We start from the raw sequence: 225652 nt of genomic DNA on the forward strand, positions 1-225652 counted from the left end.
TTCACCTTCAGGGCAGGGCGATCGCGATCGCCATGGCCGGCATTCCCGTCGCCCTGTCTCTTGGTGTGCCCGCGGGCACCTTCCTCGGTCATGCGCTCGGCTGGCAGGTGGCCTTCCTGATCATGACCGTGCTGACCGTCGTCCTGCTCCTGTGGATCACCGCGGCGGTCCCCGACTACCCGGGGCAGCCGCGCGGCGGCCGTACCCCGATGCTGCGCACCCTGCGCGTCCCGGGTGTGGCGCCCGTCCTGTTCGTCACCCTGGTCTTCGTCCTGGCGCACACCATCCTCTACACCTACATCGCCACCTTCCTCGACCGGCTCGGCATGGGCGGCTCCACCGACCTCGTCCTGCTGGTCTTCGGCGCCGCCTCCCTGGTGAGCATCTGGATCGTGGCCGCGCACATCAACCGCAGGCTGCGCGCGCTCACCATCGCCAGCACCGTGCTGGTCGCCGCGGCGGCCGCCGTCCTGGCCGTCCTGGCAGGCAGTCCCGCGCTGGTCTACGTCGCGGTGACGCTGTGGGGGCTCGGGTGGGGAGGCGCGCCCACGCTCCTGCAGACCGCCGTGGGCGACGCGGGAGGCGAGGCCGCCGACGCCGCTCAGGCCATGCTCGTCACGCTGTGGAACGCGGCCATGGCGGGCGGCGGGGTCGTCGGCGGCGTCCTGTTGGGGCTGCTCGGCGCCACGTCCTTTCCTTGGAGCGTCCTCGCGCTCCTCGCTCCGGTGCTGGTCGTGGTGCTCGCCGCCCGCACCCACGGCTTCCCCGGCAGGAGGTCCTGACCCGAGGCCGGCGGCCACCGACGTTCCCCTCTGTCGAGGATCTACGCCGGTAGGAGAGGATGGCCGGATGGCTCACCTCGCGTTGTTCCATTCCGTGTACGGACTGCGCTCCGTCGAACGGGTCGCCGCAGACCGCTTCCGCGCCGCCGGGCACGAGGTGGTCACGCCCGACCTGTACGCGGGTGAGACCGCAACGACGATCGACCGCGGCTTCGTCCTGGTGGAGCGGATCGGGTGGGAGGTCATCGTGGAACGCGCGCGTGAGGCGGTCCGCACGATGCCCGCGGACACGGTTCTCGCCGGTGTCTCGATGGGCACGGGGGTTGTCGGGGACCTGCTGGCCGACCGGCCCGATACGGCTGGTGTCCTGCTCCTGCACGCGATCGCGGAGCTCCCCACGACGGCGCGGGCCGGTCTGCCCGTGCAGGTGCACGTCGCCGACCCTGACGTGTTCGCGCCTCCCGCCGCCGTCGCCGCGTTGGAGAAGGCCGCGACGGGCACGGGCGTCGATCTGCGGGTTTTCACCTATCCGGGTGTCGGGCACTTCTACACGGACGCGAGCCTCCCCGATCATGACCGGGCGGCGGCCGATCTCACCTGGCGGCGAAGCCTGGACTTCCTGCGCCATCTCTGAGTCCCCGCATGCGGCGAGCACCGAGGCGCGAGGCCGGATCCGGACGTGCCGTCGTTCCGTGCGGGCCGGACATCGCATCCCGTCGGAACGCATCCCTCCCCTGCAGGTCTTCCTACGCCGGAGCCCGTGGCGCGAGGGGCCGGAGCCCCTCGCGGGGGTGGGGGTCGTCTGCCCTGGAGGGGCCGGCCGGTCAGGGCCAGTCGATCGAGGGGCGGAGGGGGAAGTGGGCGGCGCCCTGGTCGTCCAGCTTCACGCCGAGCACCTGGTGCAGCTGCACCTTGTTCCGCTCGAAGCCCACGATGCAGCCGGCCATGTACAGCCGCCACACCCTGGCCGTCCCGTGGCCGACCTCCTGGAGGGCGTCCTCCCAGTTGTCGTCCAGGTTCTCGCACCAGAACTTCAGCGTGCGGGCGTAGTGCTCGCGCAGGTTCTCCTCGTGACGGACCTCGAAGCCGGAGTTCTCCATCTGCGTGGTGAGGTAGCCGACCGACTCGAGCTCACCGTCGGGGAAGACGTAGCGGTTGATGAAGCCGCCCTTGTTGATCGTCTTCTCGGTGCTCGTCGGACGGGTGATGCAGTGGTTGAGCAGCCGCCCGCCCGGCTTGAGCTTCCTGTAGAGGGAGGAGAAGTAGGCGGGCAGCTGGTCCTTGCCGATGTGCTCCGTGAGGCCGATGGAGCTGACCGCGTCGAAGCCGCCCTCGGGCACGTCGCGGTAGTCCATGAAGCGCACCTCGGCCAGGTCCTGCAGCCCGGCGTCGACAATGGCCTTCTGCGCCCACTCCGCCTGCTGCTTGGACAGGGTGACGCCCAGGGCCTTGACGCCGTACTCGCGCGCGGCGTGCATGACCATGCCGCCCCAGCCGCAGCCGACGTCGAGCAGGCGCATGCCAGGCTTGAGGTCGAGCTTGCGGGCCACCAGGTCGAACTTGGTGTACTGCGCCTCCTCGAGCGTCGCGTCCTCCCGCGGGAAGACGGCGCAGGTGTAGGCCATGGACGGGCCGAGCACCCACTCGTAGAAGCGGTTGGACACGTCGTAGTGGTGGTGGATCGCCTCCGCGTCACGCTGCTTGGCGTGACGCGAGCCGAGCCTGGCCAGGGTGCTCCTGCGCATCTCCTGGGGCGGCGGCGGCACGCGCATCAGCAGTGGCTTCGGGCCGAGCGCCCGTACGGCGTCCAGCTTCTCGGCCAGCGTCAGGTCGTTGGTGGTGATGTTCCACATGCGGTCGAGCAGGGTGTACATGTCGCCATGGACATCGATGTGCCCCGAGACGTACGCCCTTGCCAGGCCGAGCTCGCCGGGCGCCTGGGCCAGGTAGGCCACGGCGATCGGCGACTTCACCTCGATGGTCACGTCCGAGCCGTCAGGACCGGCCTTGCTGCCGTCGTAGGCCATGAACGCGATGTTGGAGTTCGGACCAACGATCTTCTCAAAGATGCTCGCGAGACCCATCTCTCACCTTCCCCGCACACACTTGTCATACAGGTCCAGCAGGCGACCGTTCGGGTCGTACGCCTGCTTGACCGGCCAGTAAGCATCGCCGTTGTACAGCTGCCAGAACTGCTCACGGGCGTAGAAAGAGGTCGAGTAGAGCGACTTGTGGCCGTCGAGAGCGTGCACCTCGTTCTCGATGAGCCTGTTGTAGTAGCCGTCGAACTGCCCGCGCGGCAACGGGACCAGGCCCCAGAAGCCGAAGTTGACGTAGAGCTTGCCCGTCTCCAACGGGTACAGCGGCCACTCACTCGACGATCGGAGGGGGCACATCCAGACCGGCGTCATGCCGACCTTGGAGTGGAAGAACTCGAGGAAGTCCGCGCCCCGCTCGACGGGGGTCTCCACGTCCTGGATGACCGACTCCTGGACAGGGGCGTCGCGCCACCTGTCGACCCTGGCCACGACCCCGTACCTGCGGTCCAGGGCCACCAGCTTGCGGTAGACGTCCGAGCGCATCCACTTGCGCGGCATCAGCGAGCGCACCAGCGGCTGCTGGACGCCGAAGGCGCGCGAGCACCAGAACCAGTCGGTGTCCCAGCGCCAGAGGTAGTCGCGCACGGTCAGCCAGTCGCGTCCCCGCTTCTGGATCGACTGGTAGTAGATGCGCATGCCGGTGTAGTCGGAGGTGTACGGCGCGCGCTCGGCGAAGCGGCCGAGCGTGATGTACATCTCCGAGGGGTCGAAGAAGACCCCGTCGACGAAGTCCACGGGCTCGCCGTCGTGCGTCATCGCCTCGCAGATCTCCTGCATGGCGAGCATGCACTTGGCCGCGTCGGTGAAGCGCAGATGGGTGAGCCTGACGTACGGCTGGACCGGCTTGAGCTTGATCCGGATCCTGAGCGCGTAGCCCAGGGTGCCGTAGGAGTTGGGGAACGCGCGGAACAGGCCGCGGTGCTCGTTGTCGTCGCGGGCCACCACGATGCGCCCGTCGCCGGTGAGGATCTCCAGTTCCTCCACCGACTCGTGCGGCAGCCCGTCCCTGAAACTGGTGGACTCGATGCCGAGCCCTGTCACCGCTCCCCCGAGGGTGATCGTCTTGAGTTGGGGCACGACGTACGGCATGAGCCCGTGCGGCAGTGTGGCGTCCACCAGATGCTCGTAGGTCGTCATGCCCTGGACCTCGGCGGTCATGGTGACCGGGTCCACGCTGATGACCTGGTCGAGGTCGCGGGCCGAAAGCTTGGCGGCCTTGCCGGAGTCGCGGAACCTGAACAGGTTCGAGGTCGCCTTGGCCAGCCGAGGCGCCGCGTCCGCGGGGATCTCGGCGTAGGACTGCCTGATCTGTTCGACGGCCCGCTGGTGTGCCGACATCGTTGTCACAGAAACACCCCCAGAAGCTGCGGTCGAGATCGTCCGTAAGACCGTATCTCCCCAAATCTCGACAGAACAGATCGGGGTGGTGAAACGTCCGAGATCTCCGTAACGGCGCAGGTCACGCCCCATGTACGGGCAGGGGAAACTCTACTTTCCCGATCCGTCCCTTCTCCGGATCCTGGCGGGCGCGTCGTTGACCACATTTTCGATCTTCTTTTCTTCCACGGCCGCGGTCAGGTTGCCGACCACCGAGGCGACCAGACGGCCCGTCGACTGGGGTGTGACGCCCGCCACGTGGGGTGACAGGAGTACGCTCGTGAGGTCGCGCAGCGGGTCGTCCGGGGGCAGCGGCTCGGTGTCGAAGACGTCGAGCGCCGCGCCGCCCAGGTGGCCCTCCCGCAGCGCGGCGGCCAGCGCCCGCTGGTCGACGACCCCTCCGCGGGCCGCGTTGACGAGCAGGGCGCCCTTCTTCATCCGGGCGGGGTCGACGAGGCCGCGCGTCTCGTCGGACAGCGCGATCACCACGACCAGCACGTCGGCGGTGGCGACGACCTCCTCGAGCGGCGCGTAGCCCTCGCCGCGCGGCGTGCGCGTCCAGTGGGAGACCCGGCAGCCGAGCGCGCCGAAGAGCCTGGCGCACTCCTGTCCGATCGGGCCGTAGCCGACGACGCCGACGTGGGAGCCCGACAGCTCGCGGGGGCCGAGGTCGAGCTGCGGCCAGCCACCCGCCCGCACGGCCGCGTCGGCGGCGACCAGGCGGCGGCTCAGCGTGAGGGCGGCGCCCAGGCACCACTCGGCCACCGCGACGGCGCTGACCCCCGCGGTGTTGGCCAGCGGCACGCCCGCCGCCGACAGGGCGGCCAGGTCGTGGCCGTCCACGCCGACGGACGGCTGCTGCACGAAGGCCAGGCGGGGCGCGGCGGCCACGGCGGCCGCGTCCATGGCCAGGCCGGCGCTCCAGTCGCCGAGCACGATCTCCGCCTGCGGCAGGGCCGCCTCCATGGCCGCCCTGTCGCGCGCGAAGGACAGCGTGACGCGGTCGCCGAGGGGGGCGAGCAGGCCGCGAAGGGCCTCGGGCGGCAGCGGGGTGAGAGCCAGCAGGTTCCAAGGGGTCATGCCTGGACCCTAGGACGCCGCCCCCGGCGGGGAGAAGCTCCCCAGGACCTGACGCATCAACCGGCCCTGCCTGCGCCACTGGTCCTCGGCGACCGTCCAGGAGAGCACGAAGGCCGTCGCGCCCGCCACCGTCGCCCGCCGTACCTCGCGGTACCGGAGCCCGGCGGTCGCCCACGGGTGGCCCGCGGCGGCGGTCCAGGTGAACTCCCACTCCGCCGTGCCCTGTGCGACGGAGCCGCGGCGCACGGTGCGCACGCCGGTCGCGGCCTGGATGCTCTCCTCCGCGTCGCGCAGGATCTGGTGCGGGTCGAGCGTGGCGTACTGCTGTTCGACGCCGAGGTGCGCGCCGCGGTCGGGACGCGTCCACTGGGTGTAGGCCTCGGCGCGCGCCCCCTTCCACCTGGTCGGCCGCTGGATGGACCAGCCGTCGGGGGAGGTCCACGGGCGGGTGAGTGCGACAGGGGTCCTGCTGGTCGTCGGGGTCGGCGTGGACGAGGCCGACGGCGCCGCGCTCGTGGCGGGCGCCGAGGCCGGCGTGCTGGCCCTGGCCTGCGGCACGCGCGCGCTGCCCTCCGCCTGACTGGGGGTGAACTTCAGGTAGGCGCCCGCTCCCACGGTCAGGACCAGCACCGCGGCCGCGGCCGCCATGAGGGTGGTACGGCTGCCGCGCCTGCTCGGCGGCTCCTCGTCGTCGTCCTCCCTGTGCCGCCTGGCCTCCTGCGGCGTGCCGAGTTCGGCGAACATCGCGTCGGCCTGCGCGACGGTCAGCCGCTCGTCAGGCTCCTTCTTCAGCAGCCCCTTCAGCACGGGGTGAAGCGCGGGCGGGATCCTGCGGTAGTCGGGCTCCTCGCGCATCAGCGCCGACAGCGTGGCCATGGGGTCGCCCCGCTCGAAGGGCGAGCGCCCGATCAGCGCGGCGTACAGGGTGGCGCCGAGCGACCAGAGGTCGGAGGGCGGGCCGAAGTCGAGGGCGCGGACCCGTTCGGGGGCGAGGAAGGCCGGCGAGCCCGTGACCATGCCGGTCCTGGTGAGGGAGGAGTCACCCTCGGCGGTGGCGATGCCGAAGTCGGTCAGGACCGCGCGGCCGTCGTCGCACAACAGGACGTTGCTCGGCTTGACGTCGCGGTGCAGGATCCCGACCTCGTGCGCGGCCTTCAGCGCCGACAGCACCTGGCGGCCGACGTCGGCGGCCTCCCGGACGGGGAGGGCGCCGTGGGTGGCCACGACCTCCTCGAGGGAGGGGGCCCTGACCAGCTCCATGATGATCCAGGGCCGGCCGTCCTCCTCCACCACGTCGTAGATCGCCACGACGCTGGGGTGGTTGAGCTGGGCGGCCGTGCGGGCCTCACGGGCGGTGCGCACCAGGTGACTCTCGCGGTCGAGAGCGGACAGCTCGGGAGGGAGTAAGACCTCCTTGACCGCTATCGGCCGGTTGAGCAGGGTGTCGTGGCCCTCCCAGACCACGCCCATGCCGCCCCTGCCCAGCTCTGTGGCGAGGCGGTAGCGGTGGGCGATCATCCGATCGGATTCCGAAGCCATAAGGCGCAAGTTTCCCATATCTGGCGGATCTCTCGTGGGGGTGTCGCGGCGACGCCGTACCGAATAAAGTTCTTGAACATGACGCAGGGACCGCTCGCCGGGGTGAAGGTGCTGGAGCTGGCCGGGCTCGCGCCCGGCCCTTTCGCCGGGATGATGCTGGCCGACCACGGTGCCGAGGTGCTGCGGGTCGACCGGGTCAAGGCCGTCTCCGACCGGCCGCGCAGGGACGTGATGGACAGGGGCAAGCGCACGATCGGCCTCGATCTGAAGTCGCCGGAGGGCGTGGCCGCCTTCAAGGAGCTCGCCGCGGGCGCCGACGTGGTGATCGAGGTGTTCAGGCCGGGCGTCGCCGAACGGCTCGGCATCGGACCCGACGACCTGCACGCGGTCAACGAGCGTCTGGTCTACGGCAGGATGACCGGCTGGGGCCAGGACGGGCCGCTCGCGCCCACCGCGGGCCACGACATCGACTACATCGCGATCTCGGGGGCGCTGTCCATGCTGGGGCGCGAGGGCGACAAGCCGACCCCGCCGATCAACATCCTGGGCGACTTCGCCGGCGGGGGCCTCATGCTGGCCTACGGCGTGCTGCTCGCCCTGTTCGAGCGTGAGAGGACCGGCAGGGGCCGGGTGATCGACGCGGCCATGGTGGACGGCGCGGCCGTGCTGTTCGCGATGTTCTACAACTCGGGATGGGGCGCGCGCGGCACGAACCTGCTCGACACCGGCGCCCCCGTCTACGACACCTACGAGACCGCCGACGGGCAGTTCATGGCGGTCGGCGCGCTCGAGCCGCAGTTCTGGGCGGCGCTCACCGAGAAGATGGGCCTGACCGACCTGCCCGACAGGAACGACCGCGCCCAGTGGCCCGCGCTGCGCCGACGACTGGAGGCTGCCTTCAAGGAGCGGACGCGGGCCGAGTGGGAGACCGTCTTCGAGGGCTCCGACGCGTGCGTCTCGCCCGTGCTGTCCCCGACCGAGGCCGCCGAGCATCCGCACAACGTCGCGCGCGGCACGTTCGTGAAGGTCGGCGACTCCACCCAGCCGAGGCCCGCGCCCCGGCTGCTCGGCGCGCCCGAGCCCGACCTGTCCCCCGCGACCAGGCTGCTCGACCTGTCGGAGTGGGGCCTCGACGAGGAGCGAGCGGCCAAACTCAGGCAGGCCGGCGTCCTGGCGTGAGCGCGCAGTAGCCGCCCGCCGGCCCGTGTCCACTGTCACCCCGTCGTAGAAGTTGTCACGAATGTAGTAGACGTACTACATTCGACCGCATGAGTACTGTGGTGAGTGTCCGCGGGCTGCGGATGTCGTACGGCAAGCGCGAGGTCCTGCGCGGCGTCGATCTCGAGGTACGGCGCGGCGAGACCGTCGCGCTCCTCGGCCCCAACGGCGCGGGCAAGACGACCACCGTCGAGATCCTCGAGGGCTTCAGGCACCGCGCGGGCGGTGAGGTGGAGGTGCTGGGCGAGGACCCCTCCCGAGGCGGCGAGGACTGGCGGGCCAGGGTCGGCGTGGTCCTGCAGGACTGGCGCGACCACCCCCGGTGGCGGGTCGCCACCCTGATCGACCACGTGGCGGCCCACTACCCCGACCCGTGGGACACCGGCGAGCTGCTCAGGGCGCTCGGCCTCGGCGGCCAGGCGGCCAGCAAGGTCGGCCAGCTGTCCGGCGGTCAGCGGCGCAGGCTCGACGTCGCGCTCGGCATCGTCGGCAGGCCCGAGCTGCTCTTCCTCGACGAGCCGACCACGGGCTTCGATCCCGAGGCTCGCAGGGAGTTCCACGAGCTGATCGCGAACCTCGACACCACGATCATGCTGACCACGCACGACCTGGCCGAGGCCGAGAAGCTGGCCGACCGCATCGCCGTCCTCCTCGAAGGGCGGATCGCGGTCTTCGGCACGCCCGACGAGCTGGCGCGGGCCGTACAGGCGCCCTCCCTGGTGCGCTGGAGGGACGGCTCCGAGCAGACGGCGCAGCCCTCGGAGCTGGCGTGGAAGCTGCACCAGAAGTACGGAGGGCCGGTCCCCGACCTGGAGATCAGGCGCCCCACCCTCGAAGAGAGCTACCTCAACCTGGTGGAAAGGAGCGCGGCATGAGCACGCTGGCACTCGGGGTCAGGCGCGGCCTGATCGAGCAGGCCTCGATCATGAGGGACGGCAGGGAGCTGAGCGGCCAGCTCGCGGGCCTGGTGATGTTCGTGCTGCTGATGCTGTGGATCGGCGACAACCCCGCGGGCGGCGGGGTCGGGATGAGCGCGTTCATGGCGGTCGGGTTCATGGCCTTCACCGTCTTCTCGGCGGGGACCATGTCGCTGCCGCTGCTGATCGCCACCGACAGGGAGGAGGGCGCCCTGCTGCGGCTGCGCGCCCTGCCCCGCGGCCTGCGCGTCTACGTCACCGGCAGGGCGGTCTCCCTGATGCTGCACATCGCGGGGCACTCGGCGATCATGCTGGCACTCGGGGCCGCCGTGGGCGGGCTGGGCGCGCCGGCGCACTGGCCGACCCTGCTGTGGTCGCTGGCGCTCGGCACGCTCGCGGTGGTCCCGCTCGGCACCGCGATCGGCGCGATGCTGCCGAGCGCGAAGACGGCCGCCGCGGTGATCGGCGTGCCCACGATGCTCCTGATGATCTGCTCGGGGGTGATGCTGCCCGTGCGGATGATGCCGGAGGCGGTCCAGTGGGTCGCGCAGGCCTTCCCGCTCTACTGGCAGGGCCACGCGCTGCGGGCGGCGTTCTTCGACTCCCCCGCGGGCGAGCTGCACGGCGTCTGGCAGCTGGGCACCGCGGCGATCGTGATGGGCGCGTGGGCGCTCGCCGGTATGGTGCTGGCACCGTGGTTGCTGCGCAGGGTCACTCGCAAGTGAGGATTCGCGGTGTCGAACGAGGTCGTCTACAACAGGATCCCGATGCTCAGGGCCGAACGCGGGATCTCCCGCAAGGACCTGGCCGCGGCGCTCGGGGTCCACTACCAGACCGTGGGCTATCTCGAGCGGGGCGAGTACAGCCCGTCCCTGTTCCTGGCCCTGAAGATCGCTGAGTATTTCGAGGTGCCGGTGGAGGTCGTCTTCTCCCTCCATCCGTTCGCCAGGTTGGGGTCGTGATGAACAGGTGGGAGAAACAGCGCGAGCGCCTGGAGAACATGCCGGCGCAGCGCCTCTGGGCCACCCGCCCTGCCCGCCGCCGTCTCGTGGCGGTCGGTGTGGCGGCGCTCTGCCTGCTCTGGGCCGGGCTCGTGGTGATCGTCCGGTACGCGCCGAGTGACCTGGCGCGCAACGTCTACCTGTCGATGTTCGCGGTCAGCCTGCTGGTCGGCTTCCCCGTGATGGGATGGCTGAACGCCGCGGCGCGAGGTGCCCTCTCGCTGCCCGAGCGCTTCCTCGACGAGCGGCAGCTGGCCGAGCGGCGCAGGGCCTACACCTCCGCGCACCGCGCCACCAGCGTCGTGCTCGGCGTGCTCTTCGTGCTGACGAACGTGGTGAGCCACGCCGACGGCCAGCTCACGCTGACCATCCCGATGGCCCTGGTGGCACCGCTCGCGCTGACGCTGTTCGCGACGCACTACACGATCCCCGTCCTCATCACCGGGTGGCGGCTCACCGACCCCCCGCCGGACGACGATGATCCCTCTGAGATCCAAGTGACCTCCAAGGACGCCTGAGAATCATGTGTTCCCTTCTCAGAACAGGAAGGGAACGATGTGAACAGGACAGCGTTGCTGCTGAGCGCGATGATGCTCGGCGGGCTGCTGGCCGCCCCTCCAGCGCTCGCGGCGCTCGCGGCCCCCACGGCCGCGGCCCCGGTCACCGTGTCGGTGGCCCAGGCCGAGGCGAGCCCCGCGCGGCAGTCGGGTGACTGCCCCACCACGGTCGGCTTCTCCGCCGTGGTCGCGGCCAAGGGCAAGGGCGTCGTGCGCTATCGCTGGGTGCGCGGCGACGGCAGCAAGGGCGCCGTGAAGAGCTTCCGCGTCGACGGCGCCCGCAGGGCGACCGTCAGGGACCGGCAGACGTTCGAGCGCTCGGTCACCGGCTGGCAGGCCGTCGAGGTGCTGGGCCGCAAGGGCCTGTCCCGCAAGGCGTACTTCAGCGTGACCTGCGCGGGCGGGGGCGAGCTCTACGACGTGGGCCACCCGCTGCCCGCGAGCCACGCGGGCCGTCCGGTGATCGCCGCCGCCGACGTGGACGTCACCCCGCCCGCCTACACGGGTCAGTGCCCCACGACCGTACGGTTCACCGCCACGCTCCAGGTCTCCCGCACCCCCGCCAGGGTCGGCTACCAGTGGATCGACGGAGCGGGGGGCGAGAGCCGTCCCGAGTACCTCGACTTCCCCGCCGGAGGGCCCAGGCTGCGCCAGGTGTCGCTGCCCGTGACGGTCAGCGCGAGCACGAGCGGCTGGAAGGCCGTCAGGATCCTGGATCGCGCGGGTCACGACTCGGGCAGGGCCCTCCACACGGTGACGTGCTCCAGCACGCCGCCGACGTCGCCGCCGCCCACCTCCCCGCCGCCGACGTCACCTCCGCCCACCTCGCCCCCGCCGTCGTCGCCCCCTCCGTCGTCGCCGCCGCCGTCCAGCCCGCCGCCGGTGGTCGCGGTGCCGTCGATCGTGGAGATCGACCCCGGTGACCACATCGGCTCGTGCGACACGCCGGTCGACTACCGCGCCACCGGCATCCTCGCGCTGCCCGCGGGCCCCGCGACCACGGTGAAGTACGCCTGGGGGCTCGACGGCCGCCAGGACGGTGTGGAGGAGGCGAGCTTCGTCGCCGACGACAAGCCGCGCACCGTCCGGGTCGTCAAGACCTGGCGGCTGACCAAGGCCGACGCGGGTGAGCACGTCGTGTCCCTCAGGGCGGCGGGCGGCTCACCCGCCACGAAGTCCTTCACCCTCACGTGCAAGGAGACGCCGAAGCCCGTCGTCACCATCGGCGAGATCACCGCGCCCGCCTACACCGGCGACTGCGCCAGGGTGCCCAACCACCGGGCCCGCGCCGTGCTCTCCCTCAGCCGGCCGGGCGAGATCGAGTACCGGTTCGTGATCGACAAGCTGGCCTTCCCCTACAGGAAGGTCTCGGTCACCGGCGGCTCCGGCGTCACCGTGGAGTCCGACGCGTGGGCCTCGGCCACCAGCGGCACCGTGCGGGTGGAGGTGAAGAACCACAACGCGCCGGCCAAGGAGGCGGCCTACACCGTCACCTGCGCGGCCGAGCCCAAGGTCACCGTGAACGCCGAGGTGGCGAAGGTCACCACGCACACCGACTGCGTGAGGCCGCACACCTTCAGGGGCACCGGCGCCGTCGGGCTGAACCGTGAGGGCACGATCTCCTACCGCTGGGTGGTCGACGGCAAGGCGACGGACTGGAGGACGGTGACGTTCGCTTCGGCGGGCGAGAAGGCGGTGAGCCCGCACGAGTGGCAGGCCGCCAAGACCGTCACCGGCACGGTCGCCCTGGAGACCAAGGAGCACAACCGCCCCGCGGCCCGCAAGGACTACACGCTGTCGTGCCCCTCGGCGTGGCTGACCGACGCCAAGGTCGACCCCGCCACCTGGAGCGGCGACTGCTCGGGCAAGCGGTTCGTCTTCACCGCGAAGCTCCACTCCACGAAGAACCAGAACGTGCGCGTCGAACTGGTCGAGGCGCACAGTGGCTCCCTGATCGACCACGCCGACCACAGGGTGCTGGCCCACCTGCCCGAGACCGTCACGATGAACCGCTTCTTCAACGTGACGCTCAAGGTGGACACACAGCTGCGGATCACCTCGCCCGCCGAGGGACACCGCAGCCAGATCATCCCCGTCGACGTCACCTGCCACAAGGTCACCTTCAGCGACGTGAAGGCCACCAAGGCGCCGAACACGTGCGGGAACTGGGCGCTGAGCGGCAAGATCACGCTCAGCTGGCCCGCCTCCCTCAGCTACCGGTGGGCGCGCAGGACGGCCTTCAGCACCTGGGAGGGCGACTGGGTCACGGTGAACGCGCCCGCGGGCGTCAAGGAGGTCTCCAAGACGTACACGGCGCGCTCGCGCGACAACGGGCAGTTCAGGCTCGAGGTCCGCACGCCGTACGAGACGGTCTCGTCTCCTGCCGGCTATCAGTCCAGCTGTTCCAGCTGAGCCTCACACGGCTACGTAGAGATCGGCGCCCGCCGGGTGGTGCACCTCGAGATCGGTGGTGAACGACCTGGCGGGCGTGCCGCCCGACTCGGTGTGCTTCCACACCCGCTGCCACGCGTCGATGATCGCCTGCGGCATCTGCCCCCTGGCCTCGACCTTCAGCGTCCGCCCCGCCGGCACGCGCACCGCCACCATGCCCTCGGGCAGCCTCGGCACCGTGCGCACCCCCACACCGACGATCTGCGTGTACGCCCCGTGGTGGTCGCTCTCGTAGTCGGTCAGGACCGCGTAGAGATTCTCGTCCAGCCGCCCCGGCACATGGGCGAACGCCCCAGGAGCCCCCGCCCGCTGCCAGAGGGTCGGCAGCCTCGCCCGCGACGGGTCCATCTCGTCGGCGTTGCTGGTGCGTACGGCCAGGCCGACCACCAGCACTTCGGACCGCTCCACGATGTCCACCGCGTCCTCCATCCCCCAGGTCTGTCCCGCAGATCATATGGCCACGGAAAGAGGGAATGACCCCTCCTGACCAGTCACCACATAAGATGGACGAACGTGAAGTTTCTCAACGGTCTCGAGCCGTCCCACGACCTGACCTACAGCGACGTGTTCATGGTTCCGTCGCGGTCCTCGATCGGTTCCCGGCTCGCGGTCGACCTGTCGACCAACGACGGCACGGGCACCACGCTGCCCATCGTGGTCGCGAACATGACGGCCGTCGCCGGCCGCCGCATGGCCGAGACCGTCGCCCGCAGGGGCGGCGTCACGGTCATCCCGCAGGACATCCCGATCGACGTGGTCGCCGACGTCGTCGACTGGGTCAAGAAGCGCGACCTGGTGCACGACACGCCGCTCACGCTCACCCCGCACGACACGGTCGGCGAGGCGCTGAACCTGCTGCCCAAGCGCGCCCACGGCGCGGTCATCGTCGTCGACTGGGAGAACCGCCCGATCGGCGTCGTCACCGAGGCCGACTGCCACGGCGTCGACATGTACACCCAGCTGTCGCAGGTGATGTCGGCCAACCTCCTCACGCTCCCCGCGGGCCCTCGACCCGCGCGAGGCCTTCGACATGCTGCACGAGGGACGCCACCGCCTGGCGCCCATCGTCGACGGCGAGGGCAGGCTGGTCGGCATCCTGACCCGTACCGGCGCCCTGCGCGCCACGCTCTACCAGCCCGCCCTCGACGCCCAGGGCAGGCTGAGGATCGCGGCAGCCGTCGGCGTCAACGGCGACGTGGTGGCCAAGGCGAAGGAGCTGCTCGACGCGGGCGTCGACTGCCTGGTCGTCGACACCGCGCACGGCCACCAGGACAAGATGATCACGGCGCTGCGTGCCGTACGGGCGCTCGGCCCCTCGGTGCCGGTCGCCGCGGGCAACGTCGTGACCGCGGAGGGCGTGCGCGACCTGGTGGAGGCCGGAGCCGACATCATCAAGGTGGGCGTCGGTCCCGGCGCCATGTGCACCACCAGGATGATGACCGGAGTCGGGCGTCCGCAGTTCTCCGCGGTGCTGGAGTGCTCGGCCGAGGCGCGCCGCCTGGGCAGGCACGTCTGGGCGGACGGCGGCGTGCGGCACCCGCGCGACGTGGCGCTGGCCCTGGCGGCGGGCGCGGCCAACGTGATGATCGGCTCCTGGTTCGCGGGCACCTACGAGTCGCCCGGCGACGCGCGCACCGACGCCGACGGGCGCAAGTACAAGGAGAACTTCGGCATGGCCTCCGCGCGGGCCGTCCGGCTGCGCACCGCCGAGGACACCCCGTTCGAGCGGGCCAGGAAGGCGCTGTTCGAGGAGGGCATCTCGACCTCCCGCATGTACCTCGACCCGCAGCGGCCCAGCGTCGAGGACCAGATCGACGCGATCGTGGCCGGTCTGCGTTCGTCGTGCACCTACGCGGGGGCCACGACGCTGGAGGAGTTCCACGAGCGGGCCGTGGTCGGCATCCAGAGCTCGTCCGGCTACACCGAGGGGATGCCGCTCCACCAGAGCTGGTAGGCCTGCTCCACCGTCACGGCCATGACGCTGATCCCGCGAGGGGCCAGTTCGACGGCCAGCGAGCCGCTGAGGCTCTCGACGGCGGCCTTCACGGCGGCGTCGAGAGCGTGACACGGCTCGTCCTGGACGAGGTTGACGATCGCCGAGCCGTCGCCCATCAGCGGCAGCATCCTCCTGATGAGGCCGGTGACCTGGAGGAAGTTGTCCTCGATGAGCGCGCGCTCGGCCCGCGCGCTCACGCTCTCGAAGGGGGCTGCGGTGGTGGCCGTCGCGCTGGTGACCAGGATGTCGACGCGGCCGTAGCGCTCCTCGACGGCGGTGGCGAAGACGTCCACGGCCATGGGGTCACGCAGGTCCAGCGTCATCACGAGATCGCCATGGGGCCTCTCGCGATCGCGTGCGTGAGGGGCCGCGTTCCCGCGGTCGCAGGTGGCGCAGACGGCGCCTTGGGCGCGCAACGTCTCGGCGACGCCCCTCGACCCGCCGGTGATCACAGCGACTCGTCCGGTCAACGGGGTGGCCATGCGATCAGTTCACCACGGAACAGCTCTGGCCACCACAGCATGGCCGTCACCCGTCACGAGCGCCGCGCCCCCTAGAGTCTTCTAGGTCAGAAGACATCCACCAAGGAGTACAACGTGGCACTCGAGAAGCCGGAGATCGACTTCCCGGAGGGCAACCCGCCCGCCGACCTGGAGATCGTCGACATCGTCGAGGGGGACGGCCCCGAGGCCAAGCCTGGACAGAGCGTCCAGGTGCACTACGTCGGTGTCGCTTTCTCCAGCGGCGAGGAGTTCGACGCGTCGTGGAACCGCGGCACGCCGTTCGAGTTCCCGCTGGGTGGCGGGCGCGTCATCGCCGGCTGGGACCGCGGCGTGGCGGGCATGAAGGTCGGCGGACGGCGCAAGCTCGTCATCCCGCCGCACCTGGGCTACGGCAACCAGGGCGCGGGCCGCGCCATCAAGCCGGGCGAGACGCTCATCTTCGTCGTCGACCTGCTCGGCGTTCGCTGACGCTCGCGTGGTGTCGGGTACGGCCCGCCGTGCCCGACACCACCCGCGCCCTCGGCGGCCCTCGCGTCCTTCGAGGAACCGCCATCACCGCCTCGCCGATCCCCGCACGACGCCTGACCCAAAGGCCCCAGACACTGGATCCAAAGGTCAAGCGGGACTTTTGTCGCTCCTGTAGGGCAACATAAGCGTTGTGCTACTGATCGACGTCGTTCGCGTTTCCGAGGCCGTGTCCAGGACCTCTGCCCGCCTGGGCAAGATCGGCCATCTGGCCGAGCTCCTGGGCCGGGTCGGCGCCGACGAGGCCGAGATCGCCATCGCCTACCTCTCGGGCGAGCTCCCCCAGCGCCAGATCGGCGTCGGCTGGCGCACCCTGCAGGACCCTCCGCCGCCCAAACTGGTCGCCACCGCCACCCTCACCGACGTCGACGCCCTCCTCACCCGCATCAAGGCCGTCTCGGGCCCCGGCTCCCAGGCCGCCCGCAAGGCGCTGGTCGAGGAGCTATTCACCGCCGTCACCAGCCAGGAGCAGTCTTTCCTGCTCCGCCTGCTCTCCGGCGAGCTGCGCCAGGGCGCGCTCGACGGGGTGATGATCGAGGCCGTCGCCAAGGCCTCCGGCGCCGCTTCGGCCGACGTCCGGCGGGCGCTCACGCTGCGCGGCTGGCTGCCCGCCGTCGGCGCGGCCGCCCTGTCGGGCGGCGTCGAGGCGTTGCGCGCCTTCAAGCTCGAGGTGGGCCGCCCTGTCGCCCCCATGCTCGCGGGCAGCGCCCCCAACGTCGCCGCCGCCCTGGACAAGATCGGCGGCGAGGCCGCGCTCGAGTGGAAGCTCGACGGCATCCGGGTGCAAGCGCACCGCTCGGGCGACACGGTGAGGATCTTCACCCGCACCCTCGACGACATCACGCCCCAGGTCCCCGAACTGGTCGAGGCGGTTCTCGCGCTGCCCTCCGACGACCTGGTGCTCGACGGCGAGGTCCTCGCGCTGCAGCAGGACGGCCGTCCCCATCCCTTCCAGGTGACCGCCAGCCGGGTCAGCAGCAAGACCGACGTCCCGAAGCTGCGCGAGGCCACGCCGCTGAGCGTCTTCTTCTTCGACGCCCTCAGGGTCGGCGGCACCGACCTGCTCGACCTGCCGTACGGCGAGCGGCAGGAGGTCCTCGCCGCCACCGTTCCCCCCGCTCTGCTCACCCCGCGCCTGGTCACCGCCGACCTGCCCGCCGCCGAGGCGTTCTTCGCCGAGGTCGTACGGCGGGGCCACGAGGGCCTGGTCGCCAAGTCCCTCACCTCGCCCTACGCGGCCGGCCGCAGGGGCGCGGGCTGGATCAAGGTGAAGCCGCGCCACACGCTCGACCTCGTCGTCCTGGCCGCGGAGTGGGGGCACGGGCGGCGCGAGGGCAAGCTGTCCAACCTTCACCTGGGAGCGCGCGACCCCGACAGCGGCTCGTTCGTGATGCTCGGCAAGACGTTCAAGGGGTTGACCGACGAGTTGCTCGCCTGGCAGACCCAGCGCTTCCTCGAGATCGCCGAAGGCCCCACCGACGAGTGGACCGTCACACTCAGGCCCGAGCTGGTGGTGGAGATCGCTTTCGACGGTGTGCAGCGCTCGCCGCGCTATCCGGGCGGCATGGCGCTCCGTTTCGCCCGCGTGCTGCGCTACCGGCCCGACAAGCGCGCCGACGAGGCCGACACCGTGGAGACGGTTCGCTCGCTCATGTTCTGATTTCGCACTTCGGCGAAAACCCAAAGATCCACTGCGTACGCTGGGTCTTCTCACCACGCCGTGACCTAAGTGAGATGTGTCACGGTATGTGGCATTAATTTGCCTTTACCGCTCCTTTGTCGCATATCTTCGAGCGCATTGCGGGGCCTCGATGCCCCGCCACGGGAATCGGCCGACGCGCGTTCCCCCTTCCCCTCCCCCGTCTGGCCCTTCCGTGTCCTGTCCTGTCCCCCGATCAAGGACTGTGTTTCTCTTGGGTCAGCATTCGAGCAAGCCGTCGCGCCGCAACCCGCTGAGCCGTCTGACGGCTCCGGGCAGACGCCGTTGGACCACCGTCGCCGCGGGCGCCGCCGTACTGGCCGCCTCGACCACCGCGTGGGCCGCCGTCGCGAACGACGACAGCCCCCGGACCACGGCGGGCGCGGGCCTCTTCGCCACCCTCTCCCCGTCCGCGAGCCCGGGCGCCTCGTCCGCCACCTCGTCCGGCACCTCGTCCGGCACCTCTTCCCGGACCACGGACGGCACCGCTCCAGCCACCATCGGCGGAACCGTCTCCCCCACCACCGGCGCGACCGTTCCCGGCGCCACCGGGACCGTGCCAGGCACCACCGGCGGGACTCCGAGGACGCCGGCCTCCCCCGGCACCTCGGCCACCTCGGCCACCTCGCCGGAATCGGCTTCGAAGGGCGTCTCAGGCTCGAAGGGCGCCACCGGTTCCAAGGACGTCACGGGCTCCAAGGGCTCCCGGGGTTCCGAGGGAGCCGACACCTCTCAGGACGGCGCTCAGGCCAAGGCCTCCCAGGCTCCCAAGGCCGTCGCCGCGCCCGCGAAGCGGAAGGCCCGCGTGCTCTCGTCGGGACGCTGTGGGGCCTCCTTCTACGACGAGCCCCAGATGACCGCCAGCGGCGAGCGATTCAACCCGTCAGCCCTGACGGCGGCGCACAAGTCCCTGCCGCTGGGCAGCAAGGTCCGCGTCATCAACCCGTCGAACGGCAAGGCGGTGGTCGTGCGCATCAACGACCGCGGCCCGTACACCGGCGGACGCTGCCTCGACCTGTCCGAGGCCGCGTTCTCCACGATCGGCGACACCAACGCGGGCGTCATGACCGTCAAATACCAGGTACTCGCCAGCTGACCGCACCGCCCCTCCTCCCCGTCCCGCACCGCCCCGTCCCGCCCCGCCCCGTCCCGCCCCGCCCCGTCCCGCCCACGACGATGCCCTCGTCGCAGCCATCCCAGACCGCCTTCGCGACCTCACCCCGGGCTCTCCCAGCCGAAGCCATCACGCTGGCCCTCCACCCCGGTCCAAGCCATCACGCGACCTCACCATCCGCGCCCCGCGAAACCGTCTGACGTCCCACGGGCCATCCCACGGCATCACCCCCAGGTTCCGCCGCCCCAGCCCAGCCGTCCCGCGGCGCCATCCCACGGCAGACCGCCAAGGTGACGCCTCTGGTCGCCGTGCTGCCGCGGCACGTGCCCGCCAGCGGAGTGCGCTCCATCACCGAAGGCGGCCGTCAGGCCCTCGGCCTCCGCATGGACGTCAATGACGGGCGCGTGGCCGTCTCCTTCGAATCAACCTGGCCAGAGGAGCGGTTCGGCGACGACCCGCACGCGCTCGATCACCTGATGGACGGACTGCGCTTCCAGATCAGCGATGACGACATCCTCGACAATCGCGTGGACCGTGCACGTTCCTAGCCGCCACTCACCGCTCCATTGCGTCCGATCACAGCGACCCGAGGTGATGCCCGCGGATCACGGCTCACTTACCCAGCCGGCCATCTGGTTGCTCAACACAACTATCTAGTTGTATGGTCGAACCATGGCGGGTGATCGCGAACTCCAGGAGGCCGTGGCGCGGTTCGTGCGGGCCTTCGGCCTTCACCAGCCGGACCAGACCCCTTGCGGGCAGCCCGTCCCGGTATCGGAGGCTCACGCGCTGGGCGAGCTGGCCAGGGACGGCGCGCTGCGGCAGAGTGAGCTGGCGCACCGGCTCCGGCTGGAGAAGAGCACCACCAGCCGGCTGGTCACGCAGCTCATCAACCGCGGCTGGGCCGACCGCACCCCGGCGCCCGACGACGGGCGCGGCGTGCTGGTCCAACTCACCCCGCACGGGGTGCAAGCCGCAGCCCGGCTGGCCGAGGCCAGAGCCGAGCGCTTCTCCGCCGTTCTGGACCGTGTCCCCGAGGGCGAACGCGCCGGCGTGCTGCGCGCCCTGACCATCCTCACGGAGGCCATAGATGAAACCTAAGGATCGACGCGCCCAGGGGCTCATCGCGGCGCTCGCGCTCATCGTCGTCGCCGCGACGGCGTACGTGCTCGTCAGCCGGGATGAGCAGCAGGCACTGGCCGTCCGGCAGGCCGAGATCGCGGCCAGGAGCCGGCAGGTGATGCCCTTCGACCTGGAGCGCACCACGCACCGCTTCGCCAAGTCCGCCACCGGCGGGATGCAGACGGTCACCTCCGACGACCCGGCCGACGCCGAGCAGGTCACCTTGATCCGCGAGCACCTGACCGAGGAGGCGGCGGGGTTCGGCAGCGGCGACTACGGCGACCCGGCCTCCATTCACGGCGGTGAGATGCCGGGCCTGCGCGACCTCGAACAAGGCCACAGCCGCATCGACATCCGCTACACCGACCTGCCCGCCGGCGCCCGCATCACCTACGCCACCACCGACGCGTCGCTGGTGGAGGCGCTGCACGCGTGGTTCGACGCCCAGGTCACCGACCACGGACAGCACGCCGAGCACGGCTGAGCCACCCCACGGACGCTCTCCTTCCGCCGGCCACGCCTGTCTCGTAGATACCTAACGGCGGTACGGTTTCCTGTGCCATCACACCTGGCTTGTGGGTCCTCCGGCCGCCGGGCCGCCACCCCACCAGCCGACCGTCGGACGCGGCGAGAGCCCCAGCCCGCCGCTGAAAGGACACCCCTTTCGTGCCGACCACGGAAATCGGCTCCGCCCAGCGCGGCGGTGCGGCGCTGCGGGCGCTGCGCCTGGCTGGGCCGCATCCCGCCCACCGGCAACGCCTCCGGCCGATGATCGCCGGGCGCATCCGGCTCGCCCCACCCGGCAGGCCGGCGGCAACCGGTCAGGAAGAGCACGCAGCCCCCACCCCATCCCTTGAACCCACCTGGAAGGACCACCGTGATAACGATCCGTCGCGCCACGCCCGATGACGCCTCCACCGTGTACGACCTCATCCGTGCGCTGGCCGAGCACCAGGACCAGGCCTCGGCCATCACGGTGAGCGCCGCCGACCTGAAGCGGATGCTCGCCCGCCCGGAGATCACCTACCTGATTGCCGAGCGGGACGGCCGGGCCATCGGCTACGTCTCCTGGCTGCAGCGAATCAGTTTCTGGTCCGGCGAGGACTACCTCGCGCTGGACGACCTGTACGTGACCGGAGCAGAACGCGGCGAAGGCGTGGGAGAGCAGCTGATGCAGGCCGTCGCCGAAGCCGCCGACGGCAAGGTGATCCGTTGGGAGGTGGCCGAGGCCAACGTGGCGGCTCAGCGGTTCTACTCGCGGATCGGCGCCACCCTCGTCTCCAAGAAGATCGGCCGCTGGCAGCGGAAGTAGCCCGCAGTCCGCCGCGCGCATCGGCGTCCGAACAGGGCCGGTGCTCGCATGCGGCGCGGCGGCGATGCGTCCACCCCCACGCGTGGGCGGGGGCAGCAGCCTGGATCGAAGAATCTGGACCAGGCAGCCACCGCTCCGTGATCTTCGCTACCGTAGATTTCCGCACTCAGCCTGCTCGAAGGCCACACGGTGCAGGACCGTCATTCTTCGGTGCGTGCCTGGCCTGCGAGGATTCGCCCTCTAGCTGGTCAGTACCGAGTGGATGGACTTCGCCACCACGTCTGCGGCGTCGTGCGGGGGCAGGCGTCCCGCGCGTACCTCGTTCGCTGCGCCGTGCAGGATGTAGTGGGTCATGCTGACCAGCCAGGTGGTGGGCAGGTCGGTGCGGAAGACGCCTTGCTCCTGCCCACGGCGGATCAGCTCGGCCATGCGCTCGGCGGGTTCGGCGTGCAGTTCTCGCACCCGTCCTGCGGGGAGGACCCCTTCGGCGGCGGTCAGCAGGGCCGCTGACTCGGCTACGAGTTCCCAGCTCGAGGCCAGCAGGCGGGTCATGGCATCGCGCGCGTCTCCGGCCAGGTCGAGGGACGACAAGGTCTCCTCGCCGGCTCGCAGCGCGTCCATGAGTGCGGCCTCGATGAGGTCGGCCCGGGTGCGGAAGTGCCCATACAGCGTCATCCGTCCGACGCCGGCGGCCTGCGCGATGTCGTCGGTGGTCGCGTTCGGGTTCGAGCTCATCAACTCGCGCGCCGCGGACACGATGCGGGCGATGTTGCGCTCAGCATCGGCGCGGCGTCTGGAGCCCCCAGGAGTGGCAGCCATGCCATCACCTTAAGCCGTATGAGCGTGTACGGCTTATAGTGAGAAGCGGAACTCGTATATCGACATACGAGTTATGGCCTGGAGGATTCGATGATCCAACCCACAGGGCAACAGACAGCGGCCCAGGAGCCGCATCCGGCGCGGTGGCGCATTCTCGGCTTTCTCGGCGTGGCGCAGCTCATGCTGATCCTCGATGTCACCGTCGTGGCCATCGCGCTGCCCCACATCGAGACAGACCTCGGCCTCAGCCGCGAGGCGCTGACCTGGACGGTCAGCGCCTACACGCTCACCTTCGGCGGACTGATGCTGCTCGGCGGGCGCATCACGGACTTACTGGGCGCCAAGCGGGTCGTGATCGCTGGGCTGCTGCTGTTCACCACGGCGTCCCTGATCGCGGGGCTGGCCGGATCCGCAGGCATGCTGGTGGGCGGTCGGGTGGCGCAGGGGGTCGGGGCCGCGCTGTTGTCTCCCGCGGCTCTGTCGCTGGTGGTGGCCATGTTCGACGGCGAGGAGCGGAACAGGGCCCTGGGCGTCTGGTCCGCGCTCGGCGGCGGGGGCGCCGCCCTCGGCGTTCTCCTCGGCGGCCTGCTCACCGCCGGCCCCGGGTGGCCATGGGTGTTCCATGTCAATGTGCCCATCGGGCTGGCGATCGCCGCGGTGCTCGCGGTTCTGCTCCCTGCCGGGCCTCTGGCGTCGGCCGACCGGCCCCGGCTCGACGTTCTCGGCGCGATCTTGGTGACGTCCGCCACCGCGTCGTTGATCTACGCACTCATCGCCGCCGGTGAGCAGGGGTGGCTGAGCGCGGTCATCGGATGGCTCGTGCTGGCGGCCGCCGTGGGCTACGTGCTGTTCGTGTTGTGGCAGAGGCGAGCGCGCTCGCCTCTGATGGACGTGCGGCTGCTGGCCCGCCGGCCTGTGGCGATCGGCGCCTTCCTCATCGTGATGGCGACCGCGCTGATGATCGCGGTGTTCTTCCTGGGAACCTTCTACTTCCAGCACGCTCTTGGATACGGCGCGTTGCAGGCAGGGCTGCTGTTCCTGCCGGTCGCACTGGCGACGATGCTCGGGGCCAACCTGACCGGACGCATGCTCGGCCGGTGGGGCGGGCGCGGGCTGTCTGTCACGGGTCTGGTCGTCGCGGCGATCGGCATGGCCGCGCCTGCCGTGTCGATGAATCCTGTCAGCGTCGTGGCCGGCGTGGCCGTCGCGGCGGCGGGTACGGGCGCCATGTTCGTCATCGCCTCGGCCACGGCACTCGGCCAGGTGGCGCCGCACGAGGCCGGGATCGCTTCGGGCATCGTGAGCACCTTCCACGAGTTCGGCGCCTCCATCGGAGCCGCCGTCGTTTCGAGCGTCGCAGCCGCGAGCCTGACGGGGACCACGTTGAGCGGTTTCACCAGTGGGTTCACCGTGGCCGCGGTCGCGGCAGCGGTCGGCGCTGTCGCCGCCGCGCTGGTGACGCCTGGCCGCCGCTCGACCTGACTCAGGAACGGTCGCGCTCACCCTGCTGACCGGGCCCGCCCAGTCCATCCCCGGACAGGTCGAGGAGCTCGCCGCCCGCCACATGGTCGCCTTCGCATCGCCCTCATCGCGGTGGGGAGCGGCTTCGTCGCCGGGGAGGAGCCAACCGCGCCTCCCCCCGCCGAGCCGTCTCCCCACGTTGGCGCCGCTCGACGGCTACCCCCGCATGCCCCGATGCCGACGCCTCCGATTTCCCTCAGACGGGACTACTTCACCAAGCGCAGGGTCAGCGGGTAGCGGAAGTCGTTCTCCGCCAGCGCGGAGACGCCGCCGACGATCGTCAGGACGAACGCGGCCACCCAGATCACCGGAATCAGCACCACGCCGATGATCGTGAAAGGCAGCAGGATCGTCGCCCCCACCACCGTGAGGTGGAAGTTCAGTGCCTCCATCGCGTGGCGACGGACGTAGGGCGAGGTCTTGCCACCGGTGAGCAGCATGATCAGCGGTCCGATGATGAGCAGACCTGGCAGGGCCAGCAGGTGCGCCGCCGCTCCACCCAGGCGCTCGCCGCTGTCGGCGGGGATCCCTCTGGCACTGGCGGGCGGGACGGACACCGGCCTGGGCACCGACTCCTGCCAGCGGCGCTGCGGACCGTACAGCTCGGTCATGATCGGCATGAGGTCGCCGTGCGTGCGTGCCGTCATGGCGCGCTCGAGGCGCTCGTCGAACTCGTACTTGTCGAAGCGGCCCTCGGCATAGGCGGCCTTGACGTGCTCGACCACATGCTCGCGGTCCTGGTTGGTGACCCGAAGCTCCATCGGCGGCACCGGGCCGTGCCCATAGGATGCCGGCGCTGGGGTGTGTGGCGCTGCCATGAATGCCATGCCTTTCCTCGTCGGGCGATCTGAACACATCCTCCTCCCTCACATAGGAGAAGGCATCGGGAGAAACCCCGATGTCACCCCGATAACAGCCCCGACGCGGGGGCGCGGCGAACGGTATAAAAAGGAGGCATGAGATGGCGAGACCGCTATGGATTGCGGCGCTGGCGCGGGAACAAGATTGCCAAGTTCGATCGTGAGGCCACCGATGCCGATATCGAGGCGCTCATCGCCTTCGCCAAGTCGAAGCGCGGCGTGGAGTTCTTCGTCGAACCGGAGACCTTCGCGACCGACACCACGGCGGTGGCCGTGGCGGACGACGGCGAGTGGACCCGGCGGCGCGTCGGCGCGCCCCAGGTGATCCGCAAGGTGGCCCGCGACCTCGCGCTTCCTGTGTACGACGTCCAGTTGACCGGCTATCCACCCCGCATGCGCGCTTATAACGAACGCCGCAAACGTGAGGAACAAGGCTAAACCCCACCTCCGTCCCCTACCCCAGGCAACGCCCCACCCCAGTCAACGCCCCGCCTTCGGCCTCCACTCAACGCCTCACCTTCGGCCCTACCCCAGTCAACGCCCCGCCTTCGACCCCCAGCCAACGCCTCACCTTCGGCCCCACCCCAGTCAACGCCCCACCTTCGACCCCCAGCCAACGCCTCACCTTCGGCCCCACCCCAGTCAACGCCCCGCCGTGCCCTACCCCCAGTCAACTCACCTTCGGCCCTATCTCCGCCCCGTCTTCGCCCTTCAGGCAACGCCCCACTTTCCCCGGCAATCCTCAGCTATCGGCATCACACCCTCGAACACCACGGCCAGTACGCGAGCCTCGCGCGCGCCGAACCAGTCCACCCGGGACATCACCTCTCTCGCGTCCTGGAACGGTTCTGCGCGACGCTCGACCAGCCCCCCCTGAGGCCATGGCTGCGGGCTACTTCGAGGTGTGCTCGACCGCCCCAGGGCCGTCCACACCGCGGCTACCTCGACGCCAAGGCGCCAGAGCTTTGGGCTCCACGGGATGTGAGCGCACCCTCAAGGACCAAGCTTCACCCGCCCACTGAGGGCGCTCGCCCCTCCTCGTGGGGCCCAGTTGTCCCTTCTAGGATCGGCCCCTCGCCAGGGTTGGGCTACACCCTCCATCTGCGGCGACCCTGCGAGAGGTAGAGCGGCAACGCAGGCGGAGGTCAGAGCAGCGACGCAAGCAAGAGCCGCAGCGGCAACACGGGCGAGAGCCAGAGCAGCGACCCAAGCAAGAGCCAGAGCAGCGACGCAGGCGAGAGCCAGGGCGGATACTTCCTCCTCGTCTGAAAAGTTGCACCCTCAGCCCGTCGCGGCGGCGATGCCGGCGCGTTCGAGGGGTTCATGGAGGGTGGTGTTCGGAGGGCAGCGCGCCATCTGGCCGGAGGGGATGGCCGGTCGGGACCAAGACCTCTGAGCCGACCTCATTCACGTGGCGGACCGGCTTCACCGCTCCGCCTGGCGCTCACACCTCTCCGGGTGACCGACCTCCAACCCGACCGCCGGGGGCGCACATCCAGCGGAGGCTCCCGGCCCTCGACGGGGGTGACGGGCTTCTCAGCCGGTCTGTGAGGGATGCGCGGCGCTAGGCGGCGGGTTCGTCCTTCTCGTCGAGGATGCCGATGAGAGGCAGGAGCCAACCCGCGTGAGGCGTGCCCATGGCGGAGTCGAGTTCGGCGGGGCTCGGCATGCGGTCGCGTAGCAGCTTCGGTGAGAGCAGGTGCTGGAGGGCGTGCATGAGCAGGTTCGCCATCGAGTAGTCGGGATTGACGGCAAGGGCTCGTTCCAGGGCGATGGTGGCCAGGACGCAGTCGCCGCCGCGCCAGGCGGACATGGCGAGCAGCGACGCGGCCGGGGGGACGAAACGCGGCTCCAGGCGTCGGGTGAGGTCCTTCCAGAGCGCCAGGTGAGCGGGCTGGCCTGCGTCGTCGAGAAGGGTCCACGCCTCGTCGCGGACGCGGATCACGGACAGGTCGAGGCCCAGCCGAGCGGCTTCCCTGTCGTCGACCCTGCCCCCTGACAGCGACGTGGCGATGGCCGTACGGACCCTGGCCAGGCCGTCGGCGACGAACCGCTGGGCGAAGTGGCCGGCGTCGGGGGCGGCGGCCAGCCCGGCCCGGAGGGCGGTGACGGCGTCGGCGGTGGCCCTGCGCATCGACAGGCGGACCGGACCCGGCAGCGGGGCGATGGTGGCCTCGAGGGTCGAGCGGTCGGGCAGCGCCACGAGGCCCTGGACGGTGGCCTCGGCCGCGATCTGGCTGACGGACGTGTCGTACGGCGTGCCGTCAGGGGGACAGCAGTCGGCCAGGTCGCAGACGTACGACCAGTAGCGGCCCTGATGGGCGCGCAGCACCTCGCAGAGGGTGACGCCGCACCAGCGGGCGACGCTCATGACCTCGTCGACGGCCGGGGTGACGGAGGCGCCAGGGCCGTAGCCGACGGCGACCAGATGGGTGATCGACTCTCTGGCGAACAGCGCGGCGAGGGGGCGCAGGGTGCCGGGTTGCAGGGGGAGGTTCCAGCGCGCGCAGACCCGCATCTCCCCCTGTCCGACCCGGCCCGCCAGCCCGATCACGACCAGGCTGTCGGTGGGGTGGAAGCCGACGATGTACGGCACCGCGGCCAGGATGTCGGCAGGGGTGGACAGGGTGAGGGCGGGTTCGGTGAGGTCGGTGCTCATGGGGCATGAGGGTGCCCGGCTGGGGGTGGGAATTTTTCGGGCGAGCGGCGTTCTGTGGACAAGGGTGCGGCGTGGGGCCGGCCTGTGGACGAGCGGCGCGCGCCGGCCCGGGAACCGCATCGCGGGCGAGCACTACGGGCTGGTCGAGATGGTGGCCGACATCGGCGACCGCTCCGACACCGGGACCCGGTTCGTCAGGGTGTCCGCCCCCAGGGCCGCGGCTCGGGCGCCGAGCTGGGCCACCGCACGTCCAGGAACGACATGCCGCTGATGCCGGCCCGCGAACAGGCGGCGTGAACCGGTCCGTGGGCCGGTTCGTGGGCCGGTCCGTGGGCCGGCGACCGTGCCGGGCTCAGGCCGGAGGGGAACCGTACGGCGAGCCCCCGGTGGGCGGCATGCCGCGGGGAGGCGAGTCAGTGCCGGGCAGCCCGGTGGGAGAAGACGGAGCACCGGGCAGACCGGTGCCCCGCGGACCATGGCCGGGCAGGCCGGTGCCAGGTGACCCGGTGCCCGGCAGGCCGGTGCCCCGCGGACCAGGGCCGGGCAGGCCGGTGCCACGCGGACCGGCGCCGGGCGAACCCGTGCCGGGCAGGCCGGTGGGCGGGGTAGGGATGAGGCGCGAACGGACCATGAGGGCGGCGCCCGCCACGGCCGCGGGCATCGCGATCACCGCCACCAGCGGCACCAGGAACAGCAGGAAGACCAGCACCCCGAACCCCAGCGCCGGCGCCTTGTTGCCGCGCAGGACGGCGAAGCGGTCGCGCCGCCGTATGCCGCGGCGCTCCATCGCGAGCGACGTCAGCTCAACTGTCAGGAAAAATCCGGACACGAGGGCGCCCAGCACCGGCACCACCGTCTGCCCGATCACCGGCACGAACCCCAGCAGGAACAGCGGGATGGTGAACATCAGCACGTAGAGCAGCGTCACCAGGCTGTCGCGCAGCGACCGGGGAAGCGACCGCCACCACGGCGTGTCATCGGGCCCGTCCAGCGGGTCGACCTTCTCCGACAGCTTCTCGTAGAAGGGCTCCCCGATCGTCAGCGTCAGCGCCGTGAACGTGACCACCGCCAGCGCCAGCCCGCCGATGAACAGCAGCACTCCCAGCGCGCCCCTGAAGAAGTCGCGCCAGCCCTCGGACCACCCGTCGGCGAAGGGCGTGAGGAAGTCGGCGATGTCGTTGGCGTTGTTGCCCAGATAGACCAGAGCCGCCACATAGACGGCGAAAGCGATCAGTGCCGGGATGAGGCCGAACGCCCACCAACGGCCGTTTCTCGCCACCCAGGCGAGACCCTGGAAGAAGAACCCGATGCCACCGGCGAACTCCCGCAATGAACGCATGGGGAGAAACTAGCGCCAGAAGTCCGTCACCGCGTAACCGAGTTCGTCGAACAGCGAGCGAACCAGCGGCAGCGAGATCCCGAGGACGTTTCCGTGGTCGCCCTCGATGCTCTCGACGAACCATCCGCCTTGGCCGTCGAGGGTGAAGGCGCCCGCCACCTTGAGCGGCTCGCCGGTGGCGACGTACGCCGCGATCTCCTGCTCGGACGGCGTGCCGAACCGCACCACCGTGGAGCCCACCTCGGCGGCCCGCCTGCCGGTGGCCGCGTCGATCACGCAGTGGCCGGTCAGCAGCCTGCCGGTCCTGCCGCGCATCATGCGCCAGCGAGCCAGCGCCTCCTCGCCGTCGGCGGGCTTGCCGTACGGCCTGCCGTCGAGTTCGAGAATCGAGTCGCACCCGATGACGAGCCCCTCGGTGAGGCCCTCGGCGACGGCGGTGGCCTTGGCGACGGCCAGCTTCAGGGCCAGATCGGACGGCAGGATCGCGGTGACGGCCTCTTCGTCCACCCCGCTGACGATCACCTTGGGATCGAGCCCGGCGCTGCGGAGGAGGGCGAGGCGGGCGGGCGAGGCTGAGGCGAGCACGATCACCCGCCCAGTTTATCGGGCGCGACCCGCGCGACGGCCCGCGATCGGGCGCACCCGCACGGGCTCGGCGGCCTCACCTCCTCGGACGGCGATGACTCCCGCCGGGGGAACCGGAGGAACCGGTCCGAAGGAGGCCGATGGAGCCGCACAGTCAGCGATCACCAGTCGGGGTTGGTGCCGCCCCTCGGGGTGTCCTCGCGTGCGGGCGGGGCCTCCTCCGGCCGAGGACGGCTCTCCCGGCCCCCAGCCTCGGGTCGCGGACGGGGTTCCTGGCCGCCGCCAGGCGCCTCCTGGCCTGGCCGGGGAGCCTGGCCGCCGCCTCCCAGCATCCCTCCGAGCACGTCACCAAGGCCGCCGCCACCAGCGCCATGACCGCCCAGGATGCTGCCCAGCAGCCCGCCCAGCACGTCCCCGAGGCCACCGCCGCGCGCCGACGACTGCTCCCTGTCGAGGTCGTCGGCCACCGCCCCCGCGTCCATCCCCTGCCTGTTCGCCCTGTTGGCCAGCAGCGACATCACGATCGGCGCCAGCGCGGCGAGCAGCTTCATCACCTGCTGCGAGTTCAGCCCCGCGAACTGCGAGATCCCCGCCGCCGCCTGCTCGGTACCCTGCTGCCCGAGCACGTGCCCGAGGATGCCGTGCCCCTCCCGCTCCAGCCCCTGGGGGTCGGCGGTGACGGCGGTGAGGGGGTCCTTGTCGACGTGCTGGTCCAGCGCCCTGCGCAGGGCCTGCGCTCCCTGCGCGTCACCCGTCCTGTGCGCCATGCCGCCGACGATGGTGCCCACCGCCGCCTCGACCGCGGTGCGGGCCTGCGCGGTGTCGGTGCCCAGCAGACCGGCGATCTGCTGGAGCCCCGAGTCGCCGAGGGCGGCGAAGAGTTCGTCGTTGAGAGTCACAGGCCGAAGCTGCCCCGGTCAGCACCCGGATAAGACCATGGAGAGGTCAGTGCGGCTTGGGCTCGACGGCGGGTCTGTTGGCGCGCGGGAGGCCCGCGGCCGCGTAGGCCTGCGCCTCGTCGAGCGTCTCCTGTTCCAGCAGCGCCAGGACGATCGCCTCGAGCCTGTCGCGGTTCTCGGTGAGGACCCTCGTGGCGACCTCGTAGCACTCGTCGACGATCCTGCGCACCTCCTCGTCCAGGGCGGCGAGGGTGTGCGGGGCGGCCTGCGGCTGGCCGTCGCTGGGCAGGATGCTGAGCGGGCCGATCTTCTCCGACATGCCCCACCTGCCGACCATGCCACGGGCGATCATCGTGACCTGCTCGAGGTCGTTCTCCGCGCCCGTGGTGATGACGCCGTAGATCACCTGCTCGGCAGCCATGCCGCCGAGCGCGCCGATGATGCGTCCGCGCAGGTACTTCTCGTCGTAGGCGTAGCGGTCGGTGTCGGGGGTGGACAGCGTGACGCCCAGCGCCCTGCCGCGCGGGATGATCGAGATCTTCCTGACCGGGTCGGCCCCCGGCTGCAGCATGCCGAGCAGCGCGTGGCCCGCCTCGTGGTAGGCGGTCCTGGTGCGCTCCTCCTCCGGCATGACGATCGAGCGGACCGCGCCGAGCTGCAGCTTCTCCAGCGCGTCGGCGAAGTCGGCGGCCGAGACCTTCTCCTTGCCGCGCTTGGCCGCCAGCAGGGCGGCCTCGTTGACCAGGTTGGCCAGGTCCGCGCCCGTCATGCCCGGCGAGGTCTTGGCCAGCTGCTCCAGGCTGACGTCTCCGTCCAACGGGACGCCTCTGGTGTGGACCCTGAGGATGGCGACGCGGCCCGCCGCGTCGGGCGGGGCGACCATGACCGTACGGTCGAACCGGCCCGGACGCAGCAGCGCGGGGTCGAGCACCTCGGGTCTGTTGGTGGCGCCGATGACGATGACGCCCTCGGCGCCGGAGAAGCCGTCCATCTCGGTGAGGATCTGGTTGAGCGTCTGCTCGCGCTCGTCGTGCCCGCCGAGACCGCTGGCGCCGCCTCGGGCGCGGCCGATGGCGTCGATCTCGTCGATGAAGATGATCGAGGGCGCGACCTTGCGGGCCTCCTCGAACAGCTCGCGCACGCGCGAGGCGCCGACGCCGACGATCATCTCGATGAACTCCGAGGCGCTGGCCGAGAAGAACGGCACGTCGGCCTCACCTGCGACCGCCCTGGCCAGCAGCGTCTTGCCGGTGCCAGGAGGGCCGGCGAGCAGGACGCCCTTGGGCAGCTTGGCGCCGAGCCTGCGGTACTTGGCCGGGTCCTTCAGGTAGTCGACGATCTCGACGAGCTCGTTCTCCACCTCGTCGATGCCCGCGACGTCCTCGAAGGTGACCCGGATCTTGTCGCTCTCGATCGGCTTGGCCGCCTTCGACTTGCCGAGGCCGCCGAGCCCCCCTCCGCCCATCATGCTCGCGCCGCGGCGCATGACCCAGATCCACAGTCCCGCGAGGACGGCGATCGGCAGCAGCGACAGCAGCAGGTTGAGCAGGAAACCGCGGCTGCCCGTGCTGATCGGCTCGGCCTTGATCTCCACACCCGCGGCGGTCAGCTGCTGGTAGAGCTGGTCGTCGTTGGCGAAGACCGGGATCTCGGTGACGAACTTGGTGTAGGTCTTGTTGGCGCTGTCGGGGTCGGTCGCCGCCTTCTTCAGGTCTCCCTGGACGGAGTAGCCCTGGGCGTAGACCTCCTTGACGTTGTTCGCCGTCACCTGCTTGGTGAACTGGCTGTAGGAGATCGTCTCGACCTGACCCTCGTCGAAGAAGCTGGAGATCAGGAAGAACCCCGCGTAGACCACGAGGAGCGTGATGACGAAGCGCCACCAGTTGATCTTGGGACGGCCGCCCGCTCCGCCCCCCGGCAGGCCTTCGGCGCGCCACGGCTTGGGACGGTCCTTGTCCGGCTCCTTCTTCGGCACGCTCGAACGCTCAGCCACGGCGTCACTCCCCCAAATCGCCGCATACATGATCGCTCTAGCCTAGAACACGCACCCCCGAGGTCACGCGGCGGATGTCCGCCCATCTCTTCTTGTGGGTGTCGGGGATGGTGACGAAGACCAGGGCGGGCTTGGCCCGTCCCGCGTCGAGCACGACGACGGCGGCCACGGAGGAGCGCTTGCCGTATCTCACCTGGTAGACCAGCGACCACCCCTTCTTGACCGGCTGGGCGCCGAGCCAGCGGATCACCGCGCCCTTGGGATGGTGGTTGAGGGTCCAGCGGGCGGCCAGCTGGGCGGTGTCGCGCAGCGACTTCTGCGCCTCGATCGGCACGGGGCAGCTGACCAGCATGCCTCTCGGGCTTCTGCCCGCCGGGGGCAGCACCTGCCTGGAGGTGAAGGGGGCCGCGCCGTACCTCTTCCACGGCCCGCGCAGGCGTGGCACGCTCACGCCGGTCTTGGCGTCCCTGATCACCCCGCGGGTCTTGATCGGCTTGCCCGGCAGCGCGCGCAGCTTGACGCGGCCCGGCAGCTTCGGCACGCGGCGGTCGGCGGCCAGCGCCTCCATGGCGGTGTAGCCCGGCGCGATGGAGGCGCCGGGGCTGGGGATCGCCGCGGGAGTCGGCGCGGGAGTCGCCGTGAGGGCGGAGCTAGGGGTGGGGCTCGGGGTGAGGGTCGGGCTGGGTGAAGGGGTGGACGAGGCCGGCACGGCCGGTGGCGCGGCGACCGGCCGGGCGGCGGCCTCGTCCGCCCTTCCCGACTGCGCGATGGCGAGCACGCCCGTGCCGGCGACGGCCAGCGCGGCGACGACCGCGAGCATCCGGTAGATGTCTCGCATGCGCAGGTCACCCAGGCGACTGCGCTTGAGCGGAGAGCCAGTGGGCCTCGCTTGGAACTTCACCTGAGGCCCCGCGGGCCCACTCTCCCCATCGAGCACGATCGGGAGCGTACGACATATCTCTGGATTGCGTGTAGAAAGCACGCATGGTGGAACTCCGATTTGACCAGGCGTCACGAGACGCGCAAACGCACACGAATCTGTCCGCGTTGCGCGCCGATGCCACCGGTCTGTGGATCGCGGGTGACGAAACCGCCACCATCGAGCGTCTGACCTGGACCGGAGAGCGCTACGACCACCAGCGCACCTTCCATCTCGCCGACCACGTGGACCTGCCCGCGGGCAGGGACGACGAGGCCGACATCGAGGGCCTCGCGCGGGCCGGAGGGTGGCTCTGGGCGGTGGGCTCGCACAGCCTCAAGCGCAGGCGCGCCAAGTCGCGGGAGAAGGCCGCCAAGCGGCTCAGCGCGATCATCCGCGAGCCCAACAGGTTCGTCCTCGTACGGCTCCCGCTGGAGGGCGACGGGCTCGGAAAGGGCGCCATCCTCACAGGACTGGCCGACGCGCTGGCCGACGACCCGCACCTCGGCCCCTTCACCGCCATTCCGGGCAAGGACAACGGGCTGGACATCGAGGGCCTCGCCGTGGTCGGCGACAGGGTCCTGCTCGGCCTGCGGGGCCCCGTGCTGCGCGGCTGGGCGGTCGTGCTGGAGCTCGACCTGCGCGAGGACGGCCCGCGCAGGCTCAAGCTCGGGGGCTACCACAAGCACTTCCTCGACCTGGGCGGCCTCGGGGTGCGCGACCTGTGCCCCTACGGCGGCGACCTGCTCCTGCTCACGGGGCCGACCATGAGCCTGGACGGTCCGGTCAGGATCATGCGGTGGGACGGGACGGGCGCGCCGGTGCCCGTCGCCGACCTGCCGTACGGCGTGGGCTGTGACCATCCCGAGGGACTGGCGGCGATGGGCGACGGCAGGCTCATGGTCGTCTACGACAGCCCGTCGCCCGCGAGGCTGACACCGGAGGGCGGCGTGCTGGCCGACCTCGTCACGATCTGACGCGCAGCCACGGCACGTCCGCGACGAACGTGCACGAGCCCGGCGCGATCTCGGTGAAGCCCGCGTCGCGCACGACGGGCAGCCCGCCGGCGGCCAGCTCGTCGAAGCCCTCCGCCCGCCGCACCGAGACCCTCAGCCCCATCGACCTCCAGAGCTCCCGCTCCTCCTGCGAGCTGGCCCACCAGGCCAGCTGGGCGGCGTGACCCGCCTGCGCCATCGCCTTGCCCGCCGACATCTCCAGCGCCGGGTTCTCCCACAGGATCGGCGGCCCGGCGGGGCCCGGCTCGGCGGAGTCGACCAGCTCCGTGCCGCCCACCTGCAGCCTGGCCAGCTCCTTCGGCCAGGCGTCCAGCGGGACGGGCGGGTGGACGCGCACCTCGGCGCTGCCGTGCTCCACCGTACGGCCCGGCAGCTCGATCGCCCTGCGCCATTCGGCGCCGCGCGCTCTGCGCACCACCTTGCGGATCCTGCCGGTGGACTGCCACGTCTCCAGCTCGGCCCGCCACTCGCCGGGATCGTCGAGCAGGCCGAGCACGGCCATGGCGGCCGCCTCCAGCGCGTCAGTGCGCTCGGGAGGCGTCGCGCGTTCGATCCTGACCACCAGCGGGAGCACCATCATGGCTTCCAGCATGCCGCACGGCCAGCGACATCACCGCCGCCAGGAGGCACAGCGCCCCCGCGGCGTACCAGGCGAGGTCGTAGGCGCCCAGGTGGTCGCGGGTGAGGCCGGCGCCGATCGCGGCGACCGCCGCGCCGACCTGGTGGGAGGCGAACACCCATCCGAAGACCACCGAGCCGTCGGCGCCGTAGATCTTCCTGCACAGCGCGACCGTGGGCGGCACGGTGGCCACCCAGTCCAGGCCGTAGAAGATGATGAACAGCAGCATGCTCGGCTCGGTGGTGGCGGCGAACAGCCCGGGAAGGACCATGAGCGAAAGGCCGCGCAGCACGTAGTAGACGCCGAGCAGCACCTTCGGGTCGACCTTGTCACTGAGCCAGCCCGAGGCGACGGTGCCGACGACGTCGAAGATACCGACAAGGGCCAGCAGGCCGGCCGCGGTGGCCTGGGGCATGCCGTGGTCGTGGGCGGCGGGGATGAAGTGCGTGCCGACCAGGCCGTTGGTGCTCGCTCCGCAGATGGCGAAGCCGCCGGCGAGGAACCAGAAGGCGCGGGTCCTCCCCGCGCTCCGCAGGACGGCCAGCGCCCTGACGGCGGCGTTGGCAGTCGGTCTGCGCACCACGACGGCGGGGCCGCCCAGCGGCGTGGTGCCCACGTCGGAGGGGTGGTCGCGCAGGAACACCCAGACCAGCGGCACGACGATCAGGGCGGCGGCCGTCACGGTGAGGGAGGCCACCCGCCAGCCTGGGCCCTCGGCCAGCCAGGCCAGCACGGGCAGGAAGACGAGCTGCCCCGTGGCCCCTGCCGCGGTGAGCACGCCGGTGACGATGCCCCTGTGCCTGACGAACCACCGGTCGGTGACGGTCGCCACGAACACCAGCGCCATCGAGCCGGTGCCCAGGCCGACGAGCACGCCCCAGCAGAGCACGAGCTGCCAGCTCGCTCCCATGAACACCGTCAGCCCGCTGCCGAGCGCGACGAGAGTGAGTGCGGCGGCCACGACCCTGCGCATGCCGAAGCGGTCCATGAGAGCGGCGGCGAAGGGGGCGGTCAGGCCGTACAGGACCAGGTTGATCGAGACGGCGAGGGAGATCTCCCCCGTGGACCAGTCGAACTCCTCGTGGAGCGGCGTGATCAGGACGCCGGGGGTGGCGCGGAATCCCGCCGCACCCAGAATCGCCACAAAGGCGACACCCGCCACCAGCCACGCACGATGCACTCTCATGCCGAAAATTCTCCCCACGCACGATATTTCGACGTAAGTGGCCGGAAAGCCAATATGTGAAAGAATCAGGCCATGACCCACCGGATCGCCGTGGTCGTCCTCGACGACTTCGCCCCGCTCGACCTGGGCATACCCGGCCAGCTGTTCTGGGCGGCGCGCGACGGCGACGGCAGTCATCTGTACGAGGTCGTGACCTGTTCGCTCGACAAGGCTCCGGTCAGGACGAGCGCCGGCTACAGCGTGCTGCCCGACCACGGGCTCGAGGTGCTCGACACCGCCGACACCGTGCTGGTGCCGGGCGTCCACGGCGGCCCCGCGATGACCTCGGGCACCATCCCCGGCAGGCTGCGCGACGCCCTTCGGGGGCGGCCGAGGGTGATGTCCATCTGCACGGGCGCCTTCGTGCTGGCCGCGGCGGGCCTGCTCGACGGCAGGCCCGCGACCACCCACTGGATGTACGCCGGCCGCCTTCGCAGGTTCTTCCCCGAGGTGCTCCTCGACCCGGACGTGCTGTTCGTCGACGACGGCGACGTGCTCACCTCCGCCGGCGTCGCCTCGGGGCTCGACCTGTGCCTGCACGTGATCCGCCGCGACCACGGCAGTGAGGTGGCCAACCGTACGGCCCGGCGCTGCGTCATGCCGCCGTGGCGCGAGGGCGGACAGGCGCAGTTCATCGACAGGCCGCTGCCCGAGCCCACCGGCACGGGAACCGCGGCGACCAGGCAGTGGATGCTGGAGCACCTCGACGACCCGCTCGACCTGGCCGCGCTGGCCGAGCACGCGCGGATGAGCGTGCGCACCTTCACCAGGCGCTTCAGGGAGGAGACCGGGCTCAGCCCGGCGCGCTGGCTGTCCCGCCAGCGGGTGGAGCACGCCAGGCACCTGCTGGAGACCACCGACCTGGCGGTGGCCCAGATCGCCAGGCGCTCGGGGTTCGGCACCGCCGTGTCGCTGCGCCAGCACCTGCACGCGGCGGTGGGCGTGCCGCCGCTGGCGTACCGGCAGACCTTCCGCGGGACCTAATTGCGAATAATATGCAACTACAAGTTAAAGTCAGCCACATGCTCTCGCGCCTGTGGCCGGCCGCGCTGGTCGCCGTTCTCGCTCTGACCGCCTGTTCCGCACCCTCCACCGCCCCGGCCGCTGACGACGCCTTCGTCATCGCGATCAGCTCGGAGTTCGAGACCCTGGACCCGGTCAAGGGCTACGCGCCCGACGGCGGGTCCATGATGTTCGACGGCCTCATGACCAGGAGCGCCGACCTCACGCTCAGGCCCGCGCTGGCGACCGCCCCTCCCGTCGTCTCGGCCGACGGCCTGAGCGCCGTCTTCACCCTGCGCCAGGGCGTGCGCTTCCATGACGGCAGGCCGCTGACGGCCAAGGACGTGGCCTACACCTACACCTCGGTCAAGGGCTCGCCGATCGGCGGCGACTACGAGGCCATCGACACGGTCACCGCCAAGGACGACCACACGGTGGAGTTCAGGCTGAAGCACGCCTACGCGCCGCTGACCCAGCGCACCACGCTCGGCATCGTCCCCGAGGGCGGCTTCCCCGCCGGCAAGCCGATCGGCACCGGGCCCTACACCTTCGTCTCGTGGACGCCCGGCGACAAGGTCGTCATGACGGCGAACAAGGACTACTGGGGCGGCGCCCCTGCGATCGGCAGGGTCGTGGTGGCCTTCGCCGCCGACGACAACGTCAGGGCCACCCGCCTGGCCGCCGGCGAGTTCGACGCGACGATCCTGCCGCCGAAGGCCGCGGCCAGGTTCGAGAACCAGCGGGGCCTCAAGGTCTACAAGGTCGACAGCGCCGACTACCGCGGCATCATGTGGCCCTTCAAGCAGAAGGTCACCGGCGACGTGGCGATCCGCAAGGCGATGAGCCTGGCCATCGACAGGCAGGCGATGGTCGACACGATCCTGGCGGGGGCGGGCAAGCCCGCCTACGGCCCGGTCTCCCCCGACACCGTCTGGCACAACCCCTCGGTCACCGGCAGGACCGACCCCGAGGCGGCCAGGAAGCTCCTCGACGAGGCTGGGCACAAGCCTGGCCCCGACGGCATCAGGGCGAGCTTCACGCTGATGTACCCGGCGGGCGACTCGCTGCGCAAGGAGCTGTCCCTGGCCGTCGCCTCCGACGCCAAGAAGATCGGCATCGACGTGAAGCTGGCCGGACTCGACTGGGACGCGATCGAGCCGCGCATGGCCAGGGACGCGCTGATGATGGGCTACGGCAGCCCGTACGACCCCGACTACGTCAACTTCGAGCTCTTCCACTCCAAGTTCGCGGGACAGGGCTTCTTCAACCCGGGCCACTACGACAACCCCAAGGTCGACGCGGCCCTGGAGAAGGGCAGGGCCAGCACCGACCAGGCCGTGCGCAGGCAGGCCTACCAGGACTTCCAGCAGCTCGTCCACGACGACGAGGCCTGGACCTACCTGGCCTTCCTCAAGCACGTCTACGTCATCCGCGGCGACTACCAGGGCGTCACCCCCTCGGTCGACGCCCACGAGCACGCCACCGGCGGGCTCTTCCGCGACCTGCACACCTGGAAGCCCGCCGCCTGATGCTGAGAATCGTGCTCTGGCGGCTGGCCTTCGCCGTGCCGCTGCTGCTGGCGGTCACCGCCGCGATGTTCGCGCTGGCCGCCAACTCCCCCTTCGACCCCGTCCGCCAGTACCTCGGCGACCGCGCGATGGTCACCTCGCCCGAGGTCGTCGCCAGGATCAGGGCCGAGTGGGGCCTCGACAGGCCGCTGCTCGAGCAGTACGCCACCTGGCTCGGCAACCTCTCCTCAGGACAGCTGGGCGAGTCCCACTCCTTCAACAGGCCGGTGCTCGACGTGATCCTCGAACGCCTGCCGTGGACGCTGCTCGCCACCGGCTGCGCGATCGTCCTCATGCTGGCCGGCAGCCTGGTCGTGGGCACGCTGGCCGCCTGGCGCAAGGGCTCGGCGCTCGACAGGATCATCACCGGTGGCGCGCTCGCCAACGAGTCGGCGCCGGTGTTCTGGCTGGCGCTCGCGGCGATCTACGTCTTCGCCGTGACGCTGCGCTGGCTGCCCGCGGGCGGGCTGACCGACGCGGGCTCCACGACGCTCGACCCGCTCGACGTCGCCGCCCACATGGTGCTGCCGGTGACGGTGCTGGCGATCTCGCAGTCGTCCTGGCTCGTCCTGTACGTCAGGGAGTCGGTCATCGCGACCCTGCGCGAGGACTTCGTGCTCGGCGCCAGATCGCGCGGACTGCGGGAGCGCACCGTGGTCGTCAGGCACGCGCTGAGGGCGGCGCTGCTGCCGTTCCTCACCCTGCTCGGGGCGCGCGTGCCCGAGCTGGTGACCGGCGCGATCCTGGTCGAGACCGTCTTCTCCTGGCCCGGCGTCGCCTCGGCCACCGTGCAGGCGGCGCTGTCCGTGGACTTCCCCCTGCTCGCCGTGCTCACCCTGCTCGGCACGCTCGCCGTCGTCGCGGGCAACCTCCTGGCCGACCTCGCCTACCGCATCGCCGACCCTCGGACCGCCTCATGAGAACCGCCGCCTTCGTCCTGGTCGCGCTCGGCCTGGCCGTCCTGCTGGTGCCGCCGATCTTCCAGCTCGACCAGCAGCTCGTGGACCTGCGCGCGGCGGGCCTGCCGCCCTCGCCCGCCCATCCTCTCGGCACCGACGAGGTGGGCCGCGACGTGCTGCTGCGCTGCGTGTACGGCCTGCGCGTCTCCTTCCTCGTCGGCCTGGTCGCCGCGCTGGTCAGCATGGTCATCGGCGGCACGCTCGGCCTGGCGGCCGGCAGCGCGGGCGGCCTGGTCGACAGGCTGCTGATGCGGGTGGTCGACGGCTTCTCCTCGCTGCCGCACCTGCTGCTCGGCATCTTCATCGTGGCGATGTTCGCGCCGAGCCCGGTGGCCGTGGTCGTCTCCGTGGGCATCACCCACTGGACCTCCGCCGCCCGCATCGTCCGCTCGGAGGTGCTGTCGCTGCGCGGGCGGCCCTTCGTGGAGGCGGCCATCTCGGGCGGCGCGAGCCGCTCCCGCGTGATCTACCGGCACCTGCTGCCCCACCTGGTGCCGCATCTGCTGCTGGCGATGGTGCTGATGGTGCCGCACGCCATCTGGCACGAGACGGCGCTGAGCTTCCTCGGCCTCGGGCTGCCGCCGCACCTGGCCTCGCTCGGCAACATGATCAACGACGGTCAGCGCTCGCTGCTGGCGGGCAACTGGTGGTCCAGCCTGGCGCCCGGCCTGTTCATCCTGGCTCCCACGCTGGCGGTGTCGGTGCTGTCGCAGCGCTGGCGCGACCGGCTCAACCCTCGGATGCGATCGGAGCTCGCGCTGTGAAACTCGAGGTCACGGGGCTCACGGTGAGCTTCTCCATCCCAGGGGCGACCGTCCGCGCGGTCACCGACGCCTCCTTCTCCGTACGGCGGGGCGAGTGCCTGGCGCTGGTCGGCGAGTCGGGCTGCGGCAAGTCGGTCCTGGCCCACGCGCTGCTCGGCCTGCTGCCCGGCAACGCGCGGGTGTCGGGGCAGGCGATGCTCTCCTCCGAGCTCGACCTGCTGTCGGCCTCGCCCGCCGTCCTCGCGGGCAGGGTGCGTGGCAGGCAGATCGGGCTGATCCCGCAGAGCCCCGCCACGCACCTCACCCCCGTCCGCACCGCGCGGGCGCAGCTGGAGGAGGCCCTCGAGGAGCTCGGCTCCACCAGGAGCGCGGCGGAGCTGGCGGAGCGCTTCGGGCTCGCCCCCCGCGACCTGGACCGCTACCCGCACGAGCTCTCGGGCGGGATGGCCCAGCGGGTGGCCAACGCGATCGCGCTGGCGGGCGACCCCGAGCTGCTGATCGCCGACGAGCCCACCAGCGGGCTCGACAGGCCGCTGGTGGAGCGGACCATGGCGGTGCTGCGCGAGCTGTGCGAGGAGGGCAGGGCGGTGCTGGTCATCACCCACGACCTGCGCGCCGCCGCGCAGGTCGCCGACCGGCTCGCGGTGATGTACGCCAGCCGGCTGGTCGAGGCCGGCCCCGCGGCCGAGCTCCTCGACCGGCCGCGCCATCCCTACACGGCCGGGCTCGTCGCCGCGCAGCCCGACAGGGAGTTCGTCGCCATCGCGGGGATGCCGCCCGAGCTGACCGCGCTGCCCGAGGGCTGCGCGTTCGCGCCGCGCTGCGCGCACGTCACGGGGGCGTGCGCGCGGCAGCCGGCGATGAGCTCGGGAGTGTCCTGCCACCATCCGCTCAGGGAGGCCGCCCATGCTCAGGGCGCATGACATCACCGCAGGGTACGGCAGGCGCCCCGTGCTGTCGGGCGTCTCGCTGGAGGTGCCGCCAGGACGGACCGTGGGGCTCGGCGGGCCCAGCGGCTGCGGCAAGTCGACGCTGGCCAGGGTGCTGTCGCTGATGATGCGGCCCACCTCGGGCGAGGTGTCGATCGACGGCGCCGTCGTGTCGCGGTGGCGCCAGCGCGCGCCCCGCTCGCTCAGGACCAGCGTGGCGCTGCTCTACCAGCAGCCCAGGACGGCCGTGGACCCGCGCATGACGCTGCGCGAGATCATCGCCGAACCGCCTGCGGCCGCGGGACGGCGCTCGCCGTCCCTGGTCGCCTCGCTGGCCGGCGAGGTGGGGCTGACCGGCGACCTGCTCACGCGGCGGCCCCACGAGGTGTCCGACGGACAGCTGCAGCGGGCCTGCCTGGCCAGGGCGCTGACGCTGGAGCCGCGCTACCTGATCTGCGACGAGATGACCACGATGCTGGACGCGTCCACGCAGGCGCACCTCGTGGCGGTGGTCCTGGCCTATCAGGCGCGGACGGGGGCGGGCGTCCTGGCGATCAGCCACGACCGGGTCCTGCTGGACCGCTGGGCCGACTCGACCATCGCCTGGACCGCCCAGCCCACCGTCTGACCGTCATTCGGGAAACGCGACGGGGAGGGCGCGAGGAAGACTCACTCGAACAGGTCGGGCTGCTCCCGGATGATCTGGTCGTGGAGCGGCTGGTAGTTGATCCACCCCACCAGGTCGTTGCCGATCTGCTGGTGGGTGAGCTCGGCGTTCTCGTGGGAGATCGGCACCACCTGCCCCGCCGCCTTGGCCACCAGCTGGACCTGCGCCGACCGCTCCATGGTGATGAACCACCACGCCGCCGCGTCCACCGTGGCCCCGACCGTCAGCAGGCCGTGGTTGCGCAGCACGACGGCCTTGTGGGAGCCGAGCGCCGCGGCGATCCTCTTGCCCTCCTCGAGGTCGGTCACCACGCCCGTGTAGTCGTCGAACAGCCCGTTGTCCTGGTAGAAGGCGCACGCGTCCTGGGTGATCGGCTCGATGGTCTGGCCGAGCGCCGACAGCGCCCTGCCGTACACCGAGTGGCTGTGGGCCGCGGCGACCACCTCGGGCCTGGCCTGGTGGACCTGGGAGTGGATCGCGAACGCGGCCTCGTTGACGTGGTAGCGGCCCTCGACCACCTTGCCCTCGTGGTTGACGAGGATGAGATCGCTGACCCTGACGTGCTTGAAGGACATGCCGAACGGGTTGACCCAGAAGTGGTCGCTCAGCTCGGGGTCGCGGGCGGTGATGTGTCCCGCCACCCCCTCCTCGAACCCGAACCTGCCGAAGATGCGAAGCGCCGCTGTGAGCCGTTCCTTGCGGTGGCGCCGCTCCTCCTCCACGGTCTCGAAGGTGGGAGGAAGACGAAAGATCAGATTCTCGGACATAACAATATTCTGTGAGGAGACCACCATCGGCCGCCAGACCGCGCCGGAATAGAAAAAGGCCGGTGAGAGTTTCACCGGCCATGTCAGTCGCGATGGAGCTGAGGAGACACGGGCTTTTGACCCGCTCCCTGCCATCGACGCTGCTGCTTTACCAAACGGTGGAGCTAAGGAGACTCGAACTCCTGACCCCCTCCATGCCATGGAGGTGCGCTACCAACTGCGCTATAGCCCCTTTGCGCTCTCGGCGCGGAGCCAGTCTATAGGACTTCAGCAGTACTCGGTGACGGGAATGAACGCCGCCCCACCATGGTTACAATGAAAACCGTTTTCAACCGCAAGGAGGCGTCAGATGGCCAGGAACGATCAGCGGCCGGTGATCAAGCTTCGATCCACTGCGGGAACGGGTTACACCTACGCGACCACCAAGAGCCGCAGGAACGACCCCGACCGGCTCGAAGTGCGCAAGTACGACCCCATCATCCGTCAGCACGTCACCTTCAGGGAGGAACGATGAAGAAGGGCATTCACCCCGAGTACCGTCCGGTGGTCTTCAGGGACGCGAGCGCCGACTACGCCTTCCTGACCAGGTCGACCGCCGTGAGCGCCAAGAGCGTCGAGTGGACCGACGGCAACACCTACCCCGTCGTCGACGTGGACGTCTCCTCGGCCAGCCACCCGTTCTACACCGGGCGCGGCCGCGTGATCGACACCGCGGGCCGGGTCGAGAAGTTCAAGCAGAGGTACGGCAAGAGCTGACCCTGGCGGCACACCGCGCGCACGCCGACGCCGGGCGGGAGCACTCCCGCCCGGCGTCGGCGCGTTGCAAGGCCCGAGCCGTCACCCGATGGAAGCCGCCTTGGTGATCAGCCTGGCCAGCTCGCTCACCGCGGCGTCCTCGGTGGCCGAGGCGAGCCTGGTGGCGTGCGCTCCCAGCTCTCGGAGGTCGAGCCCGAACGCCTCCCTGTCGCGCAGGTGGAGCGCGAAGGCGGCGGCCACGACGTCCACCTGGAGCCGCGAGGACGTGCCCTCCCACAGCGCGTCGCCGAGGTCGGCCGACTTCACCGACGCGCTCGCCTCCGCGGGCGTGCGCGTGTCGGGCTCCTGCCAGCGCACGGTGGCCGAGGCGAGCTGGCCCGACGCTCCCGGGCGCAGCTTCACCGCGTAGAGCGCGGTCACCGAGTGCCCAGGACCCACCTCTCCGCCGTCGCGCGCGTCGTCGCGGAAGTCCTCGGTGGCCATGGCGCGGTTCTCGTAGCCGACGAGGCGGTAGCTCTCCACCGCCGAGGGGTTGAAGACGACCTGCGCCTTGGCGTCACGGGCGCGCAGTTCGAGGGTGGCGGGCAGGCGCTCGACGAAGACCTGACGGGCCTGCTCGACCGTGCTGACGTAGACGGCCGCGCCGTCGCCGTTGTCGGCCAGCTGCTCCATGAGCTCGTCGCCGTAGTCCCTGCCGACGCCGACCGACAGGAGCGTGATCTGCCTGCCCGCGTGCTCCTTGACCCTGTCGAGGATGGCCTGCCACGCGGTGCTGCCCGTGTTGGCCAGGCCGTCCGACAGCAGGATGACGCGGTTGGTGGCTGCGGGACGGAAGGCGCGCGCCGCCTCCTCGTAGCCGGTGACGAGCCCGTCCTCCAGGTTGGTCGAGCCCTCGACGGCGAGCCTGTCGACGGCGGCGTGCAGGTCGGCGCGGGCGGTCAGCGGAGTCATGGAGGCCACCAGCCGCGCCGCGTCGCTGAAGGAGACGATCGAGACCTGGTCGCCGGGGGCGAGCTGGTCGACCAGCGTGTGCAGGGCCTGCTTGACCAGGTCGAGGCGGCCGGGCTCGGCCATGGAGCCCGACACGTCGACCACGAACGTCAGGTTCGCCGGACGCCTGGACGCGGCGTCGGCGGCTCTGGTCTGCAGACCGACCCTGAGGACGGCGGTGTTCCGCTCGGGCATGCGCGCGCCGTCGACCTGGACGGTGAACCCGTCGTCGCCGGGCTGGGCGTAGTCCTGGCGGAAGGAGTTGACGAACTCCTCAGGCCTGACCCGCGCGGGCTCCGGCCACCGTCCCTCCTCGAGGGTACGGCGGGCATAGCCGTAGGAGGCGGTGTCGACGTCGAGCGCGAACGTCGACACCTGCGCCGTCTCGGTGTCGTTCTCCCTGCCCTCCTCCGTGGCCACGGGCGGCGACGAGGCCGAGGGCTTGGACGCGGGAACGGGCGCCGCGCGGTCGTGAGCGTTCGGTCCCGAGCCTCCCGGCCCTCCGCACGCGGCGAGCACGACCAACAGCGCGACCACTACTAATGGGCGAAATTTCATGGCAACCACCTCCATCGGGTACGACGGGACCGTTGGAGGCAGTGGCCGGGCTCTTGACTCAAGCGAGTACAAACCGTGTTCGAGGCGTGATAGGCATGGGTGCCGTGCGTGTCTATCTGGGTCTGGCCGCCAAGGGCCGAGACATTCCCCCGCAGGCTCTGGCCACCGCCCGAGAGGCGATCGAGAGCGCCTTCCCCGTGCCCGCCGAGGTGATCAGGGCCGACGAGTGGCACGGTGGGGGCGTCTCGCTGTTCGGCTGGAGCAACGAGCCCGACGACTCCCGCCTGCCCAGGCTGCTGCACCCCGACGGCGGCAGGATCGTCGGGGTGAACGGCCACCTGGCCGACCCCGCCGACGTGAGCAGGCTGCCTGACGACTCGATCGGCGGCGCCTTCTCCGCGTGGATCGCCCGTGACGGCGAGCTGACCGCGAGCACCGCGATCAACAGGGTCTGCCCCGTCTTCTACGCCGAGACCGCCGACCTGCACATCGTCGGCAGCAGAGCGCTGCTGGTGCATCTGCTCGCCCAGCGCGCCGACAGGATCGACTTCGACGTGCTCGCCCTGCAGACGATGGTCCGTCAGGGCTTCTTCCTGTCCGACGAGACGCCCTACAAGGGGGTGTCGGCGCTGCGCCCCTCCACGACGATCGCGATCCGTGGCGGGAGCCGTACGATCAGCGAGACCCCGCTGCCGGTGGCGGGGCCCGCGCCCGACTCGCCGCGGTTGAAGAGGGCGGCGATCGGGGAGCTGGCCGAGGCGCTGCTGGCCACGGTCGAGCCGCTCAGGAGCGCGCCCGAGCCGGTCAACCTGGCGCTGACGGGCGGGCGGGACACCAGGATCCTGGCGGCGCTGCTGCACGCGGCGAAAGTGCCGTTCAGGGTGACCACCAACGGGCTCGACACCCACCCGGACGTGATCCTGGCCAGGCGGATCGCCGCGGCGCTGAAGGTCGAGCACACCGTGATCGCGCCGCCGCAGACCGCGGCCAAGGACGCGGTGCTGGTCGAGCACCCGCTGGAGCGGGCCTGGGAGACGCTGCGCACCTGCGAGGGCATGACGTCGGCCTACGAGTCGATCGTGGGCTACCTGCCGTACTCGGGCAAGCCCACCATGTCGGGGCAGAGCGGAGAGACGCTGCGCGCGGGCAGCCTCAACCTGCTTCAGACCGACCTCGGTGACAAGGCGCTGCTGCGCCGGATCAACAACACCTTCTACAAGGACGAGAAGCTGTTCACCGCCGAGGCCAACGAGCACGCGCGCGAGCTGGCCAAGCCGTGGCAGGCGCGCGAGAACCGGCTGGAGGCGCTCGACCACATCTACATCTGGTACAAGGTCGGCAGGTGGCAGGCCAGCGCGCGGGCGGGCGCGCTGCGCAGGGGCGACCCGGTCAGGCCGTTCCTCGACAACAGGGTGGCGAGGGCCGCGCTCTCCCTCGACCAGGGCTGGCGCCTGTCCGAAGAGGTGATCTACACCCTGATCCTGCGCTTCGCGCCGCAGCTCAGGGAGGTGCCGATCGAGGGCAAGCCGTGGCGGTTCACCGACGGGCTGAAGAAGAGGTGGCCGTGGTCGCACGTGCCGCCGCCGTCGATGCCGACCCAGAAGAGCGGCGGAGGCTGGAGCTGGCGGACCAGCCCGGGCCCCGACCTGACCGCGGTGCTGAGGGAGCAGGTGCTCGGCAGCCTCGACGCCCTCGCGCCGATCGTCAACCCCGACGAGGTGCGGGCGCTGTTCGCCGACCCCGTGGTGAAGAAGCCGGGCACGGCCTGGCACCTCTACACCGTCGCCGCCATGCTCACCGGCCTCTACCCAGGCAAGCGACCTGAGGGGCTGGAGCAGATCACGGTGTCCAGGCCCGATCCAGGCCGCTGACTGTCAGCACGCGGTCGGGCGCGCAGGCGTCCATGGCGCTCGGCGCGCCGGGTCCCGCACACGCGGCGGATACGATCCGGTTCATGCTGGTTCCGCCGCCCTCCCGTCTGCCCACGGTGGCCGCGCTCGCCTTCGACGGCATGTCGCCCTTCGAGCTCGGCTGCGTCGTGGAGATCTTCGGCCTGTCCAGGCCCGAGCTGCGGGTGCCGTGGTACGACCTGAAGGTCTGCGCGGAGGGCAACGAGCCGATGCGGGTCGTCGGAGGGTTCAGCATGCGGGCCGAGCACGGGCTCGACGTGCTCGCCTCGGCGGACACCGTGATCGTGCCGGGCGTGGCGGACGTGCGCGCCCCCGTCTCCCCCGCGCTCGTCGCGGCGCTCAGGCAGGCCTTCGAGAGGAAGGCCAGGATCGTGTCGATCTGCTCGGGGGCCTTCGCCCTCGCGGCGGCCGGCCTGCTCGACGGACGCGAGGCCACGACCCACTGGAAGTACGCCGACCTGCTCCAGCGGCGCTTCCCCGAGATCCGCGTCAACCCCGACGTGCTCTACGTGGACGGCGGGCAGATCCTCACGAGCGCGGGCAGCGCGGCGGGGCTCGACCTGCTGGTCCACCTCGTACGCACCGACCACGGGGCGACCGTCGCCAACGCCGTCGCCAGGCGGCTGGTCATCCCGCCGCATCGCGACGGCGGGCAGGCGCAGTTCATCCAGGCCGCGGTGACGCCGGTCGGCGAGGACGACGCGGTGGCCAGGGCGATGGAGTGGGCGCTGGCCCACCTGAGCGAGCCGATCAGCGTCGCCGATCTGGCGAGGATGGCCCACATGGCGGAGCGCACCTTCGTCAGGCGATTCAAGGCCCAGACCGGCACCTCTCCGCTGCGATGGGTGATCTCCCAACGGGTGGCCGCGAGCCTGCCGATGCTGGAGTCGACGGGGGCGCCGGTGGAGGAGATCGGGGCCGCGGTCGGCTTCGAGAGCCCTGTCACCTTCCGCCACCACTTCACCCGCGCGATGCGCACCTCTCCCTCGGCCTACCGGCGCGCCTTCAGCGCAGCCCGCTGAGCTCCCCGCCGCCGAGCCCTTCCACCGCCCTGAGCGCCTGGCGCGGGCCTTCGCGCCGGGTCGTCTCCTCCCGTGTTCCCGCACTGATGTACAGTCGATTTGAACACGTTCAAAAGGAGGCGACGTGACCCCCCTCATCGGCGCGATCGTCACGCTGGGCATGCTGGTCGTCATCCCCATGGGCCTGCGGCTGCTCGGCGTGCGCGCCTGGCCGTTCCTCGCGGGCGCGCTGCCGGGGGCCCTGTCGCTCTGGCTGCCGCGCGGGCCCTTGGCGGTGGCGCTGGCCGTCTGCTACGGCCTGGCCACCCTCTACCTCGCCTTCCACGCCCTTCCCCGGCTGCGCAGGCCCGACCCCGTGCAGCTGGCCGCGGCCACCGCTCTGGCGACCCCCTCGGTCGCCGCGCTCTCGCTGATCGCCGAGCGGGCCGGCTACCACCTGCTCGGCTACACGCCGCACATGCTGGCGCTCACCGTCGCGCACTTCCACTTCGCCGGCTTCGCCGCCGCGCTCGTGGCGGGGCTCGTCGGCAGGCAGGCACGCTCGGGCGCCGCCGCGCTGACCGTCCCGGCAGGGACACTGCTGGTGCTGGGCGGCTACTTCGTCGGCGACTGGGCCGAGCTGGCCGGTTCCGTGGTGCTGACGGCGGGCATGTGGTGGGTCGGCTGGCTGGCCTGGCGCAGCTTCCGCGGCGTGTTCCTGCTGACGGGCGCGGTGCTCGTGGCGTCCATGCTGCTGGCACTCTCCTGGGCGGTGGGGCAGGCCGCCGGCCTCCCGCACCCCTCGATGGAGCTGATGATCGCCACGCACGGCGTCGGCAACGCGTTCGGTTTCGCCCTCTGCGCCGTCGCCGCGTTGCGGCGGCTCGACCCTTTGTGAGGCGGTCATGGAGTTCACCTATCCCGACGTCGGCGCGACCCTGACGGGCGACCTGCCCGCCGGATACACCCACCTGCGCCACTCGCGCGTGCTGCGCGTCCCCTTCGAGGAGGCCGCCGAGGCGCTGATGACCTGGCAGGTACAGCATCGTCTCGGCATGCGCCCGCTGCCGTCCGCGCCGCGCGTCGCCCCCGGCGTGAAGGTGACCGTCCACCTGGCTGTTCTGAAGGCGCCCTGCGGGATCGTCTGGGTGATCGAGGAGCAGGACCGCGCCGGATGGGCGTACGGCACGCTGCCGGGCCACCCCGAGAGCGGGGAGGAGAGCTTCCTGCTCGAACGGCTTCCCGACGGCAGGGCCAAGGTGACCATCACCGTGTTCAGCCGTCCGGGGAGCCTGCTCACGCGTTTGGGCGGGCCGCTGGTCACGCTGACACAGCGCCTCTTCCTGCGGCTGTACGCCCGCGCGTTGGACCTTTACGCCAAGCCCGCGGACGACAAGGATCAGAAGATGTGACCTACCGCGCACTGGAGGAGACCAGGATCGATCCGGTCGTGCCCGCGCGCGCGGCCGTCCTCGGGGTCGCCGTGGCCCGGTTCGTCGGGCCGGCGTGATCAAGGCCGCGCTCTCCGTCCTGGCGGTGGCCGCCGTGCTGCTGGCGCTGATCTGGGTCTTCCAGCGCCGGCTGATCTACCTGCCCGACCCGACGCCGCCGCCTCCGGCCGGCGCGGTGCTGCCAGGCGCCCGCGATGTCGCCTTCACCACCTCCGACGGCCTGCGCCTGTCCGCCTGGCACCTCACGGGCGGCGGGCGCGGGGTGACCGTCCTGGTGGCGGGCGGCAACGCGGGCAACCGCCTCCACCGCGGACCGCTGGCCTCGGCCCTGCACCGTGAGGGCTTCGACGTGCTGCTCATGGACTACAGGGGCTACGGCGGCAACCCGGGCTCCCCTTCGGAGGAGGGCCTGCTGCGCGACGCCAGGGCGGCCCGCGCCCTGGTGAAGGGTCCCGTGATCTACTTCGGCGAGAGCCTGGGCGCGGCCGTGGTCACCGCGCTGGCCACCGAGGACCCGCCCGACGCCCTGGTGCTGCGCTCCCCCTTCACCGACCTCGCCGCGGCCGGCCGCCACACCTACCCGTTCCTGCCGGTGGGCCTGCTGCTGTGGGACCGCTTCCCCGTCGCGGCACCGCTGGCGTCCGTGCGGGTGCCGACCGCCGTCGTGTACGGCTCCCGCGACACGATCGTCCCGGCCGCGCTGAGCCGTACGGTGGCGGCCTCGGCGGCGGGACCCGTGACCGAGGTGGAGGTCGAGGGCGCGGGGCACAACGACAGGGCCCTTCTCGACGGGCCCGAGCTGATCGCCGCCGTGGTGTCCCTCGCCCCTCCTCAGAGCTCATAGTCGAGGATGTAGGAGTGTGAGCCGTCAGGGGCGACGAGGATCTGCATCCGGCCCCGCAGGCCCGTGAGCCCGCCGGTGCCCGACCCCGGCACGACCGCGCACACGAGGGAGTCCTCCCCCTGGTCGCTGACGGCGTTGTGCTGCAGGACGAACGTCCCCTCGCGGCCGCCCAGCGCGCACGAGACGCGCTCCATCGCCACGTACGAGCGGGAGTCCTCCCTTTCGGAGGACGAGACGATCATCGTGACCGAGCTCGACCCGGCCAGATCGCCCTCGAAGGTCTTGCTCAGCGTGACGAAGGCCAGCGCGGTGCCGTCGGCCACGTCGTAGGGCTCCTGGGGGGTCCAGCCGAAGGTGACGAAGGTTCCTTTTGCGTTCATGGCTCCATCCTCCGCCCCGTACCTGCCATCCTGTGTCAGGTACCGGTGAGCCGTTCCACGACCGGCGCGAACGCCTCCATGTAGTCGGCGTTGATCGAGACGTAGGAGACGCCGAGCCGGTCCCTGCGCTTGCGCAGCGTCTCGGCCATCTCCTCGACCGAACCGGTCAGGATGCCGGTGCCACGGGGCTCGCCGCCGATCTGCCGCAGCAGCCAGGGCGGCAGGTCCTCGCCGACGGCGGCCAGATTGGCGTTGATCTCCAGCTGGGGGAACCTGTCGGCGGCCAGCTCGTAGAGCTCGTCCAGCTTGGCGGCCAGCTGGTCCTCGCTCGCCTGGACGGGCATGGCGAGCGTGACGATGTCGGCCTTCCGCGCGGCCAGGCGGAGCGCCCGTGGCCCTGCGGCGGCGACGAGGATCGGCACCCCCTCCACGGCGTCGATGGTCTCGGCCAGACGGGAGACGCGTTCGGAGGGCGTGCCGTGCAGGAGCCCGAGCCTGGAGGTGTCGGCCTCCGCGCCGGGACGGCCTGCGCCGAGCCCCAGCTCGAACCGGCCGTCGGACAGCGTGCGCAGCGTGTTGGCCTCCCACGCCACCTGGCCAGGGGTGCGGTTGGGCGCGCTGAGCACGTACGTGCCGAGGCGCAGCGTCGTGGTGACGGCGGCGGCGGCTGCCAGCGAGGGGAACGGCGCGAACGTGCCGAGCGTGTCGGGAACCAGCAGCGTGGCGTAGCCGAGCCGCTCGGCGCGGCGCGCCAGGGCCGTCCAGCTCTCGCCGCCTGGCGCGTTCCCCGCGACGACGCCGAATCTGAAGGGGCGTGTGGTCATGCCTCCACGATCTACCGGCGGCCGCGGGCCTGGCGTCACCCTGGGGTTGCTGGTGCGGGTACTCCTGTGGGAGGAGCGGGGTGCCTCCACGATCGACGCTGCGGTATCCCGAAGGATCGGCATAATGACCGACCATGTATGACATCGCGGCCTTCGCGGCGTCGATCGCTCCGGTGATCGACGCCGTGCACATCGACGTCCACGCCGTCGGACGCCAGGCGGGGGTGGAGTACGTGCGGCGCTCGGGGCTGCGGCCCGGCTTCCTCATCGACCAGCGGTACGTCCTCCCGCTGCGCCCGCTGACCAGGGCGGGTCTCGCCGCCGTCTACAGGTACGGCACGGCCGCCGAACGCGACGCCGAGGTGGCCGACCACCTCTCGCAGGGAACGCTGCGCGAGGACGGGCACGGCGGGCTCCACGCGACGCCGGTCACGCTGGCCTTCGTCGAGGGGCTGTACACGCTGCACGAGCAGGCCACCGCGAAGCTGTGGAGCGGCCGTGAGGAGCTGGTCGGGGAGGTCGGCGAGCTGGTCGGGCGGCTGCTGGAGACGGCGGAGCGGGTGCGAGGCGGGGCGCTGGAGGCGATGGCGCCGCCGTACGAGCCTGAGGGGGTCTCGGCCGGGGTCGCGCTGTTCAACAGGCTCGCCGCCTTCCGCTATCACCGGGCCGACGCGCACGCGGCGGCCCTGGCAGGCGGAGGGGCTGTCCGCGCGGGAGATCTCCCTGCTGCGCGAGGGGCCGGTGTGGGAGAGGGTCGAGCGGGAGACCAACCGGCGGGCGGCCGGGCCGTACGCGCTGCTGGGTCAGGACGACAGGCGGCGGCTGATGGACGGACTTCTCACGCTGTCGAGGTCTTGAGCCGCCCATGAGCCGCGCCCCCTGGCCTGCGCCGCGCCGAGCCGTCAGGATGCTCCTGGACACGGACGAGGTTCCGTCGGGACAGTCGCACCAGGGAGAGCCATGGACGCCACCGAGATCCAGCGCGCGGTCGAGTTGGAGGACCGCCACTGGTGGTACCGGGAGCGGCGCGCCATCCTCGCCCGCGAGCTGCGCCGCATCGGCCGTCCCGGGCGCGCCCTCGACGTCGGCGCGGCGGGCGGCGGCAACACCAGGGTCTTCAGGCGCTACGGCTGGAGCGCCCTGGCCGCCGACTACTCCGACACCGCCGTCGCCTACGCCAGGCAGCGCGGGCTCGAGGCCATCAAGGCCGACCTGCGCTGCCTGCCCCTGGACGACGCGGAGTTCGACCTGGTCACCGCGCTCGACGTGCTCGAGCACATCGACGACGACAAGGCGGCGGCGGCCGAGATCGCCAGAGTGCTCAAGCCAGGCGGCACCGCCTTCGTCGCCGTGCCGTGCGACATGCGGCTGTGGTCGGCGCACGACGTGGCGCTCGGCCATCACCGCCGCTACACCCGCGAGGAGCTCCGGCTGCTGATCGAGGGCGCGGGGCTGGTGATCGAGCGGCTGTGGAGCTGGAACGTCCTGCTCAGGCCGGTGGCCGCGATCCGCAGGCGCAAGGCGACCGGCTGTGACCTGGAGGAGCTGCCAGGCCCTGTGAACCTGGCGCTGTCGGCCGTCGTGATGGCCGAGCGCTTCCTTCCCGTCTCGTCTCTGCCGGGCGTGTCGCTGATGGCGCGCGCCCGGCGCCGATGAGGCGGCCGTGACCGCCGCCGTCGAGGGGGTCCCCTTCGTCCCCGACAGCGCCACCAGGACCGTCACCGTCGACATCATCATCCCCGTGCTGAACGAGGAGCGCGCGCTGCCCCGGTGCGTGGAGACGGTGCACCGCTTCCTCAGGGAGTCCTTCCCGCTGCCGTGGCGGATCACCGTCGTCGACAACGGCAGCACGGACCGCACGTGGGAGCTGGCCACCGACCTCTCGCGCCGCCTGGACGGCGTGGCCGTCATGAGGCTGGACCAGCGGGGCAAGGGCGCGGCGGTGAAGGCCGGCTGGACGGCGAGCGGCGCCGACGTGGTCGCCTTCATGGACGTGGACCTGTCCACGGGGCTGCACGCGCTGCTCCCGATGGTCATGGCGGTGGCCTCTGGCCACTGCGAGGTGGCCATCGGCAGCAGGCTGCTCGACGGCGCGCGCATCAGGCGCAGCTTCCGCAGGGAGGTCATCTCCAGGGCCTACAACAGCCTTCTCAGGGTGGGGTTCAGGGCCGGGTTCACCGACTCCGCCTGCGGGTTCAAGGCGGCGAGGGCGGAGGTGATCCGCCCGATCCTCGCCAGGGTCGCCGACGACGAGTGGTTCTTCGACACCGAGATGCTGCTGATCGCCGAGCACAACGGCGCACGGGTGCGCGAGGTGGCGGTGGACTGGGTGGAGGGCACCGACTCCAAGGTCGATCTCTGGCGGACCGCCCTGAGCGACCTGCGCGGACTGGTCAGGGTGTCGAGGGCGATCTCCTCCGGCGCTGCCACGGTGGAGATCCCGCAGGTGCCCGGGCTCGCGCCCGCGCGTCCCCGGCCCTCGGCGGACGGGCCGAGGGCCGAGGGCCTGCGCAAGGTGGTCACGTTCGGGCTGGTGGGGCTAGCCTCCACCGTGGTGCACGCCGGCCTCTACCTGCTGCTGCGTGCCGGCATGGCGGCCGAGGCGGCCAACCTGTTCGCGCTGGCGGCCACCGCGGTCGTCAACACCGAGGCGAACAGGCGATGGACGTTCAACAGGGGCGCGGGCAGAAGGGCGGTCGTGCACGCCAGGGCGGGCCTGCTGTTCCTGCTCAACTTCGCCGTCACCACCGCCGCGGTAGTGGTCGTGGGCGCGGGTGTCCGCTGGCTGGAGGGGCTGGCGCTGGTGGGGGCGTCGATCGGGGTGACGGTGATCCGTTTCACCGTGCTCGACCGCTGGGTCTTCCGCTCCCGCTGACCTCCCTCGACGGTCAGCTCAGCCCCCGGCAGCCGCTCACACACGCCCTGGCGCCGCCGGCTGGTCACCCCCGGACTCGTCGACGGCCTCGCGGCCACCCCGCCTCCCTCAGGGAGTAGGCCACCGACCATCGCGATCGGTGGAGCCAACTTGATCTCAACCGGTGATCCAAGGTCGCATGAGAGAGCGTTAGAGGTCGAGGAGTCGCAGGGCCGCTTGACTGCTCGCGATCAGCTCGGGGTCGCCTTTCGCCATACGCAAAGCCAGGGCCTCATGCAGCACCTCGCGCGCCTCCTGTCTGCGACCCAGGTCAACGAGGGTCCTGCCGAGATGCTGGAGCGCGAAGGACACCATCTCGGGTACCTCCTTCCTGGCCAGGTCGACCATCTCGCGGCAGAGAGTCTCCGAGGTCGCCATGTCGCCTGAGTAGCGGTAGGCGTCGGCCAGATTGATCGACGCCGCGATCCTCCTGCCGCTCGTGTCCGCCAGATCGAGCGCACGGTTGAGGTGATCGATCGCGTCGCCATGCTCGCCCAGAAGCAGCAGTCCCACCCCGAGCGCCCGCGTCGTGGTGTAGTCGGCGGGGTCCTGCGCGCGGGCCGAGTTGACGAGCGTGGTGAGCCGATCGCGGTCGCCGGGGACCATCCGTTGCCGCTCGTCGTATGTGATGAGCTGGTTGATTTCCTGGAAGAGCACAGCCGAACAGTAGGGTGCGCGTTCATGGGGAGCAACGGCGAGCCAAACAGCGAGAGTGTTCAGTGACGGGCCACCAGCGTGGCGCTTCGAGGATGGTGCGGTCGGCCGGATACACGGCACACCCCGCGTCAGCTCCGACGACCCCACAGAGCCGATCGCCCCGCTCCTGCACGTCACCAGGGCCGGAAAACGCAAGAGCGGCGGCGTCATCACTGACACCGCCGCCACAAGCACTTCGGCGCTACTCGCCACTGCTCTAGATGAGCCGTGTTTGAGTAACCGCCTTTGGGTGGAGCTAAGGAGACTCGAACTCCTGACCCCCTCCATGCCATGGAGGTGCGCTACCAACTGCGCTATAGCCCCGTGCAACGTTGGTTAGTGTAGCCGAATCCGCCGCTCACCACGAATCGAAGCATGTGCCACTCTCGGGGCATGACTACGGAGATTTTCCATGAGCACCGGGTCCTGCTGGTGGGGGTCGCCTACCGGATTCTCGGCAGCGCCGCCGACGCCGAGGACGTGGTGCAGGAGGCCTGGCTGCGCTGGTCGGGGGTCGAGCACGAGAGCGTCGCCGACCCCAAGGCGTACCTCATCAGGGTCACCTCCCGCCTGGCGATCGACCGGTTGCGGTGGGCGCAGTCCCGGCGGGAGTCGTACGTGGGCCCGTGGTTGCCCGAGCCGATCGTCACGACGCCCGACGTGGCCGAGCGCGCCGAGCTCTCCGACTCGGTGGAGCTGGCGCTGCTGGTGGTGATGGAGAGGCTGTCGCCGCTCGAGCGGGCGGTGTTCGTGCTGCGTGAGGCGTTCGACCTGCCGTTCTCCGAGATCGCCGAGGTGATCGGCAGGTCGGAGGCGGCCACCAGGCAGTTGGCCAGGCGCGCCAGGGAGCACGTGCAGGAGGGCCGGCCCAGGTTCGACGCCGACAGGGTGCGGCGCAGGGAGATCACCGAACGGTTCATCAACGCCGCGACGAGCGGGGATCTCGAGGGCCTCATGGCGCTGCTGTCCGACGGCGTGACGCTGGTCGGGGACGGCGGCGGCAAGGCCAGGGCGCCCCTCAGGGTGCTGGTGGGCCAGGCGAAGGTCGGCCGCTTCCTCACCTCGGCCGCCTCGCCGAGCGACATCCACAAGTTCATGGGCTCGATCGGCGTGGAGGAGTACGCGGAGCTGACCTTCGAGGTGGCCTCCTTCAACGGCGGGCCCGCAGCCGTGATCAGCACCGCGGGCCGGGTGGTGACGGTGATCTCGCTGGTGGTCGTGGACGGCAGGATCGACACGATCTACCTCATCGCCAATCCGGAGAAGATGGCCCATCTCCATCAGGCGTCCTGACCGGCTAGGCGTACCAGTCGCCGGCGATCTCCTGGATCGACTTGCTGCCGCCCCGCACGTACGCGCCCAGGGTCAGAACCTGCGTGATCGACTGCGGGTCGTTGAGGAGGCTGAAGACGTAGAAGGAGCCGCCGTCCCTGGTGTGGAAGCCGTACGGGCGGGTGAAGGAGTCGTAGCCCATGTACATGCCCTTGGAGACCCGAGCGAAGGCGCGGCGGCTGTAGTTGTCCTTGGCCAGCCGGTAGCCGCTCCTGCCCGCCTTCTCGTTGGTGGAGTAGTTCCAGAAGGTTTTGTACTCCTGTGCGATGGTCGTGCCCGTGCCGATCGGGGCGGCGGTGACGTAGCCGTCGGCGTCCAGCTTCGGCGCGGGTATCCGCTGGCCGTAGTGCAGCGGGGTCTTGGCGGCCAGCTTGAAGGACTCGCCCTTCAGCCGCGAGAAGGCCAGGATGTGCGCGCGGTCCTGGCCCTGGTAGGTGGCGTGGAGGAGGAACCACTCGACGCCCTCGGGCTGCTCGCTCGGCACGTAGTAGGTCTGCCTGCCGGTCAGCCTGATCGGCTTGCGGGCCCTGTTCTTCTGGCCGTCCTCCACGTGGCCCTTGTCGAGCACGATCTCGTGCCGCATGCCGTCGGCGAACAGCGTGTCCCTCTTGTCGTCGTCGTCCCACCAGTCGCGGTCCTTGACGGTCTTGTTGTGCTCGGCCAGCCAGCCGGCCGCGGCCTGCCTGGCCTGCTGGACGGTCAGCCGGGCGGGCGAGGGAGTGGGGCTCGGCGCGGGAGTGGAGGACGCGGGAGATGGCGAGGACGGCGACGAAGGCGAGGCCGAGGGCGCGGGAGAGGGGGAGGCCGGCGCGGCGGCCCGCTGGGCGACGATGCTCGGCACGACCGTGCACCCGGCGAGGCTCACGGTCAGGACGGCGGCGAGCGACGCCTTGCGCATGTACTCGATCCCCTTCGCAAAACTATGACAAATGACAACGAAGGACACCGTACCGGACCATCTACCGGGTTCCATGCGGTACCGGCCTCCTGGCGTGCCAGGCTGATCATCACGGGGGCATGCGGGACACGGGGATCCTGCTGCGGTTCGTGCCCTCCTGTCATCTGACTCGGTCGCGAAGGGGGCATCACATGCCGCAGTTAAGAAGCCGTCTCGTCGTGGGCGCCGCCGCCCTGGCGGTGGCGGCCACCGGCGTCACGATCCTCATGCCCATGGGGACGGCCTCGGCCGCCAGGTTGGAGGCCACCTGCGCCAACACGCTCGACGACGCGAAGACGCTCCAGGCCGCGATCGACTCCTCCAAGGACGGGGACGAGATCGTCGTCAAGGGCCCCTGCCTGGTCAACGCGACGATCAGCCTGCCTGGCCGCCGCACCTTCCGCGGCGACTCCAAGGCGGGGACGGTCATCAAGCAGGCCGACGGCGCCAACCTGCCCGCCCTGCTGGCCTCCGAGGGGTGGGTCAAGAACTTCGACACGAGCGACGACACGCTCCGCGTCGAGCGCCTCACCATCGACGGCAACCGCGACGCGAACACCGGCACCGTCGCCCTGATGCTGCGTTCGTGGAACGCCAGGATCTACGACATCGACGTGTACGGCGCGCCGTCCGACGGCATCCGCATCAGCAACCCGTCGAAGGACGGCGTCATGCTGCGCAACACCATGGTGAACAGCGTCATCAGCGACGTCTACATCGCGGGCGCGGTGGAGGCGGGCCTCAGGGTGGTCGACCCCGGCAACTCCGTCACCGACTGGACCTTCCAGCGCTCGTGGATCGGCTTCAGCGGCACGCACGCCATCCAGAGCGACAACGCCGCGGGGTGGACCTTCAGCGACCTCCACCTGTACGCGACGCCCAAGCACGCCATCGACGCCCACCGCTGCTTCGGCACCTCGATCCACAACAACTACATCGAGGACTTCGGCGCGGAGAGCAAGGCGAACGAGACCTACTACGGCATCCGCTGCGACCTGCAGGGCGAGGCCAACACCACCATCACCGCCAACAGGATTCACAAGTTCCTGCCGCCGCCGAACGGGCTGCAGGAGCTGACCAAGGCGTGGAAGCTGAGGGCGGCGCCGCCCGAGCGCAGGCGCGACACCGCCGCCGGGCCGCTTCCCGCCGACGTCGACTTCGTCTACCTGGCCCTGGACGGCGTCAACTACGGCACGGGGCACGCCGCGGTGACGGGCAACACCATTCTCGGGCACGGCACGAAGCGGGAGACGGGCCTGCTGTTCACCAAGGGCGACGGCGAGGGCCAGGCGATGTCCGTCGTCTCCACCGCCAACCTCGTCGACAACGTCGGCACCCCTCGCAGGATCGGCCCAGGTGTGAGGCTGCGCAGGAGTTACTGACCCGGCGCCGACCGCCTGTCGAACACATGGGGATTCCATGCCGTTAGGCCGGCCCTGTGCTGGGCACGCGCAGGTCATGCCAGAAGAAGCGAATGCCACACCACCCGCGCAGAGCCAGCCGTACCCGGGAAAGAGCGGGGAGATGTCGCCCGAGCCGCGCGACGAGATGCGCGGCTACGAGGGCAGGGGCCTGCTGCGCGACAAGAGAACGCTGATCACAGGAGGCGACTCGGGGATCGGGCGCGCCGTCGCCGTCGCGTTCGCGAAGGAGGGGGCCGACGTCGCGATCGCCTACCTCAGCGAGCACGAGGACGCCAACCACACCAGGAAGCTGGTGGAGGCCGAGGGGCGGCGGTGCGTGCTGCTGCCAGGCGACCTGCAGGACGCCGACCACTGCGTCGCGGTTGTCGAACAGGCGGTGGCCGAGCTCGGCGGCCTCGACGTCGTGGTGAACAACGTGGCCTACCAGGCGCCTGTCGAATCGCTCGAGGAGCTGACCGACGAGCAGTGGGAGCGCACGTTCGCGGTGAACATCCACAGCTACTTCCGCGTCACCAAGGCGGCGCTGCCGCACCTGCGCGAGGGCAGCGCGATCATCAACACCTCCTCCATCAACGGCCTGCGCGGCAACAAGACGCTGATCGACTACGCCGCGACCAAGGGCGCCATCAACGCCTTCACCTACTCCATGGCGCAGAACCTCGTCGAGAAGGGCATCAGGGTCAACGCGGTCGCTCCGGGGCCGGTCTGGACGCCGCTGATCCCTGCGACCATGCCGCAGGAGAGGGTGGAGTCCTTCGGCCAGCAGGCCCCGATGAAGCGGGCGGCCGACCCGGACGAGATCGCGCCCTCGTACGTCTTCTTCGCCGCCGACCGGCTGTCGTCGTACTACACCGGCGAGATCCTGGCCCCCGTCGGCGGCGAGACCCTGCCCGGCTGACGGGGCGGGATCTACGCAATCGAGAGGCCCGTCAGACCAGAACGCGCAGGTCAAGCCGGTACGGTACGAATCATGCGCGCCGACAAAGCGGTGACGCTCGCCGCACTGGTGGCGCTGTCCACCGCGTGCGGCGGCGCGCCCACTTCCGCACAACAGCATCACGCGCCCGCTCCGCCGCTGGCGGGGAAGGTGGTCGCGATCGACCCCGGCCACAACGGGGGCAACGCCTCGCACCCCGAAGTGATCAACAAGCTCGTCGACATCATCACCCAGCGCAAGCCGTGCAACACCACGGGGACGCAGACCCGCGCCGGGTACACCGAGCACGCGTTCACCTGGGACGTCGCCCGCAGGCTCACGCCGATATTGGAGAAGATGGGCGCCACGGTGGTGCTGACCAGGCCCGACGACAAGGGCGTGGGACCGTGCATCACCGAGAGGGCGGCCACCGCCAACAAGGCGAAGGCGGACGCGGTGGTGTCGGTGCACGCCGACGGCGCGGGCGCCGGCGGGCACGGCTTCCACGTGATCCTTCCCGGCCTGGTGCAGGGGCACAACGACGCGATCGTCGATCCGTCGAGGCGGCTCGGGCTCGCCGTCCGCGACGCCTACAGGGAGGGCACGGGCCTGCCGTACGCGACCTACATCGGCAAGGATGGTCTCGACACCCGCACCGATCTGGGCGGGCTCAACCTGTCGACCCGTCCGGCCGTGTTCGTCGAGTGCGGCAACATGGGCAACGCCGGCGACGCCGCCAAGCTGTCCGATCCCGCCTTCCGCGAGCGCATCGCCGCCTCTCTCGCGGCCGGGGTCGGCAAGTATCTCGGCGGTCGCTGAACCCGGCGTTCTCCCAGCTCAGCCTCTTGTTGGGGTCAACCCCCGGTGTAAGACTGGAGGCGAAGGAAGGGGGGACGTCATGATCGAGGTCAAGAGCATCGACAAGCCGGACGAGCGCCGCGACTTCCCGAACGGCCACCTGGAGGTGTGCAGCCTCAGCGGCCTGACCTTCGGGGTGGCCACGTTCGAGCCCGGGTGGCGCTGGTCAGAGTCGGTCAAACCCATCGCGGGCACCGACTCGTGCGAGGTGTACCACAACGGCTTCGTCGTCTCGGGCAGGATGCGCATCAGGATGAACGACGGCGCGGAGGCCGAGGTGGGCCCGGGCGACGTCTTCGTCTGCCAGCCAGGCCACGACGCCTGGGTGGTCGGTGACGAGCAGGCCGTGATCTACGACTTCGCGGGCGGCGCCGCCGACTATGCCAGGTCGCAGGCCGAATAGCGGCCGGCCGCGCCCGTCGGCGGCTCGGCCCTCACCTCCGCGCCGGGCCGCCCGAACGGCCGGCGACGTTTGCCATTGCTTGTCCTACCTGTGGATCTCCGCAGCTCGACCCCATGGGGACGTCCCCGTAGCCTCGAATCACCGGGAGCGACGAGGGGGGAGGACGTCATCATGTTCATCCAGGTCATGCGAGCAGGCGCCACTGACGTGAGCGGGTTGCGTGCCGCGCTGGAGCGATGGGTCGAGGAGCTGTCCGGCGGCGCGACGGGGTGGCTCGGCACCACCGCGGGCGTCACCGACGACGGGACGTTCGTCAACCTGGCCCGCTTCGAGTCCGAGCAGGCCGCGCGGGCCAACAGCGAGCGGCCCGAGCAGGGCGAGTGGTGGAGCGAGACCTCGAAGCTGCTCAGCGGCGAGGTCGTCTTCCACGACTGCCCCGAGGTGCTGCCGTTCCTGGGCGGAGGGTCGGACGACGCCGGGTTCGTGCAGGTCATCGAGGGCAGAGTGCGAGACGTGCAGCGGATGCGCGAGCTCAACGACCTGTACGAGTCGCAGTTCACCGACTTCCGCTCCGACGTCCTCGGCGGCGTCGCGGCGCTGTGGGGCGAGGGCTCCTTCACCCAGGCGATCTACTTCACCTCCGAGGAGTCGGCCAGGGAGGGCGAGCGCAGGCAGCCGCCGCCTGAGCTCAAGGCGCTCTTCGAGGAGGAGATGTCGCTGTACGAGGGCGAGCTGGTCTACTACGACCTCCGCGACCCCTGGCTGCTCTCCGCCCGCTGATCAGGGCGTGTCCGCACCCGGTTCGACGGCCGGGCGGCCTCTCGTAGCGCGGCCTGGGGGTGCCGGGGCCGAGCCCCGTGCCATCAGGAGGAGCATCGGCCAAGGTGTTCATCCTGAGGTGGCGCGGTGGACGGGGATCCCGGCCACCCGCACGAGTTCGCGCACGTCGGCGCCCGCCTCGCGCAGGATGGCTGCGCTGCCGTTGGCGGCGTCGGCGAGCAGGCCCCACAGCAGCCGCTCCCCCGTCACGGGACCCGGCTTCCACAGGGCGACCTCGATCGCCTTCCTGGCGTGCATCCGCAGCGGGAGGACGCCCATGGGTCCTGACAGCGTCACCCGCAGGAAGGCGACCCTCGAGCGCTCCAGCCGCCACAGGCGCGGGTCGTCGAGGCCGTGGCGGGTGCGCCGGCGTACCTCCTCGACGTCGATGCCGATCGCGGCGAGCAGTTCACGGGTGCGGCCGGTGTCGATGTGCGGCCGCAGGGCCGCCGGGTCGGGCAGGTGGGGCATCGGGTGCTCCTCGGCCAGCCCGAGCAGCAGCAGGTCGGTGGCGAGCGAGGTGCGGCCCGCGTTCATCGTCAGGATGCCCGCGCGCATCACCGCGCGGCGGGCGGGGTCGGTGAATCTGTCGAACATGGTTACCTCCCGGTCCTGCGGGCGTGCTTGCGGTGCGCGGACTGCCGCCTGACGCCCAGCGCGTCGGCGATCTGCTCCCACGACCAGCCCTGGTTCCGTGCGTTGGTGACGTGTACGGCCTCGAGCTCCTCCAGCAGGCCGCGAAGCGCCGCCACCGCGGCCAGCCCCACTCCAGGATCCCGGTCTGCCGCCGCCTCGGCCAGCTCGGTAACTCTCATGTCTGTCAGCATGAGCTGACAAGCGGGTGCTTGTCAACACATGCTGACGACTATTGTGCCGAGGACCTCGGTCGCGGTCAGACGAGGAAGCCTTCGCGGGCGACGACGCGGCCCGCCTTGAGCACCAGCGAGCGGACAGGGCGCACGCACACCGCCTCGGCGGCGTTGCGGGCGTCGACGACCACCAGGTCGGCGACGTCGCCCACCGCCAGGCCGTAGTCGGCCAGGCCCGTGACGCGGGCGCCGCCGTAGGTCGCCGCGTGGAGCGCGAGCTCGATGTCCTCGTCGAGAGGGCCGGTCTGCTGCGCCTGGAGCAGCGCGCGGTCGAGCATGCACCCCGTGCCGTAGGGGCTCCACAGGTCGCGCACGCCGTCGTTGCCCAGCGTCATCGCCACGCCCGCGGCGGCGAGCTCCTTCAGCGGCATCGCACGGCCGGGAGGCGCGATGGAGGCGATGGCGATGCCCGCCTCCGCCAGCCCTTCCAGCAGCTCGGCCCGTACGGCAGGCGCGGCGTCGCTGAGCGCGAAGCCATGACTGACGGTGACCTTGCCCCGCAGCCCCAGGGCCCTGGTGCGCTCGATGATGAGGCGGTACTGCCACTCGCCGAGCGACCCGCGGTCGTGCAGGTGGATGTCGACGCCGACGCCGTACCTCTCGGCCAGCCCGAACACGATGTCGAGGTGCTTGACCGCGTCGTTCTCGAGCCCCGCGGGGTCGAGGCCGCCGATCAGGTCGACGCCCTGCCTGAGCGCCTCCTCCAGCAGCTTGTCGGTGCCGGGGGCGATGAGCAGGCCCGCCTGGGGGAAGGCGACCAGTTGGCCGGTGACGCGCCCCTCGTGCCGCGCGAACGCCTCACGGACGGCGTCCACCGCGTCGAGGCCCATGACCGTGTCGACGTCCACGTGGGTGCGCACGTGCGTGGTGCCGAGGGTGATCATGTTCTCCAGGAGCGCGGCGATGTAGTCGGCGCTGGGGATGCCGAACTCGGGACGGCGCTCCTGCCCTCCCCGGATCTTGCCCATGAGGCCGGGCGCTGAGGCGTGCGAGGCCCACGGCCCACCCCACATCGTCTTGTCGATGTGGGCGTGGCCGTCGACGAGTCCGGGGATGACCAGCTTGCCGCCCAGCTCCTCCACCTCGCAGGACTGGAGTCCGTGGCCGATCTCCGCGATGCGGCCCGACCTGATCAACACGTCGGCGGGTCCCGTGCCCCAGAGATTGGCGTCGCGAAGCAGCAGCTCAGTCGTCATACCCCTAATGGTATACCGCTATTTTCCCACAGCGGTGTGCATGGTGAGCTGGGAGCCGTCCTCCGAGAGCGTGAGCGTCACGCTCATCACGCCGAGCCGCGAGGTGCGCTCCACGTGCGTGCCTCCGCACGGGATCGACACCTCGCCGTCGGGCAGCGCGCAGTGCCAGGTGCGGCGGGCGGTCAGCTCGGGCCCTGGCACGTCGATCCACACCGGCGCGTCGGCCGCGACCCACGCCTTGAGCACATCGTTGACCCGTCCCGCGACGTCGCCGAGGTCGAGGCCCTCAGCGGAGAAGCCCTTCTTGCGCAGCGACTTGCCGAGCCGGTACTCGTCGACACTCGCGTGGGGCGTGATGCGGGAGCTGGTGATGGCGCTCTGGTCGAAGTCGGGATGGCCGAGGGCGTCGGTCCTGACCTCCTTGCGCCAGCGGTCGGCCAGCGCGGCGTTGAGCGCCAGCGCCGCCAGGTGGCAGCCGGTGTGCCCGGCCGACAGCGACTGCCGGTAGGCCTCGTCGACGGCCAGCTCGACGGTCGCGCCGGTCTCGAGCGGCGCGTCGGTCACGTGGACGACGAGCCAGTCCCAGCCCTCGTCTCCGCGCCTGACGGGGATGTCCTGGCCGAGGAGGATCTCGCCCTCGGCCGACCGCGCGCCGGTCACGCAGTCGACGACGGTGAGCCCGCCGATCGTCCCACGATCGGCGGGCTGGTCGGGCCAGGTGTGGTCGAGCGGATGGAACGGCGTCTCAGCCGTGACGAGGCCGTGCCGTACCCCCAGCGGCACGGACCCGACGATCTCCGAACGGCCGTTGACCTGGCCTTCTGGGAAAGTGACAACAGTGGATCTCACACTGCTATCTTCTCAGGACCTTCCACCTCCGCCTGCGAGCCCTCGTCCTCGAGGTAGCGGTTGCCGCCGGCGTACCAGCCGGTGAACAGCTGCACACCGATGACGGCGAGCATCATCACGTACGGCACGTCCCAGCCGCCCGTCGTCTCGTACAGCACGCCGACCAGCAGCGGCCCCGCGCCCGCGATCAGGTAGCCGACGCTCTGGCCGAAGGCCGAGAGCGCGGCGGTGGTGGCGGCGGTGCGGGTGCGCAGCGCCAGCATGGTGAGCGCGAGCGGGAAGGAGCCCATACCCACGCCGACGAACAGCACCCAGACCCACGCGGTGGTGGACGGCGCGAACCACAGGCCGAGGAAGCCGACCACGTAGAAGGCCACCAGTCCTGCCACCACGGGGCGCTGGTCGCGAAAGCGGGTGGCCAGCGAGGGCAGCACCAGCGAGACGGGGATGCTCAGCGCGGTGAAGACGCCGAGGATCACACCGGCCTGGCTCGTGGTGTAGCCGCCGTCGGTGAGGATCTTGGCGAGCCAGCCGAACATGATGTAGGCGATCATCGACTGGGTGCCGAAGTAGACGGCCACCGCCCACGCCAGCTTGCTGCGCACCAGGGTGCGCGGCGTGGCCTCGGACCTGCTGTTGTCCCGCTCCGGCTCACTGCGCAGAAGCGCAAGCCACGGAATGGCGGCGACTGCCGCGAGAGCCGCCCAGACCCCGAGCGCGATGTGCCAGTTGCCGTCGGCGGCGCGCTCGATGGGGACGGTGGCGGAGGCGGCCAGCATGGTGCCCACGGCGAGCGCCGTGGTGTAGACGGTGGTCATGACCCCGGCCCTGGCGGGGAAGTGCCGCTTGATCAGGGTCGGGATGAGCACGTTGCCGACGGCGCCGCCGGACAGCGCGACGGCGCTGCTCAGCAGGAACACAGGGGCGGAGTTGACCGACGCCCTGATCACCAGGCCGGCGCCGAGCGTGACCAGTGCCAGGAGCAGGAGGCGGTGCTCACCGAGGCGGCGGGCCAGGCTCGGGGTGATGGCGCCGACCGTCGCGAAGGCCAGGACAGGTAGGGTGGTGAGGAGTCCGGTGCCCACATTCGACATGCCGAGACCGGCCGACAGCTGGTCGAGCAGGGGCCCGACGCTGGTGACCGCGGTCCGCAGGTTGAGCGCCGCCAGAATGATTCCCAGCACGAGGAGCCAGGCCAACGAGCCGCTTCTGCCGCCTCTGGTCTCTTGGGTGAGCACGCTCATGCCGGACCGAATCCTCCAGTCGTGGAATCATGGGATGACTTGATGAGTCACCAGCGTAACAGGAGTGAAACACCTGTTTATTCCTGGGGACACGAAGAAGCCCCCGTCCCTGAGGGACGGGGGCGGGCGAGGGCCGGGCGGGAGGGCGCCGCGGCTCCTCGCTCGAACAGCGGCTTTCGCCGGCCGTTACAGGATCGGACCCGGCGCGGGCGGCGGCTCCTCGCCGGGACGGCGCCCGGCGGGCGGAACCGGACCGGGGCCAGGAGGCGGGAGCGGCGACTGCGGAGGGAAGTCGTTGCCGACGGTGCCGGGCGGCATCGGCTGGTCGAAGCCTCCCGTGCCAGGGGCGGCCGAGCCCCGCTGGTGCTTGCCTGGCACGTCGCCCCGCCACGCGCCGGTCTCGGTGCCGCGGGACTCGATGAAGTCCTTGAAGCGCTCGAGGTCGCCGCGCACCCGCGCGCGCACGATCTGGAGCCAGTCGCCGACGGTCTCGATGAACCCCTGAGGGTCATAGTCCATCTGCAGCGTGACCCTGGTCGTGGCGTCGTCGAGCCGGTGGAAGGTCACCACTCCGGCCTGGTGCGGCGAGTCCACCGAACGCCAGGCGATGCGCTCGTCCGGGTGCTGCTCGGTGATCTCGGCCTCGAACTCGCGGGTCACCCCCGCGATGTCCACCAGCCACTGGGTGCGGGTGTCGGTCAGCTGCTTGACCGACTCCACGCCCTCCATGAACTGAGGGAAGCTTTCGAACTGTGTCCACTGGTCATATGCGACGCGGACCGGGACCCTGACGTCAACTGAATGTTCGATGGTGCTCATGGACAGATGAGCTGCCCACTCAGGCGGACGGCTAACGCCTGCGCCACAGCCAGTAGAGACCCACGAGCGGCAGGACCAGCGGGATGAACAGGTAGCCCTTGCCGTAGGTGGACCACACTGTGTCGTCAGGGAAGGCCGACGGCGCGAGCAGACTGGCCGTGCCGATCACCAGCACACCCGCCAGCTCGATGCCGAGCGCCCACAGCGCCAGACGGCGCGCGCCACGGGCCAGCGCGACGGTCAGCACGACGTAGACCGCGGCGGCGAAGGCGGACAGGGAGTAGGCCAGCGGCGCCTCGCCGAACCTGGTCAGGATCTGCACGGTCGCCCGAGCCCCCGCGGCCAGCGCGAACAGACCGTAGAGGGCGAGCAGCGCCCGCCCTGGACCCGTGCCGATGCCGGTGCCGCCCGTCATACGACGCCCTGCCAGATCTGCAGCAGGCGGCCCGTCATCACCGCGACCGCGAACCCGGCCACGACCAGGATCGCCGACCCCCACCTGCTCCGCTCGGCCAGGGCGAGGAAGACGCCCGCGGGCGGGATCAGCACGGTGCCTGCGAGATAGCCGAAGAGCGTGGCCTTCTCCTGCGGCCCCTCGCCGCCCGCCACGGTCGCGATCGCCACGCCCGCCTGCGCCAGCAGCGCCACCTCGAGGACGGCGAAGCCGACCAGCAGGACCATGCCCATCGCCCTGTCGCGGATGGCGACGATCAGGCTCACGAGGGTCAGCAGCAGCGCGGCGACGATCACGCAGGTCGCCAGGGTGGTGTTCATCGCGGGACAGGCTATCGCGCGCCCACCCCGGTCCCGATACCTGCCGCGACCACGCTCGTCAGCTGTCACGGGCATACGATTGACGGAGTGGAACGCATTCTGGTCAGCGCCTGCCTGATGGGGCGCCGTGTCCGTTACGACGGGGGCGCGAAGACCAGCCGCGACGCCCTGCTCGCCGAGTGGCGGGAGCAGGGCAGGCTGGTCCCCTTCTGCCCCGAGGTCGAGGGCGGACTGCCGACGCCGCGCCCCGCCGCCGAGATCGAGGGCGGCGCGGGCGGCGCCGCCGTGCTCGCGGGGGCCGCCCGCGTGCTGACCACCGAGGGCGAGGACGTCACCGGCGCCTTCATGGCGGGGGCGCAGGCCGCCCTCGCCGTCGCCACCTCCTTCGGCATCAAGCTGGCCGTCCTCAAGGAGGGCAGCCCGTCGTGCGGCGCGCTGTCCGTCTACGACGGCACCTTCCGCGGGCACAGGACCCCCGGGCAGGGCGTCACGACGAGCCTGCTGGAGCTGCACGGCATCAGGGTCTTCACCGAGGACCACGTCGCCGAGGCGGGCGCCTACCTGCGCGCCCTCGAAGCGTAGAGGGCGCCGCCCAGGCTCAGTGCGAGCAGTGTCGCGATGATCCGGTGGTACCAGTCGTTGAGCGGGGTGGACTGCCCGCCGCCGAAGGTGATGGCGACGATGCCGAGCAGCACGCCGCCCAGGGCGATGGCTGGGCCGAGCCGCAGTCCGGTCCACGCCCACGACCTGCCGGCGAGCGCGCCGTACGCGCCGGCGAGCAGGGCGCTGCCGCAGACGGTCTCGACGATCACGGCGGGCACGACCACGGGCTCGGTGACGGGCCCGATGGCGAAGCCGGTGTGCAGGAGCGCCCCGAGGTAGAAGCTGAGGGCGTAGACGATGGCGAGCGCGCCGAGGCTCTTCCTGAGAGTGTTCACCGCCCCACGGTCGCAACACCGGGCGCCGGGCGAATCCGCCCCGCGAGGACATCGCGGCTACGCCGCCGGGCGTAGCCGCGACCTGCGCGCCTTCACGATGTCCGCCCCGCCAGCGCGAGGGCCAGCTGGAAGCGGCTGCGCGCGCCGTACCTGTCGAGCAGGACCCGCACCGTGGCCGTGACGGTGCGCTCGCTGACGCCGAGACGGCGGGCCACGACGGCGTCGGTGCACCCCTCCGCCAGGAATTCGACCACCGCGCGCTCCCTCGCGCTCAGCTCGGCGGGCGCGGCGACCGTCCAGTGCCGCTCGAACATCGCCAGCAGCCCCGCCACCAGCGCGGGCGCCCAGACCTCCAGATGGTCGCCATCGGGGTCGGAGGGGTCGGCGGGGAGCAGGGCCACGCGGCGGTCGACGATGTTGAGCGAGGTCGGCAGCGTCGCGGCACGCCGGTGGTCGCCGTCGATCACCGCCAGGTCGGCGGCTTCCACGCGCGGCGTCGCGGCCCCGACCGGCGCGAGCGTGCGCAGGACGACCCCGCGCAGGTGGCGCTCTCTTGCGGCGGGCAGCGCGCGCCGCACCGCCTCCTCGTCCACGCTCATCGCGGCGTACATCCCCAGGTGCTCGCGGCGCGCCCCGGAGAGCAGCTCGCGGCCCCTGGCCGCCACCAGCCGCGAGGGCACCCGCCGCACCTGCGGCCCTTCCACCCTGCCTGGAGCGAGCACGGCGCCCATTGTCACACGCGGCGTCCCACGCGCCGTCACATGCTCCACGCCTCGTGGACCGTGGTGACCGCGGACGAGGACGGCCTGCCCTCGTTCCACGTGACGGCGGGAGCCCCCGGCACGGCCACGCCGCCGACCGTGATCGAGGCGCTGCGGCACGGCACGAGCTGCATGGACAGGCCGTGACTCACCCCCTGGATCGGGAAGTCGGCGATGCCGACGGGCCTGGCGTCGAGCGGGTCGCCGATCCTGACCGTGAGGTCGCCCGCCCCCGCGAAGGCGCCTCTGACGGGATCGATCCTGACGTGCACGGCCGCCCGCTCCACGCGTACGGCAGGCCACGACGGCAGCGCCTTGGCCTCGTCGAAGTGCCGCACGAAGTGCTCCTCGATCCAGCGGGCGAGCCGGGGCTCGTCGCCGATCACGCGCAGCCCGCCGGGCGTCCACACCACGAGCGCGGCGCCCGAGCCGTACCGCGACCAGTCGACCCGCCACACCGAGGCGTAAGCGGTGGGCCGCCCCTCCTCGTACAGGGTCACGAACGGATTGGCCCCGGCCAGGAGCGGCTTGCGGGTCACGTAGGGGTCGGCGGCGGCGGTCCCGCCCATGACGTTCACTCCCATGACGCCCGCTCCCGCTGTGGCCAGCCCGGCCAGCAGGGCGCGCCTGCGGTTGACGACGATGTTCGGCATGCGCCGATCATGTCCGGGCGCCGGGCAGGGAGAGAAGCGCGTTGCGGATTCCCGCAGCAGGGGCTTGACTCTCACACCGTGTCACGACGTACTGCTGGAGGAATGCACACGATGAACCCTCACGAGGCGGGCTTCGCCCCCGATCTCGCCGACCGTCTGAAGGCCCCCGCCGCCGAGCTGCACGGCCTGGTGATCATGAAGGACGGCCGGCTGGTCCTCGAGCACTACGGCAAGGGTGAGGACCACTCGTGGGGGATCTCCCACGGCGTGGTCGATTTCGGCCCGGACACGCTGCACGACCTGAGGTCGGTGACCAAGAGCGTGGTCAGCCTCCTGTACGGCATCGCCCTGGCCGACGGACTGGTGCCCGAGCCGCACGAGCCGCTGCTCGCGCACTTCCCCGAGTATCCCGACCTGGCGGCCGACCCGCGCAGGGCGGCGCTGAGAGTCGAGCACGCGCTGACGATGACGCTGGGCCTGGAGTGGAGGGAGGATCTGCCCTACACCACGCCCGAGAACAGCGAGATCGCGATGGAGCTGGCCCCCGACCGGCACAGGTTCGTGCTGGACCGGCCGATCGTCGCCACGCCCGGCGAGAGCTGGAACTACTGCGGCGGCGCGTCGGCGATCTTGGCCAGACTCGTCGTGAAGGGCACGGGCGAGCCGCTGCCCGAGTTCGCGCGCAGGCGGTTGTTCGAACCGCTGGGCATCACCCGCTTCGAGTGGTTGGCCGGCGACGACGGGATCCACTCGGCCGCCGCGGGGCTGCGGCTGACGCCCCGCGACCTGGCCGCGATCGGGCAGGCCGTCCTGGAGGGCGGCGCGGGCGTCATCCCCTCCTCCTGGCTGGAGCAGGCGCTGCGCCCGCGCGTGGAGCTGGGCGAGGGCTCGGCCTACGGCTACCAGTGGTGGCTGGGCACCGGTCGGCCGACGACGCTGTCCGCCAACGGCAACGGCGGCCAGCGGCTCGTCCTCTATCCGGAGCTGGGCCTCGTCGTCGCGATGACGGCGGGACGCTACGACGACCCCGACAGCTGGCGTGCGCCCCAGGCCGTCCTCGACGTGCTGCTCGAGGCGCGCACCGAGGCCTGATCACCGGTGTCAAACGCGGGCGCGCGGGCAGCGGGACAGCATGTTCATCGATCGCGCCGACGCCGGCAGGCGGCTGGCCGTCAGGCTGCTCCATCTGGCGAGTGAGGAGCCCGTGGTACTCGGACTGCCGGAGGGCGGCGTGCCTGTCGCCTTCGAGGTGGCCCGCGAGCTCGACGCGCCGCTGGACGTGGCGGGGGTGTCCGCCGAGGGTGAGGGGACAGGGCACGGGGGCGACGGGGTCGCGCTCGCCGGCCGTACGGTGATCGTGGTCGGCGACGGGCTCGCCTCCGGCTCGACTGCCAGGGCGGCGTGCGCGGCGGCCAGGGCGAGCGGGGCGGCCAGGGTCGTCATGGCGGCTCCCCTGCGGGCGCGGGAGGCCGTCGTGCCCGAGGCCGACGAGGTGGTCTGCCTGATCGAGCCCGAAGGCCCGCGCGCGGTGGGCGAGTGGTACGAGGACTTCGGGCAGGTGACGGAGGCGGACGTGAGCGCCATGCTCGGCAGGGCCGCGACCGCTCCGCGCGCCCGCGACGTCGAGCTGACCGCGCCGCAGGGCGCGGGCGGCATGGTGGTGTTCGCGCACGGCGGCGGCAGCAGCAGGCACAGCCCGCGCAACAGGCGCGTCGCCGCGGCGCTCCACGAGGTGCGCCTGGGCACGCTGCTGTTCGACCTGACCCGTCCCGAGGAGGACGTCTTCGACGTCCCGCTGCTGGCCAGACGGTTGAGCGAGACCGTCCGATGGGTGCGGGAGCGGACGCAGGGAGCGAGCATCGGCTACTACGGCGCCAGCACGGGCGCGGCCGCCGCGCTGTGGTCGGCCGCCGAGCTGGGCGACGACATCGCCGCCGTCGTCTCGCGGGGAGGCCGCCCCGACCTGGCGGGTCCGCGGCTGGCGGGGGTCACCGCGCCGACGCTGCTGATCGTGGGCGAGCGGGACGAGCCCGTGCTCACGCTCAACCGCTCGGCGCAGGAACGGCTGCGCTGCCCGAACAAACTGGAGATCGTGCGGGGCGCGACCCACCTGTTCGCCGAGCCCGGCACCCTCGACACGGTGGCCGAACTGGCCCGCGCGTGGTTCGTCAGGCATCTGAACCGCTGAGCTATCTCACAGTAAGCTCGGTGCATGAAAGTGAGCCCGGATCCGAGCACTGACGCCTTCAACAAGGACTGCCCGGGCAGAGAGGTGTTCGACCACGTGACCAGCCGGTGGGGCATCCTCGTGCTGGCCGCGCTGCGCCACGGCCCGCTCCGCTTCTACCAGCTGCGCGACCGCATCGGCGGCATCAGCGAGAAGATGCTCTCGCAGAACCTGCGCGTCCTGGCCCGCGACGGGCTGGTGGAGCGCATGGTGGAACCGGACATCCCGCCCAAGGTCTCCTATCGGCTGAGCCCGCTGGGCCAGGAGGGCTCGGCGCCCCTTCGCGCCCTGCTCGACTGGATCGCCCTGCGCGCGCCCGACATCCTGCTCGCACAGAGCCGGCACGACACGAACCTTTCCCCTCACTCCTGAGTCACATATCGGGGGCCCATTCGCCACGGGGAAAGGACTCGACGCATGCCTGTCGACCTCGACAACGCGCAACCCCTCGCCTGGGACTCGGCCACGCTCGACCCTGACACCAGGGAGATGCTCGACAACCTCCAGCCCAACATCCTGCGCGCGCACGTCCGCGAGCATCTGAGCGCGCTGTTCATCAGGTTCAACGACGCCTCGGACGGCAGGCGCTTCCTTCGCGAGGTGGCCGCCACGAGCATGAAGTCGGCGCGCAGGCACCTCGAGGAGGTGCGCGAGTTCGCCAGGAGCGGCAGGAGCGGCACGCCGTACGTGGGGATCGGCGTCAGCAAGGCCGGCTACCGCGACCTCGGCCACAGCGTCGAGGAGCTGCGCCTGTTCGGCGACCGCGTCTTCCGCGACGGCATGAAGCGCAGGGTCGGCGAGGTCCACGATCCCGCCGTGACCGAGTGGGAGGCGGCCTACCAGCGTGAGATCCACGTGGTCGTCCTCATCGGCGACGCCGAGGCCGCCCCTGTGGCCAGGCTCCGCGAGCAGATCCTGGGCATGCTGCCCGACAGCGCGCGGGTGCTGGGCGAGGAGACCGGCAGGGGCATGCGCAACCCCGCAGGTGACGGCATCGAGCACTTCGGCTACGTCGACGGCCGCAGCCAGCCGCTCTTCCTTGCCGACGAGGTCGAGCGCGAGCCCCGCAAGCGGTGGAATCCGGCGTTCCCGCTGGCCAACGTCCTGGTCGCCGACCCGTTCGCGCCGTCGGCCGACCGTCACTTCGGCAGCTACTTCGTCTTCCGCAAGCTGGAGCAGAACGTCAGGGCGTTCAAGGAGATCGAGCGGGAGCTGGCCGACGCCCTCGGCCTGACCGGCGCCGACCGCGACCGCGCGGGCGCGATGCTGGTCGGCAGGTTCAAGGACGGCACGCCCGTCACCGCGAAGGCGAAGGCGGGCGGCGGCGCCGTGGCCAACGACTTCACCTTCGACGCCGACGACGGCGCCAGGTGCCCCTTCAGCGGGCACATCCGCAAGACCAACCCGCGCTTCGAGGGCATCAGGCACGTGCTCATGGCCAGGCGCGGCCAGACCTACGGCGAGCGCACCGACCAGCCGTGGGACGAGTCGCCGCCCGAGACCAGGCCGAGCGCCGGTGTCGGGCTGCTGTTCATGGCGTTCAACTCCAGCCTGGAGAACCAGTTCGAGTTCACCCAGCGCGACTGGGCCGACAACGCCGACTTCCTGAACCCCGCGACCGGTCACGACCCGGTCATCGGGCAGGGCGAGCGCGACATCAAGGTGACCTTCCCCAGGGTGTGGGGCAGGCCCGAGCAGTCGCTCCCGCAGGCGCAGGTCTCCCAGACGGTCACGATGCTGGGCGGGGAATACTTCTTCATGCCCTCGCTGGCCTACCTGCGCACCCTCTGACCCCACCCCTCCGGGCGATCACCGGAACCGGACATCAGGCAATGGACCGGGCACTCTATGATCGTCCGGGGGGAAAGGGAATGTTGCGCGCTTTCTTCAGGACCGAGGTGGGCAGCACGACCGTGCTGCTCGCCGCGACCCTGCTCGGCCTGCTCTGGGCCAACTCGCCGTGGGCCGAGACCTATGACGCCTTCTGGCACATCCAGGCGGGCCTCGCCTTCGGCGACACCACCTTCGAGCTCGACCTGCGCCACTGGGTCAACGACGGTCTCATGGCGGTCTTCTTCTTCGTCATCGGGCTGGAGATCTCGCGCGAGGTCACCGTCGGCCAGCTGCGCGACCGCCGCCTGATCGCCGTCCCCGCCGTCGCCGCGCTCGGCGGCATGATCCTGCCCGCCCTCCTCTACTTCGCGATCAACGCGGGCGGCCCCGGCGAGGCGGGATGGGGCATCCCGATCGCCACCGACACCGCCTTCGTCCTCGGCCTGCTCGCCGTCGTGGGCGCGCGCTGCCCCGATCCGCTGCGCGCGTTCCTGCTCACGCTGGCGATCGTCGACGACGTGCTCGCCATCCTGGTCATCGCGGTCTTCTACACCGCCGACCTCTCGGTCGTCGCGCTGCTGGTCGCGGTGGCGCTGTTCGCGCTCATCCTGCTCTTGCGCAGGCTGCGGATCTGGCGGCCGCCAGCGTACGTGCTGCTGGGCTTCGCGCTGTGGGTGGCCACGCTGGAGAGCGGCGTGCACCCCACGCTCGTCGGCATCGCGCTCGGCGCGCTGGTGTTCGTCTACGCGCCGAGCGAGCACAAGCTGCGTCTGGCGGGCGAGGCCGTACAGGAGCTGGCGGGCGACCCGAGCCCGCGCCTGGCCCGCGAGGCCGCGCTGCGGGTGAAGCGGTCGGTGTCGATCAACGAGAGGCTGCAGCTGATGCTGCACCCCTGGTCCAGCTACGTGATCGTGCCCATCTTCGCCCTGGCCAACGCGGGCGTACGGCTGGACGCCGAGTCGCTGCGCCAGGCGGCGACCTCGCCGATCTCCCTCGGCATCGTGGCGGGGCTGGTGCTGGGCAAGCTGGTCGGCATCTCCCTCGGCACGTGGCTGCCGCTGCGCATGAACTGGGGCCTACTGCCGGGCAATCTGGTGTGGGGCCAGATGCTCGGCGGGGCCGCCGTGTCAGGCATCGGGTTCACTGTCGCGCTGTTCGTCACCGACCTGGCCTTCGACGATCCCGTCGTGCAGAGCCAGGCGAAGATCGGCATCATCGCCGGTTCGCTGGTGGCGGCGGGGCTGGGCTGGCTGATCTTCAAGCTGGCCTGGAACCAGGGCGGCGTCTGCGCCCCTCCCGGCCTCGAGCCCGACGAGCCGCTGCCGGACACGCTGGCCGTGCCCGTGCGCGCGGGCGATCACTCGCGCGGCCCGGAGGACGCAGCCGTGACGCTCGTCGAGTACGGCGACTTCGAGTGCCCCTACTGCGGGCGCCTGTACGAGATCCTCGAACGGCTGCGCGAGCGCCGTCCTGACGTGCGGATGGTGTTCAGGCACTTCCCGCTGCGCGAGATGCATCCCCGCTCGCTGCCCGCGGCGCTGGCGGCCGAGGCGGCGGGCGAGGCGGGCAGGTTCTGGGAGATGCACGACATGCTCTACCGCAACCAGGACCGCCTGGGCGACGCCGAGCTGGAGCGGTACGCCGCCGACCTCGGCGTGCGCCCGTGGACCGGCCGCGACGAGCACCTGAGGCGGATCGAGGAGGACGAGAGCTCGGGCCTCGACAGCGGCGTGCGCGGCACGCCCACGCTGTTCGTCAACGGCGCGCGCTACACCGGCCCCCTCACGCTGGAGGCGCTGACCAGGGCTCTACGGGATTCGACACCGATGCCGTAGCATCCACGGCTTATGAGCACTGCCACCTCTCTCCTCCCGCTCCTCTACCTCATCCCGACGCTCATCCTCCTGGTCGTCGGCATCGCGCTGACCGCGCGGGCCAGGGCCGAGCACGGCAGAGGCGCGACCCTCGGCCTGGTCGGCTGCGTCGTGCTGCTGGTGGCCGCGATCCTGCAGGGCGGCTACCAGGTCATGATCCCCTCGCTGGTCGAGTCGGGCGGCTTCGAGGTCATCACGATGATGTCCATGATCACCGGCCTGCTGTTCACGGTGCTCAACGTGGTCGGCATCGGGTTGCTGATCTTCGGCGTGGTCGCCCGCCGCGGCGGGCCGCAGCCCCAGCAGCAGGCGCATGGGCAGGGACAGGGCTGGCAGCAGCCCTACGGCCAGCAGCCCCAGTACCAGCAGCAGCAGCAGCCGCCGCCGCACCACCCGCAGCAGCCGCCGCCCGGTCAGTGGCCCTCCAGGTAGTCACCCCAGCCGATCGTCCCCGACGGCAGCGCCCGCGTCGTCGCGTGTCCCGCCCTGAAGGCCCTGCCCAGCCTGCCCGGCACCCGCACCCTGACGATGGGGCGCCGCACCCCCCTCGCGGCCCTCCACCGCTCGGCGAGCTCGGTCATCGTCAGCACCTCGGGGCCGCCGAACTCCTCGATCCCGCCCGAAGGGCCCTGCCCGACCCGGTCCACCAGGCGGGCCGCCACCTCGCGCACGTCCACCGGCTGCGCGCTGATCCCCGCGTCGACCAGCAGCAGGGGCAGCCTGGCGAACACCCCGTCGACGAACTCGTGGAACTGCGTCGCCCGCACGATCGAGTACGGCACGCCGCCCTCGGCCACGATCCGCTCCCCCTTGAGCTTGGTCATGAAATAGCCCCACGGCACCGCCTCCACCCCCACGATCGAGACGTAGAGCAGGTGCCGCACCCCTGCCTTCGCCGCCGCCCCGGCCAGCGCGCGGGTGCCGTCGAGCTCGACCCTGTCGGTGTAGCGGCCCTTGTACGGCGCGGCGGCCAGATGCACCACCGCCTCCACCCCCTCGACCGCCGCGGCGACGCCCTCGCCCGTCGTCAGGTCGGCCACGACCCACTCGACCGCTCCCTCGCGGGGCCGCCTGCTCACGGCGCGCACCTCGAAACCGCCGTCGGTCAGCCGCCGCACGGTCGCCGCGCCCAGCCTGCCGGTGGCGCCTGTCACCAGAATTCGTCTCATGCGGCAAAGACGGAGTGGTATCGCGAATTGTGACAGCTGGCTATATTCGGGCTAGACAATGGGCCAGGGCGCGGGGGAGATCAATGAGGTCCGAGGGCGACCCCAATCCGACCGTCAGGATCCGCAGGCCACAGCCGGGGCAGGTGAGCCAGCCGCTGCCCGTGCAGCCAGGACCTCCGGTTCCTCCGGCGCAGTCGACATCCCCTGGGCGACCCATGCCGCCGGGGCAGCCGGTGCGGCCGGGCGGCCCTGAGGAGCTCGGGTCGGGGACGGTGCGCCTGCCGTACTCGCCTGACGATCTCCCGCCCGTGGTCTACGCGCCGCCACCGCAGGCGCGCTGGCGCTGGGCGGTGGTCGCGGTCGTGCTGGCGGCCCTGCTGCTGGCGGGGTTGATCTTCGGGGTGATCAGCCTGAACAGCGGCGCGCTCCAGTAGAGGATCCTCCAAGAACACCACCGTTCTGAGGCCTCGGCGGCAGGAAGAGCGTCACTCAGAGCTGACGCAGCGTCCTGGCCAGGCCCTCGGGCGAGTCGCTGCGTGCCACCACCGCGGTGAGCACCTCGCGCAGCGCCCCGATCGCGGCCTCCCCCGACTCGGCGGACAGCCGCCGCTCGAAGTCGACATGGAAGTCGTGGCCCGCGGCCAGCAGGGCGCGGGCCCGCTCCGTGAGATGCAGCATCTTCACCCTGCCGTCGGCAGGATCGGAGACGCGCTCCACGAAACCGGCCGCCACCATCTCCTCGACCGTCTTGGCCGCGCCCTGCGGGGTGATCTCCAGTCTGGCCGCCAGCTGGCTGGTGGTCATCGGCCGGACGGCGAGCACCTTCAACGCGAAACCGAACGCCGGCCGCAGATGGGTGAACCCGCGCTCGGCCAGATAGTCGTGCAGCTCTGCCACGAACTGGTTGTAGGCCAGCCCGAGCAGGACCCCGAAATCCATGTTGACTTTCCTCTCCAGATAGACAACCATGGTTGAAAACCTCGGTTGTAGATCTGTGTGGAGGATACACCCCATGCCAGTCGTCCAGGGAGCCACCGCTCCTGTTTTCACCGTCGGAACCACCCGCTTCACCGGTCTCGCCGCGCCCAGCAGGGGTTCCAAGGAGACCTGTGTGTGGCGCACCCACGTCGCCCCGCGCACAGAGCCGAACATCCACTCCTTCGACAGGGAGGAGGTGCTCGTCGTCACCTCGGGCTCGGGCGTGGCCCACCTCGACGGCGTCGCCCACCCCGTCACCTCGGGCGATGCGATCGTGGTGCCGGCCGGAGCCCTCTTCGGCCTGGCCAACCCGCATGACGAGCCGCTGGAGCTGGTCGTGGCGCTGCCCGTCGGGGCGATGGCCAGGCTCGCCGACGGGAGCATGATCGTCCCGCCCGCGGCCGTCTGATGGCGGTCATCCGGGGAAGCAGCGCCCCGGCCTTCGCCGTCCCGCACGTCACCGCCCTCGGCCTGGCCGCGCCCAGCAGGGGCGCGAGCGAGACCTGCGCGTGGCGCTTCACCTTCGCGCCCGGCGCCCCCACCGACACCACCCACATGGTCGACAGGGAGGAGATCTTCGTGGTGCTCTCCGGCGGCGTGACCGCCAGACTGGAGGGCGCCGAGCACCTGCTGGTGGCCGGCGACGCGCTCATCGTGCCGCCGCACACCCCCTTCGCGCTGGGCAACCCGAACGACGAGCCCGCCGAACTGGTCGCCGTGCTGCCGGTCGGCGGGCAGGCGATCATGCAGGACATGGAGCCGTTCGTCCCGCCGTGGGCTCGCTGACCCCCAGCCCGGCCAGGTGGTGAGGTCGCCGAGCGTAAGTTTTCCGTAAGGTCCGGGCCGCCAGGTGAACCCGGGCCCGGCCTCTCCCGTGCCGGGGGTATGAGGAAAATTCTGGCCCCCCTGATGGGGACTGTCGCCGTCTCCCTCGTGATCGCCGGGGGCGGCGGGCACAGCATCGAGGGCGCCGCCATGGCCGCGTCCTCGACACCGGACGAGACCTTCTCCGGCATGCCCGACCCGAACCCGTCAGTGCGCGTGGGCGACACGGGAATCGGCAAGATCATAGTCGACGCCCAGGGGCGCACGCTCTACCTGTTCGAGAAGGACACGGGCGGGAAGTCGACGTGCTACGGCGAGTGCGCGAAGGAATGGCCGCCCTATCTCACCACGGACGCGCCCCGAGCCGGTGAGGGAGCGAAGGCCGACCTGATCTCCACCACGACGCGCGATGACGGGTCCAAGCAGGTCGTCTACGGCAAGTGGCCGCTGTACTACTACCACGACGACAAGAAGGCAGGTGACACCACCGGTCACGACAAGGAGGAGTTCGGCGCCGAGTGGTACGCACTCACCGCAGCGGGGATGAAGGCGTCCGGTTAGCCCGCAGACGACGAATCCCGCCGATCAAGGTGATCGAACGGGACCCGGCGGGCCGCCCAGAGAACGGCCGACGCTGCTGCGCCACCGAACGGTGGACCAGAATGACCGCCTACTCGAACTCCGCGCGTTTCACGGCAGGCGGCGCACCATGACGCCGACCAGCTCGTCACCCCGCACGAAGCCGAACTCTCGGGAATCCCAGCTGCTGCCCGGATTGTCGCCCAGCACGACCAGGGCGCCCGGGGGCACGACCGTCTCGGGTACGTCGCGAAGTGCGGGGACAAGGTGTCTCGGCACGGGTTCGCCCGCCACCGCGGCCGCGCGCTTGACGAGCAACCGCCAGCCGGGATGATCCGGCTTCTCCGGCAGCTCGGCCGCGTCGCCCGGTTCGAGGCCCGGTGGCAGTCCGACCAGCGGAGCAGGATCCGCGATCTTGACGACGATGATCTGACCTGATCGGACCTGCCTCGTCCGGCGGACGAGCACCCTGTCCCCCGAGCGCAGACTGGGTTCCATGCTCGGCCCGTTGACAGTGGCGACCAGGTAGCGCCCGCGGATCCACCACAGCGGGGCCGCCAACGCCAGCACGGCGGATGCCGCCAGCAGCAGCCTGCCCGTCTTCACCGTGCCTCCTGGTAGCCCGCGGCCTCCTGGTAGCCCGCGGCCTGCAGCCGGAACAGGCGGGCGTAGTGGCCGTCCGCCGCCAGCAGCATCTCATGCGGTCCCAGCTCGGCGACCCGCCCTTCGTGGAGCACGGCGATGAGGTCGGCGTCCCGGACGGCACTGAGGCGATGAGAGATCAGCAAGCTCGTCCGGCCCGCCCGATACTCCCGGATACGGGTGTGGACCTCGTGCTCCGCCTCGGGGTCCAGACCGGAGCTGGGCTCGTCAAGGATCATCAGGTCCCTGCCGTCGCGGACGAGGGCCCTGGCCAGGGCGAGACGCTGCCACTGCCCGCCCGACAGCACCACTCCGGTCTCCGGGTCACCCTTGTCGGCCTCGGAGAAGAACATGCGCGTGAGCAGCGTGTCATAGCCGCGTGGCAGCTGCGAGATCTTGTCGTGCACTCCGGCGCGGACGGCCGCGTCCCGGATGCGGACGGAGTCGTTGAGGGAGGGCAGGTCGCCGAGCCCGATGTTCTCGGCGGCGGACATGTCGAAGTTCATGTGGTCCTGGAACACGGCACTGATCCGCTCGCGCAGCTCGGCGGGAGGAATGTCCCGAAGGTCCACGCCGTCCCACAGAATCGTGCCGCGCGTGGGGTCGTACATCCTGCACAGGAGCTTGATGAGGGTGCTCTTGCCTGCGCCGTTCAATCCCACCAGGGCGACCGCGGAGCCGTACGGGATCGTCAGGTCGACTCCGCGCAGCACCCACGCGTGGTCGTCGCTGTAGCGGAACCAGACGTCCCGCAGCTCGATGCCCCTGCGCAGCTCGGGGGCCGTGCCCTCGTCCACGCTCAGCAGGTCCGGCTCGGTCCTGATCACCGCGACATAGTGGGAGAAGGTAAGGAGCAGCTGGTGGGTGGAGGCGACCGAGGAGACGAGCGAGTTGAGCGCGGCCTGAACGCCGCCCACGGCCGCGATGAACATGGCGACGTCGCCGACGCTGATCGAGCCCTGGCGGGCGGCCACGATGGCCCACCACAGTCCCGCTCCGGCGACCGCCGCGCTCAACGCCGTGAGGCCGCCCTGCGTGACCAGTTCCCGGCGGTCCATCCGGCTTTCGGCCGTGTCGGCCACACGCCGCTCCGCCATCATCCGCGCGCGCAGGAACGCGCCGATGCCGAACAACCGGATCTCGGTGGCGGCCTGCACGCCGGTGAGCAGCCGGCTGTAGAAGAACTCGCGGCGGTGGATCTGCTCGGTCTCCCATTGGAGGGTGGCTCGCCTGCGTGAGAGCAGCAGTTCGGCGACGAGGACCGGGACCGCGGCCAGCAGCACCAGCGCCGTCATGGCGGGACTCAGGATGAGCAAGGAGGCGACGAACCCGACCAGGGACAGGACACCGTGCAGGCTCCCGCATACTCCGCTGACGAGGTCGCCGGTGGCCCCCGCGGACTCCTGCGCCAGGCGCAGCCGGTCGAGAAACACCGGATCCTCGAAACGCCGGAGACCGACCTGCCGCTCGGCCGCCGCGAACAACCGGTCGGTCGCGACCACCCGCGCGCGGCGGCCGGTCTGGACACGCAGGTAGCGGGCGATCCCCGGGAGCGCGGCGGCCGCCAGGCCGGATGCGGCCAGCCCGAGCGCGAGACCCGTGACCTCGCCCTCGGGGGCGGCCAGCCGGTCGATGACCGACTTCGTCATCCAGGCGGTGGCGATCGGGGCTGCTGCTTCGGCGAGCGTCACGAAGACGTAGCCGCTCACTCCTCCAGGAGCCGATCTCCAGGTCAGCGACATGGCCTCCGCCGCGGCAGAGGCCAGTCCCCGCGCTCCTACGGCGCTCATGCCGTCGACGCGAGGGGGAGGTCCTCCATGCGGCCGCCGGCCGCGACGACGCGGTGGTCGGATCCGAGCAGGTAGAGCGCCGGGGTCCAGGTGTTCTGGAACGCGCCCGCCACCGGGCCCTCGAAGTCCTCGACAACGACCCGGGCCACCGGTGAGAGTGCTTCGACCGCCTCGGCGTCCTCACCGGCGACCACGGCCAGGACGTTCTCCCGTCGCAGGACGCGGGCCTGCGCGGCGAAGCCGGGAATGAGCTTGTGGCACGGCTCGCAGCCGGCGGAGAAGAACCCGACCAGTCCCTCGACCGTGTCGTGGGAGACGGGCTCACCGTCGAGGGTCACGGCGGCGAACTCGCCCACGGGCGATCCCGGCCGCAACGCGATGGGAGGACCGGCGTGCCCGGCACCTGCTCCTCCGAGTTGCTTCAACCGGCGGATGAGACCGAAGGTGAGCAGCAGGTTGAACACGCACAGCAGGCCGATGAGCACGACGGCGGCGGTCAGGTAGGACATTCAGATGTTCCTTGCGAAGAGATCGACGACGTCGTCGAAGGTAACGATCAAGATCGCGCCGATCGCCCCCGCGGCACCCGCCAGGGCCATACCGCCGAGCGCCGGCAGGCCGTCGGGCAGGAGCACGCCGAGCGCGGCGGCGATGACCAGCAGGCTGTTGCGGACCAGGTGACGGGCTCCGAGAGGGGTGGCGGACGCGCCGAAGCAGCGGCAGGGAGCGTGTTGTCCCCGTGCCAGCGCGACGGCGATCGCCACGGTGAACGCGACGAGCATCAAGCCGGCGAGCCCGAGGCCGTACGACGTTGTCGCCGGCACCAGGACCAGGACAGGAACGAGCGCCTCCAGCAGGACCACCGCCACGGCGAGCGGGCGGAGGGCCCCGTGCGGGACCGGGACGAGCGCGGGCAGCGAACGGCGGAATGCGTCGAAGTCCCGGAGCTTCGACACCGCCGTGACCGCGAAGACCAAAGCGACCAGGCAGGCGCATCCGATCCGCACGTACTCCATCCGCACCCCCCAATGCCACGCGGGCGGCGGCAGAACCGCCGCCCGCGGGATCGCTATGTCAACCTCGTCAGCAGGTGCCGACCCTGACGGTCGTGCAACCCTCGTTCAGACAGCACTGACGCAGGTACTTCACGCCACCCGAGCAGTAGTAGTAGTTGCTGCAGCCAGCCTCCACGGTCACCTTGTGGGCAACGCGTGACAGCAGACGATCGACCAGACCGATCATGGTGTCTCCTCTCCGGCTCTAGCCGAGGTGGTTGGTGATCACGATGATCAGGTCTTCCGAATTACGGCGCAATAACCCAGCCCTAAATCCCCGAAAACGCTTGAGCGGCGCAGCTTCCGAGATTTCGGACATGCACTATCGGTCGGGTCGCTGTGCACCGAATGGGGGGCAGACGCCTGGACAGCACAGGGGACGGCCGGGGGCCCATCACTCTTGGATCATGGATAATGCCTGTTCGTAGGCGTGAACAGGGTGCACGCGCGGACGCACAGGCTGTCACGGACCGGGCGAGGGAAACGCTCATCCCGACTGACTGTCAGTCCGAGCTCCCGTCATAAGCCCGTCCACCGACCTGCACACGCTCCTGCGCGCCGACCACGGCTTGCCCGCCCAGTCCATTGCCCGGAGCCGGCCTCGACGCGGACGAGCACGACAGCACACCCCGCGTCAGCTCTCGACGCCCTGCAGACCCGATCGCCCCGCTCCTGCACGTCACCAGGGCCGGAAAACACAAAAGCGGCGGTGTCGTCACTGACACCGCCGCTACAAGCACTTCAGCCCTACTCGCCACCGCCCTCGAAGAGGGGTGTTCGAGTAACACCGTTTGGGTGGAGCTAAGGAGACTCGAACTCCTGACCCCCTCCATGCCATGGAGGTGCGCTACCAACTGCGCTATAGCCCCTGGTCACCGCTCCGAGTCCTCCCGTTGCGGCGCTCGCAGAGCATATAACCATCGCTCCCGATTCGCATAATCAACAGTTACACCATCGGACCGCGCCCATCCCCCGACCGTTCACCGGCCGTCCCTGCAGGGACAGCCGCTGAAAGACGACCGAGGTCAGGAAGCGGCCTCGGGGGTGTCGTCGCTGTTGACCGGCTCCGGCAGGGTGCCCGCGTTGTGCTCGAGCAGGCGCCAGCCCTTGCGCCCTTCCTCCAGCACCGACCACGAGCAGTTGCCGAGCCCGCCCAGCGCGGACCAGAGCTCCTGCGGCAGGCCGAGCAGGTGCGCGATGCCGAGCCGCAGCGCCGCTCCGTGAGAGGCCACCACCAGCAGCCCGTCGTCGTCGAGCTGGCCGGCCCAGCGGCGCAGCGCCGCCCCCACGCGGTCGGCCACGTCGGGCACGGGCTCGCCGTCCGGCGCCTCCCACGCGACGTACTCGGCCGGCCAGCGAGCGGCGATCTCCTCGCGGGTCAGCCCCTCCCAGGCGCCTCCGCCCCGCTCGCGGAAGTCCTTGTCGACCGAGACGTCGAGCCCCACCAGCCTGGCCAGCGCGAGGGCCGTGTCGTTGGCCCTGCGCAGGTCGGAGGAGACGATCATCGTCGGGCGCAACGCGGCCAGCAGCGACGCCGCCCTGGCCGCCTGGGCGACGCCGGTCTCGTCGAGCGGGATGTCGGTGTGGCCCTGAAAGCGGTGTTCGACGTTCCAGAGGGTCTGGCCGTGGCGCAGGCAGACGATCCGCTTGCTCACGTACGGGCCCTTTGGGCGGCAGTCTGGGTCACGCTTTCGGGCAGCCCGATGGCAGGGCAGTCCTTCCAGAGGCGCTCCAGCGCGTAGAAGGTGCGGTCCTCCTCGTGCTGGACGTGCACCACGATGTCGATGAAGTCGAGGAGCACCCAGCGCCCCTCGCGCTCACCTTCGCGGCGGACCGGCTTGGCGTCGCACTCGATGCGGAGCCTGTCCTCGATCTCGTCGACGATGGCGCGCACCTGGCGGTCGTTGGTGGCGGAGCAGAGCAGGAACGCGTCGGTGATGACGAGCTGCTCGCTCACGTCGTAGGCGAGAATGTCGTCGGCCAGCTTGTCGGCGGCGGCCTCGGCCGCGACTCTGACGAGCTGAACGGATCTTTCGGATGCTGTCACGATGCGGTTCTGTCCTCCTGTGTGACCACGTGTATACCCCACGCTTACCCTGATAGTATCCCCGACGCCCCCAGGCATATGCTCCTGGATTTCGGGCCATCCGTCTGTCCTGGTCAGGGATGGGGCATGTGGTCCCAGGCTAGCCGACCCTCCCGGCCGAACCCGTGTGGTACAGACCGCGCTTGCCGATGTACTGCACGATCCCGTCCGGCACGAGATACCAGATGGGTTCCCCCTGCTCCACGCGCTGCCGGCACTCGGAGGAGGAGATCGCCAGCGCCGGGATCTCGATCAGGCTCACCTTGCCCTCGGGCAGCCCCGGGTCGCGCAGCGTGTGCCCCGGCCTGGTGCAGCCGACGAAGTGGGCCAGCTCGAACAGCTCCGAGGCGTCCTGCCAGTCGAGGATCGCCGCGAGCGCGTCGGCGCCGGTGATGAAGAACAGGTCGGCGTCTGGACCGTAGACCTGTTTGACGTCGCGCAGGGTGTCGATGGTGAACGTCGGCCCCGGCCTGTCCACATCCACCCTGCTCACCGAGAAGCGGGGGTTCGACGCGGTCGCGATGACCGTCATCAGGTACCTGTCCTCGGGCGCCGACACCTCCCTCTCCGCCTTCTGGTACGGCCGGCCCGTCGGCACGAAGACGACCTCGTCGAGGTCGTAGTGATGGGCCACTTCACTCGCGGCCACCAGGTGACCGTGGTGGATCGGGTCGAAGGTGCCACCCATGACCCCCACGCGTCGCTTTCCCTGGACCCTGGGCGCGTTCATCATGAAACGGACCCTACGCGGAAGCCGTGACCAAGCATTCAGCACCCCCCTTTCTGAGAAACGCGCATCACACCCGCCGCCGACGTAGCATGCCGGACATGACGACCACCCCGGATCGCAGCCGCGTGCAACTGCCCGGCATCTCGTCCCGTGCCTACGAACACCCCGCAGACCGGTCCGCTCTGGTCGCTCTGCGCAAGCTCAGCGGGTTCGACACGGTTCTCAAGCAGATGTCCGGCCTGATCAGTGAGCGCCGGCTGCGCCTGATGTATCTCGCCTCCGCGGTACGCGTGAGCGAGACGCAGTTCCGTTCCCTGTACGACATGGGCCGCGACGCGGCCTACACCCTCGACCTGCACCGGGTCCCTGAGATCTACGTCCAGCAGGACCCCCAGGTACAGGCCAAGGCCATCGGCTTCGACGACCCGTTCATCGTGGTGACGACGGGTCTGCTCAACCTCATGAACGAGGAGGAGCAGCGTTTCGTGATCGGTCACGAGACCGCGCACATCCTGTCGGGTCACGCCGTCTACCGGACGATGCTCGACATCCTCACCCGTCTTGCCACGCGCGTGGCCTGGATCCCGCTGGGCTACATCGGCCTGCGCGCGATCGTGGCGGGACTGGAGGAGTGGTACCGCAAGTCGGAGCTGTCCTCCGACCGCGGCGGCCTGCTGACCGGTCAGGACCCCGAGGCGGCCAAGCGCGCGCTGATGAAGCTCGCGGGCGGCGCCTACACCCACGAGATGAACATCGAGGCCTTCCTGGCCCAGTACCAGGAGTACGACACGGCGGGCGACCTGCGTGACGGCTTCCTGAAGGTGCTCAACCTGCTCGGCACCACGCACCCGTTCGCCGTGGTCCGCGTCGCCGAGCTCGACAAGTGGCACCGCAGCGGCGAGTACGACCGCATCATCGGCGGCGACTACCCGCGCAGGGAGCACGACGCCGACGCCCGCGTCACCGACGAGGTCAAGGCGGCCGCCGAGTCCTACCGTCGCTCGTGGTCGGAGTCGCAGGACCCGTTCATCGGCGTCCTGCGCGACGTGGCCGAGGGCGCGGTCAACGCGGGCGAGCGGATCTTCAACCGCTTCTCCCGCCGCGACGGCAGCTGACGAAGACGCAGGCGGCCTGGAAGACGCGGCTTCCAGGCCGTCGAAGCGGCGGGGCGCTATAGCAGCAGGGCGATCGCGCGCACCGCCGCCGCGCAGAGGGCGACGAATCCGCCCAGTACGGCCAGCGCGCGCAGCCCTTCCTTGCGCAGGTCGGGCAGCATGGCTCCGACGCGCTCGACCTCTCTGCCGGTGATCGCGCCGCACAGCACACCGAAGACGACGCCCGCCGCCGTGACGGGCGCGGCCTGCTGCCACCAGTCGGGGCCCAGCTCCCCTCCCGCCACCATCCACAGGATCCCGCCCGCCGCCGCGGCCACGGGTAGCCCTGGCCAGCCCGCCGCGGTGATCGCGGCCCCGGCCAGCGCCAGCGGGAACAGCAACACCCTGAGCGCCACCTTGACCCGCTTCGAGGTGCGGTTGCGCACCATCCAGTGGTTGATCCACACCGTCCGCACCAGCACCACGAACGCGGCCGTGATCCCTATCCCGGCGATGGGCCAGATCACCGTCGCCACCACGCACGGCACGGCCAGCACGGCCAGCAGCAGCAGCGCCGCGTTGCCCGCAGGCAGCGTGGTCGAGGCGGGCTGCACCTGGCCGGCCTGCGCGGCGGGCCGCCTGACGCGCGGCACCCTGGGCTGCGCCCTGACCGCCTTCCCCTCCTCGGCGGCACGGCCCGCGGCGCGGCTCCTGGCCGTCACCGACATCCGGCCACGCGCCGCCTTCGGCTCCTCGGGCGTACGGCTGCGCGCACCCTCCTGCGCGCGCGAGCGCACGACCTTGCCCTCCTCGGGAGAGACCCTAGGCCTGACCGGCTTGCCCTCCTCCGATACCCGCGGCCTGACCGGTTTGCCCTCCTCCGAGACCCGCGGCCTGACCGGCTTGCTGTCCTCGGGCAGGCGCGGCCTGACGACCTTGCCCTCCTCGGCTGAACGGGCCCTGACCGCTTTCGCCGCCTCGGAGGCGCGGCTCCTCGCGGCCTTGGCCGCGTCGGCCGCCCTGCCCCTGAGCGCCTTCACGTCCTCGTCGGCGACCGAGACGGTCGCCCTGGCCAGTCTGGCCAGCCGGTCGGCCAGCAACGCCGCCGTCGGCCGCTTGCCAGGCTCCCTGTTGAGCGCCGCCCGCACCAGCGGCAGCAGCCCCGCGGGCACCCCCTTGAGGTCGGCCTGGCCGTTCAGCACCGCGTACATCTGCGCCTCGACCGTGCCCCGCCCGAACGTCGGCCTGCCGGTCGCCGCGAAGGCGACCGTGGCCGCCCACGCGTGGACGTCGGCGGGCTCGCCCACGTGCTCGTCGGCGAACAGCTCGGGAGCGGCGTAGCCCGGCGTTCCGAGGAAGGTGCCCGTCATCGTCAGCCTGGTGGCGTCGATCACCTGGGCGATGCCGAAGTCGATCAGCACAGGCCCGTCGGTGCCCATGAGGATGTTGGCGGGCTTCAGGTCGCGGTGGATGACACCCGCGGCGTGGACGATCGCCAGCGCCGCCGCCACGCCCTGAGCCAGCTGCACGAGGTCGGCGCCCTTCAGGGGGCCGCTGCGCCGAACGCGCTCGAGCAGGGTGTCGCCCTCGATGTGCTCCATCACCAGGTAGGGCCGCACGCAGTCGAGGTCGGCGTCGATCACCCTCGCGACGTAGGGGCTCTCGACCCTGCGCAACGCTCGTACCTCGCGCTCCAGCCGGATGCGCGAGGCGGAATCCTCGATGAGGTCGTGCAGCACCTTGAGAGCGACGCGCTCACCCCGGCGGGTGCTGGCAAGATACACCTCGCCCATACCGCCACGACCGAGGCGTTCGAGCAAGGTGTAAGGCCCGACCTTGCCGAGCTTGCTCACGCTCCCTCCCCGCTCGGCGCGCCCATAAGGGACACAACCCTAGCGGTGTGACCCCTGTTTATGCCCGCGGCACGCCGGTCATCGGCGGGAAGTGTGGGACAGCATGGACTCGAGCCTGACCGTCGGCTCCTCCGAGAGCTTCCTGCGGCCCTTCCTGCGCCAGTTGATGTGTCCGCGGCTCTCCATCCACAGCAGCAACCGGTCGGCGCCGAACAGCACGGCGCCCGCGAAAATGATCGCTATCACCAAAGCCATGAAGGCCAGTCAAGCCCTGCGCGGGCGCGCCCGCACAGGGGAGACACGCAGGATTACCCTCCGCAGGCCGGGATAACGGTCCCCGTTGACGTGCGCAGATGCCCCTCACCGGTGTAGACCCACTTGGTGGAGGTCAATTCGGGCAGGCCCATCGGGCCGCGCGCGTGCAGCTTCTGGGTGGAGATCCCGATCTCGGCGCCGAAGCCGAACTCGCCGCCGTCGGTGAACCTCGTGGAGGCGTTGACCGCGACCGCCGCCGAGTCGACGAGCTGCACGAACCTGCGGGCGGCGCCCTGGGAGCGGGTGACGATCGCGTCGGTGTGGCCCGAGCCGTACTTCCTGATGTGCGCCACCGCCTCCTCCAGCGACCCGACGACGGCGGCGGCGATGTCGAGCGAGAGGTATTCGGTGAAGAAGTCCTCCTCGGTCGCGGGGACGACCTCTCCGTGGACGGCCATGCCGGGATCGGCGTGGACGGTCACCCCCGCCTCCTTCAGCGCGGCCAGCGCCCTGGGCAGGAAGCTCTCGGCCACGTCGGCGTGCACCAGCAGCGTCTCCGCCGCGTTGCAGACCGAGGGCCGCTGCGCCTTGGCGTTGAGCAGGATCTCCACGGCCAGGTCGAGGTCGGCGTCCGCGTCGACGTACACGTGGCAGTTGCCCACGCCCGTCTCGATCACCGGGACCGTGGACTCCTCCACGACCGAGTTGATCAGCGAGGCGCCGCCGCGCGGGATCAGCACGTCCACCAGGCCGCGCGCCCGCATCAGCTCCTTGACGGAGTCGCGGGTCAGCCCGGGCACCAGCTGCACGGCCCCCGAGGGCACCTCGGTCGGCTCCAGCGCCGCCTGCATGATGGCGACCAGTGCGGTGTTGGAGGAGTAGGCACTCGAGGAGCCGCGCAGCATGACCGCGTTGCCGCTCTTGAGGCACAGCGCGGCGCCGTCGACGGTGACGTTGGGCCTGCCCTCGTAGATGATGCCGATCACGCCGAGCGGCACCCTGAGCTGGCGCAGCTCCAGGCCGTTGGGCAGGGTCGAGCCCCTGACCACCTCGCCGACGGGGTCGGGCAGGTCGGCGATGTCGCGCACGGGCCCGCGCGATGGCCTCGATCCTGTCCTCGTCGAGCCTGAGCCTGTCGATCATGGCCTCGGAGGTGCCGCCCTCGCGGGCCCTGTCCACGTCGAGGGCGTTGGCCTCGATGATCTCCTTGGCGCCCGCCACGAGAGCGTCGGCGATGGCGCGCAGTGCCCTGTCCTTGGCCGCCCGCGGCAGCGGGGCCAGCTCGGCGGCGGCCTCTCGCGCCGCATGGGCTACCTTCAGGAACTCCTCGGACATCGCGCCCTGCCTCTCACTAGCTGTGGGACTCCAGTATGACGATGTCGTCGCGGTGGATGAGCTCGCGTTCATATTCCGGACCGAGCGTGCTGGCCAGCTCTCTGGTGGAGCGTCCCATCAGGCCGGGGATCTCGCCCGCGTCGAAGTTCACCAGCCCGCGCGCCACCACGCGGCCGCGCGGTCCGCACAGGTCCACGGGGTCGCCCGCGGCGAAGTCACCCTCCACCGACACCACGCCCGCGGGCAGCAGCGACTTGCGGCGCGTGACGACCGCCTCGACCGCGCCCTCGTCCAGCGTGATCCGTCCGCGGCCGGTGGTCGCGTGCGCCAGCCACAGCAGCCTGGTGCCGGGGTGCCTGCCGCCCGGGTGGAAGAAGGTGCCGACGTCGGCGCCCGCCAGCGCCTGGGCGGCGTGCGCGGCGGCGGTGAGCACCACGGGCACACCCGCGCCCGTCGCGATGCGCGCGGCCTGCACCTTGGTGACCATGCCGCCGGTGCCGACCGCCGCGCCGTTCTTGCCCAGCTCGACGCCTGCCAGGTCGTCGGGGCCCCTGACCTCGGCCAGGCGTCTGGAGCCCGCCCTCGAAGGCGGGCCGTCGTAGAGCGCGTCGACGTCCGACAGCAGCACCAGCGCGTCGGCGTGGATGAGATGGGCCACCAGGGCAGCCAGCCGGTCGTTGTCGCCGAAGCGGATCTCGTCGGTGGCCACCGTGTCGTTCTCGTTGACGACCGGCATGATGCCCAGCTCCAGCAGCCTGCTCAGCGTGCGCTGCGCGTTGGCGTGGTGGGAGCGGCGCATCATGTCGTCGGCCGTCAGCAGTACCTGGCCGACGCGCAGGCCGTACCTGGCGAAGGAGGAGGTGTAGCGCGCGACCAGGACGCCCTGGCCGACGGAGGCGGCGGCCTGCTGGGTGGCCAGGTCGCGCGGGCGCGCCGACAACCCCAGCGGGCCGAGGCCGGCCGCGATCGCGCCCGAGGAGACGAGCACGATCTGCGTGCCGGTACGGCGCCGCGCCGCCAGCACGTCGACCAGCGCGTCGACCCTGTCGACGTCGATCACGCCCTGGGGGGTGGTGAGCGAGGAGGAGCCCACCTTGACGACGACCCTCGACGCTGAGCTGATCTGTTCGCGCACGAGCTGCACCCTATCCGAGCCTGTTGTCCGTCCCTCGCGGCCCCGAGTTGATCGACTCGGCGTTGAGCGTGGGCTGCCAGTCGAAGATGTAGCCGTCGTCCATCGAGCCGATGACCACCTCGGCGCCGGCCGTCGCCCCCGCCTTGACCAGCTCCTCCTCGACGCCCAGCCGCTCCAGGCGGTCGGCGAGGTAGCCCACGGCCTCGTCGTTGGTGAAGTCGGTCTGCCTGATCCAGCGCTCCGGCTTCTCGCCGGTGACCTGGAAGAGGTTGTCGTTGACCTTGCGGACCGCGAAGGTCGCCGCGCCGAGCTGCTTGGGCCGCAGCACCAGCCTGGTGGGCTCCTCGACCGGCCTGGCCGCTCTGGCTGCGGCCACCCACTCGCCCATGGCGAAGGTCAGCTCGCGCAGGCCCTCGTGCGTGGCGGCGGAGACGGTGAAGACCTTCAGCCCGCGCTCCTGCAGGTCGGCGCGGACGATGTCGGCCAGCTCCCTGGCGTCGGGCACGTCGGCCTTGTTGAGCACGACCATCCTGGGCCTGTCCTCGAGCTTGCCGTAGGCGTGCAGCTCGGCCTCGATCACCTCGTAGTCGGTGATCGGGTCGCGGCCCGGCTCCATGGTCGCGCAGTCGATGACGTGCACGAGCATGTCGCAGCGCTCCACGTGGCGCAGGAACTCGTGCCCGAGCCCCTTGCCCTGCGAGGCCCCGGGGATCAGCCCCGGCACGTCGGCCACCGTGAACACGGTCTCGCCTGCGGTGACCACGCCCAGGTTGGGGATCAGCGTGGTGAACGGGTAGTCGGCGATCTTCGGCCTGGCCGCGCTGAGCGCGGCGATCAGCGACGACTTGCCCGCGCTCGGGAAGCCCACCAGCGCCACGTCCGCGACGCTCTTGAGCTCCAGCATGACGTCGAGCGCGTCGCCGGGCTCACCGAGCAGCGCGAACCCGGGCGCCTTGCGCTTGGAGTTGGCCAGCGCCGCGTTGCCGAGCCCGCCGTGACCGCCCTGGGCGATCACGTAACGGGTGCCCATGCCGACGAGGTCGATCAGGACCTCACCGGTCTTGGCGTCCTTGACCACGGTGCCGTTGGGCACGGGAAGGACCACGTCGGCACCGTTGGCGCCCTCCCTGTTGCTGCCCTGCCCCTGCTTGCCGTTGTCGGCCTTGCGGTGCGGGCGACGGTGGTAGTCGAGCAGCGTGGCGGTGTTGGGGTCGACCTCGAGGATGACGTCGCCGCCCCTGCCGCCGTTGCCCCCGTCAGGGCCGCCGAGCGGCTTGAACTTCTCGCGGTGGACGGAGGCGCAGCCGTTCCCGCCGTCGCCTGCCCTGATGTGCAGGACCACCTGGTCCACGAAATCCGCCACAGCTCTTCTCTCCATCTTGTACGGCAGGCCGACCACGGCCCACCCTTGTCACGTGGCCGGCGCCCCTCCAGGGAGACGCTCCTGCGGCGCACGTGGCTGGCCACCGTTACGCGGTCGGTGCCGCGTGCCGTACCCGAGAGCCCCGCGGGACCCCCTGAACGCGAACGAGGGGTGGACCGGAACGATCCACCCCTCGTTACAACGTCCTGCGGCGGCGGATTTACTCCGCGACCGGGACGATGCTCACGGCGCGACGGCCGCGCTTGAGGCCGAACTGCACGTGGCCCGCGGCCAGTGCGAACAGTGTGTCGTCGCCACCACGACCGACGTTGTCGCCGGGGTGGAAGTGGGTGCCACGCTGACGAACGATGATCTCGCCCGCGTTGACCAGCTGGCCGCCGAAGCGCTTGACGCCCAGGCGCTGGGCGTTGGAGTCACGGCCGTTCCGGGTGGACGACGCGCCCTTCTTGTGTGCCATCTCTACAACTCCCGATCAGGCCTGGTTGATACCGGTGATCTTCACCTGGGTGTACCGCTGGCGGTGACCCTGGCGCTTCTTGTAACCGGTCTTGTTCTTGTACTTGAGGATGCGGATCTTGGGGCCCTTGGTCTCACCGAGAATCTCGGCGCTCACCAGGAACTTGCCCGCCTCCGTGGTCACGTCGCCATCGTTGACGACGAGCACCGTCGGCAGCGAAACCGAAGAACCAACCTCGCCGGCGACCTTGTCCACCTCGAGGACGTCACCGACGGAGACCTTCTGCTGCCTGCCGCCGCAACGAACGATCGCGTACACCGCGGAACCCTTCTGCTGACTCTCTGAATGCTGCGCCCGGCATTCGATTGCTGTCTGGAAACGACGAACCGAGTGGGCGCGCGAACAGGGCGCGTCACCGGACGCACCGATTGACTAGGTTACCGGATTCCCGGCCCCCGGTCGAACCGGCTGGATCGTCGGACAAGCCGGCCTCACCCGGTGGCGCCCCACCCCCGAAGGGGAGGTCACGCCGCCATGTGGGAAAAGCCGGCCCGGTTGGCGCCCCGCTGGGGCGGGGCGCCGCCGAAGACGGCGCTAATCGGCCGACTTGGCACGGCGGGAGCGTCTCCGCCCCCTGCCGGAAGTCTGGTTCGCCTGGTCGTCCTCCGAGCCGGGAACGTCTTCAAGCGCACCGGTCACGGTATCACGGCTGGCGGAGTCGTTGGCCGCGGAGACCTTCTCGGCGACCGCCTTCTCCACCGCCATCTTGCCCTGCGTGCCGCGCGGCTCCGGCTTGCCCTCGACCGGCTCGGCCGAGACGATCAGGCCCCGCCCGTTGCAGCACTCACACGGCGTCGAGAAGGCCTCCAGCAGGCCCTGTCCGACCCTCTTACGGGTCATCTGGACCAGACCGAGCGAGGTGACCTCCGCGACCTGGTGCTTGGTCCTGTCGCGCGCCAGGCACTCGAGCATCCGCCTCAGCACCAGGTCACGGTTGGACTCCAGGACCATGTCGATGAAGTCGATGACGATGATGCCGCCGATGTCGCGCAGCCTGAGCTGGCGGACGATCTCCTCGGCCGCCTCCAGGTTGTTGCGGGTGACGGTCTCCTCGAGGTTGCCGCCCTGCCCGGTGAACTTGCCGGTGTTGACGTCGACGACGGTCATCGCCTCGGTGCGGTCGATCACCAGCGAGCCGCCCGAGGGCAGCCACACCTTGCGGTCCATCGCCTTGGCCAGCTGCTCGTCGATCCTGTAGGTCTCGAAGACGTCGCCGTCCTCGTCCCACCTGGCCAGCCGGTCGGCCAGGTGCGGCGCGACGTACTTGACGTACTCCTCGACCGTGTCCCACGCGTCCTCGCCCTGCACGACCAGCGAGGAGAAGTCCTCGTTGAACACGTCGCGGACGACCCTGATGGTCAGGTCGGGCTCGGAGGACAGCAGCTCGGGCGGGCTGGCGGACTTGGCCTTCTTCTGGATGGCCTCCCACTGCGCCGACAGCCTGGCCACGTCGCGGCCGAGCTCCTCCTCGGAGGCGCCCTCGGCGGCCGTGCGCACGATCACGCCGGCGTTCTCCGGCATGACCTTCTTCAGGATGCTCTTGAGCCGCGTGCGCTCCTTGTCGGGCAGCTTGCGGCTGATGCCGGTCATCGACCCGTCGGGCACGTAGACCAGGTAGCGGCCGGGCAGCGAGATCTGGCTGGTGAGCCTGGCGCCCTTGTGGCCCATCGGGTCCTTGGTGACCTGCACCAGGACCGACTGGCCCGACTTCAGCGCCGCCTCGATGCGCTTGGGCTGACCCTCGAGCCCCGCGGTGTCGAAGTTCACCTCACCGGCGTACAGGACGGCGTTGCGCCCCTTGCCGATGTCGACGAAGGCCGCCTCCATCGAGGGCAGCACGTTCTGCACCTTGCCGAGGTAGACGTTGCCCACGTACGACTGGCTGGCCTCGCGGTTGACGTAGTGCTCGACGAGGATGCCGTCCTCGAGGACCGCGATCTGGGTGCGGTCGCCGTTGCGGCGCACCACCATCATCCGGTCGACGGACTCGCGCCTGGCGAGGAACTCCGACTCGGTGATGATCGGCGGCCTGCGGCGGCCCAGCTCGCGCCCCTCGCGGCGGCGCTGCTTCTTGGCCTCCAGGCGGGTCGAGCCGCGCACGCTCTGCACGCCGTCGGCGGAGGTGTCGAGCGCGCTCGACCTGCCGGTGCGCGGCGCGCGGATGCGCACGACGGTGTTGGGCGGGTCGTCGGTGGCCACCTCGGCGACCTCGTCGCCGCCCCTGCGCCGCCTGCGCCTGCGACGGCGTGAGCTGGAGCTCTCCTCCTCCTCGGCGTGGGCCTCCTCGGCCTCCTCGCCGCTGTCGTCGGACTCCTCCTGCTCGTCGGAGTCGTCGGAGTCGGACTCGTCGTCGCGCTCGCGCGACTTGCCCCTGCCCCTGCCGCCCCTGCGGCGGCGACGGCGACGGCTGCCGCCGTCGTCCTCGTGGTCGGTGTCGTCGGTGTCGTCGGTCTCGACGTCCTCGTCGGTCTCCTCGGCCTGCTCCTCGCCGAACTGCGAGTCGGCCTCGTCGGCCTGCGGCGGCTTCACCGGCTGCGGCGGCTCCACCCTGACAGGCTGGGCCTGGCTCGGGTCGGGCGCCTGGAACAGCGGCGTGAAGACGGCGGCGGGACGCTGGAAGGCGGCGCCGGTCTCCTGAGCCGCCTGCGGCGAGAGCCCGAACGGGTCGACGAACAGCGCGGGCCTGGTGACCGGCTCCTCGTCGAGGTCCTCACCGGCGGGCTCGTCGTCGAGCGGCTCGCTCTCCGGCAGCGTCTCGAGCAGTTCCTCGGCGACGACGGCCTCGACCGGCGACTCGGGCTCCTGCTCGGGCTCGGGCTTCTTGCGGGTGCGGCGCCGCTTGGGCGCGGCCTCCTCCACGACGGCCTGCTCGCCGGCCTGCTGCGCGGCGACGGGACCGGCGGCCTCCGCCTCGGTGTCGCCGGCCACGACCTGCGCAGGCACGGCCTCAGCCGCGCTCTCAGCGGCCTCTGCGGCCTTCTTGCTGGTACGGCGGCGCGTGGTCGTGGTGGCGGTCGACCTGGACCTGGTGGCCCGCTTCGGCGCGGGCTCCTCGACGACGACGCCTGCCGTACCCGAAGTCGTCGTCACGGACGCCTCGTCGGCCCCGCCGTCGGCTGGCGGAAAATCGGTTGACGCGGCCCCCGGACCCCCGGAAGCCTGCGTGGTGACCACTACCGCGGGAACGTCGTCGATCTCCGGCGGCGGGCCCGCGGGCCTGCTCGCCGCGCGCCGGCGCTTGGGCGTGGTGGGCTGTTGTGTTGTGTCCCCGTCAGGGCCATGGGCCCCGGCGTTGGGCTCGTTGTCGAGCATGCGGGCGCTCTCCCGTCAGCCCCCGGGCGCGTCGCCGCGCCGCGCAGGAGCCATCGTGTCTCGTTGTCCGCCCGCACCTTGCGAAAGGCGCGGGCGCCAAGTCCTGTCAGCGGTCGAGCCCTCCGAACCCCGCCACCGTGCGGGGCTCGCAAAGCCTTCCCAATCCATGAGGACGGGCTCATCGGACCGCCATGTCACGAGTGACGGCGGTCCCTCAGCACATTCCTCATTGACCGGCGCCGTGCGCGCCTGCCGGCTCCGCTTCGCCGCCGCGCATCGTGTCGCGGTCAAGGTCGAGCGGGTCGGCGGGTTCACCGGATACCGCGTCGAGCGGCCCCTGCGCCAGCCTGGTCACCTCGGGGGGGACCGGCGGCGCGAAGTCGGCCACAAGGCGCAGGCCCGTGAGCACGTCGTCGGGTCGAACGGCAGGCGTCATGTGCCGAACAACCATGCGCAGTATGACACACGACTGTCCGGGCACCTGAGCTGCAGTTCCTTCTGAAGCCAGTGTCAGCACCGCCTCGCGGGCGTCGAAACGCCGCATCCCCTTCTTGGTGAGGCGTTCGACCTCGACGGTGCCGGCGGTGAGGAACTTCTCCACCGCCACGCGCGCGAGCTCGGCGTCGGCGCCTGGCAGCCTCAGCTCCCATGCCGATCCCTCCAGCCGGTCGGCGAGCGCTCCCGAGCGCGCCTCGACGACGTCGATCACGTCGAGGCCGGGAGGGAGCGAGGCGTCGAGCTCCGCGCGGATCCTGTCGGGATCGCACGGCTCGGTCAGACCGAGCTCGAGATACTCGGCCTCGCTGGCGACACCGGTCGGCGCCGCCCCCGCGTAGGAGATCTTCGGATGGGGAGAGAAACCCGCGCTGAAAGCGACCGGAATGCCGGCACGGCGGACCGCCCTCTCGACGGCCCGCGAGATGTCGCGGTGGCTGGTGAAGCGCAGGCGTCCGCGCTTGGCGTAGCGCACGCGTAGGCGCTGCACCGTCGGCGCGGGCGGAGGCCCCTCGGGAACAGGCTTCAGAGCGTCGTCTTCCTTCCCGTGTCAGAGTTTCTTGGTTCCAGGATAAGGCCGTGTCTATACCACAGTAAGCGGCAGCAGTTTCTTACCTGTGGGACCGATCTGGATCTCGGTGCCCATCGTGGGGCAGACGCCGCAGTCGTAGCACGGGGTCCACCGGCAGTCCTCGACCTCCGTCTCGTTGACGGCGTCCTTCCAGTCCTGCCAGAGCCACTCGCGGTCGAGACCCGCGTCGAGGTGGTCCCACGGAAGGACCTCGTTCTCCTCGCGCTCGCGCGTGGTGTACCAGTCGACCCCGACCCCGGTCTTCTCCGCCGCCGCCATCCAGCGTTCGTAGGAGAAGTGCTCGCTCCAGCCGTCGAAACGGCCGCCGTCCTCCCAGACCGCCCTGATGACCGCGCCGACCCTGCGGTCGCCGCGCGAGAGCAGGCCTTCCACGATCGAGGGCTTGCCGTCGTGGTAACGGTAGCCGATGGCCTTGCCGTACTCCCTGTCACCGCGCAGCGACTCGCGCAGCGCCCTGAGCCGCCGGTCGACGGTCTCGTGGTCGGCCTGCGCGGCCCACTGGAACGGGGTGTGCGGCTTGGGCACGAACCCGCCGATGGAGACCGTGCAGCGGATGTCGCGCGAGCCCGTCGCCTCCCTGCCGGCCTTGATGACCTTCTTGGCCAGGTCGGCGATGCCCATCACGTCTTCGTCGCGCTCGGTGGGCAGGCCGCACATGAAGTAGAGCTTCACCTGCCGCCAGCCCTGGCTGTAGGCCGTGGTGACGGTGCGGATCAGGTCTTCCTCGGTGACCATCTTGTTGATCACCTTGCGCATGCGCTCGGAACCGCCCTCGGGAGCGAAGGTCAGGCCGGAGCGGCGGCCGTTGCGCGAGAACTCGTTGGCCAGGTCGATGTTGAAGGCGTCGACCCTGGTCGAAGGCAGCGAGAGCGAGGTGTTCGTGCCCTCGTAGCGGTCGGCCAGGCCCTTGGCGACCGCGCCGATCTCGGAGTGGTCGGCCGACGACAGCGACAGCAGCCCGACCTCGTTGAAGCCCGACTCGCGGATGCCGTTCTCGACCATCGCGCCGATCGTGGTGATCGACCGCTCGCGGACCGGGCGGGTGATCATGCCGGCCTGGCAGAACCTGCAGCCGCGGGTGCAGCCTCTGAAGATCTCGACGCTGAAGCGTTCGTGGACCGTCTCGGCCAGCGGGACCAGCGGCTTCTTGGGGTACGGCCACTCGTCGAGGTCCATGACGGTGTGCTTGTGCACCCGCCACGGCACGTTGGGCCTGTTGGGCGCGACACGCTTGATGCGCCCGTCGGGGTGGTACTCGACGTCGTAGAACTTGGGCACGTAGACCCCGCCGGACTCGGCCAGCCGCATGAGCAGCTCGTCGCGTCCTCCTGGGCTGCCCTCGGACTTCCACTCGCGGACGACCTCGCTGATGGCGATGGCGATCTGCTCGCCGTCGCCGAGCACGGCCGCGTCGAGGAAGTCGGCGATCGGCTCGGGGTTGAAGGCGGCATGCCCGCCGGCCAGCACGATCGGGTCGTCGTCACCGCGGTCGACGGCGGCGAGCGGGATGCCCGCCAGGTCGAGCGCGGTCAGCATGTTGGTGTAGCCCAGCTCGGTGGAGAACGAGACGCCGAGCACGTCGAAGGCGCGCACGGGGCGGTGGCCGTCCACGGTGAACTGCGGCACGCCCTCGGCGCGCATGAGCGCCTCGAGGTCGGGCCAGACCGAGTAGGTGCGCTCGGCCAGCGTGTCGGGCAGCTCGTTGAGGATCTCGTAGAGAATCGCCACGCCCTGGTTGGGCAGGCCCACCTCGTAGGCGTCGGGGTACATGAGCGCCCAGCGCACGGAGGCCTCGTCCCAGTCCTTCACCGTCGAGTTGAGCTCACCCCCGACGTACTGGATCGGCTTCTGCACCTTGGGCAGCAGCGCTTCCAGGCGTGGGAACAGTGACTCGACAGACATAGCACCAAGGGTAGTCGGTGTCAGAAGGACTGTTCCCTGATCCGGATGGCCTGGAGGAACCCGACGGCTATCAGGTTGGCGAAGGTGGAGGTGCCGCCGTAGGAGACGAACGGCAGCGGCAGGCCGGTGATCGGCATGATTCCGACCGTCATCCCGATGTTCACGAACGACTGGAAGCCCAGCCAGCACACGATCGAGCCCGCCACCAGCGTGCCGAAGCGGTCGTCGCACTGCTTGGCGATGTGCAGCCCGCGCAGCAGCACCACGCCCAGCAGGACCACCACCGTGACCGAGCCGAAGAAGCCGAACTCCTCGCCCGCCACCGTGAAGATGAAGTCGGTGTGCTGCTCGGGCACGAACCTGCCGGTCGTCTGCCCACCCTCGAACAGCCCCTTGCCGAACAGCTCGCCCGAGCCGATCGCGATCAGCGACTGGGTGCTGTTGTAACCGACCCCTCGCGGGTCGACGCCGGGGTCGATGAAGGCGGTGAACCGGGCCACCTGGTACGGCTCCAGCAGATCGAGCAGCCACACCGCCACCGCCGCCACCACCACGGAGAAGGCCAGCAGCAGGATCCACCGCTTCTGCACGCCCCCGAGGATCAGCGCGCCCGCGATGATCACCGCGAGCACCAGCGTGGTGCCGAGGTCGGGCTGGAGCATGACCAGGCCCATCGCCACCACCGCTGACAGCAGCGACAGCACCACGTCGAGCACGCGGGGCCTGTCGGTGCCCTCGGCGGGCTGGGCCAGCAGCATCGCCAGCATCAGCACCAGGCCCAGCTTGGCGAACTCCGACGGCTGGATGGCGAACCCGCCACCCAGCATGATCCACGAGTGCGACCCGTTGACCGTGGTGCCGACCGGGGTGACGACCAGCACCAGCCCGATCAGCGTCACCAGATAGACCACGGGCGCGTAGGCCCGCAGCAGCCGGTGGTCGACCATCGTCACCAGCCCGCACAGGACCGCGCCGATCGCCAGGTTGAGCATGTGCTTCTTGACCAGCCCCGTGGAGCCTGCCGCCCAGGTGCGGGTCGAGGACCACACCAGCAGCGTGCCGATCACGCACAACGCGGCGACCGCCACCAGCAGCACCCAGTCGATGCGCCACACGTTCGACTGCGCGCCCACCGCACGGGCGAAGGGATGACGGCGCTCCAGGAGCGTGCGGTCCATCATCGCGCCACCGTGCCGTCGCTCCTGATGGTCGGCAGCTTGGTGTCGGGGATCGCGGGAGGCTGCCCCTTGAGCCCGTAGATGCCCTCGTAGATCTCCCGTACGGCGGGCGCCGCCGTGGAGCCGCCCATGCCGCCCTGCGAGACCATGACCACGACCACGAAGCGCGGCTTGGAGGTCGGGGCGAACGAGGCGAACCACGAGGTGTCGGCCTTGCCCCACACCTCGGCCGTGCCGGTCTTGCCGCCGACCTTCACCTTGTCCATCGGGAAGCCCGCGAACGCGCCCGCCGCGGTGCCGTCCGAGGCCACCTGGCTGAGGGCGTTCTTGATGTAGGCCCGCTCGCTCGGGCTCAGCGGCAGCTTGCCCCTGACGGGGACGTCGATGCGCTTGACCACCTGGCCGCCCGGCCGTACCAGCGCCCATCCGATCCTGGGGCTGCGCAGCTTGCCGTCGCTGACCAGCGCCGCGTAGGCCGAGGCCAGCTGCAGCGGTGTGACCAGCACGTCACCCTGCCCGATGGAGAAGTTGGCCGCGTCACCGGGACGCAGCAGGTAGCCCTCCAGGCAGTTCTCGTGGGCCAGCTGCTTGAGGAAGGCCGCTCGCGACCTGTCGGTGACCTCCGGGTAGCCGATGCGCGCCCTGCGGCAGTTGTCGGCGCTCGTGGCCGCCCACAAATTCTTCTTCCACGTGCGGTCGGGGATGCGCCCCGCCGACTCCCCCGGCAGGTCGATGCCCGTCGGACGGCCGAACCCGAAGGCCCTCGCCATGTTGGCGAAGCGCTCCTTCGGCGGCTTCTTGGGCCGCAGACCGCCGTCCTTGATCCACTGCTCGTAGGCCGCCTTGTAGAAGATCGTGTCGCACGACTTCACCAGCGCCGTGTGCAGCGTCAGCGAGCCGAGCCCGATGCCGCGGAAGTTGTTGAACGCCCTGCTGCCCACCATGAACGAGCCGGGACAGCCGTACGTGCCGTTGATCGGGTAGCCCGCGCGCAGCATCGCCGAGACCGACGACACCTTGAACGTCGAGCCCGGAGCGAACTCCCCCTTGATGGCCCGCGAGACCAGCGGCTTGCCCGCGCGCTCCGACAGCAGGCGCTGGTACTCCTTCTCCGAGATGCCGCCCGTCCAGATCGCGGGGTCGTAGCCCGGCGCGCTGGCCAGCGCCACCACCCTGCCGGTGCGGGCGTCGAGCACGACGCCCGCCGCGCCGTCGGCCTTCGGGGCCTTCTTCATCGCCCCGTCCACGGCCTTCTCCACGATGTTCTGCACCCGCGCGTCCACGCTGGTGATGAGCGTGTCGCCGGGAATGGGCGCCACCTGCTTCTCCACGCCGAGCGCCTTGCCCATCCTGTCGACCTGCACCCGCCGCAGGCCTGGCGTCCCGCGCAGGTAGTGGTCGTAGATCGCCTCCACGCCGTCCCTGCCGACCAGGTCGACGCCGGAGAACCCGGCCTTCAGCCCTTCGCGCTTGTCCAGCTCGTCCTGGGTGACCGGCTGCAGGTATCCGAGCATCTGCGCGCCCGCCTTCCCTCCCGGATACTCCCGTACGGCCTGCACCTCGGCGGTCACGCCGGGGAACTCCTCCTGGCGCTCGAGGATCTGCAGCGCCTCGCGCGTGGTGGCCTTCAGGTCGATCGGGATCGGCTGGTACGGCGAGCCTGGCCAGCACGGCCTGGTCACCTTCGGCCCGCACGGCGTGATGCGGCGCTCCAGCAGCTTGACCGGGCTGCCGAGCACCTCGGACAGCCGCTTGAGCACGGCCGCGCCGCCGTCCTTCATCCTGATGAGCTCGGTCCTGTCGACCGACACCACCAGCGCCGTCCTGTTGCGTACCAGCGGCCGCCCCGAGGCGTCGAGGATCTGCCCCCGCACGGCCGGCACGACGACGGCCCTGGTCCTGGTCTCCGTGGCGGCGTGGACGAACTCGTCGCCGCGCAGAATCTGGACCTGCCACAGCCGTACGGCCAGCACCACGAGCATCGTCAGCACCAGCACGTGGAGCACGACGAGTCGGGTGCGCATGCGGATCACGCCGGGATCACCCGCGCTCGGTCGCCTGCCACCAGCCAGACCACCACGGGGGCCATCAGGAGCGAGTAGACCGCGGTCACCGGCAGCGACAGCGCCAGCGACGCGCTCGCCACGCGAGGGTCGGCGATCAGCCCCGCCACGGCCGCGGCCAGCAGCGGCGCCGCCAGCACGCACAGCACGACGGTCCAGACCGGCCCTCCGACGCCGCGCCCCGCCAGGTAGCCGACCACGGTGTAGACGAAGGCGTACTGCCCGAGCATGTGCGCGGTCGGCGGCGCCAGGTCGACCAGGATCCCCGTGCCGAACCCGATCACCGCGCCGGCGGCCGGCCCTCTGGCCAGCGCGACGCCGACCACGACGAGCAGGACCAGGTCGGGCACGCCGCCCGCGGGGAGCGAGAGCCTGTTGACGATGGTGAGCTGGAGCAGCAGGGCGGCGACCACCGCTATCGCGGCGATCACCGCTGACCGTCCCTGATGGGCAGTACCGCGTCGCGCGGGTCACGCTTGGGCGCGGCCACCACGACACCCACCACGTCGAGCCCGCTGAGGTTGGCGAAGGGGCGCGCGTAGGCGATGCGTGTCAGCTCCCCCGGCGTCGCCTCCACCTGCTCGATCACCCCGATCGGCACCCCCGGCACGTACGGCACGCCGCGCTGGGAACCGAAGCTGACGATGCGCGTGCCCGGGGTGAGCTGCGCGGTCGAGTCGAGCAGCCGGAAACGCACCAGCCTGCCGTACTCGCCCACGCCGTTGATGACACCGATCTCGTTGCCGCCCTCGAGGCGCGCGCCCGCCGAGGAGGCGGGGTCGCTCAGCAGCACCACGGTCGAGGTCCGCGCCGTGGCCTGCACGACCCTGCCGACCAGCCCGTCGGCGTTGACGACCGTCATCTCGGGCCGCACGCCGTCGTCGGTGCCCGCGTCGATCTCGACCGCGTCCTCGAAGCCGGGATGGCCCCTGCGGGCGATCACGCTGGCGGTGACGACCGTGAAGCCACCGCGCTGCGAGGTGCCGATCAGCCGGCGCAGCTCGGCCGAGCGGGCCTTGTCGAGGGCCGAGGCCGCCAGGTCGGCGCGGAGCCTGGCGTTCTGCCCCTCGAGCTCCTCGATCCTGCGCTGGGCGCTGGTGGAGTTCGCGACGGCGCTGACGAACTCCCCCACCGGCCGCGTGATGCCGGTGACGACCTGCTCGGCCGTGCCGAACAGCGAGGCGCCGACCCCGCGCGCGGGGCCCAGCGGCGAACTCACGCCCGTGCGGTGATCGATGGTCAGGACGACCAGTGCCGCGGTGAGCAGCAGACCGAGAATGAGCCGGGCCCGGCGCGTGTCCCTCATGTCAGTGACGCGGTTCCGGGACGAGCACGGAGCTGAGATCCTCGAACTCCTCCACGCACTTGCCCGAGCCGAGCGCGACCGAGTCGAGCGGATTCTCCACCATGTGCACAGGCATGCCTGTCTCGTCTCTCAACCGCTCGTCCAGCCCCTTGAGCAGCGCGCCGCCACCCGTCAGGGCGATGCCGCGGTCCATGAGGTCGCCCGACAGCTCGGGCGGGCACTTGTCGAGCGTGGTCTTCACCGCGTCGACGATGGAGTTGACCTGCTCCTCGATCGCCCTCCTGATCTCCTCCGCCGACACCACGATCGTCTTGGGCAGCCCGCTCACCAGGTCACGCCCGCGGATCTCGGCGTGGAGCTCGTCGTGAGAGGGACGGGCGGAGCCGATCGCCATCTTGATCTCCTCGGCGGTGCGCTCGCCGAGCATCAGGGAGTGCTCCTTCTTGGCGAAGGTGATCACCGCCTGGTCGAGTTCGTCGCCGCCGACCCTGATCGACTGGCTGGTCACCACGCCACCCATCGAGATGATCGCCACCTCGGTGGTGCCGCCGCCGATGTCGACGACCATGTTGCCGGTCGGCTCGTGCACGGGCAGCCCCGCGCCGATCGCGGCGGCCATGGGCTCCTCGACGATGTAGACCTTGCGCGCGCCGGCCTGGTATCCGGCCTCCTTCACCGCCCGCTGCTCGACACCGGTGATGCCACTGGGCACGGCGATGATGATGCGCGGCTTGGCGAAGTGCCGGCGCTTGTGGACGCGCTGGATGAAATAGCGCAACATCCGTTCTGTCACGTCGAAGTCGGCGATCACTCCGTCTTTGAGTGGTCGTACGGCCACGATGTTGCCGGGCGTGCGGCCGATCATCCGCTTGGCCTCGATCCCCACCGCCACGATCTTGCCCGTAGTGGTGTTGATCGCGACGACGGACGGCTCGTTGAGCACGATTCCGCGGCCACGCACGTATACCAACGTGTTGGCGGTGCCAAGGTCGACCGCCATGTCACGGCCGAGAAAGGCGAGCTTGCTGCCCATGGGGAACGAGCCTTCCGTAACGTCGTCCGCTAATAATTACGGATCGCATTCGAATCGTAACGTGACGTACCCACCTGGGAGAGCAATGACCGCTGACGGCCCACAAAAAACTCCCCGCCTCTTCGCCACCGCCCGTTTGCCCACATAGCCCACTTCGGCAACGGCACCACCTCATCGCCTGGGGCGAAGGTCACCAGGTGCCGGCGACTGTAATGTCACCCCAAACCCCGCCCAGATCTCTCCCACGCCCGCCGAACCTCACTTTTCCGAATCCGACCGAAGAAAGGTCCGCCTTACAGCCCACGTCCGCCGGAATCCCCCGCGCTCCGCTCCCCGCCCCCGGAAACCCCCGCGCCCCGCTCCCCGACCCTGGAAGCCTTTCCCCGCGCCCCGAGCCCCGCTCTCCCCCACTCGAAGCCTCGCCGCACCGCTCCAACCCGAAGCCTTGCCTTCGCCCTGCGCCGCCCGAGCCCGAAAGCCCACGGCAAGCCCGGAGCTTTGCCCCGCGCCCTGAGCCCCGCTCTCCAGAACCAGGGGCATTCCCCCGCGCTATGAGCCGCCCCCGCCTTGGGCCGCCTGGCTCCCTCGGGCAGTCCTCCCACCTCCCGCCTTGAGCCGCCTCGGCTCCCCTCGGACAGTCCACCCACCTCCGGCCGCGGCTCCCCCGCGGCCCTGGAGGCCTCGCCGCCCTGGCTCGGCGTGGTCCGTAGCGGCGCCCGGCCTGCGGGTCTCGAGGAGCGTCCCCTGGACAGAGCCCGGCCGGTGAGCACGGGGGCGCTTGGGCGGGCTTGCCGTACACAACAAAAAACGCCGACCCGCACCAAGCGGGCCGGCGTTCAGAGGGACCTCTAGAAGCGGTCCGGGAAGAAGATCTTGATCTCACGGGCAGCGGACTCGGGCGAGTCGGACCCGTGGACGACGTTCTCGCCGATCTCCAGCGCGTGGTCGCCGCGGATCGTGCCGGGAGCCGACTTCACCGGGTCGGTCAGGCCGGCCAGCGAACGGAAGGCCTCGATCGCGCGCGGGCCCTCGACCACCAGCGCCACCAGCGGCGCGGAGGTGATGAACTCCACCAGCTCGCCGAAGAACGGCCGCTCGGAGTGCTCGGCGTAGTGGGCCTTGGCGGTCTCGGCGTCGAGGTGGCGCAGCTCCATGGCCGCGATCTTGAGGCCCTTGCGCTCGATACGAGCGATCACGTCACCGATGAGACCGCGCTTCACCCCGTCGGGCTTGATCAGGACAAGAGTGCGCTCGGACACTGGTGGTTCTCCTTTGAACTGGATGTCTTGGTCGCGAAATGCGGCGAACGCGCGAAGCTTACCGCCCCCACACGAATTCCCCGTGCTCGACGGCGCTCACCTAGTCGGGCTCGGAGTCTTCGGGCGACTGCGTGGGCGGCGGGACGACCGGTGTCGACCCCGTCCCTTCACCCTGCCGCTCAGGTTCGTCGCCGCCGGTCGAGCCCCCATCCGCCGACGAACCGCCCACGGAGCCCCCGCCGCCGGAGGGGCCGTCTCCCGACCCCTTGCCGACCTGGGAACCTGCCGCCCAGGCCCTGCCTGCCGAGGAGCCATCCGCCGAGCCCCTGCCTGCCGGGGAACCGTCCGCAGAGGCCCTGCCTGCCGGGGAACCGTCGGGTGAGGCGCCGTCCGGGACGCCGTCGCGCGGGACGGCGTCCCCGGAGCCGCCCTCGCCCGACGTCGTGCCGCCGGAAGCGCGCTCCCCCGAGGCCGCCGACGAGTGAGACGCCCCGGCCGACGGCCTCACGCGCGCGGCCGGCACGCGAGGGATCTCTCCCGTGGGAGCGTCCTTCTCCTCGTCCCCTACCGATTCGTCCCCCTGCCCGCCGGACAGGGTGCCGACAGGATCACCCGCCTCGTCAGCCCTGCCGTCGGAGCCCGCGGCCCCTGGCCGCTCCAGGCCATGGCTTTGATCGGTCTCCACCGTCGGCAGCGTGTCGTACGGCCTGCGCCCTGCCGCCTCCGTCTGCCCGGACACCACCAGCACGTCGGACGCCCCGGCGGCGGGCACCGGCCTGCCAGGCGTCTCCGGGACCGCGCCACCGGCAGGCTCCGGAGCGCCGGAGCTCCGCATCGCGGTGCGCCGTCCGAGCAGCGCCGCCAGCATGATGACCGCCACCACCAGGAACCCAGCGATGAACACCCACAGGTGGAGCGCGCCCACGAACCTGTCGACCAGCTGCTGCGGCGACGTCGGCCTGCCCAGCAGCACCATCTGCACGCCTGTGCCGAGCAGGTACCCGGCCAGCACGCCGGGGAAGCACAGCGACAGCCCGTAGAGCGCGGCGCCTGGCCCCGTCATGCGCAGGGCGGCGGTCAGCGCCACCGCCGCGCCCACGGCCAGCAGCACGAACGGCAAGATCAGCGTGAGGCCCTCGCTGGCAGGGACCATCACCCGCACCGCGCACAACCCCAGCACGACCGTGACGAGCCCCGCCCCTGACAGCTTCTGCATCGAGGCCCTGTCGAGCAGCCCGACGACCAGCGCCGCCGCCGCTCCCGCCACCGCGCAGACGAGGAACGGCAGCCACAGGCCCTTGAGACCAGGGCCGCCCACCCCGCCCAGCTCCATGTATGTGACCTGAGCGGCCGTCGGCAGCACGACCACGCCGACGGCGAGCATCGCGTAGGACAGAGTGCGCCCCGCGAGCCCCTCGAACGTGCCGATCGAGGCCAGAGTGAGCAGCGCCGCGATCGAGAACAGCGCCGCCAGGATGACCAGCGGAGGCGGCCACCCGAACGTGGTGCCGATGGCCAGCACGGCCAGGCCCGCGGCGGGCACGGCGGTCAACGTCAGCTTGCTGCGCTCGATGGCCCGGGGCCCCGGCGTGCTCATGGCGCCCGTCGCCACGCTGAGTGCGAGGTAGATCGCGGCCAGCGTGAGCGCGACCCCGGTCAACATCGGGTACGGCTGCAGCGTGACCCGCCAGTCGCGCGCGTTGTCGAGCGGCAGCAGCGCCAGCGCCTGAGCGGCGAGGAGGCTGACCGCCAGCATGCCCGTCCACAGCGCCCGCAGCAGCGGCGCCCGCTCCCACGCCGCCATCAGCAGCGCGGGGATCAGCAGGCCGGCGCCCACCCCGTGGACGACTCGCAGCACGCCCACGACGAGCGCGGAGCCCGCGAACCCGCCCGCCGCGTCGGCCGCCGCCAGCACGGCCAGGCCGACGAGCAGGATGGGGGCCGCCTTCATGCGCTGCACCAGCACCGCGGCGAGCGGCACTGTGAGCATCATCGCGGGCAGGGCGAGCCCGTGTGCCCTGATGAGGCCGAGCTTGTCCATGTCGGCGGGCAGCAGCCCGGCGACGAGCGAGACGGTGTTGGGGATCGCGAGGATCGCCAGGGGCAGCGCCGCGACGATCAGCAGCCCGAGTATGAGGTCAAGCAGCCAGGAGTGCCTGGTGCCTGTGAGGGGTCCGGCGAGGCCGACGGCCTGGGACCGCTCGATGGGGGGGACGGCCATGTTCGCCGACTTTAGCGGGAAGTCACGCCTTCGACACGGCGAGCGACGAATATCGCCGTGATCCACAGCGCCGCGAAGATCGCCCCGAGGAAGAACATCATGGGCACGAGGAAGCCCGTGGCGATGGCCAGCACCTGCACCAGGCTGCCGACCACGTACCCGGAGGGCCGCTTGAGCAGCCCCGCGGCGACCACGCACAGCACGGCCAGCCCGATGCCCACAGTGACGGCCACGGGCACGGGAACGCCCTGGATCCTGATGGCCACCGGGGTGATCAGCGCCACCACGATCGCCTGCATGCCGAGGACGCTCGCGCCCAGCCGCCGCATGCCGGGGGTCACCTCGAAGTTCATGGCCTGTCCACCTTCAGCAGCAGGCGCGCGTCGCCCGCGGTGACCACGGAGCCCGTGATGAGCACGCCGGTCCCGCTGAACTCGCCGGCCGCGTCGGCGATGCCGATGCCCCTGTCGATGGCGTCGTCGAGCCGTTCGACCACGTGGACGCGGTCCTCGCCGAACATGCCCACGGCCAGCTCGGCCAGCTCCTCCAGAGGCATCGAGCGGGGCGAGGAGTTACGGGTGACGACGATCTCCTCCAGTATCGGCTCCAGGAGCTCGAGGAGCGCGCTGACGTCCTTGTCCGCCATGACCGCCACGACGCCGATCACCTTGGCGAAGTCGAAGGACTCGTGGAGGCCGTCGAGCGTGGCCTCCATGCCTCCGGGGTTGTGGGCGGCGTCGATGATGACCGTGGGACTCGTGCGGACCACTTCCAGCCGTCCGGGTGAGGACGCCTGGGCGAAGGCCTGCCGTACGAGCTCGACGTCGAGCGGGTCGTCACCCCCTGTGAGGGCTTCCACGGCCGCCAGGGAGCACACGGCGTTGCTCGCCTGGTGTGCGCCGTACAGAGGGAGGTAGACGTCCTCGTAGACGCCCTTGAGGCCGCGCAGGGTGAGCAGCTGGCCGCCGAGCGCCACCTCGCGGCTCAGTACACCGAACTCGAGCCCTTCACGCGCCACGACGGCGCCCACCTCGACCGCCCTGCGCATGAGCACCTCGGCGGCCTCCAGGTCCTGCTGGGCGAAGATCGTGGTGGAGCCCGCCTTGATGATGCCCGCCTTCTCCCCCGCGATGGAGGGGATGTCGGGCCCGAGCCTGTCGGTGTGGTCCAGCGAGATCGGCGTGATGACGGAGACGGCCGACTCCACCACGTTGGTGGCGTCCCAGCTGCCGCCCATCCCCGTCTCGATCACCGCGACGTCGACCGGCGTGTCCGCGAAGGCGGCGTACGCCATGGCCGTCAGCAACTCGAAGAACTGGATGCGCCGGCCCTGGGTGTCGGTCAGCTCGACGTACGGGGCGATCTCCTCGTACACCTCCGCGAACCGCTCCTCGCTCAACGGCTCGCCGTCGACCACGATGCGCTCGCGCATCGAGACCAGGTGCGGGCTCGTGAACCGCCCGACCCGCAGGTTGCGCTCCCTGAGCAGCACCTCGGTCAGCCGCGCCGTGCTGGTCTTGCCGTTCGTTCCCGCGATGTGCACGACGGGGTAGGCCTGTTGTGGGGAGCCGAGCAGGTCCAGAAGGGCCACGATTCTGTCCAGCGTCGGCTCGAAGTCCCACTCGACGCCGCGTTCCATGATGGCCCGCTCGACCGCACGATAATCCACCTGACAAGCCTATCCGCTCCTGCCGCCGGCCCTTCCCCCGCCCGCGCCACGTGCGCCCACCTGGCTTTCCCCACGCCCCGCGCTTCGCACGGTCTGGGTGCAGCGCGGAGAGACGCGAGCGGACGGGACGAGCGCACGCATCCGAGTCTTCCCCAGGCCCCGCGTTCGCACGGTCTGGGCGCAGTGCGAAGAGACGCGAGCAGACGGAACGAGCGCACGCATCCGAAGCCCGCCTGGGCAACAGAAAAGACCCCGAAAATGCAGAAAGGGCCCCACCCAACGGGTGAAGCCCTTCCACACAAAGATTGCGCGGCGGCGACCTACTCTCCCACACCCTCCCGAGTGCAGTACCATCGGCGCTGCAGAGCTTAACTTCCGGGTTCGGAATGTAACCGGGTGTTTCCTCTGCGCTATAACCGCCGCAACCCTACGAGACCATTTGTTGTCTCAGAATTGCTTAGTGGACGCGAGCAACAGTGCTTAATGAAAAGCGTGCTTTGTGGTCAAGTCCTCGGCCTATTAGTACCGGTCAGCTCCACACGTTACCGTGCTTCCACCTCCGGCCTATCAACCCGGTCGTCTACCGGGAGCCTTACCCACTCACGTGGTGGGAGACCTCATCTCAAGGCGAGCTTCCCGCTTAGATGCTTTCAGCGGTTATCCCTTCCGAACGTAGCCAACCAGCCGTGCACCTGGCGGTACAACTGGCACACCAGAGGTTCGTCCGTCCCGGTCCTCTCGTACTAGGGACAGCCCCTTTCAAGTCTCCTGCGCGCGCAGCGGATAGGGACCGAACTGTCTCGCGACGTTCTAAACCCAGCTCGCGTACCGCTTTAATGGGCGAACAGCCCAACCCTTGGGACCTACTCCAGCCCCAGGATGCGACGAGCCGACATCGAGGTGCCAAACCATCCCGTCGATATGGACTCTTGGGGAAGATCAGCCTGTTATCCCCGGGGTACCTTTTAGCCGTTGAGCGACGGCGCTTCCACATGCCACCGCCGGATCACTAGTCCCAGCTTTCGCTCCTGCTCGACCCGTCAGTCTCACAGTCAAGCTCCCTTGTGCACTTACACTCAACACCTGATTGCCAACCAGGCTGAGGGAACCTTTGGGCGCCTCCGTTACTCTTTAGGAGGCAACCGCCCCAGTTAAACTACCCACCAGACACTGTCCCCGATCCGGATCACGGACCAGAGTTAGACGTTCAAAACGACCAGAGTGGTATTTCACCAATGACTCCACCCGAACTAGCGTCCGAGCTTCACAGTCTCCCACCTATCCTACACAAGACGTTCCAAACGCCAATGTCAAGCTGTAGTGAAGGTCCCGGGGTCTTTCCGTCCTGCTGCGCGTAACGAGCATCTTTACTCGTAGTGCAATTTCGCCGGGTCTGCGGTTGAGACAGCGGGGAAGTCGTTACGCCATTCGTGCAGGTCGGAACTTACCCGACAAGGAATTTCGCTACCTTAGGATGGTTATAGTTACCACCGCCGTTTACCGGCGCTTAAGTTCTCACCTTCGCTGTGTTGCCACAGCTAAGCGGTCCCCTTAACGTTCCGGCACCGGGCAGGCGTCAGTCCGTATACATCGTCTTACGACTTCGCACGGACCTGTGTTTTTAGTAAACAGTCGCTTCCCCCTGGCCACTGCGACCCCCACCAGCTCAGAAAGCTAGTTTCGTCACCAGCAGAGGTCCCCCTTCTCCCGAAGTTACGGGGGCAATTTGCCGAGTTCCTTAACCACAGTTCACCCGATCGCCTCGGTATTCTCTACCTGACCACCTGAGTCGGTTTAGGGTACGGGCCGCCACAACACTCGCTAGAGGCTTTTCTCGGCAGCATAGGATCATCCACTTCGCCACAATCGGCTCGGCATCACATCTCAGACTATATGAGGGACGGATTTGCCTATCCCTCGCCCTACATGCTTACCCCAGGAACAACCATCGCCTGGGTTGGACTACCTTCCTGCGTCACCCCATCGCTTACCTACTACCCGATCGGATCGAGCGTTCAGCCTCACCACTTGTCCCGAAGGACGCTGCGGGGCTTAAGGACTCTTAGCATCACGAGGTTCGATATGGGCGTGTTAAAGCGGGTACGGGAATATCAACCCGTTGTCCATCGACTACGCCTGTCGGCCTCGCCTTAGGTCCCGACTTACCCTGGGCGGATTAGCCTGGCCCAGGAACCCTTGGTCATTCGGCGGCAGGGTTTCTCACCCTGCATTCGCTACTCATGCCTGCATTCTCACTCGCACAGCCTCCACAACTAGATCACTCTGCTGCTTCGCCGGCTGCACGACGCTCCCCTACCCATCAACAAGAACACGTTCTCATCAATGCCACGACTTCGGCGGTGTACTTGAGCCCCGCTACATTGTCGGCGCGGAATCACTTGACCAGTGAGCTATTACGCACTCTTTCAAGGGTGGCTGCTTCTAAGCCAACCTCCTGGTTGTCTCTGCGACTCCACATCCTTTCCCACTTAGCACACGCTTAGGGGCCTTAGTCGGTGATCTGGGCTGTTTCCCTCTCGACTACGGAGCTTATCCCCCGCAGTCTCACTGCCACGCTCTCACTTACCGGCATTCGGAGTTTGGCTGACGTCAGTAACCTTGTCGGGCCCATCGGCCATCCAGTGCTCTACCTCCGGCAAGAAACACGTGACGCTGCACCTAAATGCATTTCGGGGAGAACCAGCTATCACGGAGTTTGATTGGCCTTTCACCCCTACACACAGGTCATCCCCCAGGTTTTCAACCCTGGTGGGTTCGGTCCTCCACGAGGTCTTACCCTCGCTTCAACCTGCCCATGCGTAGATCACTCCGCTTCGGGTCTACAGCATGCGACTCAAACGCCCTATTCAGACTCGCTTTCGCTACGGCTCCCCCACACGGGTTAACCTCGCCACACACCATAACTCGCAGGCTCATTCTTCAAAAGGCACGCAGTCACATCACACACCAGCAAGCTGATGTAAGCTCCTACGGCTTGTAGGCACACGGTTTCAGGTACTATTTCACGACCCCTCACCGGGGCACTTTTCACCTTTCCCTCACGGTACTAGTGCACTATCGGTCATCAGGGAGTATTTAGGCTTACCAGGTGGTCCTGGCAGATTCACACAGGATTTCTCGGGCCCCGTGCTACTTGGGATCCCCTCAAACAGTCGACAAGGTTTCGCCTACCCGGCTCTCACGGTCTACGGCAGCCCTTCCCAGAGCTTTCAACTACCCCATCGATTTCTCACTGTTCGACCGATCGGCAGATCGATCAAGAGGGTCCCACGACCCCGAACATGCAACGCCTGCCGGCTATCACACATGCCCGGTTTAGCCTCATCCGCTTTCGCTCACCACTACTCACGGAATCACTGTTGTTTTCTCTTCCTACGGGTACTGAGATGTTTCACTTCCCCGCGTTACCACCAACCGCCCTATACATTCAGGCGGAGGCAACACCACATGACTGGTGCTAGGTTTCCCCATTCGGACATCCCCGGATCAACGTCTGGTTGGCGACTCCCCGAGGCTTAACGCAGCCTCCCACGTCCTTCATCGGCTCCTGATGCCAAGGCATCCACCGTGTGCCCTAAAAAACTTGGCCACAAAGATGCTCGCGTCCACTATGCAAATCTCAAACAACAAACAGCAACCACATCCCGACCCGGCAAAACGCCCGGCCGTTCCATGGCCCTGCATGAGGCGGAACAGAAAGGATCAGGCCACCATGCGAAACCCGCAGCGGGTGGCCCCATGATCCGGTCCGTTTCCTCAGGACCCAACAGTGTGTCCGGCACCTCGTAACCCCTGTCACCCTCGTTCCCACTCCCGGCAAGCCGGGCGGTACCAGACGGGCAGCGATCACGCTGAACCGAGTAGCCAGTGCTCCACTAATGAGCTGCCGAGCATCAGACGTTCGCTGATGACCTCGACGTAGACCGAAGACTCGCGCCTTCGACCAGCTGCTCCTTAGAAAGGAGGTGATCCAGCCGCACCTTCCGGTACGGCTACCTTGTTACGACTTCGTCCCAATCACCAGCCCCACCTTCGACCGCTCCCCCCAGCAAGCTGGTTGGGCCACGGGCTTCGGGTGTTGCCGACTTTCGTGACGTGACGGGCGGTGTGTACAAGGCCCGGGAACGTATTCACCGCAGCGTTGCTGATCTGCGATTACTAGCGACTCCGACTTCATGGGGTCGAGTTGCAGACCCCAATCCGAACTGAGACCGGCTTTTAGGGATTCGCTCCACCTCACGGTATCGCAACCCTCTGTACCGGCCATTGTAGCATGTTTGCAGCCCAAGACATAAGGGGCATGATGACTTGACGTCATCCCCACCTTCCTCCGAGTTGACCCCGGCAGTCCCCCATGAGTCCCCAGCACGCCGAAGCGCCTGCTGGCAACATGGAGCAAGGGTTGCGCTCGTTGCGGGACTTAACCCAACATCTCACGACACGAGCTGACGACAGCCATGCACCACCTGTCACCCAGTCCGAAGAGGGCCACATCTCTGCAGCTTTCCGGGCGATGTCAAGCCTTGGTAAGGTTCTTCGCGTTGCGTCGAATTAAGCAACATGCTCCGCCGCTTGTGCGGGCCCCCGTCAATTCCTTTGAGTTTTAGCCTTGCGGCCGTACTCCCCAGGCGGGGCGCTTAATGCGTTAGCTCCGGCACGGAGATCGTGGAAGATCCCCACACCTAGCGCCCAACGTTTACAGCGTGGACTACCAGGGTATCTAATCCTGTTCGCTCCCCACGCTTTCGCTCCTCAGCGTCAGGTAAGGCCCAGAGAACCGCCTTCGCCACCGGTGTTCCTCCTGATATCTGCGCATTTCACCGCTACACCAGGAATTCCGTTCTCCCCTACCTACCTCTAGCCAGCCCGTATCCACCGCAGACCCGCAGTTAAGCTGCGAGCTTTCACGGCAGACGCGACAAGCCACCTACGAGCTCTTTACGCCCAATAATTCCGGACAACGCTTGCGCCCTACGTATTACCGCGGCTGCTGGCACGTAGTTAGCCGGCGCTTCTTCTGCAGGTACACGTCAACTTCGTCCCTGCTGAAAGAGGTTTACAACCCGAAGGCCGTCATCCCCCACGCGGCGTCGCTGCGTCAGGCTTTCGCCCATTGCGCAATATTCCCCACTGCTGCCTCCCGTAGGAGTCTGGGCCGTGTCTCAGTCCCAGTGTGGCCGGTCGCCCTCTCAGGCCGGCTACCCGTCGTCGCCTTGGTAGGCCACTACCCCACCAACAAGCTGATAGGCCGCGAGCCCATCCCCAACCGAAAAGACTTTCCACCACCACCCGATGCCGGGGGCGGTCGTATCCGGTATTAGACCCAGTTTCCCGGGCTTATCCCAGAGTCAGGGGCAGGTTGCTCACGTGTTACTCACCCGTTCGCCGCTCGAGTACCCCGAAGGGCCTTTCCGCTCGACTTGCATGTGTTAAGCACGCCGCCAGCGTTCGTCCTGAGCCAGGATCAAACTCTCCAAACAATGTTTGAGAATTTCTCCCGGCTGAAACATGAATGTTCCAACCAAAGGAATCCGTCCAATGGACGGGGTTGTGCATCATGCACTGGCTTTTAACACACTGTTGAGTTCTCAAGAAACGGACGCATTCACCGTCACCCACCCGGTGGCACTCGCTTCGTTATGTCTCCATCTTAGCAGATCACCCGATTTGGTGTCAAACCGGTCAAACCTGTCTAAAGTTTCGACGGCCCGTCTCCGGGACAACCCTCTCAACTTACTCGAGCATTCGGTCCTTGTCCAATCGCGTGGACGCGGCCCGAAGATCGGGAGTGAGTCAGAGGATGTTCAGAGCCTAGCAGCCCCTCTGCGGGCTTCGTCCCGAAGCCGCTGTGGATCGCTGCCCTGCGTTGAAAACTGTAGCAGCAGCCCGCGCCCGCGAGACCCAACTTCGGTAACGAATGGGTCTTCCCCCGGTGCGCGTTCCTCAAACACACCGAAGGCCCGAAGTCGTGAGACGACTCCGGGCCTTCGAGGGTCCTGTGGGTCAGCCCGCCGGCAGCGCCGCCAGTTGCCCCTCCAGACGGGCGATGTCGGCGGCGGAGGACTCGGCCCTGGCCCTGACCTTAGCCACCACGTCGTCAGGCGCCTTGGCCATGAACTGCTCGTTGCCGAGCTTCGCCGCCACCTGGGCGGCGTCCTTGCGCGCCACGGCCAGGTCCTTCTCCAGCCGCTTGCGCTCGGCGGCCACGTCGATGGTGCCCGCCGTGTCGAGCTGCACGGTCACCCCCGCGACCACCAGCGAAGCCGTCGCCGCGAAAGTCTCCGACGGCTCCTGCAGCCGCAGCAGCGACCTGATCGCCGCCTCGTGCTCCGCCAGAGCCGTACCCGACAAGGAGAGCCTGGCCGCCACCTTCTGACCCGGCTTGAGCCCCTGGTCGGAGCGGAAGCGACGGATCTCGGTCACCAGCTCCTGCACCGCGAGGATCTCCGCCTCCGCTGCGGGGTCGGCGTAGCGGGCGTCGGCCACCGGCCAGGTGGACACGACGACGGACTCGCCGCCGGTCACCGCGCGCCAGAGCTCCTCGGTGACGAAGGGCACCAGCGGATGCAGCAGCCGCAGCAGGGCGTCGAACACGTGGCCGAGCACCAGGCGGGTGTCCTCCAGCCCCTGCGAGAGCTGGACCTTGGCCAGCTCGAGGTACCAGTCGCAGACCTCGTCCCACGCGAAGTGGTAGAGCAGGTCGGAGGCCTTGGCGAACTCGAACTCCTCGAACGCCGCGTCGGCCTCGCCGATGACTGTCTGGAGCCGCGAGAGGATCCAGCGGTCGGCCGCCGTCAGCGAGTCGGGCAGCTCTCCGACCGCCGCGCCGTTCATCAGCGCGAAGCGGGTGGCGTTCCAGATCTTGTTACAGAAGTTGCGCGAGCCGGCCGCCCAGTCCTCGCTGACCGCGACGTCGGAGCCGGGGTTGGCGCCGCGCAGCAGCGTGAAGCGGGTGGCGTCGGCCCCGTAGCGCTCGATCCAGTCGAGCGGGTCGACCACGTTGCCGAACGACTTCGACATCTTCTTGCCGAACTGGTCGCGGACCATGCCGTGCAGGGCGACCGTGCGGAACGGCGGCTGGCCGTCCATGGCGTACAGACCGAACATCATCATCCTGGCGACCCAGAAGAAGAGGATGTCGTAGCCGGTCACCAGCACGGAGGTCGGGTAGAAGCGCGCCAGCTCCGGTGTCTTCTCCGGCCAGCCCAGGGTCGAGAACGGCCACAGCCCCGAGGAGAACCAGGTGTCGAGCACGTCGGGGTCCTGGACGTAGCCCTCGGGCGCCGACTCGTCGGGGCCGAGGCACACGACCTCGCCCGCCGGGCCGTACCAGACGGGGATCCTGTGTCCCCACCACAGCTGGCGCGAGATGCACCAGTCGTGCATGTCGTCGACCCAGTCGAAGTAGCGCTTGGCCAGCTCCGGCGGGTGGATGCGGGTGCGGCCGTCGCGGACGGCGTCGCCCGCGGCCTTGGCCAGCGGCGAGACATTGACGAACCACTGCAGCGAGAGCCTCGGCTCGACGACGGTCTTGCAGCGCGAGCAGTGGCCGACGGCGTGCAGGTAGGGGCGCTTCTCCGCGACGATCAGCCCCTGCTGGCGCAGCGCGGCGACCACGGCGGGCCTGGCCTCGAACCTGTCGAGCCCCTGGAAGGGGCCGTGCGCGGTGATGACGCCGCGCTCGTCCATGACGGTCAGCGACGGCAGCGAGTGTCGTCGGCCGATCTCGAAGTCGTTGGGGTCGTGCGCGGGGGTGACCTTCACGCAGCCGGTGCCGAAGGCGGGGTCGACGTGCTCGTCGGCGACGATCGGGATCCTGCGCCCGGTCAGCGGCAGCTCGACCGTGGTGCCGATCAGGTGGGCGTAGCGCTCGTCGCTCGGGTGGACGGCCACGGCGGTGTCGCCCAGCATCGTCTCGGGGCGCGTGGTGGCGACCACGATCTCGTCGGAGTAGCGGATCGAGACGAGCTCGCCCTCGTCCTCGCTGTGCTCGACCTCGATGTCGGACAGCGCGGTGAGACAGCGGGGGCACCAGTTGATGATGCGCTCGGCGCGGTAGATCAGCCCGTCGTCGAAGAGCCGCTTGAAGATCGTCTGGACGGCGCGCGAGAGCCCCTCGTCCATGGTGAAGCGCTCGCGCGACCAGTCGACGCCGTCGCCCAGCCGCCTCATCTGACCGAGGATCCTGCCGCCCGACTCGTCCTTCCACTGCCAGACGCGTTCGATGAACGCCTCACGGCCGAGGTCGTGGCGGGACAGCCCCTCCTTGCCGAGCTCGCGCTCCACGACGTTCTGCGTGGCGATGCCCGCATGGTCCATGCCCGGCAGCCAGAGCGTCTCCATGCCCCTCATGCGGGCCCTGCGGCTGAGCGCGTCCTGGATGGAGTGGTCGAGCGCGTGGCCGATGTGGAGCACGCCCGTCACGTTGGGCGGGGGCAGCACGATGGAGTACGGCTCACGCCCGCTGCCCGGGTCCGCGCCGAAGTATCCGCCTGATACCCATCGCTCGTAGCTCTGGGTCTCGACGTCGGCGGGTGTGTACTGGGTAGGCAGCTCTGGCGTTGTCACGCGGTCAAGTTTAGGGACCTCGGGCGACTTCCGTGGAATCGTCGCCCGCGAGTCAGACGGCGAGGCCCCCGGAGTGGACTCCGGGGGCCTCGCCGTGTGAAGCGTGGTTCAGGCAGACTTCTCGCGCGGTGTGCGCTGCTGCTTGGCCGCCAGCTGGTCGCGCGGGACCAGCGTGGGGATCGCGTGCTCCAGCACGGAGTCGCGCGTGATGACCACGCGGGCGACATCCTCCCTGGAGGGCACCTCGTACATCACCGACAGGAGCACCTCCTCCAGGATGGCCCGCAGGCCTCTGGCGCCCGTGCCGCGCAGGATCGCCTGGTCGGCGATGGCCTCGAGCGCGTCGTCGGTGAACTCCAGCTCCACCCCGTCGAGCTCGAACAGCTTGCGGTACTGCTTGACCAGGGCGTTGCGGGGCTCGGTGAGGATCTGGATGAGCGCCTCGCGGTTGAGGTTGTGCACCGAGGTGATGATCGGCAGACGCCCGACGAACTCGGGGATCATGCCGAACTTGAGCAGGTCTTCGGGCATCACGTCGCCGAAGATGTCGGAGGAGTCGATCTCCTCCTTCGAGCGGATGATGGCGTTGAAGCCGATGCCCTTCTTGCCGATGCGCGACTCGATGATCTTCTCGAGGCCGGCGAACGCGCCACCGCAGATGAACAGCACGTTGGTGGTGTCGATCTGGATGAACTCCTGGTGCGGGTGCTTGCGCCCGCCCTGCGGCGGCACCGAGGCCGTCGTGCCTTCCAGGATCTTCAGCAGCGCCTGCTGGACGCCTTCGCCCGAGACGTCGCGGGTGATCGACGGGTTCTCGCTCTTGCGAGCGATCTTGTCGACCTCGTCGATGTAGATGATGCCGGTCTCGGCCTTCTTGACGTCGTAGTCAGCGGCCTGGATCAGCTTGAGAAGAATGTTCTCGACGTCCTCGCCGACGTAGCCGGCCTCGGTGAGCGCCGTCGCGTCGGCGATGGCGAAGGGAACGTTGAGCATTTTGGCCAGCGTCTGCGCCAGCAGCGTCTTGCCGGATCCCGTGGGACCGAGCAGCAGGATGTTGGACTTGCCCAGTTCGAGGCCGTCATCCCTGCCACGGTCGCCCGACTGCACCCGCTTGTAGTGGTTGTAGACCGCCACCGAGAGTGCCTTCTTGGCCGCGTCCTGGCCGATCACGTAGGCGTCGAGGAACTCGTAGATCTCCCTCGGCTTCGGCAGGTTGTCCCACTTGAGCTCGGAGGACTCTGAGAGCTCCTCTTCGATGATCTCGTTGCAGAGATCGATGCACTCATCGCAGATGTAGACGCCGGGACCGGCGATGAGCTTTTTGACTTGCTTCTGGCTCTTCCCGCAGAAAGAGCACTTCAGCAGGTCTCCCCCGTCGCCGATGCGTGCCACCCCAGATACTCCTTTGCGTGGGACCGCCCTGCTCCCGCGATCCGTATCCTCCGGACCCGGTCCGAACCGCTCAGGTTTCGACGTTACCGTCTTCTGGGCCCTCAGTGAGCCCCCTGGCGGCGAGTCGCACCGGAACGTGCCCAATTGGGCAGCGCTCCGGTGCGTCACGTTCGATCAGGAAGCAACGGCCTGAGCTCGCTTCTTCCTGATCGGGATGATGTCGTCGATCAGACCATACGCCTTGGCCTCATCGGCGTTGAGAATTTTGTCGCGTTCGATGTCCTTGCGAACTTCTGCCGCGGGCTTTCCAGAGTGCTTCGCGATGATCTCCTCAAGGAGGGATCGCATACGAAGGATCTCCCTGGCCTGGATCTCGATGTCACTTCCCTGACCGCCGCCCTCGGTTGAGGGCTGGTGGATCAGGACCCTGGCGTTGGGCAGAGCGAACCGCTTGCCCGGCGTGCCGCCCGACAGCAGCACGGCCGCGGCCGAGGCGGCCTGACCGAGGCAGACCGTCTGGATCTCAGGCCTGACGAACTGCATCGTGTCGTAGATCGCCGTCATGGCCGTGAACGACCCGCCGGGCGAGTTGATGTAGATGCTGATGTCACGGTCGGGGTCGAGCGACTCCAGCGTGAGCAACTGCGCCATGACGTCGTTGGCCGACGCGTCGTCGATCTGCACTCCGAGGAAGATGATGCGGTCCTCGAAGAGCTTGTTGTACGGGTTCATCTCCTTCACGCCGTAGGACGTGCGCTCGACGAAGGAGGGGAGAACGTAGCGGCTCTCGATGTTCACTTCAGCTCCCCCTTAGGAAACGGCGCCCTGGGAGGACACCTGGCGCGCACTGCGCACGACATGGTCGATGAAGCCGTAGTCCTTGGCCTCATCGGCGGTGAACCACCGGTCGCGATCGGAGTCGGCCTCGATCTGGTCGAGCTCCTGGCCGGTGTGGAAGGCGATCCGCTCGGCAAGCGTCTTCTTCACATAGAGCATCTGCTCCGCCTGGATGGCGATGTCGGCGGCGGTGCCGCCGATCCCACCCGAGGGCTGGTGCATCATGATGCGCGCGTGCGGCAGCGCGTAGCGCTTGCCGGGCGCGCCCGCGCAGAGCAGGAACTGCCCCATGGAGGCCGCCAGACCCATCGCGACCGTGGCCACGTTGTTCGGCACGTATTCCATCATGTCGTAAATCGCCATGCCCGCGGTCACGGATCCGCCGGGCGAGTTGATGTACAGGTAGATGTCACGTTCGGAGTCGTCGGCGGCAAGCAGCAGCAACTCGGCGCAGATGCGGTTGGCGATCTCGTCATTGACGTCCGTGCCGAGCACGATGATGCGCTCGCGCAGCAGGCGCTGGTAAAGCTGGTCCTCAAGCCGGAAAGCTGAGCCGTTCTCACGGCCCCGCGACTCGGGCTGATAGAAGGTCGGCGGGCTGGTCACAGCGTCACCTTCCGATGCGTCGTAATCGATGGGCTTTGCTTGTGACCTTAACGCGCACGGCCCACAGGTCATGCCCGGTCCACGGACTGTTCGCTGTCGGCGCAGGTGGCGGTCAACGTCCGCCAGGGACGCTCCCGCGCTCTCGTGAGCCCCGCTCCTGCGGGCGTTCACGCTGATCCTTCTCCTGTGCCGCCAGGAGCCTGCCCTGGCCCCGAGCAGTACGGCCTCGCCGTCCGGGCGGCCCCTGGAAGAGCTGAGGGACGCCGACGCGACGGCGCCACGGTGTCCCGCCCCGCCCCCTGATCACCATGCGCCCCACGGCGGAAGACGGCGAAACCCCCGCCCTGCGCGCAGGACGGGGGTTCGCGACGTGAAGGAGGGGTCACTCCTCGGTGGCGTCGGCCTCTTCGACGACCTCTTCACCGTTGATCTCGGTGTAGATGGCCTTGAGGTCGACCTCGTTGCCGGCCTCGTCGACGACCTTGGCCGCGTCGCCGACGACGGTCTTGGCCTTGTCGCGGACGATCTCGACCATGGCCAGCGTGAGCTGGTCGTTGTCGGCGAGGTGCTGGGCCAGCGTGTTGGGCGCGACGCCCATCTGCATGGCGCGGCGGACCACGAAGTTGGTCAGCTCCTGCTCGCTGACGCCCAGCTCCTCGGCCTTGACGATCTTGTCGAGGACGAAGCCGCTCTTGATGGCCTTGGCGGAGCTGGTCTCGAACTCGGCGAGACGCTCCTCCTCGGTCGTCTGGTAGAGGCGGAAGAAGGCCTCACGGCTCAGGCCGCTCTCGGCGATCTGGTGGTCGAGGTTGTGCTTGCGGGCGTCGAGCTCGGCCTTGAGCGCGCTGTCGGGGATCGGGATGTCGATCTGCTCCAGCAGCGTGTCGAGGGCCTTCTCGCGCGACTGGACGACCTGGTCGACCAGCTTGTTGCGGTGAGCCTGCTCGCGGATGCTGTCCTTGAGCTCCTCGAGGGTGTCGAACTCGCTGGCCAGCTGGGCGAACTCGTCGTCGAGCTCGGGCAGGACCTTCTCCTTGACCGACTTGACGCTGATGATGACGTCGGCCTCCTCGCCGGCGTTCTCACCACCGACAAGCTCGGTGCGGAAGGTCTTCTCCTCGCCCGCCGACATGCCCTCGAGCGCGTCGTCGAGGCCCTGGAGCACCGAGCCCGCGCCGACCTCGTAGGACACCTCGTTGGCCTGCTGCTCCTCGAGGTTGACGCCGTCGATCTCGGCGCGCAGGTCCATGACGACGAAGTCGCCGGTGGTGGCGGCGCGCTCGACGCCGGTCAGCGTGGCGAAGCGCTGGCGCAGCGCGTCGAGCTGGCTGTTGATGTCCTCGTCGGTGACCTCGGCGGTCGGGACGGTGACCTCGATGCCGGCGTAGGCGGGCACCTCGAAGTTGGGCCTGATGTCGACCTCGGCGGTGAACTCGATCTGCTCACCGTCCTCGATCTTCGTGACCTCGATGTCGGGCTGGCTGACAGGGAAGACGTCGACCTCGTCGACGGCCTGGCTGTACAGCTTCGGCACCGCGTCGTTGAGGGTCTCCTCCAGCACCACCGCGCGGCCGAAGCGCTGCTCGATGATGCGGGCCGGGACCTTGCCGGGGCGGAAGCCGGGGACGCGCACCTGCGACGCGACCTTCTTGTACGCCGCCTGCATGCTCGGGCCAAGCTCGTCGAACGGCACTTCGACGGTGAGCTTCACCCGGGTCGGGCTGAGCTCCTCGACAGCGGTCTTCACGGGGTGGTCTCCTTGATCAAGCTTTGAGTGTTCGCGGGCGCGTCCAAATTCTCTGCGGCTCACGCGCCGCGCCCACATGATCGGCTTGGGCATGCTCGCACCGGCGAATGTCCAACGCCGCACGCCAGTCTAGGGCAGATGCGCACCCAAGCACGACGAAGAGGCGTTCAGATCTCGTCCCTGATCTTGTTGAGCAGGCTGACGGTCTCGTCAGGGGTGGTGCTGACCGCGCAGAGGCGCTCCATGACCTCGGTGTAGCGGTCGACGTCCTCGCGCTTGTCGAGGTAGAGGGCGCTGGCAAGTTGCTCGACGTAGACGACGTCGGGCAGGTCCTGGTCGGGGAAGCGCAGGATGCTGAAAGCGCCGCCCTCGGCGCTGTGTCCTCCGAAGTCGAACGGCATGACCTGGATGGTGATGTTGGCCTGGCGCATGAGGTCGATCAGGTGCTCCAGCTGGGCCTTCATCACCTCGGCTCCGCCGATGGGACGGCGCAGCGCGGCCTCGTCGATCACCGCCCAGAGGACCGGTCCACCCGGACGGTCGAGCACGCGTTGGCGCTCCAGTCGCAGGTCCACCCTGCGGGCGATCTCGTCGGAGCTGACTCCCGCCGATCCTGCGGTGATGACGGCCTTGGCGTACTCCTTGGTCTGCAGCAGGCCGGGGACGAACTGGACCTCGTAGGTCCTGATGCGGGTGGCGGCCTCCTCCAGGCCGACGTAGGCCTGGAACCAGGAGGGCAGTAGGTCGTTGAACCGGTGCCACCAGCCCGGCTCGTTGGCGGTGGAGACCAGGTCGAGCACCGCTCTGCGGGCGCTCTCGTCGGCTACGCCGTACAGGGTGAGCAGGTCGGCGACGTCGCGCTCCTTGAAGCCGACCCTGCCGAGCTCCATGCGGCTGATCTTCGACTCGGAGCCCCTGATGAGGTGACCCGCCTCTTCGCGCGTGACGCCGCGCGACTCTCGCAGCCTGCGTAGCTGGGAGCCCAGGAGGATGCGCAGAGCCGTTGGCCCCGACCCCGGCGGGTTCTGCGTCACAATGCCTCCCTCTTCGGTCCGCACACAGTGTCACTAGTTCCGGGCGCTGTGACAAGGTCTCAGCCGTGTGTCCGCTTTGCCAGACCGAACATGCTGTTGCACATTGCACCTGCACGTGCATTTGGGTCTTGCAGCGCCGCTTGTCGTGACCCATGATGGCTTAGTGCATATTGGGGACAAACGCCGAAATATGCACCGATTCATGAGTAGCGGAGGTAACGGCGGGATGGTGGAGGACCCCCTGGGCACTGCCACCTGCCTGAAGATCACTCGCGAGGTGGGCTTCGACCGCCTCCTCCGCGCAGAAGAACCGGACACCACCGCGACTCCGCTGCCTTTCCAGGCCGATTCGGTGCGCACGGCGCGAGACGTCACACGCTCGACGCTGCACGACTGGGGACTGTCCGAGCTCAGTGACGACGCGGCGCTGGTGGTCTCCGAACTGGTGACCAACGCGGTCAGGTACGCCAGGGGGCACCGCGAGATCACTCTCCTGCTGATGCGGGCCGCGCCCCATGTGCTGCTGGCGGTGGCCGACCCCAGCGACGAGGTGCCCACTCCCAAGGAGCCCGACTTCATCTCGGAGAACGGGCGCGGGCTCTACATCGTCGAGACCTACAGCGAGTGCTGGGGCTGGGACTGCCTCGACGGCGGCGGCAAGGCCGTCTGGGCGCTGTTCCACACCGGCGACTGACAGCGCGTCATCGCCTACACCTGAGCCCTTGATCGGGCGTTCCGCCTACGCGCCGCCGTCGACCTGGTCGCGCCGTCCGGACTCTCTACTCGGCGGCCACGCTCATCCACGGGATCGGCACGGTTCCATCCGCCATAGGCATGTCCGGCCTTCGTGCCGCGCTCTTCTCACGCGTCCGGGCCGCCCGGACGGCGTGGTACGTTCGAAAACTTTGTTCGTACCGGAAGGAACGCCATGGACGCTCTCTCCCTGCACGACCGGTTCCTCAGCGACGCGCTTCCTCGGATTCAGCAAGATCCGAGAGTGGCCGGTGTCGCCGTCGCGGGGTCGATCGCGAGGGGGCACCCCGATGGCTACTCCGATGTCGATCTCATCGTGGTCATCGACGACGAGGCGTTCGACTCGGTCATGAAGGAGCGTCTTGAGCTGATCGGCTCGTGGGCCGCCCTGGTGGCGGGGTTCACCGGGGAGCACGTCGGCGAGCCCCGCCTGATCATCACGCTCGTCGGGCCGCCCCTCCTCCATGTCGACTTCAAGTTCGTGCGTGCCTCCGACTTCGCCGAGCGCGTCGAGGACCCGGACATCCTGTGGGACCGAGACGGCGACCTGGCCGCCTGTCTGGCGGAGCATCCACCCGCGGACCCGCCGCTCGATCTCCAGTGGATCGAGGACCGATTCTGGGTCTGGGTGCACTACGGCGCGACGAAACTCGGCCGCGGCGAACTGTTCGAGGTCATCGGCTTCCTCAGCTACCTGCGCGAGGCCGTCCTGGGTCCTCTGGCCGCTCGGCGGGTGGGCGCGTCACCGCGCGGCGTCCGCCACCTCGAATCCGTCGCGCCGGATGAGGCGCGCGCCCTTCAGGCGACCCTCTGCGGTTACGACCGGCACGACGCCGGCCAGGCTCTGCTCGCCTGCGTCGCGCTCTACCGGCAGTGGCTCGACGACGCCGAAGCGATGATCGAACCCCGCCGCCACGCCGAGAGGCTCGCCGTGCAGTACCTCCACGACGTCATCGATCAGGCGAGCTGACCAAGCCATCCCTCAGGAGGCGTCGAAGGCGCCGTGGCGATGGACCGCATCTTCGGCGCATCCGAGGAACCCTAGACACCCAGAAGGCCACTCCCGATCTTGTGGAGTGGCCTTCCGGCAGGTACGGCAGTCGGGGCGACAGGATTTGAACCTGCGACTTCCTGCTCCCAAAGCAGGCGCGCTACCAAGCTGCGCCACGCCCCGCGACGTCGGTTACGCATGCGCCCCGTGACTCCGGTACGCTTACGCCCTGACGACCGGATGAAGTCTAGACCAGACTTCGACCGGCTCGCGCGGACGTAGCTCAATGGTAGAGCCCTAGTCTTCCAAACTAGCTACGCGGGTTCGATTCCCGTCGTCCGCTCAGACGGCAAAAGGCCAGGTCATCCACATGGAGGACCTGGCCTTTTGCGATCTTCAGGAATTCTTTTCGATCCGCCGCGCCCGCTGTGTGCCCGAGGCCTCTGAAGGGTGGTCGGAAGAACGCTTTCTCGGACTCCGGGGTGATCGCCGAGGGCGTGCTCGTCCCAGTAGGCCCGTAGGTGGCAGAGGTGGCCGGCTGGTCACCGGCCCTGGACAGGCCGAGCAGGCCAGGGCCACGGGGTGATCTGGCCGGGTAGGGGTCGGTACGTCCGCGCGGAAATGGCCGAGTGGTAGAGGCCGCGGTTCAGCGTGTGGTGCGGAGGTGGCGCCGGGCGGTTTCCGAACTTGTCCGCGGAACCACTGCGTCATCCCTTCAGGATGCTGCATCCTCGTGCAGCCGCATGGCGACCTGGCCTTTCGTGGTCGGGGGGAGTATTCGCATCGCGGGCCGCCGACTATGATCAACACGTCGAGGAGGCCATGTTGATCTTCCATGCGATGCTGGGTGGCGTCGCCCCGTTCACCCCGACCAGTGTCAGCCTGTGCAGGCTGTTCCGCGGGCGGCCGTGACGAGGGCCAGGCCTGTTTCACCCGGTCTGCTCGTCGAGGAGCTGGCCGAGCGGATCGCCGCGGGCCCGCGCCACTCGTGGATGCGGGTGCTGGTCGACGGCGCGCCCGCCGCGGAGCCTTCGCGCCTCGCCGACGCGCTGGTGGAGCCGCTGCGTGAGCGTGGCAGGCCCGTCCTGCGGGTGTCGGCGGGTGACTTCCTGCGCCCTGCGTCGCTGCGCCTGGAGTACGGCAGGACCGACCCCGACGCCTTCTACGACGACTGGCTGGACGAGGGCGCGCTGCGCCGCGAGGTGCTCGGCCCGCTGGAACCGGGCGGCACCGGCAGGGTCCTGCCCGCCCTGTGGGACAGCGCCAGGGACAGGGCGACGCGCGCGCCGTACGAGACCCTTCCTCCCGGGGGCGTGCTGCTGCTCGACGGGACGCTGCTGCTCGGGCGGGGGCTGCCCGCCGAGCTGACCGTCCATCTGTGGCTGTCGCGGGCGGCTCTGGCGCGCCGCGCCGAACAGGACCAGCGCTGGCGGCTGCCCGCGTACGAGCGTTACGAGCGCGAGGTGGCCCCCCTGACGGCGGCCGACGTCGTGGTCAAGGCCGACGACCCGCGCCATCCGGCGCTGCTGAGACCGGCGTGAGCGCCGAGGAGAGGACGCGCGCCACGACGGCGTGGTCGGGGTACTCCTCCACGTCCTGAGCGGCGCTCCAGGGGGTCATGCGCCCACAGGTGCTCCGCGGCAACCTGACCGCACGAGGAGGGCCGTACGCAGGAATCCGGACGGCAGGGTGCCGGTTGCCAGGGATATGAACGACTACGGACGCTCGCCGCAGTTCGGCTACTTCCTCGTTCCGAACGCGGGCGATCCCGTCATCGAGTACGCCCAGCTCGCCGACCGCCTGGGGCTGGACCTCATCGGCGTGCAGGACCATCCCTACCAGCGCCGCCACCTCGACACCTGGACGCTGCTCAGTGTGATCGTCGCCGTGACCGAGCGCGTCACCGTCTTCCCCGACGTGGCCAACCTGCCGCTGCGGCAGCCGTCCGTGCTGGCCAAGTCCGCCGCCAGCCTCGACCTGCTCAGTGGCGGGCGGGTGGAGCTCGGACTCGGGGCGGGCGGCTTCTGGGAGGCCATCGAGGCGTACGGCGGGCCGCGCCGTACGAGGGGTGAGGCCATGGACGCGCTCACCGAGGCCGTCAGGTGATCAGGAAGGTCTGGAGCGGGGAGCGCAACAGCCGCTTCGAGGGCGAGCACTACCACCTGCGTGGCGCGCAGACCGGGCCCGAGCCCGCGCACCGCGTCGGGATCTGGCTGGGCGTCGGCGGCCCGAGGGGGCTCGCGCTGGCCGGGGGCGCCGCCGACGGCTGGCTGCCGTCCTCGCCGTGGGCTCCGCCCGAGCGGCTGCCCGAGCTGCACGCCAGGATCGACGAGGCCGCGATGGAGGCGGGCAGGAAGCCCTCCGACATCCGCCGCGTCTACAACGTCGCCGGAAGCATCGGGCCGGGCAGGACGGCTGCGCAGTGGGCGGCCGAGCTGACCGACCTGGTGGTCGGATTCGGCATGGACTCCTTCGTCTTCTGGGCGGAGGACGACGACCAGGAGCGCCAGGTGCACCTGTTCGCCGAGGAGGTCGTCCCCGAGGTTCGCAGGCAGGTGGCTATGGAACGGCAGGGATAACGGAGTCACGATGGATCGATGACACCGAGTCACTGGTACAACATCGTTCCCGACCTGCCCGCCCCTCCCCCGCCACCGCTGCATCCCGGCACGATGCGGCCGGTCGGACCTGACGATCTCGCGCCGCTGTTCCCCGCGGAGCTGATCGCGCAGGAGGTCAGCGGCGACAGGTTCGTCGAGATCCCGCAGGAGGTGCTCGACGTCTACCGGCTCTGGCGGCCGACGCCGCTGATGCGGGCGCGCCGCCTGGAGAAGGCGCTCGGCACACCCGCCCGCATCTACTACAAGTACGAGGGCGTCTCGCCCGCGGGCTCGCACAAGCCCAACACCGCGGTGCCGCAGGCCTACTACAACGCCAGGCAGGGCGTGCGCCGTCTCACCACCGAGACGGGGGCGGGCCAGTGGGGCTCCGCGCTGGCCTTCGCCTGCGCGCAGTACGACCTGGAATGCGAGGTCTGGATGGTGCGGGCCTCCTACGACCAGAAGCCCTACCGGCGCTCACTGATGAGGCTGTACGGCGCGACGGTGCACGCCAGCCCTTCGTCCGTCACGAGCGCGGGCAGCAAGGTGCTGGCCGAGGAGCCAGGCTCCCCCGGCAGCCTGGGCATCGCGATCAGCGAGGCGGTGGAGGTCGCGGGCGCCTCGGACGACACCCGCTACGCGCTCGGCTCGGTGCTCAACCACGTCCTGATGCACCAGACGGTCATCGGCGAGGAGGCGCTGGAGCAGCTGCCCGAGATGCCTGACGTCGTCATCGGCTGCACGGGCGGCGGCTCCAACTTCGCGGGGCTGGTCTTCCCGTTCCTGAGGGAGAAGCTCGCCGGGCGGATCTCGCCGGTGCTGCGGGCGGTGGAGCCCGAGGCGTGCCCCTCGTTCACCAGGGGCGTCTACGCCTACGACTTCGGTGACACGGCGGGGTTCACGCCGCTGCTGAAGATGCACACCCTCGGCCACGACTTCGTCCCCGACCCGATCCACGCGGGCGGCCTGCGCTACCACGGGATGTCGCCCCTGCTGTCGCACATGTACGAGCTGGGGATGTTCGAGGCGGTCGCCACGTCGCAGAAGGAGTGCTTCCAGGCCGGGGTGAGGTTCGCCCGCGCCGAGGGCATCGTGCCGGCTCCCGAGCCGACGCACGCGCTGGCCGAGACGATCGCCGAGGCGCTGCGCTGCAGGGAGAGCGGGCAGGAGAAGGTCATCCTGACCGCGCTGTGCGGCCACGGCCACTTCGACCTGGCCGCCTACGACCGCTTCCTGGGCGGCGAGATGGAGGACTTCTCGCTGCCCGAGGAGCGGATCTCGGCGGCGCTGTCGACGCTGCCTGTCATCCGAACGCCTTCGCCCTGAGGCTGGGCACCCGCTGGGCGGTGCGCAGGAAGGTCTTGAAGCCGAGCCTGGCCACCGCGTTCTCGCCGACGAACTGCTCGGCGGCCTGGAGGGAGTCGCGGACGGCGGCGAAGCCGTACTCACGCATCCTGCGCTCGTAGCCGCCGATGGCCGCCACGGGGTCGCCGCCCGCCGTCAGGGCCTGACACAGCAGCCTGGCGTCGCGCAGGGCGGTGTTGGCGCCGATCCCGCGCATCGGCGTCATGCTGTGGATGGCGTCGCCCAGCGGGGTGATGGTGGTGGGCTCCCACGGCTCGATCGGGATCGAGGTGCGGATGGGCAGCAGCGACACGGTGTCGGGGTGCGCAGCGGCTCGGCGAGCTCCCCTCCTCGCTCGACCCTGAGCCGGTGCTCGTGGCGCTGTTCGCGATGGCCGCGGCGGGGGTGGCCTTCCCGCAGATCGTCAGGGCGGTCCACGGCGAGGACCCCGCCTCCCCCGAGTTCGCCGAGCGCTACGCCGCCCAGGTCGAGGCGCTGCTGGGCGCGCTCGCCGCAGGGTGAGAAGGAGGGCGTCCCACCCCTGCGGCTAGCGTGGGTGGATGGATGTCGATGTGATCGTGCTGGGCATGGGCCCAGGAGGCGAGGACGTCGCGGGCCGGCTGGCCGAGGCGGGGCTGCGGGTGGCGGGCGTCGAGGCGAACCTCGTCGGCGGGGAGTGCCCTTACTGGGGCTGCATCCCCTCCAAAATGATGCTCCACGCGGCCGACCAGGTGGAGAAGGGCGCTCTGCCGCCCGACTGGGGGCCGCTCGCGCGAAGGATCCGCGAGGAGGCGACCGACGACTGGAACGACAAGGTCGCCGCCGACCGCTTCACGGGCAAGGGCGGCCACCTGGTCAGAGGCCATGGGCGCATCACGGGGGCCGGCGAGGTCACCGTGGGCGATCAGGTGATCAGGGCCTCGAGGGGGATCGTGATCGCCTCGGGGTCGCAGCCGGCCGTACCGCCCATCGACGGGCTTGAGGGCACGCCGTACTGGACCAACCACCAGGCGATCGAGGCCGAGACGGTCCCCGAGTCGCTGATCGTGCTGGGCGGCGGCGCCGTCGGCGTGGAGCTCGCGCAGGTCTTCTCCAGGTTCGGCGCCAGGGTGACGGTGCTGGAGGGCCTCGACAGGCTGGTCGCGATCGAGGAGCCCGAGGCGGGCGAGCTGATCGCCAAGGCCTTCGCCGACGAGGGCATCGACGTGCGCACCGGGGTGAAGGTCTCGCGGGTGACGTACGGGGACGACGGCTTCACCCTCGCGGGCGTGACGGCGCGCAGGCTGCTGGTGGCCACGGGCCGCAGGGTCGACCTGAAGGCGCTCGGGGTGGCGGCGATCGGGCTCGACGAGAGCGCGAGGGCGATCCCCGTGGACGGCAGGATGCGGGCCGCCGAGGGCGTGTGGGCGCTCGGCGACGCGGTCGGCAAGGGCGCGTTCACGCACATGTCGATGTACCACGCCGACATCATCGTCAAGGAGATCCTCGGCCAGCCCGCCTACGAGGCGGAGTACCACGCGGTGCCAAGGGTGACGTTCACCGATCCCGAGGTCGGCGCGGTGGGCCTGACCGAGGCGCAGGCCAGGGAGAAGGGGCTCGACGTCCGTGTGGGATTCACCGACCTGGCCGAGTCCACGCGGGGCTGGATCGCCCAGGCGCGCGGCTTCGTCAAGCTGGTGGCCGCCGACGGGGTGCTGATCGGCGCGACCAGCGCGGGGCCCTCGGGCGGCGAGGTGCTGAGCATGCTGACGCTGGCCGTTCACGAGCGCGTCCCTGTGCGGCGGCTCAGCCAGATGATCTACGCGTACCCGACGTTCCACCGCGCGGTGTCGGCGGCTCTTGCCGATCTTGACCGCTGACGAGCGGGATCGCCCAGCGGGTGCCAGGGTCCGCGTCGATGAGCAGGGCTCTGGCCAGCGCGGTGAGCGGCACGGCGAGCACGGCGCCGAGCGCGCCGAGCACGACCGACCAGATCAGCAGCGACAGGATGGTGATCGTGGTCGACAGGCCGGCCGACTGGCCCGCGTACTTCGGCTGGATCACCGACTGGATGACGAAGTTGAGCACGCTGTAGACCGCGATCACCCAGGTCATCGTGACCCAGCCCGAGTCGAGCAGGGCCAGCAGCGCGGGCGGCACCAGGCCCAGGACGAATCCGATGTTGGGGATGTAGTTGGTGATGAAGGCCAGCAGCCCCCACAGCAGCGGCAGCGGCACCCCGAGCAGCAACAGCGCGCCCGCGTCGAGCACGGCCACGATCAGGCCGAAGACGGTGGAGACCACCAGGTAGCGGCAGGTGCCTCCGGTGAAGTCCCGCAGCGCCCGCACCAGGTGCGGCCTGGTCGTCTCCAGAGCGTTCGCGGCCGACTGGATCGGGCCCGCGTCCAGGCTCATGCCGTACAGCAGCAGCAGGATGAGCACGAACGCCGAGCCGACGCTCAGCAGGCTGGACAGGAAGCCCTGCACGATCGGCAGCAGCTGACTGGGGTCGAGCGAGCCGAGCACCGCGTTGACCTCGGCCGAGGTGATGCCGTGCGCGCGGAGCCACCTGGTCGCGGAGGCGGCGAGCGCGGTGTACTCGTCGGAGTAGGTGGGCAGCAGCACGGCCAGCTGCGCGACGGAGACGACCAGCGCCGCCACGAACGCGATCATTCCCAGCAGCACGACGGTCAGCGGCACGGCCACCAGCGCCCAGCCCGGCGCGCCGCGACGCCTCATCCATGAGCGCAGCGGGCTGACGGCGATCGTCAGCGTGAGTGCCAGGAAGGCGGGACCGGCGACCGAGCTGAAGCGTTCGAGCCCGACCAGGACGATCATCGCGGCCGCCAGGCCGATGAGGACCCGGAGTCCGCGCGACATCATGCGTCACACTATGACCAGTTTCCCCAGGTGAAGGCCGGTCAACGCGCCGGTGCGGCCCCGCCCCTCGCGGGGCGGGGCGACAATTCTCGCCTCGGGCCTTTCGCCGGCCCGCGGGAGGGATGAACATCGGGTACGAGCCGTACCCGATGTCACGCCTCAGCGAGCGTTGGGACGCTTGCCGTGGTTGGCCGCCTTCTTCTTGCGGGCCTTGGTCTTGCGAGCGCGCTTGGCCATGGCTTACCTCCTCCCGTGTAAGGCTCCAACCTCTCGCGGAGGCGGCTTGCCGGACAAGGGGTTTGGACGATTCCACTCCCCATGTTTCAACATATATGTGTCATAATTTGGTGGAATCTGTTTGAAGGAGGGGCTCATGCTCGCACCACAGCGGCAGCAGGCGATCCTGGAGCGCGTCCGTCGCAGCGGCGGGGTCCGGGTGGCCGACCTCGTGCGCGAGCTCGGCGTCTCCGACATGACGATTCGCAGGGACCTGGAGGCGCTCGCCGAGCGCGGGCTGCTGGAGAAGGTCCACGGCGGGGCGACCATCAACGGCCCAGGCTCGACGGAGGAGCCCGGCTTCGCCGCCAAGTCGGTGCGCCAGCAGGCGGAGAAGGACGCCATCGCCCGCAGGGCCGCCGCGCTGGTTCGTCCGGGCACCGCCGTGGCGCTGTCGGCGGGCACGACCACCTGGGCCCTGGCCCACCTGCTGGTGGACGTGGACGAGCTGACCGTCATCACCAACTCGATCCCGGTGGCCGACGTCTTCCACCGCAGCCCCCGAGCCGACCGCACGGTGGTGCTGACCGGCGGCGTCCGCACCCCTTCCGACGCGCTCGTGGGGCCCGTCGCGGTGGCGGCGATCAGACGGCTGCACGTCGACACGCTCTTCCTCGGCGTTCACGGGATGAGCGTGAACGCGGGGTTCACCACGCCGAACCTGCTGGAGTCGGAGACCGACAGGGAGCTGGTCGCCTCGGCGCACCGCCTGGTCGTCCCCGCCGACCACACCAAGTGGGGCACGGTCGGCATCAGCACGATCGCGGAGCTGTCGGAGGCCGACGTCGTCATCAGCGACGCCGGCCTGCCCGAGGCCGCGCGCAGAGAGCTGGCCGAGAGGGCCGGAGAACTGATCATCGCGGAGGACACCAAGTGAAGCGCACCATCGCGCACATGGCCGACGGCCGAGAGCTGATCTACTTCGACCGGCGCGACGACGCCGATCGAAGCGCGATCGACCAGCGCGAGCTGCCGCCCAGGCCTGTGGCCTCCGAACTGCGTTACGACCCTCTCACCGAGGAGTGGGTGGCGATGGCGGGCCACCGCCAGACCCGCACCTTCCTGCCGCCGGCCGACGAGTGCCCGCTGTGCCCCTCGGCGCCGGGCAGGTCGACGGAGATCCCCGCCTCCTCCTACGACGTGGTGGTCTTCGAGAACCGCTTCCCCAGCTTCTCCACCCACCTCGGCAGCTACGCCGACGCAGGCGGCCTCAGCGAGGTGCGTCCGGGTGTGGGCCGCTGCGAGGTGGTCTGCTTCACCTCCGACCACACCTCCTCCTTCTCCATGCTCTCCGACGACCAGGTCGAGCTCGTCATGGAGGCGTGGGCCGACCGTACGGCGGAGCTGTCGGAGATCTCCGGCGTCGAGCAGGTCTTCTGCTTCGAGAACAGGGGTGCGGAGATCGGCATCACGCTGGCCCACCCGCACGGCCAAATCTACGCCTACCCCTACATCACCCCTCGCACCCGCCAGCACCTGGCCGCCGCCGCCAGGCGTCCAGGCCTGTTCGCCGGCGTGCTGGCCGCGGAGCGGGCCGGCGAGCGCGTGGTCGCCGCCAACGAACACTGGACGGCGTTCGTGCCCGCCGCCGCGCGCTACCCCTTCGAGGTGCATCTCTACCCGCACCGCCAGGTGCCCGATCTGGCCGCCCTCTCCCAGGAGGAGCGCGCCGCGTTCGGCCCCGTCTACACCAGGGTGCTCAGGGCGCTCGACGGGCTGTTCGGCGTGGTCATGCCGTATGTCGCCGCCTGGCACCAGGCACCCGTACGGCAGGGCCGCGACCTGGCCTACCTTCACATGGAGCTGTTCAGCATCCGCAGGGCGCCGGGCAAGCTGAAGTACCTGGCGGGCTCGGAGTCGGCGATGGGCGCGTTCGTCAACGACGTGCTGCCCGAGGAGGCCGCGCGGCTACTTCGATCACAGGTAGATCACTAATTGGTTTCCGCTTGGAGTCGCATTACCGGCGTTTTACTACTAATATCCCTCTGACATCGGCTTTCACAGCCGTTGCACGCCTAATCCCGGGCAAGTCGCCCGGGAGCCGGGGACCCATGCACCTGGGGTGAATCCACGTTCCGTGGTAGGGCCACATCTCCCGCCCGAACCCGTCAGCTAACCCGGTCGGCAGACGGAGAGGATCATTCGTGGCGTCCCCCACGTCTCGTTTCGCCTGCGGTGCCATTGCCGCGCTTTCCCTCGTTCTCGGCTCCGCCTCTGTGTCCTCGGCTGCCCCCAAGCCGTCGGAGAAGCAGCTGAGGGCCGAGCTGAAGAAGCTCAACACCAAGGTCGACAAGCTCATCGAGAGCTACAACGCCAAGCGGGTCGCGCTGGCCGAGGCGGAGAAGGCCGCCACGGCGGCCAAGGAGCGTCTGGCCGCCGCCGAGCAGACACTCGCCAAGGCGGAGAGCGTCGCCTCGCAGATCACCGAGATGCGCTATCAGGCCAACACCCCCGATCTGCCCGCTCTGGTGTACTCCCCCGACCTGAACAGCGCCGCGCTGCTGGAGCAGTTGAGCGTCGAGCAGGACGCCGTCGTGAAGAACGTCGCAGCCGCCCGCGACGAAAGGCAGAAGGCCGCCACCGAGGCCACGGCCCTTGCCACCCAGATCGACGAGCAGGCCGACCAGGTCGCCGACGATCGGAAGGAGGCGGAGGGCATGATCGACGACATCGAGAAGAAGCTCCAGAATCTCGTTCCGACCGGCCCTGGCCGCAAGTCCGACGGCAGCTGGGCGCCCGAGCTGCCCTCGGGGGCAGACAACATCACCCCCCGCACACGACTCATGCGCGACGAGATCAAGAAGGCCTTCAGCCTGCCGTACGAGGTGGGGTGTTACCGGGTCGACAACAGCGGAGAGCACCCGCTGGGTCGCGCCTGCGACTTCATGATGAGTTCGGGAGGCAGCTCTCCCACCGGCGCCAACCAGGCGCTCGGCGACCAGATCGCGGCGTGGGCGCTGAAGAACCAGAGCCGGCTCGGCGTGAAGTACGTCATCTGGCGGCAGCGCATCAACAGCGGCAGCGGCTGGCGCTCGATGTCCGACAGGGGCAGCACCACCGCCAACCACTACGACCACGTGCACATCTCCATGCAGTGAAGACGGCGAGGGTTGTCAGCTGATGTTCTGATTCCCCTGAGCGACCTCTCGCATCTGGTGTCTCGCACCGGGTGCGAGGAGGTTCGCCGTCTCGTCGCCGACGCCGGGCCGGTCGGGCACAGCTGCGCACATCGGTCCTGTTTCCAACGGACCCGTGCCCTCAGCCGCGCTCGTCGACCTCTCGCCAGAAGGTGTCGACGCGGGCGTTGAACTCGTCAGGGACCTCCTGGAAGGGCTGGTGGGCCTCCCCCGGCAGCACCTCGAACACGGCGCCCGAGATCGCCTCCGCGACCTCGCGCCCCAGACGCGGAGGGGTCGCCCTGTCCATCTCACCGGCCAGGACGAGTGTCGGCACGGCGATCTCCCGCAGGCGGTCGAGTGTCTCGTGCGTCTCGAACGCCTCGAGCTGGCGTTGGAAGGCCTCGACCGACTGCTGATGCGGGAAGGCCAGCGCCTCCTCGATCATCCGCTCCACGGTGCCGTCGGCATGGGCGCGCGGCGTGTAGACCCATAGGAAGAACGCCTCCAGCATGGCCCGAGGGCTCGGGGCGGCCTCCACCATCCAGCGCCAGAAGCCGGTCATGGCGCGGAAGTAGGCGTCGGAGCGTGCGAAGGTGCTCATGAGGACCAGGCTGCGAACCAGTCCTGGATGGCGCAGCGCCAGCTCCTGCGCGATGAGGCTGCCGCCCGAGAAACCCGCCACGTGGGCGGCAGGGACATCGAGCGCGCGCAGCAGCGCGGCGGCGTCGTCGGCCATCAGCGGCACCGACAGCCGCCCCTGGGGCAGCGGCGTGCGTCCCGCCCCGCGGTTGTCGAAGGCGATGAGCCGGTAGCGGTCGGCCAACCCGTCGAGCTGGGCCTGCCACGCCTCGGCTGGATCGCTCAGCCCGGCGATCAGGAGGACGTCGGACCCCCGGCCGCGGCGCTCGACCCACATCCGGGTCCCGTTGACATCGATTGCCTCGCCCACGGTCTGCCTCCTCCGCGTGGCCCCGAACACCGCTCGCCCACGGCCAGGACCGGCAGGCCCCGCCCTCTGTCTTCAGGCTCTCACCTGCACGAACACTAACATTCACGGGTCAGGGGCTCTCGACGGCCATGGTGAACACCGCCTCGTCGCCGGCCGCCCCGCCTTCTCCTGTCAAGCCGGTCGGCCGGCTCGGCGTCCAGCGCCCCGGTGCCGCGGCAGAGGCGCTCGCCGGGCGCCGCCGATCCATGCCGCGCCGACGGCCCTCCTTGCCCTGCGGAACCCTCGAGCGTACGTTTGACTCGATGACCAGATCCTCCCTACGGTCACGAGAGGCGACGATGGACACCGTCAACCTGATGGATCCCGCACTGATGACCGACCCCTTCAGGGGCTTCTCACGAATCAGGGAGGAGGCGCCCATCGCGCGCGCCTGCTTCCCCGGTCAGGACACACCCATCTGGCTGGTCACCCGGTACGACGACGTCAAGACCGTGCTGGGCGAGCACCGCTTCGTCAACAATCCGGCCTCCATTCCCGGCGGCGACATCCCCGACCTGCGCGAGAAGCTCATGAAGGCGCGCGGGATCCCCGACGACTACGTCGTCTACCTCACCGACGGCATCCTCGACCTCGACGGCGATGACCACCTCAGGCTGCGCCGACTCGTCTCGCGGGCCTTCACCGCCAGGCGCGTCATGGAGATGCGTCCGCGGGTCGAGGAGATCAGTGGCAGGCTGCTCGACGCGCTGCCGGGCGACCGCGTCGTGGACCTGGTCGAGGAGTACGCCTACCCGCTGCCGATCACGGTCATCTGCGAGCTCGTCGGCATCCCCGAGAGCGACCGTCCGCTGTGGCGCGAGTGGGGCGCGAAGATGGTGTCTCTGTCACCTGGCGCCATGGCCGAACCTGTGATCAGCATGGTCGACTACATCCACGACCTGATCCCCCGCCGCCGCGCCGCGCCCGCCGACGACCTGCTCACCGGGCTGATCAAAGCGCACGACGACGACGGCGACCGCTTCACCGACACCGAGCTGATCACGATGGTGCTCACGCTCGTCCTGGCTGGACACGAGACCACCGCCCACCTGATCGGCAACGGCACCGCGGCCCTGCTCACCCACCCCGGCCAGCTTGCCATGCTGCGCGCGCGGCCCGAGCTCATGCCGCGCGCCGTCCACGAGCTCATGCGCTGGTGCGGGCCGGTGCAGGGCACCAGGGTCCGCTACGCGGCCGAGGACGTGGAGCTCGGTGGCATGACGGTGAAGCGGGGCGAGGCCGTGATGGCCGTACTGGTCTCGGCCAACTACGACCCTCGCCGCTTCGAGCGCCCCGACCGGCTCGACCTCACCCGCGAGGAGGACGGCAGGCGCGAGGTCCACGTCGGCTTCGGGCACGGCCTGCACTACTGCCTCGGCGCGGCGCTGGCCAGGCAGGAGGGCGAGGTCGCCTTCGCCGGGCTGCTCTCACGCTTCCCGAAGCTGCGCCTCGCCGTCGCACCCGAGGAGCTCGAACGGCAGCTCATGCCCGCCTCGTGGCGGCTCGCGAGCCTTCCCGTACTCCTGCGCTGACGGAGGACAGAGGTCGCGAGAGGCGCGTCAGGGCGCGCCGTACCTGACGTACCTGTAGGCGTCGGCGACCAGCTCGCCGATCTCCGCCCAGTCGACCCGCACGTCGAGATAGACCCCGAGCCACCCTCTGTGCCCCACGTACGGCGGGCGGAAGAAGCGCGTGGGGTCCTCCGCCACCAGCGCCTCCTGCGTTCCCGGCGCAGCCGCGCACCAGAAGGCGAGCCTGTCGTCGTGGTGGTGGTCGGCGAACATCACGAAGGTCTTCCTGCCCTTGACGAACCAGGTCGGCTCGCCGTGGCTGAGCCGCTCGGTCGCCTCGGGCTGCGCCAGGCACAGTCGGCGCAGCTCTTCCAAAGGGTCCATAATCACACGCTATGACAGACCCGCGGATCGATCCTCCCTTCATCGCCGGTGAGCGAGAGATGCTCGAGGCCTGGCTCGACTGGCACCGCGAGACGCTCGCGGTCAAGTGCGCGGGCCTGAGCGACGAGCAGCTGCGCGAGCGGTCCGCGCCGCCGTCGACGCTGTCGCTGCTCGGCCTGGTGCGGCACCTGGCCGACGTGGAGCGCGCCTGGTTCCGCGGGATTCTGATGGGACAGGACGCGCCGCCGCGCTACAAGAGCGAGGAAAGGCCCGACGACCAGTTCGAGGCCGTCGCCACGACGACCGCCGAGGAGGCGTTCGCCGCCTGGCGGAGCGAGGTCGCCAACGCCCGGGAGGTGTCGGCGGATCTGTCCCTCGACACGATCGGCAAGGGGCTGCGCCACGGCAGCGAGGTGTCGCTGCGCTGGATCATGGTGCACATGATCGAGGAGTACGCCCGCCACAACGGCCATGCCGACCTGCTGCGCGAACGGATCGACGGGGTGAGGGGTGACTGACCCTCAGCCCGAGAGCCTGATCGGGTTGACCAGGTCGGCGTAGACGAGCAGGCCGGCCATCACGATCATGACCATGGCCAGGGCGTAGGTCAGCGGGAGCACCTTGGCGATGTCGACGTGGCTCGGCTCGGGGCGGCGCATGACGCGGGCGTAGGCGCGCTTGAGCCCTTCCCACAGGCCACCCGCGATGTGCCCGCCGTCGAGCGGGAGCAGCGGGATCAGGTTGAACATGCCGATCGCCAGGTTGAACCCGGCCAGCAGGTTCAGGAAGATCATGATCTTCTCGCGGTCGGACAGCGCCTCGGAGGCGAGGATCTCCCCGCCCATCCTGCCCGCGCCCACGACGCCGACGGGCCCTTCCCTGTCGCGCTCGTGCCCGGAGAAGGCGGCGTTCCACACGCCGACCATCTTCTGCGGCAGGTTGAGCATCGACTGCGCGACGCGGCCCGTCAGGTCGCCCATGTAGCCCACGACGGCGCCAAGGCTCTGGGTCTCGTAGACCTCGGTGGGGCCGACCCCGAGGAAGCCGACGTTCTTCTCGATGCGCTTGGGATCGTCGATGGCGGGACGGTCCTGGGAGATCAGCGTGACGTCGAGCGTCATCGGCTTGCCGTCGCGGACGATGCCGATCTTGACGGGGCCGGCGCCGTGCGACCTGATCTTCTTGGTCGTGTCGTCCCACGAGGTGATCTTCGCCCCGTTGAAGGTGACGAGCTGGTCGCCCACCTTCATCCCCGCCTTGGCCGCGGGGGTGGGCGGGTCGGTGGGCCTGCAGGGGCGGACCGGCTGGTTGGCCGGGATCACGCAGGTGGCGGTCAGCGGCGAGACGATCGGCTTGGGCGTGGGCAGGCCGAAGCCCATCAGCAGGACGGCGAACAGGATGAACGCCAGCACGAGGTTCATCAGCGGGCCGCCGGACATGATGATGACCTTCTGCCACCACTTCTTACGGTAGAAGACGCGGTCCTCGTCGCCCGGCCGCACCTCCTCCTGCGCCACGTCGCGCGCGGTGTCGATCAGACCCTGGAACGGTCCGGTGGAGGCACGCCGCAGCTTGGTCGGATCATCGCCGGGACGGGGCGGCAGCATGCCGATCATCCGGATGTAGCCACCGAAAGGGATCCACTTGATCCCGTACTCCGTCTCGCCCTTCTTCTTGGACCACATGGTGCCGCCGAAGCCGACCATGTACTGCGTCACCCTGACGCCGAACAGCTTGGCGGGCACGAGGTGGCCGATCTCGTGCAGCGCGATGGAGGCCATCAGCCCCAGCACGAAGACGACGATCCCCGCGATGTAGAGCCAACTCATCTGTGCGCGCTCCAGGGCAGTGGTGAAGGTCCGACAAGGCCAGAGTAGTCGAACAATCAGATGCGGAACGGCTTGCGTGTCCTTTGCCCAGTGAGGAGACTGCGTTGACAGTGCGCAGTCACCCGATCACCCTAGGAGATGTGTTGCTTCGGATCCTGGTCGCCGAGCACCTGCCGCTGGTACGGCGGGGCCTGGTCGCCTCGCTCGCCGCTGAGGCCGATCTCGAGGTCGTCGCCGACGTCGGCCACGGCCAGGAGGTCGGCGTCGCGGCCATGGAGCACGAGCCCGACGCCGCCGTCATCGACCTCGACCTGCCCGACCTCGGCGGGCTGAACGCCGCCGCCCGCCTGCGTGAGGCGGCGCCGGGCTGCAGGGTGCTGATCCTGTCCGCCCAGCCCAACCCCGGTCAGGTGCGCAGGGCGTTCGAGGCGCACGCGGTGGGCTTCATGAGCCTCGAGGTGGCGCCAGAAAGCCTGGCCGAGGGCCTGCGGGCGATGGGCGCGGGCGGCAGGGCCGTCGACTCGGAGCTGGCGCTGGCGGCGCTGGAGTCGGCAGCCAATCCGCTGACGCCGCGCGAGCGCGACGTGCTGCGCGTCGCGGCGGGCGGCGCCCGCTCCACGGAGATCGCCGGCGAGCTGTTCCTGTCGGTCGGCACGGTCCGCAACCACCTGTCGCGCATCATGTGCAAGACCGGCGCGCGCAACCGCATCGACGCGGTGCGCATCGCCAGCGACTCGGGCTGGCTGTAGGGGCCGTCCAGCCCGCCTGCCCACCGATCTCGCGGCGAGCAGGCGGTCTGACTCGGCCGAGCCCCGGTGGAACCGCGCCGCTCCTCCGGGACCCGGGCTCTTGGGGGTCGGGTCAGCAGGGGGTCTCGCTCCCCAGTCCCCGCTGGTCGAGCAGTGTCAGGTGGGGCTGCGCGCCCGCGGCCGACGAGCGCATGAACGGCAGCGTCACGGGCTCGTCGTGCAGCGCGGCGGCCACCGCGAACAGCACGCCTGCCGTACCTGTGGCCAGGTCCATCGACAGGCGCAGCAGCCGCTCGCCGGGGAAGGCGAGATGGGCCTGGTAGCGCACCGCGTGGCAGCCGAGCCCGCGCAGCTGCGTCTCGATCTCGGGATCGTCGCCGCGCTCCCTGGCCAGGTAGGCGAGCAGTCCCGCCCGTCCGGTGAACAGGCCTGGCTGGAAGGAGAACGGCGCGCGGGCCGCCCTGTCGAGGGCGCCGTGCGCGAGCAGCAGGTCGTCGTCATGGCGCCATCTGAGGTATTCGGCCAGCACCCAGGCCAGGCCCGCGCCTCCCGTGGCGAGGTGTGGCGAGGGGTCTCCCTGCGCCGCCCTGCGGCCGAGGTCCTGCCGCAGGGCGGCCTCGGCCAGGTCGAGCAGGCCCGGCTCGCCCGTGCGCTCGTGCATGCGCAGCAGGAACAGGGCGGGGCCCGCCGAGCCGTACATCAGGCCGGTGCGAGCGGCCGAGGGAGCGGGCTGCCTGCCGCTCAGCCGCGTGGCGACCAGGTCGGCGACGTCGTAGGCGCGCAGCAGCAGCTGCGACTCGCCGGTGAGGTCGGCCAGGTGGGCGAGGTTGAGCCCGATGCCTGCCAGCCCGCCGTGCAGGTCGAGGCCGAGCGACTCCCACCTCCGTCTGGAGGCGAGTTGCACCAGGTCGAGGGCGTCGGCCTGCCTGCCGAGGCGGGCCAGCGCGTGGGCGATGCCGTGCAGGCCGTCGTAGAAGCCGAGCCTGGCGCCCTCTGGCGGGCGCATGGCCCGCTCGAGCAGCCAGCGCTCGTGCTCGGGGAAGCGGCCTGAGCCCGCGGCCTCGAGGGCGAGCAGCACGCCGGCCGCGCCATGGGCGAGGTTGAGCCCTCCGGTGGCGAACTGCGCGATGTCGCCGGGGAAGAGCCTGTCGTCGCGCTCGGGGGTGGCCGAGGACAGGATCGCCATCGTCATCGACCTGCGCAGCCGCTGCCAGCGCTCGGGGTCGGGCAGGGTGGCGGAGTACCAGGCGGGGATGTGCGCGCCGGGAACGCGCTTGGCGCGCCGCACGCCGGTGATGGTGCGCACCGCCTCGTCGAGGAAGGCGTGAGGGACGGGGTAGGACTCGCGGATGAGGTCGGCCAGCTCGGCCGCCTTGAACCTGTCGATGCGCAGCAGCTCGGTCACCGGCAGGAAGAGCGCGAGGCGCAGGCGGGCCGCGGCGTGGTGGTCGACGTCGGCCCCCGTGACGCCGTCGGGGACGGCGAAGGCGCCGCCGCCCGCCTCCTCCAGGGGCACGCACCGCTCGTAGCCGACGAGCGCGACGCCGCCGTCGGGCCTGACGATGACGTTGCCGGGGTGGAGGTCGCCGAAGACCAGTCCGCGCGCGTGGACGGCGGCCACGGCCGCCTCCACCTTCGCGCACAGCTCGAGCGCCCACGCGGTGTGGTCGGCGGCGCCGCGGCCCTGCCTGCCGAGCCTGTCGAGCGGGGTGCCCTGGATGTGCTCCAGCACCAGGAAGCGATGCTCGCCGACGGTGTGCTCGGCCAGCAGGGCGGGGACCGCGTCGAGGCCGGCGAGCCTGGTCAGCGCCTCGCGCTCGCGCTCGAGCCTGGTCACCGCGTCGGCGCCGTCGGCGTCGAGCCCCGCGTGGGGCCTGGCCTCCTTGATGACCACCCGCGTGCCGGTGCGCGCGTCGCGGGCCAGGTGGACGCCGCCCCCGCCGGTCAGGCGCAGAGCGGCCTCGGCGGAGTACGGCAGGCGGTCGAGCGCGACGGCCCGCCCCGCCTCCAGGTGGGGTGTGAGGAAGGCGGGCAGCCGTACCCATGCGGGGGTGGCGAAGACCGGGCCGTGCCACTCGGGCACCAGCCTGCCGTCGAGGTCGGCGATGGCGGGTTCGAGCCTGCCGTCGGGCCCCGCGCAGTGGCGCTCGGCGAAGGCGCCGTAGCGGACGTGCAGCGGGCCGCCTCCGATGCGCAGGCCGCCGGGGAGGGAGGGGCAGGGCCGGCCGTCGAGCAGCGCGCCGAGGTCGGTGAGCGCCCGCTCCAGCCTGGTCTCGTCGGCGGGGTAGAGCGTGGCGAGCTCGCCGCCCGCTCCCCTGCCCGCGTGCTTGGCGTTGCGCAGGTGGAGGACGTGCTCGCCACGCAGGAACGTGAAGGCCAGGCCGGTCCGCACGCAGTAGGACCACACCGTGTCCATCACGAGGGCCGCGTCGCCGGGGCGGGCGGAGACCTGGATCTTCCAGCCCTGCTCGGGCAGCCCCGCCTCGACGGGGCGCAGGGCCACCAGCTCACCCTGTTCGGTCCGTGCCCAGCCGGTGGGCGCGGGCCTGCTGGCGTGGACGAAGTCGGCGGCGCCGTCGATCACCGGCGAGTCGTAGAACAGGGGATCGACGAGGCAGTAGAGCTCATACCTGTTGTCCACGCCTTGAGAATCTCAAGCCTGATCCACCGCCAGACAGTGACTCAGCTCACGATCTGGTCGTGTCATTCGTCATGGTCGCCAGATGAGCACGAGCGCGCAGTCGTCGTTGTGGCCCGAGGCCATCGAGTTGACCAGGGCTCTGGCCCCGTCGCGGAAGCCTTTGGGAAGCAGCCTGTCGGCCTCGCCCAGCAGCCTGTCGAGCCCCGCGTCGATGTCACGGCCCGGCTGCTCGATCAGGCCGTCGGTGTAGAGCAGGAGCGCGTCGCCCTTGCGCAGCACCCCGCTGTCGGGCTCGCAGTGCAGGTCGGGCACCACGCCGAGGACCACGCCCTTGGCCGAGGCGATCTCCCAGTTGCCGGTGCCCGCGTCGAGCTTCACCACGGGCGGGTGCCCGGCCGAGGTGATCGTGTACTCGCCCGTGGCCAGGTCGAGGCGGAGGTGGACGGCGGTGACGAAGCCCTCGTCGCCGCGCTGGCGGTGGAGGTAGGCGTTGGAGGCCTGCAGGAAGTCGTCGACCGAGCCGAGCAGCCCGCCGAACGTGCCCGACAGCAGCAGCGCCCTGGTGCCCGCGTCGACGCCCTTGCCGGAGACGTCGACCAGCGCCAGCTCCACCTGGTCGCCGTCGCGCATGGAGACCAGGAAGTCGCCGCCGAAGGAGGAGCCGCCCGCCTGCTTGAGCACGACCTTGGCGCCCCAGTCCTTGGGCAGCGGGGGCAGCTCGCTCTGGCTCTTGAGCCTGTCGCGCAGCTCCAGCAGCATCGCGTCGCCGCGCAGCCCCTGCACGCCCAGCTTGCCGCGGGTGCGCGCCATGAGCGCGGCCAGGACCGCGGTGAAGCCGATGGTGACCATGAGGCCGAGACCGATCCTGTGGACCCCGAGGACCGCTCCAACGTAGGCGAGAGAGGCCAGGACGCACATGAGCAGGACCGCGAGGCTGCGCAGCCGCAGCTGCAGCCCGCCGACGAGGGTGACGAGGATGAGCAGCGAGGGGGAGAACCACTCGGTGGACACCCGCGCCGCCAGCGCGCCGATCAGCAGGGTCAGCACGCCCAGGGTGATCAGCAGGTTGCGGTCTCTGGCCAGCGGCCCTCGCCGCAGGAATCTGACAACGGGCACCAGACCCGGCACCTTGACGAGCAGCGCTCGGAGCCGTGGCGGGATGAGCGGCGCCGGACGTGACTTCATGATGCGCTCGACTGTATCGGTCTCTCCTCGATTTGGGCAGCCCACTTGACCAACGCCTTGATCATTAGGGACGGATATTGGGTGGCCCTCCCCCTTTGCCCGCTCCTACGGTGGACGGATGAGCTATCCGATCCGCCCCATCTCGGAAGACGAGTGGTCCTCCTTCAGCGGCGTGCTCGCCGAGGGCTTCAACTGGACCCCCCACCCGACCCAGTCCGAGCGCTGGAAGGCCAACACCGAGTTCGACAGGACGCTCGCCGCCCTCGACGGAGACGTCATCGCCGGGGTCACCGGCATCCACAGCTTCACGATGACCGTGCCGGGCGGTCAGCTGCCCGTGGCGGGTGTGACCGCGGTCAGCGTCCTTCCCTCCCACCGCCGCCGCGGCATCCTCTCCCAGCTCATGCGCCGCCAGCTGGCCGACGTGCGCGAGCGCGGCGAGGCAGTGGCCGCGCTCTACGCCTCGGAAGCCGTCATCTACGGCAGGTACGGCTACGGCAGGGCCTCCGACGGGCTGTCCCTGCGCATCCCCAAGCACGGCTCGGCCTTCGTCGCGGGTGCGCCCTCGGACCCGGCGCTGAGGATCACCGTGGCCAAGCCCGCCGAGGTCAGAGCCACGCTGGAGAGCGTCTACGAGTCGATCCTGGCCGAGCGGCCGGGCCAGTACCGGCGCAACGAGCACCTCTGGACGGCCGTCCTGGCCGACGAGGAGTTCGACCAGGACGGCGCGGGCGCCCTGCGGTGCGTGCTGGCCGAGGACTCCGACAGGGTGCGCGGCTACGCGCTGTTCAGGGTCAAGTCCCTGTGGGGCGACAACGGGCAGCCCGACGGCGAGTTGCTGCTGCGCGAGCTCTACGCGACGGACCCCGCAGCCCACGCGCTGCTGTGGCAGTCGGTGCTCAACCGCGACCTGGTCAGCAGGGTCAAGGCCACGCGCCCCGTGGACGACCCGATCACGCAGTGGCTGACCGACGTCCGCTACCTCAACGCCTCGTGGGGCGACGAGCTGTGGGTGCGCCTGGTCTCGGTGGACGCGGCGCTGAGCTCCCGCGCCTACTCCGCGCCTGTGGACGTGGTGCTGGAGGTGGCCGACGACGTGTGCCCGTGGAACGCCGGCCGCTGGCGCCTGACCGCCGACACCGCCTCGGCCTCGTGCAAGCCGACCGACGAGGCGCCCGACGTGTCGCTGCCGGTGGCCGCGCTCGGCGGCGCGTACCTGGGCGGGGGCTCGCTCGACGCGCAGCACGCCGCGGGGCTGCTGACCGAGCACAGCGCGGGCGCCGTGCGCGCGCTGGCCACCGCCCTGTCGTGGTCGCCCGCCCCTTGGGCGGGTCTCGTCTTCTGATCCCGTACGGCACGCCTGCCCGGCGCCTCCGCGGTCACGTGGTCCCCTCCACCGCGGGCGCGCCGCCCAGCAGGACTTCGCCTCCCGCCGTCACGGCGTACAGTCGAAGGCATGGCACTGCAGAGCTTGCAGATCACGGCGATCACCGCGATGCGGGCGAGAGACGTGTCGAAACCCTCGCAGGAGCAGCAGGACGCCGCCGACCGGCGGCCGCTGCGCGACGAGACCCCGCGCCGCGAGGCGAAGGCGCGGGAGGAGCACCCTCGAGGGGAGGGCCGTTCGGGCGAGGAGCGCCCCCGCAGGGGGTTGCGCCGCAGGTCGTGACCCACGGCGGCCGACATGGCGGAGAGCGGAGCGGACGGGCAGGACAGACGGGCAGGGCGGGGACAGAGCGGCGGGCAGGGCGCTACGGCAGCGCGGGCAGCTGGCCGATGGTCTCGTAGGACGACAGCTGCGCGATGCGGCGGCTGTGACGGGCCGCGCCGGAGAAGGCGGTGGAGAGGAAGACCTCGACGAACCTGGTCGCCTCCTCCTGGGTGTGCATGCGCGCGCCCACGCTCACGACGTTGGCGTTGTTGTGCTCGCGCGCCAGCTGCGCCGTCTCCTCGCTCCAGGCCAGGGCGGCGCGGATGCCGCGCACCTTGTTGGCGGCGATCTGCTCGCCGTTGCCCGAGCCGCCGATGACGATGCCGAGGCTGCCCGGGTCACCCGCGACGCCCTCCGCCGCGCGCAGCACGAAGGCGGGGTAGTCGTCCTCGGCGTCGTAGACGAACGGACCGCAGTCGGTCACCTCGTGCCCGTGGTCCTTCAACCAGGTGGCAAGGTGGTTCTTCAGCTCATAGCCGGCATGGTCGGCACCGATGTAGACACGCACCCGTCCAGTCTCTCAGGTTCCGTGGGCGCGTTCGACGGCGGTCCCACGCTAGAGTAAGAGGCTGTTGACCTTTCCAGTCCTTACAGGAGAAGACGGCCCCATGCGCGAGATCCGGTACATCGGCGACCCAGTGCTGCGCACCCCCGCCGAGCCTGTCGTCGACTTCGACCGCGAGCTGCGCAAGCTGATCGACGAGATGTTCGAGGCGATGTACGCGGCCGACGGCGTGGGGCTGGCCGGGCCGCAGATCGGCGTGTCACGCAGGCTGTTCGTCTACGACTGCAGCGGGCGCAAGGGCCACCTGATCAACCCGGTGCTCACCGTTGACGATCCCGAGGTGGTGCTGGACGAGGAGGGCTGCCTGTCGGTCCCAGGACGCGACACGGGCAGGCCGCTCTACGCGCCCACCCCCAGGGCGGCGGGCGTGCGCATCGAGGGCGTGGACAGGCTCGGCAGGACGGTGCGGCTGAGGGCCAGGGGCCTGCTGGCACGATGCTTCCAGCACGAGAGCGACCACCTCGACGGCGCGCTCTACGTCGACCGCCTGCCCAAGAGCGAGGCCAGGAAGATTCTCCAGCGCACCCCGTAGACCGGTGCGGGTCGCCGCCCTCGGCGGCCGGGGAACCGCTGGACGAGCCTGCGGTGCTCAGAGCTGGAGGGACTTGATCTCGAAGTACTCCTCGAGACCGTGCTCGCCCAGCTCTCTGCCGATGCCCGAGTGCTTGTAGCCGCCGAAGGGCGCCTGCGGGTTGAACTGGCCTCCGTTGATCGAGACCTGCCCGGTGCGCAGCCGTCTCGCCACCGCGACCGCCCGCTCCTGCGTGCCGGCCCACACGGCGCCCGCCAGCCCGTAGCGGGTGCCGTCGGCGATCTGCACCGCCTGCTCCTCGCTGGTGTAGGGGATGATCGACAGGACCGGCCCGAAGATCTCCTCCTGCTCGATCGTCATGCCGGGCTCCACGCCCGCGAAGATCGTGGGCTCGATGAAGTAGCCGCGCTCGGTCGAAGGCTCGGTGCCGCCGATGATGAGGCGCGCCCCCTCCTCCTGCCCGGTGTTGATGTAGCGGACCACCCTGTCCCGCTGCGCGGCCGAGACGAGCGGGCCCAGCCTGGTCGCCTCGTCGAAGGGGTCGCCGATGGTGTACTTGCGGGCCGCCTCGACCGCCATGCCGACCGCCTTGTCGTACTGGTCGCGGTGGACGATCATCCGCGACCAGGCCGAGCAGGTCTGGCCCGAGTTGACGAAGGCGTTGGCGACGCCCGCCTTCACCGCGCTCGCGAGGTCGGCGTCGGGCAGGATGAGGTTGGCCGACTTGCCGCCCAGCTCGAGCGCGACGCGCTTGACGCTCTCGGCGGCCAGGGCGGCGACGCGCCTGCCCGCCCTGGTCGAGCCGGTGAAGGAGACCATGTCGACCTCGGGGTGGGCGGCGAGCGCCTCGCCGACCACCGGCCCTGCCCCGCTGATCAGGTTGAACACGCCTCGCGGCAGGCCCACCTCGTGGAAGATCTCGGCCAGTTCGTAGGCGGCCAGCGGCGCGACCTCGCTGGGCTTGAGCACGACCGTGCACCCCGCGGCGAGCGCGGGAGCGACCTTGCAGATGATCTGGTGCAGCGGGTAGTTCCACGGCGTGATCGCGGCGACCACCCCCGCGGGCTCCTTCACCACGACGGAGTTGCCGACCCTGGCCTCGCGCGGGTGGGACTCGGCCAGCTGCGCGTAGGAGGCGAGCACCCCCGCGGGCATGAGCGTCTGCACCTTGAGCGCGAAGCCGTACGGCGCGCCCATGTCGGTCGCGATCGTCCTCGCGACGCTCTCGGCCCGCTCCTTCAGCAGGTCGGCGGCGGCGGCCAGCAGCTTGCTCCGCTCGGCGGGGGCCGTGGCCGCCCACGCGGGGAAGGCGGCGCGGGCGAACAGCACCGCCGCCTCTGCGTCATCGGGGGCTCCGGCAGGAACTCGGTCGATCGTCTCCTCGGTGGCCGGGTTGACGACGTCGATTCCCTCGCCCGAGACCGAGGCGGTCCACGCCCCGTTGATATAGAGATGACGCATGGTCCCCATCCTTGCGCGTCGAAGGTCACAAAGCGAGTGGTCGGCGCGTCACGCGGGGTGCCTGCGCCACCGCCCGCCCCTCTGTCGCCTCCCCAAGAGGGTACGGCGAAGCGCCGCGGTTAGGGGGAGATGTCCGAGATCGCGGCCTTGGGGGCCATGGGGCCGATCGCCCCGGGGAGCCCAGGGCGATCGCCATGCGCAGGGGGTCAGTCGAAGACGGGGCGGCGGGTGCGCGAGCGCTTGAGCTCGAAGAAATCGTCGAAGGCCGCCACGGTGCGCACGCCGTCCCAGAGACGGCCCGCGTCCTCTCCCCTGGGGATCCTGGTCAGGACGGGGCCGAAGAAGGCGACGCCCTCGACCTGGATCACCGGGGTGCCGACCTCCTGGCCGACCAGGTCGATGCCGCGCGTGTGCGACTCCCTGACGGCCTCGTCGTAGTCGGTGGAGTCCATGGCGTCGGCCAGCTCCCTGTCGAGGCCGGCGGCCACCAGGGCGTCGCCGATCGTGTCCCTGAGCGTGGGGCCCTCCTTGGGCCTGCCCTCGTTGTGGAAGCGGGTGCCGAGCTCGGTGTAGAGCGGGCCGACGACGTGCTCGCCGTACTTGTCGGCCGCCGCGGCGACGACCCGCACGGGGCCGATCGCGGCGGCCAGCATCTCGCGGTAGGAGTCGGGGATCTCCTTGTCCTCGTTGAGGACGGTCAAGCTCATGATGTGCCAGCGGGGTTCGATCTGGCGCACCTGCTCGACCTCCACCAACCAGCGCGAGGTGATCCAGGCGAAGGGACAGAAGGGGTCGAACCAGAGATCTACGGGGGTTCGTTCGGCCATGGGTGCGGTTCCCTCGTTCGTGACGACCTGCCCTGGCAATAACCTGGGCCCTCGGCCATAACCTGAGTGACAGTCAGGACTATTCCTGGCATGGCAGGATTCAGACAAAACCCCAATGATGTGGTGAAGAGGAGCGGATCTTGGCAGGCAACCTGACCCGTGACGAAGCTCGCGAGCGGGCCCGGCTGTTGAAGGTCGAGTCGTACGACGTCAAACTCGACCTGACGGAGGGTGAGGAGCGGTTCGAGAGTGTCACGACCGTTCGCTTCTCCGCCGCGGAGCCCGGCGCGACGACGTTCATCGACCTGCACGGCGCGCGCGTGCGCTCGGTGGAGCTGAACGGGGTCGCGCTCGACGTGGCCGCCTATGACGAGGACAAGGGCAGGTTCCCCCTGCCGGGGCTGGCGGCGGAGAACGAACTGGTCGTCGACGCCGACTGCGCCTACATGCGCACGGGCGAGGGCCTGCACAGGTTCGTCGACCCCGAGGACCAGAAGGTCTACCTGCACACGCAGTTCGAGACGGCCGACGCCCACCGGATGTACGCCTGTTTCGACCAGCCCGACCTGAAGGCGACCTTCGAGCTGACCGTGATCGCGCCGGCCGACTGGGAGGTCGTCTCCAACGCCGCCGCCGACGCGGTGGAGGAGCTGGCGGGCCACCAGGGCCGCCACGGCGTGATGCAGGCGGCCAGGCGCCACCACTTCGCGCCCACCGCGCCCATCTCGACCTACATCACCGCGCTGGTGGCCGGCGGCTACCACAAGGTGACCTCCGAGCACGACGGCATCCCGCTGGGCATCTACTGCCGCGCCTCGCTGGCCGAGCACCTCGACGCCGACAACATCTTCGAGCTCACCCGCCAGGGCTTCGACTTCTTCCATAAGGTGTTCGGGGTCCGCTACCCGTTCGGCAAGTACGACCAGCTGTTCGTGCCGGAGTTCAACGCCGGCGCGATGGAGAACGCGGGCTGCGTGACCTTCCTGGAGGACTACGTCTTCCGCTCCAGGGTCACCGACGCCATGGTCGAGCGCCGCGCCGAGACCATCCTGCACGAGATGGCGCACATGTGGTTCGGCGACCTGGTCACCATGCGCTGGTGGGACGACCTGTGGCTGAACGAGTCGTTCGCCACCTACGCCTCCGTGCTGTGCCAGGCCGAGGCCACCCGCTGGGGCAAGGGCGCGTGGACCACGTTCGCGAACGTGGAGAAGGCGTGGGCCTACCGGCAGGACCAGCTGCCCTCCACCCACCCGATCGCCGCCGACATCCCCGACATGCAGGCGGTCGAGGTCAACTTCGACGGCATCACCTACGCCAAGGGCGCCTCGGTGCTCAAGCAGCTGGTGGCCTACGTCGGCCTGGACAACTTCCTGGCGGGCGTGCGCGACTACTTCAACGAGCACGCCTGGGGCAACACCGAGCTCAAGGACCTGCTCACCGCGCTGGAGCGCACCAGCGGCCGCGACCTGTCGTCCTGGTCGAAGGAGTGGCTGGAGACCTCGTGGGTCAACACGCTGCGCCCGTCCTTCACCGTCGACGCCGAGGGCCGCTTCGAGAGCTTCGAGGTGCTGCAGGAGGCTCCCGCCGAGTACCCGACGCTGCGTTCGCACCGCGTCGCCATCGGCCTGTACTCCCTGGCCGACGGCGCGCTGACCAGGACCAAGCGGGTCGAGCTCGACGTGGTGGGCGCCCGTACGGCCGTGGCCGAGCTGGTCGGCGAGACCCAGCCCGACCTCGTGCTGATCAACGACGACGACCTGACCTACGCGAAGGTCCGCCTGGACGAGCGCTCGCTGGCCACGCTGGTGGAAGGCGGCATCTCGCAGTTCACCGAGTCGCTGCCGCGCGCCCTGTCCTGGTCGGCGGCGTGGGACATGACCCGTGACGCCGAGATGGCCACCCGCGACTACGTGCAGCTGGTCATCTCCGGCATCGAGACCGTCAAGGACATCACGGTCGTGCAGACCGTGCTGCGCCAGGCGCGCCAGGCCGTGCAGCAGTACGCGGACCCCGCGTGGCGGGCCGAGGGCCTGGCCCAGCTGGCCGCCGCGCTGAAGTCGTGGATCGGCGCCGCCGAGGCGGGCTCGGACCACCAGCTCGCCTACGTCAACGCCTTCTGCGCGGTGGCCACCTCCCCCGAGGACCTCGCCTTCGTCAAGGGCATCCTCGACGGCGTCTCGGCGCCGGAGGGGCTGGCCGTCGACGCCGACCTGCGCTGGACGCTGACCCACGCGCTGGTCTCCGGCGGGGTGCTCGGCGCCGCCGACATCGACGCCGAGCTCAAGCGCGACGCGACCGCCTCGGGCGAGCGTTCGGCCGCGCTGTGCAGGGCCGCCATCCCCACCGCCGAGGCCAAGGCGGAGGCGTGGGCGGCGATCACCGGCGGCAAGCTGGCCAACGCCATCTTCCGCACGACGATCGCCGGGTTCCAGGACCCTCACCACGTCGAGCTGCTCAGGCCGTACAAGGAGAAGTACTTCTCCGAGGTCGGGCGCGTCTACGAGGAGTGGACGTTCGACATGGCGCAGAGCTTCGCGGTGGGCTGCTTCCCCGCGCTGCTCATCGAGGAGGAGACGGTGCGGGCTGCCGAGGAGTATCTCGCGGCCTCCGGCGCCCCGCAGGCGCTGCGCAGGATGGTCCTGGAGGGCGCCGACGGCGTGAGCCGCGCGCTGCGCGCCCGCGCCAAGGACGCTTCCTGAGTTAGTTCGCGGCAAGGCCCCCACCCGGCTCCGGGTGGGGGCCTTGTTTGGTTTCAGGACGGTTTCGAACTCTTGACACCGAGACGGACGGGGTCCCATATTTTCACCACTAACTTTATTTCTGAAGAAAGTCCGGTCCCTGTATGGCAGGCAGTGATCGCGGCGACCTGACCAGGACGGCGATACTCGCTCTCCTCGGGACGGTCGGTCCGCTCAGCCGTACCGAAATCGCCAGAGAGCTCGACCTCAGCCCCGCCTCCGTCACGCAGGTGACCCGCGAGCTGATGGGCCACGGCATGCTGGAGGAGCTCGATCTGAAGCCCTCGCGCGGCGGCCGTCCCGCTCAGCGGCTCGGCCTGGTGGGCAGCGCGGGGCGCGCCCTCGGGGTGAAGGTGACGGCCGACCACCTGGTGATCGTGGACGTGCGCCTGGACGGCGAGGTGCTCGGCTCGTGGGAGCGGCCCTTCGACCCTTCCTCGCCGCACGCGCTCGACGACCTCGTCAGGGCGGTGGCCGATGTGGTCGCCCAGGTCGAGGCGGCTCCCCCGCTTCTCGGCGTCGGCGTGGGCGTGCCTGGCAGCGTGGACGACCAGGCCGTGGGCACGGTCAACGCGCCCACGCTCGGCTGGCAGGCCATGCCGGTCGGCGAGCGGCTGCGCCGCAGCCTCAGCCTGCCCGTGCTGGTGGAGAACGACGTCAACGCCCTGGCCGCGGCCGAGCGCCTGTACGGCAGGGGCCGCACGCACCGCGACTTCCTGGTCCTGACGATCGGGCGGGGCGTCGGCGCCGCCATCGTGATGGACGGGCGCGTGTACAGGGGGGCGAGGGGCGGCGCCGGCGAGTTCGGCCACGTGCCCGTCGACCCCTCGGGCCCGATGTGCGGCTGCGGGACGGCCGGCTGCCTGGAGGCGTTCGTGGGATCGGCAGGCCTGGTGACGGCCGCCAGGTCCAAGGGCCTGCTCGGCGAGGCTCCCGCCTCGGCGGAGGATCCCCACTCGGGGGCCGCGACCGGCGACCCGGGAGCCCGCGCGGCCGTGGACGAGCTCGGCAGAGCGGCGGCCGCGGGCGACAGGGCCGCCCAGGACCTCTTCGACGAGGCGGGCAGGATCCTCGGGCGCTCCACCGCGGGGCTGATCAACGTGGTCGACCCCGAGGTGGTGGTGATCCTCGGCGAGGGCGTCGCGAACTGGCCGTTCTGGCAGGTCGGCTTCGACAGGGCGGTGCGCGCCCAGCTCATGCCGGGCCGGCGTGACATCTCCATCGAGGTGGAGAGCTGGGACGAGACGAGCTGGGCGCAGGGCGCCGCCGCGCTGGTGCTGGCCACGCCGTTCGACGCGGCGGGCGCGGCGGGCGAGCAGGGCAGGCTCGTGCGCGCCAGGCTGATCGGGGCGACGCCATGACGCTCACCGCCGCCCCGCCCAGGACCACGCCCACCTCCGCGCCCAGGCCGCCGCGCCGCAGGCTGCGCTACGCGGGCACGGTCGCGGTCTTCCTGCTGCCGAGCCTGATCCCCCTGGTGCTGTTCACGCTGGTCCCGATGGCCGGCTCGCTGTGGGTGAGCCTGCACGAGTGGAACCTCATCGAGCCGATGCGCTGGGTCGGGCTCGACAACTACGGCGAGGTGCTCGCCGACCCCAAGACGCGGGCCGCCTTCCTGCACACGCTCACCTTCATCGCCGGCTACCTGCCGCTGGTCTACGCCGGAGGGCTCGGCCTGGCGATGCTGCTGAACAGGGCGATGGGAGGGCGCAACATCTTCCGCGCGATCTACTTCCTGCCGGTGATCACCAGCTGGGTCGTGGTGGCGCTGATGTGGAAGTGGCTGCTCAACCCGGCCAGCGGCATCGTGAACTGGGCGCTCGGACTGCTCGGCGTCGAGGGCCCCGGCTGGTGGACCGACCCGACGTGGGCGATGCCGTCGATCATCCTCGCCTCGGCGTGGAAGGACCTCGGCTTCGTCATGATCATCCTGCTGGCGGGGCTGCAGGCGATCCCGAACGAGTACCACGAGGCGGCGCGGGTCGACGGCGCCTCGGCGTGGCAGCGCTTCCGCCGCATCACCCTTCCCCTGCTGTCGCCCTCGACGTTCTTCGTGGTCGTCATCTCGCTGATCAACGGTTTCCAGGTCTTCGACCAGGTGCACGTCATGACCGGCGGCGGTCCTGGCGGGGCCACCGAGGTCGTGGTCGAGCAGGTCTACAGGCTCACCTTCCAGTACGGCAGGGCGGGCGCCGCCTCGGCGCTGTCGTGGCTGCTGTTCGCCGTCGTCCTCCTGGTGACGCTGATCCAGGTCCGTGTCCAGCGCCGGTGGGTGAACTATGGGTACTAATGGGAAACGTGCAAGTCGGCCTGCCGCTACGGTCCCGGCCACGCACTCAGGGTGGAGCGGCAGGTTGGCGAGCGCGTTTCCTGTTAGTAAGGCTCTGAAGTACCTGCTGGTCGTCGGCGGCGCGCTGGTGATGCTGTTCCCGTTCGCGTGGGCGGTGATCACCTCGATCACACCCGGCGGCAGCGTGCTGGCCAGCCCTCCCGACTTCACCCCCGAGGGCGCCAACCTCGGCGCGTACGGCAAGCTGCTCGAGGTCACGCCGTTCTGGCGGATCCTGCTCAACAGCGCGTGGATCGGCGCGGCCTCCACCATCCTGCAGCTCGTCACGAGCGCGATGGCCGCCTACGCCTTCGCCAGGCTGCCCTTCCCCGGCAGGGGCGCGCTGTTCGCCGTCTACCTAGCGACGCTGATGGTGCCGCTGCAGGTGCTGATCGTGCCGCTGTTCATCGAGATGCGGACCTTCAACCTCATCGACACCTACTTCGCGGTGCTCGCCCCCACCATCGCCTCGGCGTTCGGGGTCTTCCTGCTGCGGCAGGCGATCGCGCAGGTGCCGAAGGAGTTCGACGAGGCGGCGGTGCTGGACGGCGCCGGACATTTCAGAATTTTTGCGCTCATTGTGGTGCCCCTGATCAGGCCCGCTCTGGCGACCTTCGCCATCTTCGGCTTCATGGCCAGCTGGAACAGCTACCTGTGGCCGCTGGTGATCATCAAGTCGCCCGAGTTCATGACGCTCCCGCTCGGCCTGGCCGAACTGCACGGCCGCTTCACCACCGAGTGGAACGTCGTCATGGCCGGCTCGGTGGTCAGCGTGGTGCCCATCCTCATCCTCTATCTCTTCGCGCAGAAGCACGTCATCGCCTCAGTCGCCCAGTCCGGGCTCAAGTAAAGGATCACCCCCATGACCAAGAGCACAAGGCTCGCCGCCGCGGCCCTGGCCACCGCCGTCCTCGCCACCGCCTGCTCCCAGGGCTCGGCGACCAGGGACACCTCCGCCGACGGCGGCAAGGTGACGCTGCGCTACTTCACCTTCTCCGCCGCTCCCGACCACGTGAAGGACCTCGACACCATCGTGGCCGCCTTCGAGAAGGAGAACCCGAAGGTGGACGTGGTCGTCGAGACCGCGCCGTACGACCAGTACTTCACCAAGCTGCAGACCAGCATCGCCGGCGGCACCGCGCCCGACACCTTCGAGCTCAACTACGAGAACTTCGTGACCTACGCCAGCGCGGGCTCCCTGCTCGACCTGGGGTCGGTGGCGGGAGACTCGGCGCCCGCCGGCTACGCCAAGGAGTCGCTCGAGGCCTTCAAGCACGAGGGCAAGCAGTACGCGCTGCCCGCCTCCTTCTCCACCGTCGTGCTCTTCTACAACAAGGAGCTGTTCAAGAAGGCGGGGGTCGCCGAGCCGACCACGTCGTGGACGTGGAAGGACGAGCAGGCCGCGGCCGAGAAGCTGACCGACAAGAAGGCAGGGGTGTTCGGCGACTTCCAGCCGGTGCAGTTCTTCGAGTTCTACAAGACGCTCAAGCAGGCCGGCGGCGAGTTCCTCTCGGCGGACGGCAAGAAGGCCACCTTCAACAGCCCCGAGGGCGTCAAGGCGGCCACCTGGCTGGTCTCCAAGGTCGGCAAGACCATGCCCACGGAGGCGGAGATCGGCGGCACGGCCGACTACGACACCAACCTGTTCAAGTCGGGCAAGCTCGCGATGTGGCACAACGGCATCTGGCAGTTCTCCGGCCTCAAGGACGTGCCCTTCGAATGGGACGTGGTCGTCGAGCCAGGTGACACGGCCAAGGCCAGCGCGGTCTTCCACAACTCCGTCGCCGCCTCCAAGACGACCAAGCACGCGAAAGAGGCGTACGCGTGGGCCAGGTTCCTCAGCTCGTCGAGCGTGGCGGCGACCACGCGGATCGAGTCATCGTGGGAACTGCCTCCCGTGTCGAACCAGAGTGTGCTCGCCGGATACCTGAAGGACCCCAAGCCCGCCAACCGCCAGGCCGTGTTCGACTCACTGAAGTCGATCGCGCTGCCGCCGGTGATCAAGCGGCAGCAGGAGATGCAGGACGCGGTCACCCAGGAACTGTCCAACGCGGCGGCGGGCCGTACCTCGGTCGAGGAGGCGCTCACGGCTGCCGCCGCCAAGGTCGACGAACTCCTCGGCTGACCCAGGAGATCTGACCCATTGACTGCTCCCCGCCCTAGAGCTAAACGACGGGGATTCTTGGCTCACACTGCCTGGCTGCCCGGCGGACAGTCAGGTCTTACGCGATCAGCACCAGCCGGGGTCAGACCAGCCCGGACGAGCATCACGCGAGCGGAGTTCTTGTCCCTGGGGGACACGGCTCCGCACGTGGTGCACGTGTAGGTACGTTCGGAAAGAGGAAGTGCGTGCTTGGTTCTCGCTCCGCACGACGCGCAGTCCATGGTGGTGTGCGCGGGGTGCACGAGGCGGACGTCCCGCCCATGCTTGCGGCCCATCTCGATCAGGGCGTGCTTGGTGGCGCCGATCGCGGCGTCGGCGGCTTTGCGGGCCATGGTCGTCTTGGCCAGGAATTTCGGCCGGAAGTCCTCCACAGCGATGGCATCATGGTCGGTCACCACCGCCTTGGCCCACTTGCGGGCGGTGTCCTGCCGCTGCCGGGCGACCTTCTTGTGCAGCTTGGCGGTCTGCTTCTTCGCCTCGCGGTAGCCCTTCGAGGCGGCGTGGCCTTTCTTCGGCTTCCGGCGGGCCATCATCCGCTGGTACCGGGCGAGCCGCTGCCCGGCGTTCCTGCCGTGCTCAGCGTGAGGGAGGTCGTGGGCGTCCGAGGTGGTGGTGGCGGTCTCCTTCACGCCCCAGTCCACGCCGAGGACCGCACCGGTCGCTGGCAGCGGCTGCACCTGAGCGGGGACGACGAAGGAGGCGTACCAGTGGCCGAGACTGTCGCGGTACACGCGCACCGAGGACGGCTCGGCGGGCAGGTCGCGGGACCACACCACCGTCACGACGATGCCACCCGCCAGGTGCAGACGGCCGTCCTTCAGGCGGAACCCGCGCTTGGTGAAGTTCAGCGACGGGTCCGCCAGGTCCTTCTTCTTGAAGCGGGGCATCCCGGCACGCTGCCGCATTGGAAGGCGCGCCTTGATGTCCTTCACCGCCTTGGCGCGAGACTTGGCGAAGTCGCGGATGATCTGCTGCTGCGGCACCGAGGCGCCCTCCCGCAGCCAGGCGTGCTCGGCACGCCACAGCGTCAGCTGCTTGTCCAGACCGGCCGGACCGCATGGCTGCTTGGCCTTGTGGGCAGCGCGAGAGGCGGCAACGCAGCCATTCCACACCCACCGACAGCGGTCCCACTCGGCCAGCAGCGCCGTATGCGCGGTGGACGACATGCGCAGCCGGTAGGTGTACCGGGCGTGCCCGGCCTCCTCGCATGCCTGCGCTTGCGTCGTCACGACCGGCAACCTACCGGCGGGATCCGACAATCGACGCCGGTTCGCCTTGCGGCGAAACGGCTTCCTTCTCCTACTCCACAGGCAATCCGATTCCTCCCCCGTCTGAAGGCTGGGGAATCCCTGGAGGTATTTGGTGATCGTAGGAAGCGACCTGGCGCGGGCGCGACTCGTGTCGCGCAGCGTCGATGTGATCAGCACGCATCAGTCGCCCTCGGGGGCCTACCCGGCGTGTCCCACCTTCTCCGCCTACCGCGGCTACGCGTGGCTGCGCGACGGCGCGTTCATCGCCGAGGGGATGAGCCGCGCAGGCGAGGTCCAAGGAGTGACCGCCTTCCACGAGTGGTGCGCCGAGGTGATCGGCGCGCGGGAGGGCCAGGTGGAGTCCCTGGTCAGGAGGGCCGCGGAAGGTGAGAGCGTCTCCCCCGCCGAGATGCTGCCCACCAGATTCACCCTGGAGGGCGGCGACGGCACGGACGAGTGGTGGGACCACCAGCTCGACGGCTACGGCACGTGGCTGTGGGCGCTGGCCGAGCACACGACACGACACGGCGCCGCGGTGCGGGGGGCCGAGCGCGCGGTGAAGGTGGCCGCGACGTACCTGTCGTGGTTCTGGGACCAGCCCTGCTACGACTGGTGGGAGGAGCACGTCGACCAGCGCCACGTCTCGACGCTCGGCGCCATCCACGCGGGCCTGCGGTCCGCGATCGGCACCGGCCTGCTCGACGAGGCGGAGGCCAAGGCCGCCGCCGAGGCGGTCGAGGGCATCACCGCGCTGGTCGAGGCCGAGGGCGTGGCGCAGGGCGGTCACCTGCGCAAGTGGCTGGGCAGCGACGAGGTGGACGCGAGCCTGCTGTCGTGCGTGTACCCGTTCGGTCTCTACCCCGCCGACCACCCGGTCGCCGTGGCCACGGTGGCGGAGGTCGAGCGGCAGCTCGCGCACGAGGGCGGCGTCCACCGCTACCTCGCCGACACCTTCTACGGCGGCGGCCGCTGGGTGCTGCTGGCGGGCTTCATGGGGCTCAACCACGCGGCGGCGGGCCGGCGCGAGCAGGCGCTGCGCTACCTCGACTGGATGGGCGCGCAGGCCACCGACTCGGGCGAGCTGCCCGAGCAGGTGTCGGACGTGCTGCTCGCGCCGGGACGCTTCGAGGAGTGGCTGCAGCGGTGGGGGTCGGTGGCGACGCCGCTGCTGTGGTCGCACGGGATGTACCTGATGCTCGCCGACGCGCTGGAGGTGCGCTCGTGATCCGCCATCGTCCCCACGGCTCCGGCCATCCCTATGCCGAGTCCGAGGACCAGCGGGTGCCCGTGCTGCCCATGGACGGCCAGAGCGTCGAGCTGCGGGTGCGGGCCTCGGCGAACGTCACGTCGGTGGTGTGCGACTGGCTCATGGTCGGCGCTCCGGTGATGGAGCTGCCGCTCAGCCGTCCCGCGGCCGAGGAGGAGGACACGAGGGTCGACGGCGGCCATCTGGCCGCGGCGCAGGCGAAGGCGGCCAGGGCCGCCTCGGGTTCGTGGTCGGTCGTGACCCCTCCGCTCGAGGCGGGGCGCCGCTACTCCTACCGCTTCCGCGGAGGCGGCCGTACCACCAGGTGGTTCGAGGTGACGGCCGCACGGTGGAGCCCTGACGGCGGACGACTGGTGGTCGAGGGCGGCGACCGGGTGGTGCCGGGCAGCGTCCGCTGGCTGGCCGACGGCGACGGCATCCGCAGGGTGCGGTTCGAGCTGGAGCTGTCGCCCGGCGCGCACGTGGTCGGCTTCGGCGAGCGCTTCGACGCCGTCGACCAGCGCGGCAGGGCGCTCGACGCGGTGGTGTTCGAGCAGTACAAGTCGCAGGGCGCGCACGGCCGCACCTACCTGCCGATGCCGTTCGCCCTCGTCGTCGACGGGCCACGGAGCTGGGGCCTCCACGTGGACACCTCCCGCAGGACCTGGTACGACCTCAGCGGCGCGCGCCTGGTCGTGGAGGCCGAGGTCGAGGACGAGCTGACGCTGCGGGTGCACGAGGGCCCGCCCGCCGAGGTGCTCGACGCCTTCCTCGGCACCGTGGGCCGCCCTACCGAGCTGCCCGACTGGGTGTTCAGGCTGTGGGCCAGCGGCAACGAGTGGAACACGCAGGCACGCGTGATGGCCGAGATGGACAGGCACCGCGAGAGCGACATCCCGGTCGGCGCCCTGGTCATCGAGGCGTGGAGCGACGAGACGACGTTCACCGCCTTCCGCGGCGCCGAGTACGAGCCCTCGGAGCAGCCGCACCGCCTGGCCGACTACCGCTTCCCCGAGGACGGTCCGTGGCCCGACCCCAAGGGCATGGTCGACGAGCTGCACGAGCGCGACATCAAGGTGCTGCTGTGGCAGATCCCACTGCAGAAGATGCGGCCCCACCCCAAGCACCAGGCGGCGGTGGACGCCCGGCAGATCCTCGACAGATGCGTCAGGGAGGCTGACGGCAGGCCGTACCGCAACCGCGGCTGGTGGTTCCCGCTGGCGCTCATGCCCGATCTGTCACGGCAGGACGTGCGCGACTGGTGGACGGCCAAGCGCCGCTACCTGGTCGAGGAGGTCGGCGTCGACGGGTTCAAGACCGACGGCGGCGAGCACGCGTGGGGCCACGACCTGCGCTACGGCGACGGCCGCAGGGGCGACGACGGCAACGGGCTGTTCCCCGTGCACTACGCCCGGGCCTTCGGCGACCTGCTGAGAAGCGCGGGCAAGGCGCCCGTCACCTTCAGCAGGGCCGGATTCGCTGGCTCGCAGCCGCACGGCGCGTTCTGGGCCGGTGACGAGGACTCCACGTGGGAGGCGTTCCGCTCCTCGATCAGGGCCGGGATCACCGCCTCGGCCTGCGGGATCGTCTACTGGGGATGGGACCTGGCCGGGTTCTCGGGCGACCTGCCCAGCGCGGAGCTGTACCTGCGGGCGGCAGGGACGTCGGCCTTCATGCCGATCATGCAGTACCACTCGGAGTTCAACCACCACCGCAGGCCGCTGCGCGACCGCACCCCGTGGAACATCGCCGAGCAGACCGGCGACCCCCGGGTGATCCCGGTCTTCAGGCGCTTCGCCCACCTGCGCGAGAGGCTCGTGCCGTACCTGGCGAGGGAGGCACGGCGGGCGCTCGAGGGCGGCGCGCCGCTGATGCGCGGCCTGTTCTTCGACCACCCTGGCGACGAGGCCATCTGGTCCTATCCGTTGCAGTACAAGCTTGGCGACGCCCTGCTTGTCATCCCCGTGACCGAGCCGGACGCCGACAAGGTGGAGGCCTACCTGCCCGAGGGCGAGTGGGTCGACGTCTGGACCGGTCTGGCTCTGGACGGCGGGCAGGTGCTCACGCTGCCCGCCCCCATCGACAGGCCTCCGGTGCTCTGCACGGCGCAGCACTGGCAGGAACTCTCCGCCGTCTTCGCCCCCTGAAGGGAGTAACTCTGTGACCCGGTTACGGTCGGGCGTCATCGTCTCGGTGATCGTCCTGCTGGCCTCGCTCATCGCCGCCCCCGCGTACGCGCTGGACGGCGTCCACCACCATCCGACCGGCATCGACGACCTCTACTCGACCGAGCCGACCGAACGCTCCCCCCGCGACCCCATGGCCGGGGAGAACGTCCAGATCAACGCCACGACCTGGCCGATCGAGCCGGGGCAGACCGTCTGGGTCACGTGGACGAAGAACGGGGTGAACCAGACCCCCGTCGGCGCCGCATGGGACCACAACAGCGGCAACAACAGCTACTGGCGGATCGGCCTGGGCCCCTTCGCCAGGGGCGACAAGATCACCTACACCGTCAACGCGGACGTGAACGGGGGCGGGCAGAAGAGCACGGGCCCGTTCTCGTTCACGGTCACCTCGTGGAGCACGGTCACGAACGTGACGTCCTTCACCAACAACGGCACGTCGGTGGACGTCACGACGGGGGACAGCGCCGGCTCCTTCACGCCGAAGATCCGCTTCGCCTTCCCCGTGCTCGACCGCTTCAGGACCCAGATCGCCCCCAACGGCCAGGGGCTGAACATCTCCGGCGTCTCCGGCTACACGGTGACGGACTCGGCGAGCACGCTGACGATCTCCACCAGCTCGCTCGTACTGAAGATCCAGAAGTCGCCGTACCGGCTGTCGGTCTACAAGGGCGACGGCACGACGCTGATCACCAGGCAGGACGCCTCCAACAACATCCGCTGGGCCAGCGACGGCTCCACCACGGTCACCAGGATCGAGGACAACTACCTGTCACCGGCGGGCGAGCGGTTCGAGGGGTACGGCGAGCGCTACGACCGGCTCGACCAGCGCGGCACCCAGGTGCACAACTACGTCTACAACCAGTACCGCGACCAGGGCGCGACCCGCCGTACCTACCTGTCGGTGCCGTTCTTCACCAACTCGGCCGGCTACGGCATCTACCTGCCGAGCACCCGCTACGCCCTGTTCACCCCCGGCGACAGGGCGGGGTTCGCCGTCGACACGGGCGGCGCGCTGAACTCCACGCTCGACTACCACTTCTTCGCCGGCACCCCCGCGAAGATCGTCAACGACTACACCGCCGTCACGGGCAGGCCGCAGCTGCCGCCCAAGTGGGCCTTCGGGGTGTGGATGTCGGCCAACGAGTGGAACACCCAGGCGGAGGTCAGCGCCGAGCTGGCCAACGCCACCACGCACAAGATCCCGCACACGGCGATGGTGCTGGAGCAGTGGAGCGACGAGGCGACCTTCTACGTCTGGCACGGCGCCACCTACACTCCCACCCCCGGCAGCGGGAAGCTCGCGTACTCGAACCTCACCTTCCCCGCGGGCACGGCATGGCAGAACCCCAAGGCCATGGTCACCGACGCCCACAACAAGGGGATCAAGATGATCCTCTGGCAGATCCCGGTGCTGAAGGAGAACTTCGACTCCAACCCGCCGACCGCGCCCCAGCAGCACCTCAACGACAAGGCCTACGCCGAGGCGCAGGGCTACGTCGCCAAGAACGCCGTCAACGGGCCCTACCGCATCCCGACGGGCCAGTGGTTCGGCGACAGCATGGTCCCCGACTTCACCAGCACGGCGGCCACCAACTGGTGGATGAGCAAGCGCGACTACCTCATGGACGAGGTCGGCATCGACGGCTTCAAGACCGACGGCAGCGAGGCGATCTTCGGCAGGAGCGTGCAGTTCGCCGACGGCCGCAAGGGCGACGAGATGCACAACGCCTACCCCAACAGCTACACCAAGGCCTACAACACCTACGTCAAGGGCAAGAACGCGCAGAACACGATCTTCAGCAGGGCGGGCACGTCCGGCGCCCAGACGACCTCCATCTTCTGGGCGGGCGACCAGAACTCCAGCTTCTCCGCCTTCCAGGAGGCGGTGCGGGCGCAGCTGTCGGCGGGCCAGTCGGGCGTGCCGTTCACGGCGTGGGACATGGCCGGCTTCACCGGCGACTTCCCCAGCGCCGAGCTGTACCTGCGCTCGGCCGCGCAGGCGACGTTCTCGCCGATCATGCAGTATCACTCGGAGAAGGCCAGCCCCTCCACCTCCGAGGCGCGCACGCCGTGGAACGTGCAGGCACGCACCGGCAACACCTCGGTGCTCCCCGCCTTCAGGAAGTTCGCCAACGTCAGGATGAACCTGATCCCCTACCTCTACACCGAGGCGAAGGCGAGCTCGACGACGGGCGTGCCGATGATGAGGGCGATGAGCTTCGCCTTCCCCGGTGACGCGACGGCGGCCGCGCTCGACCAGCAGTACCTGTTCGGCTCGCAGCTGCTGGTGGCGCCGATCACCGCCCAGGGCGCCACGTCCAAGAACGTCTACCTGCCCGCGGGCGAGTGGTACGACCTGTGGAACGGCGGGCGCTTCACCGGGCCCGGCACGAAGACCTACAACGCGGGGCTCGACACGATCCCCGTCTACGCCAAGCCCGGTGCGATCATCCCGCTCAACCTCAACGCCGACTACCAGCTCGGCGGCGAGATCGGCAACAGCGTCACGGCCTACACCAACCTCGCCTTCAGGATCTATCCGGCGGGCAACAGCTCCTACGCCTACTTCGAGGACTCCGCGGGCGCCAGCCGTACCGTGAGCTCGGCGGAGAACTGGGGCGCGCACCAGGTGACGGTGACCGTGCCCGCCCTGACCACGACGGCGACGCTGCAGGTGGCCTCCACCAAGCCCGCCTCGGTGACAGGGGCCACGGCGCGGGCCACGCTCGCCGACCTGAAGGCCGCCGCCGAGGGCTGGTGGTGGGACCCCGTACAACAGCTCACCCACGTGAAGCTGGCGAGCGCGGCGGCCGGCAGGACCGTCACGCTCAACGGCGTGGACAAGGCCGCCTACGAGGCCGAGTTCGCGGCAGGCACCGGAACCTCGACCAACACCGACCACCCCGGCTACACCGGCACCGGCTTCGTCGACGGCTTCTCCGCCGCGGGCGACGCCGTGACGTTCCAGGTCAAGGCGGACGCGGCGGGCAGCCACCAGCTGAAGTTCCGCTACGCCAACGGCGTGGCCACCGCCGCCTCGGCCACGATCCAGGTGGACGGCGTCACCGCGGGCACCCTGCCGATGCCCTCGACGTCGAACTGGGACACCTGGGGCAGCGCCTCCCTCACCACGTCGCTGACGGCGGGGGCGCACACCATCAAGATCATCTACGGCAGCGGCGGCGTCAACCTCGACAACCTGGTGGTGGCACGGCCATGAGACGTGCGTTCGTGATGCTCATCGCGCTGGTCGTCCCCCTGCTGGTCGCGCTGCCCGCGCAGGCCGCCGTGCAGCGGGTGCAGTTCACCAGCGGCTCGACCTACCTCATCGCGGAGTTCCTCGACGACGACCTGGTCCACTTCGAACTGGCCCACGGCACCAGCCCTGGCACAGGCGCGGCGCTGTTCACCACGCCGCAGGTGGCCAAGAAGGACTACACGGGCCCGACCAGCTTCAACCAGTCGGGCAACACGCTGACCACGGCCTCGATGAAGGTCGAGGTCACGGCCGGCACGCTGTGCGTGAAGGTCTCCGACCCCACGCGGCTGCTGTACGAGGCCTGCCCCCGCAACCTCTCGCAGGCGTGGAAGGGCCTGACGATCACCAAGGGCTCGATCCAGAACGCCTACGGTCTCGGCGAGCAGTTCTTCATGGGCGGCAGCGCCGACGGCGACTGGGTGGGCCGCAGCCGTACCCCCGGAGGCCAGTACGGCAACGCCATGGCCTACGACACCGACAACGGCCCTGTCGGCAACGCGCAGATCCCGATCCTGTTCGCCGTCGGGGCCGCCAACCTCAACTACGGTTTCTTCCTCGACCAGGTCTACAAGCAGGAGTGGAACCTCACGGGCGACCCGTGGACCGTCGACACCTGGGGCGACCAGGTCCGCTGGTACACGATGACCGGCGCCGACCTGCCCGACCTGCGCAAGGACTACATGGAGCTGACCGGCAGGCCGCCGGTGCCGCCGAAGAAGGCGTTCGGGATGTGGGTGTCGGAGTTCGGCTACGACAACTGGGCCGAGATCGACAACCGGCTGTCGGGGCTGCGCACCGCGAAGTTCCCCGTCGACGGCTTCGTGCTCGACCTGCCGTGGTTCGGCGGGGTGACGGCGGGCTCGGACAACACCCGCATGGGGTCGCTGTCGTGGGACACCGCCGCCTTCCCCAACCCCTCGACGAAGATCGCCTCCCTCTCCTCCGACGAGGGGGTGGGGCTGATGACGATCGAGGAGTCCTACATCGGCAAGAACCGGCCCGAACACGCCGACATGGCCTCCCGCGGCTATCTCAACAGGACCGGCTGCTCGACGTGCGCGCCCGTCTACCTGACCACCAACGACTGGTGGGGCCGCGGCGGCATGATCGACTGGACGCAGGACGCCGCCGCCGACCACTGGCACGCCACCAAGCGCAAGCCGCTGTCCGACCAGGGCGTCATGGGCCACTGGCTCGACCTGGGCGAGCCCGAGATGTACGACGCCGGCGACTGGACCGCGGGCGTGCTGCCCGGCAAGCACGCCCACGCCGACTACCACAACGTCTACAACCTCAAGTGGGCCGAGAGCATCGCCCGCGGCTACGCCTCCGGCACCAAGCGCCCGTTCATGCTGGCCCGCTCGGGCGCGGGCGGCATCCAGCGGCACGGCGTGGCGATGTGGTCGGCCGACATCGGCTCCAAGCTGACGGCGCTGGCCCAGCAGCAGAACGTCCAGATGCACATGTCGATGTCCGGCATCGACTATTTCGGCTCCGACATCGGCGGCTTCAGGCGCGAGATGCTCAACTCCGACCTGGACGAGCTCTACACGCAGTGGTTCGCCGACGGCGCCTGGTTCGAGGTGCCGATCAGGCCGCACACCGAGAACCTGTGCAACTGCGCGCAGACCTCGCCGGACAAGATCGGCCACACCGCCAGCAACCTGGCCAACCTGCGGCAGCGCTACGAGCTGACGCCGTACTACTACTCGCTGGCGCACAGGGCGCACCGGTTCGGCGAGCCCGTGGTGCCGCCGCTGGCCTACCACTACCAGAACGACCTGAACGTGCGCGAGATGGGCCATCAGAAGCTCGTCGGCAAGGATCTACTGGTGGGCGTGGTGGCAGGTGCGGGCGAGCGCAAGCGGAACATGTACCTGCCCGCGGGCACCTGGTTCGACTACGCCACCAACGAGAAGCTCACCAGCGCGGGACAGTGGTTCAACGACAGGCCGCTGTGGGTGAACGGCTCCTACCGGCTGCCCGCCTTCGCCAGGGCCGGAGCGATCATCCCCAAGATGTTCGTGGACGACAAGACCATGAACGTCCTGGGCAAGCGGACCGACGCGACCACCAGGAACGAGCTGGTGGCCAGGGTCTACGCCGCCCCCGCCGCCTCCAGCTTCACCCTCTACGAGGACGACGGCGCCTCCACCGGGTACCAGGGCGGCGCCGTCCGCACCACCCTGCTCAGCCAGCAGCTCAGCGGGTCCACGGCCACGGTCACCGTCGCGGCCTCCAGCGGCACCTACACCGGCGCGCCCACCGGCCGCGCCAACGTGGTCGAGCTGGTGGCGGAGACGCAGGCCTCCGCCGTGACGCTGAACGGCTCCCCGCTCACCCAGCACGCGACCAAGGCGGCCTTCGACGCGGCGGCCAGCGGCTGGTACAACGCGGGCGGCAACCTGATCGTGGCCAAGTCGGCCTCCCTCGGGGTGGGCACGGCCAAGACGTTCGCCTTCACGCTCGGGCAGGCGCCGGTGTCGGTGACCTTCTCGTGCGCGAACGGGACGACCACCGCGGGTCAGTCCGTCTACGCCGTGGGCAGCGTGCCCCAGCTGGGCGGCTGGTCGGTGGCCAGCGCGGTGAAGCTGTCGCCGACCGCCTACCCGACCTGGACGGGGACGGTCGGCAAGCTCCCGCCGAACACCACGGTCGAGTGGAAGTGCGTCAAGCGGAAGGAGGCGAACTTCCCCGACACGGCCGACGCGTGGCAGCCGGGATCCAACAGCACGCTCACCACGCCGGCTTCCGGCAACGGCGGCACCACCACCGGATCCTTCTGAGTGATTCGCCCCTCCCGCCCGGATATGTCCAGGTGGGAGGGGCTCCTCCGGGACTTACCCGCTCCTCCGTTTACCCGGCCCGCCGAGAGCTGCGGTGTTAGCCTCGACAGGTGCTCGGCTCGGGGACCACGCTCAATAATCGCTACCGCCTCACCACCAGACTGGGTGGTGGCGGCATGGGCGAGGTCTGGCGCGCCGACGACGCCGTGCTCGGTCGCGCCGTCGCGGTGAAGGTCCTGCTTCCCGCGCTCATGGAGGATCCGCGCTTCGCCCAGCGCTTCCAGAACGAGGCCAGGGCGATGGCCACCCTCGCCCACCCCGGCGTGGTCGACGTCTACGATTGCGGCACCTGCGAGCTGGGCGACGGGCGCAGGGTCAGCTTCCTGGTGATGGAGTTCATCGACGGCGAGTCTCTCGACCGGCTGCTGCGCCGCTCGGCGCTGACGCCCGAGGAGACGATGCGCCTGGTCGCCGAGGTCGCCGACGCGCTGGCCGCCGCCCACGAGCAGGGCATCGTGCACCGCGACGTCAAGCCGGCCAACCTCATGATCAGGCCCGACGGCAGCGTCACGCTCACCGACTTCGGCATCGCCCACTCCGCCTCGGGCGGGCAGCTCACCGCCACGGGCACCGTGCTGTGCTCGGCCGGATACTGCGCGCCCGAGCAGGCCTCCGCCGGCACGATCACGCCCGCCGTCGACGTCTACGCGCTCGGCGTGGTGGCCTACCAGTGCCTGACGGGCGAGCTGCCCTTCGACGGCGAGACGCCCGTCCAGATCATCTTCAAGCACCTCAGGGCCCCGGTGCCGCCGCTGCCCGACGACGTGCCCGCGGGCCCTCGCGTGCTGGTGGGCAGGGCGCTGGAGAAGGACCCCGAGCGGCGCTGGCCCTCGGCCTCCGACATGGCCGCCGCCGCCAGGCACGCCGCGGCCCATCCCGGCGCGAGCATCTGGTCGTCGGCCGCGCCGTCCGCCGCCGAACCCGGCCACTCCCCCCTCACCCAGCGGCCCGCCGCCGATGCTCCGGGGACCGAGCTGCCCCTGGAGCCGGGAGCCGGTCAGGAACAGGGCTCCGCCCCCGTGACCGCGGGGCCGTCCACGAGGCCCGCGGCCCCCGAGCGGGGCGGGCGCAGGCGAGCGCTCGTCATGGCCGCGGCGACCGCGGCCGCTCTCGTCGCGACGGTCGCCGCCGTGGGGTGGACATGGTTCAGGGAGCCCGAGCCCCTCCAGGGCGTACGGCGCGACCAGTCCGTGCCCCTGCCCGTCGGGGGACGCACGATCGAGGTGCGGCTGCCCGTCAAGCAGGGCCAGACCAGACCGCCGACCTCGACGATCAAGGACGGCAAGGTCGTGCCCAGCGCCCCCGTCCCTTCCGTGGGCCGCCCGACCACCACTCCCAAGCCGAGCGCGCCGGTCACGCCGCCCGCCTCGCCGCCGCAGGAGCCGACCAAGGAGCCTACGCCCGAGCCCTCCGTCGAGCCGAGCACCCAGCCCAGCCCGCAGGAGCCGACGGCCGAGCCGACGAGCGACCCGCCGACCCCCGACCCGCAGACCGGCCCAGGAGACGTCCAGTGCGTCAAGGCTCCCTGTCCGTGACGCGGCCGCTCCCCGCGGAGGTGGGAGCGGGGGACGAATCCGTGACCACGGGCAGGTCATGAGAGAGTGCTCGCGTGGAAACGACTCGTGATCTGCTCATCGCGCTGGCTCGCCGCTACGCGTTCGCCGATCTCGGTGCGCTGGCCCCTACCAAGGAGATCGCCGAGGTCTGCGAGTTCGGACAGCGGCTGCTGTCGCTGGACGCCGAGGACTTCGCGGTGGGGGCGCCTGCCGTACCCAGCGATCTCAGGCGCAGGGCGCGCGACTGCCACATGCCGCAGACGCCGCGCGAGCAACCGCGCGGCGCCCTCGAGTCCCTGCGGCCCGCCTACGCCCTCCTGCTGGAGGTCATCGCGATCAGGTGGTTCCGCCGCGAGCTCAGCCCGATGATCGCCGCGGTGCACATCGCGAGCGAATACCTCCCGCTGCTGGCCTTCGAGCCGCACCTGGGGCACGCGGGCGACCCCGCCCGCTGGCCGGCGGGGCTGAGCGCGCCGGGCAGCAGGTTCGGCGTGATCGGCGACAGGGAGTGTGACCACACCAAGTCCGAGCAGTCGGCCACCAACCGCACCCTCCGCGTCGCCTCCGAGCCCCCCGAGGGATGGCGCGCCTACTTCGACAGGCAGCACAGCCAGGTCGCGGGCGCCATGGCGGTGTGCGTGGCGACCTGCCGCAACCCCTGCACGGCGATGGACTGGATCGCTGCCGGGGAGCGCGAAGACCTGCACGTGCGGGCGCGCACCGCGCTGGCCTTCGCCGAGACGCCTCTGGTGAAGCTGCGCCACGCCGCCCCCGTGGGCCACGGCTTCGGCGTGCCCTCCCCGGAGGAGGTGCTCGACGCGTGGCAGCGCAGCAGGCTGGCGCTGGACAAGAACGACGTCGGCGCCAAGGCCATGGTCGACGACGGCTTCCCGATCCCGGGGCTGGCCTCGCTGGTCTCGGCCGTCGCGGGCGTGCGGGTCGAGCCTTCCACGCTGCTGCACGATGTGAGCGCGCACGTCGCGCGCCTGCTGGCCGAATAGGAGGGGCGCCTCGAGCGGGCGATCTGGCATCATCTCCGACCATGTGGACCTTCTCCTCGGACGTCGCGGAGTACGCCAAGCACGCCGAGGCTTTCCTGCGCCGTGAGCCCGTCGCCAACACCGTCGCCCTGACGCTCCTGGCGGGACTGCGCTCCGGCATGCCGGTGGCCGAGGGTTCCTTCTTCGGCTGGTGGAGCGAGGAGGGCGAGGTCTGCGGCGCGGTCTTCCGCACCCCTCCCCGCCCGCTCTACCTCGCGGGGATGCCGCCGTCCTCGCTCGTCCCGCTGGCCGGGGCGCTGCGCGAGCGCGGCCTCGACGTGCCGGAGATCTCGGGACCGGTCGAGCTCGGTGACGCCTTCGTCGCCGCGTGGGGCTCGACCTCCTCCAGGCGCAGACCGGAACGCCTCTACCGGCTCGGCACGCTGGTCATGCCCGAGGTGCCTGGCGCGGGACGCCGCGCGGACATGGGCGACTTCCCGCTGGTCATGAACTGGTTCCAGGCCTTCACCGACGAGGTGAGCCTGATCGACGGCGCCGACCTGGCCGAGCTGACCCGGCGGCGCATCGCCCACGGCGACGTCCATCTGTGGGTGGACGGCGACGCGCCGGTCTCCCTTGCGGGCGTCTCCCCCGAGGCGGCGGGGATGTGCAGGGTCGGCCCCGTCTACACGCCGCCGTCGTGCCGGCGCCGCGGCTACGGCGCGGCCGTCACCGCTTACGCCAGCCGGATGGCGCTGGCCGAGCGCTGCCAGGAGGTGGTGCTGTTCACCGACCTGAACAACCCCACCAGCAACGCCGTCTACCAGTCGATCGGCTACGAACCGGTGTCCGACTACGCCCACATCGCGCTCGACCCCGTACCCTAGGGCCATGCCGCGCTACGACTTCCGCTGCCGCGCCTGCGGATCCACCTTCGAGGTCACCCGTCCGATGGCGGCCTCCGGCGACCCCGCCGCCTGCCCCGAGGGTCACGACGACACGGTCAGGCTCCTGTCGACCGTGGCCGTGACCAGCAACGCCGGAGCTCCTGCGGGTGGTGGCGGCGGCGGGTGCTGTGGCGGCGGCTGCTGCGCCTGAAGACGCCTGAGCCGTTCAGCGCGTTAGCGATCCGCTCGGCTGCCGGGCGACGCCGGCCGGTTCGTCTCGACGGGCCAGGCCTGACATCCGGCCGCCGGGCAGAGGTCACGCTCCGCCAGACGGACGCCGACGGTCGGAGGGCCGGGCGGACGTTCCGACAGCGGCCGTGGTGAGGTCAGGGGCGTTCTGACGCCGGTGAAGGCGCGCACGGCCGTCCTGGCCACGCGCTCGACCAGCGAGACGCCCGCGCTCATGTCCTGGCTGCGCTCCGACAGCACCGCGATGAGCAGTTCGTGTCCCGGCAGTGCGAGGCGTCCCACGCTGTTGATCGTCCACAGCCCGCCGTGCGCCCGCGCGGGCAGCCAGCCGTTCTTCAGCGCGACGCGCCCGCCCGAGGCCGCCGCGCTGACACCCCACGCCTGCGTCCTGTCGACCGACGACATCAGCGAGAGCGCGTAGCGCCGGTTGCGAGGCGAGACGGGGCCCGCGGGATCGGTCAGCTTCTCGAGGACCTTCACCTGATCGGACGGACTGCTCCTGGTCAGGCCCCAGGACGAACCAGGCCCCGGCCTGGTGTGCGCGATGCCCAGCCGCCGAAGGGTGTCGCTGAGACCCTGGTTCCCTCCGATGGCGGTGTAGAGCCTGTGCGCGCTGTCGTTGTCGCTCTGCCTGATCATCTGTCCGGCGAGCCGGCGTTCGCCGTCCGTCAGGGGGCGCTCCTCGCGCTGGGCGAGCAGCAGCAGGGCCAGCAGGATGTCCACCTTCGCCACGCTGGCCAGCATGAACGGCGTGCTCTCGCGAAAGGCGTAGCGCACCGAGGCGGTCCTGTCGTAGACGGCCACGGAGAAGCGTCCAGGATGCCTGTCGAGGTGGGCGGCAAGCGAGCGGTTCAGGCCCCGCTGTACCGAGGGGGGCAGCCGTCCCTCCTCTTCGGTGGCCGCGTGGGCACCGGTCTCGATCATGCGGGCGAGATGGAACCTCACCTGATCGCGGCCCGCCCCCTCAGGAACCTCCATCGGCGCGACGGCGTGGCTGGGAGGTGGCGCGCCGGCCGCCTGACCGCAGGCGCAGGTGACGATCGCCAGCACGGCGACGAGCGAGATCCCCCGAAGACGCATGAAGCGGAGCCTGCCACCCGCGCGGCAACACCAACGCCTGACGGAGGTCAAGCGTCCCTCAGTATTGGACGCGAGGCCCAGGGCCCGGGATCCTCGATTTCGGAGCACCGCGGGATCTTCAGGATCGCCGCGCCCCCTACCTGGCGGTCACGCGGCGATCCTCTGCGCGGCTACGGGATCAGGCGGCCCTCCTGCGCTGGAAGGGCAGGAAGCGGTCGGCCAGGTGGGGACGGGCGGGAGTCAGCGTCGGCTCCACCGCGATGACGCGGTCGAACCTGAACGCCCTGATGCCTCGCCGCATCCTGCACACGCCGACGAGGTACCAGAACTCCCTGTGGACCAGGCAGGTCACCGGGTCGACGTCGCGGATCGTGACGTTGCCCGAGGCGTCGCGATAGTGGATGCGGACCACGAGCCTGCTGGTGATGGCGTCGGCGATGACCCTGGCCCTGGAGGCCACCTCCACGGGCAGCGGGTCGGTGAGGGTCGCGAGCGTGGTGGTGATGACGTCGTCGTCGAGCTCCAGATGCTCGAAGGCGTGGCGCAGGCCGCGCCGGGCGGTGACGGCCTGCGGCCCCGCGCCCAGGTGCGCGAGGGAGAGTGCGAGGGCGGCGATCTCGGCGGTCGTCAGGGGTCGCGTGGAGGACTTCACGACTGTCGTCATACCCATAGAGTACGGGTCGGCACCGACATTTTTCGAAACTCTGTGCGCCTATCGGCGTGATTTCAGCGCCTCGGCCAGCGCGACCATCGCAGGTATCGCCGCGGTGAACGACTCGCGCTGCGAAGGACTGAGGTCCGCCAGGGCCACGGCGAAGATCTCGGCCCACGCCTCCTCGATCAGCGCCATGCCGTGCAGCGCGTGGACGGTCGGCTTCAGCCGTACGGACCTGCGGTCGGCGGGATCGGGCTCGCGCGTGACCAGGTCGCGGCCGACCAGCGAGCGCACGGTCGCGCTGACGTTGCTCGCCTGCATGCCGAGCGCCCTGGCCAGCGCCGTGAGACCCACACCCGGCTCCTGGACGACGTAGCGCAGCACCTCCAGCTCCGAGGGGGGCAGCGCGTAGAGCCCCGCCTCGGCGACGCCGCTGAAGCGCAGCGCCCTGGCCAGGTCATAGAGGGGAGAGGTGAGCGCGCGCGCCTGAGCGAGAAGGTCTTCTGCCACCCGGCTATCCTACAGACACTTATATGTATATAACTATAACCATGTTGCTGCTCGTCCTCGCTCTTCTCTCCCTGGTCGGTCCGCTGGCCACGGACATGTACCTGCCCGCCTTTCCCCGCATGACCGAGGAGTTCGGCGCGGGCGCCCCCGCGCTCCAGCTGACGCTCACCTCGATGGTGGCGGGCCTGGCCGTCGGCCAGCTGGTCCTCGGGCCCCTCTCCGACCGGTACGGCAGGCGTCTCCCCCTTCTGGCGGGCGCGGCCCTCGCCTGCGCCACCTCCGCTCTGTGCGCGCTCGCCCCCTCGCTCCCCGCGCTGACCGGGCTCCGTTTCCTGCAGGGCCTCAGCGTCGCGGCGGGCGTGGTCATCAGCCGCGCCGTCGTCTCCGATCTGGCCGACGGCGCGGCGGCGGCGCGGATGTTCGGCATCCTCATGGCGCTGACCGGCATCGGCCCCATCGTCGCCCCTCCCGCGGGCGCGCTGATCAGCGAGCTGTACGGCTGGCGCGGCGTGTACGTCGCGCTTGCCGTGCTCGCCGCCGTCTCCTTCCTCGGCGTGCTGCTCGCCGTACCCGAGAGCCTGCCGAGGCGGCGCAGGCAGGCGGGAGGGGTGGTGGGCAGCCTGCGCTCGGCCCGGCGGATGCTCTCCGACAGGAACTACCTCGGCTACACGCTGGCCTTCACCTTCGCCTTCGGCGCGCTGTTCTGCTACATCTCCGCCTCGCAGTTCGTGCTGCAGAACGTGCTGGGGTTGGGTGTGAGCGAGGCGTCCCTGGTGTTCGGCGGCGGCGCTGTGATCGTCACGCTGTCGGCGTCGGCCAACGCTGTCCTGGTCGCCAGGGTGAGCGCGGAGCGGCTGCTGGCGGCGGGCCTGACCGGGCTGGTGGTGTCCACGGCCGCGCAGGCCGGGATCACGGTGGCGGGAGGGCTGAGCCTGCCCGTCGCGCTGACCGCCGTCGTGTGCTTCTCCGTCAGCCTGGGGCTGGTGTTCGCCAACGCCACCGCGTTGGCCGTCGGGCGCGTGCCGTACGCGGCGGGCGCGGGTTCGGCGGTGCTCGGCACCCTGCAGCACGCGCTGGCCGCAGTCGTCGCGCCGCTGGTCGGGCTGGGCGGCGACCAGGACGCGGTGGCGATGGCCGTGGGGATGGCGCTGATGTCCGCCCTGGCGCTGGCCGCGCTCGGCCTCGCCAGGAGCCGCGGACACGACCTCGTCCCCGCCTGACGGAGCCCGGTACGGCGACGGCCCGCGTCCCCGGCGAACCGGGAGGCGCGGGCCGTACGGACGGAACTCAGCGGGCGAGCTGGGACAGGTCCCTGGAGGCGCCCGTGGAGGCCGAGGTGGTCATCGCGGCGTAGGCCTGCAGGGCGACGCTCACCTGACGCTGGCGATCGCGGGGGCGGTAGCCGCCGAGGTCGGCCAGCAGCCTCTCGCGCCGCACCGCCAGCTCCTCCTCGGGCACCCGCAGCTCGAGCAGGCGGTTGGGGATGTCGATCTCGATGAGGTCGCCGTCCTCCACCAGCGCGATGGCCCCGCCCTCGGCCGCCTCAGGCGAGGCGTGGCCGATGGACAGACCCGAGGTGCCGCCGGAGAAGCGGCCGTCGGTGACCAGCGCGCAGGCCTTGCCCAGGCCCTTGCCCTTGAGGAAGGAGGTCGGGTAGAGCATCTCCTGCATGCCGGGGCCGCCCTTGGGGCCCTCGTAGCGGATGACGACGACGTCGCCCTCCTTGACCTTGCCGGCCAGGATGCCGTCGACGGCCTCCTCCTGCGACTCGAAGACCACCGCGGGCCCGGAGAACTTCCAGATCGACTCGTCGACGCCCGCGGTCTTCACCACCGCGCCGTCGCGGGAGATGTTGCCGTAGAGGACGGCGAGCCCGCCGTCCTTGCTGTAGGCGTGCTCACGGTCGCGGATGCAGCCCTCGGCGCGGTCGACGTCGAGGTCGTCCCAGCGGTTGTCCTGGGAGTAGGGCTTGATCGTGCGGACGTTGCCTGGCGCGGCATGCCAGAGCTCCACGGCCTCGGGCAGCACGGTCGGCGAGGCGGGGTCCCATGCGGCGATGACCTCGCCGAGGGTGCCGCCGTTGACCGTGGGGACGTCGCGGTGCAGCAGCCCCGCCCTGTCGAGCTGGCCCAGGATGCCGGGGATGCCGCCGGCGCGGTGGACGTCCTCGATGTGGTACTTGTTCGTCGCGGGAGCGACCTTGCACAGGCACGGCACCCGCAGCGAGACCTCGTTGATCTCCTTGAGGCCGAAGTCGACCCCGGCCTCGCGGGCGGCGGCCAGGATGTGCAGGATCGTGTTGGTGGATCCGCCCATCGCCACGTCGAGGGCCATCGCGTTCTCGAAGGAGTCCTTGGAGGCGATCGAGCGCGGCAGCACCGACTCGTCGTCGCCCTCGTAGTAGCGCTTGGCGATGTCGACCACGCGGCGGCCCGCGTCCTCGAACAGCTTCTTGCGCGCCTTGTGCGTGGCCAGGATCGTGCCGTTGCCCGGCAGCGCCAGGCCGATCGCCTCGGCCAGGCAGTTCATGGAGTTGGCGGTGAACATGCCCGAGCAGGACCCGCAGGTCGGGCAGGCGTTCTCCTCCATCTCGAGGAGTTCCTCGTCAGTGACGGAGGCGTCGGCCGCGGCGACCATCGGATCGACGAGGTCGAGCTTGCGGCCGGGCGTCTTGCCTGCCTCCATGGGGCCGCCCGAGACGAAGACGGTCGGGATGTTCAGCCTGAAGGCGGCCAGGAGCATGCCGGGGGTGATCTTGTCGCAGTTGGAGACGCAGATCAGGGCGTCGGCGCAGTGCGCGTTCACCATGTACTCGACCGCGTCGGCGATCAGCTCGCGGCTGGGCAGGGAGTAGAGCATGCCGCCGTGGCCCATCGCGATGCCGTCGTCGACGGCGATCGTGTTGAACTCGCGCGGGATCGCCCCGGCCTCCCTGATGGCGCCTGCGACCAGGTCGCCGACCTCGCGCAGGTGCACGTGGCCCGGCACGAACTGGGTGAAGCTGTTGGCCACGGCGATGATGGGCTTGCCGAAGTCGCTCCCGGCTACACCGGTCGCCCGGAGCAGGGCCCGGGCGCCGACCATGTTCCTGCCGTGCGTGACCGTACGAGACCTGAGGGCGGGCATTGGTGCGTCTCCCATCGCTAGCGAGTCTTCACATGGTACGACCCCTCGCTCGCTGACTGAGACGCGCGTCCATGGATCGGACGCTCAGGTCACCCCTCGCCGTAGCGCGGGGGCAGCACCTGGCTGGCGATCTCGTAGATCCTGTCGATCTCGGCCTCGGTGAGCGCCCGCTCACGCTTGGTGATCCACTTCCTGGCCCTGGCGCCCTCGTAGACGTCCACCTCGCGGATCGTCATGATCTTCCAGGGGACCGGCGGGCCGTAGATCGCCAACGACGCCACGACCGTGATCTCGCGGCCGTAGGCCTTGCTGATCAGCTCGCTCGCCTGGGTCGCCTCCCAGCGCGCCTCCGTCAGCCGCGGCTTCATGTCGAAGGGTCCATGGAAGAGCTTCTTGCCCATCTGCACCCGCACCGGCAGGCGCTTGTCCCACTTCTCCGAGTCGACCGCGTAGACGCCCGTGGGGCCGATCACCAGGTGGTCGATCTGCGCCTCGCTACCGGGGATCGCCCTGGCGTGGAGCGTGCGGTAGCCGCTGCGTTCGAGCCTCTTCAACTGCGCCTCGGTCTTGCGCTCGGCCACGGACGAGCGCCGCCACGCGGGCACGCTCGAGTTGGACTTGGCGCGGTAGACCGTGTCGGCGATCGCGGCCACGACCGCGGCGCTGATGCCCACGCGCGGGTCGCCGACGAGGAAACCCACGACGACGCCGGCCGCGACGGCGATGAGCGCGCGCGTGCGCAGATGGCGATAGCGGGGCTGTTGGAGCAGGCTGCGCAGGGAAGCGCGTTCGACGGGAGCGTACGTTGACGTGGGTGCCGAGTGTTTGGCGCCGGTGCCCTCTTCCTTGGCGGGCCTGTCACTCACCCAGATCGGTGACGTGTTGTTACCGTCTTCTCGCTGCTTAGCGGAGTCCACGCTACAAAAGGTAGCCGAGCCCCACCCCGGTTCCTACTGTTGACCCGTCCATAGTTTTATGGCCCAGGTCACCGCGTAGGGGGCCCGGTTTCCGGGTATCTAGTTCTTTTCTTCTCTAGACAACTCGGCCTACTCTGCGGTTCGTGGCGCACATCCATGATCTCACCGCACTTGAGCAGGCGGAAGCCGTCAGGCGCCGGGAAATCTCACCCCTTGAGATCACCCGGCACTACCTCGACCGCATCGAACGGATCGATCCACAGGTCGGCGCGTTCGTCACCGTGACCGCCGAGCGGGCGCTCGCGCAGGCGCGCGACCTCACCGAGCCCAGCGGCCCCCTGTACGGCGTGCCGATCCCGGTCAAGGATCTCAACCTGGTCAAGGACGTGCCCATCAGCTTCGGCTCGGCCACCTACGCCGGCTTCGTCTCGCCCGTCGACGACACGGTCGTGGAGCGGCTGCGCGACGCCGGCACGGTCATGCTCGGCAAGACGGCCACGCCCGAGTTCGGCCTGCCGTGCTACACCGAGACCTCGGTGTCGCCGCCGAGCCGTACGCCGTGGGACCTCTCCCGCTCGGCGGGCGGGTCGAGCGGGGGCGCGGCGGCCGCGGTGGCGGCGGGGCTCGCGCCCGCCGCCCAGGGCAGCGACGGCGCGGGCTCCATCAGGATCCCCTCGTCTGTCTGCGGCCTGTTCGGCATCAAGCCGACCAGGGGGCGCATCAGCTTCGCCCCGATCATCCCCGACCTGGCCGGGCTGTCGACCAACGGACCGATCGCCAGGACCGTCGCCGACGCCGCGGCGCTGCTCGACGTGATGAGCCACCACAACCCCGGCGACCTCTACCTCGCGCCCGCGCACGAGGGGACGTTCCTCGAGTGCGCCGCGAGGCAGCCAGGCCGTCTGCGCATCGCGCGCTACGCCGAACCGGTCGTGCCGGGCGCCACGGTCCACCCCGACGTGCTGACCGCCTACGAGGAGGCGTCCAAGACACTGGAGCTGCTGGGTCACGAGGTCGTCGACATCGACCCTCCCTTCGGCCCCGACCTGGTGCCGCAGTTCGTGACCCTGTGGTTCGCCTTCGCCTGCGTGCACCCCGTGGCCCTCGACAGGCAGGAACTGCTGCGGCCGCTCACCGCCTGGCTGCGCGAGCGCGGCTTCGCCACCTCCGCCCCCGACTTCCTGCAGGCGCAGTCGTCGTTGCAGATGGCCACGCGGCTGGCGCTGTCGGTGACGGACGCCTACGACGCCGTGCTGACCCCGACACTCACGCAGCCGCCACGGCCCGTCGGCTGGTTCGAGGAGGGCGGCGACCCCGAGCAGACCTTCGAGCGGATGAAGCGGTTCGCCGCCTTCCCCGCGATCTACAACGTGAGCGGGCAGCCCGCCGTCAACCTGCCGTTGCACTGGAACGCCGAGGGCCTGCCGATCGGCGTCATGCTGGCGGGGCGCGTCGGCGAAGAGGGCACGCTCATCTCGCTGTCGGCACAGGTCGAGGCGGCCAGAGGCGGCTTCTGGGGCGACAGGAGGCCACCGGTCTGGTGATGGGGTCTGGCCGGGGCGTCCGCGCGGGATTACGGTCGTGGTGTGGACAGCGCGCTGGAAATCCTCGGCTTCCTCATCGGCACATCGACGGGGCTGTTCCTGCTGATCAGCCTCATGGTCCTGCTGCCAGGCGCGAGCAAGGACACGCAGGAGCCCTCCGACGTCGTGTGGCTGGGCGGTCCACGCCACAGCGAGCACGGCGTCAGCACCGCCGACCTGGTCCTGGCCAACAGGAGGGCGCACTGGGCGCCGGTCCCCGAGGCCGACTGGCCGCGCATGGCCGAGACGGCCGAGCCAGGCGGGCAACTCGGCGGCGCCTCGGCGGGGTGGTGAGGGCGATGCGCGGGCTCACCGCCGCCCAGGCCGACGACCTCCGCACGGCGCTGACCTCGGCCGAGCGGCGCACCGGCCTTCGCTTCGCCGCCTTCCTCGGCCCGCCCGTGGGCGCCCGCAGGCACTTCGCCGAACGGCTGCACGCCGCCATGGGCGAGGAGTCGCCCGACGCCGTGGTCGTCTTCGTCGACGTGGAGGGCCGCGCGCTGGAGATCGTCACAGGGGAGAACGCCAGGCTTCGCCTGCCGGACGGCTCGTGCAGGCTGACGGCCATGTCGATGGCCACCGTCTTCAGCGCGGGAGACCTGGTCGGCGGCCTGCTCTACGGGATCAACGCTCTCGCGGAGCAGGCCGCGCGCCGTTAGGCCGCCGTCTCCGACAGGTAGGGCGCCCACTGGGGGTCACCGACGAGCTGGGCGCCGATCAGCCGCCAGTGCGCTCCCCTCGGCACCGCGGGGGCGACGCGGAGCGTCCACCCCAGCTCCTCCAGGAACTTGTCCGCCTTCCTGTGGTTGCAGGGCATGCAGGAGGCCACGCAGTTCTCCCACGTGTGCGTGCCGCCCCGCGAACGGGGCACGACGTGGTCGATCGTCTCGGCCCGCTGCCCGCAGTAGGCGCAACGGAAGTCGTCGCGACGCATCAGCGCGGCGCGCGTCAGGGGGATGCGAGACCGGTAGGGAATACGGACATATCTTCGAAGCCTGATCACCGAAGGCACATCGACCGTGCAGGTCGCGGAGCGGAGCACCGCTCCCCTGCCGTCGCGGTGGACGACGTCGGCCTTCTCCCTGAGCACGAGCACGACGGCCCTGTGCAGCGAGAGCGTGGTCAGCGGCTCGTAGGTGGCGTTGAGCAGGAGTACTTGGCGCATCAGGGGGCCACCCCCCGACGCACGGGTATCAGAGGGGCCATGGCCCCTGTTGGCGGTCCCTCCTGGGACCCGGTTGCTTCCGTCACGTGGACCTCCGCCGGACGGTCCAACGGATGGTCACCACGGCACCGTCCTTTACCAAGTCTGGCGTCTCTCGCATGCCCCCGCCACCCAATAGAGATGACCAGAGGGACACACGATGTCATTTATGCCCGCCCCTCCTGGGCTTTACGCGTCCCCGGTAAGGTTCAGACATGTACCCAGCCGCACGCCGAGACGAGATCGTCGAGAACCTGCACGGCACCCCCGTGCCCGACCCCTACCGCTGGCTCGAGGACCCCGAAGAGCCTGAGGTGAAGGGCTGGTTGCTGGCTCAGGAAGAGCTCTTCAGGGCTCAGGCCGAGCCCGTCAGGTTCAAGGAGCGCATCGCGGAGCTGCTCCGGTCGGGCTCGGTCGGCGTTCCCGTCTGGCGGGGCGAGCGGCACTTCTTCTCCCGCCGCACCCCCGACCAGGAGCACGCGGTCTACTACGTGGTCGAGGCCGACGGCACCGAGCGGGCGCTCATCGACCCGATGGCGATCGACCCCTCGGGGCTGACCACGCTCGACGCCGTACAGCCCGACAAGGAGGGGCGCCTGCTGGCGTACCAGATCTCGGTCGGCGGCGACGAGGAGTCCTCGCTCTACATCATCGACGTGAGCACCGGCACGAGGGTCGAGGGCCCGATCGACAGGTGCCGCTACTCCCCCGTGGCGTGGCTGCCCGGCGGCGAGGCGTACTACTACGTGCGCCGCCTGCCGAGCACCGAGGTGCCCGAGGGCGAGTCGCAGTTCCACCGCCGTGTCTACCTGCACCGCGTCGGCACCTCCACCGAGGACGACGTCATGATCTTCGGCGACGGCCTGAAGATGACCAACTACTACGGCGTCTCGGTCTCCCGCGACGGCCGCTGGCTGCAGATCTCCGCCTCCGAGGGCACCGCGCCGCGCAACGACCTGTGGGTGGCCGACCTGTCCTCCTCCCCGGCCGAGCGGCCCGAGCTGACCGTGGTCCAGGAGGGCGTCGACGCGCAGACCGGGCTGGTCTTCGGCCGCGACGGGCGCATCTACGTCCACACCGACCGCGACGCGCCGCGAGCGAGGGTCTGCGTGGCCGACCCTGCCGACCCCTCCGTCTGGACCGACCTGATCCCCGAGGACCCCGAGGCGGTGCTGACCGACTTCGCCATCCTCGACGACCTCGAGCGGCCCGTCATGGTCGTCGGCTGGACCCGCCACGCGCTGAGCGAGATCAGCCTCCACTCCCTCGAGAGCGGCGAGCGGGTCGGCGAGGTGCCCACGCCTGGGCTCGGCACGATCGGCGGCATCTCCGAGCGGCCCGAGGGCGGCTACGAGGCGTGGTTCGGCTACACCGACAACACCACGCCGCCGACCATCCAGCGCTACGACGCCCGCACGGGCGAGACCTCGCTGTGGGCGGCCTCCCCCGGCGCGGTCGACGTGCCCGCCGTCCGCACCGAGCAGGTCACCTACCTGTCCAAGGACGGCACGCAGGTGCGCATGCTGGTGATCTCGCCGGTCTCCGGCGAGGGACCCAGGCCCACCATCCTGAACGGCTACGGCGGCTTCGGCATCTCCATGACGCCCGGCTACTCCGCCTCCATCCTCACCTGGGTCGAGGCGGGCGGCGTCTACGCGATCGCGGGGCTGCGCGGCGGCGGCGAGGAGGGCGAGGACTGGCACCGCGCCGGCATGCTCGGCAACAAGCAGAACGTCTTCGACGACTTCCACGCGGCGGCCGAGCACCTCATCGCCACCGGCGTCACCACCTCGGCCCAGCTGGCCATCTCGGGCGGCTCCAACGGCGGCCTGCTGGTCGGCGCGGCCCTCACCCAGCGACCCGAGCTCTACGCGGCCGTCGCCTGCTCGGCGCCGCTGCTCGACATGATCCGCTACGAGCTGTTCGGCCTCGGCGCCACGTGGAACGTCGAGTACGGCTCGGCCGAGGACCCCGCCGAGTTCCCCTGGCTGTGGGCCTACTCTCCCTACCACCACGTACGCGAGGGCGTGTCCTACCCGGCGACGCTGTTCACGGTCTTCCAGTCCGACACGCGGGTGCATCCGCTGCACGCCTGGAAGATGTGCGCCGCGCTGCAGCACGCCACGTCGGGCTCCGCGCCGATCCTGCTGCGCAACGAGGGCGAGGTCGGCCACGGTGCCCGCTCGGTGAGCCGTACCGTCGACCTGGCCGCCGACCAGCTCACCTTCCTGGCCAGGCACACCGGCCTGTGAGCAAGCCCACAGGCCCCTTCCCGGCGGCGGTCTAGACGAGCCGCGTCCGCCGTCGGGCCGCCTCCCTCGCCGGCGTACGGCGGGGCGGGCTGACGTCCGCCGTCGCGCCGCCTCCTCGCCGGCGCACGGCGGGGCGGGTTGATGTTCGCCGGGATCCACGGCCGCTGACGTATCGTCTGCGGTATGGGCCTGACCATGGCCGAGGGCGTGCCCCGTGCCGCCCTTCGGCCCTACGTCACCCGGTTGTGCGCCTACAGGGAGCGCTACGACCGCCCCCTGACGCGCACCGAGGCCGCGGTTCCGGGGGCGGTGCTCATCCTCGCCTTCGGGGCGCCCATGGAGGTCGGCGGCGCCCGTCTCACCTCCTTCACCGGCGGGCTCGGCGACCGCTACACGGTCACCAGGATCTCCGGGCCCACCGAGGGCGTCGAGGTCGTGCTCACCCCCTTCGGCGCCCGCCGCCTGTTCGGCGTCCCGATGCGCGAGCTGACCAACCTGGTGCTGCCCGTCGACGACCTGCTGCCCGCATGGAGCCGTACGGCCGGCGAGAGACTCGCCGCGCTCGCCTCGCCCACCGAGCGCCTGGCACTGGCCGAGTCGCTGCTGTCCGCCCGCATCCTGACCGCGCCCCCACCCGACCCGCCCGTGCTGTGGGCATGGGAGCGCCTGGTCGCCTCGGGCGGCTCCGTCAGCGTGGCGTCGCTGGCCGGCTCCCTCGGCTGGAGCCACCGCCACCTCGTCGCCCGCTTCCACGACCAGGTCGGCCTCACCCCGAAGGCGTCGGCCAGGGTGATCCGCTTCGACCGCGCCATGGGCCTGCTGCGCGAGGGCCTTCCGCTCTCCGACGTGGCCGCCTCGTGCGGCTTCTACGACCAGCCGCACATGAACCGCGAGTTCCGCGCCATGGCGGGCGCCACGCCCGGTCAGATTCGTCCAAGACCGCAGCTCAGCAGGGGCGCAGACTTGGCCTCATGAAACGAACCGTCTTCGCGCTCGCCCGCTACCGGGACGTCCCCGCGGCCGCCGCCTTCCTGAGCACCGCCTTCGGCTTCATGCCGCACGAGGTGTCGAACAACCACGCCGAGATGCTGGTCGGCGATGACATGATCATGCTGGGCGAGGGCAAGGCCGGCGGTCCCGGCATCTACGTCGCCGTGGACGACCCCGACGCCCACCACGACCGCGCGCTGGCCGCCGGCGCCAGGATCACGATGGAGCTGGTGGAGCAGCCGTACGGCTCCCGCGAGTACGCCTGCGAGGACCCCGAGGGCAACGCCTGGTTCTTCGGCACCTACCGCCCCTAGCCTGCCTTCAGCCTGCACCGTCTCCGGTCGCCGCCCGCCGTACGGGAGGTCAGCGGGGGAAGACGATCGTCTTGTGGCCGTCGAGCAGGACGCGCTGTTCGGCGTGCCATCTCACCGCGCGGGCCAGGGCGACGCACTCCACGTCGCGTCCGATCGCCACCAGGTCGGCGGGCGAGTGGCTGTGGTCGACGCGGGCGACCTCCTGCTCGATGATCGGCCCCTCGTCCAGGTCGGAGGTGACGTAGTGGGCGGTCGCGCCGATCAGCTTCACGCCGCGGTCGTGGGCCTGGTGGTACGGCTTGGCCCCCTTGAACGACGGCAGGAACGAGTGGTGGATGTTGATCGCCCTGCCCGACAGCTTCTCGCACAGGTCCTCCGACAGGACCTGCATGTAGCGGGCCAGCACCACGAGCTCAACCTGGTAGTGCTCGACCAGAGCGAGGATCTCCGCCTCCTGGCGCGGCCTGGTCTCGGGAGTCACCGGCAGGTGGTGGTAGTCAATGCCGTACGACTGGGTGAGCGGCCGCAGGTCGGGGTGGTTGGAGGCGACGGCGACGATCTCGATGTCGAGCAGTCCTGACCTGACCCGGTAGAGCAGGTCGTTCAGGCAGTGGCCGAACTTGCTGACCAGGATCAGCACCTTCGGCTTGACCGACAGGTCGCGCAGCTTGAAGTCCATGCCGAACTCGGGGACCAGCCCCGCGAACGCGCTGGAGAGCTCGTCCTGCGGAAGCGCGGCGGTGAACTGCACCCGCATGAAGAAGCGCTTCGCGGTTTGGTCGCCGAACTGCTGGCTGTCGGTGATGTTGCAGCCGCGCGCCGCGAGCAGACCCGAGACGGCGGCGACGACGCCGGGACGGTCGGGGCAGGACAGTGTCAGGACGTACTCGGCGTTCATGCTTTCACTCTCGCGGAGGTGGGATCGTAGGGCGCCTTGCGGCTGATCTGGGCAGGGTACCTCCCCCAGGCCACCTGCACCTCCACCTTCTCCAGCCCCGCGCCGGAGACGGACGCCAGTCCGGCCGTCCTGCCCAGCGTGGGGCTGCGGGCTGCCGAGGTCGCGTGGCCGACCGGCGCGCCGTCGCGGAGCAGCCACTCCCCGCCCCGGGTGCTCATCGATGGGGTTGCCCTCGAAGCGGGTGGACGCCGATCCGTTGCGCCGCAGCTCTGTCGGGGAACGATCAGCCACGTGAAAGCTCGTTATGCCGGTCATCAACGATCGCGGCGTTCCCTGGCGACCAGCGGTCGGATTGGCTGGCGCGCGTGCCTTTAGAGGTCGTGGTCGCCTGCCTGTTCGCCGTCGTGTCGGGGGTGAACGACGGTGGCACGCTGCTGGCGACGGGGCTCAAACTGCCCACCGTCAGGCCGATCGTCGGGGTGCTCACCCTGGTACTGCTGACCGCGCTCGTCCCCCTCGTCTCCCAGCAGGTCGCGCACACCTTCGTGACCAGGCTCGCCTCCTTCGAGGGCCCGGGGGCCACGCACGCCATGACCATCGCCGTGCTCTCCGCGATAGCCGTGGTCATGGCGCTCAGCCACCACGGACGCCCCACCAGCCTGACCCTCGCGATCGTCGGCGGACTCACGGGCGCGGGACTGGGCTGGGGGCTGGAGGTCTCGGCGGGCTCGGTGGCCCTCGTCCTGGCCGTCGCCTTCGCCGCGCCGTTCGCAGGCGCGCTGGCAGCATGGGCGACGACCCGGCTGCTCGTCGCCATGACCACCAGCAGGGGGCTGCGACGCTGGCACTGGGCGGGGTTCGTCCTGCAGTGCGTGGCCTATGCCGCCAACGACGGGCAGAAGATGCTGGCGGTCTTCCTCGTCGCCGTCGGCTCCTCGGGCCCCTCGGTCTCCTTCGCGGCGGCCGCGCTGTTCGGTCTCGGCACGTTGTACGGCATGCCGAGGGCGGGGCGCACCCTCGGCCGCGAGATCCTGGCCTCCCGGCCGCTGCACGGCGTGGCAGCCGAACTCGCCTCGGGGACGACCGTGATCGGGTGCGCGGCTGTGGGCATGCCGGTGAGCATGACCCAGTCGATCGCAGGCAGCCTGATCGGGACGGGCGTGGCCTACGGGGGCGGAAGGGTGCGGTGGTACGCGGCAGTCAAGATCGTGATCGCCTGGGTCCTGACTCTCCCGGCGGCCGGACTCCTGGCAGCCGTGGCGGCGATCACGGTGAAAGGCATCTCATGAGACGACCCGCCTTCACCTGTGTTCCTGTCTGGGAGGGCAGGTGACACCCATCCGCCCCGACATCACCCGAGGGCGGCCGAACGAGACACTCGAAGCGCTTACCGACCTTCTCCCTCGAAAGCCTGCTCTTCTCCCTCGCTTGGGTCCGCATCACGTTGTGCGGAACGTGGCGAGGTGACGCCTCGCATGCCGCCACGTTGTGTCCCGTCGTTTCGCATCCCGTCGCGTCGCCTGGCGGGTTGGAGCCCCGCGTGCCGTCACGTCGTGGCGCTTGGTGGGGTGGAGCCCCGCGTGGAGTCCCGTCACGTCGTTGGGTGGGGTGTGGCCTCCGTGAAATCTCGTCGCGCCGCGCCTCGCTGGGGCACCCTTGCCGTGTCGCACCCCGTCGCGGCGCACCCCGGCGCGGCGCGTCGTGTGGCGTCCCGTCACGCCGTGGGGTGGGGTGGGTCTCGCGTGGCTTCTCGTCGCGTGGCGTCGCGTCCCATCCTTCGTGGGGTGGGGTGGGGTGGATGGCACCCCGCCTCCCAACGTGTCACCCGTCGTCCCACCACGTCGTCTCGTGTCCCGTCGTCTCGCCCCCGTGGTCTCACACCCGTCGTCTCACACTCGTGGCGCGCGCGTCGTGGCATCGGTCGTGGCCCGTCCCATCGTGGCGGTCCGGGTCCGTCGTGTCGTGGCGCGTCCCATCGTGGCGGTCCGGGTCCGTCGTGTCCTGGCGCGGCCCGTCATGGTGCTTCGGGTCCGTCGTGTCGTGGCGCGGCCCGTCATGGTGCTTCGGGTCCGTCGTGTCGTGGCGCGTCGCGTCGTGGTGCTTCGGGTCGGTTGTGTCTGTCGTGGGACAGGGGGATGTCGATCATGCAGGGCGTGTGCCTGTGCCGGCCCTGCCGGGTTGGCGTTGATAGGAGGTTGAAGGAGGTGGCGGTGTTGAGAGGGTTTCTGAGGCGGATGAGCCGGATTCGTGACCTGCTGGCGGGCCGCATGGACGGCGCGCTGACCGAGGCCCTCGTGGGTCAGTTGAAGGCGACCAAGGAGGGCGCCTGGCTGGCGATGGCGATGATCGGCGGCGAGGTGGGCAGGACGGGCGCGCACGAGCAGATGCGCTCCATCGAGCATCTCGGCGACACCGAGCGCGCCAGGCTGGTCGAGGAGCTCAAGGGCGCGCTGGTCACACCGATCGACAGGGAGGACCTGTTCCGGCTGTCCCGCTCGATCGACGACGTGCTCGACTCCTTGCGCGACTTCGTCAGGGAGTCGCATCTGTACAGGGTGCCGGAGCAGATCAGGTTCGCGCCGCTGCTGGATCAGGTGATCGTCGGCATCGAGGCGCTGGAGCGCGCGGTGCGCGACCTGGCGTCTCGTCCGTCCGGGGTGGTGCAGGACGCGTTGGAGGCGAAGAAGGCGGGAGGTGCGGTGCGGCGGATGTACCAGTACGAGATCTCCAGGATCTTCTCCGGAGAGCTGACCGCGGAGGCGATGAAGGAGCGGGAGCTCGTCCGCCGCCTCGAGATCGTCGGCATGGCCATCGGTCATGCCGCCGACGCCATCGCCGACGGCGCGATGAAGCGCTGAACCCGCGAACCCGCGAACCCGGGATGGTCGGGCCGCCTCAGGCGGATGTCAAGAGGGAGACGAGGCCGAGAGCAGGTCAGAGGTCCAGCGCCCGCGCGAGGCGTTCGAGCTGGGACATCCCGTCGGCCAGGTCGGCCCCGCCGACCGTCAGCGGCTGGATGGCCACCTGGTCGGCGCCAGCGTCGAGATGGGCGCGCACCCGCGCGACGACCGCCTCCTCGTCTCCCCAGCCCACGATGGCGTCGGCCAGCCGGTCGCTGCCGCCGTCGGCCAGGTCGTCGTCGGTGTAGCCGAGGTGGCGCAGGTTGTTCACGTAGTTGGGCAGCGTGAGGTAGTAGGACATGTGCTCGCGCGCGATCGCACGGGCCTTCGCGGGGTCGCGTTCGAGGACCACCCCCACCTCGGGCACCAGAAACCGATCGCGCCCGAGGATCTCGCGGGCCATGACGGTGTGCTCGGCGGGGACGAGGTAGGAGTGGGCGCCATCGGCCCTGTCGCGCGAGAGCTCCAGCATCTTGGGGCGCAGCGCCGCCAGCAGCAGGGGCGCGTCGCCGCCCTTGATGACGCTGTCGGCCGCCTGGTTCATGCCGTCGAGGTAGGCGCGCATGGCGGTGAGCGGCTTGCCGTACTCGTGGCCGCGCCAGGAGACGAGCGAGCCATGGCTGACGCCGACGCCCAGCAGGAACCTCCCGGGGTGGGCTTCACCGAGTGTGGAGCGCCCTGCCGCCATCGCGGTGGCGTCGCGGGCCCAGATGTTGGCGATGCCGGTGCCGATCTTGATCTTGCTGGTCGCCGCGAGCAGCATCGCAGCGGCGGCGAACGGCTCCCTGCTGCCAGGGCCCTCGTTGAGCCACAGGGTCGCATAGCCGAGCTCGTCCAGCCTGGCGGCGGCTTCGCGCGCGAGGGGCGCGGGCGCCCTGCTGAACGAGGGGTGCCAGACACCGATTCGACCGTTGTCCATCGCTCTCGAGACCCCTCAGGTAGACTGTTCGATTGAGATGGAACACTACAGTAATGTTCGAGCGTCGTCGAACAGAACGCGCGGACTGACCCACGGCTCCCCCATGGAGGCCTCCCTCCAGGCCGCGCTCGAGGCGCTGTCCGACCCGATCAGGCGGCGCATCGTGCGCGAGCTCGCCCAGGTGCCCGACTGGTCACGGCCGTGCGGCACGTTCAACGACCTGCCCGTGGCCAAGTCCACACTCAGCCACCACTTCTCGGTGCTGCGCAACGTGGGCCTGCTGGAGCAGCGCGACGAGGGCGCCCGCCGCCTCAACCGGCTGCGCAAGCCGGAGTTCGACGAGCGCTTCCCCGGCCTGCTCGACCTCGTCCTGTCCGAACCCTGACCGACCTCATACCGTACGGCCCCACCCGGGGGGCGCCACATTCCGTACGGCCCCGCCCGGGGGCGCCACGCATCCATACGGCCCCGCCCGGGGGCGCCACGTTCGCGACGGAGGCGAAGTCCTGCTGGAGTAGCGTGACGGACGGACGATCACCGGTGACCACGGTGGCCTGTGGGGATGCCTGCCGTAACAGAAGGCCACGCAGAGCGGAAGCCCACGCAGAGCGGAAGGCCGGGCAGAGCGGAAGGCCAGGCAAGGCAGGAAGCAAACCAGGGCGTCGAGGCAGGGCAGGAAGCAAGGCAGGGCGTTCGAGGCAAAGGTGGAATGCCGGGCAGGGCGAGAAGCTCGGCGGCAGCGGGAAAGGGTGGCGGGTGTGAGCGAGGCGCGGCCGGCGGCGCGGGTGGTGTGTCTGGATCGCGACGAGCGGGTGCTGCTGATGCACTGGCTCGACAAGGTCAGCCGCCAGGACATCTGGGAGCCGCCCGGTGGCGGGCTCGACGCGGGTGAGACCCCGCTGGAGGCGGCCAGACGCGAGCTGACCGAGGAGACCGGCCTGCCGGGTGACGCCGTCCAGGACAGGTGGGTCGCGGTCGATCGGGACTTCACCTGGCTCGGCGTGCACTACGTGAAGGTCGAGCCGTTCTACGTGGCCCGCTTCGACGAGGCGTGTCCCGCGGTGGATCCCGGCGAGCTCACGGAGGAGGAGAGCGAGGCCTTCCTCGGCTACGGCTGGTTCGGCGCCGAGGAGCTTGGCTCGCTGCCGGGCCGTCTCGACCCGCCGGAGCTGCCCGAGGTGATCAGGAAACTGCGCTAGCGACGTAGGCCGCGGCCTCGTCGGCGTCGTGGAAGTCGGCCGTGCGGCCGTCCTCGCGCTCGACGTGGAAGCCGTCCTCGACGCTGATCCGCATCGAGCCCGCCATGAGCACCGGGCCCCGGTGTTCGGGCGGGTCGTACCTGTTCTGGAGGAGGGTCAGGCGCAGATGCCTGACGAGAAGGGCACGGATGCCCGATGCGGCGAGCCGTTCCTGAACCCATTCCAACTGTTCGATCTGCTCTTCTTCCACCCGTTGGGTGTAGACGGCGCCCATTCGCACCTCACGTCCTTAGATCGGCGAGAATTCCCCTGTCGTGACCCCAGTCTGCATTCAAGTGACTACTCTAGGTACGGATCCGGGTCTCACACATGGACTGTGAGAGACCCGGTCGCATTTGTAGAACCCGTGTAGAACCGGAGCCCCCGATGCCTGCTGCACGTGAGCTCGATCCCAGCTCCAGTCCGCTGGCCTTCTTCGGAGCGGAGCTGAGGGAGTACCGCACCCGTGCGGGCCTGTCCCAGGAGCAGCTGGCCGAGAGGCTGAGCTACTCCCTCTCGCTGGTGTGCGCGATCGAACTGGCCAGGCGCACCCCCTCGCGCGACTTCGCCGAGCGGGCCGACCAGGTGCTCGGGACCGGCGGTTCGCTGGTCCGGTTGTGGCCTCTGGTACGGCAGGCGGCCTACCCCGCCTGGTTCCGCCCGTGGTTGGAGATCGAGCAGACGGCGCGCACACTCCAGACGTGGCAGCCGTTGCTGGTTCCCGGCCTCCTGCAGACCGAGGACTACGCCCGCGAGGTCTTCCGAAGGGAGCCGGCGGCGACGGCGGAGCAGGCGGAGGAGGCGGTGTCGGCTCGCATGACCAGGCAGTCCATCCTGCATCGTCGTGACCCCCCGATGTACTGGGTGGTGCTCGACGAATGGGTGATCCGCAGGCAGGTCGGCTCGGCCGCGACCATGCGCGGGCAGGTGCGCGCGCTGTTGGAGGCGTCCGAGCTGCCCAACGTCACCGTTCAGGTCGTCCCCGCGGACGCCCAGGCGGTGCCGGGGCTGACCGGCGCCTTCGTCATCGCGAAGGTGCAGGGTGAGCCGGATCTCGTCTATCTGGAATCGGCGGGGGCGGGATATGTCACCGATCGCCCCTCCGACGTCGAATCCATTGTCCGACGATATGACGTGATCAGGTCACTCGCCTTACCGGTTCACTCAAGTCTAAATTTGCTGTCGAAAGTGGAGGAGAGCATATGAACGACCTCACCTGGCACAAGGCGCGTCGTAGTGGTGGCAATGGCGGAGACTGCGTTGAAGTAGCCGTCCTCGACGCGCCCGGGGACACCGCCGCTCACAAGTCCGAGCAGGACAGGCTCTTCGTCCTGCGCGATTCCAAGGACCCTGACGGGCCCAGGCTGTTCTTCACCGAAGCCGAGTGGGAGGCCTTCCGCCTCGGCATGAAGGACGGCGAATTCGACGATCTGGTCTGATCGCCGATCCGGGCGCGCGTTGGCGCGGCGCGCGCCCGGCCTCCGTCAGGCTCCCGTCTCCGCGAGGGCTCTGGTCATCAGGCCGCGCAGCAGTGGTCCTCCGACCCGTTCGTGCTCGGCCTCCACCGGCAGGCCTTCGGCCACCCTCGCGTGGTAGATCTCGCGTTGCCGTTCGTCGGTGTAGAGCTGCGCGGTCATGCCCACGACGACGGTGACCCCGACGCCGCCGCGCGGGATGACCACGACGGCGTGCGTGCGCAGCCAGCTCTCGTCGGCACCGCCGTACCAGCCGCACTTGATCGCCGCCTCGGGCACCCTGAGCACGTCGCGCACGCCGAAGGCCTGGTCGGCCGGCACCTCGCGCATCCAGGAGAGCACGTCGGAGGCCACCGGGTCGCCCGCCAGCGCGGACTGGGACAGGGCCGCGTAGGCGTCGGCCACCTCGGCGGCGGCCACCTCCACCGAGCCGAAGCGCGAGGGGTCGCCGTTGGCGGGGCGCCAGCTGACGCCGCAGCGACGGCGGAGCTCGGCCAGGATCACCCGCGGCCCGACCGCCATCCACAGCGCCCGTGTGTCGCTGTTGGAGGAGGTGATCACGGCGGGTTCGGCGTGGCGGCGCCAGAAGCCCTGGTCGGGGACGTGCGCCGCGGCGGCCCAGCAGTAGAGCGGTTTGAGCAGCGAGGCGCAGCGCAGCCGGTCGAGGCCGTGGACCACGCTGACGGCCCGAGGTGGTGGCCCGCTCGCGCCACGGGTGATGGCGGCGGCCTGTGCGCTGCCTCCTTGACGGAGGTCGCGCAGCGACTCGGCGAAGCTCGTGCCCATCGGCCGATGCTATACCTGCCGATCAGTCGAGGGCTCTGTCTCCAGGGCCGTCGTAGTGGTCGGGCCCCTGCATGGACAGATCGAGCGGCTGCACCATCGGCGAGCTGGACGAGGCGCGCCAGCTCTTCTCGCGGGTCATCTCCTCGATGGAGTGCGCGCACAGCGACAGCGATCCGCACACGATGGACAGCGCCTTCGGCGGTGCCGTGCAGACGGCCGATGCCCAACCCTGAGGCGATCGTCGCCGACCGGGAGTCGAAGGTTCTCGCGTGAGCTGGGGACAAGAAACGTTCGCCTCAGTGGTAGCCCTGCCCGCCTCAGGTGGAGAATCCTCCTCCGGTCAGAGCGGTGGAAAATTCTCCACCCGGAGATTTCTCCCGTAGTGGGGTCCGGCGCCGCTGGTGCTGCCCGCGCTCCACCGGGTGCACGACACCTCCGCGCTGCGCGGCGGCTGCGGACCTGCCCACATCGTCGAGGTCATCGAGAACCCGGTGGACCTGCGGGCCATCGGCGGGTCGTCGCCGACCTGCCCTCGCGGGCGGCGGTCTCACTCGCGCCCGGCTCCGAGGCCGGCTTCACCGTCGACCCCGACCTCGTGCGGGTCTTCCCTCAGAACCCGTAGCGCGACCACACCAGCGCGATGCCCGCCACGGGCAGCGCCAGGACGACGAGCCAGCCGAGCACCCGCCAGCGGGCGGCCAGCCCCGGCGCCGACAGCACGGCGCCGGCCGTGCCCGCCACGGTGAACGCCAGACCCGCGCGCACGACCTCCATCACCTGGGAGGGCGAGGCCGGCACTGCCTCGCCGAACCCTCTGATCGCCAGCAGCACGGCCGCCGCCGCCAGGGCCACGCGACGGGCGGCGCCGACCTCGACCCGCCTGAGCAGGGGCACGGCCGCCGCCAGCGTCACCACCGTCACCACCAGGTAGGCGCCGAGCGTGGGGTAGAGGCAGGGCCAGTCACCGCAGCGGGCGGCCGTCCTGGTGGCGTTGATCGCCACCCACCACAGCGCTCCCAGGCTCGCGTAGATGGCCGCCACCCGCCCGATCGTCGCCCACATACCGCCATTGTGCGCGATCACCGCCTGCCGAGCGCCGCAAGAACCACCGCCCTGTTCGCGAGGAGGTCGGGCTGGGGGTCCAGCTCGACGGCTCGGGTGAGATCGTCGAGGGCGGGCTCGAGCTGCCCGAGCTCGTAGCGCAACGCTCCCCTGTTCGCCCACGCCGCCGCCAGTGCGGGGGCCGCGGCGATGGCCGCGTCCAGCGCCCTCGCCGCCTCCTCCGGACGTCCGGCCGCCGTCTCCAGCTGTCCGAGCACCGTCAGCAGATGCGGGTTGCCGGGGGCGAGCGCCAGCCCCGCGCGCACGTCCTCGAACGCCTCTCCGTCCCTTTCCATGCCCGCCAGCAGACCCGCCCTGTTGATGTAGGCGTCGAGGTAGGCCGGGTCGCACTCCAGCACGTACGCGAGGTCGGCCAGCGCGGCCTCCTGCTCCCCCAGCGCGATGCGCACCTCGGCCCTGTTGTAGTACGCCTCGGGCAGGGGCGGGCTCATCGCGATCGCGCTCTGGTAGTCGGCCAGCGCCTCCTCGTTCCTGCCCAGCGAGAACCAGAGGTTGCCGCGGTCGAGGTAGTGGTCGGGAAAGACGGGGTCGATCGCGATCGCCGCGGAGTAGTCCTCGAGCGCCTCCTTGGTGTGGCCGAGCGCGGCCAGCAACTGCGCCCTGTTGGCCAGCAGCACCATGCGGTGGACGGGATGGCGGTCGGGCAGCTCGCGGGCGGCCAGGTCGATGGCCGACTCCACCAGGGCGAGAGCGGCCTCCTTGCGACCTTCGCGCAGCTCGATCAGGGCCAGGCCGTTGCGGTCGAAGCCCAGTTTGAAGGCGCGGTCGGGCACCAGGGTGGAGATGGCGATGGCCTGGTTGGCCCAGCCCCTCGCTCTGCCGAGGTCGCGCCGGGCGGGGTCGGGGTGACGGGCGTCGAGCATCGCGGTGCCGTAGGCGGCCGCGGCGTGCATGGCGGGATCCTGGCTGGCCCTGCGCACCTGCTCCCACAGCGCTCTGGCCTCGTCATGGCGGCCGAGGCCACCGAGGGCGGTGGCCGTGCGCTGCGCGAAGCGCCACCACGCCTGGCCGCCCTGCTCCGTCGCCGCCAGCCCCCGCAGGCCCAGCTCGGCCACCGCGTGCAGGAAGCCCTCGCGGACGCAGTGGTCGACCAGCTCCCACAGCTGCCCCGCCGTCCTGTCGTCCTCCGGCGGCCTGGGGCCGTCGGCGTAGACCTCGATGCGCAGGTGCGAGGCGGGGATCCTGCGCGTCATGACCTCGAGCAGCTCGGCGTCCGTCGGGTCGGCCTCATCGGCGTTGTGGACGACGAGCACGACTCCCGGAGGAGTCGCCGCGGCGACGAACTCCGTCAGCCCGTTGGCCAGCCGCAGCGTGCGGCGGGGTGCGGGGACGAGGATACGCTCCTCGTCGGGCAGCCCCTCGTCGATCGTGACCCGCCTGGCGGGTACCCGACCGCGCAGGGCCGGCGCCGCCGCCCTGATCTCGATGTCGTACGCGGACACGAGATCAGGGGAACGTTCCAATGCGTCAGGAACCAACCGGGCCAGCAACGCCGCCGCCACGGTGTAGGGACCGTGAGGGCGCCGATGCGCGTCTATCGGCGACATCAGCAGCGGAGTGGACGCCGGGTTCTCCTGGTACGCACCTTGGAGCCGCCGGTGCTGGGTCACCCCTTGTGGATGACGGAGGCGGTCCCTGTGAGCCGGGCGGTGCCGGGCTTGCGGACGACGATCCTCTTCATGCGTCCTTCTCCTTGCCTAGGTAAAGACACACTTAGTTGAGATGTCGACAAAGTTCAAGGCCTATGAGAAAGAGGTCTGAATCACCGCATCACACCGATATCTGAGGCCTCTTGAGGCTCAGACTCGCGCACAGGTTCGGGCCGCAACGCGCACAGGCAGCGCCCGCTGAGCGGGAAGGTGAGGCAGCCGTCCTGGCTGGCCGGCTCCTGCCGGGCCTTGACGATCTCGGTGGCGTGCTCGATGAGCCGGTCGATGCCCGGCTCGCCGCCGCCCTTGCTGGCCAGCGAGCACCAGGGCTCCACGTCGGGGTCGCGCTCGGCCGCCCTGATCCAGCACTCCCTGACCTGAGCGAGGTCGAAGGGGACCGGCGGGCGCACGGGAGCGGGCTCGGGAGCGCGCAGCGAGGCCAGCACCTCGGCCGCCCGCTTGGCCGCCCTGCGCAGCCCCTCGTCGGCCTCTGGCGCCTGGTGCACCCTGGCGGGAGGATCGCCGACCACCACGGCCGCACCCTTCGACGGGACGGCCAGCAGCATCGCCGCCGCCATGAAGGGCCCGCCCACCAGCACGCTGGCCGCCACTGGCTCGTCGCACAGCAGCGCGATGAGCGCCACCCACAGCGGCTGGGACGCCAGCAGCACCGCGCTGGGCACCGCCTGCAGGTGCCGCTGGCCGAAGGAGCGGGCCAGGAAGCCCAGGGCGCAGGAGACGATGGCCAGGTGCGCGAGCTTGAGCCAGCCGTACGGTCCCGGCGGCGCCTCGAGCCCGTCGGGCACCGCCATCACCCCCGTGAGCAGCCCGATCGTCAGCAGCTGGATGACGGTGATGGCGTAGGCGTTGTAGTTGGCCCTGGAGAGGTTGCCCAGCACGAGCGTGTGGCAGGCGTACAGCGCGGCCGCGCACAGCGTCAGGCCGAGCGCCACGGGGGCGAACCTCACCCCGTCGCCCTTCATCAGCGCGAAGATCGCCACGCCGCAGAGCGCCAGCGCCACGCCGAACCAGATGCGCTTGGGCACCCTGACGCGGAACAGGATCAGCGCCAGCACCGGAGTCATGACCACGTTGCAGCCGACGGCGAAGCCCGACACGGCCGAGGAGAGGTCGTCGAGGGCGAAGGCCTGCATGGTCTGGCCGACCCCGAACATGACGCCCAGGACGATGCCCCGCGACCAGGTGCCCCTCGCGAGACCACGCAGACTCCTGGGCCTGATGAGGAAGAGGACCACGGCCGCGATCGTGTAGCGCTCGGCCAGCAGGTCGGTCACCGACATGCTCAACGGCTCGTCGATGAGACTCTTCATCAGCGGGAAGGCCGACCCCCAAGCGGCGCTGACGAACAACAGAAGCACGGCTCCCAGGAGGGGTCGGGGAGCGGGCACCACTGCCATGCACCGCAGCATCTCACTAGGTCGCGCGCCTCCTGACGCGCTTGGAGCGACCGGAGGGGCTGCACTTACACGCAGGGGGAAGGGCATCACTCACGGGCCCGCCAATACTCCCCCGAGCAATTACGGCAATCCGCCCATTAACCTCAGACCCTCACGCATCACCCACCCCGATTCGAGGATTCCTGTCGTCCCGTTCAGGGGCCGTCATGGAGATGACCACGTCGGCGCCGCTGATCGCGGAGGGCCTGTGGGCGATCACGAAACAGGTGCGGCCCTCGCTGAGCTGTCTCATGGCTCTGCACCCGCGCCTCGGTCCTGGTGTCGACCGAGCTGGTCGCCTCGTCCAGCACCAGGACGGCGGGGTCGGCCAGGAACGCCCTGGCGATGGCGATGAGCTGGCGCTCGCCCGCGCTGAGCCCTCCGCCGTCCTCGCCGATCACGGTGTCGAGCGGCCTGTCCACGCACGCCAGGCGGGCGGCCCTGGCGACCTGCTCCTCGGTGGGGCGGGTCGCGCCGTAGGCGATGTTGTCGGCGATCGTGCCGTCGAACAGCCACGTGTCCTGCGGCACCATCCCGACCACCGAGCGCAGGTCGGCCCTGGTCATGGCGGTCAGGTCGACGCCGTCGAGGGTGATGCGGCCCCCCGTGACCTCGTGGAAGCGCATCAGCAGGTTGACCAGTGTGGTCTTGCCCGCTCCCGTCGGGCCGACGACGGCCGCCCGCTGACCCGGCCGGACCTCCAGCGACAGGTGCTCGATCACGGGCGGGCCCGAGGCGTGACGGAAGCTCACGTCGTGGAAGGCGACGTGGCCGCGCGCCGCCGGCCGTACCGGGTGGAGCGGGTCCGGCGTCTCCTCGGGGACGGCCAGCAGCTCCGCGACGCGCTCGGAGGAGGCGATTCCCGCCTGCACCAGCGCCGACAGGCTTCCCACGTTGGAGAGCGGGCCGCTGAAGGTGCGGGCGTACTGCACGAACGCCTGTACCTCCCCGATCGTCAACGCGCCCGAGGCCACCCGCAGCCCGCCCGCCACGGCGACGACCACGTAGCCGAGGTTGGCGACGAACATCAGCGCGGGCTGGATCAGCCCGCTGACGAACTGGGCTCGCGAACCGGCCTCGAACAGCTCCTGGTTGCGCCGGTGGAAGACGGCCGCGGACTCGGCCTGACGGCCGAAGGCCCGCACGAGGGCGTGCCCGGTGTACATCTCCTCCACATGCGCGCCGAGCTCGCCCGTGGCCCTCCCCTGCCGGGTGAAGTGCGGCCGGGCGCGCCTGCCGACGGCCGCGGACACCGCCACCGACACCGGTACGGTGACCACCGCGACGAGCGCCAGCAGCGGCGAGATGCCGACCATCATCACCAGCGTGCCCACCACGATGAGCACGGAGTTGACCATCTGGCTGACCGACTGCTGCAGCGTCAGCGTGATGGCCTCGATGTCGTCGGTGGCCCTGCTGAGCAGCTCGCCGCGCGGCCTGCCGTCCACGTAGGCCATGGGGAGCCTGACCAGCTTCGCCTCGACGTCCTGGCGCAGCCGCAGCGCCGCGCGCTGCACGACGAGGGTGGTCAGCCTGCCCTGCGCCGTCCAGAACAGCCCCGACACGACATAGACCGCCAGCGTCACACCCAGCGCGGGCGCCAGCCGCTCCAACCGGCCCGCCACGACCAGGTCGGTGGCCGCGCCGAGCAGCAGCGGCCCCGCCACGACCAGCGCGACGCTGACGAGGCCGCACAGGGCGGAGGCCGCCAGCAACGGCCACTGCGCCACGAGCAGGCCTCTCACACCGTCTCCTGGGACAGCGCGATCTCCTGGTACGTGGGGCAGGTGCGCAGCAGTTCGGCGTGCGTGCCCGTGCCCACCACCAGGCCCGCCTCCAGGACCACGACGCGGTCGGCGTCGCGGACCGCGTCGACCCGCTGGGCCACGATCACCACCGTCGCGCCCTCGGTCTCGACGGCGAGCGCGGCCCCCAGCGCGTCCGCCCTGTCCCTGTCCAGCGCGGAGAAGGGATCGTCGAACAGGTAGATCTCGGGCCGCCGCACCAGCGCCCTGGCGATCGACAGCCGCTGACGCTGACCGCCTGACAGGTTGGCGCCGCCCTGGCTCACCCGCTGGCCGAGGCTCCTGACGAAGTCGAGGGACCGGGTCACCTCCAGCGCCCGCCACAGCTCCTCGTCGGACGCCTGGGGCCTGCCGTACCTGAGGGTGTCGGCGACCGTGCCGGAGAACAGGTAGGGGCGCTGCGGCACCAGCCCGATCGCCGCCGTCAGCAGGGCGGGGTCGAGCTCGCGCACGTCCACGCCGCCGACCAGCACCCGGCCCTCCGTGACGTCGAACAGCCTGGGCACCAGCCCGAGCAGAGTGGACTTGCCGCTGCCGATGGAGCCGACCACCGCGGTGGTCTCCCCCGGCCTCGCCACCAGGTCGGCCCCGCGCAGCGCGAGCGTCGTCGCGCCCGGGTAGGCGAAGGTGGCCGCGCGCACCTCCACCTGCCCCCTGCGGCTCATCGTCCGCACGGGGCTCGCGGGAGGGGCCAGCTCCGGGTCGGTGCCGAGCACCTCCTGGATCCGCTCGGCGCAGACCTCGGCGCGCGGCATCGTCATGAGGACGAACGTCGCCGACATGACGGCGGTGACGATCTGGGTCAGGTAGGTGAGAAAGGCGATCAGCTCGCCGGCGCCCATCGCGCCGCCGCCCACCCTGGAGGCGCCGAGCCACACCACCGCCACGCTGAAGACGTTCACCACGGTGGTGCCCAGCGGAAGCATCAGCGTCTGCAGCCTGCCCGCCCGCACCGCGACATCGGCCAGGTCGTGACTGGCGGCGGCGAATCGCCGCCTCTCGTGCTCGTCCTTGCCGAAGGCCCTGATGACGCGGAGGCCGGTGATCTGCTCGCGCAGGATCGTGTTGACGGCGTCGACCCGCCGCTGCATCCGCCTGAACAGCGGGCGCATCCCGCGGACGACGACGGCGAGCGCGCCCGCCAGCACGGGGGTCATCACCAGCAGCGCGCCCGACAGCGGGACGTCCTGCCCGAGCGCGAGCGCGACCGCGCCGACGCACATGACGGGCACGGAGACGAGCACCGTGCAGGCCGCCAGCACGAACTGCTGGACCTGCTGGACGTCGCCGGTGGTGCGGGTGATGAGCGACGCCGTGCCGAAGAGGGCGAGCTGCCTGCCCGACAGGCCCTGCACCCTGGTGAAGACCGCGGCCCTGAGGTCCCTGCCGACCCTCGCCGCGACGCGGACGCCGAGATGGATCGCCGCTCCCGCGCACGCCACCTGCGCCAGCGTGACCGCCACCATGACCCCTCCCAGGGTCAGGATGAGCCGGGTGTCGCCCTTGAGCACGCCGTCGTCGATGAGGGCGGCGTTGAGAGCAGGGAGGCAGAGAAGGGCGAGCGCCTGCGCGCCCTGCAGCAGGACGAGGGTGATGACGGACGTGCGGGAGGAGGTCAGACGCGTGCGCAGCAGTCGGATCAGCACACCGGCCGACGCTATAGCGGCCTGGGAGCCGCGCCCATGGCGTTACGCGGCAGGCGGAAGGCCGCCCCGCCCCCCGGTCCGCGCTCTCAGGGAGCGAGGACGGAGGTGAGGTCCTTCTCTCCGTAGATCACGGTGTGGTCGCCCACCTGCTGTCTGGACAGCTCCCTCCACCCCTGCCGCTCGTAGAGCGCCAGGGCGGCGTCCTGGTTGATCGTGGTGTCACCGCGCAGCTTGGTGAAGCCGAGCATGGCCGCGCGCCCCTCCAACGCCTGCAGCATCCGCGCGCCGAAGCCGCGTCGCTGGAAGTCGGGATGGACGCGCAGCCTGCACACCTCCACGGTGTGCACGTCGATCGGGCGCAGCCCACCCATGGCGGCGAGGCGGCTGTCCGCCTCGCCGACCAGGAACTCCCCGCCGCTGCTGAGGTAGATCTGGTGGATGCGCGGGAAGTCGTCGTCGTAGTAGACACCGTCGCCCGGCACGATCCCGACCTGCGCCAGACAGATCTGGTGCAGCGCGTAGATCCCGTCGAGATCGGACCAACGGTATCGCCGGATACGCAGGCTCATGCCTTCTTGCTCCCGATTCCCATCAACTCGTAGAACTCCTTGAGGCCGGGGTGGTCCTTCCACCCGCCGTCCTCGACGGCCTTACCGAACTCGATCGCCGGCCGGAGAATGAAGTCGGTGCGGTACTCGGGCTTCAGCAGGCGCGCCGCGTTGTTGGCGACCTCGAGCGCCTCGTCGATGTCGCCCTCGATGACCCTGCACTGGGCCATGTCGAGCCTGATCAGCGTCTGGTCGAGGATGTGGTCGGAGTACTTCTCCAGCGCCTGCTCCAGCACCATGTCGGCCTCGATCGTCTGCCCGAGCTTGGTGAGCACGTCACCCTGGTAGAAGAACAGCTGCCGCTCGGTGTAGCCGAAGGCGACGTCCTCCTGCTCGTTGGCCTTCATGTGGGAGAAGGCGTTGCGCGCCTTCTGCAGCGCCCGCTTGGCCTGGTCGACCACTTCCTTCTTGCCGCTGGTGCCGGCCAGCAGCGCGAGCGCGCGGGCCTCGACGACGGGAGCCATGGCCTGGGCGGCACAGGGTGTCTGGCCCGCCAGGTCGCGGCTCTTCTTGGCGAGGTTGAGCGCCTCGCGCGCGTCGCCGTAGTAGAGCGGCACGAGCGACTCGCGGGCGGTGACCCACGCGCGCAGGGCGCGGTCGCCCGTCTCGTCGGCCGCGGTGCGCCCGGTGCGGAAGAAGGAACGGGCGAGCCTGTGGTCGCCGAGGTTGATCATGATCATGCCGCTCAGCCCTGACAGCTGGGCGGCCATGCGGCACAGCCGCTCCTGGAGGTCGGTCGGCTGGCGACGGCTCATCGCCGCGCGCACCGCGCTGAGCTCCAGCAGCACGTCGCACAGCAGCCTTAGCGGCGGTGTGCTGGTGTACTGACGGCCGAAGCTGAGCGTCGCCTCCTCCCACTGGTCGAGCATGGCCGGTGAGACCGTGGCCGTCACCAGCGTCTCGTCCATGCGCCTTCTGATGCCCTCGACGGCGGCGAGCACCTGCGGCTCGAGCTCCCTCAGGGTGCCGTTGGCCTTGTTGTCCAGAAGAGTTAACAACGTCCTGCGAAGGACGTTCTCGTCGTCGTCGTTGTTGGGTTCGGAGTGGGGCTCGGCGCCGGGCTGACTGATCAGCAGATGGCGTGAGGCGAGGAGCTCGCCCCTGCTGTCCTGGGAGTCGCCCCGCACGAGGCCGGGCATTCGGTGGCCGTGGCCGCAGATGCACGGGCCGTCATAACCGAGTGAGACCGGCTCTACGCGATAGACAGTGCACAAATAGTGAAGATATTCAGGACCTGGGCGTTTCAGGCCGCTTTCGTAGGCCGACAACAGCGTCTCACCGATGCCGGGAGCGGGTTTCTCGTCTCTTTCGAACAGCGCTCGCACTTGTTCGATGACGTCGGCCAGCGCAATGCCGTGTGCCAGCCGATGGCCCTTGATCTTCGTCGTGCCGAACTGAGGGCTGCATGTCTCGTGGATCTCTTCGGCTATCTGAGCACACGAGCGGCCACTGGCCAGACCCTTTGCCCGGATCCGCCTGGCGATCTCCGTTTCCCTGTGCTGCCTGCCGGACATCCCGGCCCCTCTCTCTGAGCCGCAAGGCACCGTCTACTGACGCAGAGTAGCGGGAGGGATGCACTCTGCCTCATGAAAACTATGAACCATTAGTGACAGGATGAAAATGCACCCTTGAAGCTTACGGATAAGGATCGTCCTCCAGGGGACTGTTTCTTACAACCCGCGAGGGTCAAGGACACTCCCCTGGAGCAGTTGGGGTGCGTTGACGCCTCGCATGGTCATGAGTCACCTTTCTCTCACCAGCAACGATTCGTTCGAGGGAGGGCGAGAGAGTGGGGGACGACTTCGGGCATCTGGAGCGCTTGGTTTCAGAGCTGGACGCTCGCGGACTGCTTGCGAGAGTGGTGCGAACGCATTCTGGCAGGGTCTTCGTCAGGGTGATCAATCCAAACGCGACCAGTTTGGCCGAGAACGTCACCTGCCGATCGGCGTCCGAGGTTCCTGACTGGTGGTACTGCTGGTCCTGGGGCGAGCGGATGCACCAGGCGGACGATCCTGCGGGGGCGGCGACCAAGGTCGCCCGCGTACTCGCCGCGGTAGGAGAATGACGATGGCGGTGATCCGGGTGGGGCGCAGCCACCGCGGCTCACCGCTCCGACCGCGGCCTCGCGGAGCCGACGGGGTGTCCGGTGCGGAGGGCCTCCGTTCACGGTGGTCCTGGACATCCCGTCGGTTCCCGCCACATGGCTTGTACGGCACAGCCGCAGGCGCGGCGCCGGCCGTACAGACAGAAGCGCCCTCCGGTTCCACCCGGAGGACGATCGGGGGGTCCCTCCCGGAAACGGAACGGAACATGCTTCCGGGTGTGTGTTCCTTCCGGGTCTACCGTCACCGGAGCGTCAGGTCCCGCCCTCCGCGGCCCCGGGCCCTGACAACCCCGTCTTCCCCGGCGTGATGTGACGGCGACCGGTTCGGTCGGCAGTATGTTTTGGGTCGTACTGGTCCAAACATTGCCGACCGAACCGCTTCCGGAGGGGGATTCACCTCGTGTTCCTGCTGGCCACGCCGAAACAACCGCCCACTATTCCCGATCTCGAGCAGTTGGCGAACGGGATGGCGGCAGGGTGCGGCAGCGACCCGCTGTGCTCGACCTTCGTCGGTCTCTTCCAGAACGCGGCCTGGGCACCGCTCGTCGCCAGCGCGATCACCATCGTGCTCATCCTCCTGATCGCCATCGTGGTGCGCAAGCTGTCGCAACGGGTGATCACTCGTGTCGTCAACAGGGCCGCCAGCGGCACCTCCATCACCGGGCGCCTGCGCAGGACGCAGGCCACCGACGGCATCGACGCCCTCCTGCACGAGCGGCGCAAGCAGCGCGCCGAGACCATGGGCTCGGTCCTGCGGCACATCGCCTCGATCGTCATCATGGGCACCGCGATCCTGACCGTCCTCGACCGTCTGACGATCCCCATCGCACCCCTGCTGACCAGCGTCGGCATCCTGGGCGTCGCGATCGGCTTCGGCGCGCAGGAACTCGTCAAGGACTTCATCGCCGGCATGTTCATGCTGCTCGAAGACCAGTACGGCGTCGGCGACGTGATCGACACCGGCGCGGCCATCGGCACGGTCGAGGCCGTCACGCTGCGGGTGACCAGGCTGCGCGACGCCGACGGCCGCGTCTGGTACATCCGCAACGGCACCATCACCCGCGTCGGCAACGAGTCCCAGGGCTGGTCGCGCGCCTACATCGACGTGCCCGTGGCCTACGACGCCGACGTGCCCGAGGTCCGCGAGTTGCTCAAGCGGGTGACCGAGGAGCTGTGGAGCGACCCCGACTACCGCGAGAGCGTGATCGTGGAGGAGCCCGCCGTCTACGGCATCGAGCAGATCTCCGACACCTCGGTCATCTTCCGCGTCTCCGCCAAGACGCTTCCCTCCAAGCAGGCCGAGGTGGCCCGCGAGCTCCGCCTGCGCGTCAAGGCCGCTCTCGACGGGGCGGGAATCGCGCTCGCCGCCTGAACGCTTAACGATGGGGGCGGCCAACGACCCTGACGTGACGGCGGACTGCGAAGTCCGCTGGAGCACGCGTGGAAGACAGACGGTCAGCGGTGACCGCGGTGGCCGTCATTGTGCTTGCCGTAGAGAATGGATGACTGTGACTGAGGGTTCTTTCTACGATGCGGTCGGCGGCGAGGAGACCTTTCGCCGGCTCGTTCACCGCTTCTACGAGGGTGTCGCCGCCGACCCGCTGCTGCGGCCGCTCTACCCCGAGGAAGACCTCACGGGAGCCGAGGACCGGCTGCGCGGCTTCCTCATCCAGTACTGGGGCGGCCCCAAGACCTACAGCGAGGAGCGCGGCCACCCCAGGCTGCGCATGCGCCACGTCCCCTTCGTCATCGGCGAGGCCGAGCGTGACGCCTGGCTCAGGCACATGCACGACGCGGTCGAGGATCTCCAACTGCCCGAAGAGCTGGAGAAGCGGCTCTGGGACTATCTGGTGATGGCCGCGCACAGCTTGGTGAATGCACCCGCGTAACGGGCAATATTCGCACCATGGATATCCCCTGGTGGCGTGACGCCGTCGTTTACGAGATCTACGTCCGCAGCTTCGCCGACGCTTCGGGAGACGGCGTCGGCGACCTGGTGGGGGTCAGGGAGCGCCTGCCGTACCTGGCCCAGCTGGGTGTGGACGCGATCTGGCTGACCCCCTTCTACCCGTCCCCCATGGCCGACGGCGGCTACGACGTGGCCGACTACCGCGGCGTCGATCCGCTGTTCGGCACGCTCGCCGACTTCGAGGCGCTGGTGGCCGACGCGCACACGCACGGCATGAAGGTGCTGGTCGACATCGTGCCCAACCACAGCTCCTCCCGGCATCCCTGGTTCCAGGAGGCGCTGGCCGGCCGGGGCCGCGACCGCTACGTCTTCCGCGACGAGCCCAACAACTGGCAGTCCACCTTCAGCGGGCCCGCCTGGACCCAGGTCGACGACGGGCAGTGGTACCTCCACCTGTTCGCGCCCGAACAGCCCGACTTCAACTGGCGCAACCCCGAGGTGCACGAGGAGTTCCTCGACGTGCTGCGGTTCTGGCTCGATCGCGGGGTCGACGGCTTCCGCATCGACGTGGCGATGGGCCTGTACAAGGCGGAGGGCCTGCCGGACGTCGGCGACCAGTCCTTCATGTCGGTCTCGCCGATCTGGGGCCAGCCCGAGGTGCACGAGGTCTACAGGCAGTGGCGCAAGCTGCTGGAGTCGTATCCCGGTGAGCGCATGGCCGTCGGCGAGGTCTGGACCGACAGCGCGGCCGACCTGGCGCTGTACGTCAGGCCCGACGAGCTGCACCAGAGCTTCAACTTCGCCTGGCTGCAGGCGCCGTGGTCGCCGACGGCGTTCAAGAAGGTCATCGACGACACGCTGAGCACCGTCCCGTTCGCGACCTGGGTGCTGTCCAACCACGACGTCGTACGGCACCGCACCCGCTACGACACCGCCGACCCCGGCACCGGTCTCGCCCGCGCCAAGGCCGCCCTCCTGGTCATGCTGGCGCTGCCCGGGTCGGCCTATCTCTACCAGGGGGAGGAACTGGGCCTCCCCGAGGTGAAGGACATTCCACCCGAGGCCCGGCAGGACCCCATCTTCTTCCAGTCGAAGGGGACTCTTCCCGGGCGTGACGGCTGCCGCGTGCCGCTGCCCTGGTCCGGCGACGCGGCGCCGTTCGGCTTCTCGCCCGAGGGCGTGGACCCGTGGCTGCCCCAGCCGGGGACGTTCGCCGCGCTGACCGCCGAGGCGCAGAGCGGCGACAGCGACTCGACCCTCGAGTTCTACCGCAGAGCGCTCGCCTGCCGCCGTGACCTGGTGCGATCGATCCCTTACCACTTGGAGTGGATGGATTCTCCCGAGGGTGCGCTTTTCTTCACCCGTGGCTCGCTGACCTGCGTCATCAACTGCGGCCCCGATCCCGTGCCGCTGCCGCCGTACGACCATCTGATCATGTCGAGCGGACCGATCACCGACGATTCCCTGCCACCCGACACCGCCGCCTGGTTGCAGGCGTAGAAGGCGATGACCCGCTCGGCGTCATGAGGCTCCTGATCATGCCGCCTGCGGCCGCCCTGTCGCTCTTGGGCGCGTCCTGCGGTCCCTGCGCGCGCACGGCTCCGACGCCGTGCACGCGGAGCGGACCGGGCTGGACCGACTCGACGCGGAACTCCATCGGGCTCGCGCCCGCATCCAAGAGGGCATCGGCACACCCCTCCGCCCGCGCCCTCAAGAGCGAACTCTCCGTGGAGACCCGGACAGCCTCAGCGGCGAGCCCCGCTCGAAGTGCAGTAGGTTCCCCCGGCACCCCGGCTTCCGGGTCTGGTGCCTCCGGCGGCCTCTGCGTGTTCCCGCTCCAGGGCTGGGCGGTCAGGCGAAGCGGCGGAGGTAGGTCAGTTCGTTCTGTGACAGGCGGCGGGGGGCGGCGTTCTCCACGTCGTAGGCGACGATCACCGACCGCGCCCTGACGAACACCTCCTCGTCATCACGGATCTCGTAGTCGAGCGTGAACCGTACCGGCCTGATCTCAGTCACCCACGTCTCGACCAGCACGGGGTCGGCGCGGAAGGAGAGCGGACGCAGGTAGTCGATCTCGTGCCTGGCCACCACCAGGCCCTTGAACGTCTCCTCGCCCTCCTTGTGGAGGTCGACGTGCAGCATCCCGAACCGCGCGTCCTCGAGATAGTCGAGGAAGCGGACGTTGTTCACGTGCCCCTGGGAGTCGATGTCGGCGAACCGGACCGTGCGGGGGAAGACGTGCTTGCTGGCGTGTGCGAGGGATCGTTCAACCACGCCCACACCGTATCCATCCCCGCTCCACCACCCGACACCAGCACCCCGTCAACCCGCGCAGGCTGTTGAAAGGAACGACGCGATGTGACGGGTTCGAGAAGAGATCAGCCCCCAAGACCCGCGGCGCCACCCAGACCCACGGGGTACCTCCCGACGAGGGACTCCCTGGACCCACGGGGTATCTCCCGGAGTCGAGGGATCCCCTGGACCCACGGGGTAACCCCCCGGACACGAACGACCCCCTCAACCCACGAGGTAACCCCCCGGACACGAACGACCCCCTCAACCCACGAGGTAACCCCCGGACTCGAGGGGCTTCCTGGACTCGCGGGCCTCGACCCGCCGGACCCCTCAACCCGCAAGGTCCTCCCAGATGCTCGCGCCCCCCGGGCCTGGGGGACTACCCGGTCCCAGGGGTCAAACGGCTGGGTCGGGGTGGCGGGAGACCGGGTCCAGGCGTCTGATCAGGACCACGGCCGCCTCGATCACCTCGCAGGCGGCCTCCTCGGTGTCGCTGGTGGCCACCTCTCGTGCCGCCTCGCCGATCACCGTGGTCAGCACCGCGACCGTCAACCTGTCGATCGGCTCGGCCCCCGCCCCCAGCAGCGCCGCGTTCTGCCGGAGCCACTGCCTCCCCCTCGTACGGCGCAGCAGCTCGAACCCCGGTGGCCCGTCGCCGTCCATGAACAGCCTGACCAGGTCGCGCCGCTCCCACGCCCCCGTGAGGTAGGCGCGCGATCCGGTGATGAGCAGTTCGACCGGGTCGTCCACGCCGTCCTGCCTGGCCTTGGCGACGCTCGAGGCCGACGCCTGCTCCTGGGCGAGCTGGTGGTCCTCCCACAGCGCCATGAACAGCTCGGCCTTGCCGCCGAAGTGGTGGTAGAGGCTGCCGACGCTCGACCCCGCGCGAGTGACGACGTCGGAGACGTTCGCCTCGGCGAAGCCGTGCTCGCCGAACACCTCACGAGCCGCCTGCAGCATGCTCTTGCGCGTCTGAGCCGTGCGGCTCCACTCCCACGCACCGGAGGACTTGCGTGCCATGCCCACCATGCTAGGGACGATCTGTCCTGGGGTCTTGGTCGCGGTGGAACACTTTCCGCCGCGTAACGGCGGCCGGCCCGCGCGCCCGAGGAGCGTCTCCCTGGACAGAGGGTGGCTGGAGGCGGCGGGTGGGGCTTGGGGGGGGCCGGCCGTACGGGGAGGCAGGCGAGCAGACCCGCACCACGCGCAGCCACGTGGGTGGGCGCCTGCGTTCCCCGCACACAAGATCAAGAGCGCAGCGGCTACGAGGCGAGCAGGTCGAAGTGGAAGCCGACCAGCAGGGCGACCAAGCTGATGACCCGCCACCACGTCAGCGTTCGAGGGTGTTCAAGGAGCCATGCCACCCCGTTGGGGACGGCATCGGACAGTCGCCCCTCAAACAGTGCCGCCACCACCACCACCGCTACCGAAAGGAGCAGAGTCATCGCAAACCAGGAGATGAAGCCGTTAGTCAGTTCCAGGAGAGGAATGGCCGCGAACAACCCGGCGATGAGCCCGGCCGCGCTGAACGCTCGCCGGACGTGCTCTCCTGGGGCGTGCGCGATGGCTCGAAGACGCGCACCATACCCGCGGATGCGTGCGGGGCCGATGATGTCGAGAACGACTGTCATCCCGCCGAAGAAGGCCGCGATCTTCCCGAAGCGCCCCCACCACAGCATCCCCAGGCCGTGCATAGTGGCGTCCTTCAAGGCGGGATCGCCGGCGAACCACATCTGCCAGGCTTCCAGGTATCCGAGATCCGTCATGGATCTTGAGCGTAGGAGCGGCAGGTCGGGAAGGTGGGGGTGGTTACCAGAAGGTGCTCGACGTCCACCGCTCTCACCGACGTCACGCTGGGCCACAACTGCTGATGACCCGCCGCGCCCACGGCCCCGCGCCTGAGGGGCCCGTGTTGCCGTTTGGGGGGAAGGCCGGCTGGAATGGCGGCATGGAGGACGCGTCGGGGATCGCCATCACACCGCGCCCCGAGGCCAGTGGCTGATGCAGTCGAGAGCCCCGGACGTCATGATCGAATGCACGTTTCTCTACCGCTGCGGGGCCGCACGGTTACCGTCCACGACGGTCGCGACCACGATGTCGAAGGCCGTTCCGTGGCTGAACGAACTCGTCACGTTGCGCGCTCAGGTGATGCGAAGCCTCGACGCCAACGCCTGGCGCCGTGCCCGGCGGTAAAGGGGTGTCGGCCCGGGGAGGGTGGCTCCCCGGGGCGGCGGTTGTCAGTCGCGGCGGAGCTGGCGATAGGTGACGCGGTGCGGGCGCGCCGCGTCGGCGCCGAGTCGCTCGACCTTGTTCTTCTCGTAGTCGGCGAAGTTGCCCTCGAACCAGAACCAGTTGGAGCCCTCTTCCCACGCCAGGATGTGCGTGGCGATGCGGTCGAGGAACCACCGGTCGTGAGAGGTGATCACGGCGCAGCCCGGGAAGTCGAGCAGCGCGTTCTCCAGGCTGGACAGGGTCTCGGTGTCGAGGTCGTTGGTGGGCTCGTCGAGCAGGAGGACGTTGCCGCCCTGCTTGAGAGTGAGCGCCAGGTTGAGCCTGTTGCGCTCGCCGCCCGACAGGACACCGGCCTTCTTCTGCTGGTCGGGGCCCTTGAAACCGAACGCGGCGATGTAGGCGCGGGACGGCATCTCGACGTTGCCGACCTTGATGTGGTCGAGCCCGTCGGAGACGACCTCCCAGACGTTCTTGTTCGGCTCGATGCCGCCGCGGCTCTGGTCGGCGTAGGAGATCTTGACGGTGTCGCCGACGATGATCGACCCGGTGTCGGCCGACTCGCTGCCGGTGATCATCCGGAACAGGGTGGTCTTGCCGACGCCGTTGGGGCCGATGACGCCGACGATGCCGTTGCGGGGCAGGTCGAAGGTCAGGTTCTCCATGAGGAGACGGTCGCCGAAGCCCTTGGTGAGCTGCTTGGCCCTGATCACCGTGGTGCCCAGACGCGGGCCCGGCGGGATCTGGATCTCCTCGAAGTCGAGCTTGCGGTGCTTGTCGGCCTCGGCCGCCATCTCCTCGTAGCGCTGGAGACGGGCCTTGCTCTTGGTCTGGCGGGCCTTGGGGTTCGAGCGGACCCACTCGAGTTCGTCCTCGAGGCGCTTCTTGCGCTTGACGTCCTTCTGGCCCTCGACCTTGAGACGCTGCGCCTTGGCTTCCAGGTAGGTGGAGTAGTTGCCCTCGTAGGCGTAGCAGCGGCCGCGGTCGAGCTCGAGGATCCAGCCGGCGACGTTGTCGAGGAAGTAGCGGTCGTGGGTGACGGCCAGGACGGTGCCCGCGTACTTCTCCAGGTGCGACTCGAGCCACTGGACGCTCTCCGCGTCGAGGTGGTTGGTCGGCTCGTCGAGCAGCAGCAGGTCGGGCGCCTCGAGCAGCAGCTTGCACAGCGCCACGCGACGGCGCTCACCACCGGACAGCGTGGTGACGTCGGCCTCGGGCGGCGGGCAGCGCAGAGCGTCCATCGCCTGCTCGAGCTGGGAGTCGAGGTCCCACGCGTTGCGGTGCTCGAGCTGGTCCTGAAGCTTGCCCATCTCCTCCAGCAGTTCGTCGCTGTAGTCGGTGGCCATCTGCTCGGCGATCTCGTTGTAGCGGTTGAGCATCGCCATCGTCTCGGCGACGCCTTCCTGCACGTTGCCGAGGACCGTCTTGGACTCGTTGAGCGGGGGCTCCTGCTGGAGCATGCCGACGGTGAACCCCGGCATGAGCTTGGCCTCGCCGTTTGACGGCTGCTCCAGGCCGGCCATCATCCGGAGCAGCGTCGACTTACCGGTGCCGTTCGGGCCCAGGACACCGATCTTGGCTCCGGGCAGGAACGACAGGGTGACGTCATCAAGGACAACCTTGTCGCCGTGCGCCTTGCGCACGCGCTGCAGCGTGTAGATGTACTCCGGCATGGTCTCTAGCTTAGGGGCTGCTGACGTGAGACTGGACCGGGAAGCGGTGACCGTGCTCAGGCGGTGGCGTCGTCGACTGTCTCCGGGGAGGACGGCACGGCCTGCACCGCCGGAATACAGATGCGATCACGCCCGAGCTCTTTCGCCCTGTAGAGCGCGAGGTCGGCCGCGGCCAGCAGTTCGATAAGGTCGTCGCCGTGGATGCTCATGATCGCCACACCCGCCGAGATGGTCACGGTGATCAGGGCGTCGTCGACGGGCACCGCCATGCGGCCGACGCGGCTGCGCAGGCGTTCGGCGACCCTGCGTGCCTCGGAGACGTCGGCGCGGGGCAGGAGGACGACGAACTCCTCGCCGCCGAACCTGCCGACCACGTCGTAGTCGCGCAACTGGCTGCGCAGCGTCGCGGCCACCCCGACCAGCACCTGGTCGCCGACCAGATGGCCGTGGGCGTCGTTGACCCGTTTGAAGTGGTCGATGTCGATGATCAGCAGCGCCAGCGTCTCGCCGGTGCGCCTGGCTCTGACGATCTCGGTGTCGGCCTCGCGCTGCCAGGCGGCGGCGTTCAGCAGGCCGGTCTTGGGATCGGTGCGGGCCGCCGCCTGCAACTGGGCGTGGAGCAGGCTGCGTTGCAGCAGCACGACCGGAGGCAGGGCGAGCACGAGCAGCGCCAGGTTGAGCCCGCACACGATGGCCACGACCACGCCGAGGCACAGCTCGACGATGTCGAGGATCGCGCTCTCCCTGTCCCACAGGACGTCGCGCCAGTGGGTGTCGGGGTCGGCGGTGTGCGCGGCGACCGCGATCAGCGCGGTGTTGAGCACGGCGAACAGCGCCGCACACCCCACCGCCAGCATGATCGGGGTTCCCTCGCCTCTCGACAGGACGGAGACGTCGGGCACCAGGGTGTGGAAGACCACCGAGGCGGTCGCCCCCGCGAGCCCGATCGCCGCTGAGCTGAAGACCCTCCGATAGACCACCGTGGCCCTGACCCGCACCTGGAGCAGTGCCTGCAACAGAATCGGCGCCAGCAGGGCGTAGATCGGCGGAAGCAGCAGCGCGACCGGCAGCCACCAGGCCGACAACAGATCGCGTGAGACGCCCGCGGGCATGCCGAGGCGTCGCGTCGCCTCGATGCAGGCCGCGCCACACGCCATCAGGGCGGCGAACATCAGCGCATCGGGCCAGCGATAGGGGGCCGACGTCGCGAAGAACCCGATCGCCACGAGATCGAGCGCGACGATCCCGATGAGGTAGGCGACGAGGGGCCGGCGTTGCGCGAGCAACGGCCACCGGCTGGCAAGTGTGGACACACTGTCACGAGGTCTGATCGAGGTGTGACTGGTCGCCGCCATCTCGTCTCCTCCCTGACTAACGATGTGTAACACAATAGTTGCAGAGTGTGCGTTGCGCGACGGGAACCGCTACCTTTGGCACCATGGCCACCCACGTCTGGTGGCCTGGAAATGGGAATACCGCTCACTCCGCGAGCGAGCCGTGCGGGAAAGGAGCAGCCATGGTGCGGGGCGTCACCTGGACCTGACAGGTGCTCTAGCCATCTGACACGGAAAGCCATCGGCCGGCCCCTCCCGGCAGCCGGGCTCGGTGCCCGCGATATCACCGCATGCGGCCGATGCCCCCTCCACCAGATTTCCGTGGTGCCGCACACCCTCCCCCCTGAACAACCCCCCTGAACACCCTCGCCGTGACGTGTCGCAGCCGAGAGGCTCGTAGTGACGCGCCGCAGCGCCAGGCCCGCGCCGGAAGCGTCCGATCAGCGCGGACCTGACACCGGCTCATCCCGTCAGGCGGCCTTCGCACGACGAGAGCGGCCGACCGTACGAGACGCGTCTTCGCCGGTCAGAACACGCACCCGGCCGGCACCACCGGACTGCCCGCCGTCTCGACCAGCGCCGTCTCGATCAGCGCCGTCTCGATCAGCGCCGTCTCGATCAGCGCCGTCTCGATCAGCGCCGTCTCGATCAGCGCCGTCTCGATCAGCGCCGTCCCGACCAGCGCCGTCCCGACCAGCGCCGTCCCGATCAGCGCCGTCCCGACCAGCGCCATCCCGACCAGCGCCATCCCGACCAGCGCCATCCCGACCAGCGCCATCTCGATCAGCGCGGCCCCTACCAGCGCCGTCTCGACCAGCGTCGCTGGCCTCTGAGCCGTCGTCCTGGCCGCCCTCACCCGCAGGTCCGGCCACGTCGGTGCCCCAGGACCTGGCCGCATCGGCATCCGAGGAACCGGCCGCCTCAGAGGCGCCTCCCACGGCGACTCCCGTGGCCGCGTCCGCGCGAGCTTCCGGGAAACCGCCCATGGCACCTTCCGGGGAACCGTCCACCCGGTCGCCAGGGGAACCCTCCACGAGCGCAGCAGCCGGGTCTCCGGACGAGTACGCGACGGAGCGGCCGGCGAGTGCCGGGACGACGGCCGGCGTGACGCCCTGGCCTGCGGACGGCGACCCGGCGGAGCGGGCGGCTGACGCCCATTCCGGCGAGGCGGCCTCCTCCACGAGTGCCGCGTCGGACGGCGCGGGCCTGCCGGTGAACGGGTGGACGTTGCCCGAGCCCGACATCGCCCAGTCCTGGGTCGACTCGTCGAGGCTCTCGCGGGTCTCCCTGCTCAGCGTGCCGATGCCGCCCGACCGTTCGGGCTTGGAGAAGGCGCCCACCCCCCAGCGCAGGTCGTGGCCGATCGAGCTGGCCTCCACCTCGGGCATGAAGCGGCGGTCGCCGTCGGGGCCGAACTCCCTGATGCGCAGCTTCCCGCAGACGACCACGGGGTGGCCGACCTGGAAGGACTGGGCCACGTTGTCGCCCAGCGTGCGCCAGCAGCGGACCGCGAAGAAGACGGTCTCGCCGTCGGACCACTCCTGGGTCTTCTTGTCGAAGAAGCGATGCCTGGTGGCCACCCTCAGCGAGGTGACCCGCGACCCGTCGGTGAAGGTGTGCTGGCGGGGCGGGGCTGCGACGTTGCCGGTGAGCGTGATGTAGATGTCGTTCATCGTGCCTCCCATGTGGCGGGCCGGGCGCCCGCTGCATGGGGAAACGGTGTCGTGCCGGAGCGTGGGGAGGCCGAGCAGAACCGCATTCTGTGGACGACGCTCGAAGACGCCACGGCCCTGTGGACCGACCGTGACGAGGGCTCAGCCAACAGATCCGACGGTGACGAGGGCTCAGCCAACGAAACCGACCGTGACGAGGGCTCAGTCCGACAAACCCGCCCGTGCGCGGGCTCGGCCAACAGACCGACCGCAGCGCGGGCTCAGCCCGACAGGGCCTTCATGGCCGTGTAGAACTCGTGATGGCGGGTCAGCTCCCGCTCCACCGGCTCCACCACCATGCTCTCCGCCACGGCGCCCACGCGCCTGCGCATCTCCCGCTCCAGCCTGTCGCGCTCCGACGCCGCCCCGAGCGCCACGAAGTTGCGTGAGGCGACCGCCGACAGCGCCCCCAGTCCGAGCAGGGAGGCGGTCATCAGGCCCACCCACGGCAGCGTCGCCGCGTCGCCGAACAGCGCCAGCGAGTCGGGAACCCTGCCCGCCCCGAAGACGCCGAAGACGAGCGCGAACCCGACCCAGGCCAGGCCCGCGACGAAGGCCAGCACCAGCAGGTACTGCCAGACCTTGAGCAGGCGCCACCACAGCGGCACCCTGTCGAGCCGCGGCGCGACCTCGGACAGCTCGTCCGACAGCGCCTGCGGCAGCTGCCCCGCCCTCGAACGGGCCGCGTGGTGCACCGACGAGCGCCACACCTCGTTCATCCCGACCGTGAGGCCGTCACTCAGCGCCTGGACAGCGTTGTCGACCTCGGCCGACTGCGCGGTGACCGCGCAGTCGGCCAGCGACCTGATCTCCTCGCGCAGGTCTCCGAGGCGCAGGCTCTTGAGCGGGTCGCCGCTCATGGCCGAGGCCATGCGGGCGAACGGCCAGGAGATCCAGGAGGCAGAGCGGGAGGCGTAGACGCTCTCCATGGCCTCGCCGACGGCGGGCACGCCGACCGCGTCGCACAGGGCGTCGGTCAGTCCGACCCTGCGCGCGGCGTCGACGGAGGAGGGAGCGGCCAGCGCGGCGCCGACGGGCATGGCCTGTTCGAGCCGGCGTTCGACCCGGTCGACGTCGGCATCCAGGCGCTGGATGGCGGCCCTGCGCTTGGAGACGGCGTCGGCGATCACGCCCTTGAGGCTGTCGATGCCGCGTCCGGTGACGGCCGAGGTCGGCACCACGGACGGCTGCGACACGCCCTCGCGGCGCAGCAGGTCGTTGAGGTCGATGACGAGCTCGGCGACCTCCTCGGTCGACAGCTTGTCCGACTGGTTGAGCGCGAAGACGGTGACCGCGTCGTGCCCGGCCAGCTCGGCGACGTAGCGGCGGTGCGTGGAGGCGTCGGCGTACTTCTGCGGGTCGAGCACCCACACCACCATGTCGGCCAGGCCGATGAGGCGGTCGGCCTCGGGGTCGGTCAGCGCCCTGATGGAGTCGTGGTCGGGCAGGTCGAGCAGGACCAGGCCGTGGAGCTGGCTCTCGCCCTTGTCCAGCGCGCTGGCCCTGGCGAAGCGGTGGCGCCACTGGATCTGCAGCCAGTCGAGCAGCGGCCCCGCGCCCTCCAGCCCCCAGACGCAGGCGTGGGTGCGGGCGGTGGTCGGGCGGCGTACGCCCGTCGGGGACAGCTCCAGGCCGGAGATGGCGTTGAACAGTGACGACTTGCCGCTGCCCGTGCCGCCCGCCAGCGCGACGACGGTGTGGTCGGACGACAGCTTGAGCCGCTCGCCCGCACGGGTCAGCAGCTGGGAAGCGTCATCGAGCAATTTGGCTTCCAGCCGTCCCTGGCCGAGTTCCACGACCTTGGAGAGCGCGGCGAGCCTGGCCCCGAGGCCAGGCTTGGTGACGGAGTAGATGCTCATCGAGCGACCTCGAGGTTGTACGTGGCCTGGTAGAGGCGGGTCGCGGCGGCCTCGTCGGGAATGCCCGCCGCGTCGAGCGCCCTGACGTAGCGCATGGCCTCCTCGTCGAACAGCATGACGATCCTCGCCCGCAGGTCGCTGAGGGCCTTGGCGCTGATGCTGCGCAGCGCCTCCGCGCCCAGCAGCCCCTTCAGCAGCTTCTGTGGCAGCTCGTCGGCGCTGAACAGACCCACCATGAACAGCAGCGACAGCGACTCGGTGTCGAGCGAGACCACCTTCGACAGCGAGCGCTTGGTCACCCCGTCGGTGCTCAGCAACTCGGTGACGTACTCCTGCCACGCGGCGACGGCCCTGCCCGTACGGCGGGCCAGGTCGTCGGAGGGCCTGTCGAGCCCCGCGGCCAGCTCCGAACGCCGCCGCCACCTGGCGGCGACCTCGTCGGCGGCCTGGTGCGCGGCCGAGGTGATCAGCGACTCCAGCGCGGTGCGCAGCGCGGCGCGGAAGGCGGTGATCCGCTCTGGTGGCACCGGCCTGCGCTTCTTGCGCAGCTGGAAGCTGCGGGTGAGGTCGCCTGAACCCGCGAAGTCCTGCCACCTGGCGCGCACCTCGCCGCGCAGCAGCGTCCCCCCGCGCACGGCGCTCTCGATGTGCGCCAGCGCGCCCGAGTAGGCGGCGTCGACGTCGGTGCGCAGCTCTCCGCGGAAGGCCACCTGCCCCTCCAGGTACCTGGCCAGCGCGGGCACGCGGGTGCGGAAGCTGTTCAGCACGCCGTTCAGGGTCTCCTGTACGGCCTGCGCACGCCGCTCCTCGTCCACCGACAGCTCGGCCAGCCACATCCGCAGCTCGGTCATCTCGCCGTCGGGCAGCCTGCCGTCGGCGACGGCCGACTCCTCGATGACGAAGCGCTCGACCTCGCCGAGGCCGTACTCCGTGAGCATCCTGACGAAGTGCTTGACCACGACGTCCCTGGTCTTGGGCTGCACCCGCGACAGCACGATGGCGATCCTGGCGGCGCGCTCCTTGGCCAGCCTGAGCAGGTTCCATGCGGGGGCGTCGGCGTAGCGGCTGGCCGTGGTGACGAAGACCCACAGGTCGGCGGCGTCGAGCATGCGGCGCGCGATCTCGTGGTGCTCCTCGACGACGGAGTCGATGTCGGGGGTGTCGAGCAGCGCCACGCCCTGAGGAAGCCGCTCGGTGGTGACGAGGACCAGGCTGTCGGGCGCGGCCTCCCTGCTCTGCCGTTCGATCCGCTCGAGCCCGCCGAGCAGGTCGCTTCCCGCGAACCAGCCCCTGTCGTCGGGGTGGCAGGCCAGGACGGGGATGCCCGTGGTGGGACGGCGCACGCCCGTGCGGCTGACGTTCTTCTCGGCCAGGGTGTTGACCAACGTGGACTTGCCCGCGCCCGTGGAGCCCGCGATGACGATCAGCGCCGGGGCGGCGCTCACGCGCACCCTCGGTAGCACGTAGTCGCGCAGCTGGGTGAGGATCTCCTCCTGCGCCTGCCTGGCCTCTTCCGATCCCGGCAGGTCGAGCCCGAACCTCAGGTCGGCCACGGCCTCCTTGAGCGCGTCGAGGGCGGCGGTGAGCGCCTGCGCGGCCGCGTCGGGCAGGTCCACCTCAACGAGCTGCCCGGGTACGGCGGGCTCGCCGGTCACGGCATCGCCGGATTCGCCCCCTCCACCCGCACCCTCGACCTCGCCGCCGGTCTCCGGGTCGTCGGCGGTCGCGCCGTCGAGCCCGGCGTCGACCTCCCGGGCGCCCACGAGCCCGGTGTCGGTCTCCGGGTCGTCGGCCGTCACGCCCTCGAGCTCGGCATCGGCCTCCGAGCCGTCGGCCGTAGCGCCGTGGGGCGCCGAGCCATCGGTCGTCGTGCCCCGAGTCCCCTCGATCACCGAACCGTCGGGTTCCGCGCTATCGGTTCCCGTGCCGTCGGTTTCCGCGCCGTCGGGTTCCGCGCTATCGGTTCCCGTGCCGTCGGCTCCCGTGCCGTCGGTTTCCGTGCCGTCGGGTTCCAGGCTGCCGGTCTCCACGCTGGCGGGCTCGCCGATGCCGGGCTCGGCGTCGTGGGCGAGATCCTCCAGGTCGTCGCCCTCTCCGTCGTCGGTGTCGGCGTCGATCACCTCGAAGTCCACGACCGCCGCGGGATCGCCCGCCTCACCGCCGCGGACACCGGAGGTCGCCCAGGGAACGTCGGCGACCTCGGGGCTCGGCTCCTCGTGGGCGGATGGCGCGGGCGAAGAGCCGGCCTCGGCGGATGGCGCGGGCGAAGAGCCGGCGTCGGCGGGTGGTGCAGGCGAAGGGGCGGCGTCGGCGGGAGGGCGGAGCCCTGAGCTGCGGAACGGGGTGAAGTTGTCGACAGGCGGTTCCGCCGCCCGGTACGGCGTGAAGCTGTCGCGAGCGGGCGCCGGTTGGCCGAAAGGCCTGAAGGTGTCGTCGGAACGACCGAAGGGAGCGAAGTCGTCAGAGGGCTCGGCCGAGGTGGGCTCGAGGGTCTCGAAGGCGGGCTCGGGGTCGAGGGTGTCGGGGTCGTCGAGGTCGTCCTCGGTGTCCCCCACCCGTGGACGGTCGTGCGAGGCGGGGCGGGCGAAGGCGAAGAAGTCACCCGCAGGCTCGGCCTCAGGATCGCTGGAAGGGTCTGCCCTCCGTACCGCCTCGGGCTCGTCGGCGACGCGATCGGGATCGTCGTCGTCCCTGATCGCACGGAAGTTGAGGGTCTGTTCCCCCACCGACTCGGGGGCGTCACCAGCCGATCTCACGGCACGCGCTCCGCTCGAACCATCTCGACCTCCTGGCCCACCCGCACGACGTCGCCGACGATGACGATCGCCGGCGGCCGTATTCCGGCGGCGACCACTCGGTCGGCCACGGTGGACAGCGAGGCCGTGACGGCCCGCTGGGTCGGAAGAGTACCGTCCTGTACCACCATTACGGGAGTTTCCGGGGAACGTCCGTCGCGGATGAGCGTTTCAGCTATCGCGCCGATGCGTTCGACGGCCATCATGAGCACCAGCGTGCCGGCGGAACGGGCCAGTCCTGGCCAGTCCACGGTCGACTGCGGATGGTCCGGCGCGACGTGCACCGAGATCACGTGGAACTCCTGGCTGACCCCGCGATGCGTCACGGGAACCCCCGCCGCGGCGGGGACGGCGACGGCGCTGGTGATGCCGGGGACCACGGTGACGGGGATGCCCGCACGGGCGCAGGCGAGCATCTCCTCGCCGCCCCTGCCGAAGACGTAGGGGTCGCCGCCCTTCAGCCTGACGACGAACTTGCCCTGGCGGGCGTGCGAGATCAGCAGCTCGTTGATCTTCTCCTGGGACAGCGACCTGCCGTACGGCACCTTGGCCGCGTCGACCAGTTCGACGTCGGGGGCCAGCTCGTCCAGCAGGGCGCGGGGGGCGAGCCTGTCGGCCACGACCACGTCGGCCTGGGCGAGCAGCTGGCGTCCGCGCACGGTGATCAGCCCGGGGTCGCCTGGGCCGCCGCCGACCAGCGCGACGCCGACCGGCTTGGTGCGGTTGCGGCGCGCGTCGACGGTGCCGTCGCGCAGCGCGCTGACCACGGCGTCCCTGATGCCCGCCGCCCTGCGTGGGTCGCCGCCCGCGGTGACGGCGATGCCGATCTCGTCGACCTTGCCGCTGGCCGGTGTCCAGGCGGCTGAGGCGTCCTTGTCGTCGGCGCGCACGCACCAGATCCGCTTGGCCTCGGCCTCGGCGGCGATGGCGGTGTTGACGGCCTTGTCGCTGGTGCAGGCCTGCACCAGCCAGGCGCCGTCGCAGTCGCCCACCTGGTACGGCCTGGCCTCCCAGGTGACGCGCCCCGCGGCGATGAGGTCGTCGAGGGCGGGGGTGACGCTCGTCGACACGATGGTGATCTCGGCGCCCGCGTCCAAGAGCGCGGGAACGCGTCGCTGGGCGACCCGTCCGCCGCCCACGACGAGCACCCGGCGGCCCGAGAGGCGCAGGCCGAGAAGGTAGGGGCTCATGACGGCGGATCTCCCGTTCGCGATGATTGGTGTGTTAGGAGGCAAACCTACCGGGTCTACGTGACTACGACTGCTTCTCCGTGACACCCGCGGAGTCGAAGGTGGCCACGTCGTGCATCACCCGTACGGCGGCGCAGACGAGTGGGTGCGCGAGCAGGCCTCCCGTGCCCTCGCCCAGGCGGAGCTCCAGGTCCACGAGCGGGCGCAGTCCGAGGTGGTCGAGGGCTGCCGCGTGACCCGGCTCGGCCGAGCGGTGCCCCGCCACGCAGTGGTCGATCACGGCGGGCGCGAGGGCCGCGGCGGCCAGGGCGGCCGAGCCGGCGATCACGCCGTCGAGGATCACGGGGACCCTCGCGGCGGCGCCGCCGAGGATGAAACCGGCGATGGCGGCGTGCTCGAACCCTCCCAGGGCGGCGAGGACCTCCAGCGGTTCGCGCCCGCCCGGACTCTCCTGGCCACTGTCCGCGAGCACGGGCTGAGGCTCTGCGGACGCGGCCAAACCGGGAGGTGCGAGGTCGGCGGCGCCCGCGCCCGGGGACGCGGAAGAGCCGGAAGCCGAGAGCTCGGAGGGAGCGGGGGTCGAAAGGCCCGTGGACGGCAGGCCGTTGGCGTGGAGGGCCTGGCGGACGACAGCGATCTTGTGAGCGTGGGTCGCGTCGTCGATGCCGGTGCCGCGGCCCGTGACCTGCCCCGCGTCCCTGCCGGTGAAGGCGCAGACGAGCGCCGCCGACGCCGTGGTGTTGGCGATGCCCATGTCGCCGGTGATCAGGCAGCGGGCGCCCGAGGCCACCAGGGAGGAGGCCACCTCGATGCCGGCCTCGAGGGCGGCGACGGCCTGCGGAACGGTCATCGCGGGGCCCTGGGACAGGTCCGCCGTGCCGTACGCGATCTTGCGGGAGAGCAGCCCCTCGGCGACGGGAAGCTCACCAGCGACCCCCACGTCGACGACGGTGACCGACGCGCCGACCTGAGCGGCGAAGGCGTTGGCCACCGCACCGCCCGCGAGGAAGTTGGCGACCATCTGCAGCGTGACCTCCTGCGGCCACGGCGAGACCCCCTGGGCGTGGACGCCGTGGTCGGCGGCGAAGATGGCAAGGGCTGCGGGCTCGGGCATGGGAGGCGGGCTGAGGCCCGCCGCGCCCGCCAGGCGCACCGCGACCTCCTCCAGCGCGCCGAGCGAGCCCGGCGGCTTGGTGAGGCGGCCCTGGTGCGCCCTGGCCTGCGCCATGGCGGACGGCGAGGCCGCAACCACGCGGGCCAGGGTCTCCCGCAGCGTCATGCGGAGACCCCTTCGGCCAGCCGCAGCGCTTCCTCGTAGCGGTCGATCACGACGTCGGCCAGCACCTCGCAGTCGCCGATCACCTCGGCGCAGCGGATGTCGAGGTCGGGGTGTCCCGCGCCGTAGGCCAGGGCCTGGGCCCAGACGCGCTCCAGCATGCCGCCGGCGAACAGCAGGTACGGCACGACGATGACGCGCCGGGCGCCGAGGCGCCTGCAGCGCTCGAGCCCTCCTGGCACGCCAGGAGGGGTGACGGAGACGAACGCGGTCTCCACCGTCATGAAGTCGTAGGCGTGGGTCTCCCAGAACAGCCGCGAGACCCTGTGCACCTCGGCGTTGGCGGCGGGGTCGGTGGAGCCCTCGCCGACCAGCACGACGGCCGTCTCGCCCATCTCGATGTGCTGCGCGGGCTCCTCGACGGGCACCGAGGGCACCACCCTGAGCCGCGGCATGACCTCCTCGATCGGACGCAGCTTCGGCGCGTCGGCGGCGGCCTCCGCCAGCCGTTCGGCCAGCAGCGCCAGCACGCGGGGGTCGGGGCCGAGGGGACGGCCGTAGTCGTACATCAACGTGGGGTGCCGTTCCTGCTCCAACGCCATGGCGGCGGGGAACTCCTCCCCCATGCGGCTGAGGCTGAGCGGCAGGGCCACCAGACGATGGTGGCCCCTGGCGACCAGGGAGGCGACGGACTCGCTGAGACGAGGTTTGGCTTTGGCCAGGTAGCCGCCCGAGACCTCGGCTGCGCTCTCCTCCAGGCGGCAACGCAACCTGTGGACGAACCTTCCGAACTCGGCGGCACCTGTGTCGTCGTGCGAGCCCTGCCCGATGAGCAGCAGCGGCGGCTTCATGAAGGGGATCTCCACGCCTGTGACCTGGGGGTACGTAGACAAGAAACGCGAGGATATCCGATTCGCAGAGCTCATGCCCAGATCACTCTGCGTGCATGCACGACGAACACGGGGTCGGCGGCCGCCAGCGCGTGGGCGCCGTCAGGCTGTACGACCAGGCGTGATGCCTGAATCTGGGTGCCCTCGGCGCGGTAGCCGTGCTGCTTCAGCCGTTCGAGCACGGAGGGCACCTGCTCGACGGTCTTGAGGGTGCAGACCAGCCGGGAGGGAAGGCGGGCGGCGCAGGCGACGATCACGTCGGGGCCCCCGCCGCCGACGAAGACCGCGTCGGGGTCGGGCAGGGGTTCGAGGGCGGGTGGGGCCTGGCCTCGGGTGAGCGCGACCTTGACGCCGTGGCGGATGACGTTGGCGCGCAGCCTGGCACAGGAGTCGTCGTCGCGTTCGACGGCGACGACGGCCGCGCCGAGCCTGGCGCACTCGACCGCGATGCCGCCCGAGCCCGCGCCGACGTCCCAGACCAGGTCGCCGAGGCGGGGGCCGAGCTTGGCCAGCACGTACGCGCTGACCTCGGGCGGCAGGTCGCCCTCGACGGCCCACTCGTCGGGGCCAGGACGCGCCCCCGCGACCCAGGCGGCCTCGGCGGCCTCGGCGGGGCGGTAGAGCGGGTCGATGACCAGCACCACGTCGGGGTCCTTCCACGGCCTGGTGGTGGCCTCGCCCATGCGGCTGTGGGTGACGCGCTCGTCGGGCCCTCCGAGGTCCTCGCAGACGATGAGCGCGCGAGGGGTGGTGGGCGCGAGCTCCCTGGCGATCTCGGCGGGGCCGACGCCGGGGGCGACGATGAGCGCGACCTTGTGGTGGGCGCGGCACGCGTTGACGACCCTGTTGAGCCGGCCGGGGCCGTCGGGGGCGACCACGAGGGCGTCCTCCCAGTTGAGGCCGGCTCGGGCGAAGGCGCGCGTGACGAGCGAGGTGGCCGGGATCACGGCCGGTTTGAACCCGTGGCCGCGCAGCTCACGCACGACGCCGAAGAAGCCTGGATCGCCCTCCGTGAAGACGACGGCGGGTCCCTCGCCGTGTTCGAGGTGGTCGTCGAGGGTGGTGAGGAGCTCGCCGCCCGGCTCGGGGAGATCGAGGTGCCTGAGGATCCGTCCCGGTCCCGCGACGAGCGTGGCCTGTCGCAGACAGTCGCTCGCCCTGGTCGACAGTGGCGCTCCGTCCCAGCCGATCACCGTGATCATCCGACTCACCGTCCTCTGGACCCAGTGTGTACGGCAAGCCCGCCCACGCGCCATCCTCCGCGGGGCCCGGCGTCAGTCCAGGGACACGCTCCTCGGGCGCGCGGGGCCGGCCGCCGTCACGGAAGGTCCGAGGGGACGAGGCTGAAGATCACCAGGTCCTCGTTACCCGCCCCGTTGCGCGCCACGCCCTCCCTGACGAAGCCCGCCTTCTCCGCCACCCGCTGGGAGGCGAGGTTGGAGACGGCGGCGCGCAGCTGGAGCCGCTGGAAGCCGTGCCTGCCGAACAGCCATCTGGCGATCCCCAGCACCGCCTCGCCCGCATATCCCTTGCCGCGCGCCCACGGCGCGGTCATGTACCCCACCTCGGTCGCGCGGTGTCCCCACTCGGTGCTCTTGAGGTCGACGCTGGCCACGAAGCGTCCCGTCTCCCTCTCGACGACCGCCCAGGTGATGCCGCCCCCGCTGAGGCGGTGCTGTTCGCTGATCAGCAGGGCGTAGGCGCGGCCGTGCCCCTCGGTGTAGTCGCGCGGCAGGCCCGTGCGCAGCTGGGTGAGCTCGTCGGCGGCGGTGGCGGTCAGGTCGGGCACGTCGTCGGGGGTGAAGCGGCGCAGCAGCAGGCGCGGCGTGACCAGCTCCTCGTGGGGGAAGACGTGGGGCGCGCCGACGGCCCCGCGCAGCAGCCCGAAGACGACCAGGTCGTGCGGGCCGTCATCCTCGAGCTCCGCCGCCCTCAGCACGCCCTCGTAGGTGTAGCCGGCCTTCTCGGCGACTCTGAGCGAGGGGCCGTTGTCGAGGTTGGCCCGCAGCTCGATCCTGCGCAGCTCGGTGGTGGCGAACACCCACGCCGACAGGCCGCGCACGGCCTCGGTGGCGAAGCCGCGGCCTCGGTGGAGGGGGTGCACGCCGTACCCGACCTCGGTGATGCCCGCGCCCCACTGCGTTCTGAACAGGCTGATGGCGCCGACCACGCGCTGCTCGGCGTCGATCATGGCCAGGTGCACGCCCTGGCCGGACCGCTGGAGCTCGTGCACCCCCGTGGACAGCCAGTGGGCGATGGCGGCCACGTGGCCGGGCGCTCCCGGCGGCAGGAACCGATGGCCCGCCTCGACGACGGCCCTGACCCTCTCGGCGTCGTCGGACTGGAAGAGCCGAAGGACCAACCGGTCGGTCGTGATCCGCAGGCGAGGGTCGAAAACGCTCACAGTTCCCCTAGGTGCTCCAAGCAGTGCGCAAACCATACAAGCCCGATGTTTGCCGGGGAGCGCGCGGGTAGGGGCGGATATTCGGGCAGTTGGAAAGGGGTGTATGAGGCATGAATCGCGAGAGCGACAAGCACGGGCCGAGGCTGGACGACGACCAGAAGCAGGACGGCGTGGGCTCCACCCATGTGGAGGAGTGGCGTCAGCAGGAGGATCCGCTGCCGCGGGGCTCCTACCCTCCGGGGCACGAGCCGGGCACACCTGAGGGCATCTCGGCCGAGGGCGTGGACCAGCGCAGTGAGCTGGCCAAGTGGCTGAGCGACGCCGACTACCCCGCCGACAGGGGAACGCTGAGGGCGCACGCCGAGCGCGCCTCGGCCCCCGACTTCGTGCTGGAGGCCGTGGACGGCCTGCCGGAAGGCACCAGGTTCGCCAACATCGCCGCGGTGGCCAAGGAGCTCGGACTGGGCATCGAGCGAAAGAGGTGGTGAGGTGAGGCTCGACTTCGCCCGCCCGATGTACGAGCGGCAGGGGCCCTACGCCTCGGTCTACCTCGCGGGGTCGAGCACCGAGGACAGACGACGGCGCTGGCGCTCGCTGAGAGAGGGCATGGAGGAGGCGGACCAGACCACACTCGACGCGCTGGAGGCGGCCGCGACCGACCCCGCCCCCGGCCAGGCCATGTTCGCCGCGGGAGGCGAGCTGATGCTGGCCGA

General features: G+C 70.3%; 211 protein-coding genes, 5 tRNA genes, 3 rRNA genes, 4 pseudogenes and 1 riboswitch (2 of these 224 only partly in view). Of the genes and pseudogenes, 103 read left to right on the top strand and 120 right to left on the bottom strand.

Annotated elements, in window-relative coordinates:
• On the top strand, window positions 1–782 hold the 3' portion of the coding sequence (locus tag FHR33_RS14380) for an MFS transporter (protein ID WP_183647169.1). The gene continues 424 nt to the left of window position 1, outside the view; the window shows 782 of its 1206 coding nt (coding positions 425–1206); the start codon falls outside the window, past its left edge; its stop codon occupies window positions 780–782.
• Between the two features lie 67 nt (window positions 783–849).
• Window positions 850–1416 (top strand): dienelactone hydrolase family protein, encoded by a 567-nt coding sequence (locus tag FHR33_RS14385; RefSeq protein WP_183647172.1) that lies wholly within the window; start codon window positions 850–852, stop codon window positions 1414–1416.
• A gap of 190 nt (window positions 1417–1606) precedes the next feature.
• Here FHR33_RS14385 and FHR33_RS14390 read toward each other — a convergent pair whose 3' ends face one another.
• The 4 genes from FHR33_RS14390 to FHR33_RS14405 all read right to left on the bottom strand — a co-directional run bounded on the left by FHR33_RS14390 (window position 1607) and on the right by FHR33_RS14405 (window position 6877).
• A complete protein-coding gene (locus FHR33_RS14390; RefSeq protein WP_183647175.1) occupies window positions 1607–2866 on the bottom strand; it encodes a class I SAM-dependent methyltransferase in 1260 nt (419 codons plus the stop codon).
• Between the two features lie 3 nt (window positions 2867–2869).
• Complete coding sequence (locus FHR33_RS14395) at window positions 2870–4219, bottom strand: FAD-binding oxidoreductase (RefSeq protein WP_183647177.1); 1350 nt, start codon at window positions 4217–4219, stop codon at window positions 2870–2872.
• 150 nt (window positions 4220–4369) lie between these two features.
• The gene (locus tag FHR33_RS14400) at window positions 4370–5338 is read right to left on the bottom strand and encodes an NAD(P)-dependent oxidoreductase (protein WP_183647181.1); all 969 of its coding nucleotides are present in this window, start codon (window positions 5336–5338) and stop codon (window positions 4370–4372) included.
• Window positions 5339–5347: 9 nt separating this feature from the next.
• Entirely contained in the window at window positions 5348–6877 is a 1530-nt protein-coding gene (locus tag FHR33_RS14405; RefSeq protein ID WP_183647184.1) for a serine/threonine-protein kinase, read from the bottom strand.
• Window positions 6878–6955: 78 nt separating this feature from the next.
• Here FHR33_RS14405 and FHR33_RS14410 point away from each other — a divergent pair, with 78 nt between their 5' ends.
• From FHR33_RS14410 to FHR33_RS14435, 6 genes are all read left to right on the top strand, one after another.
• Complete coding sequence (locus tag FHR33_RS14410) at window positions 6956–8056, top strand: CaiB/BaiF CoA transferase family protein (RefSeq protein WP_183647187.1); 1101 nt, start codon at window positions 6956–6958, stop codon at window positions 8054–8056.
• 89 nt (window positions 8057–8145) lie between these two features.
• Window positions 8146–8970, top strand: a complete 825-nt coding sequence (locus tag FHR33_RS14415) for an ABC transporter ATP-binding protein (RefSeq protein ID WP_183647190.1) — start codon at window positions 8146–8148, stop codon at window positions 8968–8970.
• Complete coding sequence (locus tag FHR33_RS14420) at window positions 8967–9737, top strand: ABC transporter permease (RefSeq protein WP_183647193.1); 771 nt, start codon at window positions 8967–8969, stop codon at window positions 9735–9737. Before FHR33_RS14415 ends, FHR33_RS14420 begins: the two co-directional genes overlap by 4 nt.
• A gap of 42 nt (window positions 9738–9779) precedes the next feature.
• Entirely contained in the window at window positions 9780–9974 is a 195-nt protein-coding gene (locus FHR33_RS14425) for a helix-turn-helix transcriptional regulator (RefSeq protein ID WP_203946469.1), read from the top strand.
• A complete protein-coding gene (locus FHR33_RS14430; protein ID WP_183647200.1) occupies window positions 9971–10531 on the top strand; it encodes a hypothetical protein in 561 nt (186 codons plus the stop codon). Before FHR33_RS14425 ends, FHR33_RS14430 begins: the two co-directional genes overlap by 4 nt.
• Before the next feature lie 39 nt (window positions 10532–10570).
• Window positions 10571–12982: a hypothetical protein gene (locus tag FHR33_RS14435; protein WP_183647203.1), complete on the top strand. Its 2412-nt coding sequence runs from the start codon at window positions 10571–10573 to the stop codon at window positions 12980–12982.
• A gap of 3 nt (window positions 12983–12985) precedes the next feature.
• Here FHR33_RS14435 and FHR33_RS14440 read toward each other — a convergent pair whose 3' ends face one another.
• Window positions 12986–13438, bottom strand: coding sequence for a GyrI-like domain-containing protein (locus FHR33_RS14440; RefSeq protein WP_183647206.1), 453 nt, complete (start codon window positions 13436–13438; stop codon window positions 12986–12988).
• Window positions 13439–13591: 153 nt separating this feature from the next.
• Between FHR33_RS14440 and FHR33_RS53250 the strand changes: the two are divergent.
• Window positions 13592–14053 (top strand): annotated as a pseudogene (locus tag FHR33_RS53250) (IMP dehydrogenase); the annotation flags it as partial.
• A gap of 1 nt (window position 14054) precedes the next feature.
• Window positions 14055–14975, top strand: coding sequence for a GuaB1 family IMP dehydrogenase-related protein (locus tag FHR33_RS53255; RefSeq protein WP_376773284.1), 921 nt, complete (start codon window positions 14055–14057; stop codon window positions 14973–14975).
• Here FHR33_RS53255 and FHR33_RS14450 read toward each other — a convergent pair.
• The gene (locus tag FHR33_RS14450; RefSeq protein ID WP_183647209.1) at window positions 14939–15499 is read right to left on the bottom strand and encodes an SDR family NAD(P)-dependent oxidoreductase; all 561 of its coding nucleotides are present in this window, start codon (window positions 15497–15499) and stop codon (window positions 14939–14941) included. The genes FHR33_RS53255 and FHR33_RS14450 overlap by 37 nt on opposite strands.
• Before the next feature lie 114 nt (window positions 15500–15613).
• On the opposite strand from FHR33_RS14450, the gene FHR33_RS14455 reads away from it, so the two are divergent.
• From FHR33_RS14455 to FHR33_RS14485, 7 genes are all read left to right on the top strand, one after another.
• Window positions 15614–15988 carry an FKBP-type peptidyl-prolyl cis-trans isomerase gene (locus tag FHR33_RS14455; RefSeq protein ID WP_183647212.1) on the top strand — a complete coding sequence of 125 codons (375 nt, stop codon included), beginning with the start codon at window positions 15614–15616 and terminating at the stop codon, window positions 15986–15988.
• A 190-nt stretch (window positions 15989–16178) separates the two neighbouring features.
• Window positions 16179–17705 (top strand): ATP-dependent DNA ligase, encoded by a 1527-nt coding sequence (locus tag FHR33_RS14460; protein WP_183647215.1) that lies wholly within the window; start codon window positions 16179–16181, stop codon window positions 17703–17705.
• A gap of 253 nt (window positions 17706–17958) precedes the next feature.
• The gene (locus tag FHR33_RS50235) at window positions 17959–18840 is read left to right on the top strand and encodes a septal ring lytic transglycosylase RlpA family protein (protein ID WP_246451854.1); all 882 of its coding nucleotides are present in this window, start codon (window positions 17959–17961) and stop codon (window positions 18838–18840) included.
• 308 nt (window positions 18841–19148) lie between these two features.
• Window positions 19149–19406, top strand: a complete 258-nt coding sequence (locus FHR33_RS14470) for a DUF6461 domain-containing protein (protein ID WP_183647218.1) — start codon at window positions 19149–19151, stop codon at window positions 19404–19406.
• A 124-nt stretch (window positions 19407–19530) separates the two neighbouring features.
• The gene (locus FHR33_RS14475; protein ID WP_183647221.1) at window positions 19531–19959 is read left to right on the top strand and encodes a MarR family winged helix-turn-helix transcriptional regulator; all 429 of its coding nucleotides are present in this window, start codon (window positions 19531–19533) and stop codon (window positions 19957–19959) included.
• A complete protein-coding gene (locus FHR33_RS14480; protein ID WP_183647224.1) occupies window positions 19949–20464 on the top strand; it encodes an aspartate carbamoyltransferase in 516 nt (171 codons plus the stop codon). The genes FHR33_RS14475 and FHR33_RS14480 overlap by 11 nt, the downstream gene beginning before the upstream one ends.
• 393 nt (window positions 20465–20857) lie before the next feature.
• Complete coding sequence (locus FHR33_RS14485; protein WP_183647227.1) at window positions 20858–21292, top strand: GNAT family N-acetyltransferase; 435 nt, start codon at window positions 20858–20860, stop codon at window positions 21290–21292.
• Window positions 21293–21532: 240 nt separating this feature from the next.
• On the opposite strand, the gene FHR33_RS14490 is transcribed toward FHR33_RS14485, so the two are convergent.
• A complete protein-coding gene (locus tag FHR33_RS14490) occupies window positions 21533–22111 on the bottom strand; it encodes a TetR/AcrR family transcriptional regulator (protein ID WP_183647230.1) in 579 nt (192 codons plus the stop codon).
• Between the two features lie 90 nt (window positions 22112–22201).
• Between FHR33_RS14490 and FHR33_RS14495 the strand changes: the two genes are divergently transcribed.
• Window positions 22202–23593: an MFS transporter gene (locus tag FHR33_RS14495; protein WP_183647233.1), complete on the top strand. Its 1392-nt coding sequence runs from the start codon at window positions 22202–22204 to the stop codon at window positions 23591–23593.
• A 245-nt stretch (window positions 23594–23838) separates the two neighbouring features.
• On the opposite strand, the gene FHR33_RS14500 is transcribed toward FHR33_RS14495, so the two are convergent.
• Window positions 23839–24393, bottom strand: coding sequence for a DUF1707 and DUF4870 domain-containing protein (locus tag FHR33_RS14500; protein WP_183647235.1), 555 nt, complete (start codon window positions 24391–24393; stop codon window positions 23839–23841).
• A 195-nt stretch (window positions 24394–24588) separates the two neighbouring features.
• On the opposite strand from FHR33_RS14500, the gene FHR33_RS14505 reads away from it, so the two are divergent.
• Window positions 24589–24930, top strand: a complete 342-nt coding sequence (locus FHR33_RS14505) for a hypothetical protein (RefSeq protein WP_183647238.1) — start codon at window positions 24589–24591, stop codon at window positions 24928–24930.
• A 1126-nt stretch (window positions 24931–26056) separates the two neighbouring features.
• Here FHR33_RS14505 and FHR33_RS14510 read toward each other — a convergent pair.
• The 6 genes from FHR33_RS14510 to FHR33_RS14535 form a co-directional block, all read right to left on the bottom strand.
• Complete coding sequence (locus FHR33_RS14510; RefSeq protein ID WP_183647241.1) at window positions 26057–27151, bottom strand: DUF4192 domain-containing protein; 1095 nt, start codon at window positions 27149–27151, stop codon at window positions 26057–26059.
• Between the two features lie 352 nt (window positions 27152–27503).
• A complete protein-coding gene (locus FHR33_RS14515; protein WP_183647243.1) occupies window positions 27504–28490 on the bottom strand; it encodes an EI24 domain-containing protein in 987 nt (328 codons plus the stop codon).
• A gap of 9 nt (window positions 28491–28499) precedes the next feature.
• A complete protein-coding gene (locus tag FHR33_RS14520) occupies window positions 28500–29081 on the bottom strand; it encodes a Maf family protein (protein WP_183647246.1) in 582 nt (193 codons plus the stop codon).
• A 155-nt stretch (window positions 29082–29236) separates the two neighbouring features.
• A complete protein-coding gene (locus FHR33_RS14525) occupies window positions 29237–29974 on the bottom strand; it encodes a DUF937 domain-containing protein (RefSeq protein WP_183647249.1) in 738 nt (245 codons plus the stop codon).
• A 46-nt stretch (window positions 29975–30020) separates the two neighbouring features.
• The gene (gene ftsH / locus FHR33_RS14530) at window positions 30021–31967 is read right to left on the bottom strand and encodes an ATP-dependent zinc metalloprotease FtsH (RefSeq protein WP_312895539.1); all 1947 of its coding nucleotides are present in this window, start codon (window positions 31965–31967) and stop codon (window positions 30021–30023) included.
• A gap of 37 nt (window positions 31968–32004) precedes the next feature.
• Window positions 32005–32805, bottom strand: a complete 801-nt coding sequence (locus FHR33_RS14535) for a hypothetical protein (RefSeq protein ID WP_183647255.1) — start codon at window positions 32803–32805, stop codon at window positions 32005–32007.
• Window positions 32806–33014: 209 nt separating this feature from the next.
• On the opposite strand from FHR33_RS14535, the gene FHR33_RS14540 reads away from it, so the two are divergent.
• Window positions 33015–33863, top strand: a complete 849-nt coding sequence (locus tag FHR33_RS14540; protein WP_246451858.1) for a DUF3616 domain-containing protein — start codon at window positions 33015–33017, stop codon at window positions 33861–33863.
• Here FHR33_RS14540 and FHR33_RS14545 read toward each other — a convergent pair.
• Together FHR33_RS14545 and FHR33_RS14550 are read right to left on the bottom strand one after the other, a co-directional pair.
• Window positions 33853–34482, bottom strand: a complete 630-nt coding sequence (locus FHR33_RS14545; protein WP_183647261.1) for an aminoacyl-tRNA hydrolase — start codon at window positions 34480–34482, stop codon at window positions 33853–33855. The genes FHR33_RS14540 and FHR33_RS14545 overlap by 11 nt on opposite strands.
• Window positions 34424–35707 (bottom strand): MFS transporter, encoded by a 1284-nt coding sequence (locus FHR33_RS14550; protein WP_183647264.1) that lies wholly within the window; start codon window positions 35705–35707, stop codon window positions 34424–34426. The genes FHR33_RS14545 and FHR33_RS14550 overlap by 59 nt, the downstream gene beginning before the upstream one ends.
• A gap of 72 nt (window positions 35708–35779) precedes the next feature.
• Between FHR33_RS14550 and FHR33_RS14555 the strand changes: the two genes are divergently transcribed.
• Genes FHR33_RS14555 through FHR33_RS14580 form a run of 6 tightly spaced genes read left to right on the top strand, consistent with a single transcriptional unit; the run spans window position 35780 to window position 41596 of the window.
• Complete coding sequence (locus tag FHR33_RS14555; RefSeq protein ID WP_183647267.1) at window positions 35780–36730, top strand: GlxA family transcriptional regulator; 951 nt, start codon at window positions 35780–35782, stop codon at window positions 36728–36730.
• A gap of 38 nt (window positions 36731–36768) precedes the next feature.
• Entirely contained in the window at window positions 36769–38277 is a 1509-nt protein-coding gene (locus tag FHR33_RS14560; RefSeq protein ID WP_183647270.1) for an ABC transporter substrate-binding protein, read from the top strand.
• The gene (locus FHR33_RS14565; protein WP_183647273.1) at window positions 38277–39236 is read left to right on the top strand and encodes an ABC transporter permease; all 960 of its coding nucleotides are present in this window, start codon (window positions 38277–38279) and stop codon (window positions 39234–39236) included. Before FHR33_RS14560 ends, FHR33_RS14565 begins: the two co-directional genes overlap by 1 nt.
• A complete protein-coding gene (locus tag FHR33_RS14570) occupies window positions 39233–40039 on the top strand; it encodes an ABC transporter permease (protein ID WP_183647276.1) in 807 nt (268 codons plus the stop codon). The genes FHR33_RS14565 and FHR33_RS14570 overlap by 4 nt, the downstream gene beginning before the upstream one ends.
• Window positions 40036–40962, top strand: a complete 927-nt coding sequence (locus FHR33_RS14575; RefSeq protein ID WP_312895540.1) for an ABC transporter ATP-binding protein — start codon at window positions 40036–40038, stop codon at window positions 40960–40962. The genes FHR33_RS14570 and FHR33_RS14575 overlap by 4 nt, the downstream gene beginning before the upstream one ends.
• Window positions 40946–41596, top strand: coding sequence for an ABC transporter ATP-binding protein (locus tag FHR33_RS14580; protein WP_183647279.1), 651 nt, complete (start codon window positions 40946–40948; stop codon window positions 41594–41596). The genes FHR33_RS14575 and FHR33_RS14580 overlap by 17 nt, the downstream gene beginning before the upstream one ends.
• A 41-nt stretch (window positions 41597–41637) precedes the next feature.
• On the opposite strand, the gene FHR33_RS14585 is transcribed toward FHR33_RS14580, so the two are convergent.
• Together FHR33_RS14585 and FHR33_RS14590 are read right to left on the bottom strand one after the other, a co-directional pair.
• Window positions 41638–42402: a class II aldolase/adducin family protein gene (locus tag FHR33_RS14585; RefSeq protein ID WP_246451860.1), complete on the bottom strand. Its 765-nt coding sequence runs from the start codon at window positions 42400–42402 to the stop codon at window positions 41638–41640.
• Between the two features lie 159 nt (window positions 42403–42561).
• A tRNA-Ala gene (locus tag FHR33_RS14590) sits at window positions 42562–42634 on the bottom strand.
• A 117-nt stretch (window positions 42635–42751) separates the two neighbouring features.
• On the opposite strand from FHR33_RS14590, the gene rpmG reads away from it, so the two are divergent.
• Both rpmG and FHR33_RS14600 read left to right on the top strand, forming a co-directional pair.
• A complete protein-coding gene (rpmG, locus tag FHR33_RS14595; protein WP_183647285.1) occupies window positions 42752–42916 on the top strand; it encodes a 50S ribosomal protein L33 in 165 nt (54 codons plus the stop codon).
• Complete coding sequence (locus tag FHR33_RS14600; protein WP_183647288.1) at window positions 42913–43158, top strand: type B 50S ribosomal protein L31; 246 nt, start codon at window positions 42913–42915, stop codon at window positions 43156–43158. Before rpmG ends, FHR33_RS14600 begins: the two co-directional genes overlap by 4 nt.
• 81 nt (window positions 43159–43239) lie before the next feature.
• Here the strand turns inward: FHR33_RS14600 and FHR33_RS14605 are convergent, their stop codons facing one another.
• Window positions 43240–44706 (bottom strand): vWA domain-containing protein, encoded by a 1467-nt coding sequence (locus tag FHR33_RS14605; RefSeq protein WP_221241101.1) that lies wholly within the window; start codon window positions 44704–44706, stop codon window positions 43240–43242.
• Between the two features lie 95 nt (window positions 44707–44801).
• Between FHR33_RS14605 and FHR33_RS14610 the strand changes: the two genes are divergently transcribed.
• The 5 genes from FHR33_RS14610 to FHR33_RS14630 all read left to right on the top strand — a co-directional run bounded on the left by FHR33_RS14610 (window position 44802) and on the right by FHR33_RS14630 (window position 49912).
• A complete protein-coding gene (locus FHR33_RS14610) occupies window positions 44802–46577 on the top strand; it encodes an asparagine synthase-related protein (RefSeq protein ID WP_183647294.1) in 1776 nt (591 codons plus the stop codon).
• Window positions 46578–46660: 83 nt separating this feature from the next.
• Window positions 46661–47638: a helix-turn-helix domain-containing protein gene (locus tag FHR33_RS14615; RefSeq protein ID WP_183647297.1), complete on the top strand. Its 978-nt coding sequence runs from the start codon at window positions 46661–46663 to the stop codon at window positions 47636–47638.
• A gap of 124 nt (window positions 47639–47762) precedes the next feature.
• Window positions 47763–48515: a YndJ family protein gene (locus tag FHR33_RS14620; RefSeq protein WP_183647300.1), complete on the top strand. Its 753-nt coding sequence runs from the start codon at window positions 47763–47765 to the stop codon at window positions 48513–48515.
• Window positions 48516–48522: 7 nt separating this feature from the next.
• Window positions 48523–49029, top strand: a complete 507-nt coding sequence (locus FHR33_RS14625) for a DUF1990 domain-containing protein (RefSeq protein WP_183647302.1) — start codon at window positions 48523–48525, stop codon at window positions 49027–49029.
• A 94-nt stretch (window positions 49030–49123) separates the two neighbouring features.
• Complete coding sequence (locus FHR33_RS14630) at window positions 49124–49912, top strand: alpha/beta hydrolase (RefSeq protein ID WP_183647305.1); 789 nt, start codon at window positions 49124–49126, stop codon at window positions 49910–49912.
• Here the strand turns inward: FHR33_RS14630 and FHR33_RS14635 are convergent.
• Complete coding sequence (locus tag FHR33_RS14635; protein WP_183647308.1) at window positions 49900–50292, bottom strand: DUF3224 domain-containing protein; 393 nt, start codon at window positions 50290–50292, stop codon at window positions 49900–49902. The genes FHR33_RS14630 and FHR33_RS14635 overlap by 13 nt on opposite strands.
• Window positions 50293–50327: 35 nt before the next feature.
• Window positions 50328–51116: an LLM class flavin-dependent oxidoreductase gene (locus tag FHR33_RS14640; protein WP_183647310.1), complete on the bottom strand. Its 789-nt coding sequence runs from the start codon at window positions 51114–51116 to the stop codon at window positions 50328–50330.
• A 134-nt stretch (window positions 51117–51250) separates the two neighbouring features.
• On the opposite strand from FHR33_RS14640, the gene FHR33_RS14645 reads away from it, so the two are divergent.
• The 3 genes from FHR33_RS14645 to FHR33_RS52585 all read left to right on the top strand — a co-directional run bounded on the left by FHR33_RS14645 (window position 51251) and on the right by FHR33_RS52585 (window position 53991).
• On the top strand, window positions 51251–51985 hold the full coding sequence (locus FHR33_RS14645) for a hypothetical protein (RefSeq protein ID WP_183647313.1): 735 nt from the start codon (window positions 51251–51253) through the stop codon (window positions 51983–51985).
• Between the two features lie 91 nt (window positions 51986–52076).
• Window positions 52077–52772: a class I SAM-dependent methyltransferase gene (locus FHR33_RS14650; RefSeq protein WP_183647316.1), complete on the top strand. Its 696-nt coding sequence runs from the start codon at window positions 52077–52079 to the stop codon at window positions 52770–52772.
• Between the two features lie 7 nt (window positions 52773–52779).
• A complete protein-coding gene (locus tag FHR33_RS52585; protein ID WP_183647319.1) occupies window positions 52780–53991 on the top strand; it encodes a glycosyltransferase in 1212 nt (403 codons plus the stop codon).
• 189 nt (window positions 53992–54180) lie between these two features.
• Here FHR33_RS52585 and FHR33_RS14660 read toward each other — a convergent pair whose 3' ends face one another.
• Together FHR33_RS14660 and FHR33_RS14665 are read right to left on the bottom strand one after the other, a co-directional pair.
• Window positions 54181–54687, bottom strand: coding sequence for a tetratricopeptide repeat protein (locus FHR33_RS14660; RefSeq protein ID WP_183647321.1), 507 nt, complete (start codon window positions 54685–54687; stop codon window positions 54181–54183).
• 290 nt (window positions 54688–54977) lie between these two features.
• Window positions 54978–55050, bottom strand: a tRNA-Ala gene (locus FHR33_RS14665).
• Between the two features lie 69 nt (window positions 55051–55119).
• Between FHR33_RS14665 and FHR33_RS14670 the strand changes: the two genes are divergently transcribed.
• On the top strand, window positions 55120–56019 hold the full coding sequence (locus tag FHR33_RS14670) for an RNA polymerase sigma-70 factor (protein ID WP_183647324.1): 900 nt from the start codon (window positions 55120–55122) through the stop codon (window positions 56017–56019).
• Between the two features lie 4 nt (window positions 56020–56023).
• Here the strand turns inward: FHR33_RS14670 and FHR33_RS14675 are convergent, their stop codons facing one another.
• On the bottom strand, window positions 56024–56956 hold the full coding sequence (locus tag FHR33_RS14675) for a DUF8094 domain-containing protein (RefSeq protein WP_183647327.1): 933 nt from the start codon (window positions 56954–56956) through the stop codon (window positions 56024–56026).
• 191 nt (window positions 56957–57147) lie between these two features.
• Between FHR33_RS14675 and FHR33_RS14680 the strand changes: the two genes are divergently transcribed.
• The 5 genes from FHR33_RS14680 to FHR33_RS14700 all read left to right on the top strand — a co-directional run bounded on the left by FHR33_RS14680 (window position 57148) and on the right by FHR33_RS14700 (window position 61376).
• Window positions 57148–58377: a right-handed parallel beta-helix repeat-containing protein gene (locus FHR33_RS14680; RefSeq protein ID WP_183647329.1), complete on the top strand. Its 1230-nt coding sequence runs from the start codon at window positions 57148–57150 to the stop codon at window positions 58375–58377.
• A gap of 76 nt (window positions 58378–58453) precedes the next feature.
• Window positions 58454–59317 (top strand): SDR family oxidoreductase, encoded by an 864-nt coding sequence (locus FHR33_RS14685; RefSeq protein WP_183647331.1) that lies wholly within the window; start codon window positions 58454–58456, stop codon window positions 59315–59317.
• A 72-nt stretch (window positions 59318–59389) separates the two neighbouring features.
• On the top strand, window positions 59390–60154 hold the full coding sequence (locus tag FHR33_RS14690) for an N-acetylmuramoyl-L-alanine amidase (RefSeq protein ID WP_183647333.1): 765 nt from the start codon (window positions 59390–59392) through the stop codon (window positions 60152–60154).
• A 79-nt stretch (window positions 60155–60233) separates the two neighbouring features.
• The gene (locus tag FHR33_RS14695; protein ID WP_183647335.1) at window positions 60234–60596 is read left to right on the top strand and encodes a cupin domain-containing protein; all 363 of its coding nucleotides are present in this window, start codon (window positions 60234–60236) and stop codon (window positions 60594–60596) included.
• Between the two features lie 171 nt (window positions 60597–60767).
• Window positions 60768–61376: a hypothetical protein gene (locus FHR33_RS14700; protein WP_183647337.1), complete on the top strand. Its 609-nt coding sequence runs from the start codon at window positions 60768–60770 to the stop codon at window positions 61374–61376.
• 108 nt (window positions 61377–61484) lie between these two features.
• On the opposite strand, the gene FHR33_RS14705 is transcribed toward FHR33_RS14700, so the two are convergent.
• The 8 genes from FHR33_RS14705 to FHR33_RS14740 all read right to left on the bottom strand — a co-directional run bounded on the left by FHR33_RS14705 (window position 61485) and on the right by FHR33_RS14740 (window position 67166).
• Window positions 61485–62012, bottom strand: coding sequence for a Clp protease N-terminal domain-containing protein (locus FHR33_RS14705; RefSeq protein ID WP_183647339.1), 528 nt, complete (start codon window positions 62010–62012; stop codon window positions 61485–61487).
• A gap of 2 nt (window positions 62013–62014) precedes the next feature.
• The gene (locus tag FHR33_RS14710) at window positions 62015–62230 is read right to left on the bottom strand and encodes a helix-turn-helix domain-containing protein (protein WP_376773146.1); all 216 of its coding nucleotides are present in this window, start codon (window positions 62228–62230) and stop codon (window positions 62015–62017) included.
• 77 nt (window positions 62231–62307) lie between these two features.
• Entirely contained in the window at window positions 62308–63480 is a 1173-nt protein-coding gene (locus FHR33_RS14715; RefSeq protein WP_183647345.1) for an amidohydrolase, read from the bottom strand.
• A gap of 18 nt (window positions 63481–63498) precedes the next feature.
• Window positions 63499–64329 carry an alanyl-tRNA editing protein gene (locus FHR33_RS14720; protein WP_183647346.1) on the bottom strand — a complete coding sequence of 277 codons (831 nt, stop codon included), beginning with the start codon at window positions 64327–64329 and terminating at the stop codon, window positions 63499–63501.
• Window positions 64326–65573, bottom strand: a complete 1248-nt coding sequence (locus tag FHR33_RS14725; RefSeq protein ID WP_183647348.1) for a CynX/NimT family MFS transporter — start codon at window positions 65571–65573, stop codon at window positions 64326–64328. The genes FHR33_RS14720 and FHR33_RS14725 overlap by 4 nt, the downstream gene beginning before the upstream one ends.
• 186 nt (window positions 65574–65759) lie before the next feature.
• Window positions 65760–66392: an SRPBCC family protein gene (locus tag FHR33_RS14730; protein ID WP_183647350.1), complete on the bottom strand. Its 633-nt coding sequence runs from the start codon at window positions 66390–66392 to the stop codon at window positions 65760–65762.
• Window positions 66393–66423: 31 nt separating this feature from the next.
• Window positions 66424–66807 carry a hypothetical protein gene (locus FHR33_RS14735; RefSeq protein WP_183647352.1) on the bottom strand — a complete coding sequence of 128 codons (384 nt, stop codon included), beginning with the start codon at window positions 66805–66807 and terminating at the stop codon, window positions 66424–66426.
• Window positions 66804–67166, bottom strand: a complete 363-nt coding sequence (locus FHR33_RS14740) for a hypothetical protein (RefSeq protein ID WP_183647354.1) — start codon at window positions 67164–67166, stop codon at window positions 66804–66806. Before FHR33_RS14740 ends, FHR33_RS14735 begins: the two co-directional genes overlap by 4 nt.
• Window positions 67167–67253: 87 nt before the next feature.
• Here FHR33_RS14740 and FHR33_RS14745 point away from each other — a divergent pair, with 87 nt between their 5' ends.
• Entirely contained in the window at window positions 67254–67748 is a 495-nt protein-coding gene (locus tag FHR33_RS14745; RefSeq protein WP_183647357.1) for a 2-thiouracil desulfurase family protein, read from the top strand.
• Here the strand turns inward: FHR33_RS14745 and FHR33_RS14750 are convergent.
• The 3 genes from FHR33_RS14750 to FHR33_RS14760 form a co-directional block, all read right to left on the bottom strand.
• On the bottom strand, window positions 67724–68104 hold the full coding sequence (locus FHR33_RS14750; protein ID WP_183647360.1) for a hypothetical protein: 381 nt from the start codon (window positions 68102–68104) through the stop codon (window positions 67724–67726). The genes FHR33_RS14745 and FHR33_RS14750 overlap by 25 nt on opposite strands.
• A gap of 92 nt (window positions 68105–68196) precedes the next feature.
• On the bottom strand, window positions 68197–68826 hold the full coding sequence (locus FHR33_RS52590; protein ID WP_183647362.1) for a helix-turn-helix transcriptional regulator: 630 nt from the start codon (window positions 68824–68826) through the stop codon (window positions 68197–68199).
• A gap of 35 nt (window positions 68827–68861) precedes the next feature.
• Window positions 68862–69518: a hypothetical protein gene (locus FHR33_RS14760; protein WP_183647366.1), complete on the bottom strand. Its 657-nt coding sequence runs from the start codon at window positions 69516–69518 to the stop codon at window positions 68862–68864.
• A 111-nt stretch (window positions 69519–69629) separates the two neighbouring features.
• Here FHR33_RS14760 and FHR33_RS14765 point away from each other — a divergent pair, with 111 nt between their 5' ends.
• From FHR33_RS14765 to FHR33_RS14790, 6 genes are all read left to right on the top strand, one after another.
• Complete coding sequence (locus FHR33_RS14765; RefSeq protein ID WP_183647369.1) at window positions 69630–70610, top strand: serine hydrolase domain-containing protein; 981 nt, start codon at window positions 69630–69632, stop codon at window positions 70608–70610.
• A gap of 40 nt (window positions 70611–70650) precedes the next feature.
• The gene (locus tag FHR33_RS14770; protein ID WP_183647372.1) at window positions 70651–71706 is read left to right on the top strand and encodes a phosphoribosyltransferase family protein; all 1056 of its coding nucleotides are present in this window, start codon (window positions 70651–70653) and stop codon (window positions 71704–71706) included.
• A 24-nt stretch (window positions 71707–71730) separates the two neighbouring features.
• Window positions 71731–72117 (top strand): winged helix-turn-helix transcriptional regulator, encoded by a 387-nt coding sequence (locus FHR33_RS14775; protein ID WP_183647375.1) that lies wholly within the window; start codon window positions 71731–71733, stop codon window positions 72115–72117.
• 45 nt (window positions 72118–72162) lie between these two features.
• On the top strand, window positions 72163–73536 hold the full coding sequence (locus tag FHR33_RS14780) for a Dyp-type peroxidase (RefSeq protein WP_183647378.1): 1374 nt from the start codon (window positions 72163–72165) through the stop codon (window positions 73534–73536).
• 80 nt (window positions 73537–73616) lie between these two features.
• On the top strand, window positions 73617–75413 hold the full coding sequence (nhaA, locus tag FHR33_RS14785; RefSeq protein WP_183647381.1) for a Na+/H+ antiporter NhaA: 1797 nt from the start codon (window positions 73617–73619) through the stop codon (window positions 75411–75413).
• Window positions 75414–75425: 12 nt separating this feature from the next.
• Window positions 75426–75884, top strand: a complete 459-nt coding sequence (locus FHR33_RS14790; RefSeq protein WP_183647383.1) for a hypothetical protein — start codon at window positions 75426–75428, stop codon at window positions 75882–75884.
• Here FHR33_RS14790 and FHR33_RS14795 read toward each other — a convergent pair.
• Window positions 75866–76621, bottom strand: coding sequence for an SDR family oxidoreductase (locus tag FHR33_RS14795; RefSeq protein WP_183647386.1), 756 nt, complete (start codon window positions 76619–76621; stop codon window positions 75866–75868). The genes FHR33_RS14790 and FHR33_RS14795 overlap by 19 nt on opposite strands.
• A gap of 83 nt (window positions 76622–76704) precedes the next feature.
• Here FHR33_RS14795 and FHR33_RS14800 point away from each other — a divergent pair, with 83 nt between their 5' ends.
• On the top strand, window positions 76705–77055 hold the full coding sequence (locus FHR33_RS14800) for a hypothetical protein (RefSeq protein ID WP_183647388.1): 351 nt from the start codon (window positions 76705–76707) through the stop codon (window positions 77053–77055).
• A gap of 55 nt (window positions 77056–77110) precedes the next feature.
• On the opposite strand, the gene FHR33_RS14805 is transcribed toward FHR33_RS14800, so the two are convergent.
• Entirely contained in the window at window positions 77111–77560 is a 450-nt protein-coding gene (locus tag FHR33_RS14805; protein WP_183647391.1) for a MarR family winged helix-turn-helix transcriptional regulator, read from the bottom strand.
• A 73-nt stretch (window positions 77561–77633) separates the two neighbouring features.
• On the opposite strand from FHR33_RS14805, the gene FHR33_RS14810 reads away from it, so the two are divergent.
• The 3 genes from FHR33_RS14810 to FHR33_RS14820 all read left to right on the top strand — a co-directional run bounded on the left by FHR33_RS14810 (window position 77634) and on the right by FHR33_RS14820 (window position 78985).
• Window positions 77634–78008: a cupin domain-containing protein gene (locus FHR33_RS14810; protein ID WP_183647394.1), complete on the top strand. Its 375-nt coding sequence runs from the start codon at window positions 77634–77636 to the stop codon at window positions 78006–78008.
• On the top strand, window positions 78008–78385 hold the full coding sequence (locus FHR33_RS14815) for a cupin domain-containing protein (protein WP_183647398.1): 378 nt from the start codon (window positions 78008–78010) through the stop codon (window positions 78383–78385). Before FHR33_RS14810 ends, FHR33_RS14815 begins: the two co-directional genes overlap by 1 nt.
• Window positions 78386–78508: 123 nt before the next feature.
• A complete protein-coding gene (locus tag FHR33_RS14820) occupies window positions 78509–78985 on the top strand; it encodes a COG4315 family predicted lipoprotein (protein ID WP_221241102.1) in 477 nt (158 codons plus the stop codon).
• A gap of 129 nt (window positions 78986–79114) precedes the next feature.
• Here FHR33_RS14820 and lepB read toward each other — a convergent pair whose 3' ends face one another.
• The 9 genes from lepB to nadD all read right to left on the bottom strand — a co-directional run bounded on the left by lepB (window position 79115) and on the right by nadD (window position 85309).
• Window positions 79115–79609: a signal peptidase I gene (gene lepB / locus FHR33_RS14825; RefSeq protein WP_221241103.1), complete on the bottom strand. Its 495-nt coding sequence runs from the start codon at window positions 79607–79609 to the stop codon at window positions 79115–79117.
• Window positions 79606–81435: an ABC transporter ATP-binding protein gene (locus FHR33_RS14830; RefSeq protein ID WP_183647401.1), complete on the bottom strand. Its 1830-nt coding sequence runs from the start codon at window positions 81433–81435 to the stop codon at window positions 79606–79608. Before FHR33_RS14830 ends, lepB begins: the two co-directional genes overlap by 4 nt.
• Window positions 81432–81944, bottom strand: coding sequence for a TlpA family protein disulfide reductase (locus tag FHR33_RS14835; protein ID WP_183647404.1), 513 nt, complete (start codon window positions 81942–81944; stop codon window positions 81432–81434). The genes FHR33_RS14830 and FHR33_RS14835 overlap by 4 nt, the downstream gene beginning before the upstream one ends.
• Window positions 81945–82451 (bottom strand): MauE/DoxX family redox-associated membrane protein, encoded by a 507-nt coding sequence (locus FHR33_RS14840; protein WP_183647407.1) that lies wholly within the window; start codon window positions 82449–82451, stop codon window positions 81945–81947. It lies immediately after the preceding gene.
• 67 nt (window positions 82452–82518) lie between these two features.
• Window positions 82519–82677 carry a hypothetical protein gene (locus FHR33_RS14845; protein WP_183647410.1) on the bottom strand — a complete coding sequence of 53 codons (159 nt, stop codon included), beginning with the start codon at window positions 82675–82677 and terminating at the stop codon, window positions 82519–82521.
• A gap of 609 nt (window positions 82678–83286) precedes the next feature.
• A tRNA-Ala gene (locus FHR33_RS14850) sits at window positions 83287–83359 on the bottom strand.
• Window positions 83360–83515: 156 nt separating this feature from the next.
• The gene (locus tag FHR33_RS14855; protein WP_183647412.1) at window positions 83516–84145 is read right to left on the bottom strand and encodes a histidine phosphatase family protein; all 630 of its coding nucleotides are present in this window, start codon (window positions 84143–84145) and stop codon (window positions 83516–83518) included.
• Complete coding sequence (gene rsfS, locus FHR33_RS14860; RefSeq protein ID WP_183647425.1) at window positions 84142–84537, bottom strand: ribosome silencing factor; 396 nt, start codon at window positions 84535–84537, stop codon at window positions 84142–84144. Before rsfS ends, FHR33_RS14855 begins: the two co-directional genes overlap by 4 nt.
• Before the next feature lie 139 nt (window positions 84538–84676).
• Entirely contained in the window at window positions 84677–85309 is a 633-nt protein-coding gene (gene nadD / locus FHR33_RS14865; protein WP_183647428.1) for a nicotinate-nucleotide adenylyltransferase, read from the bottom strand.
• A gap of 86 nt (window positions 85310–85395) precedes the next feature.
• Here nadD and FHR33_RS14870 point away from each other — a divergent pair, with 86 nt between their 5' ends.
• A complete protein-coding gene (locus FHR33_RS14870) occupies window positions 85396–86421 on the top strand; it encodes a M48 family metallopeptidase (RefSeq protein ID WP_183647430.1) in 1026 nt (341 codons plus the stop codon).
• A 56-nt stretch (window positions 86422–86477) separates the two neighbouring features.
• Here the strand turns inward: FHR33_RS14870 and FHR33_RS14875 are convergent, their stop codons facing one another.
• The 28 genes and pseudogenes from FHR33_RS14875 to FHR33_RS15010 form a co-directional block, all read right to left on the bottom strand.
• Window positions 86478–88253, bottom strand: a complete 1776-nt coding sequence (locus tag FHR33_RS14875; RefSeq protein WP_183647432.1) for a serine/threonine-protein kinase — start codon at window positions 88251–88253, stop codon at window positions 86478–86480.
• 78 nt (window positions 88254–88331) lie between these two features.
• Window positions 88332–88508: a hypothetical protein gene (locus FHR33_RS14880; protein ID WP_183647436.1), complete on the bottom strand. Its 177-nt coding sequence runs from the start codon at window positions 88506–88508 to the stop codon at window positions 88332–88334.
• Between the two features lie 53 nt (window positions 88509–88561).
• Window positions 88562–89843 (bottom strand): annotated as a pseudogene (locus FHR33_RS14885) (glutamate-5-semialdehyde dehydrogenase).
• 16 nt (window positions 89844–89859) lie between these two features.
• Complete coding sequence (proB, locus tag FHR33_RS14890) at window positions 89860–90978, bottom strand: glutamate 5-kinase (RefSeq protein WP_376773148.1); 1119 nt, start codon at window positions 90976–90978, stop codon at window positions 89860–89862.
• Between the two features lie 10 nt (window positions 90979–90988).
• Window positions 90989–92341 carry a GTPase ObgE gene (gene obgE / locus FHR33_RS14895; protein ID WP_183647439.1) on the bottom strand — a complete coding sequence of 451 codons (1353 nt, stop codon included), beginning with the start codon at window positions 92339–92341 and terminating at the stop codon, window positions 90989–90991.
• A 220-nt stretch (window positions 92342–92561) separates the two neighbouring features.
• Window positions 92562–92819 carry a 50S ribosomal protein L27 gene (gene rpmA / locus FHR33_RS14900; protein WP_090773491.1) on the bottom strand — a complete coding sequence of 86 codons (258 nt, stop codon included), beginning with the start codon at window positions 92817–92819 and terminating at the stop codon, window positions 92562–92564.
• Between the two features lie 15 nt (window positions 92820–92834).
• Window positions 92835–93137: a 50S ribosomal protein L21 gene (rplU, locus tag FHR33_RS14905; RefSeq protein ID WP_183647442.1), complete on the bottom strand. Its 303-nt coding sequence runs from the start codon at window positions 93135–93137 to the stop codon at window positions 92835–92837.
• A gap of 276 nt (window positions 93138–93413) precedes the next feature.
• Entirely contained in the window at window positions 93414–96191 is a 2778-nt protein-coding gene (locus tag FHR33_RS14910; protein WP_183647445.1) for a ribonuclease E/G, read from the bottom strand.
• 226 nt (window positions 96192–96417) lie between these two features.
• Window positions 96418–97176, bottom strand: coding sequence for a TIGR03936 family radical SAM-associated protein (locus tag FHR33_RS14915; RefSeq protein ID WP_183647448.1), 759 nt, complete (start codon window positions 97174–97176; stop codon window positions 96418–96420).
• A 93-nt stretch (window positions 97177–97269) separates the two neighbouring features.
• Window positions 97270–99180, bottom strand: coding sequence for a TIGR03960 family B12-binding radical SAM protein (locus FHR33_RS14920; RefSeq protein WP_183647452.1), 1911 nt, complete (start codon window positions 99178–99180; stop codon window positions 97270–97272).
• A gap of 20 nt (window positions 99181–99200) precedes the next feature.
• Window positions 99201–100361 carry a rod shape-determining protein RodA gene (rodA, locus tag FHR33_RS14925; protein WP_246451864.1) on the bottom strand — a complete coding sequence of 387 codons (1161 nt, stop codon included), beginning with the start codon at window positions 100359–100361 and terminating at the stop codon, window positions 99201–99203.
• Window positions 100358–102382, bottom strand: a complete 2025-nt coding sequence (mrdA, locus tag FHR33_RS14930; RefSeq protein WP_183647455.1) for a penicillin-binding protein 2 — start codon at window positions 102380–102382, stop codon at window positions 100358–100360. Before mrdA ends, rodA begins: the two co-directional genes overlap by 4 nt.
• A gap of 5 nt (window positions 102383–102387) precedes the next feature.
• Entirely contained in the window at window positions 102388–102852 is a 465-nt protein-coding gene (gene mreD, locus FHR33_RS14935; RefSeq protein ID WP_183647458.1) for a rod shape-determining protein MreD, read from the bottom strand.
• The gene (mreC, locus tag FHR33_RS14940) at window positions 102849–103727 is read right to left on the bottom strand and encodes a rod shape-determining protein MreC (RefSeq protein ID WP_183647463.1); all 879 of its coding nucleotides are present in this window, start codon (window positions 103725–103727) and stop codon (window positions 102849–102851) included. Before mreC ends, mreD begins: the two co-directional genes overlap by 4 nt.
• A gap of 1 nt (window position 103728) precedes the next feature.
• On the bottom strand, window positions 103729–104760 hold the full coding sequence (locus tag FHR33_RS14945) for a rod shape-determining protein (protein WP_183647467.1): 1032 nt from the start codon (window positions 104758–104760) through the stop codon (window positions 103729–103731).
• An 848-nt stretch (window positions 104761–105608) separates the two neighbouring features.
• A complete protein-coding gene (gene ndk, locus FHR33_RS14950; RefSeq protein ID WP_183647470.1) occupies window positions 105609–106019 on the bottom strand; it encodes a nucleoside-diphosphate kinase in 411 nt (136 codons plus the stop codon).
• A 100-nt stretch (window positions 106020–106119) separates the two neighbouring features.
• Window positions 106120–108240, bottom strand: a complete 2121-nt coding sequence (locus FHR33_RS14955; RefSeq protein ID WP_183647472.1) for a hypothetical protein — start codon at window positions 108238–108240, stop codon at window positions 106120–106122.
• A gap of 11 nt (window positions 108241–108251) precedes the next feature.
• Window positions 108252–108593, bottom strand: a complete 342-nt coding sequence (locus FHR33_RS14960; protein ID WP_221241105.1) for a DUF4233 domain-containing protein — start codon at window positions 108591–108593, stop codon at window positions 108252–108254.
• The gene (locus FHR33_RS14965) at window positions 108590–109879 is read right to left on the bottom strand and encodes a bifunctional folylpolyglutamate synthase/dihydrofolate synthase (protein WP_183660093.1); all 1290 of its coding nucleotides are present in this window, start codon (window positions 109877–109879) and stop codon (window positions 108590–108592) included. The genes FHR33_RS14960 and FHR33_RS14965 overlap by 4 nt, the downstream gene beginning before the upstream one ends.
• 337 nt (window positions 109880–110216) lie before the next feature.
• Window positions 110217–110333, bottom strand: a 5S ribosomal RNA gene (rrf, locus tag FHR33_RS14970).
• A 75-nt stretch (window positions 110334–110408) separates the two neighbouring features.
• Window positions 110409–113519, bottom strand: a 23S ribosomal RNA gene (locus FHR33_RS14975).
• Between the two features lie 369 nt (window positions 113520–113888).
• A 16S ribosomal RNA gene (locus tag FHR33_RS14980) occupies window positions 113889–115410 on the bottom strand.
• Together the 16S, 23S and 5S rRNA genes form the textbook arrangement of a ribosomal RNA operon.
• A 523-nt stretch (window positions 115411–115933) precedes the next feature.
• Window positions 115934–118498 (bottom strand): valine--tRNA ligase, encoded by a 2565-nt coding sequence (locus FHR33_RS14985; protein WP_183647475.1) that lies wholly within the window; start codon window positions 118496–118498, stop codon window positions 115934–115936.
• A gap of 108 nt (window positions 118499–118606) precedes the next feature.
• Window positions 118607–119890: an ATP-dependent Clp protease ATP-binding subunit ClpX gene (gene clpX / locus FHR33_RS14990; RefSeq protein WP_183647477.1), complete on the bottom strand. Its 1284-nt coding sequence runs from the start codon at window positions 119888–119890 to the stop codon at window positions 118607–118609.
• 174 nt (window positions 119891–120064) lie between these two features.
• A complete protein-coding gene (locus FHR33_RS14995) occupies window positions 120065–120688 on the bottom strand; it encodes an ATP-dependent Clp protease proteolytic subunit (protein WP_183647480.1) in 624 nt (207 codons plus the stop codon).
• Window positions 120689–120700: 12 nt separating this feature from the next.
• Entirely contained in the window at window positions 120701–121333 is a 633-nt protein-coding gene (locus tag FHR33_RS15000) for a ClpP family protease (protein ID WP_183647483.1), read from the bottom strand.
• Between the two features lie 382 nt (window positions 121334–121715).
• Complete coding sequence (gene tig, locus FHR33_RS15005) at window positions 121716–123080, bottom strand: trigger factor (RefSeq protein WP_183647485.1); 1365 nt, start codon at window positions 123078–123080, stop codon at window positions 121716–121718.
• Between the two features lie 167 nt (window positions 123081–123247).
• Complete coding sequence (locus tag FHR33_RS15010; protein ID WP_183647488.1) at window positions 123248–124114, bottom strand: Sco1979 family transcriptional regulator; 867 nt, start codon at window positions 124112–124114, stop codon at window positions 123248–123250.
• A gap of 202 nt (window positions 124115–124316) precedes the next feature.
• Between FHR33_RS15010 and FHR33_RS15015 the strand changes: the two genes are divergently transcribed.
• Entirely contained in the window at window positions 124317–124808 is a 492-nt protein-coding gene (locus FHR33_RS15015; RefSeq protein WP_246451866.1) for an ATP-binding protein, read from the top strand.
• Between the two features lie 234 nt (window positions 124809–125042).
• Window positions 125043–125837, top strand: coding sequence for a nucleotidyltransferase domain-containing protein (locus FHR33_RS15020; protein WP_183647491.1), 795 nt, complete (start codon window positions 125043–125045; stop codon window positions 125835–125837).
• Between the two features lie 130 nt (window positions 125838–125967).
• On the opposite strand, the gene FHR33_RS15025 is transcribed toward FHR33_RS15020, so the two are convergent.
• Window positions 125968–126041: transfer RNA gene (locus tag FHR33_RS15025), tRNA-Pro, on the bottom strand.
• Between the two features lie 89 nt (window positions 126042–126130).
• Between FHR33_RS15025 and FHR33_RS15030 the strand changes: the two genes are divergently transcribed.
• The 5 genes from FHR33_RS15030 (at window position 126131) to FHR33_RS15045 (ending at window position 129784) form a co-directional block, all read left to right on the top strand.
• Window positions 126131–126201: transfer RNA gene (locus FHR33_RS15030), tRNA-Gly, on the top strand.
• A 541-nt stretch (window positions 126202–126742) separates the two neighbouring features.
• Complete coding sequence (locus FHR33_RS15035) at window positions 126743–127399, top strand: nucleoside/nucleotide kinase family protein (RefSeq protein ID WP_312895542.1); 657 nt, start codon at window positions 126743–126745, stop codon at window positions 127397–127399.
• A 166-nt stretch (window positions 127400–127565) separates the two neighbouring features.
• Window positions 127566–127964, top strand: coding sequence for an LLM class flavin-dependent oxidoreductase (locus FHR33_RS52595; protein ID WP_312895543.1), 399 nt, complete (start codon window positions 127566–127568; stop codon window positions 127962–127964).
• Window positions 127961–128437, top strand: coding sequence for an LLM class flavin-dependent oxidoreductase (locus tag FHR33_RS52600; RefSeq protein ID WP_312895544.1), 477 nt, complete (start codon window positions 127961–127963; stop codon window positions 128435–128437). The genes FHR33_RS52595 and FHR33_RS52600 overlap by 4 nt, the downstream gene beginning before the upstream one ends.
• An 18-nt stretch (window positions 128438–128455) precedes the next feature.
• Window positions 128456–129784 (top strand): TrpB-like pyridoxal phosphate-dependent enzyme, encoded by a 1329-nt coding sequence (locus FHR33_RS15045; RefSeq protein WP_183647494.1) that lies wholly within the window; start codon window positions 128456–128458, stop codon window positions 129782–129784.
• On the opposite strand, the pseudogene FHR33_RS15050 reads toward FHR33_RS15045, so the two are convergent.
• Window positions 129762–130157, bottom strand: a pseudogene (locus FHR33_RS15050) (FAD-dependent oxidoreductase); the annotation flags it as partial. The gene FHR33_RS15045 and the pseudogene FHR33_RS15050 sit on opposite strands and share 23 nt — an antisense overlap.
• 14 nt (window positions 130158–130171) lie before the next feature.
• On the opposite strand from FHR33_RS15050, the gene FHR33_RS15055 reads away from it, so the two are divergent.
• Complete coding sequence (locus FHR33_RS15055) at window positions 130172–130324, top strand: hypothetical protein (protein ID WP_183647499.1); 153 nt, start codon at window positions 130172–130174, stop codon at window positions 130322–130324.
• A gap of 38 nt (window positions 130325–130362) precedes the next feature.
• Window positions 130363–131661 (top strand): dihydrolipoyl dehydrogenase family protein, encoded by a 1299-nt coding sequence (locus tag FHR33_RS15060; RefSeq protein ID WP_183647502.1) that lies wholly within the window; start codon window positions 130363–130365, stop codon window positions 131659–131661.
• Here FHR33_RS15060 and FHR33_RS15065 read toward each other — a convergent pair.
• Both FHR33_RS15065 and FHR33_RS53260 read right to left on the bottom strand, forming a co-directional pair.
• Complete coding sequence (locus FHR33_RS15065; RefSeq protein WP_183647505.1) at window positions 131588–132664, bottom strand: AI-2E family transporter; 1077 nt, start codon at window positions 132662–132664, stop codon at window positions 131588–131590. The two genes, FHR33_RS15060 and FHR33_RS15065, sit on opposite strands and share 74 nt — an antisense overlap.
• A gap of 156 nt (window positions 132665–132820) precedes the next feature.
• Window positions 132821–132898 carry a 50S ribosomal protein bL37 gene (locus FHR33_RS53260; RefSeq protein ID WP_376773285.1) on the bottom strand — a complete coding sequence of 26 codons (78 nt, stop codon included), beginning with the start codon at window positions 132896–132898 and terminating at the stop codon, window positions 132821–132823.
• 136 nt (window positions 132899–133034) lie between these two features.
• Here FHR33_RS53260 and FHR33_RS15070 point away from each other — a divergent pair, with 136 nt between their 5' ends.
• The 3 genes from FHR33_RS15070 (at window position 133035) to FHR33_RS15080 (ending at window position 136035) form a co-directional block, all read left to right on the top strand.
• A complete protein-coding gene (locus tag FHR33_RS15070) occupies window positions 133035–133814 on the top strand; it encodes a DeoR/GlpR family DNA-binding transcription regulator (RefSeq protein WP_183647508.1) in 780 nt (259 codons plus the stop codon).
• Entirely contained in the window at window positions 133811–134872 is a 1062-nt protein-coding gene (galT, locus tag FHR33_RS15075; protein ID WP_183647511.1) for a galactose-1-phosphate uridylyltransferase, read from the top strand. The genes FHR33_RS15070 and galT overlap by 4 nt, the downstream gene beginning before the upstream one ends.
• A gap of 67 nt (window positions 134873–134939) precedes the next feature.
• Window positions 134940–135078: riboswitch (cyclic di-AMP (ydaO/yuaA leader) on the top strand.
• A 75-nt stretch (window positions 135079–135153) separates the two neighbouring features.
• Entirely contained in the window at window positions 135154–136035 is an 882-nt protein-coding gene (locus tag FHR33_RS15080) for a coiled-coil domain-containing protein (protein WP_221241106.1), read from the top strand.
• Between the two features lie 160 nt (window positions 136036–136195).
• Here FHR33_RS15080 and FHR33_RS15085 read toward each other — a convergent pair whose 3' ends face one another.
• Window positions 136196–137005, bottom strand: a complete 810-nt coding sequence (locus FHR33_RS15085) for an alpha/beta fold hydrolase (protein ID WP_183647516.1) — start codon at window positions 137003–137005, stop codon at window positions 136196–136198.
• A gap of 302 nt (window positions 137006–137307) precedes the next feature.
• Here FHR33_RS15085 and FHR33_RS15090 point away from each other — a divergent pair, with 302 nt between their 5' ends.
• Window positions 137308–138576, top strand: coding sequence for a cytochrome P450 family protein (locus tag FHR33_RS15090; RefSeq protein WP_221241107.1), 1269 nt, complete (start codon window positions 137308–137310; stop codon window positions 138574–138576).
• A gap of 27 nt (window positions 138577–138603) precedes the next feature.
• Here FHR33_RS15090 and FHR33_RS15095 read toward each other — a convergent pair whose 3' ends face one another.
• Entirely contained in the window at window positions 138604–138939 is a 336-nt protein-coding gene (locus FHR33_RS15095; protein ID WP_183647519.1) for an MmcQ/YjbR family DNA-binding protein, read from the bottom strand.
• A gap of 11 nt (window positions 138940–138950) precedes the next feature.
• Between FHR33_RS15095 and FHR33_RS15100 the strand changes: the two genes are divergently transcribed.
• Window positions 138951–139457: a DinB family protein gene (locus FHR33_RS15100; RefSeq protein ID WP_183647521.1), complete on the top strand. Its 507-nt coding sequence runs from the start codon at window positions 138951–138953 to the stop codon at window positions 139455–139457.
• Window positions 139458–139460: 3 nt separating this feature from the next.
• On the opposite strand, the gene FHR33_RS15105 is transcribed toward FHR33_RS15100, so the two are convergent.
• Window positions 139461–140768: a M50 family metallopeptidase gene (locus tag FHR33_RS15105; RefSeq protein ID WP_183647523.1), complete on the bottom strand. Its 1308-nt coding sequence runs from the start codon at window positions 140766–140768 to the stop codon at window positions 139461–139463.
• Between the two features lie 140 nt (window positions 140769–140908).
• On the opposite strand from FHR33_RS15105, the gene FHR33_RS15110 reads away from it, so the two are divergent.
• Window positions 140909–141517, top strand: coding sequence for a response regulator transcription factor (locus FHR33_RS15110; RefSeq protein WP_312895545.1), 609 nt, complete (start codon window positions 140909–140911; stop codon window positions 141515–141517).
• Window positions 141518–141629: 112 nt separating this feature from the next.
• Here FHR33_RS15110 and lanKC read toward each other — a convergent pair whose 3' ends face one another.
• Together lanKC and FHR33_RS15120 are read right to left on the bottom strand one after the other, a co-directional pair.
• Window positions 141630–144158, bottom strand: a complete 2529-nt coding sequence (gene lanKC / locus FHR33_RS15115; protein ID WP_183647525.1) for a class III lanthionine synthetase LanKC — start codon at window positions 144156–144158, stop codon at window positions 141630–141632.
• Window positions 144159–144227: 69 nt separating this feature from the next.
• The gene (locus FHR33_RS15120; protein WP_183647527.1) at window positions 144228–145343 is read right to left on the bottom strand and encodes a PP2C family protein-serine/threonine phosphatase; all 1116 of its coding nucleotides are present in this window, start codon (window positions 145341–145343) and stop codon (window positions 144228–144230) included.
• 118 nt (window positions 145344–145461) lie between these two features.
• On the opposite strand from FHR33_RS15120, the gene FHR33_RS15125 reads away from it, so the two are divergent.
• A complete protein-coding gene (locus FHR33_RS15125) occupies window positions 145462–146688 on the top strand; it encodes a GNAT family N-acetyltransferase (RefSeq protein WP_183647529.1) in 1227 nt (408 codons plus the stop codon).
• A gap of 111 nt (window positions 146689–146799) precedes the next feature.
• Complete coding sequence (locus FHR33_RS15130) at window positions 146800–147012, top strand: hypothetical protein (RefSeq protein WP_183647531.1); 213 nt, start codon at window positions 146800–146802, stop codon at window positions 147010–147012.
• 82 nt (window positions 147013–147094) lie between these two features.
• Here FHR33_RS15130 and FHR33_RS15135 read toward each other — a convergent pair whose 3' ends face one another.
• Window positions 147095–147562, bottom strand: a complete 468-nt coding sequence (locus FHR33_RS15135) for a ribose-5-phosphate isomerase (RefSeq protein ID WP_183647534.1) — start codon at window positions 147560–147562, stop codon at window positions 147095–147097.
• A 100-nt stretch (window positions 147563–147662) separates the two neighbouring features.
• On the opposite strand from FHR33_RS15135, the gene def reads away from it, so the two are divergent.
• On the top strand, window positions 147663–148151 hold the full coding sequence (def, locus tag FHR33_RS15140) for a peptide deformylase (protein WP_183647537.1): 489 nt from the start codon (window positions 147663–147665) through the stop codon (window positions 148149–148151).
• A gap of 57 nt (window positions 148152–148208) precedes the next feature.
• Here def and FHR33_RS15145 read toward each other — a convergent pair whose 3' ends face one another.
• Together FHR33_RS15145 and FHR33_RS15150 are read right to left on the bottom strand one after the other, a co-directional pair.
• Window positions 148209–149612 (bottom strand): aldehyde dehydrogenase family protein, encoded by a 1404-nt coding sequence (locus tag FHR33_RS15145; RefSeq protein WP_183647540.1) that lies wholly within the window; start codon window positions 149610–149612, stop codon window positions 148209–148211.
• A 206-nt stretch (window positions 149613–149818) separates the two neighbouring features.
• Complete coding sequence (locus tag FHR33_RS15150) at window positions 149819–150439, bottom strand: mycothiol-dependent nitroreductase Rv2466c family protein (RefSeq protein WP_183647543.1); 621 nt, start codon at window positions 150437–150439, stop codon at window positions 149819–149821.
• A gap of 140 nt (window positions 150440–150579) precedes the next feature.
• On the opposite strand from FHR33_RS15150, the gene pepN reads away from it, so the two are divergent.
• The 5 genes from pepN (at window position 150580) to FHR33_RS15175 (ending at window position 157634) form a co-directional block, all read left to right on the top strand.
• Window positions 150580–153141: an aminopeptidase N gene (gene pepN, locus FHR33_RS15155; RefSeq protein WP_183647547.1), complete on the top strand. Its 2562-nt coding sequence runs from the start codon at window positions 150580–150582 to the stop codon at window positions 153139–153141.
• A gap of 143 nt (window positions 153142–153284) precedes the next feature.
• Window positions 153285–154541, top strand: a complete 1257-nt coding sequence (locus FHR33_RS15160; protein ID WP_183647550.1) for an ROK family transcriptional regulator — start codon at window positions 153285–153287, stop codon at window positions 154539–154541.
• A complete protein-coding gene (locus FHR33_RS15165; RefSeq protein WP_183647553.1) occupies window positions 154538–155470 on the top strand; it encodes a carbohydrate ABC transporter permease in 933 nt (310 codons plus the stop codon). Before FHR33_RS15160 ends, FHR33_RS15165 begins: the two co-directional genes overlap by 4 nt.
• 64 nt (window positions 155471–155534) lie before the next feature.
• Window positions 155535–156359: a carbohydrate ABC transporter permease gene (locus FHR33_RS15170; protein WP_221241108.1), complete on the top strand. Its 825-nt coding sequence runs from the start codon at window positions 155535–155537 to the stop codon at window positions 156357–156359.
• A gap of 12 nt (window positions 156360–156371) precedes the next feature.
• Window positions 156372–157634 (top strand): ABC transporter substrate-binding protein, encoded by a 1263-nt coding sequence (locus FHR33_RS15175; RefSeq protein ID WP_183647559.1) that lies wholly within the window; start codon window positions 156372–156374, stop codon window positions 157632–157634.
• A gap of 62 nt (window positions 157635–157696) precedes the next feature.
• On the opposite strand, the gene FHR33_RS15180 is transcribed toward FHR33_RS15175, so the two are convergent.
• A complete protein-coding gene (locus FHR33_RS15180) occupies window positions 157697–158902 on the bottom strand; it encodes an RNA-guided endonuclease InsQ/TnpB family protein (RefSeq protein WP_312895546.1) in 1206 nt (401 codons plus the stop codon).
• Between the two features lie 133 nt (window positions 158903–159035).
• Here FHR33_RS15180 and FHR33_RS15185 point away from each other — a divergent pair, with 133 nt between their 5' ends.
• The 8 genes from FHR33_RS15185 to FHR33_RS15220 all read left to right on the top strand — a co-directional run bounded on the left by FHR33_RS15185 (window position 159036) and on the right by FHR33_RS15220 (window position 172097).
• Window positions 159036–160148, top strand: a complete 1113-nt coding sequence (locus FHR33_RS15185; RefSeq protein WP_221241110.1) for a glycoside hydrolase family 15 protein — start codon at window positions 159036–159038, stop codon at window positions 160146–160148.
• The gene (locus tag FHR33_RS15190) at window positions 160145–162316 is read left to right on the top strand and encodes a glycoside hydrolase family 31 protein (RefSeq protein WP_183647562.1); all 2172 of its coding nucleotides are present in this window, start codon (window positions 160145–160147) and stop codon (window positions 162314–162316) included. Before FHR33_RS15185 ends, FHR33_RS15190 begins: the two co-directional genes overlap by 4 nt.
• A 13-nt stretch (window positions 162317–162329) precedes the next feature.
• Window positions 162330–165578 carry a TIM-barrel domain-containing protein gene (locus FHR33_RS15195; RefSeq protein WP_183647565.1) on the top strand — a complete coding sequence of 1083 codons (3249 nt, stop codon included), beginning with the start codon at window positions 162330–162332 and terminating at the stop codon, window positions 165576–165578.
• On the top strand, window positions 165575–168403 hold the full coding sequence (locus FHR33_RS15200) for a TIM-barrel domain-containing protein (protein WP_183647568.1): 2829 nt from the start codon (window positions 165575–165577) through the stop codon (window positions 168401–168403). The genes FHR33_RS15195 and FHR33_RS15200 overlap by 4 nt, the downstream gene beginning before the upstream one ends.
• A 110-nt stretch (window positions 168404–168513) precedes the next feature.
• On the top strand, window positions 168514–169998 hold the full coding sequence (locus tag FHR33_RS15205) for a serine/threonine-protein kinase (RefSeq protein WP_183647571.1): 1485 nt from the start codon (window positions 168514–168516) through the stop codon (window positions 169996–169998).
• Window positions 169999–170072: 74 nt separating this feature from the next.
• Window positions 170073–171020, top strand: coding sequence for a hypothetical protein (locus FHR33_RS15210; protein WP_183647573.1), 948 nt, complete (start codon window positions 170073–170075; stop codon window positions 171018–171020).
• A 41-nt stretch (window positions 171021–171061) separates the two neighbouring features.
• Complete coding sequence (locus FHR33_RS15215) at window positions 171062–171886, top strand: GNAT family N-acetyltransferase (protein WP_183647575.1); 825 nt, start codon at window positions 171062–171064, stop codon at window positions 171884–171886.
• A 4-nt stretch (window positions 171887–171890) separates the two neighbouring features.
• Window positions 171891–172097 carry an FmdB family zinc ribbon protein gene (locus tag FHR33_RS15220; protein ID WP_183647577.1) on the top strand — a complete coding sequence of 69 codons (207 nt, stop codon included), beginning with the start codon at window positions 171891–171893 and terminating at the stop codon, window positions 172095–172097.
• A gap of 23 nt (window positions 172098–172120) precedes the next feature.
• Here FHR33_RS15220 and FHR33_RS15225 read toward each other — a convergent pair whose 3' ends face one another.
• The 3 genes from FHR33_RS15225 to FHR33_RS15235 all read right to left on the bottom strand — a co-directional run bounded on the left by FHR33_RS15225 (window position 172121) and on the right by FHR33_RS15235 (window position 174380).
• The gene (locus FHR33_RS15225) at window positions 172121–173215 is read right to left on the bottom strand and encodes a serine hydrolase (RefSeq protein WP_183647579.1); all 1095 of its coding nucleotides are present in this window, start codon (window positions 173213–173215) and stop codon (window positions 172121–172123) included.
• 178 nt (window positions 173216–173393) lie between these two features.
• Window positions 173394–173879, bottom strand: coding sequence for a helix-turn-helix transcriptional regulator (locus tag FHR33_RS15230; RefSeq protein ID WP_183647581.1), 486 nt, complete (start codon window positions 173877–173879; stop codon window positions 173394–173396).
• A gap of 48 nt (window positions 173880–173927) precedes the next feature.
• Entirely contained in the window at window positions 173928–174380 is a 453-nt protein-coding gene (locus tag FHR33_RS15235; protein WP_183647584.1) for a MarR family winged helix-turn-helix transcriptional regulator, read from the bottom strand.
• A 41-nt stretch (window positions 174381–174421) separates the two neighbouring features.
• On the opposite strand from FHR33_RS15235, the gene FHR33_RS15240 reads away from it, so the two are divergent.
• On the top strand, window positions 174422–175600 hold the full coding sequence (locus tag FHR33_RS15240; RefSeq protein ID WP_221241111.1) for a multidrug effflux MFS transporter: 1179 nt from the start codon (window positions 174422–174424) through the stop codon (window positions 175598–175600).
• 67 nt (window positions 175601–175667) lie between these two features.
• On the opposite strand, the gene ilvD is transcribed toward FHR33_RS15240, so the two are convergent.
• Together ilvD and FHR33_RS15250 are read right to left on the bottom strand one after the other, a co-directional pair.
• On the bottom strand, window positions 175668–177506 hold the full coding sequence (gene ilvD, locus FHR33_RS15245; protein WP_183647591.1) for a dihydroxy-acid dehydratase: 1839 nt from the start codon (window positions 177504–177506) through the stop codon (window positions 175668–175670).
• 89 nt (window positions 177507–177595) lie between these two features.
• The gene (locus tag FHR33_RS15250; RefSeq protein ID WP_183647594.1) at window positions 177596–178423 is read right to left on the bottom strand and encodes a nuclease-related domain-containing protein; all 828 of its coding nucleotides are present in this window, start codon (window positions 178421–178423) and stop codon (window positions 177596–177598) included.
• 143 nt (window positions 178424–178566) lie between these two features.
• Here FHR33_RS15250 and FHR33_RS15255 point away from each other — a divergent pair, with 143 nt between their 5' ends.
• The 3 genes from FHR33_RS15255 to FHR33_RS15265 are packed head-to-tail and all read left to right on the top strand — an operon-like array spanning window position 178567 to window position 180665.
• Complete coding sequence (locus FHR33_RS15255) at window positions 178567–179967, top strand: amidase (protein ID WP_183647597.1); 1401 nt, start codon at window positions 178567–178569, stop codon at window positions 179965–179967.
• Window positions 179968–180009: 42 nt separating this feature from the next.
• A complete protein-coding gene (locus tag FHR33_RS15260; protein WP_183647599.1) occupies window positions 180010–180300 on the top strand; it encodes a hypothetical protein in 291 nt (96 codons plus the stop codon).
• A 5-nt stretch (window positions 180301–180305) separates the two neighbouring features.
• Window positions 180306–180665 carry a DUF5130 family protein gene (locus FHR33_RS15265; RefSeq protein ID WP_183647601.1) on the top strand — a complete coding sequence of 120 codons (360 nt, stop codon included), beginning with the start codon at window positions 180306–180308 and terminating at the stop codon, window positions 180663–180665.
• On the opposite strand, the gene FHR33_RS15270 is transcribed toward FHR33_RS15265, so the two are convergent.
• Window positions 180662–181171 (bottom strand): HNH endonuclease, encoded by a 510-nt coding sequence (locus FHR33_RS15270; RefSeq protein ID WP_183647602.1) that lies wholly within the window; start codon window positions 181169–181171, stop codon window positions 180662–180664. The genes FHR33_RS15265 and FHR33_RS15270 overlap by 4 nt on opposite strands.
• Window positions 181172–181425: 254 nt before the next feature.
• Here FHR33_RS15270 and FHR33_RS15275 point away from each other — a divergent pair, with 254 nt between their 5' ends.
• From FHR33_RS15275 to FHR33_RS15285, 3 genes are all read left to right on the top strand, one after another.
• Entirely contained in the window at window positions 181426–183462 is a 2037-nt protein-coding gene (locus FHR33_RS15275; protein WP_183647604.1) for a prolyl oligopeptidase family serine peptidase, read from the top strand.
• Window positions 183463–183645: 183 nt separating this feature from the next.
• Entirely contained in the window at window positions 183646–184437 is a 792-nt protein-coding gene (locus FHR33_RS15280) for a helix-turn-helix domain-containing protein (protein ID WP_183647606.1), read from the top strand.
• On the top strand, window positions 184434–184766 hold the full coding sequence (locus FHR33_RS15285; protein ID WP_183647609.1) for a VOC family protein: 333 nt from the start codon (window positions 184434–184436) through the stop codon (window positions 184764–184766). Before FHR33_RS15280 ends, FHR33_RS15285 begins: the two co-directional genes overlap by 4 nt.
• Before the next feature lie 49 nt (window positions 184767–184815).
• Here the strand turns inward: FHR33_RS15285 and purU are convergent, their stop codons facing one another.
• Both purU and FHR33_RS15295 read right to left on the bottom strand, forming a co-directional pair.
• Complete coding sequence (purU, locus tag FHR33_RS15290) at window positions 184816–185664, bottom strand: formyltetrahydrofolate deformylase (protein WP_183647611.1); 849 nt, start codon at window positions 185662–185664, stop codon at window positions 184816–184818.
• Window positions 185661–185882, bottom strand: coding sequence for a glycine cleavage T C-terminal barrel domain-containing protein (locus FHR33_RS15295; protein ID WP_183647614.1), 222 nt, complete (start codon window positions 185880–185882; stop codon window positions 185661–185663). Before FHR33_RS15295 ends, purU begins: the two co-directional genes overlap by 4 nt.
• Window positions 185883–186029: 147 nt before the next feature.
• Between FHR33_RS15295 and FHR33_RS15300 the strand changes: the two genes are divergently transcribed.
• Together FHR33_RS15300 and FHR33_RS15305 are read left to right on the top strand one after the other, a co-directional pair.
• Window positions 186030–186953, top strand: a complete 924-nt coding sequence (locus FHR33_RS15300) for an inorganic phosphate transporter (RefSeq protein ID WP_312895547.1) — start codon at window positions 186030–186032, stop codon at window positions 186951–186953.
• A 945-nt stretch (window positions 186954–187898) separates the two neighbouring features.
• A complete protein-coding gene (locus tag FHR33_RS15305; RefSeq protein WP_246451869.1) occupies window positions 187899–188522 on the top strand; it encodes a DUF47 domain-containing protein in 624 nt (207 codons plus the stop codon).
• 76 nt (window positions 188523–188598) lie between these two features.
• On the opposite strand, the gene FHR33_RS15310 is transcribed toward FHR33_RS15305, so the two are convergent.
• Window positions 188599–189483 (bottom strand): TIGR03620 family F420-dependent LLM class oxidoreductase, encoded by an 885-nt coding sequence (locus FHR33_RS15310; RefSeq protein WP_183647617.1) that lies wholly within the window; start codon window positions 189481–189483, stop codon window positions 188599–188601.
• 103 nt (window positions 189484–189586) lie between these two features.
• Here FHR33_RS15310 and FHR33_RS15315 point away from each other — a divergent pair, with 103 nt between their 5' ends.
• Entirely contained in the window at window positions 189587–189868 is a 282-nt protein-coding gene (locus tag FHR33_RS15315) for an ArsR/SmtB family transcription factor (protein ID WP_246451871.1), read from the top strand.
• A 373-nt stretch (window positions 189869–190241) separates the two neighbouring features.
• Entirely contained in the window at window positions 190242–190682 is a 441-nt protein-coding gene (locus FHR33_RS15320; protein ID WP_183647622.1) for an NUDIX hydrolase, read from the top strand.
• On the opposite strand, the gene FHR33_RS15325 is transcribed toward FHR33_RS15320, so the two are convergent.
• Window positions 190666–190956 carry a hypothetical protein gene (locus FHR33_RS15325; RefSeq protein WP_183647624.1) on the bottom strand — a complete coding sequence of 97 codons (291 nt, stop codon included), beginning with the start codon at window positions 190954–190956 and terminating at the stop codon, window positions 190666–190668. The two genes, FHR33_RS15320 and FHR33_RS15325, sit on opposite strands and share 17 nt — an antisense overlap.
• Window positions 190957–191108: 152 nt before the next feature.
• Here FHR33_RS15325 and FHR33_RS15330 point away from each other — a divergent pair, with 152 nt between their 5' ends.
• Window positions 191109–191927 carry a helix-turn-helix domain-containing protein gene (locus tag FHR33_RS15330; protein WP_183647627.1) on the top strand — a complete coding sequence of 273 codons (819 nt, stop codon included), beginning with the start codon at window positions 191109–191111 and terminating at the stop codon, window positions 191925–191927.
• A complete protein-coding gene (locus tag FHR33_RS15335) occupies window positions 191924–192160 on the top strand; it encodes a DUF397 domain-containing protein (RefSeq protein WP_183647630.1) in 237 nt (78 codons plus the stop codon). The genes FHR33_RS15330 and FHR33_RS15335 overlap by 4 nt, the downstream gene beginning before the upstream one ends.
• Before the next feature lie 45 nt (window positions 192161–192205).
• Here the strand turns inward: FHR33_RS15335 and FHR33_RS15340 are convergent, their stop codons facing one another.
• From FHR33_RS15340 to FHR33_RS15380, 9 genes are all read right to left on the bottom strand, one after another.
• Complete coding sequence (locus tag FHR33_RS15340; protein WP_183647633.1) at window positions 192206–192982, bottom strand: hypothetical protein; 777 nt, start codon at window positions 192980–192982, stop codon at window positions 192206–192208.
• A gap of 22 nt (window positions 192983–193004) precedes the next feature.
• Window positions 193005–193163, bottom strand: a complete 159-nt coding sequence (locus tag FHR33_RS15345) for a hypothetical protein (RefSeq protein WP_183647636.1) — start codon at window positions 193161–193163, stop codon at window positions 193005–193007.
• 428 nt (window positions 193164–193591) lie between these two features.
• Window positions 193592–194044 carry a hypothetical protein gene (locus FHR33_RS15350; protein WP_183647638.1) on the bottom strand — a complete coding sequence of 151 codons (453 nt, stop codon included), beginning with the start codon at window positions 194042–194044 and terminating at the stop codon, window positions 193592–193594.
• A 17-nt stretch (window positions 194045–194061) separates the two neighbouring features.
• Window positions 194062–195546, bottom strand: a complete 1485-nt coding sequence (locus FHR33_RS15355) for a tetratricopeptide repeat protein (protein ID WP_312895548.1) — start codon at window positions 195544–195546, stop codon at window positions 194062–194064.
• A gap of 320 nt (window positions 195547–195866) precedes the next feature.
• Window positions 195867–197132 (bottom strand): DMT family transporter, encoded by a 1266-nt coding sequence (locus FHR33_RS15360; RefSeq protein ID WP_183647644.1) that lies wholly within the window; start codon window positions 197130–197132, stop codon window positions 195867–195869.
• A gap of 233 nt (window positions 197133–197365) precedes the next feature.
• Window positions 197366–198955: an ABC transporter ATP-binding protein gene (locus tag FHR33_RS15365; protein ID WP_221241112.1), complete on the bottom strand. Its 1590-nt coding sequence runs from the start codon at window positions 198953–198955 to the stop codon at window positions 197366–197368.
• Window positions 198952–200661, bottom strand: a complete 1710-nt coding sequence (locus tag FHR33_RS15370) for an ABC transporter ATP-binding protein (RefSeq protein WP_183647647.1) — start codon at window positions 200659–200661, stop codon at window positions 198952–198954. The genes FHR33_RS15365 and FHR33_RS15370 overlap by 4 nt, the downstream gene beginning before the upstream one ends.
• Window positions 200662–200747: 86 nt before the next feature.
• Window positions 200748–201230, bottom strand: a complete 483-nt coding sequence (locus FHR33_RS15375) for a GNAT family N-acetyltransferase (protein WP_183647651.1) — start codon at window positions 201228–201230, stop codon at window positions 200748–200750.
• A complete protein-coding gene (locus FHR33_RS15380) occupies window positions 201227–202594 on the bottom strand; it encodes a tetratricopeptide repeat protein (protein ID WP_486348586.1) in 1368 nt (455 codons plus the stop codon). The genes FHR33_RS15375 and FHR33_RS15380 overlap by 4 nt, the downstream gene beginning before the upstream one ends.
• Window positions 202595–203773: 1179 nt before the next feature.
• On the opposite strand from FHR33_RS15380, the gene FHR33_RS15385 reads away from it, so the two are divergent.
• The 3 genes from FHR33_RS15385 (at window position 203774) to FHR33_RS15395 (ending at window position 206782) form a co-directional block, all read left to right on the top strand.
• Window positions 203774–204745, top strand: a complete 972-nt coding sequence (locus FHR33_RS15385; RefSeq protein WP_312895549.1) for a mechanosensitive ion channel family protein — start codon at window positions 203774–203776, stop codon at window positions 204743–204745.
• 130 nt (window positions 204746–204875) lie between these two features.
• Window positions 204876–205262, top strand: a complete 387-nt coding sequence (locus tag FHR33_RS15390) for a globin (protein WP_183647657.1) — start codon at window positions 204876–204878, stop codon at window positions 205260–205262.
• 17 nt (window positions 205263–205279) lie between these two features.
• On the top strand, window positions 205280–206782 hold the full coding sequence (locus tag FHR33_RS15395; protein WP_183647659.1) for a glycoside hydrolase family 13 protein: 1503 nt from the start codon (window positions 205280–205282) through the stop codon (window positions 206780–206782).
• Window positions 206783–207133: 351 nt separating this feature from the next.
• On the opposite strand, the gene FHR33_RS15400 is transcribed toward FHR33_RS15395, so the two are convergent.
• The 14 genes and pseudogenes from FHR33_RS15400 to FHR33_RS15460 form a co-directional block, all read right to left on the bottom strand.
• Complete coding sequence (locus FHR33_RS15400) at window positions 207134–207556, bottom strand: acyl-CoA thioesterase (RefSeq protein ID WP_183647662.1); 423 nt, start codon at window positions 207554–207556, stop codon at window positions 207134–207136.
• A 417-nt stretch (window positions 207557–207973) separates the two neighbouring features.
• Entirely contained in the window at window positions 207974–208597 is a 624-nt protein-coding gene (locus FHR33_RS15405; protein WP_183647664.1) for a TetR/AcrR family transcriptional regulator, read from the bottom strand.
• A 242-nt stretch (window positions 208598–208839) separates the two neighbouring features.
• Complete coding sequence (locus FHR33_RS15410; RefSeq protein ID WP_183647668.1) at window positions 208840–209343, bottom strand: hypothetical protein; 504 nt, start codon at window positions 209341–209343, stop codon at window positions 208840–208842.
• A gap of 471 nt (window positions 209344–209814) precedes the next feature.
• Window positions 209815–211479: an energy-dependent translational throttle protein EttA gene (gene ettA, locus FHR33_RS15415; protein WP_183647671.1), complete on the bottom strand. Its 1665-nt coding sequence runs from the start codon at window positions 211477–211479 to the stop codon at window positions 209815–209817.
• 56 nt (window positions 211480–211535) lie between these two features.
• Window positions 211536–212834, bottom strand: coding sequence for a GGDEF domain-containing protein (locus FHR33_RS15420; RefSeq protein WP_183647673.1), 1299 nt, complete (start codon window positions 212832–212834; stop codon window positions 211536–211538).
• Window positions 212835–213339: 505 nt separating this feature from the next.
• Window positions 213340–213669: a hypothetical protein gene (locus tag FHR33_RS50245; RefSeq protein ID WP_246451880.1), complete on the bottom strand. Its 330-nt coding sequence runs from the start codon at window positions 213667–213669 to the stop codon at window positions 213340–213342.
• Between the two features lie 565 nt (window positions 213670–214234).
• Window positions 214235–214498, bottom strand: a pseudogene (locus FHR33_RS53265) (single-stranded DNA-binding protein); the annotation flags it as partial.
• Between the two features lie 248 nt (window positions 214499–214746).
• A complete protein-coding gene (locus FHR33_RS15430; protein WP_183647678.1) occupies window positions 214747–216384 on the bottom strand; it encodes a P-loop NTPase family protein in 1638 nt (545 codons plus the stop codon).
• The gene (locus FHR33_RS52605; protein WP_312895550.1) at window positions 216381–219140 is read right to left on the bottom strand and encodes a GTPase; all 2760 of its coding nucleotides are present in this window, start codon (window positions 219138–219140) and stop codon (window positions 216381–216383) included. Before FHR33_RS52605 ends, FHR33_RS15430 begins: the two co-directional genes overlap by 4 nt.
• On the bottom strand, window positions 219137–220369 hold the full coding sequence (gene cobA / locus FHR33_RS15440; protein WP_183647680.1) for a uroporphyrinogen-III C-methyltransferase: 1233 nt from the start codon (window positions 220367–220369) through the stop codon (window positions 219137–219139). The genes FHR33_RS52605 and cobA overlap by 4 nt, the downstream gene beginning before the upstream one ends.
• 64 nt (window positions 220370–220433) lie before the next feature.
• Entirely contained in the window at window positions 220434–221648 is a 1215-nt protein-coding gene (locus FHR33_RS15445; RefSeq protein WP_183647682.1) for a nicotinate-nucleotide--dimethylbenzimidazole phosphoribosyltransferase, read from the bottom strand.
• Window positions 221645–222496, bottom strand: a complete 852-nt coding sequence (locus FHR33_RS15450; RefSeq protein WP_183660105.1) for a sirohydrochlorin chelatase — start codon at window positions 222494–222496, stop codon at window positions 221645–221647. The genes FHR33_RS15445 and FHR33_RS15450 overlap by 4 nt, the downstream gene beginning before the upstream one ends.
• A gap of 71 nt (window positions 222497–222567) precedes the next feature.
• Window positions 222568–223737: a bifunctional cobalt-precorrin-7 (C(5))-methyltransferase/cobalt-precorrin-6B (C(15))-methyltransferase gene (locus FHR33_RS15455; protein ID WP_183647684.1), complete on the bottom strand. Its 1170-nt coding sequence runs from the start codon at window positions 223735–223737 to the stop codon at window positions 222568–222570.
• Window positions 223738–223853: 116 nt separating this feature from the next.
• Window positions 223854–224939, bottom strand: coding sequence for a GNAT family N-acetyltransferase (locus tag FHR33_RS15460; protein WP_183647686.1), 1086 nt, complete (start codon window positions 224937–224939; stop codon window positions 223854–223856).
• A gap of 110 nt (window positions 224940–225049) precedes the next feature.
• Between FHR33_RS15460 and FHR33_RS15465 the strand changes: the two genes are divergently transcribed.
• Window positions 225050–225427, top strand: a complete 378-nt coding sequence (locus FHR33_RS15465) for a DUF2795 domain-containing protein (protein ID WP_183647688.1) — start codon at window positions 225050–225052, stop codon at window positions 225425–225427.
• 1 nt (window position 225428) lies between these two features.
• A protein-coding gene (locus FHR33_RS15470) for a baeRF2 domain-containing protein (RefSeq protein WP_183647691.1) crosses the window boundary here: on the top strand, window positions 225429–225652 show its start. Its footprint extends 790 nt past the window's final position; 224 of the gene's 1014 nt are visible here — the first part of the coding sequence; the start codon lies at window positions 225429–225431; its stop codon lies off the right edge, out of view.

This window comes from Nonomuraea dietziae (assembly GCF_014195505.1).
Classification (GTDB): Bacteria; Actinomycetota; Actinomycetes; order Streptosporangiales; family Streptosporangiaceae; genus Nonomuraea; species Nonomuraea roseola.

Coding starts and splice junctions, on each gene's coding strand:
- rodA (WP_246451864.1), bottom strand. CDS start 100,361: ATGATGGACCGCACGCTCCTGGAGCGCCGTCATCCCTTCGCCCGTGCG.
- FHR33_RS15270 (WP_183647602.1), bottom strand. CDS start 181,171: ATGCGCCAAGTACTCCTGCTCAACGCCACCTACGAGCCGCTGACCACG.
- FHR33_RS15100 (WP_183647521.1), top strand. CDS start 138,951: ATGACAGACCCGCGGATCGATCCTCCCTTCATCGCCGGTGAGCGAGAG.
- FHR33_RS15420 (WP_183647673.1), bottom strand. CDS start 212,834: ATGGCGGCGACCAGTCACACCTCGATCAGACCTCGTGACAGTGTGTCC.
- FHR33_RS15240 (WP_221241111.1), top strand. CDS start 174,422: ATGTTGCTGCTCGTCCTCGCTCTTCTCTCCCTGGTCGGTCCGCTGGCC.
- FHR33_RS14550 (WP_183647264.1), bottom strand. CDS start 35,707: ATGAGAGTGCATCGTGCGTGGCTGGTGGCGGGTGTCGCCTTTGTGGCG.
- FHR33_RS15150 (WP_183647543.1), bottom strand. CDS start 150,439: ATGGCCGAACGAACCCCCGTAGATCTCTGGTTCGACCCCTTCTGTCCC.
- FHR33_RS15445 (WP_183647682.1), bottom strand. CDS start 221,648: ATGACGCTGCGGGAGACCCTGGCCCGCGTGGTTGCGGCCTCGCCGTCC.
- FHR33_RS14770 (WP_183647372.1), top strand. CDS start 70,651: ATGTTCATCGATCGCGCCGACGCCGGCAGGCGGCTGGCCGTCAGGCTG.
- FHR33_RS14570 (WP_183647276.1), top strand. CDS start 39,233: ATGAGAACCGCCGCCTTCGTCCTGGTCGCGCTCGGCCTGGCCGTCCTG.
- FHR33_RS14870 (WP_183647430.1), top strand. CDS start 85,396: ATGCCGGACATGACGACCACCCCGGATCGCAGCCGCGTGCAACTGCCC.
- FHR33_RS14395 (WP_183647177.1), bottom strand. CDS start 4,219: ATGTCGGCACACCAGCGGGCCGTCGAACAGATCAGGCAGTCCTACGCC.
- FHR33_RS14605 (WP_221241101.1), bottom strand. CDS start 44,706: ATGAAATTTCGCCCATTAGTAGTGGTCGCGCTGTTGGTCGTGCTCGCC.
- FHR33_RS15105 (WP_183647523.1), bottom strand. CDS start 140,768: ATGAGTTGGCTCTACATCGCGGGGATCGTCGTCTTCGTGCTGGGGCTG.
- FHR33_RS14765 (WP_183647369.1), top strand. CDS start 69,630: ATGAACCCTCACGAGGCGGGCTTCGCCCCCGATCTCGCCGACCGTCTG.
- FHR33_RS14775 (WP_183647375.1), top strand. CDS start 71,731: ATGAAAGTGAGCCCGGATCCGAGCACTGACGCCTTCAACAAGGACTGC.
- FHR33_RS15215 (WP_183647575.1), top strand. CDS start 171,062: ATGTGGACCTTCTCCTCGGACGTCGCGGAGTACGCCAAGCACGCCGAG.
- FHR33_RS14795 (WP_183647386.1), bottom strand. CDS start 76,621: ATGAGACGAATTCTGGTGACAGGCGCCACCGGCAGGCTGGGCGCGGCG.
- FHR33_RS15165 (WP_183647553.1), top strand. CDS start 154,538: ATGACGCTCACCGCCGCCCCGCCCAGGACCACGCCCACCTCCGCGCCC.
- FHR33_RS14555 (WP_183647267.1), top strand. CDS start 35,780: ATGACCCACCGGATCGCCGTGGTCGTCCTCGACGACTTCGCCCCGCTC.
- rpmA (WP_090773491.1), bottom strand. CDS start 92,819: ATGGCACACAAGAAGGGCGCGTCGTCCACCCGGAACGGCCGTGACTCC.
- FHR33_RS15090 (WP_221241107.1), top strand. CDS start 137,308: ATGACCAGATCCTCCCTACGGTCACGAGAGGCGACGATGGACACCGTC.
- FHR33_RS15465 (WP_183647688.1), top strand. CDS start 225,050: ATGAATCGCGAGAGCGACAAGCACGGGCCGAGGCTGGACGACGACCAG.
- FHR33_RS14880 (WP_183647436.1), bottom strand. CDS start 88,508: ATGGCTTTGGTGATAGCGATCATTTTCGCGGGCGCCGTGCTGTTCGGC.
- FHR33_RS15175 (WP_183647559.1), top strand. CDS start 156,372: ATGACCAAGAGCACAAGGCTCGCCGCCGCGGCCCTGGCCACCGCCGTC.
- FHR33_RS14835 (WP_183647404.1), bottom strand. CDS start 81,944: ATGTCCTACCTGACCGCCGCCGTCGTGCTCATCGGCCTGCTGTGCGTG.
- cobA (WP_183647680.1), bottom strand. CDS start 220,369: ATGAGCCCCTACCTTCTCGGCCTGCGCCTCTCGGGCCGCCGGGTGCTC.
- FHR33_RS14490 (WP_183647230.1), bottom strand. CDS start 22,111: ATGGCTGCCACTCCTGGGGGCTCCAGACGCCGCGCCGATGCTGAGCGC.
- FHR33_RS15060 (WP_183647502.1), top strand. CDS start 130,363: ATGGATGTCGATGTGATCGTGCTGGGCATGGGCCCAGGAGGCGAGGAC.
- FHR33_RS15350 (WP_183647638.1), bottom strand. CDS start 194,044: ATGTGGGCGACGATCGGGCGGGTGGCGGCCATCTACGCGAGCCTGGGA.
- FHR33_RS14475 (WP_183647221.1), top strand. CDS start 19,531: ATGGCGGGTGATCGCGAACTCCAGGAGGCCGTGGCGCGGTTCGTGCGG.
- nhaA (WP_183647381.1), top strand. CDS start 73,617: ATGTTGCGCGCTTTCTTCAGGACCGAGGTGGGCAGCACGACCGTGCTG.
- FHR33_RS15220 (WP_183647577.1), top strand. CDS start 171,891: ATGCCGCGCTACGACTTCCGCTGCCGCGCCTGCGGATCCACCTTCGAG.
- FHR33_RS14545 (WP_183647261.1), bottom strand. CDS start 34,482: ATGATGGTGCTCCCGCTGGTGGTCAGGATCGAACGCGCGACGCCTCCC.
- FHR33_RS14760 (WP_183647366.1), bottom strand. CDS start 69,518: ATGCCGAACATCGTCGTCAACCGCAGGCGCGCCCTGCTGGCCGGGCTG.
- FHR33_RS14790 (WP_183647383.1), top strand. CDS start 75,426: ATGAGCACTGCCACCTCTCTCCTCCCGCTCCTCTACCTCATCCCGACG.
- FHR33_RS14675 (WP_183647327.1), bottom strand. CDS start 56,956: ATGCGCAAGGCGTCGCTCGCCGCCGTCCTGACCGTGAGCCTCGCCGGG.
- FHR33_RS15375 (WP_183647651.1), bottom strand. CDS start 201,230: ATGAGCCTGCGTATCCGGCGATACCGTTGGTCCGATCTCGACGGGATC.
- FHR33_RS14425 (WP_203946469.1), top strand. CDS start 9,780: ATGCTCAGGGCCGAACGCGGGATCTCCCGCAAGGACCTGGCCGCGGCG.
- FHR33_RS14390 (WP_183647175.1), bottom strand. CDS start 2,866: ATGGGTCTCGCGAGCATCTTTGAGAAGATCGTTGGTCCGAACTCCAAC.
- FHR33_RS14405 (WP_183647184.1), bottom strand. CDS start 6,877: ATGGCTTCGGAATCCGATCGGATGATCGCCCACCGCTACCGCCTCGCC.
- FHR33_RS15330 (WP_183647627.1), top strand. CDS start 191,109: ATGCCTGCTGCACGTGAGCTCGATCCCAGCTCCAGTCCGCTGGCCTTC.
- FHR33_RS14955 (WP_183647472.1), bottom strand. CDS start 108,240: ATGGCCGTCCCCCCCATCGAGCGGTCCCAGGCCGTCGGCCTCGCCGGA.
- FHR33_RS14945 (WP_183647467.1), bottom strand. CDS start 104,760: ATGGGCAGCAAGCTCGCCTTTCTCGGCCGTGACATGGCGGTCGACCTT.
- FHR33_RS14505 (WP_183647238.1), top strand. CDS start 24,589: ATGAGATGGCGAGACCGCTATGGATTGCGGCGCTGGCGCGGGAACAAG.
- FHR33_RS14645 (WP_183647313.1), top strand. CDS start 51,251: ATGTATGACATCGCGGCCTTCGCGGCGTCGATCGCTCCGGTGATCGAC.
- FHR33_RS15120 (WP_183647527.1), bottom strand. CDS start 145,343: ATGAAGTCACGTCCGGCGCCGCTCATCCCGCCACGGCTCCGAGCGCTG.
- FHR33_RS14515 (WP_183647243.1), bottom strand. CDS start 28,490: ATGCGTTCATTGCGGGAGTTCGCCGGTGGCATCGGGTTCTTCTTCCAG.
- FHR33_RS15280 (WP_183647606.1), top strand. CDS start 183,646: ATGGGCCTGACCATGGCCGAGGGCGTGCCCCGTGCCGCCCTTCGGCCC.
- FHR33_RS15305 (WP_246451869.1), top strand. CDS start 187,899: ATGAGCCGGATTCGTGACCTGCTGGCGGGCCGCATGGACGGCGCGCTG.
- FHR33_RS14635 (WP_183647308.1), bottom strand. CDS start 50,292: ATGAACGCAAAAGGAACCTTCGTCACCTTCGGCTGGACCCCCCAGGAG.
- FHR33_RS15450 (WP_183660105.1), bottom strand. CDS start 222,496: ATGAAGCCGCCGCTGCTGCTCATCGGGCAGGGCTCGCACGACGACACA.
- FHR33_RS14780 (WP_183647378.1), top strand. CDS start 72,163: ATGCCTGTCGACCTCGACAACGCGCAACCCCTCGCCTGGGACTCGGCC.
- FHR33_RS15405 (WP_183647664.1), bottom strand. CDS start 208,597: ATGGCACGCAAGTCCTCCGGTGCGTGGGAGTGGAGCCGCACGGCTCAG.
- rpmG (WP_183647285.1), top strand. CDS start 42,752: ATGGCCAGGAACGATCAGCGGCCGGTGATCAAGCTTCGATCCACTGCG.
- FHR33_RS15430 (WP_183647678.1), bottom strand. CDS start 216,384: ATGAGCATCTACTCCGTCACCAAGCCTGGCCTCGGGGCCAGGCTCGCC.
- FHR33_RS14415 (WP_183647190.1), top strand. CDS start 8,146: ATGAGTACTGTGGTGAGTGTCCGCGGGCTGCGGATGTCGTACGGCAAG.
- FHR33_RS14920 (WP_183647452.1), bottom strand. CDS start 99,180: ATGTCTGTCGAGTCACTGTTCCCACGCCTGGAAGCGCTGCTGCCCAAG.
- FHR33_RS14600 (WP_183647288.1), top strand. CDS start 42,913: ATGAAGAAGGGCATTCACCCCGAGTACCGTCCGGTGGTCTTCAGGGAC.
- FHR33_RS14680 (WP_183647329.1), top strand. CDS start 57,148: ATGCCGCAGTTAAGAAGCCGTCTCGTCGTGGGCGCCGCCGCCCTGGCG.
- def (WP_183647537.1), top strand. CDS start 147,663: ATGCGCGAGATCCGGTACATCGGCGACCCAGTGCTGCGCACCCCCGCC.
- FHR33_RS14385 (WP_183647172.1), top strand. CDS start 850: ATGGCTCACCTCGCGTTGTTCCATTCCGTGTACGGACTGCGCTCCGTC.
- FHR33_RS15125 (WP_183647529.1), top strand. CDS start 145,462: ATGAGCTATCCGATCCGCCCCATCTCGGAAGACGAGTGGTCCTCCTTC.
- FHR33_RS14565 (WP_183647273.1), top strand. CDS start 38,277: ATGCTGAGAATCGTGCTCTGGCGGCTGGCCTTCGCCGTGCCGCTGCTG.
- FHR33_RS14420 (WP_183647193.1), top strand. CDS start 8,967: ATGAGCACGCTGGCACTCGGGGTCAGGCGCGGCCTGATCGAGCAGGCC.
- FHR33_RS14715 (WP_183647345.1), bottom strand. CDS start 63,480: ATGACGACTGAGCTGCTGCTTCGCGACGCCAATCTCTGGGGCACGGGA.
- FHR33_RS14965 (WP_183660093.1), bottom strand. CDS start 109,879: ATGGAACGCGGCGTCGAGTGGGACTTCGAGCCGACGCTGGACAGAATC.
- nadD (WP_183647428.1), bottom strand. CDS start 85,309: ATGATGAACGCGCCCAGGGTCCAGGGAAAGCGACGCGTGGGGGTCATG.
- FHR33_RS14535 (WP_183647255.1), bottom strand. CDS start 32,805: ATGCGAGACATCTACCGGATGCTCGCGGTCGTCGCCGCGCTGGCCGTC.
- mrdA (WP_183647455.1), bottom strand. CDS start 102,382: ATGCGCACCCGACTCGTCGTGCTCCACGTGCTGGTGCTGACGATGCTC.
- FHR33_RS14615 (WP_183647297.1), top strand. CDS start 46,661: ATGCTGGTTCCGCCGCCCTCCCGTCTGCCCACGGTGGCCGCGCTCGCC.
- FHR33_RS14580 (WP_183647279.1), top strand. CDS start 40,946: ATGCTCAGGGCGCATGACATCACCGCAGGGTACGGCAGGCGCCCCGTG.
- FHR33_RS15095 (WP_183647519.1), bottom strand. CDS start 138,939: ATGGACCCTTTGGAAGAGCTGCGCCGACTGTGCCTGGCGCAGCCCGAG.
- FHR33_RS14480 (WP_183647224.1), top strand. CDS start 19,949: ATGAAACCTAAGGATCGACGCGCCCAGGGGCTCATCGCGGCGCTCGCG.
- FHR33_RS14705 (WP_183647339.1), bottom strand. CDS start 62,012: ATGTTCGACAGATTCACCGACCCCGCCCGCCGCGCGGTGATGCGCGCG.
- FHR33_RS14820 (WP_221241102.1), top strand. CDS start 78,509: ATGGGGACTGTCGCCGTCTCCCTCGTGATCGCCGGGGGCGGCGGGCAC.
- FHR33_RS14610 (WP_183647294.1), top strand. CDS start 44,802: ATGGGTGCCGTGCGTGTCTATCTGGGTCTGGCCGCCAAGGGCCGAGAC.
- FHR33_RS14805 (WP_183647391.1), bottom strand. CDS start 77,560: ATGGATTTCGGGGTCCTGCTCGGGCTGGCCTACAACCAGTTCGTGGCA.
- FHR33_RS15015 (WP_246451866.1), top strand. CDS start 124,317: ATGAGTAGCGGAGGTAACGGCGGGATGGTGGAGGACCCCCTGGGCACT.
- FHR33_RS15395 (WP_183647659.1), top strand. CDS start 205,280: ATGGATATCCCCTGGTGGCGTGACGCCGTCGTTTACGAGATCTACGTC.
- FHR33_RS14510 (WP_183647241.1), bottom strand. CDS start 27,151: ATGAGCACCGACCTCACCGAACCCGCCCTCACCCTGTCCACCCCTGCC.
- FHR33_RS15225 (WP_183647579.1), bottom strand. CDS start 173,215: ATGCGTCTTCGGGGGATCTCGCTCGTCGCCGTGCTGGCGATCGTCACC.
- FHR33_RS14650 (WP_183647316.1), top strand. CDS start 52,077: ATGGACGCCACCGAGATCCAGCGCGCGGTCGAGTTGGAGGACCGCCAC.
- FHR33_RS15145 (WP_183647540.1), bottom strand. CDS start 149,612: ATGCGTCATCTCTATATCAACGGGGCGTGGACCGCCTCGGTCTCGGGC.
- FHR33_RS15230 (WP_183647581.1), bottom strand. CDS start 173,879: ATGACGACAGTCGTGAAGTCCTCCACGCGACCCCTGACGACCGCCGAG.
- FHR33_RS14840 (WP_183647407.1), bottom strand. CDS start 82,451: ATGGAGTACGTGCGGATCGGATGCGCCTGCCTGGTCGCTTTGGTCTTC.
- FHR33_RS15065 (WP_183647505.1), bottom strand. CDS start 132,664: ATGATGTCGCGCGGACTCCGGGTCCTCATCGGCCTGGCGGCCGCGATG.
- FHR33_RS14700 (WP_183647337.1), top strand. CDS start 60,768: ATGTTCATCCAGGTCATGCGAGCAGGCGCCACTGACGTGAGCGGGTTG.
- FHR33_RS14685 (WP_183647331.1), top strand. CDS start 58,454: ATGCCAGAAGAAGCGAATGCCACACCACCCGCGCAGAGCCAGCCGTAC.
- FHR33_RS14670 (WP_183647324.1), top strand. CDS start 55,120: ATGACTACGGAGATTTTCCATGAGCACCGGGTCCTGCTGGTGGGGGTC.
- FHR33_RS15325 (WP_183647624.1), bottom strand. CDS start 190,956: ATGGGCGCCGTCTACACCCAACGGGTGGAAGAAGAGCAGATCGAACAG.
- FHR33_RS15265 (WP_183647601.1), top strand. CDS start 180,306: ATGCGCGGGCTCACCGCCGCCCAGGCCGACGACCTCCGCACGGCGCTG.
- purU (WP_183647611.1), bottom strand. CDS start 185,664: ATGAACGCCGAGTACGTCCTGACACTGTCCTGCCCCGACCGTCCCGGC.
- FHR33_RS14735 (WP_183647352.1), bottom strand. CDS start 66,807: ATGACGGGCGGCACCGGCATCGGCACGGGTCCAGGGCGGGCGCTGCTC.
- FHR33_RS14740 (WP_183647354.1), bottom strand. CDS start 67,166: ATGAACACCACCCTGGCGACCTGCGTGATCGTCGCCGCGCTGCTGCTG.
- FHR33_RS14500 (WP_183647235.1), bottom strand. CDS start 24,393: ATGGAGCTTCGGGTCACCAACCAGGACCGCGAGCATGTGGTCGAGCAC.
- FHR33_RS14560 (WP_183647270.1), top strand. CDS start 36,769: ATGCTCTCGCGCCTGTGGCCGGCCGCGCTGGTCGCCGTTCTCGCTCTG.
- FHR33_RS14410 (WP_183647187.1), top strand. CDS start 6,956: ATGACGCAGGGACCGCTCGCCGGGGTGAAGGTGCTGGAGCTGGCCGGG.
- FHR33_RS14725 (WP_183647348.1), bottom strand. CDS start 65,573: ATGAGCGTGCTCACCCAAGAGACCAGAGGCGGCAGAAGCGGCTCGTTG.
- FHR33_RS52595 (WP_312895543.1), top strand. CDS start 127,566: ATGAACGACTACGGACGCTCGCCGCAGTTCGGCTACTTCCTCGTTCCG.
- FHR33_RS14625 (WP_183647302.1), top strand. CDS start 48,523: ATGGAGTTCACCTATCCCGACGTCGGCGCGACCCTGACGGGCGACCTG.
- ilvD (WP_183647591.1), bottom strand. CDS start 177,506: ATGCCCGCCCTCAGGTCTCGTACGGTCACGCACGGCAGGAACATGGTC.
- FHR33_RS15390 (WP_183647657.1), top strand. CDS start 204,876: ATGACTGTGACTGAGGGTTCTTTCTACGATGCGGTCGGCGGCGAGGAG.
- mreC (WP_183647463.1), bottom strand. CDS start 103,727: ATGAGGGACACGCGCCGGGCCCGGCTCATTCTCGGTCTGCTGCTCACC.
- FHR33_RS15455 (WP_183647684.1), bottom strand. CDS start 223,737: ATGATCACGGTGATCGGCTGGGACGGAGCGCCACTGTCGACCAGGGCG.
- FHR33_RS15200 (WP_183647568.1), top strand. CDS start 165,575: ATGAGACGTGCGTTCGTGATGCTCATCGCGCTGGTCGTCCCCCTGCTG.
- FHR33_RS15315 (WP_246451871.1), top strand. CDS start 189,587: ATGGAGGCCTCCCTCCAGGCCGCGCTCGAGGCGCTGTCCGACCCGATC.
- FHR33_RS15045 (WP_183647494.1), top strand. CDS start 128,456: ATGACACCGAGTCACTGGTACAACATCGTTCCCGACCTGCCCGCCCCT.
- FHR33_RS14960 (WP_221241105.1), bottom strand. CDS start 108,593: ATGAACTTCGAGGTGACCCCCGGCATGCGGCGGCTGGGCGCGAGCGTC.
- FHR33_RS14400 (WP_183647181.1), bottom strand. CDS start 5,338: ATGACCCCTTGGAACCTGCTGGCTCTCACCCCGCTGCCGCCCGAGGCC.
- FHR33_RS14585 (WP_246451860.1), bottom strand. CDS start 42,402: ATGTCCGAGAATCTGATCTTTCGTCTTCCTCCCACCTTCGAGACCGTG.
- FHR33_RS15285 (WP_183647609.1), top strand. CDS start 184,434: ATGAAACGAACCGTCTTCGCGCTCGCCCGCTACCGGGACGTCCCCGCG.
- FHR33_RS53260 (WP_376773285.1), bottom strand. CDS start 132,898: ATGGCCAAGCGCGCTCGCAAGACCAAGGCCCGCAAGAAGAAGGCGGCC.
- FHR33_RS14800 (WP_183647388.1), top strand. CDS start 76,705: ATGAGGTCCGAGGGCGACCCCAATCCGACCGTCAGGATCCGCAGGCCA.
- FHR33_RS15275 (WP_183647604.1), top strand. CDS start 181,426: ATGTACCCAGCCGCACGCCGAGACGAGATCGTCGAGAACCTGCACGGC.
- FHR33_RS14730 (WP_183647350.1), bottom strand. CDS start 66,392: ATGAGCACCATCGAACATTCAGTTGACGTCAGGGTCCCGGTCCGCGTC.
- FHR33_RS14495 (WP_183647233.1), top strand. CDS start 22,202: ATGATCCAACCCACAGGGCAACAGACAGCGGCCCAGGAGCCGCATCCG.
- FHR33_RS14710 (WP_376773146.1), bottom strand. CDS start 62,230: ATGAGAGTTACCGAGCTGGCCGAGGCGGCGGCAGACCGGGATCCTGGA.
- FHR33_RS15410 (WP_183647668.1), bottom strand. CDS start 209,343: ATGACGGATCTCGGATACCTGGAAGCCTGGCAGATGTGGTTCGCCGGC.
- ettA (WP_183647671.1), bottom strand. CDS start 211,479: ATGCCGGAGTACATCTACACGCTGCAGCGCGTGCGCAAGGCGCACGGC.
- FHR33_RS14830 (WP_183647401.1), bottom strand. CDS start 81,435: ATGAGCGCCGTAGGAGCGCGGGGACTGGCCTCTGCCGCGGCGGAGGCC.
- FHR33_RS14845 (WP_183647410.1), bottom strand. CDS start 82,677: ATGATCGGTCTGGTCGATCGTCTGCTGTCACGCGTTGCCCACAAGGTG.
- FHR33_RS15295 (WP_183647614.1), bottom strand. CDS start 185,882: ATGAGCACCCGGGGCGGGGAGTGGCTGCTCCGCGACGGCGCGCCGGTC.
- FHR33_RS15340 (WP_183647633.1), bottom strand. CDS start 192,982: ATGGGCACGAGCTTCGCCGAGTCGCTGCGCGACCTCCGTCAAGGAGGC.
- FHR33_RS15310 (WP_183647617.1), bottom strand. CDS start 189,483: ATGGACAACGGTCGAATCGGTGTCTGGCACCCCTCGTTCAGCAGGGCG.
- FHR33_RS15070 (WP_183647508.1), top strand. CDS start 133,035: ATGCTCGCACCACAGCGGCAGCAGGCGATCCTGGAGCGCGTCCGTCGC.
- FHR33_RS14815 (WP_183647398.1), top strand. CDS start 78,008: ATGGCGGTCATCCGGGGAAGCAGCGCCCCGGCCTTCGCCGTCCCGCAC.
- FHR33_RS15335 (WP_183647630.1), top strand. CDS start 191,924: ATGAACGACCTCACCTGGCACAAGGCGCGTCGTAGTGGTGGCAATGGC.
- FHR33_RS15160 (WP_183647550.1), top strand. CDS start 153,285: ATGGCAGGCAGTGATCGCGGCGACCTGACCAGGACGGCGATACTCGCT.
- FHR33_RS14640 (WP_183647310.1), bottom strand. CDS start 51,116: ATGACCACACGCCCCTTCAGATTCGGCGTCGTCGCGGGGAACGCGCCA.
- FHR33_RS15020 (WP_183647491.1), top strand. CDS start 125,043: ATGGACGCTCTCTCCCTGCACGACCGGTTCCTCAGCGACGCGCTTCCT.
- FHR33_RS14690 (WP_183647333.1), top strand. CDS start 59,390: ATGCGCGCCGACAAAGCGGTGACGCTCGCCGCACTGGTGGCGCTGTCC.
- FHR33_RS14450 (WP_183647209.1), bottom strand. CDS start 15,499: ATGGCCACCCCGTTGACCGGACGAGTCGCTGTGATCACCGGCGGGTCG.
- FHR33_RS14695 (WP_183647335.1), top strand. CDS start 60,234: ATGATCGAGGTCAAGAGCATCGACAAGCCGGACGAGCGCCGCGACTTC.
- FHR33_RS15130 (WP_183647531.1), top strand. CDS start 146,800: ATGGCACTGCAGAGCTTGCAGATCACGGCGATCACCGCGATGCGGGCG.
- FHR33_RS14810 (WP_183647394.1), top strand. CDS start 77,634: ATGCCAGTCGTCCAGGGAGCCACCGCTCCTGTTTTCACCGTCGGAACC.
- FHR33_RS14910 (WP_183647445.1), bottom strand. CDS start 96,191: ATGCTCGACAACGAGCCCAACGCCGGGGCCCATGGCCCTGACGGGGAC.